Consider the following 230,686-nt stretch of genomic DNA (forward strand, 5'->3'; position numbering starts at 1 on the left):
GCGTCCAATTAGGTAACTCAGTAGCTTGGAGCGAATCCCCAATTTCCGAGTGCCTAGCCCCCCGCCTTTTATGATCACGTCCACTACTCAGAACCGACGAAAACTAAAATTGGGACGTTCGTCTCCACGATAGTGCTGAAAGTGAAAGGAAATCAAGTAAAGATAGGCATCCACGCCCCCAGACCCCTCCTCGTCCACGGAAAAGAGATCTATGTGCCTATCGGAAAATAGGCAATGGAAGACGTTGAGAGTAGATTCTCCAATGACGAAAGCTCCACCTCAATAAAACTCCATGGAAGCGTTATTGATAGCCAGCTATCTTCGAGGTTGAGGTCTTCGAACTTATAAAACCCTCTCCTCAGCTATAAAAAATAACTTATCAAGAGAAAAGTAAAAACAACACAAATTAGGGTGAACAAGCAGCATAACTACTTAGCTAAAATCATTTTTGTTGCATCGCATGGTGATAAACCAAGCGCCTTATTCTTAAATCTACGTCACGCCACAAAGCAGCATCGACTAACCTTGCAGCTACATTCAAGGGAGTAGCAGGCCCTACTTTTGAAGTTTCGATATATACCCAACCATTGTTATCAGTAGTGACCTGTCGAGTAACGACCCCAGAAAGTACATGCCCCTCTAGCGCGACATTTTGATTGGTCAAAGTATCATCGTTAAAGAAATGCTGCGTTGGCCCAACAAACAATTCAGAAACTGCACCATTCTCAATAGGCGAACCATCACCTCCGGGACCAGGAAGAATTCTTAAACCATTACTGTAGACTGACTGAGGTGTACACTCTTCCATTGCTGTATTGCATATCGCTGTACATAAGGGACCATAGCTACCTAAGCTACTACCTTGCCCCTTTTGTGCAATTACTCCCTACACTCAATAAGAACTTCCGTATACCTTAATTTATCATTTACTTTTTCTTGATCTGCACCAACCGAGAGGGGAGCTAGTTTAAATTCCAAATAGTATCTATAGCCATAACCAACTTTTATGCTCTCAACCTGTGAGACTTCAAAATGACCATAATCGATATTTCTCCCATAAAATTCTAATGAAGCAACATTAACGGGAATATCAAATAATCCCCAATCAATATCAAAGTTATTGTACGCATCCTCAGCGTACATCAATCCAACTCTTGAGTGCTCTACTCGATAATTTGAGAAGTTACTAAGTACATTTTCCACACCACTCCACAACTGCTCCAATAACACTTCGTCTTTAGATAAAGACTGCAAATTAGAACAAGGGGCTCTAGTAGCCGAATTAAACTGAATCACAAAATATAATGCAATTAGGAATAGCCCGAGAAAAAAAATAACAGTAAATTTAATAAGCTTACTAATCATTTACATCATCGCTTAATATTGTAATAGTCTCGACCAAATCTTGACCAAAGCCCCCCAGTTTGTGCCTGATATAAATTGTAGCTTCCTTTACCAGCAAGAACATCATTTACATTCCAAGCGCCTACGAGTGTATTAAGAGTAGCTTCAGAAAATCCATAACGCCCAGCAAATACACCAACACCAATATAGTTTATTTCACCCCCTTTGAAGACCCCAATATTATCAACATAAAATTCTTGATTAGCATATCCATATAGAAATGTATCCGCCTTGCTAATGAAATTTTCTGAAAATTCAGAAATATTTAGAGGGTTAACTCCATCAGCCTCAATGCTCATATACTCTGCGATAGTAATTATATCTAGCTGACTTAACTGAATAGGCGTATCGGATCCTTCCTGGACACCTTTAAAAACTTTAAACCTAAGTAACTCGTAGCGCTGTTTCCACTTCTCTTGTGCACCTGTTTTTGGCGGATTGTGTAAAGCATCATTAAGTACATATCTAAATGCTCCCGTTACGGCACCATTAGCAAATTTCCCACCACTTAATACGGAAGCGGTTCCACCAACTACAGCAGAGACAATAACACCATCCACAGTCGGGCCCATTCCCTCCGGACCTGTCCACCCCTCATTGCTAGCCAGAGCGGAAAACCCGGCCGCAGCAAAGCCATGGCCAAATTTTCCTCCCTGTAAATGTGCCATAGTACCGCCTACTATACCGTGAGCAATAATCTTTGTTGCGCCTTCGAGGCGCAGACTTCCAACCCCATAGAAAGCGGCTGAGGTTGCTCCAGATATCGCCGCAGCCCGCATAGCTACTCCAAAATCATCGCTTTGAGCATAAGCCATGTTTTTGGAGAACTGAGCATTAAACCCAATGGAGCATGGGCCACAGTAAATTGCACTCACTACTGAGCCAATAATCTGTGCAGCCGTAGCTAGAGCGGGGTTGTCTGCTAGCACCTTAAATACTGGCTTACTTATTTGCGCATCGGCATAAGAAATGGCTACTGCAGTGACGGCTTTAGAAATAAAGCTCAAAAAATACCCGCTCGGATCAGTCGCGTTTAGAGGGTTATTCCGTACATAACTATAGCGGTTGTACATCTGTGTATCCGCAGCGGCCTGAATAAATGGATCTGCCTGGACAAACCGCCCTAGGCGCGCATCATAGATGCGGCCATTCATATGAATCAGCCCTACCTCATCCAGCATTTCATGCCCAGTATAACCGCGCGTGGTACGCCCATGATCAAAACTCGTTAAGGCGGTATTTGACAATGCATTCCAGTTTCCAGTATTCCTGCGCTGCCCCCAGGCGTCGAAGGCCATTTCCTGTTTCACTGTCCCCGACTCATCAGTAATCAGATCCATTGACCCCAGGTGGTCTTTGTACAGGAACATCTTTTCTGTGGATTGCACCACATAGTCTACGTCGGTTTTAACCGTGTATAGAGCACCACCACCCAGATAACGTTTCCACTGGATCTCATTGGGGGTACTCGACTTTTGGACGCGCTCGACACCACCGATGTACCAAGTCTCAGTTACCTCGCCATTACTGCTGTTAGTATCTTTACGGTAGTAACGGCCATGACTGGGTCCGTATAGGAACTCGGTAGTATGGTTACCTTTCTTGATCCAGGAGGCTTTGTCGAATGTGGTATAGCGGATGGTACGACCACCATCAAAACCATCAGATGTCATATTGCCATTGGCATCGTAGTTATAACGAATGCCTCCGGCTGTGGTTACCGCATGAGCACCTGCATCATTTTGACCATAGATATATGAACCGACTCCAGCCTTGTAAGTAATATTGCCAATGGCATTGTACTTAATATCCTGATTACCACTACTCAGAGTACTGCAGTTGTAGTTGCTACTACCAATATGATTTTTTATCAATCGATTTAGGTTGTCATAGCAGAAGCTCTCTCGTAGGTTCTTGCTACTACTTCGATTATGGCGGCTGACAAGATTACCAAGGGTATCCCACTGATAAGTGATATTCTGAACACCAAAAGTGCCTAGCACCGTAGAAGTCTGATTAAGCAACCGGCCTGTAGAGTCCTGATAGGTGTATACCGTAGTCGCACCATTGCCAAGAAGCTGCTCCTTCAGCTGCCCTCGGGCAGTATGTGCCTTGATCTCCTGAATCAAATTGCCAGTTGCCAAGTCAACAGTCTTGTATAGCAAACCATATTTATAGTAGTTGCGGATACCGGACTGCCCAGTATTCAAGAGGCTGTCCAGGGCATCGTAACTGCGCTCTACGCGCCCATAATCATCAAAGGTCTTCGTTGTGATATAGGTAGGCTGGGGACCACCACCATCGAAGTCTACTGCTTGAGTGTTATTTCTACCAAGATAATCATATTGATATACCGCCTGATAACCAGTGACGCTATCAATGATCATCTCTATCTGACCAACGCCATTATGAGCACTATCGTAGAACCAGCTCACATCGCTAGTGATGCTGGTACCGCCCTCTTTTTCAATCCGCGTGAGTTGGCGTCCCAACTTATCGTAAGTTAATGCTACTGTATGGCCATTGGCGTTAGTCTGCTTCTCCAGTTCACCATAGCCGGTATATTCGTATTCCCAGAAACCCTTGTCCGGATCATCCATATTCAATTTACGGCCCAAGTGATCGTGATTGATAGTGACGACAATCGGATAGCTGATTCCATCACCTTCATCTATATGGCTGCCGGAGGAGTTGGTTTTACCCCAGGATTTGGCCTTGTGTAAATTGCCCTGACTATCGTATTCATAGGTAAGGCGGCCATTATTAGCGTCTAGAACTTCAACCAGTTCACCAACAATGTTCTTGATTTCAGTCTTTTTCTGAACCTTATCATTGGTGGTAATGGTTTTCAGGCCCAAATACACAATAGTGGAATCCGAATCATCTGGCGCTATAACACGAGTTGGACGGCCGAGTAGGTCATACTCAGTCTCTGTCCACATAGGGGTGTCGCCGGAGAAATAAGGTTCACTGATAAATTTGGCTCGGCCTAAATTATCGTATTCCTTATCCATATAGATTTTATGATACAGGCCCTGTGTTTCCGTGCGAATCGACCGGCCTAATACATCAAAGTACTCCCTTCCCCATTTTCCAGAGCTACTACTGGTGGTAATCCTGTATTTTGCCCCGCTAGGACATCCACTCGTGCAACGCTCATACTTGGTTTCCTTATCCACTCCCGCATTGTTCCAGGAGTAACCTTCACGCCCCAAAGCATCATAGGCGAAGTAGCTCATCAGGCCATTTACACCCTCAACAATTAAAGGAGCTCCAAAATGGTTGCGGGACACCACTTTTTCAACCAAGTGATTTAATGCGTTATAAGTTTCTGTAACGTAGCGACCAGAGGGATCGTATACAGTTCTGGCAGATCGACTTGCCTCACCGGAAGCACTCAAAGTTTTTTTCGAAACATTGCCGAAACTGTCATAATCATAGGTGGTTGTCTGCTTGAATGCAGATTTGTTCGGTTCAACAACTTCTGTTCGCAAAAGCCCTTTATGTATTCCAGATGTGTAGTAGGTAAAAGATGACTCCTGTATATGGCTAGTCATTCCTGGACGAGTATTGGTAACCCTGGTATTGCTAAGGCGCCCCATCTCTTTTTCCCAGGTACTGTTACCATAAACATTTACTACCTTTTTAACAAACTGCTCATTAGTTGCTGCATCTGTCGTAGTTACATTAATTGTGAGGGCATTCCCGTAATTATCATAACTATTAGTTGTTGTTACTGTCTGTAGCAGATCTCCAACACTTTCCCCTCCGTCCTTTAGGTCATAAGTATTCTCAACTGCACTATAAATAAAAGGTTGATAAGGCGCCGATGGTGTGCCACTCCCGTTCCACCCTTGAAGTCGCCAATTATTGGTGGCCTGACTTAAAATTTTTCCCTGTGCAGTGCGAGTTACTGTATGCAGGGGCACACCGGTGAAGGGGAAGTCCTGTCGGTATGTAGTTTCAGTAATTACTCCAGTCTGGTTGTCTGTACTACTTACCTTCTGGAAGCCCAGCGCACCTCGGCCAGCAGCCTGTAATTTCATCTGGTGGTAGTGGTAAGAAATTGAGCTTTTAGCCAGCTGTGCTACTGATCCAGAGTTAATTCCGGCTGCAGGCGCAGAGCTTTCAACCTTGGACACAAGAAAGATCGGCGCCAGGATATCAAACACTGGCTTACTTTTGCCCAATGTATGACTACCTGAAGGAAGCTCCCAGTCACCATTTAATTCGGAGTAAAGAGAAGAAGGGTTTGGAGTAGAGACAGTGTAACAAATCACTTCCCCTCCGATACTTCCACCGCCGAACCCATCTTCCGAATTGAAAATCCTAACGCACCTTTCCTCGTGGGTGGAAGACATGGATAAACGGGTATATACATCACCATCTACCATATTTTCATAGGTAACTTCGGTCAAATTGCCAAGACCATTATCAATTACATTGATTACCTTACTTGGCTTATTTTTATGTTCAGCATACTTTTCATTGGCAATCTGGGTTCGAACTTTACCCGAAGACTGGTCATACCTATGATAATCAACTTGACCATCACCATTGGTATCGGCAAACCAGATAAAATCTCTCTTGTCGGTTCCGATATATTTCCAGCTTCTTTCAGTACTAACAAAATTACCGGTATTTTGGTCAAAATACCGGACTTTGGCATAGCCAGTATCGAAGTCCGCACGTACTAAATCCGGGAAACCATCATTATTGAGATCAGCAAAAGTTGCCTTTTCACCATCAGGGAATGAGCCTAGGCTAACAAAGCCTGATCCGGTGCTGAGCTTAATTGCAAGGTTGTTAGCACTACCAGTTATATAAGCAATATCTGTTAACCCATCACCATTGATATCTATGGCAATAGGGTCGCTTTCTGGCTCACTACTAGCAGAGAGAAGGTGTGATGAGTTGAACTCTTGTTCTTCCTGATCAAATACTGCCACACGGTAACCATCAAAGTAATTACCCAAGAACGTCCATTGCTGATTAGTTCCGCAACTGTCAGGCCCCCCAACCAATTGTCGTGGTAAAAATGGTTCATGAGTAGGTGGGCCACCGCCACCAGGGGGATTTACCGTTACGCAGCCGAATCTACTGGTATAGGTGGCCACCAGCAGATCTATAGAGCCATCACCGTTAAAATCACCCAGCGTATCTGGCACTCGTTTATCCGGTGTACCAACTGTGGCTCCAGTGACATTTAAATCGTAGGTTTTTACAGTACTGCTAAACTTATAGTAGCGGTCCGAAGATTCAGACAAACCCGCAGGTACCAGAAGACGTACTTTCACGCTACCTGCCGTTGCGGTAGAAATGTAATCTGCTAACCCATCACCATTAAAATCAGCAAATATTGCATCCTTATCATTAAGGCCGGTATAAATACCATCTGAATCCAGCCTCCAGGCGCCATTGCTATACCTGCTGAGGAATACATGCCAGTAACCACCAGAAAATTGATAAGCTTGCCTGGCATTGAAGATAGCCAAGTCCTGACGGCCGTCGCCATTATAGTCCAACACCCGGATGGCAAAGTCTTTATCAATATTAATGCCTGAGAAGTACGCCAAATCAAATGTTGAACCTGAGAAGTTTTGCTTGACGAACTTGGTACCATCTGAAATTGCGTATTTCACCCTGGTATCGGTATCATCACCATCAGCATCTCCTTCAATCCATACAAGGTCTTGCTTGCCATCGCCATTAATATCAGCATATTTATAATTTACAAGGAAACGGCTGCTGGCAGGAGAGAAATCGATAGCCTCGTGCGCTGTACCATCATGAAGTAAAGGGGACTGCAGCCACTCGAAACTCATAGCAGGTAAGCAGCTTGAGCCAACACACTCCTGAAAACTGGAAAGAAGAGAAGTTCTATCAGAATAATCTATCCCAGACCCAAAAGTTCCAACGGGCTTATACCCCAAGTTATATTCGCGAATAACACTACCATTCGACCTAGAAGTGATTTTTTCCAAGCGCTTTGTGGTAATAAATTCGTATCCAGAGGTATAACTTTGCAAGTAATCCGGGCGAGTAGTGTAACTAAACTCTACTTCTCCCCCATAGCTACCCGAGCCATACGCATAGCGAATTCTTTTGATACGTTGACCACTATCAGCATTACCCTCGTACTGGAAGTCAATATGATTTCCAACACTATCCTCAAATTGATTTTGCGCCCAAACCAACACATGACTTCCGGCCAACAACTTTGAAGTACTGCTGTTACCGTAATAGCTCAATGACCCATCTTTTCGCTCAACAGTAAAGTAAGCGGGCTTCCCCAGAGAACCACCAACAGATGTAACTTTTGCAAAGGAGTCCATCTCAGTTTTGTAAACGGCTCCAACTGCGCCATATGCTGAGCCGCTCACTTTAATTAGTCGCTGTCCATCAAGACAGAATCGATCAGAATCAGTCCAATTAATTGGAGCTACACGCCCATCAATTGCTAATGTTTGGCGACAGCGGGAAATGCCAGACAAACCACCGATCGTCCATCCCTTGCCCAGTAATCCATTACCTCCATTACTTGAGTAACTGAGAGATAATTGAGGAGTAACTCCACCGGTACCTGAGGCTGCCATAATGGGTATTGAGTAAGTTACAGCACCCATCTCATTTACCCGAAACTCTCCTCCAGAGGCTCCAGCCATATTAGTGCTGTTCGTGACCAAGGGCGTACCATGACTATCAAAGGTGCCTGATGTACTGGCAAGTAGAGTCGCATCGATAACACCTTGAACTAAAATATCATCTCGACCATCGCCATTGGCGTCTTCAATTCTTAAACTTTCAGGGTCTGCACCTGAAAGAATCAGAGCGATTTCCTCCGTGTTATCCCCAATTGGAAACACCTGAGACAAAGTAGGAAAACCATTACCATTAGCTTGCAGTACCAGGGGTGTGGCAGCTAACACTAATAAATCGAATTCGCCGTCTCCGTCAAAGTCCCCGGAAAAAGACAGGTTGCCATCTATTTTTTCTAGAGTCGCTAGGATTGTTTCTGTCAGAGTGCTGCTTTGCGGCGTTCCGTACCCAAGACCACCATTGTCTCTCGTGCCATACAATACAAAATTAGGTAACTCTGGCATTGCTACAGGAGTGGCTACTTTGCCATGCAAAATAATAAAGGGGCGATGGTACTCAAAATACAGATCATTAAGACCATCATTATTGATATCGCCACTATAAATTTCGTATCCATTTTCCCAAATGCCAGACGAAGCACTAGCAAATGAGGAGAATAGCCCAGCAACAACGAGACAGAGGTAGGCAAGAGTGACACGCATCCGAAGAGGCCTCAAGATGAAGGATGTAATTTTATTTTTGCTTCGCTCAATATTTAACTGAGAGAAGGGTGGCGGGAATTTACACAACTTTACAGATTGTTACAAGCCAACATGGCAACTGGTACCACCGTTTAACAACCAGCCAGTTGATCATTGCCTGAAACTCTCAACAAGAAGTTTTCCAAAAAAAAATAATTTACAATTTTATGCATTAGACTCCACCCTCTCCCCACGAAATCAAAAAACGCCAAACTCGGCATCCTCATTCGTTCGGCACGCATACCAAGTGCGTCCACACGCTATTTATTGGCTCCTAGATTCCCAAAACAACTGACGGACTTGGCAACAACAAAAGGAAGTAATTCGTTGAAGTCTTATCAGGCAGTATGTGAGATCATAATCTTCGACACTGGCGATAAACTCATGGGCCGTCAGTCAATCACGCAGAAAATAGACCGCAAGATTTTTTTTGCCAGGCAGTGTCACTCATCAGAGTAAGCATTAAACGAAAGTATCAATAGGCTAATAAGACACTTCTTCGATAAAGGGGTGGAAATTGGCAAATTACCGAAAGATCAGATTGATGATGCGGCATTTATTATTGATGACCAGCTACGCTGAATTCTTGGAGCACGCTGGTATTTCTGGTGTATACGCATGTGTCGCTTGTGCCCTCAACCTAGTGCATGGCTCCCAAGATCATATATTACTAAATGTCCATCTCAACCGGCGGTTCTGCTGACACAGGCCATACCAGTCCATTTCTTGTTACTAGGAGCAATAAAACAAAAGACATCTCCAGTGCGAGAAATATACCAATAGGGTGATTAGGAACCCCGCGTATCATTAGGTAGAACAAATAGCTAGTAGTAAGCAAATTACCCGCGAGAGTAACGTTGAGGGCATAGCGACGCTCTTGCCAAAGTGGTTTACAAAGCAGGAGGTTCAACACCGCCGTGCCGGCGAGCATTACACCGGGCAGTATCAACAACAAACGACGGGATAAACCAATACTATCGCTGGTTACCAAAGGCCAGATGGCGGCAAAGTGACCTTGGGCTCCAAGGAGGAGAAACAGCCCTAGAACCACAGCGCCACAGGCGGCAAGGCGATAAAGTGCATTGCGTTGCAAAGCGGGGTTTGATCTAGAAGCCGACATCGCGCTCCCCTACGGTGGCCAGGCCACATTCGTAAGCAAACACGACCGCCTGTGCACGATCGCGCAACCCCAATTTGGAGAGCAAGCTGGAAACGTGGGTTTTCACGGTGGCGGGGCCAATAAACAGGGCCTCGGCAATCTCGGCATTGCTCTTGCCGGCGGCGATGGCCTCCAGTACTTCGCGCTCCCGTGTAGTGAGGCGCTCCAGGCGTTCTGCCAGATTGTGCCCTGCCCCCAATTTCTGTGCGAACTGGCTGATCAGGCGTTGAGTGATGCCCGGTGCAAGCATGGCACCGCCCTCTGCTACTGTGCGTACTGCCTGCACCAGCGCCTCCGGGGGAATATCCTTGAGCACAAAACCACTAGCACCTGCCCGCAGCGCACGAAACACATATTCATCGGGATCGAACGTGGTCAAAATAATGACACGGCAAGCTGTATCACTAGCTTCCAGGATGCGTGCCGTGGCTTCCAGCCCGTCCATCTCCGGCATGCGGATATCCATCAGGATGATATCCGGCTGATGCGCTCGTGCGGCTTCAACTGCCTCAATGCCGGTACCGGCCTCGGCGACCACCTCAATGTCGGGCTCGTTGTTCAGGATCAGGGCAAAACCGCGCCGCACCAAAGCCTGGTCATCCACCACCATCACTCGCAACATTATGTTTTCACCATTCCTGTGGGTAGCTGTGCATATACCTCAAAACCACCACCATCGGCCGCGCCCGCATATAGATGGCCGCCGAGTAGTTCCGCGCGCTCGCGCATGCCCGCGATGCCGTGCCCACCGCCAGGCTGCCCGTCAGTAGTTGTTTCCACCATGGGCCGGTCGCCAGTGGTGTTGCCATCATCGCCTACACGAATCACTAGAGTGTCATGGTCTAAGCGCAGGCTCACTTGAACCCGCGCTGCGGCTCCAACGTGCTTAATGACATTAGTGAGGGATTCCTGAACGATACGATAAGCGGTGAGCGTGACGCTGGTCGGTACATTCTCCAGCGTGCCGTGGGTTTCGTAATCGACCTCAGTTAACACCTGCCGGACCTTTTCAATCAGAGCTGGTAAATCATTGAGACCCGGTTGCGGAGTGAGGGCAGTGTCGCTGCTGGTCGGGCGCAGTACGCCAAGTAAATGGCGCATTTCTGTCATGGCCTGACGGCCAGCAGCCTCCACAGAAGCCATGGCTTCACTGGCGGCTTGCGGGTTATTGCGGCTGATGGCCCTGGCAGCACCGGCCTGCACAGTCATAAGGCTCACCTGGTGCGCCACCACATCATGCATCTCGCGGGCGATTCGGGTGCGCTCGGCCGCTACCGCACGCTCGGATTCGGCATTGCGTTCGCGCTCCAAATACTTGGCTCTCTCTTCCAGCAAGCGAAGATATTCACCACGAAAGCGCAACCGGCGACCGATATACCACAGCGCCCATACCAGCATCACCGTTACTGTGCCTGCCGCGGTTGGTTGAGCCGGAATACCCTGATCAATCGCCACAAAAACCAGCGTTGCGATGACTCCGATAAAACTGGCCCGGGTGTTGGCCTCGTAGCGGCCAAGGCTATACAGCGAAACCGCCATGGCGACAATGCCATCCGCCGGTAAACCCAGTTCCAGCAATATTGTTGCGCCGAGAATAACGGCCTGTACCTGCCAGGGGTGTGTGCGACGCCACAACAGAGCGAAGGAGCCGACGAACACACACTGGAAAGCAATAACATCCCCCAGATTTTGCATGGCCAGCACTTCGCGCGCCTCTTCGCGCGACCACATCAGTAGCGTCAGCAAAAACATGAGCAGGGCGATGAGCAGATCAGTCAGGTGCGGCCAGCGTTCGAATGGCCCGCGGAAGGGCTGCCACACCGGAAGCTTGGGTAATTCCGAGCTGGTGTTGAGCGGATTCGACGCAGGCGTATTTAGGGACGACGATTTCATTTCCGCATGCTAAACCAGGCGCAACCAGCTGTCATGGGACTTTCGGAGGATGCGGGAGCAGGCGCATCTCCGTCTTTTGGGGGAGGTCCGATTCCTGCCTGTGGCCGATGTGCGTAAGCCCGAAAGAGCCGAACATGCTCGGCAAGCACATTCAGACCTTATACGGACCATAATCGCCTGGAGAACCCCATGAACGACGCTGTACTCAGCCAAACACTACCGCGACCATTCGATACTCGGCGAGCAGTTAACCTGTCGGTAAAAACCTGGTTCTGCATCGCGGCCATCGGCCATGCGATCTTCTTTGCCTATATCCTGGCCGTCTTCTACCCACCCATTGCCGAATCGGGAGTGCACGGCTTGAAAGGACTGCACCTACCGGCAGGCTTCCGCGAGGGAGATACATTGGGCAACCTGGCTTCGGTAAGCCACGTTCTATTTGCGGCAATTGTCATCGGCGGTGGGCCCCTGCAGCTAATCCCTTCAGTGCGACGGCATGCCCCCAACTTCCATCGCTGGCTGGGGCGCAGCTATCTGCTGACAGCCGTCATCGCCAGTATTGCGGGGCTCTACATGACCTGGACGCGGCACACCATTGGTAATTTAGTGTCGCAAATCAGCATCACCATGGACGGCATACTAATTTTGGCGTTTGCCTTTCTGGCGGTGCGTACTGCGATGGCCAGACGCATTGCTGAGCACCGCCGCTGGGCCTTGCGCCTATTTATGGCTGCCAGTGCAGTGTGGTTCTTCCGTGTGGCCTTGATGGGCTGGGCAATGCTCACCGGCGGCTGGGGGATCGACTGGAAATCCTTTACCGGGCCTTTCCTATATGCGCTGGGCTTCGGCCAATACCTGCTCCCTCTGGCCATGCTGGAATGGTACTTTCACTGTCAAAAGCGCGGAACCGCACAGGGAACCCAGATTGCTTTTGTCAGTACCCTGATACCTCTGACTGTGTTTATGGCCATTGGTATTTTTGCCGCTACGATGGGAATGTGGTTGCCACGGATCTGAGGTTACGCAGCCAGATTATCGTGAAGTTCTTCCGATAGCTTGGCTGTAGAGGTCCAGGTTTTGTAGATCCGAATATAGTAGTAATTGTAGACACCCTCCAAATTAAAATATAAACCTACAAGACTATTGACTCAGGAGGAGAGTCAAACAAAATACTAACGGCCGCGATACTTACCATAGAGTAATCTGTTTTCTCATTATCTTCTGTAATTTCAGAGTCTGCTTTAAAAGTACGCCTTTATTTATTGGAGAGACAATCTCCAAAATTAAAAGCTTATACAAAACGGAAAAGATCCCGCCATTCAAAAGCATGCGTACGGCTTAAACCGTTTATAGCTTCAACAAGCTGATTTCGCATCGGTTTTCACGTAGAATAAGTTGAACTACAGTACATGTAATTTTGGTACCTTGGTAGTTTTGTAAGGAATGTAAATGCTTAATATTTATTTTCAGTCCCTTATAGATAAAGTTCGCGAAATACAGCCAGAGATGCCTAGCATTCTGAATGAAAAAGCAGACTTTTCAGAGATTCAAAGGGCTGAGAAAGTCATTGGTATGACTCTACCAGATGAGTTGCAAAACCTTTATTTGACCCATAACGGACAGAGACATGGACCTGGATTCTTCTTTACATGTCCATTTTTATCTATTGACGAAATGCTGGATGAATGGAGCAAGTGGAGTCAGATTGAGGAAAAATTTATAGATAACTGGGATGTCAATTCAATATCTGTACCCCAGGGCTATATTAAAGAGGTAATTTTCAACAGAAAATGGATCCCCTTCTCCATGGATTATGGTGGAAATAATTTTGCATTAGATATGGATCCAGGCCCAAAAGGTAAACCGGGACAAGTAATAGTATTTGGTCGTGACTATGATACAAAATATGTTTTAGCTGATAGTCTGTCAGAGTTACTTAACTATTACATTGATTGCCTTAAATGCGGGAACTACACTGTAGAGGATGATGAATATATTGACATAGATATGCCGAAGCTTTCAGTTATGAAAATTGGCCAGAATGGTAAGAATCAGAAAATTTTTAAGAATTGGAAAAGTCAATTAAGTAGTGAATGGCTTTTAGCCTTACAAAAAAATATCTCGAAAGACTTTAGCCTTGATAGTTTAGAATCACTACACAGTCTGAACTTATTAAAAACAAATGTAACCGACTTAATCCCCATTGAGAAACTTACAGGGCTAAGAGAGCTGATTACTAGTGGAACGAAGATAAAGACATTAAGCGGAATGGAATTCTGCCCTAATCTAAAAAAAGCATATTTTGCAAAGTGCTCACTGAAAGATATCTCTGCTTTAAACGCATGTACAAAGTTACAAGTTCTAAACTTCTCAAACTCTCAAATCCCTTCTACCGAATCAATTACTAAATTAAAGAGCCTTAAAAATTTGTCACTAGAGGGGACTGGGCTGAATAAACTGGAAGGTATTGATAATTTAGCAAACTTAACCGAGCTAAACATAGCTCGAAATGAAATATATGACTTTTCACACCTAGGTGATTTGAAAAAACTGACCAGTTTGAGCATATCCTATAATAAAGTTGGTAACGCATCGGACCTTAACAAGCTGAAAAAATTGAAGTCATTGGATATTTCAAACACAACAATTTCGAACATTGAATTTCTTGGTGACATAAAGTCTCTGGAAACGATACGCATATACTCTATTAAGGTAGATGAGTATTCAACCTTAAACAATCTTTCAAATCTAAAAGAAATTTACTGTTCATTCGACCAATTTAGAGAAATCATTAAAACTCTGAAGTTCAAGGTCAGATTTGTCATGGTTGGCGGGTTGACTAAAGAACAGAGAAATTATTACTCAGAGTACATGCTTCAGTAAATAATCAAACAGTATATTTAATTGATTGCTACTAACAGGAGCTGCAGTAGTCAGGGGAGTAAACTACTATCGAAGCACTATAAAAATTAAGTGCTTTCAACTGGTTCTAGCGGTTCGAAAACTCTAAGAGGCTAGTACCCCCTAATATTTTAGCAGGCAACACTAACCTCACCACGGAATGCCCACTCACAGCTTGACTATCGCTAGAAAGCAAATAAATTAACCTAGTGCGCCTTACTAATGAAAACTTATTATTGGGGCTAATATCTCAGTCACAGCTCTAAAAGAGAAGGAAAATGCAGTAAAGGTAGGCAACCTCATCCCTAAATCCCTCGCCACCTATTGAAAGAGATCTATATACGTTTCAAGAAGGAATAAATAGTAGACTATAGCACGCTCTAAGGCCAATGCCTCCCTCCTTCTGCACCCCAGGATTTCTTATTGGTTAACGAACCTGGATCAGTTGTCTCAGCGTAGATTTCACTTATACGTTTCTCACCGTAGCAATCTCGTTCCTAGTTACTATCACTCCCTGATTAATCGTAAGTATTATCGTCATTTCTCCGGTGAAAATCTTTCTATGAAGTCTTCGCTTGAATCAAGGTACCATCGACGCTGCATATTATGTGTAAAGTATCCAAAGTTTAACTTTTTGAATACGACATAGTACCAATATCGTCATATGTACGAGTGCAATCCAACAGCCTAATAGTGCTCCCGACTCAAAGTCTCTAAATTTTCAGGTTAAACCTGAGAAAGCCCAAATTTTACTATATAAATCAATATATTAGGTCGCATAAACTAACTTTATCACTTTCCTCTGGGTCCCAAGCTTATATAAGGACTGAAGGGCATTGCATTTCACATTCACCATTCACTATGAGTTAGTACTAATGAGGGACGAGAAGTATCACTCAAGCTGGTCTCGGGCAAGGGTTTCGAATAGGCTATCGAAATATGGGTAGGCGCAACATTTAACAAACTTATAAAGGTAAATTGCCGATTCGACTTGCTGTGGCGCTTGAGTAGTCTAAGATGTTTCAGGTATCGTAAATCGCTTCTGCCGTACTCTTAGAAATTCCAATAGCTGTCGTACATGAATATGAGTACGACTCAGGACAATGTACTTAGGCTTGGTAATGTGCAAATCACATTCAAGCCTTATATCTCTAACAGCTTCATTTATGCCAGTGGAACAGGTATTAGCCACATTTGTTATTTCAAGGAAATTAAGATGCTCTCACAATCTTCTCCTTTAATTAAAAAACTACTTGTAGGTGATCGTAGATGGGAATGGATACCCATCTTAGTAGCACGCGTGTCACTAGGATTGTTTTTTTCAGTATCAGGGTATAATAAACTATTTGTTCCTGAGAGGCATGCAGACCTTGTAAATTTGATGAGTGAAATAGGAGTACCCTTTCATAAATTTACGGCGATATTTTTAGCGTCTGTAGAATTTTTTGGTGGACTACTCTTAATACTTGGTCTTTTATCAACAATTGTTGCAATTGTATTGACGATTGTAATGGTTGTCGCTATCGCCACCGTTGAAATTGAACATGCCATCCCTAAAGGCATTGGGCCACTGGACTGGATGAGCTGGTTTCTCTATTTGCCCCAAGTTTTATATATTATTTTATTTATATGGTTAATGGCTGCGGGCCCTGGTAGATTTAGTTTAGATTACCTACTCGCAAAAAAGTTAGGCATTAATAATAAAGATCAAATAAAATAAGATGTTGACCTTTACAAATACACAGTGAATTTCCATCACTATTAGTGTATTTATTACCTTTATCCACAAGAAGAATCTGCAATCCTGCAAAAAAATATATCCTTAAATACCTAAAAATATATCCTTAAATACCTAAAAATATAAAATGCCAAGGCTAATGATTGAAGAGAAGGGTTTAACAAACTGGGAACAAGATAATAAAATTTATATCATCAGTATGAACGTGAAGTACTCTTAATAAATTGAAGTGACTCCTCAAGCTTTCGCAGCCTAACTCTCTTCTTTTTCTACTCTACGCCCCACCCTACCTCTCCCACCAATAATCAACCACCAATCTTATCCACTGCAGAATACCGATAGTACTGGGCGTGAAGGGCAATCAAGTAAAAATAGGCAATGAAGGAGTTGAGACCAGATCCCCATGGAAGGAGGCCCACCAATGCTTTCACTATTATCAGACATATTCATATGGCTTGAATGGCGATCGATCAGATGTCCATTGCATATCAACACGTTTAGCCAGTATTGTATCATCTATCCTCGCTCGGTAAGGGAACGATTTTTGTGTATCATTGAGTTTGGTAATCCGCTGCATAAACTCTCCATCACTGGAATAGATAGCCCAACCGAAGATGTCCTTTCCTATCCCCCAGTGAGATTTAAATCCAGGCGGCTTAAAGTTTTCAATGCTATTTTTATTAGATAGTCTTTGTATCCGATCTTCCCTTTTTGCCCAAATGTAGTCTACACAAGCGTAAAAGCCTGGCAACTGATTAGCTGATTGAATCAATCTCGAATCTTCATCTAAGAGGGGTTTCTGATGAAACACGAACGATACTTGCCCACCGAATAACACGATTCTCGTCAGAACTAGAGCGTAATATTGTTTTTCGGCTGATTCTATACAAACAAGATCTCTTGGAGATACTCTAAGCATTACTCATAATACCGTGCTGAGAAATTTAGGAAGCGCCAGCGAATAAAATTTCTGCAATAACGCCTTGTTACGTGTTTTACCACCTGACTTCATGGAATTCCATTGTACCAAAAATGCTGCAGCCCATCGTATAGTTCCATAATGTGTATATTTTAATATTATCACTTCGATACGTTTTACCAAATCCGTTGTCAAACACTTAACTCCATCCGCCTTCACAGCAAACAACCACTGAACTAATATTTATTTATCTTCTTTTTTTACCATGGAAAAAGCTATGGCTCCTGACAAATAACTTCGTACGGCATAACTGCCATTACCGTTAGCAACACATCACATTCTGGAATGCTCAAACTTAAATCTTTGTGAGCCCGAAACTTTGTCATGAGGATTCTTTGATGTTAATTGGCCTGGCAGAACTTTCTCATCAAAGTCGCCCCCTATGTTGTATATAGGCAACATTAAGATCACGATTCCTTACTCTACCCCGACCCGCATCAGCGGCGCGGGCAAAGGCCACGCCATCTGTATGCGCTTACGATACGGCACGTGAATATTCTCCAATACAAATATAGATTCCTTTCTTATTGGATTAATCACCGATGTAGGCAACCGCATCAATTTCAACCAACATGGATTCCTCAGCCAATGGTGTCTGCACTGTTGTTCTGGCAGGTGGATTATCTGAAAATGTCTCACTGAAGATATTATTCATTTTCTGAAAATCCTTTATGTCTTTGAGATAGACGTTACATTTCAAGACATCACTCCAGTCCGCGCCACCTTCTTTGAGCACAGCTCTAACGTTATTTAAGGCTTGTCTTGTTTGCGCTTCAATATCACCAACGCCAACAATATTTCCGTCACTTCCCCAAGCAACTTGACCTGCGGTGTACACCATATCACCGCCTCTTGTGCCGGGGGAATAAGGGTATGTTGGACGCGGTTGAAACTTCAATTGTTCAGGTTTCAGGATTTTTCGGGGCATCGTGAAGTCTCCTTACGTTTGCAATAATGCTGATAAATATCAGTTGCAATTAGCACGCATCATGTAACAGTTAATTCAACATCAGCATCTATATATCACGCTTCCACATCATTCAAAAGCTCATCAGCCTGACTATTCAAAAAATGCTGAGGATCGATAAGGTATTGGCTCTTCCTAAAAGGATCATAATACAACCCTGGACACACACCAAATAGCCTGGGGATTAGGAGTTGCAGAAATCGGCTAGCCAAATAGATACTGGTATTATAGAATAGAAAAAATTCAACGACTTGTAGTAACTCCTCAAAGTAAGGGAGCATAACGTCCATCTTTTATTACTCTATGCCCACTGCCCCCCACGGCCAGCTTATATATCCAGACACCACTTCAAAGTTTACCAACCGAGGATGTCCACCCATGGCCTGAGTATCAGTGCCATAATTTCTTTATTGCCCTACTGTGTAGGTCTGCTTATCTGATCGCAGCTAAACGTGGAAGTGAACTCTATCATTTACATAACAGTTCGGCATCCATGCCTCAGTAGAAAACCCTGCTACTTAAAAGACTGTAGCGACAACATTTAGACTTCATGCCCTGGCGTTAGTATTGCCTGAAGATGGCGAGTAATAACAGTCAAGTCAATTTTTCCTAATTAGCCTGCCTGGATAACATATTCAGGGTAACATATCAGGCCCATCAAGCAGCAAGCTTGAATAGCACTTTATAACTATTTTTATATAATCAGATCAATTAAAAGCGGTTATTTGTTTTTCTCAACTTTCTGTTTGGTGTGTCAATGGTTACGGCTGGCGTTAATTGATGATCTCGAGTTTTTACCCGAATATATGTCTGTCTTGGGTTCGGAAAGGTAATCGCAGAGCCGTAAGTTCTGCTTATAAAATCCAGGTTCGGAAAGTACCAATCTTCTGTCCATCCATCAACAATCATTGCCAATCTACCCAGACTCCGTATCGACATATTTGGAGTTAAAGGGTTATCAGAGACTACACAATAGGCATGATCATAACCAACAGCCCCCACCATGGTTACATGATGGTTCCCATCAGTCAGATAAGGATCAGATTTCAGTGAACTGTAGCAGATCGCCGCCTTTTCATTACAATTACCAAAACCAGTTCTGGCTGAATCTTCTAAAGCCTGCGCAATGTCATTAGCATTATGGGGTTGGTGATTCGAGCGGCATAGCGCAATCACGTCAGATGCATGTTTCTTTCCAGTTGGATCAAACATAAACGCAAATGGGTTGTTGGCACTTTGCACTGCTTTGTACTTGAAAAAACTTAACGCTTTAACCGCCGCTTTACGTCGAGCTAAGATAATAGCTTGATCCGTCATCTTGTTATCCCTCTAATTTTAAACTAGTAACGTATATCAAATTTAATACTGGTTTCGTAAGATGTAGTAGCTCATATTCAATCTGACCGTTACCGGTATTCAAAACCATTTTGAATCTCCTACAGGCCTGTAGATTGTACGATACACTAAAGACTGATAGAAACTCCTGGGAAGCAGTTTTGTGGAAGCACTCACAGTCATCGTTCGTTTACAGGCATCTCTCTTTTACTTTGGCGTGCTCTATTTCCGCTCAATCATAGATAGAGTTCATAGTCATACTGCCCCAACCTGTCACAACATTCTGTACTGCAGCCAGACAAGATACGTAGAAGCTCTAGATCAGTTATCGCTTAAATAGATAATCCATGTTATTCAAAGCGTCTGCCGGAGCAACAAGTGCTTTGGGTGTATACAGTTTACGGTGCTGTACTTTTATATAGATGGGCACCCCGACCGCCGCTTAAAACGACCTTCTTATACCGACACAGAATCAAGTAAAGATGGACATCCACTACCAAGTTCCTTCCCATACACCGAGGAGAGTTCTATGCACGTATCGAAAAGGAACGAGGAGTAGGCAATAAAAATCGCTAGAAAGAGATCCCCAAAGGAGAGAGGCCCTGCAGAACCTCCTGCCCAATATAGGCCAACTCTTATCGAACAACGAAAGCGTATCAAGGCTTGATATTATACTAATGCCTTACGAAGCGACACAGTGATACTTACATCGGCCGAAGGCCCTTTTACCGCAGGAAGGATGTTTGAGAGACCTGTCAGGAGCATTGCTGCTCCATGTAATAAAATTTTTCATCCTCATTAGATATCTCAAACCCACTTCTTTTGTATAAATTGTATGCAGGGCTAATTTTCAATACTCGTAGGCGAAGATTATTTGCACCGAATTTAAGAGTTAACCGCTTGGATTCCTAAATGGCTTCAGTACCAATTCCTTTGCTTTGGAATTCTTCACTTACTTGGAGATCTCGTAAATAACATTCATGACCATCAAATGCCAAGCGAAGTGCGCCTATGACTTCACCTTCATATAAAATGTCCCAGTTATCTAAGTCAGCAATTTGCTCCAGAATTTTTGCCTGGTCCCAATCAACAGAGTGATACTCATAATATGGGCGCATATTTCGGTATGTCATTTCGGCTGATTTCGATAGATCGCTACATCTTTGATATGAAATCACTATTATCTCCTAAAACAATGTTCATCAGTCAATGAATTATGGATGATTTGGTAGCACGAAAATACGAACGCCAGGTTATACTGCAAACTGCTAAATCATGTAGCTGGTTTCATTCTTCGATGCCTCGTCCCCTAACTCAGAATTAACTGCACCAGAGGTTCTATCAAGTTTTTGAGCAATATATTTATGCTACCTATAGATTATGCCAAAATACTGAACATTGTACGAGTTACATTTGCAATTTTGTAAATTGAGCAACTGGGAAGAATTTCACCTGTAATGGAGTCAACTGCGTTATCTAACCTTGATGTTTTATCAGTATCCATTTCCTCTCCTTTAAATGTAATCTTGGACCTCCACCAAATGAGAGTGTAACCGCGAAGATTATTGGCTGAAGTAGAGATAGGCATCAATGCCCCCAAATCAATCCCCGTCCACCTAAAAGGTATTTACGCACGCATCTCGAAAAGAAAAGCAGGCAATATAGGGTATTGAAAACAGATTCTCCATGGGAAGGCTTGCATCTTTACATTTTCATGTGCCTCTTTCGACATCTGACCTGAGCGATTAAGAGGACCCGTAAAGAAGCAAATCAAGTCGCGAACAATCCATAGAGATAGACTTCACTATTACATTAAAACATGTCCCTACACATTCTAGCAGTTGGTGAAACACCACCAGTCAAAAATTAATAATGGGAGCATATATACATGACTACAAGCGTACTAGTATGGTTCTGTGGAACAGGAACACCAGCACAACACATGGTAACGAAAAAGTCTGAATACGAACACGATCAGGACGCCAGTAACAGACTTCTTCTAGACACAATTAAATTTGACAAAATATTTGTTTTGGATGGCGTAGGTACAATAGAGACTACAGGCAATGTTATTAACTATAATAAATATAATGCCAGTGAAAACCCTAATTCTAATATCATCTCTAAAGTTGGTAACTACGTATATAACACTGTGAAAGAGGCTATTCAAAAATATCCTAGCAAACAGATGGACACCTTATTTGGTTATAGCGAAGACCACCATGTTGTAAACCTTGACATTCTCTTTGATCTTGTAGAATACCTTTCTGACAATGACGAAATCAACCTCACTATTGGCGGACATAGCCGTGGCGCCGCATTAGGTATGGTGGTTTTTCTCGCCGCGCTCAATGATATATACGAAAGGCAAAAACAAAACGATAGTGAAAACGAAAACTACAGACAAGAGAAACCTGTCTGGGAGAAAGTAAAACACCTGCGACTTATACCCACAGACCCAGTTCAAGGCAATCAAAAAGGTAGAGAAAGCACTAGTGATGCGGGTGGCTTAGACCCCAATTACTCTGTAATTGATATAATTGAGAAAGCAAGAAAAAGTGTATTTATTTCAGCTGAAACATTCGAAGTAATTATTTTCTCAGCCAGGTTCGATTTCAGAAACCCATTCAAATTCGATGGGAAATGGAAGGAATTTATTGATTGCAGAACACTACCTTCAAATATCAGTAAAACTATTTTTGTTGCTGGATTCAGACACTCTGCAATGGTATACAGGGATGAAGGTGTAGACCTCAGATCTATTTATACAAATGACTTGACCCCCTTCAGCCTTCTAAAAGAGATCATTAATGATACTGAAGGAAAGGACCGGGAGCAGATCAATCGCCGATATAGTGATCTTCATAGTCACGAGCTGGATCTTGCGAAGAGGCTCAAAAATTTTGATACTGAAAAGAAGATAATGGAAATCCTGGACTATAACACCAAGAAGGATTCATATAGCGCCGGTTTTGTTTATTCAAGTAGCTATCCACTAAAAGATCAATTAGCTCACTCATCGGAAAGTTCTCTAAATGATAAGGATTTCCTCCTATTAGACAGGTACTTTTCAAGATAATCTGGGTTATCTCAAACTTGATCTTATAGATAGTTTCAGGCCATATTGAAATCTTTCATCTAAGCTATCTTTTGAATCAATGATCAACCAAGCTAAGCCACACTACGCTCAGTCAAGAGCGCATCATATATCCCAAAAGATTTACTCTTGACTGAGCGGAATATGCGTAAAATATACAGCAGTTAGATTAAGTAACGAATAACTGTAGCAATGCAATGGATACCATGCTCAAACCCGGTGGCCACTTATGCCGTATAGCCATTCCCTTCCCATGCTCGCCCACTCATAGAAGGATAATCCGCCAATGCTATTAAATAAAGAATAGGGTTAAAAAGAACGCAGGAGCCTGGCTGGTCCATTTTAAATCGACTTAAAAGAGTAAAGTGGACTCAAACACCCTGAAACCACTCTCCAGCCTTTGAAAGACTGGCACCCAACTCTTCCAGTAATAGATACTGACACTCTAGGCACGAGATATCAACAGAACTAAAGCTCTTGGTTTACATTCCTACGCAGTAAATACTTGGTCATCATTATTTAGCTAAACATATTACGTATCATCAAAGTGAGCTTTAATTTCACCAAAATAAGACACGAAGTTGCGCTCATATTTCCATTTACCCAGTGCAGGTTTCAGAATCACCCTTTTCGAACCACATTCGAACACTTCGCTAGGTACTGAAGGAGCCTAAGTAAAATTGCCTCTAAAATTCACAGAACCAGCTTCTCCAACGTCGTTAAATGAATTAACTTTCATACTCTAAGGCAGCCTACTATTGAAGTTAGTCTAAACTAACCCAAATCAAGTCACCCCACTAGACAGTCGAGACATACTTAGTACAGTACAAGCTGCACCCGACGGAACTTGCCGCGGCATTCAAGGGATAATAAATGGATAAGCAACCCTCCGTAAAAAGTACTCGATTTTGGTTATGGATTTCGATACTTATTTTTGCTGCCTCCAACGCAGTCGTTGCGAAAATTGGGGAGCTAGGTGCCAGTCACCCCATTAATGGAAACAACCCCATCTCTTTTTGCAACCTCTTGTTCGCTGGAAATCTCTTGGCGGGTATCACCCTTTTAATAATCTACAGGAAAGATTGGCGCCTCAACATCTTAAAGCAATATCCTTTTAAAGACTGGTTTTACATGTTCGTGCTTATTTTGATGTCTGGAGTTCTTGCCCCCGCTTTCTTCTTTATTGCTCTGATGCTCACAGAAGTGACCAATGTCGTTTTAATTGCAACTCTAGATGCTCCCTTGGGACTTTTGTTAGCTTATCTGATGTTCCGAGAGAGGCCTACCGGGTTCTCAATTGTGGGGGCCCTTGTGGTAACAATTGGTGTTATTGCAATTTTTGCCCTACACCAACCGCCGATGGAAGATCCAATGAGTATGAAAATGCTGAACCTTGGAAATCCAGCCATGGACCAATTTCTTCAAGACCTCCCCAAAGCTGGAGAAATTTTAACTGCTGTTGCAACACTCTTAGGAGTCATTGCCGTTCAGGCAAGCCGGAAGCTGCTTGATCGCGTCCCTATTGGCGTCTTTTCAGTTTTCCGAATGCTTGCAGGAGTGATACTCTTTTCGATCATTGTCCTCTCTGTATTTGGCCCCCACCACTTTGACGACCTATTCTCTCCTTTCCTCTGGGTGTGGATGCTTGTATACGGTGCAATCATTATTGTCTTTGGGCAGATCACCTGGTTTAAAGGACTCCAAGGAGGGGCGAGCTCTGCTGATATCTCTATCGCGACAGCCATTACGCCCGTAGCCGGTACCCTCTTCGCCTTTCTTATCCTGCAAGAGGTTCCCAACTTTGCTCAAATCGTTGGAGGAATCATCATCATGGCCGGAATAGGGATTTCATTACTGGGTCAATATCGCGAACAGAAAGCCGTCGACATGAAGTATGAAAAGCCGTGCTCATTTAAGGGGGTCTAGCACTTTCAATAGGCAGTGCCGTGTGAAAAGACTTAATGGAGTAGGAGATCTTGTTAAGCAAAAGAAGTAGCTCCCCCCCACTCCTCCACAAGAATCACTTAGCGAGGCTCCCCCCAATGGCATTCTCACTCACGGCTTGAGAATCAGTAGGCGGCCAACGTGCAGCCTCTAAAACGCCAAACTGGTAAAAACCAAAGACTTGAGACCTATGTATCAATTGAAGTGAGCCGGGAAAGTGGAGGATTATCAAGTAAAGATAGTCACTCACACTCCCAAACCCTTCCTCTACCATCGCTAACTGATCTATATATGCATTAAAAAGGAAGGCAGGCAATGAAAGGCTTTGAAAGGCTTTGAAAGGCTTTGAAAGGCTTTGAAAGGCTTTGAAAATGGGCCCTTCGGTGAAGTAGACCCGACCGAGCGGTTAAATCTTATTAGACAGCAAGATACATCAAGCTTCGATTATCACATTAATCGCCTTACCAAGCTGACCCACAAGGAGTCAGCTTGAATAAATTGTCATATATTTTTACGTTAGATATAAGAAGCTAACAACTGCTGATTAAGCTATTGTAACACGCTTTACAAACTATAATTTCTTTTTCAATTTCCCACCCTGATCCACCTGGATCATCACTTGTGTGAGATCTACCATCTTTAAAGAATTTATTTGCTGAAGGTCGTTTAGAGTACGTTATGGAACGTTTTTTAATTTGATACAGATGAGAGGGGGTATTTGATGAAACTTGGGTGTTACAGTTTTTACATACGTACATTAACTACGGTCTAAGTTTTTAATTCTCCTAGGGGACCGATGTCTAGGAGTGCTCATTGAAAGAAACGCAATACTATTTGGGATCTTCATACCTGTCAATACAAAATCGTCGAAACTGGAAACTGGAAACTGGAAACTGGAAACTGGAAACTGTTGAGAGTAGGCCTCCCAGAAAGTAAGCTCAAGTTCGAGCCTTTTACTCTATTAATCACGCAACGACTATCTTAAAGACAAATTATCCTGGAAGAAACTGTATCTTAGTTTCACAAACTATATGCCATGCAACAGAAACAACTCCCCCCCCTAAACTGGAGGGCATTAAAACACTATCTATTGGAACAAGAAAACTACAGGACCACTTAAGTAAAGGTCACAGCCACTTGTTAAGTATAATATTACAACGATAGATAATACTCCGCATAATAGCTTTGCAAGAAGCCTAATGCTTCCTCATTTGACCAATCATGTTCACCGGTTGTTAGATTCTCGTACTCCTTTTTAAATAGTTCGGTTTTTTGGAATTCTGAAAATTTTTCCTCTCGATAGGAAATAAACTCTGCATGGGAAAAATTTAGTGTCTTAGTGATATTTCCATTATTAACAGCTAAAACTTGATACCTTTCATAACTGGAGCCATACCCCACATGAACGTAATTAATGATTTTCCCGCTTGGGACAATTAATGTTCCGCTATACCATTGAGCAAAAACCTGTACTTCTCCTGGAAAAACAGTATTCAGGATACTCTTGCGCTCGTGCTTCTCTTTGGACGAATCCCTTTTTAGCGCAATGGTCATATCAACTAATACTAATTTTTGGTCTGCGACTTCCCATTCTGCCAGGTAGCCTCTCCAGTTAGAAGACCATATTGCAGCCTGCTCCGGAAGCTCCCAGTCAATACTATTTAAGTAGGATTCCAGTGGGTTAGTATTTAAAGAATATACTTCTCCCTTAATCACAATCTTGTCGGGGCGCTGAGCAGTGGCAAAAGCTCCACAAGAGAAGAGAATAATAGCAATCGTCAAAACCAAATGCCTAATCATTAAGCCTCCATGAGTGCTTAACACTTTAATAATCTCCAACCAAAACAGCCCATAGTCTGTCTGGTGTACGCACTTCAAGCGTGAAGTTAATTAGCTTGTTATGCGTATTGCTGTCCATAGATCACCAGAATGGCAGAAACAATAATGGAAACAAGTATCGAAAAGTTTATCTTCTTGAGCCAAGCCTCATTACTTTTGTTCTTAAAACGGACAAACGCTCCAATTAGAGGGAGGACTAAAAGAAGAATCATGACCGGTATGAAATCTGTGAAAATAGCACAAGCCGTCTTTGCAATGATGCTCAACGGGGCTAGAAAAGCCAAATTTTTCAATTCAATTTCTAATCTTGCATCTAATAGTTATTTCAAAATCAGTATCTATACCACGCTTCTCTATAATTACAAAACTTGTCTGCACGATCACCCAGATAGATACTGAAATTCAATGTTTTCTCCTAAACTGGTACATATTCTCGAAGAAAGAAGAATAGCTTATCTATAGTTTAACTCTTTCCCTTCTATATTTATTTCAAGAAATTTTCACAAGTCAATGAATTATTGATTTTTTAGAGAATAGCAGAAATTGTTCTTTAATTATTATATGCATAATAATGCTTAACTACCAAAACAACCACAACTTTCAACAAAAAGGAGGCCCACCCCGAACCTCCTTCTTTACAATTGACTATAAAATAGATAGCGCTACGGCCTTACAGGCTACAAGCAAGGAGACGAGAAGATGGAATATTTAGCTGTCAAAAGGCCATAATCATCTGTTATGCATGCTTTGGAAAACAACTTGACTTTGAGTCAGGGTCAGTTGGTAACCAAGTGATGATCTTCCAGCCATTATCAGTCTCGACCAAACTATAAGTACTGCACTTGTAATCCATGACTTCCATTCCAGTACGCAATCGCTTTAGATACACTGAGACAACTGCCATGTTGGGTCCAGTGAACTATGTCTCAAATCTCTCAATTGAAGACTTGATATAGTCCTTTTCCGACAAAGCTGTACGTATGTTTAGCAGAATCTCCTCTACCTCACTTTTGCTTGTCGGAGAAAATATATGAGAACCAAATATAAAATTAGGACTTTCAACAAAGTAGCTACCCACTACCCCTTCAATATTGCTCTCAGAAAAATCATCAAGAAAATTTGCTACATGGAGCTCCGGAGTAGAATTTTCCTGAGCAATCGAACTTGAGAACGCCACCATAAATATAAAAAAGGCGAAACTCTTCATCTTCCCCCCGTAAGCCCTAAAAATTAACTCAATAGCAAGGTATATATATCATTCTTTTCCATATATCGAAAGTTTTCTCAGCAACTCCTGCTCTGGAAAAAGGATTAAAGACCGATAGACGCCTTATAAATCGGTTAGTTATCAGCCTATAGCAGTCAGCTACTTCCTGAAAGTAGTTTCTAGAAACAATTCAGGTATTCAACGGATCAGATTTCTATCTCAATAGATGTACGTATTATTCGTGAAATCAGTCCAGTAGTTTATATGTATACTCATATAGAGGGTTCAGCAATACTAAAATAGTTCCTAAACACTGAGAGCGCAGTGGTCGCCACTTTCTATTCTGTGCCCCACTCTATTCTTCCAGTAGATATCACTTATTAAGCTTCCCCAATACGGAACATCTACATGCGGGCTATGCATCAATGGGAAGAAAAAAGGTTGATCCAAAATCACCTAACCTGCAAAACCAAATAACTAGCACAATCGTAACACTTGAGTGTGCGGGAAGTGGTTAAGATGAAGATCAATAATCTAAATTCCTGCCCGTCCACAATAAAGACTCTATCTGCGCATCACAACAAAAGTAAAAGTTGAAAGTCGTTGAAAAATAGACTCTTCAAGGATGTAGACCTCACTCAGGATTCCACTTCTATGAACGCGAACCGTTATCAGGGAACGATGCATCAAACCTTGATTATCATACTAGAGCCGTGGCATGTAGTAAGCGTAGCTACTCCAAACGAGAACTCTAGCTCGAAACTAACATCACTACCCAGGGCTGCCTTGCTAATTATTCTTGCGGGATTGGCAGGCCATGTTGTTTTAGAAAAGAGAGCTTATCCCAATAGCCTCTCTGAAATACAATCTTTCCCTTCTGGATATGAAAGAACCCACAGCCTCGCAAACCTAGTGGATCCTTCCACTCCAAAATTGCCCAATCTCCATCCTGGAAGAGATGCTCTACAATACATACCATCTCTGCAGCAGAAAACTCTTCTTCGAACCTGGCTCGAATTGCTTCTTTTCCAACAAGTTTATCGTTGGCCACCTGATGATTAATTGCATCATCGGAATAGAAGCTTACTACCTGATCTACATCAGCTTTATTAAAGGCGTCTACCCATCCTTGAACAACTTCTTTTGGTCCCATAATCCGAATCCTCTCAAGCTCTAACTGTTAATTCAAATAAGAGTCTATTTATCACCCTCCCCTGTAATTATAAAAATTATTTTCATTATTTATAATTACTCATAAAGCAACTTTACTCCATATAAAAAAATATTGTTACTATTGCCCTCAATAGAAGCACACTTCAAACCACCCATGGAGCTTGATATGCCTAGTGATTTTTTTTACGGGGCGTCGTCTTTTGATAATACACATCTATTTTCAGCAAACACTGGCAGTATACTCTTTGAGACTTCCGATATTTTCTCTTATTCTACCCAAAAGGCAGGTATCAACTCACTGTAGGAAAGATTTTAACGCTCAAAGCAGCGGTGCGGAACGCATTCGCTGCCTTTGTTTATTAGGAGCTGACATAGTGATTGCTACCCATGCCAGTCCCTTTATATATAAAACCATTAAAAACTGCTAATTCAAAGGCTGCTTTTATTTTTCCCTCTGAATTGAGAGGGGACTTTATGTTGTTTTGATTGACGAAATTATACAAGCGCCAAGCGTCAAATCCATTTATTTCACCATTATGCCCAAAGTCAAAATCGATCTTTATGCCATTAACATTAACTTCCATACCAATACCATGCGGTCTGATTTTGTATCCACCACATTGATAATTTTTATCCCGAAGTTCTTGCTTGCACCTTGTGGTGAAATCCATCGCAGATACTGGGCGGGGACATTCAAAAACGGACTCCAGAATGTTTACTGCTGTTTCCTGGGCCTCGTTAAATCTATCAATAATTTCCTTTAATTCTCTATTCATGATTTATCTCATAATGCCTCAATAACCCGTAACTGTAATGTAGCGAAGCAGCACAAAAGGTGACCATTGCCTGAGGTCCGTTGCAGGCCCTTGTTAAGTACAGGCCTATGAAGTGACATAAATCTGGCCCGAACTTTTATGATGATGATTTATTGATAATATTGAATCTTTCAATTCACTCTCATTAATGCTCTTATCGAAAAATAGAGCGTACCTCAATATTTCTGGATCATCTATTTTAAAGTCATACTCAATATCAAAGTGCTCGCATAAAACATCCTCGATATAGTCCATATGATCCCAGCTACAAAGCTCAATGCACAATCCAAATTCCGGGTCGCGCCTTATCTCAAGTTTCTTAAAGAGTGACATTCTATCTACCATGGGCACTTAACAGTTAATTAAAAAGCAGCATCTGTATATCATCCTTCTTTGTAATTCCAGTACCCAGAAAACCCAAATACTTAAAAAGACTCGAAAAATCAACAAACTACACCGAACCAGTACAATTGTACAAACAGAATTATAAGCAGCTCCCTTATATTTCTGTATTCTCCCCGCTATATACCTCTTTGAGAAACCCCAAATAATCAATAAGTTATCAACTTTCTACTGGAAACAGGAGGCGCAGTTCTTGAATTCAGGTATACGAATCAAGACTCCGTTGTCAGAACCGCCTTTACTCCCAGCCAGCGAGCGTTATAGCTATCAGGCGTCAAAACTATTCTGCAGCTGGTAATAACTAATCCGCTCTATCGCTATTACCCAACTTACATACAAGGCTTGTATCCTATTCACTTGCTGGCTCTATCACCTATTCATCACCTGCTATCTTGCTTTAAGTAGTAAATCTGAAGCTTGGGGAGGGGGTGGTTATGTCTACAATGTGTCGTTTAGCCCTTTTGGCAGTAGTTTTTGTAGATCTGATGGGCCAGGGATTGCTGTTTCCGATCATCAATGAACTGGTTATGTCAACAAAATTCCAATTCTTACCTGGTGGTACACCACAGGCAACTCGTCACTTGTACTATGGCCTGGTGATAGGTAGCTTCTTTCTGGCTTGGTTTGTTGGGTCCGTATATATCGCCAAGCTGTCTGACAGTATTGGACGCAAGACTGCCATGGTGCTGTGTTTGGTGGGGGCTATGGCTGGGTACGCGATCACCATTCTTTCTTTGGTAAGCAATAGTCTTTGGCTTCTCATTCTCGGGCGAGTGATCAGCGGCTTTACTGCGGGAAACCAGCCTATCGCCCAAGCGGCAATGATTGATGCCAGCCAAAGTGAGCTGGAAGCATCCAAGAACCTGGGGTTATTAGTAGCAGGAATGAGTGCTGGGGCTGTAGCTGGACCAATTATGGCAGGTGTATTGGCAGACAGGGAGCTATTGGGGAATTTAGCGAGTATCCAACTACCGTTCTACTTTGCACTCGTACTTGTCGCTATTACTTTGTGCTTGATTCTGGTCTTCTATCACGATACCCGCAAAGCCCCTATGCAACTCAGGCTCCGCTTCATGGATCTGTTTACCCAGTTTATACACCTGAAGGATCGCCCTCAGGTAGTTCGGCTTTGTCCTGCCTACCTCTGCTTTATGCTGGTACATCTCAGCTTTTATATATTTATCACAAACTATCTAAGCAGCAGATTCCAAGCGGGCCTGCTGGTAACCAGTATGGCCATGCTGACAATGGGGATTGCAGTGGCAATTTCCAGTCTGTTTATGGTCAAACCTGTTTTGTCCCGTTGGAGTAAACCCCTGGTAGTTAAGATCTCCGCCCTCGTGATGGGAGCAAGCGCGTTAGCCTTTGTGTTCAGCAACCATATTTGGCTATGTTACCTGAGTGTCTTCTCCGCGTACCTGTGCTTTGGGCTCGCTTACCCTGCTCTCTTGAATATATTTGCAAACAGTGTCGATGAGACGGAACAGGGGTGGGTGATGGGGATAGCCACTGCAGGCTTCACATTGGTAGCCAGTTTGATTTCACTCGTCGGCGGAGGAGCAATGGAAGTTAATATCCGCCTGCCATTCTATATCACTGCTTCTGCGGCGATATTGGTGCTTATCTTGATTCAGCTGGGCTGGCGCAACCTGGCGATGACAAATCAACAGTCCCGCTCTTCCCAGACATAACCACATATACTATGGGTCCAACAGAATCCACTGAGGGACCCATGGCTTTATTACCTTCTCAGATTAACTAGCAAGTGGCCAACTCTTCGCTAAACTCAAACTCGTTAAGCGTCCTGAAGCGCTGATTGAAGTCAATCATACGTGCAATACACCAAATAAATGGCTCCACCTGACCATTTAATACACAGGTGCCCGTGCAAATACTGTTGAGCAGTGTTTGCACGTCAAATAAACGCAGGGCGGAAACTGAGCGCTTGTTCCTAACAACCATCGCACAAGAGGGAACACCTGATAATGCGTGATCACTCAGTGTTACATTGCCGTCGTAGATTAATACCCTGACCGGCTCAAACTGTTTGGAGACACTGATAGACAATGACAAGTTAGGGGTAGGACCAGAAATACCGTCCAGGTACTCCTTAATGTAACCTGAAAAAGCAGTAGCCCACTCCCCGATTTCAGCAAGCGCCTGTCCCAAGTCCAGAGGTTCATCATTCTTAGCCGGTAAATGGGCATCCACCTCCTGCTCCGCCTCAATCAAAGCTTGCAGAGTTTTATCGACGTCTTCTTTTGTATGCGCTGCCGAGCAGATAAATCTTAAGCGCCCACGCCCACTCTCCACAATCGGATAGGTTACCGCTGAAGTTTGGATACCCCGTTGATATAAGGCCTGCACGATAGCAAACAGCTTATCTTTATCGCCAAAATGCGGAGTCACAATTGGGCCATCTCCAGTCCCCAAATCGTATCCCGCCTGTTCGAACTTCTGGCGCATATACCGAGTAGTGTCCCACAGCCGATCCCGGAGCCCATCGTCAGATTTAAGACGGCGTAAGGCTGCCAGTGCAGCAGCAATATCGGCAGGGCTCACTGAGGCTTGGAAAATGTAGGCTCGCGCTGAGGACCTCAGCAGGTCCACATACTCTCTCTTCGCGGCAACAACACCTCCCAAGCTACCGAGCGCCTTACTGAGGGTTGTCATAATAAAGTCGACCTGGTCGGTGACACCCTGAGCAGCACAGATTCCCGCACCACTTTCGCCATAAAAACCAAAAGAGTGGGCCTCATCAACCAGCACCAGTGCATTGTATTTTTTGGCTGTACGCACAATTTCCGCTACTGGAGCTGCACCCTCGCCCATACTGTAAACACCTTCAAGCACAACTAGGATGGTACGGTAAGGAGATGCTTCCGATTCCAATACGGCTTCCAGATCCGCGGCACTATTGTGTTGGAATGTCCTGACCTTTGCGCCACACAGGCGGGCACCGTCAACAATAGATGCGTGGCAGAGCTGATCTATAACCACTACATCGTCCTTACCAAGCAGTCCGGCAACCACACCAACATTGGCCGTGTACCCAGTCGGGAACAAGCAGGCCCCGGGCTTTCCTACCAAGTTTGCAAACTCTGTTTCAAATTGCAGATGTAAGTCTGTTAAACCGGAGGCTGCCGCAGAAGTGCCCATTCCTGTTCCGAAACGCTGAACAGCAGAGGATGCCTGATCTATCACCTCCTGGTCTCGATTCAGGCCCAGGTATAAGTTGGTTGTCCAAATAATCGCTTCTTGTGCATCATCGTTATATACGTCAGATACGGTGCCGCGAGTTCCACTACCCGTGCGCAAAACCTTACTGTAGGGATTCCTGCGTTGGTTATTAACCATGGATATCACGGCTTGTACCAACTTGCTTTTATCAGAAGCAGACCACGATGACGCTTTTGCAGCCTGGAAGGTTGGATGACTGGATTGTAACTGGGACTGGAGGTGGGCGAGAGAGTCGGTTTCTGAGCCAGCGAATTCCTGCGAGGAGTCACTATCAAAGTTATCACTCATCAAATCGAGAATATAGATAGCTAATAATTTTGGTGTTGGATAATCCAGGATCGCTTGCGCTGGCAGGGTTCGCCCAATGCAGTGGCTCAATCGGCTGATGAGCTCCAATGTTGTCAGTGAATCCAATCCCTGCCTTTCAAATGGCAGTTCAGGCAAAACAATTTCCGGATCAGGGTGATTAATAAGGGAGGCCACTTCACCCTGGATAATTGAAATGATTGTCGCCTCACTATTAGCTGCTGAACGAATTAATTTTTTTATTAAGTCACCATTTTGGCAGACGGTAGCATCATTCGCAGCAAAATGATCTTCCTGCAGAGTAAACTGCTCTTTTTCAAGGAGAGAAAGCTTTTTTCGATCAAGCTTGTCATTTGGCATAAGCGGTAAGGCTTCCAGGCGCCTCACAAACTGCGGAACCATATAAATTGGCAAGCGCTGATCAAGGAATCCCCTTACCTGCTCCTCAGTGATTGCTTGATCACTGCCAACTATATAAGCAACCAAAATCTTCTGCCCTGCCCCACCATCAATCACTGCAGTGGCAGCAGAGTCAACACCAGGCATTGATTCAAGTATCGATTCAATTTCTTCAAGCTCAATACGAAATCCCCTGATCTTTACCTGCTGGTCGATTCGCCCGAGGTATTCGATTTCCCCATTATCTGTCCACCGGCATAGGTCTCCTGTTTTGTACAAACGTTGATCCGGAATAGCGGAATTGGGCATAACCTGTATAAATCTTTCACGGGTCAAAAGCTCGTCATTTAAGTATCCTCGAGCCAGCTTACTACCCGCTAAGTACAACTCCCCTTCTTCACCAGTAGAAACCGGCTGTAGGGAATGATCTAAAATATACGCACGGGAATTAGTTACCGATCTGCCAATGGTGATTTTTTTCGTAGCAGGTGTGATCTCTGCATATGTGGAATAGACAGTATCCTCAGTGGGGCCATAAACATTGACTATTCGTGGCTTGACCACTCCAGTATAAATCTGGTCAACCAATGATTGTTTGAGTACTTCACCACCAAAAATCAGGCATCGGATCCCCTCTGGCAACTTTTCGACAGAGAGAAGAGCTTGAACTGCGGATGGGACAGTAAAGCAAGTGCGCACCTGATTTAAAGATGGGAGCCCAGGCAGTTCAAGAATATTTTCTGCCAATATTACAGTTCCCCCCAACGACAGGGTCCCCATAATTTCTATTACTGAGGGGTCAAAGCAAACCGAGGTTGAGGCCAGTACCCCCTCTAGTTCTTCATCACTCAATAGCTCGCTCATAGACTCGCTGAGTGCAATTAGACTACGATGTTCGACAGCGACACCTTTCGGCTTGCCGGTTGAGCCCGATGTATAAATAACATAAGCGAGGTCATTCGCATTTGGTCCAGGTACATTGAGCGATGCATCCATCGGCTGTTCCGTTAGCTCATCAAGCCAAACCAACTCTTCAACACCGAGACATAGGTCTGCAGAACTATCCCCATCCACTATTGCCGCAACGGCGCAGGAGTGCTCCAGCATATACCCCACCCTGTCTCGCGGGTAAGTCGGATCGAGTGGTACATACGCACAACCAGCGCGCATCACCCCCAGTAACGCTGCAATCAGCTCCCAGGATCGGTTCATGCAGACTCCAATCAGGGAGCCAGGCGCTACTCCACGATTCTCCAGTTCCCTGGCAATCCCATTGACCCGCCGCACCAGTCGAGTGAAATTTATTTCCATATTGCCATCAATAATGGCTACTCGATCGGGGTTGTTAAGTTCTTGCCTTTCGATCAAATCACAAACTGTACCTCCTGTTGATACAGCGCCCGATCCTACCGGCTCCACGTCTTGGGGCTGGGCATTACACTTGTTTATTGAGCTGCACACTGAACATTACCTTTTATACTTATTAAAAATGCGAAAAATACCTTTCAATTTATTTCGGCGTCTTTCAAATTTGGCCAAAATTTTCTACTTTTTGAAGGCGCGCAAAGTCAGTCGACTTATTCCGGAGTATGCCGTGAAATAATTTCACGACGTTGAACTGGCTCCGTATTTCCGCTATCGAAAACTCAAAGCTAAAAAGAAAACTAAATGGATGTGGTATTCAGGGGGGGCATTAGAAGGTAAGAATCTATAAATCGAAACCAATAAGTGCCTGCCGGTCACAAAAGGCGGGATTTGAGAAAAATTACAGCCGGCAAAAATACCGGCTGTAATTCAATTTACTTCTGGATGGCTACACCTCCGCCTACCAGGCGGACGATGCTGTTTTTTAACCTGTCAAACAGCTGCGGGATATCTCTGCCCAACATTAAATAAAGGCAAGGTACCAATAATAGAGAGATCGCCGTCGCTGCAAGTATTCCATAACCCAGGGAAATCGCCATTGGAATCATAAAGCGCGCTTGTACCGAGCTTTCAAAGATCATCGGCATTAAACCGCAGAAAGTTGTTATGGTGGTCAATACAATCGGACGGAAACGTCGCGCAGCGGCTCCCTTAATAGCGCCTTCCAAATCGGCGCCATCATTACGAAGACGATTACTGTACTCAATCATTACCAGGGTATCGTTGATCACAACTCCAGCCAGTGCCACCATCCCCAGCAGACTCACCATGCTGAGTCCATAGCCCATGCCCAAATGACCGAGCAAAGCCCCAATCACACCAAAGGGTATAGCCACCATCACAATCAACGGCTGCACATAACTCTTTAAGGGAATTGCCAGTAGCAAGTACAACACCGCCATGGCCAGGGCAAAGGTCATCCCGAGACTCGCCAACCCCTCGCGCTCCTCCGCTTGGCGCCCTTCATATGAAATGCTGAGCCCGGGGAACTCCGCTTTTAGCTGGGGTACCACACTTTCATTTAACTCATTAATCACCAGAGTCGCCTGATCACTGGGCTCCACGTTGGCGGTAACCGTTGTAACCCTCCGACCTGCTCGGCGATTGATCGTGGCATAGGCACGCCCTTTATCGATTTTTACCAGGTCTGGCAGAGGCATCCAGAGTCCATTGCTGGCCCGAATCATAATGCTTTGCACATCATTCATATTGGCCCGCTCATCCTCTGGCAAGCGCACCATTACCTTCACCTGATCGCGACCGCGCTGCTGACGCAGGGCTTCGGCGCCATATAGAGCCGCTCTCAACTGACGGCCAATATCCTCCGCAGACATACCTAGACTCTTGGCCGTTTCAGTTAGCGTTAGATCAAGCTGGGTTTTACCGAGGGAAATACCCGGATCGATATCGCTGACATTGGGGAATTTCTCCAGCTCATCCCCAAGTCGTATGGCGGCTTGCTCCAGGGTATCTGTATCGGTATGACGAAGCTCCACGGTTAACGAGGAACCGGCCCCGGGGCCTCCCCTGTCAGATGCGGTTGTCGCACTGAGGGCACCGGCGATGGGCCCCACCTCCTGGCGCCAGGCACGGATAAATTCACCGGTGGAGAAGGGTCGCTCGTCTGCGGGTACGAAGTAAGCATCTACCACAATCGCGTCATCCCCCATTAAGCCTCGAATACCCAGGAAGACCTTTTCTCGATCGTATTGCTCAAGCACCTTATCGGCAGCAGAAATTATTTGTGAGCGAGCTTTTTCAAGTTGGGATTGGGCTGTTCCGGTGGGAAAGGTTACGGAATAACGGCCGGAGTCCCGCTCTACTCTAGGCATCAGGGTAAAGCCCATACGGCCACTAGCCGCATAACCACCGACCACTAACAATGCAGCTACCGCTACCGCAATAGTGGTGTAGCGATGCTTGATACACAAATCCAGGAAGGGCCTGAAACGCTGCTGTACAAAGCGGTCTAAACCGCGCGCAAGCATTTTTTGCCGCGCGGCAAAGCGACGGGCCCGGCGACTTTTATAACCACGACGTGAATGCGCCAAGTGCCCGGGCAATATAAACAGGGCTTCCACCCAGGAAATAATAAATACCGAACCCACCACAAATGGAATCACACCGAATATCTTTCCCATAAACCCGGGTAAAGCCATCAATGGTAAGAAGGCGACAATATTGGTCAGGATCGCAAAAGTAAGCGGTACCGCAACCTGCCGGGCACCAGCAATGGCAGCCTCCAGATTGGTGTAGCCCTTCTGCCGCCATTCGTGGATATTTTCACCGGCAATAATTGCATCATCCACCACGATCCCCAGGGCGATGATAAAGGCGAACATACTCACCATACTGATGGAGATATCGAGTCCCGGCAGGAATAGTAAAGCCCCCAGGAAACTGGTGGGGATGCCCAGTGTTACCCAGAAGGCCAACCGTAATTCCAAGAAGGCTCCGAGCACAACAAACACCAGTAAGAGCCCGATAAATCCATTTTTTAGCAACAGATTGAGGCGCGCCTTGAAGATTTCCGAATCATCATCTCGCACCGTCAGGGTCACACCCGGAGGCAAACCCGCTCTCACCTCATCAACCACTTCATGGGCGGCTGAACTGACACTCATTGGTGTCTGGTCACCCACTCTGTAAATCTGGATGCTGATGGCCGGTTCGCCATTAAACACCATATTGCGCGCTTCTTCCTCGAGCGCGTCGCTGATGTTGGCAATGTCCTTCAAGTAAACCGCACCACCACCAGAGCCCTGGACAATAACAATATCGCCAAACTCACGGGCCCAGTCGCGGCGCTCAGTCACCCGAACCAGTATCTCCCCGGCATCGGACTTAACACTGCCGCTGGGAATATCTACCGCTGCATTTTCTACTACGCTTGCCACTTCCTGCAGGGTGAGCCCATAGCGACGCAGGTCATCGCGACGAATCTCGATTGCCACTTGCAAATCCCGCATACCGCGGGCTTCCAACTGGGTAATACCAGAGTGCGCTTCGAGCTTATCGTAAACCTGCATCGCCAGCGCACGCAGATTATGTTCCGTAAGGTCGCCGTGCAGTACCAGGTCCAGCACGTCTCGCTTGCGCTCAGCCAGACTTACCTGGGGCTGCTCAATATCCGTTGGGAAAGTCGTAACGGAGTCGATAGCCTGCTGAATATTCTGGTAAACCAAAGTGGCATCGGCATCACCTTCCAGCTCCAGGCTCAAAGTGGCACTGCCTTCATTGGCCCTCGCGGTCATCTCTTTGATACCCACTAGGCCCTGTACTGCCTGTTCAGCAGCCACCAGTACACCGCGCTCGACCTCCTCCGGGCTTGCACCGGGATAGGAGATAGACACGCTCACGGTATCCAGGCTGAACTCCGGGAAGACTTCCTTCTTAACAATTGTCGAAAAAATCAAACCACCAATCAGGAAGACCAGCATCAGTAAATTGGCGGTGACGTGGTTGCGCGCCATCCAGGCGATGGCGCCCGTTCGGGTATCGACCTTATCTTTAGATCTATTCTGTTCAGTCATCTGTGCCCCCAGTGTTGGGGCCACCGGGGCCACGTCTCGGCGGGCGCTCCGCAGAAGCAGCCGCATCTACCGGTGGGCGCTGCTGGCGATTACTGTCTCCGGCAATTCGCACTGGCATGCCTTCGGTAACGGTTACCAACCGGGTAGTCACTAAAGCTTCTCCACCGTTGAGTCCCTGCTCCAGGACTGCAAAGTCGCCGCTCATATAGGCCACTTCTACCGGCAGGACTATAGTTCGATTATCGCGAACCACCCATACGTTATTCCCATCCTGCAAGGCAGTGAGGGGGATACGCACACGCTCATCTTCACTGTGGGAAACGATTTCGACCTTAGCCAGATCGTTGAGGAGCAGCTGCGGCTGGGACGGGTCCTTTACAGAGAGTGGATCTTCAAGTTCCACCAGGACACTGGCGAGGCGACCCTGCTCTTCCAATACCGGGATTACCCGGACAAACTCACCACGGCGATAGACGCCCTGGGGCCACTGGCTGCCGTAAATTCGTACTTCAACACTGCTGCGACCAAGCCTGTGCAATTGTGATGCGGGGACCTCGACAGCAATCTGGAAGCGATCGGCACTGGCAAGGCTGTAGAGGGTGCTTCCAGGGGACACTCGATCACCGACATCAGCAACACGCGCCACTACCAGGGCATCAAACGGAGCGCGAATCTCGGTCAGGCGAAGATCCCGTTTAGCCAGGGCCACATTCGCCTCTGCGGATTTTACTGCCGCCTCTGCCGCTGCTTTCTGGGGCTCGCGCAACACCAGTGCCCTGTCAGCTTCAGACAGGGTCGTACCCAAAAGCTCATATTCCTCTTCAGCAACCTGTTGCTCTCCTCGCTCCTGCTGTAATTCAGCACGGCGTTGGGCGAGAGTGCTTTCGGCGGTCATCAGGGCCAGCTGGTAAGGTTCCTGCTCGATACGTAACAGTATCTGCCCTTTAGGCATAACCGCACCGGGGCCCAAATCGTAATCAAGCCATTGCACCTGCCCTTGCACCTGGGGCTCCAGCTCCGCCAGCTCCCGGGCACTCACTGTTCCCAGGGCGCTCAAGGTGACGGGAAAACGGCCCTGCTCGGCAACAGCGATATCTACTGTCGGCGGGGGTGCTTTGCGTTCACCGCGACTAACCGACGGTTTTTCCCGCATCATCCAGTTGAAGGCCAGGAATGCCAATACCAGCAACACTACAGGTATCAGCAAACGCCAATTGAGTTTCTGCAACATCAGTTATTACCCTCCAGGTACAACTCCAAATCCACTGGCTCGGGGGCTGGGAGGTCCGTCTGGGGAATCCCACCGGAAAGCGCGCGGTAAAGTACTACTCGGTTTTCAATCAGTTCGCGCTCGGCAGACAAAATCTGTCTCGCCAAACTCTGTTGTTCACTCGTCGCGGTCAACACATTGAGGAAGTCGATGGTCCCTCGCGCATAAGCCTGGCTTTGGCGCAGGACCAAAAGGTCTGCGAGGCGTTCACGCTCGCGCAAATGGTTGAGTCTCTGCTCGATCAGGCTCTCTCGAATTAAAGCCTGCTCTACTTCAGACAGCGCTTCATTGACCGTACTGCGGTAGAGCGCCCAACGCTCCTGTAGAACGGCGTCCTGCTGATCCCGCGCAGATGCCAGGGCGCCACCATCAAAGATCACACCCTCAATAGACGCGGCAATGGCCAGGAGCCAGTTCTCTGTGACATCACTAATCAAACTGGTGCCATTACTGGCCACTGCGGATAAACCGAATACCGGCAGTCGATCTGCCCAGGCCTCATCTGCCAGGTGATACCCCTGAAGAAGATCCCGCTGCGCCTCAACCACATCCGGACGGCGCAATAACAGCTGGGAGGGCACCCCTGTCTCAGGCAATGCGGGTAGTGCCGGCAGCCCGGCCTGCTTGTGAATAATGCTGTCAAGTTCCGCCACAGTGATGCCCAGCAGCACCGCCAACTGCACCTTCAGCGTCTCAACATCGGCTTCTGCCTCATCCAGCTCTTGCTGTGACTGCTGGGCCAGTTGCCGTTGCTGCAAAACATCGGCTGCACCTGTGACGCCGCGACCAAAGCGCAGTTCCAGAACCTTCAGACTTTTGCGGTTGACCTCCAGCTGCTGCTGCAGTAAATCCCGCTGGCCCCACTGCTCCCGTAATTCCAACCAGGTAGCTGCCACCTCACTCGCCAGAGTCAGTGCGGCCGTCTGTAAATTTTGCTCCTGGGCCAGATAAGCCGCCTCTGCTGCACTGGCACCGGCACGGACCCGCCCCCACAAATCCACTTCGTAACTAGCGGCAATACGGGTGCTCCAACTGTTGCCTTCCGCAGAGGGATCTGTGAATTCTCCCGATGAGTAGCGCTGCTCGGTATTTTCAACACTGGCGGTGAGACTCGGCCAGAGACCTGAACGCGCCCCACGTGCAGCCGCCGCCGCCTGCTCCAAACGCCAATACGTGGCCTGCAGGTCAGGGTTATCTTTCAGGGCCAGCTGCACCAAATTGTCCAGTTGCGGATCTTCCAGGTCGCGCCACCAGCGCAAACTCGGGGCGACGGTGCCCGATGCACGAAAAGATTCTGGTAAACCTAAATTTTCATCGGGTTGAATGGTCTTGCTTGGCTGCGAACTACAGCTGACAAGCAGCGGAACACAAATTGCCAAAATGCGGTAAAAGGACAATGAATATCACCGAAATTAAACGTTTAATCGTAAAAAATAGAGATTTATTGCGCGCATTATCCGCCCTCCAAAATCACTCGCAATACGTTTTACTCTTGTTTACAAAGAGTACGAAAGTTCAGGCAAAAAATTGCAGCCGCTAAGAGTGCCCAAGGCCGGCTACTTAGGTATGATGCGGCACACTAAACTGAATAGTCACTGGGGTTTGACGCGGAGCTTATCCAAAAAGTCTCCCCTCTGTACAAAGGTTTCCGGTCCTCTTTAACCGACTCCTTGGACACCCCTGTGGAATTAATAACGGAAGTAGAAGAGACAAACCATGAGTAAACATCAGCCACTCGCCCACTGGGACGATATTTTGCTGCTGGACCAACAGCTGACCGACGAAGAGCGCATGGTGCGCGACACGGCACGCGAGTATTGCCAAAGCAAACTGATGCCCAGAGTTCTGGAAGCCAACCGTCACGAAATTTTCGATCGTGAAATCATGAACGAAATGGGTGAACTGGGCCTTCTCGGTTCCACCATCGAAGGCTACGGCTGTGCCGGTCTCAACTACGTTTCCTACGGCCTGGTAGCCCGCGAAGTCGAGCGCGTTGACTCCGGCTACCGCTCAGCCATGAGCGTTCAATCCAGTCTGGTAATGCACCCGATTTACGCTTACGGCAGCGAAGAGCAGAAGGAGAAATACCTGCCCAAGCTGGCGACCGGCGAGTGGGTTGGTTGCTTCGGTCTGACCGAACCCGATGCAGGCTCCGATCCCAGCGGCATGAAAACCCGTGCCAAGAAAGTAGATGGCGGCTACCGCATCAGCGGCTCCAAGATGTGGATCACCAACAGCCCGATCGCTGACGTTTTCGTTGTCTGGGCTAAAGATGACGACGATATTATTCGCGGCTTCGTATTGGACAAAGGCATGGAAGGTCTTTCCGCTCCGAAGATCGAAGGCAAGTTCTCACTGCGCGCCTCCATTACCGGCGAGATCGTGATGGACAATGTATTCGTTCCCGAAGAAAACAAATTCCCCGAAATCGGCGGACTGCGCGGCCCCTTCGGCTGCCTGAACCGCGCTCGTTACGGTATTTCCTGGGGCGCCATGGGCGCCGGTGAATTCTGCTGGCACGCCGCACGCCAGTACGGTCTGGACCGCACCCAGTTCAACCGTCCCCTGGCCCAAACCCAGTTGTTCCAGAAGAAACTGGCCGATATGCAGACTGAAATCACCCTGGGGCTGCAAGCTTCCCTGCGCGTAGGCCGTATCATGGACGAGAACAAGCAGTTCGACCCCACCATGATTTCCCTGGTGAAGCGCAATAACTGTGGTAAAGCTCTGGATATCGCTCGTATCGCCCGCGATATGCACGGCGGCAACGGTATCTCTGACGAATTCCACGTAATTCGCCATGTGATGAACCTCGAAGCTGTGAATACTTACGAAGGCACTCACGACGTACACGCACTGATCCTCGGCCGCGCTCAAACCGGCCTGCAGGCGTTCGTGTAACGCTCCTTTAGGGCGTTGCTCCCGACACCAGTCGGTGGGCACGCCCCGCTTCCCTGATCAGTCCCTCCCGCTAATCTCTTGCCTCAATTTCGATTGCTCTTGTTCTGATTTCACAAAGTGTGAATCTCGCGATACCCCATACCTGGCACGCAGTAATTTCGCACCTAAAAAAGCACAAAGCTTTTTCTGTGATCCTCCAGCGTCGCCGAATTAATTAGCGAAAATATAAAAGATCAGCAGTTAGAAGGTGATAAAACCATTATCAGTAAAATTTTTAAGTAAGATTTTCGTAATTTTGAAAAAATACAGGCGAAACCCATGCCGTGAGAAATCAAACCGCTATTAACAGCAAGAGAATTTCCAGCCGAAAAATCAACAACCCGATAAGTCATATTGAATATCAACTTACAGGAAAACACATTAAAAGCTGGTGAGGAGGACTGTCTGAATTAGCAGACTGTTAACTTCCAACCATACCAGAGCACTTTTCTCTGGGATTCCGATCTCTGAATTTAATCACGCAGAGGGTAATTCCCGATAACACTAGAAATGACGCCCACCACTCAACACCAGAAAGGCTTTCGCTAAGGATTATCGACGAACCAATTATCCCAATAATGGGGACGAGCAAACCAAAAGGAGCTATTCGAACAGAAGAATAACGACGCATTAGATCACCCCACAAGATATAGCCAAGTAAGGTAACAATAAATGCCTGATAAATAATCGAAAGCCAGGTCTCAATATTTGTATGAGAGATGAGCACCCATGGGGTATGGCTCTCAAAAGCCAGTGACATAACCAATAACGGTATTGGCGGCACCAGTGAAGCCCAAACCATTAAGTGCAATAAATTCACACCTGACATTCGTCGAAATACAAGGTTCGCTATCGCCCACGAAAGTCCCGCACCCATCATCAGGAAGAAGCCTTTCGCTGTTGTCGATCCACCTTTATCTGCGGAATAGAAGAAAATTGAAAATCCGATTACTGCGATCAACAGGCCGAAGCATTGCCGCCTGTTTATCCGGTCTTCAAACAGCAATGCACATAGCAGCAAAGTAAACAGTACCTGGGATTGCATTAGCAGAGAAGCAACTCCCGCCTGAACATCAGATTTTAACGCATAGTACATTAATCCCAGAGATAGAAACTCCAGGAAGAAACCAATCGCCACTACATTGGCGATTGAGGTCTTCGGGAAGGGGCAGAAAAAGACCAGGGGAACAGAAATAAGGGTGAAACGAATAGCTGCCAACAACAATGGTGGAAGGTCGACCAGGGCGACTTTGATCACAGGATAGTTCAATCCAATAATACAGACTGCAAGCAAAGCCAAAAGAATGCTTTTGAAAGACATGCCTTGGAAGCCAATAAAACCGGGAGAATAAAAAGGGTAGCAGTAATTCCACTCCAATAACGGTGCTGGCAATGACCGCAGGGCAGCCCATCCTGTAACCTTTCTTGGCCCAGACAGAAAACCCAGCCAAAGTCCGTATCTATTGCGACACCTCACACTTCTTACCAGCGGGTCGCGCCTCAATTCCCTTTGCGTCGACAGAAGTGCTATTCTCCCCTGCCCGCCAATCTCTGGATGTAACGATGATATGGATGAGCTGCTGCACTGGTTTGAATTGATCGGTATCGCGGTCTTTGCCTTCAGCGGCGTACTCGCCGCAGGCCATAAACAGATGGATTTATTTGGTGCCGTGGTACTCGCCTGCGTCACCTCTATTGGCGGCGGCACCGCCCGGGACATTATTCTCAACGTCCCTGTATTCTGGCTTGAGCACACCTATTACCTGTGGATCGCCTCAATGACCGGTGTAGTGAGCTTTTACCTGATACGCTATTTAAAGGTCCCTATGCGCCTGCTGATGGTGGCAGACGCTATCGGGCTCGCCGTTTTTGTGGTGCTCGGAACCCAGAAAGTACTAGAAGTGGGCTATTCCGCGACTATCGCGATCGTACTCGGCGTAATGACCGGTACTTTTGGCGGGGTGATTCGAGATGTGCTGTCCGGTGACATTCCACTTTTACTCCGGCGAGAGATCTATGCCACCGCTGCCCTTACCGGTACGGCCATACTCGTTGCCTTGGACAATGTAGGGTGGCTACCCCATGAGCTGGTGGTGGCTATTGCTGTATTTGTGACCTTAGCGATTCGCCTCGCGGCATTGCGTTGGAATATCTCCGCGCCAGTGGCACGCTTCGGCAAGCACTGACCCGCTCAAAGGTCTGGAACCATAAACCACTATTTAGTAGCAGTCACAGGAATAATCTAAGTGCAAAAAGCCCGATTGCGCATACTCCTCATCATTCTCTTTTCCATGGTGATTGGAGCCTGTGAGCGCTCGACAAACTCCGCCCAAACCGGTCAACCCCAGCAAAAACAATACGCTCGCCTGGTAGCAAAGCCCTGCTGGTTCAAAACCGATGAAACCTGGCCTTTCACCCAGTGTTTCATGATGGAGGTGCCGGAAAATTATGCCCACCCGGAAAAGCGCAAAATCCGCTTCCCGGTAGTGCGCTTCCGCGCCACAAACCCCGATCCCAAGAAAATCCCCCTACTCCACCTAGGCGCCGGAGGCCCCGGAGCCAGCATGGGGTTAGAGCCCGAGAACGCTAGCGATTGGTTGTGGCTTAACTATGCCGCCATGACAGTAGAAGATGGTCGGGATCTGTTTGTTATAGATCCCAGGGGCACCGGTATGGCCCAGCCGCGCCTCACTTGCAGCGAGTTTATCGAAGATGCCGATACCGCCTTCCGGCGCAACCTGTCTCCGGAAGAAGAGGCCCGTGTCTTTTCTTTCAGCATGGAGCGCTGTTACAGCCGCCTGAGCAAAGGTGCCGACCTTGCCCAGTACAACAGTTCCGTGATCGCCAGAGATGTAGAAGAGCTGAGAAAAACCCTCAAGCTCGATAAATTCGACCTCTATGGGGTGTCCTACTCCTCCCGCTACGCCCTGACAGTGGCCCGCGACTTCCCGGAGTCAGTGCGCACCCTGGTGCTTAACAGCGCGGTCTTCCCCAATATTGTCTACACGCAGCAGCTCCCTCAGGACTCCTTGGCGGCCTACGAACGCGGCCTGAAGCATTGTATCGAAGACGAGAAATGTAACAGTCGCTACCCCAATTTGCGCCGCAGGCTGGAAAACCTGATCCAGACCTTAGACGAAGAGCCGCGCACCATTCCAGTCAAGCACCGTTACTCAAAACAAAGTTATCCCTTTGTGCTTACTGGACAGCGCTTGCTGAGAGTTCTGTTCCAGGCGCTGTATAACGAAAACTTTTACAGTGAACTGCCCAAGATGATCGAGGGGCTGGAAAATGAGGGCGATGAAGGATTACAGCCGGCCCAGAATGCCATCGCACACTTTATGGAGATCGTACTGGACCCCTACTTTGGGGATGCAGCCGGCGTTAGCCACTTCTGCTATGAAGAGGCTCCCTTTGTCGATTTTGATAAAGCTAGGGCCAACGCTGCTGACACCGGCATTCTCGGCGGGGCCGTGCGATCAGATTTAAATTTGTTGCAGCTACAGTGCCGTATCTGGGCAATCCCCTCTGCTCCACTCACTGAGTCAGAAGCCATCTCCACCCCAGCTCCAGTGATAGTGTTACACGGCGGACTGGATCCGGTGCTGGCTGCAGATGATGTCGATATCGCACGCAAAGAGCTACCGAATCACCAATGGCTGCTATTTCCCAACCTGGCTCACGATATTATTTCCGCAAGCAACTGCGCGGAGCGGGCTGTAGCGCGCTTTCTCGACAACCCTGCCGAAGATCAAACCGAAACCACCATGACTTGCCGCAAAGCGGAGCTGGCAGATCAGATTTCCACCGAAGAAGAGTCTGAGCCCAAGCAAGAAGCCGAACAACAGGCTGTCGAGCCCCAGGCAGCGGAAGTCCCTGCCCCGGAAAGCGGCCAATAACCAAAGACAACAGCCGAAGTTACAGCGCAAAAGCGGTATCAAGGATTGAGGAGAGGCCAATGGAGAGCAACAACAACCCTGCCCTGATTGAAGTTGCGGATTTGGTGGAGCTCAAAAAGACCGGCGAACCCGTAATATTGGACTGCCGCTACAGCCTGGCGGATCACGATAGTGGTGAGCGGGACTATCGAGCTGGCCATATTCCCGGAGCCCATTACGCCTGCCTGCACCGTGACCTCTCTGCCCCTATGCAACGCTACGGCGGCCGCCACCCAATGCCGAGTGCTGCACAGTTCCAGGACTACGCTCGCAATCTGGGAGTTGATAGTGACACACAGGTAATCGTCTACGACGACAACCGCCTGGGTTTCGCCGCCCGTGCCTGGTTCCTGTTTTTCTTCTTTGGCCACAAGAAAATCAGCATTCTGAATGGCGGCCTAAAAGCCTGGCTTGATGCAGGGGAGGCATTGGACACAAGTGATCCTATTCTATCCAGGCAAGGAAACTTCAGCGCACAACCAAAAGAAAATCTTCTAGTTCATTACGAGAGCATCAAGCAAAACCTGGATAAAGCACCTTGGCAGCTAGTAGACGCCCGGGACAGTCAGCGCTTTGAAGGAATTGAAGAACCTATCGATCCGATTGCCGGACATATACCCACCGCCATCAACCAGCCCTGGCAAAATATTACTAACAAAAACAATGGCAAAGTGAAATCCATTGCCGAACTTAAATCACAGTTTGGCAACTTAGCAGATGGTAAACCACTTCTAAATTACTGCGGCTCCGGAGTTACTGCCTGCGTTAATTTCTATGCTCAATATTTAGCTGGTCGCCACGACTCACTACTCTATCCCGGGAGCTGGAGTGACTGGTGCGCACATCAGTAACACTTAATCTTTACTATCGAGAGTCACTCTGCGAAATTGGAACACTTGACAAAGATATTGTATCAGACAAGTGCCCTTAGATTCATAGCGACATTTATATATAAAGAGCTATTAAAGCGGTCAAATAGGCATCGACCAATACCAACTTACTCCACACTATTTTTAACAGTGGCTGCTTCAAGAAAGTCTATCATTCTGTACTTTATCAATTATAAACATAAGTCCGCCATCCATTTGAAAGACCGAGGGAACCAAACCCACTCGACAAAATTTTCCGCCGGTAATACTCACGAAAGAAATTAAGAAAATCCTGTTTTGTATTAAAGCTGTACTCCCCATGATTAGGGTCAAAAAATATGCATCGCTGAGCCGTCCCGGCGGGCCCAATATAGAGAGAAATTGCATGGGCTGCGCGAAAGCAACCGAAGGTTGTACCTGACACAACAATTATTGCGTAATTATCATTTAATTGCTCTAATGATGCCACCAAGAAATCAGTCATTGACAAAAGCTGAACCCCAGGAGCAGCTATTTGCATGTTGGAATCCTCGCCAAGTCCAGGCACTGCATGCACCCCATGCCCCCTCAGCCACCCTTCCAGGTTGTTCATATATGAATTATTTTTATCGTGTGCCCAGCCCCACTGAGATTTGGCAACTTTTCTCAACTCACCAATATTTAAAGAGCGAAGCCGAGTAAATGTAAATGGACTTGTTCCAACCTTCCATCTTTCATACAAACCCAATTTACTTGATAGAGATGCCCCCTCAGAAGCCCTGCAATGTATCCAGTGCGCAGTCAAGGCCCCACAAATACCGAACTTACTGAATCCAGCGTAGTGCACCCAAACTCTTAGTGAGCCCTGGGAAAAGCCCCAAACTTTTTGCCCGCGATGACGTCCAGCAATTGTACTAACGCGCATTTTTACAACCCTCCTAACAGACAATTACAACCAAAAATATATTTCTTGAATTAAGCCAAACGAAAACCCACAATTAAAAAGTCAATCAACATTTAAGCCTTGGACTTTATATACAATAACTTTCTAACCTTTTTGAAAATCAAGTATCAAGAATGATATATGCACACCTACAGCCTCTCTCGAAACAACTAAAAAATGACTAGGGATTTCAGAAACCCCTCCTCACGTTTGGCGCCAAATTGATACTGACAGCCGGATTAGCCATATTTCGACTTAACCTAAACTAAAGTAAATCAGACCTTAGATCTTTAGGATTTGGTCATATAATTTTAGATTTCAGAGAATAAGACAACTTTTTTATTCTTAAGATAACCGTCTCCAACTCAAAGCTATATTTCAGCCAATTTAATGGTAACCCTGAGCGTAAATCACTCTCATCAAAGCAAGCCATCAAGGCGTTGCTGCACTTTTAGAAAGATAAAGAAATTGGGAACTCTAGCAACGCAGCTGATTGCAGCATTAGTGTACTTGAGCAACTACACTTTTAACCATCGCCGGGTCCAAAAGTACAACGCACATAAGCTGAAGATCATGATCGATTCGCCTGAGGAAATGATTGCCATCGACAAGAAGGGAGGGACAATTCACTTTGTCGATCCAGACACCTTTGTGATACGAAGTACTCTGAGCGACTTTCCACCTGTACCCCATGAATTAACAATCTCTCCAGACCGCAAAGAGGCATATGTTCCAATCTATGGCCCTGGGATCTATGGGAGTAATCCAAACCCTGGCCACTTGATCGCGGTCATCGACTTAGTGGCACGGCAACATCGCGGATACATCGACATCAATCCTTACCGAGGCCCCCATACAATGAAGTTTGGTCCAGATGGTCTGCTCTACTCGTGCGCGGAAGCGAGCGGCGTAGTCGTGATAATCGATATACGCTCCCGCGAAGTCATCGGCGCGATTGATGCCCGTAGCGTAGGCTGCCATCGACTCGTGATCACTCCAGACGGAACAAGGCTATTCACCGAAAACGAAGATGCTGACCCCTGGGCATCGGTCATCGACTTAAAGAAACGTGAGTTTTCACTCCGGCTACCAACACCCAATGGTGCAGCTGGAATTGACCTCTCCCCCGGTGGGGAGCTATTGGTCATCAGCGATGGCAAAGTACCTGATTTAGTAGTTTTTGATGCCATCGAATGCACTCAGATAACCCGTATTAGTTTGAGTGGCCATCAGTGCCCTGCGCAGATTGTGCGGTTTAGTCCCGACGGCAAGTGGCTGATTGTCACAAATATGGATGGAAATGTTGCGACGATCATCGAGAACCCTCCCTATGGGCGACAGCACCTAGTTCCAACAGGAAAGAGTCCGATGGACATGGCCTTCCACCCAAATGGCCAGACAGTTGTTATTGGAAATCAGGGGGACGGTACACTGTCCGTCATTGACTTACCATCAAAACAAGAGAGCGAGCGGCCGAAAGTGGGGGTAGGTGTGGAAGCTCTCGGTTTTTTCTAGCATGAAAAGTAGGCAATGAACGTTCTGCTATTTGAAATTAGGCTCCCTAGAGCACATTCATCAGTACACGGGGTCAACCTTTTAAGCTCTCGCTCCCGTCAATAAACGGGCACCACCGCGAAGCCAAGCGTTTTCAAATGGAAAATCACTCTTCGCGGCCTAGTGATTGCGGTCGATAAAGATTGCCCCTCAAAATTATTGTTTGTTTCTTGGTTTACCCTGCACCGCTTTAAAACGAGGGTTTGATTTACAAATGACATAAACACGCCCTCTGCGCTTAACCACCTGGCAATCCGGGTGCCGGGATTTAGCACTTTTTATAGAGCTGACCACTTGCATTCTTATTTACCCTTGCGATTGAAGCGCTTATTAAATTTGGCGATTCGACCATCGCTTTTTGAAACGTGCTGTTTCCCGGTGTAGAAAGGATGTGTAGCACTAGAAACATCTAAAGACATATAGGGGTATGTTTTACCCTCATATTCAGCAGTTTTCGTGGTCTTCGCAGTGGAACCAACGACAAAATAAGTATCTGCTGCTATATCGTGAAACAGTACATCGCGATATTCAGGGTGAATGCCCGGCTTCATATGATTCTCTCCAGTTAACACTAAAGTTATGATACATCACATCATTATATATGGCAATGATTATCATTAAGCTTGCGTTCAGATGAGGATTCAGTGCTTCTGCAAAACTCTTTTATTAAAATAATGTTCTAATAAATGATGCTTATTTACACATGGCTAGCGCCATTTACGGATTTGTAAGTCCGTTATTGTAAATGACTCAGTCATATCAGCTGAGATTGTTACCTGAAGTTTACCCCGGCTGCGATAGGTTCTAGTCTCCATCTCCAGTCACGGCAGTATGCCTATAAGGATGCAAGCAGTTACAGCCCCAGCCACCCCAGAGAAAGGGGGCACACCATGCCTTTATCGGCGACGCTATGTATTAACATGGATAGAGAAATGATTTCACATACTACATTGGGAACAAACGATTTAGGTAGGGCCGAGAAGTTCTTTGATGAATTGCTGCCTCTGCTAAATGGTAAGAAGTTGATGAACACCGATCGTGCTATTTTTTATTCTTTTGAAGGGAGCAGCTCAAAACTGGCAATATCAAAACCATTTGACCAGCAGCCTGCCTCACAAGGCAATGGCACCATGGTCGCCTTCTCAGCTTCAAGCATTAACAGAGTAAAAGAACTCCATACAAAAGCAATTTCACTAGGTGCCAAAAATGAAGGGGAGCCCGGTGAAAGATATGATGGTCTTTATTATGGTGCCTATTTTAGAGATCCGGATGGCAATAAATTTTCAATTTTTTGTTTGTTGCGTACCCCCAGTACATAGCAATTACTGTTGTTCAAGCTGCAAAGCTGAAGCGGTATATACTATTTTTTGGCCACACCTAAACAATGCATCATATAGTCTCACTTGATGCAGATTAAACTTACATCCCTGTCATATTCGCTTTCGCGATGCTCCTCATGAGGTAAAGAAATCACTTACACAGTGATCGCAAAGATAAGAATAATACCTTCACAGTTTGAGCAATGCGGCCTACCCTCTTAGGGCGCTTTATCGTCTTAATATTGACGCCATCGAAGACGAAAATATTCATGGCTATTACCAAACCTTACATGTGTACGCATCTACCGACCAATCTCTAGTGAATCGAATAAACCAACCAGACATATAGGCATGCCTGTAATATTCCTCAAAAAAGTCAAAAAAATCATTTCGACTCTGGAATCGATACTCACCATAATTTGGATCAAAAAATAGAGCACCAATATCAGAGTTCACCCGATCATCCGCAATCCAGGCGCTCACCGCGTGCCCTGCTCTACGCCCCGAGAAAGTGATATAGGCATACGCATCTTTGAGTTTTCGCAATGCATTGACCAACTTTATATTAATTGGTGGTGCTGGGGGCCTCGCGGGAGCTGCTTGTCCTGGTGGCAGCACTACAAAGTTATTCAGGGCCTCATCAATCTCGCTGGTACTCCAACGATACTCTTGGTGTAAACCTTGACCTATAAGCCAATTTTCAATATTGGGCCCCTGCCTACCTCCGCCGTAAGTCCAGGTATGGAAGTCCCGTCCAATCCTGATTAACTCACCAATATTCAGAGATCGATAGGTACGCAAGCTAAAAGGGCCAACATTCTGGGTAGTTGGTGTTAATCCGAGTCTGTCTGGCAACCCCATTTCATCGACAGCATTACTTTTAATCCAATGGGCTGCGAGGGCAGCACAAATACCAAATTTACTAAACCTGAAATAGTGAATATAGGTACGTGGAGAGGATTGCGAAAAGCCCCAAGTCTTCACGCCATTATTATTCCGCGCGATCCGATTAACCCCCATACCATCTCCCTCCTGAAAAAGGTAATTCACTTTAAAACAAAGGAAAGTGCTCACATTTTTGACTTCCCATAACTTAATATTAAGTCACCACCAGAGTGCTGACTTTAGATATTGGTCAAATATTTTTAGGCTTTAGACCTATTTAAAGTTCGGGTGAAATTAGGAGAAAACGGGGGCTAAATGCTATAGGTAAGATGGCCAAAGAGCTGACCATCTTAATAAGTGTCAAAAAATCATCACTTGAAATGATATACGCCATCTAAATTCATAAAAGATCAATATAAAAACTATATCGTTTCCAGATCCTATCAATTTTCCACGAATCAAATTTGTGCCGCGCCCGGTAGTGCATATTGCTCACCAGGTGAAAGAAGAAGTAAAAACCCTCCTTGTCCTCGAACCAAAACTCCCCAAAGTTTGGATCAAAGAAACAGGCACCCTGCTTTTGCCCGTCAAGTGACTGGACACCAACCCAAGCAGCTACCGCATGAGAGCCCTGACTCCGGTCTCGACTAGACCACATTTCAATCAACGCATAGGCACCATTAATCTGTTCAAGCCGCTGTCGCAAGGAATCCCTGTTTGATCTTCCGGTAGCTGAAGAAAGCACTCTCAACCGATTTAAAAGCAACCAGGCACTATGAGAACCTCGCCAGTTGGCACTTTGCTCCCAGGCTTGCTGTTGTGCCGCTATTCGTTGGCACTTCCCCATATTGAAAGGGATAAATCTTCGCTGATTCCAAACGCCACCTAGTTCATTGACCAGGGAATCATCATGAGCGTGTTATTTGATCCAGTGAGAAGCCAACGATAGACAAATACCGTTACCCATTACATTCCTGATATTGAAAATGGGAAATGATTAGGAAAAGTCCCAAGTACATACCCCATCCAACTGGCGCGCCATAGAGTAAACACTGTACATAAACGGTCCCATGAATAAATTATTGTGACTCTGTACTTAAGGAGCCTCTGGATAACTACGCGGATAGAGTGAAATCTGTAACGGGCAACCTTATTAACCGCAACCACTTCTGCTCCAGGCGGAAGTGAGGCGCAAGGGGTTCTTTTCTCCGACGCAGGAGTTGGAACTTTACGCGCCAGTTCCACAGTCGGCTTTATGGTTTGGACGCAAATTTTTAGATTTTGGTCATTATTTGAAAAGAACCAAAGACAGGGATGTAAACCCGGAGGAGAGAGGGCAAATAAAAGAGAAAAAAGTGACGGGGAAATAACCGTTTCAAGCATCACAAAAACAGGCGGCACTCACTGCGCCGCCTGCCTATGCCAGCTTACCAGCTTAGTCGTACATTGGGTTGCGAAGAATCGGGCAAACCACGTCTTCATTCTTAGCCATATACTGCTGGTGGTACTCCTCGGCGTAGTAGAACGGTTGGGCCATGCTGATTTCGGTAGTGATTGATCCACGATCTTTGGCATCCAGCGCTTCCTGCACAGCCGCCCTGCTCGCTTCCGCCTCCTGTTTCTGGCCTTCGTTCAGGCAGAAAACACAGGAACGGTACTGGGAGCCGATATCGTTACCCTGGCGCATACCCTGGGTTGGGTCATGGTGATCCCAAAAGATCCGCAGGAGTTCTGCGTAGCTCACCTTTTTGGGATCAAAGATTACTTTCACCACCTCCGCGTGCCCGGTACGGCCGGTGCAGACTTCATCGTAGTTCGGGTTTTCAGTGGCGCCATCGGTGTAGCCAACGGCAGTGGCAAACACACCATCAGTATCCCAGAACACATGCTCTGCGCCCCAGAAGCATCCCATACCAAAAATGGCGACTTCCAGGTGCTCAGGGAATGGCTCTTTAATGGTGTTGCCATTTACAAAGTGGGTGCCACTGATATCCATCGGCTGGGGCCGGCCGGGCAGCACCTGGTCCGCATCGGGTATCTGAAATTTGTCGTATTGCATACTGTTTTCTCAAGTGCAGGTATTTTCTTTTGTCAGGATAGCTCGAAGGCGCTTATCCTCCCAGATCTAGGGAGCCTCTGAATAATTCCGTGGTGCCTCTGGCTTTCAGAGCGGTTCACAATCAAGGCGCGGCTTTGTAGGAATGTCCAGACCTTTCAAAAAGTCGCAACGCAGAGTGTGAATCGCTCTGAAAGCCCCGCAGGGCGGGTCTTGAAGGCCACAGCTGCTACTTTGCAGCTCTTGGCCATTCGCTGGCGAGCTTGTGCATAAGCTCTGCAGCCTTCAAGACCCGCAGAGACCTTACGGAATTATTCAGAGGCTCCCTTACTATATTAATCCGCGAATCAAGTAGTTAAGAGGACTCTATGATACGCAGAACAAACATTGGCAGATCAACACTATAAGGAGTCGTCATTGGCGCGCTTAATCTTACTGATTTTAATCGCCATCGGTGCCTGGTATCTCTGGCAAAAAATCAAATCTAGCTCACCGCAGGAGCGGCGCAAGCAGATTTTTATGGCCTGTATCGCCGGCGTCGCCGCAATAGTGGTCGTGCTGGCTATCACCGGGCGCCTGCACTGGGTAGGAGCAGCGCTCGTGCTCATTCTTCCAGTGCTGGGGCGTTTGCTCAGTCAGCTCTCCCGTTATTTACCCTGGCTGATGCCATTGTTTGAAAAGTATTCAAACAGGCGCCCAAACCCAGGGGCCACTCAACATCCTCCGCCACACAACACCGAGGGCCCGCCACTCTCGGAACACGAAGCGCGCCGCATCCTTGGCGTTGATGCCGATGCTGGCAGAGATGAAATCATTAGTGCACACCGCAAATTAATCCAAAAACTCCACCCAGATCGCGGCGGCAACGATTACCTGGCATCGCGTATCAACGCCGCTAAGGAGTTACTGCTGAGCATTCTTGGTTAAACCTTATAAAGCAAGTGGATATACCTGGCCAATTGCCGATAGGGGTCCACCTGGGAGTATTCAAGCTCTTTTTCCACAATGGCCGACGCGGGCAACTTTTCCCGGATTGATGGCGTCATAAAGTCGTGGAAGCAACGGATGCCGCTGTGACAAACCACGGAAAAGTCCGCTTCGGTCAACCAGTCTTCCACCCATTCCGGCAGAAGTGGATTCTGTGGTGTGAGGCTGCCAGGGTGGCCACCCCAGTTATCCCCTTCAATATTACGGTCCAACTGGCGAAAGCTGCCCCGCTGTAATAGACGGAACTCAAGGGCACGCCGATTGTAGAAAGTGAGCGAAAGATGCCCACCAGGCTTTAACAGGCTGCGCAGCTGCTGCAACGCCTGTTGCGGCTGCTCCAACCATTCCAGCACAGCGTGGCAAATTACCAGGTCGGCGTCCTTTAACGCTTCTACTTGCGGCAGTTCTTGCAGGGGTTTATGCAGCAAGGTCATTTGCTTTTGCAAATGGCGCTGGCGAATTTCCGCATCCGCGAGTTCAAGCATCTGCGCAGAAATATCTGCGAGAAAAACCTCGTGCCCAGCCTCAGCCAGATCCATGGCAAAGTGGCCCTGGCCGCCCCCAGCGTCAACGATTTTTAGAATGCGCTGCTCGCTCCCCAACAGCGGCGCCAGATCCCGGTTGAGCACTGCCAAGCGGATATCCCCTTTAAGGCCGCCATAGATACGGTTGCGAAAACGGTGAGCGAGATCGTCAAAGTTTCGATCTTTACGCAGGCTGTCACCCATCGGAGCCCTCACCTTGCAAAGCCTCATTGCAACGGCGGCGGTTCTCGGCGAATTTGCGCTGTAGCGCCTCTTCCATATCAACCCCCAGTACAGCGGCCAGTTTGCTCAAGTACATCTGAATATCCGCCAGTTCAGCGGCAACTTGCTCGGCCTTGTCGCCTGCCATTAGATCCTGGATATCTTTATCACTGCACCATTGCAAGTGTCGCCCTAACTCTGCAACTTCCACAGATAGCGCCATGGCCAGGTTTTTTGGGGTATGCAGTGACTGCCAGCCGCGCATTTCAGCGACTTCATCAAAAGCCGCCAGGATTTCACGGTCTTTCATCGAATTTTTTCCTCTGCTGGCGCTCCAGCCCGCCCTCCCGGGCCGCCAAAATTGAATTCAGTGCGCGGGACAAAAACTCACGCCTGTATAAAACACAGACAACAAACAGATAGCCGGCAACAAACAGGATTGGGTGGATAAACCAGCCCAGCACTGACATTGAGAAATAATAAGAGCGCAGACCGTAGTTGTAACTGTGGCCCGCATGGTCAATCACCTTGGCTGTACTGATGGCAAACCGGCGTCGCTCTTCCTCAGATAGATCACCGGTTTCCGGCGGCGGTGCTGCACCAATGAGTACATTGGCGAAGGAGTACTGGCGCAGTGACCAGGTAAAATTGAAAAAGGCGAAGATAAAAATCAGGATCAACAACATCACCTTGAGCTCAAACTGCTCAACGGTGGTGGGCTCCGCAAAAGGCAAACTGGTGAGCACTTCGATGGCGGCCTTGTTCGCCGTCAATGCCGTGACTAAACCCGCCAGGATAAGAATACTGGTGGAGGCAAAAAAACCAATGACCCGCTCCAGGTTACTGAGAATAGCGGTATCCGCCATGCGCATATCCCTATCGAGCATACGCATCATCCATTCAACGCGGTACCACTGAAGCGATGAAGTAAGGCACCAGGTTTCTTTGGCTTTTTTTCGCGCAAAAACGGTGTAACCCACCCATGTGATAAAAAAGCCAATGACACTGGCAATATCCAACCAGGACAACCTCTAATATCTCCGTGTTCGTCTACATTTATGCCGTAGCTTCGGCAAGCGAAGTCTTCGCCCTACTGGCATCCTTGTCAACACTGTCTTTCCGATGTGTGCAAGCGGTAGAATAGCGCCCTTTCGCCGGCAGCAGTGGCCGGCCAGAAAATTCATATAACTCCAGGGAGCTGTCTTTTGAGCAACTCACATCCTGCATTTGAACTGGTTACCAGCGCAGATATTGATTCTCTCGGCGTGCGCGTCGAGGAATACCGACACATTACGACCGGTGCCCAGCACCTGCACATCGCCGCAGACAACTCGGAAAATGTTTTCCTTGTCGCCCTGCGCACCGTGCCCGAAGATTCCACCGGTGTCGCCCATATTCTTGAACACACCGCCCTGTGCGGCAGTGACAAGTACCCGGTGCGCGATCCCTTCTTTATGATGATCCGGCGCTCACTCAATACCTTTATGAACGCCTTCACCAGTTCAGATTGGACCGCCTACCCGTTTGCCAGCCAGAATCGAAAGGATTTTGACAACCTTCTCGACGTCTACCTGGATGCGGTATTTTTTGCGCGCCTGGACCCGCTGGACTTTGCCCAGGAAGGCCATCGCCTGGAATTTGCCGAGGCGGATAATGCGAGCAGCGAGCTCGTCTACAAAGGTGTCGTGTTCAATGAAATGAAAGGCGCCATGAGCTCCGTCACCTCGCAGCTGTGGCACACCCTGAGCAAATACCTGTTCCCCACCACCACCTATCACTACAACTCCGGTGGCGAACCTACTGATATTCCAAAGCTGAGTTACGAGCAGCTGGTTGCCTTCTACCGCAGCCACTACCATCCCAGCAACGCCACCTTTATGACCTTCGGTGATATTCCGGCGGCGGAACACCAGGCCGCGTTTGAAGAAAAAGCGCTGCACAAGTTCGAGAAACTCGACAAGACCATCTCGGTTGGGCGCGAAGACCGCTACCAGGCGCCGCTGAAAGTCGAAGAGCACTACCCGTTAAATGGCGAGCCCCTGAAGGCCAAGACCCATATCGTATTGAGCTGGCTGCTGGGTGATGTCACCGATCTTGAAGAGGCTCTGACCGCACACCTGCTCGCCGGTGTACTGCTGGATAACAGCGCCTCACCGCTGATGAAGCTGCTGGAAACCACCGACCTGGGCACTTCCCCTTCTCCGCTGGTTGGCCTGGACGATTCCCAACGCGAACTGGTGTTTGTCTGCGGTATTGAAGGCAGCGAACGCGAAAGTGCCGACGAGCTTGAGCAACAAGTTCTCGACGTGCTGAGGGACGTGGCGGAAAACGGCATCCCCTACGAACAGGTAGAAGCCAGCTTGCACCAGCTGGAATTACAACAGCGAGAAATTGGTGGCGACGGCTACCCCTTCGGCTTGCAATTGATTCTCACCGCATTGACCGGCGCCACTCACCGTGGCGATGCCATCGGCCTGCTGAATATCGATGCCACCCTGGAGCGACTGCGCGAGCAGATCAAAGATCCGAAGTTTATCGCCAATAAAGCCCGTGAACTTCTGCTGGAAAACCAGCACCGCGTACGTATGGTACTGAGCCCCGATGAGCAGCTGGCTGCGCGCCGCGAGCAGGCGGAGAAAGACCAGCTGGCGGAAATCAAAGCCGCTCTCAGCGACAAAGAAAAAGCACAGATTGTCGAAACCGCCAAAGCCCTGGCCGATCGACAAAACCGCGAGGACGACGCTTCTATCCTGCCCAAGGTCGGCGTGGAAGATATTCCCGCAGAGCTTCCAGATGTCGAAGGCGAAGCAATAGAGTTGGGCCCACAGAAGTTGACCCGCTATAGCGCGGGCACCAACGGCCTGGTTTACCAACAAATGGTCTGCGCGCTACCGGAATTCACCGAAACCGAAAAACAGCTGCTGCCCTACTACTGCCAGGTACTGAGTGAAGTCGGTCTGGGTGAAAAAGACTACCTGGAAGTCCAGCAGTGGCAGACCAGCGTGGTGGGCGCCCTGCACGGTTTCACCAGCAGCCGCACTGCCATCGACAACCTGGATCACCTGTCCGGCCACTTTATCCTGTCCGGTAAAGCGCTGGCACGCAATCAGGGCGGCCTGACCGAACTGATGCAAGCCACTATGGAGCAGGTGCGTTTTGACGAGCACGCCCGCATCAAGGAACTGCTACTGCAAACCCTCGCCCGCCGCGAACAGGGTGTTGTCGGCAATGGCCACGCCCTCGCCATGGCTGCCGCCAGTGCCGGTTACAACCGCGCCGCCTGGGAGAGCCATGCCAGCGGTGGTCTGCTGGGTTTGCGCAACCTGCGGGCCCTGGTTGCCAGGCTGGAAAAAGAGGAAGGCCTGCAAGACCTTTCCACCCACTTCCAGGCTATCCACCAGAAAATCCTCGCAGCACCGCGCCAGTTCCTGCTGGTGGGTGAAGAAGAGAAAATTGGCGATTTCAGCCAGACACTGATGCCACTGACCTCGACTTCCAGCATCGCCGCAGCCAACCCCGCTGCACCTTTCGAACGCAAACAAGTCGAGGAACTCTGGGTTGCCAACAGCCAGGTGAACTTCTGTGCCAAGGCCTACGCCACTGTGCCTATGTCCCACCCGGACGCGGCACCGCTGTCGGTTTTGAGCGGCTTCCTGCGCAACGGCTTCCTGCATCGCACTATCCGCGAACAGGGCGGCGCCTACGGCGGCGGTGCCGGCCACGACAGCAATATCGGCGTATTCCGCTTCTACTCCTACCGCGATCCGCGTATGGGTGAAACCCTGGAGGACTTCGACGCATCCCTGAAGTGGTTAGCCGAAGAGAAGCACAAGGAAGAACAGGTTGAGGAAGCGATTCTCGGTGTCGTCGGCGGTCTGGATAAACCCGGCTCCCCCGCAGGTGAAGCCAAGAAGAACTTCCACTCGGGCCTTTACGGCCGCACCCACGAGGCGCGCCAGCAATTCCGCAAACAGGTTACGGAAGTTACCCTGGAAGACCTGCAACGCGTCGGTGCCACCTATCTAGACCCGAGCAAGGCCAGTACCGCCATTGTTACCGGTCCCCAAGGTAGCGAAGCGGCAGCCAAACTCAACCTGAAGGAAGAGAAGCTCTAACTGGAGCTCGACGATTCCCCGGCAATTTTTCCGGGGAAGCTCTGCGGCGCCGGCCAAAAACCGGCGCCGATCTATCGCCGTTATCCTCTAGCGAAGTTCCGATGAGTAAACACGACAATATTTATGCAAACCCACTGGGCCAGGTAGCCGGCTTCGAGTTCGATCGCCAGGTGGTGCAGGTTTTTCCCGATATGATCAAGCGCTCCGTGCCCGGCTACACCACGATCGTAGCCATGATCGGCACCCTGGCAGAGCGCTACGCCCAAGCTGGAAGCCGCTGCTATGACCTGGGCAGCTCCCTGTGCGCGGCAACCCTGGCCATGCGCCATCGCATTCCCGCTGCCGACTGTGAAATCGTCGCCGTGGACAATTCGCAAGCCATGGTTGATCAGGCGCGCACAGTGCTCGAAGCCGATAGCGGTGAGGTTCCCGTTCAACTTATCTGCGACAACCTGCAAAACGTTGCTATCGAAAATGCCTCGGTCGTAGTGCTCAACTTCACCCTGCAATTTATTCCGGTGGAAGAGCGCGAGGAAATCCTGCAGAAAATCCACGATGGTTTGCGCCCCGGCGGCATTCTGATTATTTCCGAGAAAGTGGATTTCGCCGATAAAGCCCACAACGAGTTAATGATCGAACTGCATCACTCCTTTAAAGCCGCCAACGGTTACAGCGCGCTGGAAATCGCACAGAAGCGCTCTGCCCTGGAGAACGTATTAATTCCGGAAACCCTGGATACCCACCGCACACGACTGAAAAATGTCGGCTTTACCAGTGTCGATGTCTGGTTTCAGTGTTTTAATTTTGCCTCTTTAATCGCCATCAAAGGCGCGCCGGAAAAGTAAGTACCCCGTGATCGACTACACCCAACTCTATCAAGGCCTGCAACACGTTCCCGCCCTGCGCACCTGGCTGGCCCAGCTGCCAACACAGGTGGCTGAAAACCTGAGCCCTCATCGCTGGGGTGACCTGCCCGATTGGCGTGCAGCGGTGGAAGCCCTACCGGAAATCACGCCCTCCGCTATCGAACTCAACAGCAAGGTCAGCGCAGGCACTGCCGCCGATGCCAGCTCAGAACAACTCGAAGCCCTGGAGCGGGAGCTGCGCAAATTACACCCCTGGCGCAAAGGCCCCTGGGAGTTATTTGGACTAAATATTAATACTGAGTGGCGCTCCGATTGGAAATGGGATCGGGTACTTCCGCACCTGGCACCACTGAAAAATCGACTGGTGCTCGATGTGGGCTGTGGCAATGGGTACCACTGCTGGCGTTCCTACGGCGCCGGCGCGCGCCGCGTAATCGGTATTGATCCCTCGGCCAAATTTGTCGCGCAATTTTACGCGCTGAAAAAATACCTGGGCCAGGAAGCACCGGTGGATTTGTTGCCCCTGGGTATTGAAGCCCTCCCGACAAACTTGCGCGCTTTCGACACCACTTTTTCCATGGGGGTGCTCTATCACCGCCGTTCACCCATGGATCACCTGCGCGAATTGCGCGAGACCCTCCGCCCCGGCGGCCAGCTTGTACTGGAAACATTGGTTATCGACGGCAAACTGGGCGATTGCCTGGTACCCGAAGACCGCTATGCAAAGATGCGCAATGTGTGGTTTTTCCCCAGCTGTGCCACCCTGGAGAGCTGGTTGCGCAAGTGCGGTTTCCGCAATCCCAGGACCGTAGATTTGAACACCACCAGCCTGGAGGAACAGCGGCGTACCGACTGGATGCACTTCGAATCCCTTGCAGATTTTCTCGACCCGGAATCGCCAGACAAAACCACAGAAGGTCACCCCGCGCCCAAGAGAGCGGTTTTGGTCGCGGAAGCGCCGTAGCTTGTCTATACGCTTAAGGTCTGGGAACTCATAAATTCCGCAAAATTTGCTGCTAATAGAATTTTGTACGGAATGGAGAGCACCATCTTGATTGTTGCGACTCATAAGGCAAAGTGCGCCCCTAAATAGTGCAACTATATCCTTTAGGGAGGGCTGCCGCAGGATGCAGCCCGGCGCAGAGAATATTTATGAGTATTAGCGTTTTTGAGCTTTTCAAAATTGGGGTTGGCCCTTCCAGCTCCCACACGGTGGGCCCTATGGTTGCTGCCCGCCAATTCGTGCAGGATTTGCAAGACCGGGACCAACTACTCCGCACAGACCGCGTGCAAGTCCATTTATACGGCTCACTGGCCCTGACCGGGGTTGGTCACGGCACCGATATGGCGGTACTGATGGGGCTATTGGGTCAATCTCCAGACACCATTAATGTCGACTCTATCGACGAGAAAATGGCACAAATCCAGAGCGAACGCCGCCTGTCACTAAATGGTGACCAGGATATCGAGTTTATTCGCGAGCGCGACCTGGTTTTCCATATGGAGGAATTTCTTCCACAGCACTCCAACGGAATGACCTGCCAGGCATACTCTGGCGAAGAGCTGCTGTTCGAGCGCAGCTACTTCTCCATCGGCGGCGGCTTTGTGCTCTCCGAAGAGGATTTCGCTCACAAAGAGGAGATCGCTACCCTTCTGCCCTATGACTTCAGCAGTGCAGAACAGCTGATGAAGATCTGTGATCATCACGGTTGGACTATTGCCGAGCTGGCCATGGAAAACGAAAAAGCCTTCCGCAGCGAGCAGGAAGTCAAAGACCGTTTGTGGAATATCTGGAAAGTAATGGATGCCTCCATTGAGCGAGGCTGCCATCAGAATGGCATCTTGCCCGGCGGCCTCAATGTTCGCCGCCGCGCTGCTGAACTCTACCGGGAGTTGAGCAAACAGAGCCCGGAAGAGCGCAACCACGGCCTCGCCATTCTCGACTGGGTTAGCCTTTTTGCCCTCGCCGTCAATGAGGAAAATGCCGCGCGCGGGCGCATTGTCACCGCGCCCACCAACGGTGCCGCCGGTGTGATTCCCGCCGTTATCGCCTACTACGTGGAATTTGTCCACGACAGCAATATTCACGGTGAATTGAAAGACCAGGTAGTGAAATTCCTGCTCACCGCCGGTGCTATCGGCATGCTGTTTAAAAAGAATGCCTCTATTTCTGCCGCTGAAGTGGGCTGCCAGGGAGAAATTGGCGTCGCCTGCTCCATGGCTTCCGCCGGCTTGGCCGCCGTAGAGGGCGGCACCAACCAGCAGATTGAAAACGCTGCTGAAATTGGTATGGAGCACAACCTTGGCCTTACCTGTGACCCAATCGGTGGATTGGTGCAGGTTCCCTGTATCGAGCGCAACACCATGGGTGCGGTAAAAGCTATTAACGGCGCTCGCCTGGCCCTGCGCGGTGATGGCGCCCATATCGTACCGCTGGACAGCGTTATTGAGACGATGCGTCAAACCGGTATCGATATGCAGAGCAAATACAAAGAGACCTCTCTCGGCGGGCTCGCGGTAAATGCTGTGAACTGCTGATATTTTTCGGCAGGAGCACAAATCTGCTCCTGCCGCTTACCTAGCCCTGAAGATACCAGATTCTTTTTGTGGCATTTTTCCAACGAACCCTCACCGAACTTTAAACATCACTGGTTAAATATCAACGAGCGATGGGCTCCGACACCCGCCATGGTACCGGATGCTATCGCGAAGGTTCCGCTTTGCATCGGATTGGATAAATCCCCTGCAGCAAAGACCCCCCTTTCAGAAGTCTCCTTAAAGGGATCCACTTTTACAATCCATCCAGTAAACGACTCCTCCAATTCCAGCCCCAATTGGCTGATAAAAGGGGAAGACATCTCAGCTTTAGGACTCACATAGAGCCCCTCCAGTGGCACCCTGCGGCCATCCGCTAAAACAACTTCACTTAAGCTATCCCCCTCTCCTTCCAGCTGGGTAATTGGAGCTTTCTCCAGCATCACTCCTCGAGCCAACAAGTGATCTAGCACCTCACCCTCAGGATTAAACTGCCCCTGGGTAAACAAGGTGGTAGCGCCCCAATCGGGAATCATCGCCGCCTGATGGAAAGACAGCTCACTGGTAGCCAGCACACCTAAAGGGCGATCACTCAGCTCATAACCGTGGCAATAGGGACAGTGAATCACACTCCTACCCCAGCGCTTCTTTACCCCTGGAATATCGGGCAGTTGATCCGAAATACCAGTTGCCAGAATCAGCCTCTTCGCCTTAAAAGTGCTATCACCCTGTCCAGTAACAGCAAAACCCTCTTCCTGAATCTCCACACTGTCCGCGGCACCTTCAACCAATTGAAAGCTCGAATATGCCTTCAGCTGGGTTAAGGCCGTGGCGCGGATCTCCCCTGGAGTCTTACCATCCAGGCAAAATACACCATGAGAGGCCTTCGCAAAGCGATTTCGGGGTTTATTGGCATCCAACACGACGACCTTTCGCCGCCCACGAACAAGCTGCATAGCCGCAGATAAACCGGCAAAACTACCACCGATGATCAATACATCCGTATCCACAGTCACTCCTCCGATATCATGTAACTTTTATTGTTACACAAAAAACAAACCTGTACAACACACGTAACAGAAAAAGTTTCGTGATAAACTAAAAGATTAGAAATCTAGGTGAACTATGCGTAAAGACAGCCGACTATCCCGGGCACTTCATGTCCTTATCCATTTGAACATGACCGACAAGCCGGTTACCTCAGACAAGATGGCAACTATGCTACTCACTAATCCAGTGGTAGCACGCAGAACCATGGCGCTATTGCGGGATCAGGGGTACGTGCACTCCAGTAAAGGGCACAATGGGGGCTGGTCTCTCGCGACAACTCTGGATCAAATTACGCTCCTGGATATCCATAAAGCCTTGGGAGACAGTTCAGTATTTACCATTGGCCTCACAGACGAACACAGTAACTGCATCATTGAACGGGCAGTAAATGCCGCCCTAAAAGATGCAATGGACGAGGCAGAAAGTATTTTGCTCGCTCGATTTGGTGAGATCACCCTGGATCAACTGGGGAGAGATTTCGAACCTCCAGAAACCTCGGACTAGTTCCCGAGGCCCTGAGCTGTCAGGGAAACTCAACCTTCTATTTTAAGTTTCCCAATTACCCAGCTCTATCATGGAACAGCCAAGCATGCACTAAGCCTTGGATAGGTACTCAGGGTGTATCCGGGACATCAGCAACATATCCATATAGCGGCCTGCTTTAAATGTACTGAGCCGCTTGGTGCCCTCCACTTGAAAACCTGATGCCTTATAAAGAGCTATCGCAGAGTCATTATCAACATGGACTTCCAGCTCCAACCGGATCAGGTTTAGCCAATTATCAGCTTGATTCAGCACTTCCCCCATCAACATCCGGCCTAATCCCCGACCGTGATACTCGGGATGAATCGCAATCGCCAACAAAGCGCTATGCCTATCCCTGACTTTGTTTGTTAAGAACAGAATGACATACCCGACGACTTTAGTATCTAACTCTGCAATTAGGGTATAGTTATTCGGATCGGAAAAAATTGGCTACTGTATCAGAACTTAAGAAAGGTAATTGCGAAGTGTTTTCGTTCACTGATGTAAAACTGTGAATCTCGAATAGACTCCTGTTATTGGATTCTTCCAGATGTCTTATTGTTATGTTCAATGTACTTCCTTAAAGTCAATCCAGGTAAAAAAATTTCCAGTCTATCTATTTCTACAATGATCTGGCAACTCTCTTGCATACCAGCAATAATTACTATTCTCACATATCTACTCGATTTCTCGGTCAAATCTCCATATTAATCCTGCACACTCTTCCTTTGGAGGAATTTCCAGGGAAACTCAGCGTAAAGAGCAGGAAGCCTGCCAGCCCCCTAAATATTAAGTTTTACGATATATAACTCTTAGGATATCCATACTCAAAAGAAAACTATATTTTAAAGATCGTCAAAAAAATCAACTGAACTATCTTGGAGTGACGACCCAATCCTCTTTTCTTTCATTTTAGCCTTATGACTTGCTTGATACTCTTTATGCAGCTTTGTCTTTACGTCTTCTTATCGCCTCTTTCTCATCGGTAGATAGCCTTTGCTCCTCGGGGATTGGATGTCCACAATACATACATTTATCAAAAAAACGATTATTTATTTTTTGACTACATGAATGGCAATTAAACATAATTAAACTCATCTTAAATTCCAAAAGGGCTAATAGAAAATTGGAGGCTCACCCCATCGTGAGAGACATCACAAGCCCTCAACATCCACAAAGCGTCAAATCATTAAGCAAAAAATCACATAAAAAGATAGAGTGAAACCCGAAAAAAAACCTTCTTCCAGCTTTCACGATCAAGACAACTCAAATAGATTCACGGACTAGCAGAAAGTTCGCACTTAATTGTCTCCATATAGGTACCTCCAGGTACTCAAGCGCCAGAAGCCCTCTTAACAACCTTAACTCTACCCCGAAGAGGCACTCACCAACCAGATAGACTAACCTAGGAACTAGTACAACCTGGGAGAGCCCACTTGTGACCGAGTACAACAATCTATTTAACCGTCACTTCGCAAGTTCCGAAAGACTAAGAAAGAGGGCAAAGCAGAAAATCCCCAAGTTCTCCTATGAATACCTAATAGAAGGTTGCATGGACGATATTGGATTGCACCGCAATCGTCTAGCCTTCAATTCTATAAAGTTTACTCCCGAGTACATCCGCCCAAACTTAACGCCGGATTTAAGTTGTAGCCTGTTCGGAAGCCCGTACAGCGCGCCATTCGGTATGGCACCCATAGGCCTTCAAGGGCTGATGTGGCCGAATGCTCCGGTGATTCTTGCCAAGGCGGCCTATAAACACAATATTCCCTTCATTCTCAGTACAGTATCCTCAGAATCACTAGAACGAATTTCCGAAGTCTCAAATGGAACAGCCTGGTACCAGCTATATAATCCAACAGAGTCTGCAATTCTATCTGATTTACTATCCCGGCTTAATTCGGCTCAGTACAAGCACCTTGTTATAACAATTGATGTACCTACCTTTGGATTGCGCCCCAGAGATTTCCACAATGGGTTGGCAATGCCACCAAAGCTGACCGTCAAAAATATCTGGCAGGCGATACTAAGACCACACTGGAGCCTGTCCACAATAAAATACGGCTTACCTCGGTTTAAAAACCTTGAATCATACACTGGCACCAAAAATAAAAAGCTCGAATTAACCGAATTTATGAATACCACAACTATGGGCCCATTAGATTTTGATAGTTTAATGAGCATACGAAACAAATGGCCCCACAAGCTTATCATTAAAGGAATAACAAATGAGTTAGACCTACAAAAAGCCATCAAACTGGGCGCAGATGGAGTAATCCTATCCAACCATGGTGCACGGCAACTCGATTTGGGAGAAGCTACCCTGCCCTTATTAACGAGATTCTCCAGCTACCAGGAAAAGATCCCTATAACTATCGATAGCGGAATAAGGTCCGGGGCAGATATTGCTGGCGCTTACGGATTAGGGGCAAAATTCAGCTTTCTTGGGCGATTTTTTATGTTTAGTGTTTGCGCGCTAGGCGAAGAAGGGGCTGATCACGCTATCTATCTGCTTAAAGCTCAATTAACACAAGTGATGCAACAGATCGGGGCAAAAACTATAAAGGATCTACATGGGAAAGTGACTTTGTCCAATTAGTTTTTTATTGGTGAAAGAGAGCAAGCCTCAATATTTTCTCATTCCACCTTGTTCCAATAGGGGGTTCTTTGACGCATTTCCTCCTGAATTTCCTGTGGGAGCAGCTGAAATGGCGGTACTCCATCTTGGATCTGCCAACCTCCCCCCAAAGATAAATATACCTGTACGAGATTAGTAGCTACGGCACCTAGTGCTACCGCTAAAATGTCTTGTTGCTGCACATCAGAAATCAAGGTGGTTATCACTGTATCGTATTCAACTTGTCCATTGGTGTACTGGGATAGTGAAATATCGACAGATTTTCTAGAAGCTTCTGCAGCTACTTGATAATGAGACAATTGCTGCTGTGATTTTATATAGGCAACTATGGCATTCTCCACGTCAGCTTGGGCCTGAAGAACGATCTGTTGGTAGTCGGAAACAAGTTGTTGAAAGATAGCATCTTGCAGCCGAACATTACTGCGAAGCCTTCCATAATTAAAAAGGTTCCATTCAAATTCAACAAATATATCCCAAGCGGCACTGCTGCCATTAAGTTGCCCTCCCCTGATATCAATAGATCCTATTTCTCCTCCAATAATAAAATTCGGATAAAGCTCTGCCCGGGCCACACCAATTTGTTCTCCTTGAGCAGCCAGCCTACGCTCCGCAGCCCGAATATCAGGGCGCTGACGTAATAGATCCTGCGGCATACCAACTGTGACCACACTTGGAACATGCGGTATTGTTGCTGGGAAAGATATAATATGCCTCAAGGTGTATGGGGTTACTCCTAAGAGAATTGCTAGTGCGTTTTCCAGTTGCTGTAATGTAATTTCCAAGCCTGGGACACTTGCCTCAGTATTACTTAACAACGCCTGGGCCTGCTCAGCATCTAAAGCACTGACCTCCCCAGCGCGAAACTTTACTTCCGCAATTCGTAAACCCTCTCTTTGCACACGTATATTTTCCCGAGCCACCTCCAATCGGCGCTTCGTCGTGCGAATATTGATATAAGTCTGCGCAACTTGAGCGATGATAGATACCAGAGCACCATCATAGTCCGCGATACTTGCTTCGAAATCCGCAGCGGCTGAATAGACCAGGCGTCTAAGCTGCCCCCAGGTGTCCAGCTCCCAGGTTAGATTAAAATTCGGGTAAAACTCGCTCTGTACATTCCCTGTGATACCCGACCGAACATACTTTGATCGATCAATAAGTATATCAAGTTGTTGTGTTTGCGGAAATTGATTGCCAATAGCAATCGCAAGCACCTGCTGAGCCTGAAGCGCCCTAAGTGCAGCAGATCTTAGTTCAAGGTTATTTTCTATTGCCAGGGAAACTAACTCATCCAGTGTCACATCTGAAAATGCCCACTGCCACCATAACGGATTAACAGCTTCGAGCGTATCTAAATTACTACTGTGTTGGTCAATCCACTGGTTTTCAATCTCAACTGGAGGTGGCTGATAATCTGGCCCAAGCATGCACCCACTACTAAAATATAGAAATATTGCCACCAAATAGCTTAGCAGCCGCAATAAATTAGAATTTCCTAGCTTACTGGGATTGCACCGGTTCATCTTGCTCGGTGCCCGCAGAATTGCTCATTACTAGCACTGAGCTGGTAAATCCAACACGAAGCTTTACGGCCTCAGGAACTTCTGTCAGATGAATCCTAACGGGAATTCGCTGTGCGAGGCGAATCCAGTCAAATGTGGGATTTACCATTGGTAATAAGTCATTACCTGCAGTTCCATCCTTGCGGGCAATACCCCAGCCAATACTCTCAACATACCCTTCCAACTCAAGATGAGGGTAAGCCATTAACTTCATAAAGGCTTTATCTCCCGGAGCAATTCGACGAACGAAAGTCTCGCGGAAAAAGCCATCAATGCGAAAGGTACTTATATCAACTACAGAAAGTGCAGGCTGATTGGCAACCGCCTGATCACCGTAACGAAAATCTATATTGGTCACATAACCAGAAACCGGAGCAACGACCGTTGTGTACTCCAGATTTAGCCGTGCCTGCTCCACGAGAGCATAAGCTGCACGAACGCCCGGATTGTCTGCTCCGAGTGCGCCCAATTGAGCTCTAACCTGCTCCAGCTCCGCTTGCGACTGCTCCAAAGCAGCCATAGATTCCACCAAACTGGCTTCTGCACCCGCTCGATACTCAATTGTGGATTCATATTCAGCCTGAGCAGCTTGTAATGCCCTTACTGATGTCGCCCTCTGCGGTAATAGTTCTCTCTGCCGATCGTACTCGGCCTTGGTTCTTGCGACTTCCGCATCAAGAGCGCCGATATTGCTTTTAGCGAGATCAATATTTGCTATGGACTCCCTAATTCTAGCTTCATAAGCGAGAACATTCTTGTTTTGAGCCCGGTAAGTATCGAGAGCTTCCTCGTACTCTGCCTTGGCCTCTTCTAAGGCTGCCTCATATATTCGAGGATCAATCTGAAACAAAAGCTCTCCAGCCTTAATAAACTGATTATTCTTAATCGGCAATTCAACTACCTGACCAGTTACCCTGGGAGTAACCTGTATAATATCCGCCTGCACCTTACCATCTCTGGTCCAAGGGTTATTTAGATACCTCCAGAACTGAAGGATGAGTAGCAGTAAAGCTAAAAACACTATCACTCCAGTCAAAATATATTTTCTATATTTAGCCACTACTATATTCCTAAAAACACCCTTCCTATAATAATTGCATAAATCATACTGAGAGAAATAATGACAACCGGCGGGTTTGCAAAGTATCGAGACAAGCGATATCGATCCAACAACCTGGCCGTGAGTAATGCCGCAATAACACCAAACAGAGCTATCACCAATATTGGAGACAGGTAGAAACTGCCTATTGATATATCATGCGGTACCCTTTGCATTTAAAATCCTAAAAACATTAAAGACACCTTTCCTCACAGAAGGCCTTCCAATCCACAGACTCTGAAAGACGACGAAACTCTGTCAGATAATTATTAATACAGTGCGTAACACCCAAGAAATACAGGAAATTTGTTACACCCTCCTTAGATTTTTCACTACACTCCCTCAACTCCATTAACTCACCAACATCGATGTTCGCTCTTTCAAAAATCCTCCTATAACCTCTCCGCAGAGATTCAATATCAACCGCTTGATTACTACCAGATAAATAAATAAGTATTTTGCTGGCAAGCCTCCTCCATATAAACGCTTCTCGGAGCAATTTTTTAGGCGCCACAAAATTCATTTTTTTCTTATCTATCCTGTATAAAATTTTAACCTGATTAGATATCAACATAACCAAACCAATAATGCTTTGCATCTGGTTTCTAGTCATTCCTCGCATATTTTTATCAGAAATACCTTCCACCCAATAAAAAACATTCTTTCTAGCGATCATAATGATATTTAGGTGGTACAATATGTATAATCTAAAAAATATTGACTTTCTCTTTTTCTCCGGGATATCACCCTCCACTACCAGCCACGCTGCACTATTGAGAATTCTATCAATATTCCTCTTTAAATTTATTTCCGGGTGGGAAGTAAAAGGAATATTCCTGGAAACCGCCAAGATACAGAAAATAATTGCCAACACAAATAGATAGTTTGTATAAACTACAAAACTATACTCTTGGATATTGTTAAAATTGAAAATAATCTGCGGAAAAATCAGAACTAACGTTCGGATCATTGATTGGGGTCCAAAGACTCTGTTCGAAGAAAAGCTTACTACAAAAGTCCATAAAAATATCACAACTGCCAGAGAATAAAAGCCATGCAACTTTGGCATAAGAAAGAAATATATAGGTGCCGACAAGATGCAAACTAGAATTGTGAAAGTACAGGTTTCAAACAATTGAATCTTTGGGGTCATTGCTGCAAGAATACCTATTACTGTTATCAGCAACATAACCAGCAACCCACCAATCATATCAGGAATAAACAGATAAGCCAGGTAAGCAATCCACATTCCCATCAGCACACGGACAATATTAATCAGCCTGTCCGGGTCGGGAATTAACGCACCAAGCCATCCTATACCATCACTATTTACACGTTTAGAATAGGAATCACCCAGGATTTGTATATCATTTACCGAATCAATTAAAGATCGAGTTTCTACCTCCAAATCATTTAAGGATTTTCTAGTAACCGATAAAGCAGCGGTTTCAAAGGTTGACAATCTCTTTACCTCTTCAATATTTCCTCGAACCACTCGCTCATTGGCGCTATCCGCCGACCTATCACCTGAGAGTGCAATCTCCACTTGCGCGAGACGCCCCTCTATATCTGACATATATTCATCCACACCAATAAGGAATTTCGATATACCCAGGTCACCTGAGAGCGCCAGGCTTTCTTCTAACTTTAGGAGGGATTGCGTGACGGCTGTCGCACAGTGACCAAAGTGATTCCACTGCTTTCGACACTCCCACACCTCGTAACTATCAGAGCTCGCATCACTAATAGCTGTCTGTAAGCGCGTATCCAGATCTAAAAGAGCGACACGATTTTTACGCCTGATCTTTACTTTCTCGCCGCTTTTAACTCGAGTAAAACAACCATCCACAAATCGTCGATGTTCTCTCAATAATTCCAAGGATGCTCGCTTTAATTCACCTCGACTACAATTAGGCCAGATTAAAACAGCTATCAGCCCATAGACGATTATTCCGAGCAAGGACTCCTGAATCCTTAAGACACCTGCCTTATAGGAGATAGAAAAATCACCGCCAGTCACATCCCACAACAATAAGATGACATAACCACTTGTCACCCAAAAATATTGGTAGTTAGATCGCTGTAAAAAATAAACACAGATAGATACCCAAATAGATAGCGCTATCATAAACAACCAGCGATCCTGGGGAAATAATGCGACGATTATCCAACCGGCCAGCAAAGCAAATAGTGTCCCTAAAATCCACAAAATAGCACGATTTAACGACTGCCCAAGATTTGCCTGGCTGCAAACAATAACAGCAAATCCCCCCCAAAAAGGTTTTTCCCAATTTAGACCCAAGGCGATGGCATAAACGATTACTAAAGCTGTTGCTAGCTTAAACGACTCTTTAGCATTACGAGATAACTGCAAAGCCTTCTCCGACCATTCCTACTCACTGTTGCATCGCCTATTTGATCTATGACGCAGCAATATAGTTATTCCTAAAGCTATAATGGATAGCCAAAAGGGAGTATGGCATATAAAAGAGTTGAGAAATCAGCGATTAAATTGCAGGTGGTGTGAGAGCTACTGTCTTATAAACCAACAATAACTATAAAAGCTCAATCTTACGACTAGAGGTTATTTATTGGCAGTCAGAACTGCTTTTCTAGAAAAGCTCCATAAGCAACCAAGAGAGACTTTGGTGCACTTTTCTATTAAAAGAGCTTCAGAAAAAACCTCTTATGGAATTTACCATCCTCAAAGCACCTATTACTCATAGATCTTTAAAACAATATAGAAGTTATGTGCCAACCGTCTTTGCAGACCAGACATTAACATCGGCACTCCATTCTGAAGCTTCATTATCATCTAAAAGATCATCAAGACCGCTCCCTGAAACTGAATTTCCAGTTATGATATTAATCTGGTTTGGCAAATCATAAGGGCCGCCAATAGAAATGCCTGTTTCACTACTGTTAGATTCGGTATTACTGGCGACAACACAATATGACGTACCAACAGACATTCCATCAATTACTACCGCCCCAATCTTTGTACCAAGAACATTGTCTTCCAGATAATTGCTTCCGATATAAGAGAAAAAACCAACGCCAGTGATCCCGTAAATATCAATGCCCGAAACACTTCAAGCTAAAGCCAAATTACTCTCTCCCGAGTACGATACCCTAAGCATTCATGTTAGAGGTATTGGAACGATGTTCTGGTGTATAACCTTGCCATCACGAACGGCATAAATACCGTTTTCGCTGAATTCCTCTATCATTACACCAATCACCGTATGAAAGCCACTCTCTACAAGTGACAATCCACTCTGGCAGTTTCTGATAACGCCATTATTAAGACGGGCATAGTCCCCTGCCGCAAGGATTCCGACACCGTCAGTGCTACGCTCAATCGAACCATCTCCTCCCATGGTAAGTTCTCCGCCAGGACCCTCAATAATTAAGACAGGGTCTTCACTACAAGAAAGCCCTTCACTAAGCAACTCCGAATCTATAATAGTATCGCCACCATGCACCTGTGCTGAACAAATCGAGGAAAACCCAGATAGCGATATTACCAGTCCAGATATAAGGAAATTTTCTGAGAATTAACTACGGGATGAGCATCAGTAGAAAAATGGAATCTCATCACTGTTTTGCTCTGCTAAAACTGAAACGCTATGGGAATATTTTCTCAACCTAAATAATTAGCCAGATGTTATATCTATATATCAGCAATAGAAAAAATATTGAAGCTCATTTATTTTGTATAAGTAATTTTCGGAAACTGAACAATTCCTTCGCCCTTCGACTGATAACTACCGACTACTTCGAGATTTTTAAGTACAACCCCTTTCGGCATATTAACGCCATTGATAAACCTACCCGAATAATCCCAAAATCCCATATGACAAGGATCAAATAGACCTTGCAGTGGCACTTCATTTTTGAACGGACTATATTCTTTTGACTCGTAAAGAAAACACCCTTTATATGTACTTTGCCGATAATAAGCAAAAAATTCAGGTACAGCTCCTTCTTTATAGTAAGGGCCATTTGTCAACTTATTGTTAGCAATAAGATCTTTGGCATATTCCTCAGTAGGTCGATAAACTGCTAAGGGTCTACCCTCATGTTCAAAGACACGTACTTTACCTTTTGGAATCGAGAGAATATTAACTTTTAGGGGCTTTTCAATAGCTGAAGATGGCTTTAAGCTTTCTAAAAACGGATACAAAGAGAATAGTAAACCCGCACAAACCAAACCCGAAACACACCGCGCAAGAATTTTCCTTTTGCTCATTACAACCCTTTAGAATGTACCATTTAATAGTTACCGAGCCTTAACCACCCGGCCTCTTAAGAAGCATTGAATGCGTCCAACCTTACCAACCAGGAATTCATGATAATAGTTAAAAGCAGAGACGAAGCAACAAGTTTACCGAAAATAAAGTGGATTAGACTGAAACAATTGAGTTCAAACCTGATAATAAATGGTTCAGATAATCCAAAAAATAAAAAAGGCCCCTAATGGGGCCTTTTTTCTGAAGTACAACCAAGTCAACAATTAAACTTTTAGAGCCTTAAATTCACGTCTGCGGCGATGTAAAACCGGTTCGGTATAACCATTCGGCTGGGCACAACCTTCAAATACCAGCTCACAAGCAGCCTGGAAGGCAACGCTCTTATCAAAGTTCGGTGCCATATCGTTATAGTTGGAGTCGCCGGCATTCTGGCGGTCTACCACAGCAGCCATACGCTCCATGGTTTCACGCACTTGCTTTTCGCTAACGATACCGTGCTTGAGCCAGTTGGCGATATGCTGGGAGGAAATTCTCAGGGTTGCACGGTCTTCCATCAGGCCGACATCATTGATATCCGGCACCTTGGAGCAACCCACGCCCTGCTCTACCCAGCGTACTACATAGCCGAGAATACCTTGAGCATTGTTGTCCAACTCGAGCTGGATATCTTTTGCACTCCAGTTGGTTTCAGTCGCTACCGGAACCGTTAAAATATCTTCCAGCTTAGCGTGATGGCGATGTTGAATCTCTTCCTGGCGGCGATTCACATCCACTTTGTGGTAGTGCAAGGCATGCAAGGTAGCAGCCGTAGGCGACGGTACCCACGCCGTGTTGGCACCAGCCATTGGGTGGGCCAACTTAGCGTGCATCATGGCTGACATCTGGTCTGGAATTGGCCACATGCCTTTACCAATTTGTGCTCTGCCCTTCAAACCACTGTTCAGACCAACATCCACATTCCACTCTTCGTAGGCGCTAATCCAAGTGGATTGCTTCATATCACCCTTGCGAATCATGGGGCCTGCAAGCATGGAAGTATGGATCTCGTCACCGGTGCGATCCAGGAAGCCAGTATTAATAAAGACAACACGCTCTTTCGCTTCGGCAATACAGGCTTTGAGGTTCACAGTGGTGCGACGCTCTTCATCCATAATGCCCATTTTTACCGTGTAACGGGGCAGGTCGAGTGCATCTTCGATTCGGTTAAACAGAGTATTGGCGAAAGCCACTTCCTCCGGGCCGTGCATCTTAGGTTTTACGATATAGATACTGCCTTCACGGGAATTCTTGATCGGGCTCTCACCACGGAGATCGTGCAAAGCGATCAGGCTGGTGATCATACCATCGAGAATTCCTTCGGGGATTTCCTGGCCATCGCCAAACAGCACTGCATCATTGGTCATCAGGTGGCCAACATTGCGCACGAACATCAGGCTGCGCCCCGGCAGGGTCAGCTGATTGCCATTTGGGGTAGTGTATTCACGATCCGCATTGAGCTTGCGCTCAAAGGTCTTACCGCCTTTATTGATAGTCTCTTTCAGATCTCCCTTCATCAAGCCGAGCCAGTTGCGATAAACCACCACTTTATCTTCAGCGTCAACAGCCGCTACCGAATCCTCGCAATCCATAATGGTGGTCAGTGCGGACTCCACAAGCACATCTTTAATACCTGCATCATCGGTTTTACCGATGGGGCTCTCGCGATCGACCTGGATCTCAAAATGCAGACCATGCTGTTTCAACAGGATACTGGAGGGCTCTTCGCTGTCACCGAGGTAGCCAGCGAACTGCTTGGCATCTTTTAAGGTAGCGATGTCGCCGTTGGCCTGAACCACTTCCAGCAGTGAGCCATTGATGCGGTACTGCACCGCCTCCGCGTGACTGCCGCAGGTGAGCGGGGCCGACTGATCGAGGAAGTTGCGCGCATATTCAATCACTTTAGCGCCACGAACCGGGTTGTACTCGGTTCCTTTTTCGGCCCCACCCTCTTCACTGATAACATCGGTACCGTAGAGGGCATCGTACAGGCTGCCCCAGCGCGCGTTAGCTGCATTGAGTGCATAGCGGGCATTCATCACCGGTACTACTAACTGGGGGCCGGCAAGGACTGCAATCTCTTCGTCGACATTTTCAGTGGATGCACTGAACTCTGCCGGCTCTTCAGCGAGGTAGCCGATATCCTGCAGGAAGGTCTTGTAACCTTCCAGATTACGGAACCCTTCGGGATTATCGGTATGCCAGCGGTCAATTGTTTCCTGTAATTCATCACGCTTTTCCAGCAGGGCGCGATTTACTGGCACCAGATCGTGGATTATTGATTCCAACTTGGCCCAGAAAGCTTCGGCATTAACTCCAGTTCCTGGAAGCACCTCCTCGCAAACCAGGTTGTAAAGTTCTGGTGCGATTTGCAGATCGCCGATTTGGACTCGTTCCGTCATACCCAGGGCCTCTCATCTGATTGTTGGTATAGCGGCATTCTAAACAGCCAATTCCACATACCGCTAATTTATAGACACAATTCCCACTATTCATAGATCGAATTTTTATGACAAAGCGGTAGATGTGCGATTGCCCGGATAGAACCGCGCAGACACACCGCCCTGCTGCAACACTGTTACAAAGCGCGGCCAATATCGAGAATTAAACGGCGCAGCCAGCGATGTGGGGCACTCTGTTGCAACAGTGGGCTCCAAGCCATTTTTAACTCCAGATTGGGAATGTCCAGGGGTGGATCACGCCTGACCACACGGGGATTATCACTGGCCAGCTGAGCCAGGCGAGTGGGTACCGTTACAATAAGATCGCTCTGTTCAGCCAGCAGCATAGCTACCTGATAGTGACGGGTGAAAACGGAGATATCCCGCTTCTCGCCCAAGCGACCTATGGCCTCATCCACCCAACCCAAACGCTGTACATCTTCCGGGTTAACCCCGACACCCACCCCCATACCGGTCTTGCTCACCCAGATATGCTGGGCCTCCAGGTAGCTCTGCAGGTTGTAGTCCCGGAGTATCGGGTTATCGGCGCGCATCACACAGGAGAAGCTATCGCGCCACACGGTGGCCTGGTGGAAGCTCTGCGGCATACTGTCAAAGCGATTGATTACCATGTCCACTTTGCCCTGCTCCACATCCACAAAGCTCACATCACTGGGTGTCATGATGTCCAGGCTGATACCCGGAGCGTCGTCCCTCAGCTGCTTGAGCAGCGGCGGTATCAGGGTGGACTCGGCGTAGTCACTGGCCATGATGCGGAAGGTGCGGCGGGTATTGGCAGGGTCAAAATCCCGATTCGGCTGGATGACACGATCGATAGAAGAAAGTGCCTCACGCACCATAGGCTGCAACTCCAGTGCCCGTTCCGTGGGCATCATGCCCTCGCGGGTGCGCACCAGCAGCGGATCGTCAAACAGCTCCCGCAGGCGCTTCAGACCATTGCTCATTGCCGGCTGGGACAGCCCCAGGTAATTCGCCGCACGGGTCACATTGCGTTCGCGCAGCAGCACATCGAGGTAAACCAGCAGGTTCAGGTCAGCTCTTTCCAGTTGCATACATCATTCGCCAAATCGATAGTGAAAATAAAATCAATAAATTAGGCAAATTATGCCACTACTCCTAAGATACTCAACACCTAATCGCAGTCACCGTTTAAGGATTTACAGTCATGTCCACTTACACCCAAGACATCGACGCGGTAGCAAAGCTCCGTGAAAGCCATGGCAGCTCCTGGGACGCCATCGATCCCGAATCCGTTGCCCGTATGCGTGCCCAGAATAAATTCAAGCACGGCCTGGATATTGCCAGGTACACCGCCAATATCATGCGCGCCGACATGGAGAATTACGACAAGGACTCGTCCAAGTACACCCAATCCCTGGGTTGCTGGCACGGTTTCATCGGTCAGCAGAAGATGATTTCTATTAAGAAGCACTTCGAAGGCAACACCGACCGTCGCTACCTGTACCTGTCCGGCTGGATGGTCGCCGCTCTGCGCAGCGAATTCGGTCCCCTTCCCGACCAGTCCATGCACGAAAAAACTTCTGTAGCCGCCCTGATCGAAGAGCTCTACACCTTCCTGCGCCAGGCTGACGCCCGCGAACTGAACGACCTGTTCCGTGAAGTCGACGCCGCTCGCGAAGCTGGCGACAAAGCCGCCGAAAAAGCCGCCCAGGACAAGATCGACAACCACAAGACCCATATTGTACCGATCATCGCCGATATCGACGCAGGTTTCGGTAACGCCGAAGCAACTTACCTGCTGGCCAAGAAAATGATTGAAGCGGGTGCTTGCTGCATCCAGATCGAGAACCAGGTTTCCGACGAGAAACAGTGTGGCCACCAGGACGGTAAAGTGACCGTTCCCCACGAAGACTTCCTCGCCAAAATCCGCGCAGTTCGCTACGCGTTCCTGGAACTGGGTGTAGACAACGGCGTTATCGTTGCCCGCACCGACTCCCTGGGCGCCGGCCTGACCAAGCAGATCGCTGTAACCAATGAGCCGGGTGACCTGGGTGACCAGTACAACTCGTTCCTGGATTGCGAAGAAATCGACGCATCCGAGCTGGCCAACGGCGACGTTATCATCAACCGCGAAGGCAAGCTGCTGCGCCCCAAGCGCCTGGCTTCCAACCTGTTCCAGTTCCGCAAGGGCACTGGTGAAGCGCGCTGCATCCTGGACAGCATCACTTCTTTGCAGAACGGTGCCGACCTGATCTGGATCGAGACCGAGAAGCCCCACGTTCGCCAGATTGGCGGCATGATGGACGAAATCCGCAAAGTGGTTCCCAATGCGAAGCTGGTTTACAACAACAGCCCATCTTTCAACTGGACCCTGAACTTCCGCCAGCAGGTGTTCGATGCATGGTCTGAAGAAGGCAAAGATGTATCCGCTTACAACCGCGACAACCTGATGAGCGCTGAGTACGACAACACTGAACTGTCTGCAGCAGCTGACGAGAAGATCCGCACCTTCCAGGCCGACGCGGCTCGCGAAGCTGGTATCTTCCACCACCTGATCACCCTGCCGACCTACCACACTGCGGCCCTGTCTACCGACAACCTGGCCAAAGAGTACTTCGGTGAGCAAGGCATGCTGGGCTACGTGAAAGGTGTACAGCGCAAAGAGATCCGTCAAGGTATCGCCTGCGTTAAGCACCAGAACATGGCTGGCTCCGACATCGGCGACGACCACAAAGAGTACTTCGCTGGCGACGCAGCCCTGAAGGCTGGCGGTAAAGACAACACCATGAACCAGTTCGGTTAAGCAACCGATAGGGTTCCAGTAAATTTGAGGCGGCGCTTGCCGCCTCTTTTTTTTTGAATCCGATGGGTTCTACTCAAAGCACAGCAATTTTGCCTGCGATACAGCTATTTTGCCTGCGTTTTGGTCTCTGCAATTTTTATTACTTGGGCCGCTACTGCGGCCCTTTTTTATTCAAAAAACGCCCTACCTCAGCTTCTCCCCCTCGCTAACCCAGCTCCTCAGCTAGCCTTAAAGCACCTTCGGTTGAAATACGCGCGCTATGAGCGATGAAGCCTTGGTTTTGATAATCAATTGCGGCAGCTCCTCGGTTAAGTTTTCCGTACTGGCCCCGAATTCGGGCGCTGAGTATCTCGCGGGTATCGCTGAGGCACTGGGCACCCCCAAGGCCAAACTGAAGTGGCACTACCAGGGAGTGGAAGATTCACACCGGCTTGCGCTGGATACTGACCACGCAGCCGTAATTAACGAGCTGGTGACACAGTTTGACAGTGCGTGGTCCGATTTACAGGATCGACTGACAGCTATCGGCCACCGGGTCGTCCATGGCGGCGAGCACTTCTCAAGCTCTGTGTTGATCAACCAGAAAGTGATTGCCTGCATCGAGGAGTGCAATAGCCTGGCCCCCCTCCATAATCCCGCAGCTCTCAAAGGGATCTACGCATCGCTAGACGCCTTCCCCCAACTACCCCAGGTCGCCGTCTTTGATACTGCCTTTCACCAGCAAATGCCTATTTATGCCTACCTCTATGGACTCCCTTATTCGCTGTACGAAGAGCAAAAGATCCGTCGCTACGGTATGCACGGCAGCAGCTATCAGTACGTCAGCGAACGCTGTGCTGAGCTATTGGGAAAGCAAACTACGGAGCTGAATATAATTGCCGCTCACCTCGGTGGCGGCTCCTCAATCTGCGCCATCAATTGCGGGCGCAGCGTGGATACCAGTATGGGGCTTACGCCCCTGGAAGGGCTCGTTATGGGAAGCCGCAGTGGCGACCTGGACCCGGGAATACTTCTCCACTTGCAACAGGCACTGGGATATACCCAGGCCTCTCTTGAGCAACTACTCAACAGAGAGAGCGGAATGCTGGGCATATCCTCCCTGAGCAGCGATTGCCGCACACTTGAGCAAGCTGCGAAGAAGGATCATAAAGGCGCCAAACTCGCACTGGAAATATTCTGCTACCGCCTGGCGAAATATATCGCCTCTTACACCATTCCCCTCACTAGCGTTGATGCATTGGTATTCACCGGCGGCATCGGAGAAAACTCCAGCTGGGTGCGAAACCGCACCACCGAATGGCTCAAACCCCTCGGCTACCAGATGGACCCGGAGCGCAATCAAAAAACCAGGTCTCAGGCTGAGGGACTTATCTCCGCGCAGGGGTCTCCCAAAATCCTGGTAATACCCACCAAGGAAGAGTGGGTGATCGCCCGGGACACATCGCGCTTGGTACAGTCGTAAATATGCTGCATCACAGCAACGCGAGAACCCTTATGCTGGTCCCCCTTGAAGCTGGAGCAGGCATCACCTCTGTCAGCCTGGGCCTGATAAGGGCCCTGGATCGAAAAAGTATCGAGTTACAATTTTTCAAACCTGTCGCTGAGCCCCCACCACCGGACGGCACCATCGAGCGCACCACTGAAATTTTACGACGTACATCCAACCTGACCATACCCAGCTCACTGAGCGCCGAACATGCAGACTCCATGGTGTCTACTGGAAAAATGGCGGATCTCCTGGAGGAAATCCTTGCACGTTTCAGGCGTATCTCAACGAAGGCTGAGGTCATTGTTATCGAGGGTGTGCTTCCCAGCAGTGACAACCCAGTGTCCAACCAGCTGAATTATCAAATTGCCAAAACCCTGGATGCGGAAGTTGTACTCGTCGCTTGCCCATCTACCGGTGCCAGTGATTGTGTTCGACAACTCCGGGAGAGGTTGGAATTTGCTGTGCGTATTTATGGCGGCCAGGATGCAAAGCGCGTAGTGGGGTGTATCATCAACAAAGTGGGTATGCCGGCGGAAATTATGGACACGCCCGGAGCCCATTTAATTGGATTGCGCTCCCAGCTGGAGCCTCGAAAAGAAAACCCTCCCAGCCTCACTCCCGAAATTCTCTCAAAACAGATTCCATTGCGTATCGTCGGTTTTATCCCATGGAATGCAGAGCTACTCTCACCTCGGGCTCTCGACCTGGCGAGGCATTTTAATGCGAAGATACTCAATAAGGGCGAGCTGGAATCCCGCAGACTGCACACAGTAACTTTCTGCTCCCGGTCTCTCCCCAATATGTTGCGGAGTTTTAAGCCCGGAGCCATGCTGGTGACCTCTGCCGATAGACCTGATGTTGTAGTGGGAGCCTGCCTGGCAGTTATGAACGGGGTAAAAATTGGATGTTTGCTGTTGACCGGTGGCTATCACCTGGACAAAGCCATTCTGAAACTGTGCACCCCGGCAATGGAAAAAGGCCTGCCCATTTTACTGGTGGCTTCCAACACTTGGCACACGGTGATGTCATTACAGACTTTCAATTTGCGTACCCCGTCAGATGATAGGAACCGGGTGGATCGGGTGCAGGAATTTTTTGCCAGCCGGCTGGATGAAGAGTGGGTGGCGTCACTGAGTCAGCAAAGCGATATCCCCAAGCGCCTCTCCCCTCCGGCATTTCGCTATCACCTGACCGAATTGGCCCGTCGCCGCACCATGCGAATTGTATTGCCAGAGGGGACGGAACCCCGCACCATCCGCGCCGCACAATCCTGCCTGGAAAGAGAGATTGCACACCCGGTATTGCTGGGTGAAAAAAAAGATATCCTCAGAGCTGCGGAGCAGCAGGGACTGAAACTCAGCAAGCAATTGGAAATTGTCGACCCCAAGACAGTGAGAGAACACTATATTGAGCCCATGGTTGCGCTGCGTAAAAAAAAGGGACTGACACAGGTGGTGGCACTGGAACAGCTACAGGATAACGTTGTCCTCGGCACCATGATGCTGGCATTGGGGGAAGTGGACGGGTTAGTCTCCGGTGCCACCCATACAACTGCCAATACAATTCGCCCTGCCCTGCAATTGATCAAAGCCGCCCCCGGAGAGGAGCTGGTATCCTCTATATTTTTTATGCTGCTCCCCGAGCAGGTATTGGTCTATGGGGATTGCGCAATCAACCCCGACCCCAATGCAGAGCAACTCGCCGCCATAGCCATTCAGTCTGCGGATTCCGCAGCGGCATTTGGTATAGAGCCCAGGGTTGCAATGATCAGTTATTCCACTGGCACATCCGGCAGCGGCAGTGATGTCGATAAAGTTCGCGAGGCCACCGAGCTGGCAAAACAAAAAAGGCCGCAGCTGATTATTGATGGCCCCTTGCAATATGACGCCGCCCTGATCCGCAATGTCGCCGCACAAAAGGCCCCAAACAGTCCGGTCGCCGGCAGGGCAACGGTTTTTATTTTTCCCGACCTGAATACGGGCAACACTACCTATAAGGCCGTCCAACGCAGCGCAGATCTGGTCAGTATCGGACCAATGCTACAGGGGTTGCGCAAGCCTGTGAACGATTTATCCCGAGGCGCATTGGTGGATGATATTGTGTATACCATCGCCCTCACCGCTATCCAGGCTCAGGACAAACTTCACTAGTTTTATTTACTCCCGGCGCAGGGGCCTGCGCAGATCGATATATTTCTGTATTGCTGCCGCAACGATATAGGCTTCAAGCCTGTGCTCATAAGTCTCTGTATGATCGTACCCCATTCGCTGTAAGCAGCGCTGGATATATTCGGCTCCTGAGGACCTATCATGCCAGGCCCGGCGGCCCTTAAAGATAGTGGCGAGCATTCTCCACCAACTTTTATCTGCGGCACGCAAATACTGCAGGGCCACTGCCAGCAGGGCTTCCTCATCGGTAAAATCAGTGCCCAAAGGATAGTGCGGTAACTCCGCCAGGCATTTTTCATCATTGAACACGCTGGCAAGGTATTCCGGTGTATTTTTATTAAAGCTCTCGGGAATCGAAAAACTTTTTTCTATTTTTCCAGCATGCTTGGCCTGCTCCAGTAATACGGCCTGAAAACGGTTATCACAGATACTGAGCATTGCCACCATCACATCCCGATCTGTTTTACCGCGCAGATCGACTGCGCCGTATTCTGTCACTACAACATCGCGCAAATGTCGGGGAATCGTCGTGTGAGGATATTCCCACACAATATTACTCTCACAGATTCCATCTCGTATTCTCACACTGGGCAACGCGATAATTGATCGGGCCCCAGGTAGATCCCAAGCCTGGGCAACAAAGTTGTATTGCCCACCCACTCCGCTGACCACGTGATTATCAGCCAACGCATCGGAAACAACAGCACCTCCCAATGTCACCATCATGGCTGAATTGACAAAGCGTGCGTGCTGCCGCTGTGCCAGCTTGAGCTCTCTCTGGGACTGAAGATCGTTGGTAAAACTAATATCAAGCATATCCAGCCCGGCTTGCTCCTCGGGGCCAAGCTCGCGCAGTTCCCGGTACATTAACTCAGGACCCAAATAGAAACCGCCATGTAACCAAATACCGCCGGCGATTTTTTTATTCAGGCAGTTGCCAATTAGACGGCGGCGCCCATGTTCACTGTGAAGATCACACTCCTCCTCTTCACCATCCGGCGTCAACAACTTATGGCCCCGCCAACTATAACTGGGGTCCACAATGCCAAACTGCTGTAAAAAGTCTGTATCGGCCACGGTTAAGGGGCAACTGATACGACCTGCATTCTTCAACGCCAGCAGGGTTTCCTCCTGGACGGTTTCAGTGATCTTATCACTGTCCAGCAAGCGTTGAATTGTCGCATCACCGTAAGCTTTACGAGTCAGAACACCTGCCCGGCGCAGATGCAGGAATCCGTGTGGCACCATCTCACTGGCACCATACAAACCCCGTTTAAATATATCGGTACAAAGTGGCAATTCTGCACGGTAAGCGAGAGAACTTTCGTCAACCAGGTCTTCTACAAGCCTCTTAAATAATTCGTTCTCCTTATGTCGCAGACGCAAAATATGACAAACCGCATCTCCCAAAGCACCGATGCCTACCTGTAAGGTCCCTCCATCCTCCACCAGGCTGGCAATATGAAACGCAATACTGTATTCGGTAAAAGTTACCGGCATGGCTGGAGCTGCAAACAGCGGTGATTCAAAAGCCTCGCCAGTCAGGAGAAAGTCAAAAGTATTAGCCGGCAGCTCGCTACTGCCATTGATATAGGGAAGCTGGCTATTCACTTCTCCCAATAAATACAGCGGGTAGTCCTTGCGCTCAGCAGCCAGTTTAAGAACAGGAAGGGTCAAGTCAGGATTGCAGCTTAAACTGTATTTATCTCCCCGCTCCGAAGGTGCCACCATTTGCGCAATTACATTCACCCCACGGTTGATTAACTCACCGGGCACCTGGGTATAATTTGCACTCACATAATGTTGCTGCGCATAATTGTTCCCGAGCAGCGAGCCGGGCTCCATAAAGAATTCAATAACCTGTATGTTATCTGGCAGGAGCCCCTTTCGCCTTGCGGATACATAGGCGAGGTCCTGGTACTGGCTGTAAAGGGAATCCAGTAACGGCTGAATAAAGCGCCGGGAAATATCACTGTCTCCACGGGGGCGCTCCAACGTCAAAGCTGTGAATATCGTCAGTGAAATTGAATGGTCTTCCACTGCACGGGCATATAGCGTATTGGCGAAATGATTGGCCTTCCCAAGCCCCAGCGGCAATCCCAGCACAACTTTCTTGTCAACAACCTGCAATAGCCTGTCGATGCAATCCTCGACACTGGTAAAGCATTCGGGAGGGGCTTTGTGCGCTGATTCCATTGAAGGTTAATTCCCTCAAATCCTAGTGGGCCGTATTCTTTTTTCCGCCCAGATTATCGAAGTGATCTACCTGAATTGCTTTCTCCACTGCATCCGCTGCATCGTAGAGAATCTCGGCCTCCTCATCGCTGATCAGGTTTCTCTTCAAGCCCTCTTCCACGTTATCCCTGCTGAGAGCGCGAATGCCCCCTTTCTTTAGTTTTTCACGGGCGCGCTCAGAGGCACACACCCGGTCAAACGCCTGCTCAACAATATCAACACCGTCTCCAGAAGTTCCAAGAAAAACACCGGCAGTCAATCGATCCCGGGTTGCCGATGGTGTTAATAGCAACTCGGCACACGCTTTTGCCTGTCGGTCGGATGCTGTATGGACACTATGCCCCCAAGGCATAGTCAGGAAGTGCATCAGCTGGCCAATAAATGGACGGGGGAAGTTTTGAAATACCTCCAGCAGACTGACTTCAATTTTGTGCAACCCATCGCGCATGGCAAATTCCAACAGTGGGAGGTCATCCTTGGGATTGCCATCATCGTAGAAACGTTTGAGAGTACAGCTGAGTAGATACAATTGGCTTAATACATCGCCCAGGCGGGAAGAAATTAACTCTTTGCGCTTAAGCTCCCCACCCAAAGTCATCAGGGAAAACTCGGTAACTAATGACAGCACCGCCGAGTATCGATTCAATTGCCGATAGTACTTGGCTGCATGTCCAACGTTGCGCGGGCTACTGGCAAATAAGCCTACCGTCCAGCCATGGAAAATACCTCGGCAGAGCGCTTTGAACTGGAACCACATATGCTTGGGAAGTAATTTATCCAGTTGATCCAGTCCCTCTTCATGATCCGGATTTTCCGCTGCCAACATCTCCTGCAGAATATAGGGATGACAGCGAATTGCGCCCTGGCCGAAAATCATCAGGCTGCGGGTGAGAAGGTTAGCCCCCTCTACAGTAATTGCCACCGGTACTGCCCGGTAGACATTACCAAGGTAATTTAATGGGCCATCCATAATGGCTTTACCCGCATGGATATCCATCGCATCAATAATTGCCTGTCGTAGTCCGCATGTCGCATTGGCCTTCATAATCGCGGTAATAACTGCTGGCTTTCGCCCCTCATCCAGTGCACGGGTGGTAGTTTTGTGAGCACTGTCCAGCACAAATGCGATAGCCGCAATTTCTGCCAGGCGGCGCTGTACTCCCTCGAAACGACCGACAGGTACGTTAAATTGTTCACGGATGCGGGCGTAAGCTCCGGTCATCCGGGCCGCCATTTTTGCTCCGCCGGTAGATAGTGAGGGCAGTGAAATACCTCTGCCTGCCGCAAGGGCGCTCATCAGCATCTCCCAGCCCTTACCTACATTCTCCTCGCCGCCAATAATCCAGTCGATAGGAATAAAAACATCCTTTCCCCAGTTGGGCCCATTCTGGAAAGCCTGCATGGCCGGAAGATGTCTCTGACCAATGGAAACTCCCGGTGTATCTGTAGGCACCAGAGCGACAGTGATGCCCAGTTCTTCTACATCGCCGAGAATATGATCCGGATCATAGAGCTTAAATGCCAGACCGAGCACCGTGGCAATCGGCCCCAGGGTGATATAGCGTTTGTGCCAGTTCACGCGCATACCGAGAACTTTTTCTCCCCGGTACTCGCCGTAACAAACTACCCCGCGATCTATCATTGAAGCTGCGTCAGAGCCAGCCTCCGGGCTGGTCAGTGCAAAACAGGGAATATCACTGCCATCCGCCAAGCGCGGCAAATAGTAGTCCTTCTGCTCCTGAGTGCCGTGGGCCAGCAAAAGCTCTCCCGGGCCCAGTGAATTAGGCACCATCACAGTCACACCAACACAAGTACTGCGGGTGGTAATTTTGGTCACAATCTCCGCATGTGCTGTGGGAGAGAAGCCAAGGCCGCCATATTTTTTGGGAATAATGATTCCAAAGAAGCGTTTTTTTCTGAGAAAGTCCCAAACATGCTCAGGTATATCGTGATCTACATAACTGATTTGCCAATCGTTGATCATCCGGCACAATTCTTCGACCGGTCCCTCCAAAAAAGCCTGCTCTTCTTCATTTAGTGCAGGCGGCCCCATACCTAATAAATTGTCCCAGTCTGGTTTGCCGGAAAGCAATTCGGCATCCCACCAAACCTCTCCAGCCTCCATTGCCTCCCTTTCTGTTTCAGAAATTGGCGGAAGTACCCGCTTAATAATTTTTAACAGAGGCGCGGTAAAGAATTTTTTGCGCAGTTCGCTCATTTTCACCTTCCATAGCGGCAGCCACTACCACAAATACTGCCAATTCCCGCAGGATCGATAGAGTTATCAATGCACAATAATAGGAGACGTTTGCTAGCGGGAAGGTATTCACTGAGGAAATCCATGCCCCTACCCTGATAGACATTTTATTTTTCGACAAAAACGGCGTTGATTTATTCAGCCACCATTGAAAATAAATTGAGATTGGCTTTTTCTCATCTCGTCTACACAGACCTGTCACGTGAGACCTCAACCTTCCTTTCAAATAAACATCCATCATTTACCGGGACTTAGCTTTATAACTTTTTGAAAGGAGAATAAAAATAAACAAGGACTTTGTTATGAAAAAACTAACAGCAATATCCATCACCAGTATCGGCTTGTTGATTCCCAATTTAATTTATGCTGACCTCATTGGCGAGGGGCCTCGTTTAGACCCTGCTGATAGGGTCAGCCAGAATGAAATAACCCAGGGCCAACTAGATCTCAATGAAATACGCGAAGCGGGCCTCATTATATTCAGCACACCATTCAATCGATACGATGGCTACGGGGACGGTCCACACGACTTCACTGAGCCAGACAATAATTCACCCACCGGAGGAAACAGACCAACACTTCAGGGCAACGGTACCTTTTTACGAGTCAATGGGCTTGATGCACAGAACTGCCTTGAGTGCCACACCATTGTCAGCAATAGAACCGTTCCCGCCACACTGGGTATTGGTGGGGGAGGCGGATTCGGTACCAGCGTGTTATTCCGCCCTACCAATATTGATGTTATCGATCAAAATTTTGATGGCGTCGCTGAGTTTGATGGGCGCCTGATAAATCCTGTATTTCTGTTTGGCGCAGGGGGAATTGAACTGGTCGGCCGGGAAATGACTCATGAATTACAAACGCTCAAACAATACGCTCTCGACAACCCCGGCACAATCGTCGACCTGGAAACAAAATCAGTCAATTTTGGCAGTATTATTGCGGACAATAATGGCAACTTGGATACAACTAACGTCGAAGGTATAGAACACGATCTGGTTGTCAGGCCATTTGGCCGGAAGGGTGAAAACGCCTCGGTCAGGGAGTTTGATGTTTCCGCCCTGGCATTTCATATGGGAATGCAAGCTTCGGAGGAGTTTGGCGGGGAAACCGCGGATGCCGACAAGGATGGCGTTGTCAATGAGATTTCCGTTGGCGATTTATCCGCCCTCAGTATTTTTATTACAACCCTGGAGCGTCCATTCGACATTAATGATAAGGAACACCGCGATGGACGCCGGTTATTTTCAGATATTGGCTGCGCCGACTGTCACCGCCCTAGCATGGTCACAGAGCGGAAAACCTTACCTTATAAACTCACTGGCTCTCCAGAAACACCTTTTGAAGAAACCTTCTACGAAGTGGATCTCAGCAAACATCCCACCTATTTCCGCCTGACCCGTAGTGGCGGAATAGAGGTCGAAATGTTTTCGGATCTCAAACGCCACGATATGGGTGAAGGGCTGGCTGAAAGCGCTTTCTTTCAAACCGAGCAGCAAAACCGCGAGTTTATTACGGCACGGCTTTGGGGCGTTGCCGATACCGCACCCTATTTACACGATGGAAGAGCACACACCCTGGCAGAGGCTATATTTATGCACGATAGCCCGGGAAGTGAAGCGAGTAATGCTGCGCAGAACTTCAAGTACTTAAGTGAAGATCAGCAGAATAAAATCTTGGCATTCCTAATGTCATTAAGGATGCCGGAAAATCCAGTTGATGACCTGATTATTCCCAATTAAGCTCAAACCTGGTAACTGGCAGTACAAAAGCACTGCCAGTTACCAATATCGAATACGCAATGGATCAAAACCTAGGGAGCCTCTGAATAATTCCGTGATGTCTCTGGCTTGCAGAGCGGTTCACAATCAAGGCGCGACTTCGCAGGAATGTCTAGACCTTTCAAGAAGTTGCAACGCGGAGTGTGAATCGCTCTGAAAGCCCCGTAGGGCGGGCCTTGAAGGCCACAGCTGCTGCGTTGCAGCTCTTGCAAAGGGCTACGGCCATTCACGGCGAGCTGCGCCTAACATCTGCAGCCTTCAAGGCCCGCAGAGATATTACGGAATTATTCAGAGGCTCCCTAGTCCAGCTGCTTATCTGCAACGAGAATTCCATTATTATCTGCATAAAGATATTCACCCGGATGAAAATCCACCCCACCAAAACTCACAGCGAGGTCCCTTTCACCAATTCCTTTCTTTTCTGTTTTCATAGGATGACTACCCAGCGCCTGCACCCCCAGGTCCAACTGTGCAATTTCATCTACATCGCGAATACAACCGTACATCAGGATACCTTCCCAACCATTGGCCACCGCCTTTTCAGCCAGCATATCACCGAGACAGGCCCGTCGCATCGAACCGCCAGCATCCACCACAAGAACCTTACCCTGCCCCGGCTCAGCAACCAATTCTCGAACGAGGGAGTTATCTTCGAAGCACTTGATGGTGACAACCTGTCCCCCAAAGCGCTCGCGGCCACCATAATTGATAAACATCGGATCAACTACACGTACGTTATCGGGGTAAGCATCACATAAATCGGGAGTTGACTTAAGCATCAATTTTCTCGCAGAGACCAATGAAAGAGAATGATAATAGCGAGAAAAAAGCAAAAGGGGTAAGGGACAAATAAATACCGGGTATCACCGCTGTGGATAATACCCGGCCAAGCCTTCGCTGCCACGAATCCTGAACTAGTGTGTTACACGAACCGGAGTACCTATACGCACATGCTGATAAAACTTTCTTGCCATATGCGGGGGCATACGCACACAGCCGTGTGATGCAGGGTAGCCAGGTACATGGCCTGAGGCATGCAGACCGATGCCGCCATTAAAGCGAATGTAGTTATTCATTTTTGCGCCGCGATAAACAGTACCCGCTGGACGACGATGCTTACGAGTATTCACATTCGCTCTCACTACTCTGCCGGTGCGTCTGTCAACAAAGCTGCCGTAAATGGAGGAACGGTGATAAGGGTGCTTGGAAAGTACACGGAAATGTCCTGGACGTGTACCGTAACCTCTCTTACCAGAGGAGATACGTGAAACACCAACCAACTTCCCGCCTTTATACAAATAAGCACGCTGTTCACTTAAATCAATACGGATAGATGGGCTACCTCCCCTGGCTGCAGCGCGATCATCAAACCAATTGGAAGCCCGTGGCTTTGCTTCCGCGGGGGACGCTGCCATTAGAGCCAGAAGGCACATCATTAAAAAGATATGAAGTATCGGAATTTGTAACTGTCTACTCGTTTGCATAGCTCACCTCACCGAGTCTGGGTACCCCGCCCGAAAACTGACAGAAAAACAGCCCATCAATTACTTTCGGGTGCGCGCCACCAAAGCAAATAGCCACGGCGAACATCGTTACGGAGCACATTGCGCAATCTGTTTTTCGATTTACACGCAACCTTAAGACTCTTCCGATTCTATTGAGGTGAGGAGTAAGATTTAGAATGAATTCTTCTTTGTGCGCGGGCTGATAGAGGCTTGTATTTTTTGGTTAACGTCCTGACCAAAAATTTCAAACAAAATTAGCAGAACAAAATCAGAGGTTTCTACATTTTACGGCAACAGCAGACTCAATTTTTATTAAATAGGGCACGGCCTGAGTAGAAAAAAATAACGGGGCAACACAGGAGGTTGAATTGGGAAAGCGGCCCCTTAAGGGGCCACTTTAAAAGGAAAATTAACCTTCCTCGTTGGCCAGGAATAGCCAAGTATCCACTGCGGTGTCCGGGTTCAGGGAAACACTGTCAATCCCTTCATCCATCAGCCAGCGGGCGAAGTCTTTATGGTCAGATGGGCCCTGGCCACAAATACCCACATATTTACCCGCCTTCTTACAAGCCTGGATCGCCCTGGACAGCAGCGCCTTGACCGCCGGGTTACGTTCATCGAACAAGTCGGCAACCAGGCCGGAATCACGGTCCAGACCAAGTGTCAGCTGGGTCAGGTCATTGGAGCCGATGGAGAAGCCATCGAAGTGCTGCAGGAACTCTTCTGCCAGCAGAGCATTGGACGGCAGTTCGCACATCATAATGATCTTGAGGCCACCTTCACCGCGACGCAAACCATTTTCAGCCAGTAAGCCGACGACTTCCTCAGCTTCTTCCGGGGTACGTACGAAGGGCACCATGATTTCCACATTAGTCAGCCCCATCTCATCACGGACTTTCTTCAGTGCGCGACATTCCAGGGCGAAACACTGGCGGAAATCTTCAGAGCGGTAGCGAGCAGCGCCACGGAAGCCGAGCATCGGGTTTTCCTCGCTGGGCTCGTACAACTGCCCACCCACAAGGTGTGCGTACTCATTGGACTTAAAGTCAGACAGGCGCACGATAACGCGATTCGGTGCAAAAGCTGCAGCCAAGGTCGCAATACCTTCGACCAGTTTCTCGACAATAAAGTCTTCCGGGGAAGCGTAACCGCCGATGCGCTCGCGAATATTCTGCTGCAGATCTTCCGGCAGGCTATCCAGTTCGAGCAGCGCTTTCGGGTGAATACCGATCATGCGATTGAGAATAAACTCGAGACGCGCAAGGCCAACGCCCTGATTCGGCAGGTGGCTGAAAGCGAATGCCCGATCCGGGTTGCCCACGTTCAACATAATTTTGAAAGGCAGCTCCGGCATTTCCGCAACTTCAGTTTCCTCGCGCTGGAATTCCAGCTTACCGGCCATTACAAAACCAGTATCACCTTCTGCACAGGAAACAGTAACCGGAGTACCGGTTTGTAATAATTCGGTGGCGTTGCCACAACCCACCACTGCGGGAATACCCAGTTCACGGGCGATAATCGCCGCGTGGCAAGTACGGCCACCGCGATTGGTGACAATAGCGCTCGCTTTTTTCAGGACCGGCTCCCAATCAGGGTCGGTCATGTCGGTAACCAGGACTTCACCGTCCTGCATCAGCGCCATATCTTCTACGGATTCGAGCTTGCGCACAGGGCCTGCGCCAATGCGCTGGCCGATTGCACGGCCTTCACACAATACGTCACTGCGCTCCTGCAAGCTGTAGCGCTCGATGCTGGTTCCCTGATCGCGGGAGCGTACAGTTTCCGGGCGTGCCTGTACGATAAACAACTTACCGCTATCGCCGTCTTTGGCCCATTCGATATCCATCGGGCGACCGTAGTGCTCTTCAATCTTGCGGGCCTGGATTGCCAGGTCTGTCAGCTCTGCATCGTCGAGGGCAAAGCGCTGGCAGTCTTCATCTGCCACCGGAATAGTTTTTACGGAACGACCACATTCACCGCTCTCGTCGTAAACCATCTTGATCGCTTTACTGCCGCGATTGCGGCGCAGAATCGCCGGCCGGCCCGCATCCAGGGCTGGCTTGTAGAGGTAGAATTCGTCCGGGTTAACCGCACCTTGAACAACGGTTTCACCCAGACCAAAGGCGGCGGTGATAAAAATCACATCGCGGAAGCCGCTCTCGGTGTCCAGGGTAAACATCACACCCGCTGCACCAGTCTCACTGCGCACCATGTGCTGGATACCGGCAGACAGGGCAACGCCCACATCCGCATAACCGGTGTGCACGCGGTAGGCGATAGCACGGTCGTTGTAGAGGGAAGCAAAAACTTCTTTTACTGCCTTCAATACAGCGTCGATACCGCGGATATTCAGGAAGGTCTCCTGCTGACCGGCGAAGGACGCATCCGGCAAGTCTTCGGCGGTTGCAGAGGAGCGAACCGCAACAGCAGTTTCCGCACCACCCAGGGCCTCATAGCCCTCGCGAATCTCTTTTTCCAGCTGCTCGGGGAACGGAGTCTGTAAAATCCAGTTGCGGATTTCATCTCCCGCCTGGGCCAGCTCAGTGACATTACCAACATCCAATCCTTGCAAACGCTCGGCAATACGCTGCTCCAGCTGTTCGTGAGCCAGAAAAGCCCTAAAGGCTTCTGCGGTGGTAGCGAAGCCACCGGGTACGCTCACGCCGGCACCGGCGAGAGAGGAGATCATCTCGCCCAGCGATGCATTCTTGCCGCCGACTTTGTCGACATCGGCCATGCCCAGTTTTGCGAAGTCGATCGTGAAGTTCGTCAAGTGAAGGCCCTCTAAAATTCAGGTTGAGTGGCGGCAGATTATAAGGATGAGTTTTGTAAAAAATAGCCCGTAAAAACTGGCCAAAATGTTGTAAATTTTCTACAAAATTTGCAAAACGCCAGAATAAAAGACCTTTTACCCAATCCTCTCTTACAATAGGCCCCTCACGCCGACAAACTGAGAACAAACATGGCAAAAGACAAGCGCACGGCTTTTTTTATCTCCGACGGAACCGGTCTCACCGTCGAAGCGATTGGCCACAGCCTACTCGCACAGTTCCGCGATCAACAAGTTGAGCAGGTCACGCTTCCCTATATCGACTCCACCGAAAAAGTTAAACAGGCCCTGCAACGCATAGAAAAAGCAGCCGATGAGTCCGGTTTGCAGCCGATCATTATTACCAGCATTGTTTCTGACAAGATCCGGGAACAGCTGCACCAAAGCTCTGCGCTGATGCTCGATATCTTCGAGAACTACCTCACACCACTGGCCAATCTGTTTAACCGAGATCCAGCACAGATGGTCAACGTCTCTCACGGCATTGACGACAACCGCCGCTACACCGATCGTATAGATGCAGTGCACTTCGCCATGGACAATGACGATGGCCGCAGAGTCAGCGAATTCCAGCAAGCCGATGTGATCCTGTTGGGCGTTTCCCGCTCCGGCAAAACGCCTACCTGCTTGTACCTGGCACTCCAGTTTGGCCTGCGCGCAGCGAACTACCCGATTACTGAAGAAGACATGGACTCCACTACCCTGCCCAAGATTTTGCGGCCGTTTCGGCATAAGCTGTTTGGCCTTACGATTGAGCCGGAGCGTTTGATGCAGATTAGACAGGAAAGACGCGCCAACAGCCGCTACGCTTCTAAAGATCAGTGTGAATTCGAGGTGCGCCAAGTTGAGCAAATGTTGAGGCGAGCCCAAGTGCCTTTCCTCAACGCAACCCAGCTCTCGGTGGAGGAACTCGCCACCCGCCTGATGTCTCAGGCCGGTATTGAGCGCAGGATTGACTAAAGAGCCACACACTCTTTTATTGGCGTCGCAAAGTGTGTAGTGTGCGCCGTCTTCCGGACTGCTGTAGCTTGATATGCAAATTGTCTCCCTACCTTATTCGTTGAATACGCCCGCCGCTTTTGCGGCGATAGCGGATTTACCTACCCCCGTATGGCTCGACAGCGGTCGACCTCTTGCGGAGGGTGGACGCTATGACATCATCAGCGCCGACCCGATAAATACCCTTGAACTGAGTGCCGACATCCCCGAGCCATTTGCCCGACTGGATGATCTGCTGTGCGAACTCTGCCCCCAGGACAGGGATTCACAGCTGCCTTTTTGCGGTGGAGTTATTGGTTATGCTGGATATGAACTCGGTGTAGAGGGCAATCACCTACCTGCGGATATGCGACCCACGGACTTGCCCGCTGGATTTTTCGGACTTTATACCTGGGCTTTTATTGCCGACCACCAGCTGGGAAACAGCTACCTGGTTTTCCACCCGGCCTGCCCGCAGCAGCAAACGCGCGAGTTGGTAAGGCGGTTTGAGGCTATCGACTGGGAGACAACTCCTACCCCAGGTCATTTCCGCCTTCTCACCCCGTTTGAGCACGAGCTGAGTGCAGACGATTATCGGGCTCGGATTGAGCAGATACTGGAATATATCGCCGCCGGCGATATCTACCAGGCAAACTTTACCCAGCGTTTCAGAGCTCCCTACAATGGCGATCTGCTGGCAGCTTATCTGGCTTTGCGCACTCAGGTAGCAGGCCCCTTCTCCGCCTATATGGCACTGCCCCAGGGCGCCCTGCTGAGCATGTCACCAGAGCGTTTTATTCAAGCTGATGGCGCCAGTTTGCGCACAGAACCCATCAAAGGTACAGCGGCGAGGCAGGCTGACAAGATGGCGGACCAGCGCGCTGCCTTCTCTTTACAGAGAAGCCCTAAAGACCGCGCTGAAAACCTGATGATCGTAGATTTGCTGCGCAATGATTTCAGCAAGCTGTGTCGCAGCGGCACCGTGCGCGTTCCCAACCTGTTCCAACTGGCGAGCTTCGCCAATGTCCACCACTTGGTCAGTGTGGTAACGGGGGAGCTGTCCGAGGAGTCTGTCTACAGCGAATTGCTGGAGGCCTGTTTTCCCGGCGGATCTATCACAGGAGCCCCAAAACGGCGCTCGATGGAAGTGATTCGGGAGCTGGAGTCCAGCCCCCGGGGCATTTATTGTGGCAGCATTGGCTACATTAGCAGCTGTGGCCGCGCCGACACCAATATTGCCATCCGAACTTTCAGTGCAAACAATGGGCACCTGACCTGTGCCGCAGGCGGTGGGATCGTTGCGGACTCCGACCCCGCTTCGGAACACCAGGAATGCCTGGCCAAGGTGCGCCTGCTACTGGAAACCACAGAACAATTTCTGCAGTAAATAGCAATCCACCAATAACTGCTTAAAAATCAATCAACTTTGGCGTATTTTGTAGCATCACTACAAATTTAAGTTATAAAGGTATCGGCGATTGATATTTCAAAGTTATTAGGCGTTCTGATAAATTCAGTCCATCTTGCCTTTAATGGCATTGCACTGGATCAAGGAAATTATCGTGAAAATCACACTGGTCAAGAAAATTCTCGCCGACGGCTCGCCCTGTGCCAAGTGCCGTGACGTAGAAGAAAAGCTGGAAGAAAATGGCCAAATGCAATTTATCGACCAGACACTTGTCGCCGATGTGCGTGACCCGCAAAGCCCGGGATTACAACTGGCCCAACAGCACAAAGTAGAGCGAGCCCCATTCTTTGTTGTAGAACGCGAAAACGAGGAAGCGGAAATTTATACTGTCTACTTCAAGTTCGCCAAAGAAGTTCTGCGCCCCCTGACCGAGATGGAGGCTTCATAGCCTCCATTACCCGCTCACTTTCAACACTCCTTTAGTAAACCGGCAGCTCCATATCGGCGAACAGCGCATCCACCTCGGAACGGGATGTGGCTTGTGCCGCCTGGTCAATCAGCTCACGGCTGAGATGGGGAGCAAATTGCTGGATAAACTCATACATAAAGCCGCGCAGGAAAATACCTTTACGGAAGCCAATTTTAGTGACACTCGACTCAAACAGATCACTGGCATCGAGAGCCACCAGATCTTCATCTTCGCCATCAACCGCCATATCGGCCACAATGCCAATCCCAAGCCCTAGACGCACATAGGTTTTGATCACGTCGGCATCAGCAGCGGTAAAAACCACCTTGGGTGATAAACCCTTCTCCAGGAAAGCTTCATCCAACTTGGAACGGCCGGTAAAGCCGAATACATAAGTGACAATCGGATATTTCGCCACATCTTCAAGTGACAGCTTACTCACTTGGCATAGTGGATGATCTTTCGGCACCAGAATACAGCGGTTCCAGCGATACACCGGCATCATCACCAGGTCGCTGAAAAGCTCCAGAGCTTCGGTGGCGATAGCAAAATCTGCAGTGCCATCTGCGGCCATTTCAGATATTTGCATAGGAGTTCCCTGATGCATATGCAGGGAAACTTCCGGATATCGCCCAATAAACAGCTTGATTATTGGAGGCAAGGCATAACGCGCCTGAGTGTGGGTGGTAGCTACAGAGAGACTGCCTTTTTTATCATTGCTGAATTCTTGCGCAACTTGTTTGATATTCTCCACTTTGCGCATAATTTCGCCGGCAGTTTTTAGGATTGCCTCCCCCGCCGGTGTCACCCTGGTGAGATGCTTGCCACTGCGAGCAAAGATTTCTACGCCAAGCTCATCTTCCAAGAGTCGGATTTGCTTGCTGATTCCCGGTTGAGAGGTGTAGAGGCTCTGCGCTGTAGCAGAAACATTGAGGTCGTGATGTGCCACTTCCCAGATATATCGCAACTGCTGCAGCTTCATAGATCCTCCCTTTCTTTAAATGCGCTCCCGGCAAAGAGCGTGTCATAGCATTTTTTGATCGATAGTTATAAAAACCATCTTGAGTTATACGAGAAAAGAATAGCAGTGAATCAAAGCCAGGGCCAATGGACGGTTGAATATCCGTGGTAGAGACGAAAGTGTCAATCAACTTTGGGTGATCCCACTCTTTCTGACGGCTTTATTTTCTAGTGGGTAGCGACGGTGCACCAAAATAGGGCTATAAACTCACAAAAACATGAAACACCCCAAGCGGCAGATACGTAATATTCCCAATATTGAGAGGACTAGGCCTCGATATTGGCTATTCCATGAGGAACATGTCCCGTCGCTACATGTTCGGCGGCAGAGGCGCAGTGGCTGGGCTGATCATCGAAGAAAACATCAGCACCAAAGGCTCGCAAAAACTCGCCTTTTGGCAATCCCCCCAAAAAAACCGACTCATCCACCCGGATATCCCAGGCTCGCAAGGTTCTGATAACACGCTCGTGGGCCGGCGCGGAACGAGCGGTGACCAGAGCCGTTCGAATGGGGCAGGTATCCATTTCAAATTCTGCCTGCAATCGCTGCAGTGCTTCGAGAAACCCTTTGAAAGGCCCACCGCCCAGGGGTTTCTGTGCCGACATGCGTTCGGCTTCAGTAAAGGCCGCCAACCCCTCTCTTTTGTAGATTTGCTCAGCCTCATCTGAGAAGATCACGGCATCACCATCGAATGCAAACCGCAAAACATCATTCTGGTTCTCGCGACTCGCCCCCGCTACCAGGGTTGCGGCAGCGACCCCCTGCTCCAAAGCCAAACGAACATCGGCACCATCTGCGGAAAGAAACAGATTGCAACCAAAAGGGCCGATATAACGATACGGGCTTTCACCATTACAAAAAGCGGCTCTTGTTATATCCAGACCGTAATGCTCTATGGAGTTGAATACTCGCAACCCAGTATCTGCGCTATTTCTTGAAAGTAGAATCACCTCGACTCTAGGCTCTCCCTCAAGAAGCTCATTGATCTTCAGGAATTTTTCTACCAAGAGGAAAGCATCCCCCTTGTTCAGTATGTCATTTTCCCGCTCAACCTGATAATGAGAGAAGGCATGCAAGCCCTGCTCCTCAAAGACTCTATGGCTATCACTAAGATCAAATAGAGCCCGGGAGGAAATAGCGATTACTAACTTGTCGGGGCGTGTAGCCATTAAGTCACCTCCACATCATTGAATCTCTCGGAACCAATAACTCTCCACCTGTAAGTGACAGATGTAGATTGCTATAAAGAAAACCTCTGTCTACCGCACCCTTTGGCAGCAAGACCAGCGCTTAAGGTAAACCACAAGGCTAAAATCTACAAATGCGACGATATCGCTAAGCGGGAAACCACCAAGTCAATTTTATATCAATATTTTTCTCGGTAAACCCTACCATCCGGGTTGAGACAATTTAAACTTTGAGGTGAAAAAGTAAAAGAAACCCAAGACATCTTAGAAACTTAAACAAAAGCACCTCCGACTTATTTCCAAATTTTTTTGAATTTAGAAGTAAGCAAGCAAACCTACACCATGAAAACAAAAACCCACTAAGCAATAGGAATTAAAAATATTAATTAAATTTAATTCTTTAGTTTTACCTTTAAAAATAAAAACCTACCCCAAATAAAAATAAAGCACCCGTTATGTGCAATTTAAATCAAACCGGCGAATCTTGCACCAAGCCTAAGCATTCCATGCAAAATAAAAACCCAACCAAAAATTAAAAAAAATACCCACCCAAATTCAGCAATAAGTGACAAAACCACCCATCAGACCTCTCTTTATTAACCGAACATAAAAACAAAAAATTTGTGACACACACGTCAAAATAAAAACATAAATTTTTAAATGGCAAATTCCACGACAACTGCATATTGTCAGAAATAATAGTTACGGATATTGTTATTCCGCCTTGTAATGGCAACAAAACACCTCAGAAATTCCAGCAACACCGTATCCATACGGGTTCCAAAAGGTAGTGCAGGATAATTTCGACGGTGAAAACCAACAGGCCGATAAATCCAGTAACCGCCACAAATTGAGCTTCGCCAGAAGCTCCTGATTTACTTTGGCCAGATAAATAATAATCATAAAGAGAAACCTAAAATGAAATATTCATTAGGAGTAGCAAGCACGCTCGCATTGGCCATTAGCGCCCAGGCTGCGGAACGTATCCCCGTCACACCAGACCTGCTTTCCAATCAGTCACTGGCTTCAATTGCCGGCTCTGACATGAAGTTGAAAATGGTACGCGAACGCACACTTCCCAATGGAAGAACTGTTGCGAGATATCAGCAAACTCACAAAGGCATTCCTGTTTGGGGAAAAACAGTCACCAGTGCCAAACACGGTTTATCTCAAAAAATAAAAGGGCATGTGCTATCGGGGCTTGAACTTGAAGTCCCCACCGCGAGAGCCACTATTGATGCCGATAACGCAATAGAACGAGCCATGACTCATCAGTTGAATTTGCGTTCACAAAAAGGTTCTACCAATCGGGCACTGTCTATGCCCGCGTTAAAACTCAATGCGCAAAACAAAAATAAAGAACTTTATGTTTACGTTGACGAAAATGACCAGGCACGTTTGGCTTATCTGGTAAACTGGGTGGAATATGGAGAAGAGCCAACCAGGCCCTTCTATTTTATTGACGCGCTCACCGGAGAGGTAATTAAGCAATGGGACGGTTTGGCATTCCAGGATGCTACAGGTCCTGGCGGCAATGAAAAAACCGGACGCTATGAATACGGGACTGACTATCCTGCCTTGGAGGTGGATAACAGCTGTTCCATGAGCACCGATAATGTCGAAACTGTGGATTTGAACCACGGTACCAGTGGCGGTAGTATTTTCTCCTTCACCTGCCCCGAGAACGATTACAAAGAGATCAACGGTGCATACTCCCCCCTTAATGATGCCCACTTCTTTGGCAATGTAGTTTTCAATATGTACAGTGACTGGTATGGAACATCGCCACTCACACAGAAATTGAGAATGCGCGTTCACTATAGTAACAACTACGAGAATGCATTCTGGGATGGCAGCCAGATGACATTCGGTGATGGCTATACAACTTTCCACCCACTGGTCAGCCTGGATGTATCCTCCCATGAAGTAAGCCACGGCTTTACTGAGCAAAACTCAAACCTGACCTATGCCAATCAATCTGGCGGCATCAACGAGGCCTTTTCCGATATGGCCGGTGAAGCTGCCGAGTACTATATGAAAGGCACTAATGATTGGATGGTGGGAGCCGATATTTATAAGGCCAGTGGTGCGCTCCGCTATATGGACGACCCCACCCAGGACGGTCGATCTATTGGCCATGCAGATGACTACTACAATGGCATGGATGTGCACTACAGTTCAGGCGTATTTAACCGGGCCTTTTATCTGATCGCCACCTCAAGTGGCTGGAACACCCAGAGCGCCTTCGATATTTTTGTATTGGCCAACCAAACCTATTGGAATGCAAGTACAGACTTTGTTGAGGGTGCCTGTGGTGCCGTGTCTGCAGCTGAAGATCTCGGCTATGATACCGCAACAGTTATAGCCGCATTCGATACTGTGGGCGTAGCTACCAGCAGCTGTAGTGATGACGGGGGTTCAGAAACTGAAGGCTGGGAAGAGACCAATCTATCCGGACGCCGCAATAGCTGGCAACACTTCACCCTGGATGTACCTTCCGGTGCTTCGTCTTTGACCGTAGATATGTCTGGGGGTAATGGTGATGGCGACCTGTATGTCCGCTATGGCGCTACACCAACTACCAGTAACTGGGACTGCCGACCCTATGTAACAGGTAATGATGAAAGCTGCAGCTTCAGCAATCCAGCTGCTGGCACCTGGTATATCAGTATTCAAGGTTATACCTCGTACAGACAAGTAACACTCTCCGCCCAAAGCCAGTAACCTTTATGGCCAGTGCCGACACGCTTGCGTGTCGGCACCTTCTTTGAGTTCTTTCTCAATTAATATCCAATCCGGTCCAGCAAACTATGATAAAGCATCCCCAACACCAAACCCGGCCACCTCAGTAAAGTCCCGCCGGGAAAATCAATTTTGGGAAGCGCTGAAAACACTTTATAGCCTTCACTCTCACTATAAATTGCATCGGCCAGAAGCTTGCCGGCAAAAGTTGCAGTTGGCACTCCGTGCCCGGAATACCCCTGACTATAATACAAACCCGGGTTTAACTGCCCCATACAGGGCATTCGATTCATAGTTATGGCCAACGTTCCCCCCCAACCGAAGTCAATGCCAACATTTTTCAGCTGAGGGTAAACTTTCAACATATACCTACGCACGAAGTTACGAATATCTTTCGGAAAACGCTTGGTATAATTTTCTCCCCCGCCAAAAATTAACCGGTTGTCACCAGATAGTTTCCAATAATTGATAATAAATAAGGTATCTTGCACCGCAAAATCATTGGCGATAAGTTCGCTTGCAAGGTCTTCCGACAAGGGTTCTGTTGCCAATATAAAGTTATTAATAGGCATTATGCGCCCCGTCAAGCGAGGCTCCAGATTTTCTAAATAGCCGTTACAGGCTATAACCAGCTTTTCTGCTTTTACTTGCCCCCTCGCAGTTTTAACCCTGAAGGGAGGAACTCTCGAATAGCCCTGCACGCTACTACGCTCAAAAAACCTGACTCCAGCCGAGGCACCAGCTTGAGAAAGACCCAAAGCAAAATTGAGGGGGTGCAGATGCAATGAGCCCAAATCCATCTGCGCGCCAAGATATCGCTTGCTACCCACAAGCTTCTGAGCTTCCTCTTTATCTATATATTCTACTTGCCTGTATCCATATTTCTCTCTGAGTTTTTTTGCTTCATCTTTCAGGTATTTATCGTGACTGACCTTCGCCGCAAGGTGCATAATTCCGCGCTTTAAGTCACATTGAATCTGATGTCTGACAATAAGACTCTCCACCAACTGAACAGCCTCGATACTCAAATCCCAGAACTGCTTGGCGGTTTCGAATCCGAGCATAGCTTCCAGATCACCTTGACCTCTCCTTTGCCCAACACCGACATGCCCACCGTTCCGACCTGACGCTCCCCAACCAATCCGCTCAGCTTCCAGAAGTACGACACGATATCCACGTTCAGCCAAGTGCAACGCACTGGAGAGCCCGGTATAGCCACCACCCACGATACAGACATCCGCTTCTACCTCCCCCTCCAGATGTGGATATTCCTGGGGATCGTTAGCTGTCGCGGCATAATAGGAATCCGTGTGCCCATGCAACGCTTTCATAGCCACCCTATTGCAATTTTATTTACCCTCATTTTTTCCCGATATCACTCACCGCCACTTAAATACACAGCTCGGTTACAACCGGCAGTATATAGTTCCTTTAGCAAGGAGCAATCAGTTACAGCACACGATTTAGAGGCGCTGATCTCGACAGTGAACTCAGGAAGAAACAGCAACCAACGGCTAACCAATGGATAAAATTACGACCTGGCTGGCAAACCACAACATTGCAGAAGTCGAGTGCCTTGTTCCCGACATGTCAGGTAACGCCAGGGGAAAATTCACTCCTACCGACAAATTCTTAACTCAAGATAGTCGCCTGCCTGAAAGTATTCTGGTGCAAACCGTTACCGGAGACTATGTCGACGAACACAATGAGCTCGTTGATCCCGCAGACACCGATATGCTTCTAATACCAGATCCGAACTCGGTGCGTTTGAACCCTTGGGCCAACGATCCAACAGCACAAATCATCCATGACTGTCATTCTCGCGATGGATCTCCACACCCTATCAGCACCCGAAATATCTTAAAGTTTGTCCTCGAAAAATATGCGGACAGAGGATGGAAACCTACTGTCGCTCCGGAAGTTGAATTTTACCTTGTAAAAAGAAACCTGGACCCGGACGAAAAACTGTCGGCACCTGTAGGAAGGTCAGGACGCACAGAAAAAACCCGACAGTCCTACAGTATTGACGCAGCCAATGAATACGAACCCATTATTGAGGATATGTATGATTTCTGCGAAGCCCAAGGGCTTGATGTCGATACACTGATTCACGAATCAGGCACAGCGCAGATGGAAATTAACTTTCTGCACGGTGACCCTTTGCAGCTGGCGGACCAGGTTTTTACTTTTAAACGCACGGTGCGCGAAACAGCTTTGCGACACGGTATTTATGCAACGTTTATGGCAAAGCCCATGGAGGATGAGCCGGGAAGCGCCCTACATCTCCACCAGAGCGTAGAGGACAGAAAAACCGGAAAAAACATTTTTGTCGATAACAACGGAAAAGAGAGCAATAATTTCCTGTATTTTATTGGCGGCATGCAGAAATACACCCCAGGATTTATTAGTTTTTTTGCTCCAAACGTAAATTCTTATCGCCGTTTTACACCTGAAATGGCTGCACCCACCAGCCTCCATTGGGGTTACGACAACCGAACAACAGGCCTGCGAGTTCCCGATAGTTCAGCGCAAAGTAAACGCCTTGAAAATCGTTTTCCTGGCGCCGATTGCAATCCCTACCTTGCTATAGCTGCGTCCCTTGCCTGTGGATATTTGGGAATGACCAATAAAGTCGCACCGAGCGCACCTTACCAGGGCGACTGCTCCAAAGAGGCAATTACCCTTCCCCGAACTCAGGAACACGCTCTAACACTTTTATCAGATTGCGATGAAGCGACAGAAATGTTTGGCATAAAATTCATAAAAGCCTGGAGCGCAATCAAGCGAAATGAATACGAGGAATTCAACCGGGTAATCAGCTCATGGGAGAGGGAATTTCTATTATTAAATGTATAAATAACCGTTCCACTAAAAGCTAACAGAAATAATAAACTGTTACCGCCAAATTTATTTTTTCGGAAAAAACAACTCACTTTCCCTAACGAACCGGCAGGACATCACTTCCTAATTTGTGACAATACAAGCAAAAATATCGAAAATAATTAAAATATATTAGTTTGCTATCACCTTTTTGTTGCCTACATGCGTACGCAGGGTAATCTCAGGTTGCTCAATAAATTTGGGCAACCGGTTTGAGAAAGCGAACGCCACTGCCGCAACCGCGGTCCCTTCCCTGGCGACGGTTATCTTCTGCTGTCTTACCACACAAAAATCCGACCTGTACCAGCCAGCCAGATTTAATACGGTCCCCACAAGGGAAAACCCGGCTGTATTCAGGCGGATTCATATATAAAAAAGCTATAAAAGGGAAAGCTAGCAATGAAGCATTTTGTAGGATTAAGCTGCACTTTAGCCATGGCTATTAGTGCACATGCCGTTGAGCGTGTACCCGCAACAGCGGATATGCTCTCACCGCAAACTTTAGCTGCCAGCGGCGGGTCGGATATGGCGCTCGAGAAAGTTCGTGAGCGCACTCTCGTCAATGGCAAAACCGTAGCCCGCTATCAACAGACTCACAAAGGCATTCCTGTCTACGGCCAAACAGTAACCAGCTCCGGGCAGGGTCTGATTACTGAGGTTCGCGGCAATGTCATCACTGGGCTGGAACTGGAAGTACCCAATATCAAAGCATTTATCAATGAAGAAAATGCTATTGAGCGGGCAATGGATCACCAGATCAACTGGCGCGCGCAGCAGGGCGTTATCCAGGGAGCTTTGTCAGTTCAAGCTTTGAAGCTGGAAGCACATAACCCCAAAAAGAAACTCTACGTCTATATCGATGAGCAAGACAATGCTCGCTTGGCCTACCTGGTCAACTGGGTTGAGTACGGCGATGAACCCACACGCCCCTTCTACTTTATCGATGCGATGACCGGTGAAGTCCTCAAGCATTGGGACGGCTTGAACTTTGCACAAAATGCGACAGGCCCAGGGGGCAACGCAAAGACCGGGCGCTACGAGTATGGTACTGATTACCCCTACATGATTGTTGATGACAGCTGTGCCATGGATACGGACAATGTAGAAACCGTTGATATGAACCACAGCACGAGTGGCGGCAGCGTTCACTCGTTTACCTGCCCAGACAATGACTATAAGTCAATCAACGGCGCTTATTCACCACTCAATGATGCACACTTCTTTGGCGGTGTCGTCTTTGATCTCTATAGCGACTGGTATAACACATCCCCTCTCACACAAAAACTGAGAATGCGGGTGCACTACAGCAACAACTACGAGAATGCCTTCTGGGATGGCAGCCAGATGACATTTGGTGATGGCCAGAGCTACTTCTATCCACTGGTTAGCCTCGATGTTTCCGCTCACGAAGTCAGCCACGGCTTTACCGAGCAAAACTCTGACTTGAATTACTACAATCAATCCGGCGGTATCAATGAAGCCTTCTCTGATATTGCCGGTGAAGCTGCCGAGTACTATATGCGCGGCAGCAATGACTGGTTGGTAGGGGCCGAAATCTTTAAGTCCAGCGGAGCACTCCGCTACTTTGAAGATCCAACTGACGATGGCAGCTCCATCGGACATGCCGATGATTACTACAACGGCATGGACGTGCACTACAGCTCCGGCGTCTTCAATCGGGCTTTCTACCTACTGGCTAACACCAGTGGCTGGAATACCCGCACAGCATTCGACCCCTTTGTTCTTGCCAACCAGATGTATTGGAGTGCCAATACTGATTTTGAAGATGGTGCCTGTGGTGTTTTCTCTGCGGCATCAGATTTAGGTTACGACACTGATGACGTTGTTGCCGCATTCTCCACGGTAGGCGTTTCCACCAGCAGCTGTGGTGGTGGTGGCGGTGGTGGTGGTGGTAACGAAGGCGGAGAATTAGAAAACGGAGTCACCGAGACCGACATTGAAGGTAGCAGCGGTGATGAAGTTCACTTCACCCTGGATGTACCCGCAGATGCCACAGGCCTGTCTTTTGCAATGTCAGGCGGAAGCGGTGATGCCGACCTCTATGTTCGCTTTGGCAATGCTCCAACCACCAGTACATATGATTGCCGTCCGTACACTTCAGGCAACAATGAAACTTGTGATATCGCTGACGCTGATCTACAGGGCGGAACCTATTACGTCATGGTGCGCGGCTACTCCTCCTTCTCCGATGTCACCCTGGTAGGCAGTTACACCGGTGGTGGTGGTGGCGGTGGTGGTAGCGACAGCTGGGAAGAAACCAACCTTTCCGGTTCCCGCAACAGCTGGCTGCACTTCACCATTGAGGTTGCCAGTGGAGCCTCTACTCTTAGCGCCGTAATGGAAGGTGGCAGCGGGGATGCAGATCTCTACGTCCGCCACAGCCAAGAGCCTACCCGTACAGCGTACGACTGCCGTCCCTATCAGTGGGGCAATGACGAAAGCTGCACCATCAGTAATCCGGATGCTGGAACCTGGTATATCAGTATCCGCGCTTACTCTGCCTACTCTGGCGTTACCCTGAGTGCAAGCACTGAGTAATTGAGCTGATTTCCACCCAGCAGGTATCTGCTGGGTGGGCAAGCTCTAGACCGATCAAAGGATCGGCGGTGCACAAACAAAAAAGGCGGCCATATTGGCCGCCTTTTTTAATCAAACCCAGACAAATTATTTATGGCTTGGGTCTTTCCAGTAATCCTTCACGGTATCCTTCATCTCCTTGGCCAACACACTAATACCAAACAAGTTGGGCAAGGTCATAATCACAATGGCTACCGCAGAGAGGTTCCAAATAACAGTGGTGTCCTCAATAGCAGCCCAGAAGAAAGCAATTACGTATACGATTCGGTAAGGCATCACTGCCTTAGGTCCGAACAGATAGATCATTGAACGGTCGCCGTAGTAAGACCAGGCAATAGCTGTTGAGAAAGCAAACAACAGAATACCCAGAGTAACGATTAAACCACCGTATTCACCAAAGTAACCGCGCTGGAAAGCAAGATTGGTCAGGGCCACAGAGTGCACCAGGGATTTACCCCAGATATCCACATCCTCATTGGCAAACTTACCATTTTTCACATCCAGGACACCGCTGAAGCTGTCCTCACCTACCCGGAAATCCAGGTCTTCAGCAATAGAGCGCGCGTGGATCAGGGTAAAGTCCTGGCTGTTCAAGGGGTGACCATCGGTTACAACCACAGAACCGTTGTAGGCTTTAACATCGCTGGGCTGGTTACTCAAATACTTGAATAACTGCTCTACATCCTGGGTATTCTTCTCATCGTAGCTGCCAGCTACAACGTAAGTATCTGCACCTTCAAACAGGTTCTCATGTTTTTCGGTCCAAACACCGGAAGAAAGGATCACAAGTCCAGTCAAGGTACAAATAATGATGGTATCGATAAAGGGTTCCAACAGGGAAACCATGCCTTCAGAAACCGGCTCATCGGCACGGGCGGCGGCGTGAGCAATAGGTGCAGAACCCTGACCCGCTTCGTTTGAGAAGAGACCACGGTTCACACCTCGGTTAAAGGCATAGGCGAAGCTGGCACCCAGGAACCCACCTACAGCCGCACTACCGGTGAAGGCATCGCGGAAAACAGCACCAAAAGACGGCAGGATATTTTCGTAGTTGTAGATAATAACGGCCAGGGCACCAACCACGTAGATTACTGCCATAGTGGGAACGATGGTGGAGGTCACTTTGGCAATTCGGGTAATGCCGCCAATAATTACCATACCAAGCAGAATCGCCAGGATCCCGCCGGTCAACGCTTTCTCAACGCCAAAGGAATCGTGCATTGCCTGAGCAATATTGTTTACCTGAGGTAAGCTGCCGGTACCAAATGAACAGATAACGGTGGCAATAGCAAAGAGTACTGCAAGCCATTTCATATTCAGGCGGCGCTCCATGTAAAACATGGGGCCACCTGCGTAGTAACCATCCGCCGCTTTAATACGGTATTTATGGGACAGGGTTACTTCCACAAACTTTGTGGTCATACCCAGGAAAGCAGTCATCCACATCCAGAATAACGCAGCCGGACCACCGAGGAAGATGGCTAAACCAACGCCGCCGATATTACCGGTTCCGACGGTACCTGAAAGTGCTGTGGCCAGTGCCTGGAAGTGGGAGGTATCACCCGGGTCACCGGGCTTGTCGTACTTACCGCGTACAATCTTGATCGCATGTCCAAAATAGCGGAACTGCGGAAAACCAAGATAAATGGTGAAAAAGAAACCGACTCCAAGCAACACCCAAGGAAACCAAGGTGCTGAGCCGAGCATGCCGTCGATTAACAACAGCAGATTGTTAAAGGAATCCAAACTAACCCCCCACTACTCTGACTTAATTCTGTTTGTTTTATATACAGATATAACTGTAATTTGTTGCGCAGGTTAGCAGCTTACGCGGCACTAGAACAGCAATGTCGTATTATTCGGCCGCTAGAGGGAAGTGGTCCCGGTAGGGAAAGAGGCCAAACTGACCACCGGTATGGATAAAAATCAGGTTGTCTGATCCCCTGTATTTTCCTTTCTTTAACTCTTGTAACAGGCCATGAAAAGCTTTGCCGGTGTAGACTGGATCGAGAAGAACCCCCTCCATATGAGCCAGCTCTCTAATAGTTTGATAAACCCCCGGCTCCGCCACCCCATAGGCAGGCCCCCTGTAGTCGGCATTGACCAAAACTTCGAGGGACTTCAAATCGATAGGGATTCCCGACCTGGCCGCCCACTGTAAAATGTCTTCACGCACCTTTGCTTGAAAATAACTCGCGCTGTCGCAAACGGCGAAGCCCGTTACTTTAGCGTTTGCCTGCAGTAAGTGGCACCCCAAGGTCAAACCCGCTTGGGTTCCACCGCTGCCAGTTGCGCACAATATATGGTCGGGAACAAACCCCCTATCAGAGCAATCGGCTAATAATTCCTGGGAGGCGGCGATATAACCCCAGATCCCCAGACCGTCACTGGCCCCGGTAGGGATACAAAAAGACTTCTGTCCCCGAGACAGGTTCTCCGTTGCCCAGTTAGCAAACAGGGTCGGTAAATCTCGGGAATACTCTTTTGGAGAATAAAAAGCAGTCTCAGCGCCCGCAAGTTGACCCAGTAAAAGATTGCCATCCGGTATTGAGGGGCTTTCACCTCTCAGAATCAGCTGAACCCTGAATCCCAAACGGGCCCCTACCAATGCAGTGGTACGACAGTGGTTGGATTGTATTCCACCGCAGGTAATTAAAACCTGAGCACCTTTTGAACGGGCCTCAGCGGCAACAAACTCAAGCTTGCGCAGTTTGTTGCCAGACATACCAGACTCGGTAAGGTCGTCCCTCTTCATCCAAATTCTGGGCCCTCCATAAGGAAGGGAGTAGAGATCGCTGATACGATCCAGTGACTGCAGTGGTGTTGGCAGGTTTGCCAGACATAGCCTCTCAGGCAAATCTATTGGCAGGCTATTAAGCACAACGTGTAAGACCCGTATTGATTAATTGCTAATTCCATCAGACTACCCTGCAGAAGAACACTGATCACCCAAAACTTTTTATGACAATAGAATTCAGATTGCCAACCGCGATAGTAGAGGGTCAGTTTTTAATATTTAGCATACATGACTTGCCGGCCTAAATATCACTTTATGCCCAGCCTAATTTTTTGTAGGAAACTTTATTTTGAAAAACTTAAGGGGCCTTTCAATAATTCCGCAGTAATTATACGGTCTCTCAAAGCCATCCCGATGTACCTAATCAAGCTTCCCTTAACCAGCTGCAATAAAAAAGCCCGGCAATTGCCAGGCTTTTTTAGTGACGACATCCAAAGATAAATCCTGAATAAAATCAGATCTTTTTAATCGTACCCTTCGGTAATACTGCATGCACAGCGACTTTTTGGAACTTCAGAGACATGTTGTCTGCAACTTCCAGTACGATGTAATCCTCGTCGACCTTGTCAACGCGACCCAGCATACCGCTGCTCATCACGACTTCATCGCCCTTTTTCAGAGCGCCAACCAACTCCTGGTGCTCCTTCTGACGCTTACGCTGAGGGCGAATAATAAAAAACCACATGAATGCAAACAAACCCGCAAACATCAGCAGGGTTATCATTGGATTACCCTGTGGTGCCGGCGCCGCTTCCTGTGCCATAGCGGAGGGGATAAAAAAGCTCATGCAAAACCTCGGAGAGTCAGCCTATTAAATTGCCGCCAACTCTAACGGGTTTACCCCGCCGAGGCAACGGATTGGGCCGATCCCATAAAGACCGGCCAAACCAATCCACACTCAGAATCTCTGGCGGACCTGCCGGCGGTAGCCAGTGGGTGACATCCCGGTCCAGCGTTTAAAAGCGCTGGTAAAGCTGGTTCTATCAGAGAAATCGAGAATTCGAGAGATTCCATCGACACTCAGCGCAGTATCTTTGAGGAAGTGCACAGCGTGACGAAAACGAACATGGTCACGCAAAGATGCGAAGCTGAGGTTATGTTCCTGCAACCGGCGTTGCAGAGTCCGGGTGGACATACTTAGGTCGGACGCTACCGGGCGAATAGCGAGAGAGGCCTTACCGATACGCTGCTCCAGCACATCTATCACCCGTGCGGCAATGCCAAAACTGGTTGCTTCGGGGGGGGCCAGCAGTTGGTCGAGAATATTCGGATCTCCGGATATTCTGGCCTGCTGAAGTGATTTGTCTTCAGAGAGCGAAGTCTGGTCGGGCTGAGTATGGTTCATCGAGCTGCTCCTTTTGAGTTCCGTGAGCCGCAGTTATTTTTCTATGTCCGCATCCAGCGAATCCCGGTTGCCCCTGCCCACACCAACACAACATCAACTTCGGCGGACGACTACGTGATGCGGGATGCACCAAAAAACAGACATCGAATCCTTCACAGAGATGTACAATTTTTAAACTAACCGCTCCGGCAATTCCCGCAGAGAGACTCTCTCTAGCCGGCGCACCTTTCCTTTACAACTGCCAGTATAGACCAAGAATTAAGAAAGCAAGGGACGACAGTGCTTTTTTTCATCTTATTGTGTACCAAGGGCCAAAAATACTTGCTTTCGGTACTCACGTGTCGCCTCTGAGTCCGAATAATGGGGGCTACAGCGGACCAAGCACCTGTCCAGCCCCGCCCCACTGAGTCTGGCAATTAATCCAGGTTCTCGCCAATCCAATTCAATACATCAGTGTCATGAGTTTTGGTTTTTACCTTATCGATAATATGACGAAGACGCCCACTCTTATCGATGATAAAAGTCGTTCGCAAAAGCCCCATATACTCCTTGCCCATAAATTTTTTCAGGCCCCAGCAGCCATATTTATCGGCAATCTTGTGATCTTCATCGGACAGCAAATCAAAATTCAGTTCATGCTTATCGATAAAGCGCTGTAACTTGGCTTCCGGATCCGGGCTCACACCCAACACAACGGTATTGGCTTTTTTAAATTCAGCTGCACTATCGCGAATACCACATGCCTGAGTGGTACATCCGGGAGTCAGTGCCTTCGGGTAAAAGTAGAGGACCACATTACTTTTGTCTCGAAAATCCTTAAGTGACACCTTCTCGCCACTTTGATTGGTCAGCGTGAAAGCTGGAGCCAAATTACCGATCTTCGGAAAAGCCATCTGATATCCCCTATGGAATTAATAAAAGTTAAGCGGGGATTATAGCGAAAAGAAACAAACGAGACGCCAGTTCTATACAGAAATCAGAACTGCTGCAGGCGAAACTCCTTCTCTTTCCTGGCACAAATGCCAAAACGACCTAGTTTTTGTACCAGCTCGGCCTTCTCGGCCTCAGTGAGAAACTCCCCAACCTCAAGACAGCCTTCGGGTCCACTAAAATTAACGGAAGCCATTTCAGTAGCGCTGCTCCCCATTCGCACAAGCACTGCCAGCTTATCGCGGTCAAACTCGCGGTGGTAAACAGTTTCCTGCCTGAATCCTTTACAGCAATCCAGGATTACCATTTTTTCATTGATACGTATCACTTCCCGACGGGTCCCCTCCAAGTACACATAAGTAAACAGAATGCCCAGCAGGATCATCTCAAGCCCGGCAAAGGGCAGAATCATCCAGGCTCCGGCCAGTGCAAAAGCGAGACTGATCCCAAGAGACACTCCAACCAGCGAGAAGAACACCCACAGATTGCCGGAGAGAGAAAGGGATTGGTTGGGCTGCAGCAGGATACAGGCGCAACGGGCGGTGTTGCGGCCAACTTCAGTGACCATAACAGGGACATTCCGGCAGACATGTAAAATTAGTGTAGTGCCGATGGCGGCAGCTCACACAAAGATGCTGACCGGCAGGTTATTCGAAGCCGGGCTGGGAGTTACAAAATTGAGGCACAAAAAAGCCCACACCAAGATGTGGGCTTTTGGGAACAGCCCGGGGATAAAGCCCCGGACCTTTTATTCCCTATTACGGCAGCAGGTGTGCTACTGCATCACGCTCTTCCGCCAACTCCTGCTCGGTAGCAGTCATTTTCTCGCGAGAGAAGTCGTTGATGTCAACGCCTTGAACAATTTCCCAGTCGCCGTCTTTGCAAGTGCAAGGGAAAGAGTAAATCAGGCCTTCCTGAATACCGTAAGAACCATCGCTGAATACAGCCATGCTGGTCCAGTCACCTTCAGCGGTGCCCAGAGCCCAATCGCGCATATGGTCGATGGCAGCGTTGGCAGCGGAAGCCGCAGAGGAAGCACCGCGCGCCTTGATGATAGCTGCACCACGCTGTTGAACAGTCGGGATGAAGTCGTTTTCGTACCATTCCTGCTCCACTTTATCCATGGCTGCAGCACCGGAAACCTTCACTTGGTGCAGGTCTGGGTACTGAGTGGAAGAGTGGTTGCCCCAAATGGTCATATGGGTGATGTCGTTAACACTGGAATCAGTTTTGTTTGCCAACTGAGACAAAGCGCGGTTGTGATCCAGACGGGTCATCGCAGTGAAGTTACGCGGGTCCAGGTCTGGCGCATTGCGCTGAGCGATCAGGGCATTGGTGTTAGCCGGGTTGCCAACAACCAGTACTTTTACGTTACGAGAAGCAACGTCGTTCAGGGCTTTACCCTGTGCAGAGAAGATAGCAGCGTTAGCTTCCAGCAGGTCCTTACGCTCCATACCCGGTCCACGGGGACGCGCGCCTACCAGCAAAGCGTAATCTGCATCTTTGAACGCAACAGTAGCATCATCGGACTGAACGATACCCGCGAGCAGCGGGAAAGCGCAGTCTTCAAGCTCCATAGCAACGCCTTTCAGCGCTTCCAATGCCGGAGTGATTTCCAGCAATTGCAGAATAACCGGCTGATCTTTGCCCAGCATTTCGCCAGAGGCGATGCGGAACAGCAACGAATAGCTAATCTGACCGGCAGCGCCGGTAACAGCAACACGTACAGGTGCTTTCACGATAGTTCTCCCTCGTTTGTAAGCGGCCGCATTATAGGGCCTCGCGAGTAAATTTCATCTTACACAAGCGAAATAGCGGCTCAATTTGTATGACAAAACCCCCTCAGGCTGTAATGGACACTCTTTGCGAGTGGTTATGTCAATGCCATTTCCCGGTAACGCTCTTGCAAAGCCATATAAACCTGATCACTGTAATCAGCAGTAGACGAATCCAAAAGTCCTGCAATTTCCGCAAGATGTTCATTGTCTTCGCGGCCCGCCCAGGTTTTCACATAACTGCCATCTTTGTAGCCGTTATCCTGGCGGAATCGGTTAAGTACATTTTTACCGACGTATCGCTGGTACAACTCAGCAAAAGACATTCCTGCATCAGCCAATAGTTGAGCAAAACCAGCAACATCAAACTGTTTGGTGGCCAGGGTGCTCAAGGTGAAAGACTCGAGATTTTCACGGAAATCGCCTGCTGAACGCTCAGAACCATCAAATTCCTTCAGCATAATTTCAGCTACTTTCTGCGGGGAGCCTTTTTGCAATTCAAGACTCAATCCGAAATGCCAAATATCCACCAGCTCAAGTTTTACCTGGTCCATTTCCGGAAGCTGCTTTTTCCACCACTTCCAGCCGTAGTGATCTAACAGCTCTGCACTTTCCACCCAAATTGCGCGGTACCAGGCAAAATTTTGCTCACGCCAGTTCTCATTAACTACCGTATTAATCTCGTCTTGCAGAGTCAGCATGACTTGCAGCTGCTGCTTCATCATAGGGGAACATCCAATAGACCCGGATCAAACTGCCCGGGGGAATAATCTGAAAAAGTTTTCTGAGGTGATTTCGGCCAGCTCTTCGTAGGGAATACCGCGTAAATCAGCGATAAATTCCGCCACTTCACGCACATAGGCCGGAATATTGGGCTTACCCCGATAGGGCACTGGGGCCAAATAAGGGGAGTCGGTCTCAACGAGTAACCGATCCAAAGGCAGCCTGCGGGCGACATCCCGCAGCTCCTCGGCATTTTTAAAGGTCACGATACCGGACAAAGAAATATAATAATTGAGATCCAGGGCAGCCTTGGCCATATCCCAGCTCTCGGTAAAACAGTGCAGAACACCTGCGGTATTGGTATTACCGTGCTCTTTAATGAGAGCGATAGTATCTTCCCGCGCATCTCTCGTATGCACAATAACCGGAAGCTCTGCCTGCCCTGCCGCTTTCAGGTGTGCAATAAAGCTCTGCTGCTGGATTTCCTGAGTGTCAGTACTGTAATAGTAATCCAGGCCTGTCTCCCCCAATGCAACAACATTGGGCTGGTTAGCCATTCCTACCAGTCGCTCAACATCCGCCATGCCGGAGTCGACATCCAGCGGGTGCACACCAACGGAACAGACTACGTCCTCGTAGCGGGATGCGATTTCAACAACCGCATCGGCGTTTTCCAGACTGATACCGACACAGAGGAACCTGCCAACACCGCGACTGCGGGCCAGATCCAATACAGCATCCAGATCGCCATCAAATTTATCGAGCTTAAGTCTGTCCAGGTGACAGTGAGAATCAACAAGCATTAGAGGGTTACAACGTATGGGTTGGGCGGCTGGATTCTAAAGTTCCCGCCAAATGGGTTTCAATCTTGTTTTGGGCGATATTGTCCTTATCGCCAAATTGAACCCCGATACCGGGAGTGCGGTTGCCCTGGGCACCATTGGGGGTAATCCAGATCACTTTACCGGCAACTGGAATTTTTTCTGGCTCATCCATCAAGCTCAGAAGCAGAAACACCTCATCGCCAAGGCTGTACGACTTATCGGTACTGATAAACAGGCCACCATTCTTAACGAAGGGCATATAGGCCGCGTAGAGCACAGATTTATCCTGGATTTTCAGTGACAGGATGCCGTTGCGGGCACCGCCTCCCATGGCTTTCATGGACAACCTCAATGTTTATATTTCTAAATGATGCGCTAACTTATCTAAGCCCGCAGCCTGTGTCCAGGCAGCGCCAATGGCCCCACCCCATTTGTGCAGGACACCTAAGCAAAAAGCTTTGCCCAGCGGATGAATAATTCTTCAAGCAGCAAGCGACGGTTTGGGTTGGCTGTGCCCAGCAATCCCTTGCGTGCCTGGAGTAAATGATCGTAGAAGGCAAAAACCGGCTGCAGGCTTTGCTCTCCCAACCCCGGCAACCTCTGCAACAGACTCATTAACTGGGCATCTCCACTGAGATCGCAACTGCGTATCTGCACCATCTGGGTCAGCCAGTGCTGCCAGAAAAGCAGCAGTTGGACCAACTCAACCCCCTCGGCTGGTGCTTCCCAACGGCCCGCCGTAGAGACGGCGCTCGCCGTGCCCTGAGCTACAGCATCGAGATCTTTTAAAAACTGCTCGCGTACTTCCCTCGGCTTGGGCTCAGCCAGTTCAGCAGCCAATAATGGTGCCCCACCGGCCAGGGTTAAGACTCTCTGTGCCAGCGGCTCTTCCAGCCCATTGCTGTATAACCACTGTAGCGCGATCTCTTCAGTTGGAGGTGGAAAAGCAATGGATTGACAACGACTTCTAATCGTTGGCAGAAGACCCATGGGGGCATCGGTGATCAGCACAAAGATAACGGAAGCTGCAGGCTCTTCAAGGTTTTTCAACAAAGCATTGGCTGCATTGATATTCATCGCCTCCGCAGGCGACAAACAAACCAGGCGCGCCCCGCCCCGCCCACTGGTACGGGAAACGAAGTTGCCCAGTTGGCGGATTTGCTCCACTTTCAAAGGTCCACCGGGCTTTTCAGGTTCAACTTGTAGGAAATCAGGATGCGAGCCAGCCATCCACAACCGACAATCCTTACACTCTCCACAAGCCTGACCTGCCCTCGGTTGTTCACATAGGGCCAACGCAGTAAAAGCAGCCGCGAATTGTCGCTTCCCCAACCCCTCCGGGCCGGTCAGCAGTAAAGCGTGCGGGCAGCGGCCCGCCTGCAACTGCAAAACCAATCTCTGCCATTGCTCGAAGTGCCAGGGTAAAGGTACCGGTATCGATTTATACTCAAAAGTTTCAGGCACAGACATCAGCCACAAGTCTTATCATTTGAAAATAGATTCTGGGGGCAAGATAGCTTAAAGCAACAGCTCCAATTGCCTGGCTAGGTCCACCTGCACCTTCTCCAGAGATTGGCTGGCATCAACAATTGCATAACGGGCAGGTGCCGCTTCAGCTCGCTCGCGATATGCCGCGCGCACCCGCTGGAAGAACGCCAAATGCTCACTCTCAAAACGATCTGCTTCCCCGGTGCGTGCGGCTCGCTGCAGCCCCACTTCCGGGTCGAGATCCAAAAGGAGTACTTTATCTGGGCGCAAATCCCCTTGAACTGTCTGCTCCAACTGCTCGATTAACTGTCGATCCAGTTTGCGACCGCCACCTTGATAGGCATAGGTAGCATCGGTGAAGCGATCACAGATTACCCAATCCCCACGTTTTAACGCGGGTAGTATAACCTGAGACAGATGTTGTGCGCGGGCGGCAAACACCATCAATAATTCTGCCGTGGGGTCAACCGATTCATCCCGTTTTGCCAGTAACAGCTCGCGCAGCTGTTCAGCCAACGGGGTGCCACCCGGCTCCCGGGTTTGGATAAACTTTATATTGTGCTTTTTGAGCCACTCGGTAATGAAGAGTAAGTTGGTGGATTTCCCCACTCCCTCTACACCCTCGAGGGTAATGAACTTGCCGTGCGACACTAATCCTTTCCTTTTGCCGGACTCGAGCGGTAATCCGCTCGTCTTTTCAGCTGATACTCCCGCACCGCACGGTTGTGCTCTGTCAGAGTCGCTGAAAAATGATGGGACCCATCTCCTTTACCGACAAAATACAAACTTTTACCGGGCTTCGGATTTAAAGCGGCCCGAATTGCCGCTCGCCCAGGCAGGGCAATCGGCGTGGGAGGAAGGCCATTGATAACATAGGTGTTATAAGGTGTTGGCTGGCGCAGATGGGTTCGGGTCAAATTTCCATCAAATTCCTCACCCAGACCATAAATAACAGTGGGGTCTGTCTGCAAGCGCATGCCTTTGTTGAGCCTGCGCACAAAAACACCCGCTATTTCACTGCGCTCGGAAGGCTGCCCAGTCTCTTTTTCGATAATCGAAGCCATGATTAAAGCTTCATAGGGAGACTTATAGGGAAGATCATCCCCTTTTGACCGCCACTCCTCATCCAAAACTTTCTGCATCCGGTCATAGGCCTGGCGCAGCAACTCAATATCTGTGGTGCCGGAACGGTAAACGTAGGTGTCTGGGAAAATCCATCCCTCAGCCTCATCTTCCTTTAAGCCCAGGGCCCGGGCAGCGGCACTGACATCACTACCCGCCTCGGACTGAACAATACTTTCGCCGGAGCGGATTTGTTGCAGGGCCTGGCGGAAAGTCCAGCCTTCCAACAGGGTAACCCGGTAGCGAGTGACCTCGCCGCGATTCAGGCGCGCAATCAGATCCCGGGCATTACTGCCAAAGGGAACCAGGTACTCGCCGGAATGAATTTCTGTTGTGCCTTCCCAATAGGCGTAGGCGAGAAGTATCTGCGGCCACTGGATAACGCCCTCTCCCTGGAGGCTTCGCAGCGTCCGGGACAGGCTTCCGCCCTTCTCCACCTGAAGCTTAAGCCCCTCTTGAGCAATTGGCAGAGGAGATTCCAGGGCTTCCTTTGCCACGTACAGAGATGCAACTGCAACCAGGCTGGCCAATACCAGCCCGCTAAAAAACAGCTTCAATACCCTCCAAGCGAAACTCGCTTGCTTTTTCTTCACCACAATTTATCCAATATCAGCTTCTGCAGCCTGCGGGTCTCTGAGCCCACAGACCAATTCTTGTAACCGATTACCTCTACCACTGGTAATACACCCCGAACACTGTTGCAGAGGGCCAGTTCATCGGCCTCACAGAGTTCCGTAAGATCCATATCCCGCTCTTTCCAGTGGATTTGACCCAAAAGCCATTGCCGCATCACACCGTGGACACCGCAACGGTGGAGGGCTGGGGTCACCCACTCCCTACCGTATCTGGCCAGGATATTACAGCGCAGACTTTCGATTACCCTTCCCGCAGAGTCCAGCATCAATCCATCGAGAAATTGCCCCACTGGCAGCTCCGCTTTCGCCGTATTATATCGATTGCGGAGTAAAGTTTTGCTGCCCTGGTTCGAATTACCGCCTATGGGCAGGCTCGTAGAACAGGGAAACAGCCTGACTCCCAGCTGCCACTCAGAACCCATATCCAGTGGCCGAAGTGTCAGATCCCAGAATTTTCGCCCGCTCACAATACCCATGCGCAGGCGGGCAATCGCCTCAGGCCAGCGGCAACCAGCTGCCAATTTTAGTGTCGATTGCTCGATATCGCCCAGGCAAGCCTTATCCAGCATACCGGAACGCTCCAGGCGAGCTCGGTGTAAAGACCAAAGCGGCAGACTTTTGTTGTGACAGCGCATTGTTTCGAGGATTCCATCCGCGTAATCAGCGTCATCTGGCAACTGATCAACGGCCAGCCCCCGAGCGTACATTTGAGGCAACGGGCCCATGGAATCCTCGGCGTAGATACGCCCACCATAGGGTGGGCACAGGGGTCAGACCCGTTTGAAAATCAGCGATCCGTTGGTTCCACCGAATCCAAAGGAGTTGGAAAGGACTGCATTAATCGCCATTGGCTGGGCCTCTTGGGGCACCAGGTTGATACCGGCACAGGCCTCATCCGGGGAGAAGAGATTGATGGTGGGGGGCGCAACCTGGTCGCGCAGCGCCATTACCGAGAACACAGCCTCAATCGCTCCAGCAGCTCCCAGCAGGTGGCCAGTCATCGACTTGGTGGAGCTCACGGCAAGAGAGTCTGTCGTTCCCTCAAACACTTTTTTAACCGCCAGAATCTCAGCCTTATCCCCCAGTACCGTCGAGGTACCGTGAGCATTGATATATTGGATATCACTGGGGTTCATGCCGGAATCTTTCAGAGCATTCTCCATTGAGAGAGCAGCACCAGCACCATCTTCCGGCGGGGAAGTCATATGGTAAGCATCACCACTCATGCCAAAGCCGGCAACTTCTGCATAAATCTTGGCTCCGCGAGCTTTTGCACTTTCGTACTCTTCCAAAACGAGTACTGCAGAACCCTCGCCCAATACAAAGCCATCGCGGTCCTTATCCCAGGGACGACTGGCAGATTGCGGATCATCATTGCGGGTAGACAGTGCCCTGGCTGCACAGAAGCCACCAAGCCCTACCGGGGTGGTAACCATTTCCGCACCGCCACACACCATCACATCGGCATCACCATACTGAATTGCACGGACACCCAGGCCAATCGCGTGAGTTCCCGTGGTGCAGGCTGTTGTGACTGCAAGGTTGGGGCCCTTGAAGCCATATTTAATGGACAGGTTGCCCGCAACCATATTAATAATCGCTCCAGGCACAAAGAAAGGTGATACACGGCGAGGACCCTTCTCTGCGATCAACAGAGCATTATCTTCAATTGCCAGGATGCCACCCATACCGGAGCCGATACAAGTGCCCACACGGGGGCCCATTTCTTCAGTCACTTCCAGGCCGCTGTCTTGCATTGCCTGCATACCGGCAACCAGCCCGTACTGCAAAAAAGTGTCCATCTTGCGCGCTTCTTTTGCGGGCATATATGGTGTGGGATCAAAACCTTTTACAGTAGCGGCGAAGCGGGTTGAAAAAGCCGAGACATCAAATGTATCAATCGGAGCAGCGCCATTAGCTCCCTGTAGTACCCCAGACCAAGTATCCTCTAGGATGTTACCTAACGGGCTAACGGCTCCCATTCCGGTTACAACAACTCTTCTGTGCGACACTGCGCTCCCCCCCTGAAATTTTCTGCTACCGTCCATCACCAATGTAGTTAAAAGAACAACATCCGGTTAGCAGTCACAATTCCTTAGTACCAATAAAAAGAAAGCCGCGCTATGAAACATAGGACGGCTTTCAGAATCGCTCAGCTACGTACAGCATACGGGCTGTCCGTGCCTAAACTACCCAGCAGGAATTAACCAAGGTTGTCCTTGATGTAATCCATTGCCAGCTGAACAGTAGTGATTTTTTCAGCTTCTTCATCGGGAATTTCAGTCTCGAATTCCTCTTCCAAAGCCATTACCAGCTCAACTGTGTCGAGTGAGTCAGCGCCCAGATCTTCAACAAAAGAGGCTTCAGGTTTAACATCTTCTTCCTTAACGCCCAGTTGTTCAGCAACGATCTTTTTTACGCGCTCTTCAATGCTGCTCATGATTCAATTTAACTCCTAGTGGGTAAAAATCTGTTTTAGTCGCTATTGTTTTTTCACCGTATCCAATGTTGTTGGTGATAACGACCGGCTCACACAGCTTTTGGATAATTCAGAGGCCATTGTACCCCAAGTTTTTCGGGATGTAATGTGCGGCCCCTCAACACCATCAGCCAAAACATAAATATCTCTAAAATCAATAAGTTAAAGAGACATTTTGGAACACAAACTACGCCATGTACATACCGCCGTTGACATGAATCGTCTCACCGGTGACATAGCCTCCCGCATCGCTCGCCAGGAAGGAAACCACCGAAGCAATTTCCTCAGGCTTTCCGAGTCTAGCGAGAGGAATCTTACCCAGAAGCAACTCACGTTGCGCTTCAGGCAAGACTTTTGTCATATCAGTATCAATAAAGCCGGGAGCTACAGTATTTACTGTGATTCCACGGGAGCCGACCTCTGAAGCCAGGGAGCGGGCAAACCCTGCCACACCTGCTTTGGTCGCCGCATAGTTGCTCTGACCGGCATTACCCATACTGCCAACGACGGAGCTGATATTGATAATCCGCCCCCATCGCGCCTTGGTCATATCGCGCAGGCAAGCCTTACTCATGCGATAGACCGCTGTCAAATTCGTATTGACGACTGAATCCCACTCGTCGTCCTTCATGCGCATCAACAAGTTGTCCTTGGTGATGCCAGCATTATTAACCAAGATTGCAGGAGCACCAAACTCATTTTTCACCGCAGCATGAAGCTCGGAAATACTTTCAGCACTGGTTACATCCAAAACTTTGCCAGCGCCTGCAATGCCGGCCTCAGCGAAGCGGGCACTAATTTTTTCAGCGCCGGATTCACTGGTGGCAGTACCAACAACTGTGGCACCCATTCCACCGAGCATATCTGCAATTGCCGCACCAATACCGCGGCTTGCACCAGTCACCAAGGCAACTTTACCCTCAAGGGAAATGTGTAGGGTCATTCTCACTTATCCTTATTCAACTACTGGACTACTTTTTGAGCGGCTTATACCGCTGTAGCTCGCAGAGCTTCATTAAAGTTACTGGGACTATCGATTGCGTGACAGGAAACACTCCGATCAACACGCTTAATCAGGCCAGATAAAACTTTGCCCGGGCCACACTCAACCATTTGCTCAACACCAGTGCCAATGATTTTTTGCGCACAGGCAGTCCAGCGAACCGGGCGATATATCTGCTCGATCATCAGGGCCTTAATTTTTTCTGGTGCAGACTCAATCTCTGCGTGGACATTGTGCACTATAGGTATTTCTGGCGCGTTAAATTCTGTCGCCTCAATTTGGGGGGTCAATTTTTCCGCTGCCGGACGCATCAGCTCGGTGTGGAATGGCGCACTCACAGGAAGAGGCATAGCCTTCTTTGCGCCAGCTGCTTTACAGGCCTCAATAGCGCGCTGTACTGCCGCACTACTGCCGGCGATAACAATCTGGCCGGGAGAGTTGTAGTTAACTGCAGCAACTACTTCACCTTCAGCAGAAGCAGCACAAGCCTCTTCAACATCTTTATCATCGAGGCCGATAATCGCCGCCATAGCGCCCTCCCCTACGGGGACTGCCTCCTGCATCAAGCGGCCGCGCTCGCGAACCAGATGAACGGCATCTTTAAATGCCAGAACACCAGAACATACCAATGCAGACCACTCGCCCAGGCTGTGACCAGCCATAAATGCCGGCTGGGCACCACCACGGGAGCGCCATAGACGATAAAGGGCAACACTGGAGGTCAGTAAGAGAGGCTGGGTGCGCTGGGTGAGATTAATTGCTTCCTGCTCGCCATTTTGGCACAGGTCCCAGAGGTCGTAGCCGAGCACGTCAGAAGCTTCGGCAAAGGTCGCTTGAATCTCAGACGCCTCTTGGGCAATCTCAGAGAGCATACCTATTTTCTGGGAGCCCTGCCCCGGAAAGACAAATGCGAGTGCGGCATTGGTCATAAGATATCCTTAACCTAAATGTGGCTGATTTCAGTAAGGGAGAACGGCTTCTTAGCCTTCATCCATGGAGCGTCTCTCGCCGGATTGTGCCATAGCAGCATCGACCCTGGCGGCCAGGTCAGCATCGGCACACTCCTTCGCCGTAACCATCGCCCGATAAAAAGCTTCACTACTGGCACCGCCGTGACTCTTGATCACGTTGCCCTTCACCCCTACAAAGCTGGCGCCATTATAGCGGGCGGGCTCCACCTGTGTACGCCATTTTCGCAACAGCTTTATGGCCAATTGGCCAAAAAAACGCTTAAAACACCCTCTTTTCTCGATTGTGAACGCTTTTTGACCCATTAGTCGAATAACACCCTCGGCAGATTTCATCGCGACATTACCCATTAAGCCATCGCAAACAACCACATCTACCGAACCTGTAAAAATATCATGCCCCTCAACAAAGCCAACGTAATTTACTCCAGGGTCCGCTTCGAGCAGCTCTGCCGCTCGGCGTATTTCAGCACTACCTTTGTGCGCTTCCGCCCCAATGTTGAGCAGCGCTACCTTGATATCCTTCACCCCCTTTCGGGCAGTGTGGATGCGCTGGGCTTCAATTCCCATACGGGCAAATTGGAGCAAATCCTCAGCACTGCAGTCCACGTTGGCGCCGAGGTCCAAAAGATAGCAAGAACCCGTACCGGAGGGCACAGACTTACCCAGCGCCGGCTTTCTGACACCTTGGATATTGCCAAGAATACTGCGACTCAACGCCAGTAAGGCGCCGGTATTTCCGGAGGTCACTGCAGCCTGCACATTTCCCGCCGCAACACTCTTCAACGCCATTGCCATAGTTGAGTCTCGCTTGTGGCGAACAGCCTGCAGCGGATTACACTCTTGAGTGATGACTTGCTCGCAATGGACAATTTCGAGACGACGGGTAACGCGGCGGCGATGGCGCTGCAGCTCTTGATGAACCAGAGTTTGAAGCTCTGCGCGCGGGCCAAATAGCTTTAGCTGCGCTTCAGGGAAGTTTTGAAGAAATCTAATACAGGCCGGAACGACAGAGCGGGGACCTAAGTCCCCGCCCATTGCATCCACGGCCAATCGCAATTGGCTGGACAAAGCTTACTCTTCTTCAGAGCCGCCGCTAACTTCGATCACTTTGCGACCACGGTAGAAACCGTCTTTGGTCACATGGTGACGACGGTGCTTTTCACCGGTAGTCGGATCGACGGAAAGGGTAGCACCTGCGCCCAGCGCATCGTGGGAACGGCGCATACCGCGACGGGAACGAGTCTTCTTGTTTTGTTGAACAGCCATTGCTAGCTCCTAAAATAAACAAATTTCGCTGGAACCGGGGCGCCTACCGGCGAGCCCAAACTCATCGGAAAATCTAGGATTTACCCGACGAACCCTTCAACTGCTCCAGCACTTTAAAGGGGTTTGCCTGTTGCTCATCCGCTTCGGCGACCTCGCCACCAAAATGAAAGCTCTCCTTGGAGACACATTCTTCCTGGTGATAAGCCACCATTGGCAAATTGAGCAAAATTTCATCTTCAAGGATCTGGTGCAAGTCCAGCTCATCGCCGTCCTGGATCACCGGGTCCAGATCTTTGGGCAGGGCCTTACCCTGCTCCTCAGTCCACACGATACCCCAGCTAAACTGTGCCTCGATCTGCTCATGGACCGGTGACAAACAGCGCTGACACAAGAGGTCAACCGCAAGTTGAACCTTGCCGCTCACCGTTTGGTGGCCTTGCAAGTCTCGCTCAAACTGCAATTCAGCAGAAATCTCTCCGTGGACAGACTCAACTGCGCTACCAACCCGAGGCAAGGACTCCAACGGCAAAACACCATCGAGCAACTGCTCTCGCTGCACCAATTTCCGAGCATCAATGCTCTTTGGCAATACTGATTTAGAGGGGGCTATCGACATAAGCGCGCAATTCTATGGACTCACCTTAGCCTTGTCAAAACAAATCAGGCATTGCAGTATCGCCCGGTCACAAACCACTATTCGACCCAGCGGAAAATCCACCAGAATGCCCCACCCCCTGATACTAGCCTCCAGCTCTCCTTACCGCAGAGCCCTACTACAACAGCTTGGCATCCCCTTTCAGCAGGATTCGCCCCATATAGATGAAGCACCAGAGACAGGAGAAGCGCCAGCCGCACTCGCCCTGCGCCTCGCCGCAGAGAAAGCGCGCGCCCTGGCAGACCGCCACCCGAAATCACTGATTATCGGCTCAGATCAAGTCGCCTCTTGTGACGGTCAAATACTCGGCAAGCCAGGCAACAGGGAGCGCGCCATCGCCCAGCTGCAAGCCTGCAACGGCAAAAAAGTGATATTCCACACCGGCTTGAGCCTGCTGAATAGCGCAAATGGAGAGCAGCTGAGCGATACCGAAACCTTCACTGTCCACTTTCGCCACTTGAGCACAGCGCAAATTGAACGATATGTAGAGCTGGAACAACCCTACGATTGCGCCGGCTCTTTTAAGGTGGAAGGGCTCGGTATCGCCCTGTTTGAGAGGCTTGAAGGAGCAGATATTAACACCCTGGTTGGGCTGCCACTAATCCGCCTTACCGATATGCTGAATCAATTTGGCGTAGACCCACTGGGCCCGCACAAGCCACTTAAAGGAGTGGCGGCCAGCGGAGCAGCTCGGAGAAACGATCGATAACAACCTTGGGACCACAACCCTGCAACCGGGTTGAGCAATGAGCACCATAACTCACCCCGATAGAGGGCATACCGATCGCCGCCGCCATTTCCAAGTCGTATACGGTATCCCCTACCATTACCGCCTGCTCCGGATCGGTTCCAGTCTCATGCAGCAGCTCATTCAGCATCAGCGGGTCAGGCTTAGAAGCGGTCTCATCCGCACAACGACTTGCGACAAACAAGTGACCGAGGCCATGCTCCTCAAACTCCCGATTGAGCCCCTGCCGACTCTTCCCGGTCGCTACCGCCAACTGATGGCCACCGCACAGCAGCTGGTCCAGGGTATCCAGAACTCCCTCAAATAAAGGCAGGGGTTCAACTCGGGCTGCCATCCACTCATCAAAGTAAAGCTCGCGTAACGTGAGCCTTTCTTCACTGGCAGCCTCTGGAAACAGAGAGGATATCGCTTCCGGCAGACCAAGCCCGATGATGTTGCTAACCGCTTCCGGGGCAAGCACCGGCAAGCCGGCTCTACCTGCCGCCCGCAACATACAATCAACGATACGCGCCTCAGAATTACAAACCGTCCCATCCCAATCGAGGATTACCAACATAACAAACGAACGCCCTACTCTTCCCTTAATCTATTCAGCACTGCGCTCAGCTCCGCAGGAAGTGGAGCCTCCACCTCAACCTTGGAGCCATCTGGCAAAGAGCAGCGCACTGAAGCCGAGTGTAAAAAGAGACGCTTCAGGCCGCGATCACGAAATTCTCGATTGACTTCGTCCGAGGTGTACTTGCTGTCGCCCGCCAGAGGACAACCAACAAACTGTGCATGAACTCGAATTTGGTGTGTTCGCCCGGTAACTGGCTCTGCGGAAAGCAGAGTCGCCGCCTTAAATCTCTCAATCAACTTAAAGCGAGTCTCCGAAGGCTTACCCTCAGGGTGCACCGACACCATTCTCTCGCCGCTTTTCAAAGTGTTCTTGCGCAAAGGCGCCTCAACAGCGCGGCGGCCTCGGGGCCACTTGCCCACCACCAACGCCTGATACGACTTACCGATCTTTCCCGACCGCAACTCTGACTGAACATGCTGCAATACCGCGCGCTTGCGGGCCACCATGATGGCTCCACTAGTATCCCGGTCCAGGCGGTGCACCAACTCAATAAACGGGCTTTGCGGAAACATCTGGCGCAAAACTTCAATCAGACCCAATCTGACACCGCTGCCACCATGGACCGCAAGACCCGACGGTTTATTGATCACCATTAACCCATGCTTGTCGTAAAGTATGGACTCTTGGATCAATTGGCGCAGAGATTCACCAGCCAGAGGGGCCTCAGCCTGCTCGGCAACACGAATTGGCGGCACTCGCACCACATCGCCCGCCTTTAACTTGTATTCAGCCTTTATTCGTCCTTTATTTACTCTTACCTCACCCTTGCGCAGGATTCGGTATATACGTGAGCGCGGCACACCCTTGAGGCGCGCCTGGAGGAAATTGTCGATCCTCTGTCCCGCCAGCTCTTCAGGCACAGTCAAAAACTGTACGCCGCCAGATGGATTAGAGGTCTTTGATGGGGGCTCAGCCGGAGCCTTTTTAGGGGGGGGTATACTTCGCATGACGCGCATCATAGCGTTGCCAGGGATACAATTGAAGCACCTCCCTGCCCATGCTATATTCGGTCGGCCTGAATTCGGCATGTTTTCGGTCACTGGCGACTTCCCACATGAAGAGACAGCCGTGGCTTTGGAGAAAACATCCCCATTCAGCAGGTGCGCGGGGATGCCGCGTCATTGATAAAACTTAGCCCTTGAGATGTCCCCCAACTACTAGAACCTGAGGGGAGCTCACTGGCAACAACAGCCCGCGGTTACGCGGGTAATTATCGCGAAGGTAAGACGGGCCGTGACCCGCAGCGCTTGAAAGGACGACTCAAACTTGCGTCCGGTTTTGCAGAATACGACAAGCCAGCAACCGAACTGGTAACCAGGGCAGCACAGCTTCCGCAAGCCTGGTGAAAAATTAAGAAGAGTGGGTATCAGCCAAAAGCTGAACTGCAGAACAACTGACGCAAACCTTGCCGCCCAGTATGAAACAAACCAAGGGGCGGCGCCCAACCCTGCTGCAGAAGCCTGCAGCACAGGTACAGGGCAGTACTAACAAAAGGTATTAAAGGTACCAACGGATAGCACGATAGCAGCGCGTATCCGGAGTTTTTGCAGAGCGAACATCAGGTGGACATCAGTCTCGACAAGCCGCATAGATCCATGGCGCGGTAGAGCTGACGCACCTTATTTCCCTGCCCTGCCTGGTGGTCCTCTCCACCGGGCAGCCAACAAGCAAGCCTGTGAGTGGCGGTGTCACACCTTTGCGCAACGCAAGGAAAACGACACGCATGAAAAGAATGCTAATTAACGCAACCCAACCCGAAGAGTTGCGTGTTGCCCTGGTCGACGGCCAGTGGCTCTATGATTTGGATATTGAGAACAGGACCCGCCAACAGAAAAAAGCGAACATATACAAAGGTAAAATTACCCGAGTAGAGCCCTCCCTTGAGGCTGCATTCGTCGACTATGGCGAAGAACGCCACGGATTCCTCCCCCTGAAAGAGATCTCTCGCGAGTACTTCCTCAAGCAGCCCAAAGACATCGAAGGTCGCATCAAGATTAAAGATGTTGTCAAAGAGGGCATGGAAGTTATTGTCCAGGTGGACAAGGAAGAGCGCGGCAACAAAGGCGCCGCCCTGACTACTTTTGTCAGCCTCGCCGGCCGCTATCTGGTGCTGATGCCAAACAATCCCCGTGCAGGTGGCATCTCCCGCCGCATTGAAGGTGATGAGCGCTCAGAACTCCGCGACGCTCTCTCCAGCGTAGAAGTCCCCTCCGGCATGGGCATCATAGTGCGCACCGCCGGCGTTGGCCGCAGCGGTGACGAACTGCAGTGGGACCTGAACTACCTGTTACAGCTTTGGAATGCCATCAAAGAGGAAGCGGACACCTCCAAAGCACCACACTTCCTGTTCCAGGAAAGTAACGTCATTATTCGCGCTATTCGCGACTACATGCGCGACGATATTGGCGAAGTTATTGTCGATGACAAAGGCGCCTACGAACTGGCCGCAGAATTTGCCCGCCAGGTAATGCCCCACTACGCCAACAAGGTGAAGTACTACGAAGACGCCATCCCGCTATTCAATCGCTATCAGATCGAAAGCCAAATCGAGACAGCGTTTGAGCGCGAAGTAAAACTGCCTTCCGGCGGCTCCATCGTTATTGATGTGACCGAGGCCTTAGTATCTATTGATATCAACTCCTCCCGCGCAACCAAGGGCGGCGATATCGAGGAGACTGCGCGCAATATCAACCTGGAAGCGGCCGACGAGATCGCTCGCCAGCTGCGCCTGCGAGATATGGGCGGGCTGGTTGTTATCGACTTTATCGATATGCAGAACAAGTCCAACCAGCGCGAAGTCGAAAAGCGTATGGAGAAGGCTCTCAGCATGGACCGCGCCCGCGTTCAGGTTGGCCGCATCTCCCGCTTCGGCTTGCTGGAAATGTCCCGCCAGCGCCTGCGCCCATCCCTGGGTGAAACCACCTTCCGCGTCTGCCCCCGCTGTAGTGGCCAGGGCACTATTCGCGGCACCAAATCTCTCGCCCTCTCCATTCTTCGCCTGGTAGAAGAGGAGGCGAAAAAAGAACGCAGCGCCGAGATCCGCGCAATCACCCCTGTGAATGTCGCAACCTACCTGTTGAATGAGAAGCGCAAAACGATCTCCCAAATCGAATCCCGCAACTCCACTCGAGTGGTAGTTGTGCCCAGCGCCGAGATGGAAACTCCGCACTTCGAAGTTCAGCGACTGCGTGACGACGACACTGCCACCCTGGAAACCTCCTATAAGATTTCTGGCACTGCCGAAGAGACCCTAGCCAAGAAAGAGGAAAAGCCACAGCGTTCAGCACCAGCACAAGCGGCCGTCCAGCAGATCAGCCACACGGCTCCAGCGCCCACCCCGGAGAAAAAAGAAGAGCCTGGACTCTTCAGCCGACTGATCAGCGCTATTGCCTCTTTCTTCACCGCGGAAGAGGAAGAGCCGAAGAAGCATCAAAAGTCCAAGGGGCGTGGCAAGGATTACCAGCAGCGCAACCGCAATCGCAACCAGCGCGGAAACCGCAGCAACCGCAGCGGCCGCCAAACTCGCCGTAAGGATGATCGCCGCGAAGATAATAAGCGCGACGACCAGCGCGAAGATAAGCGCAGCGCCAAGCTGGATGAACACGACAGCGCCTCCGAGCGCCAGGGTGAAGGCCAGCGTCGCCGTCGCCGTCGCCGCAACGACAACCGCCGTAAGGACGACAATCGCACCCAAGCCGTTGAAACCGCCCCAGGTACCGCTGACACTGGCGAGCTGGCGAGCGATGCCTCCGAACAACAGCGCCCAGCCCGCCGCCCAAGCAACGTGCGCGGTCGCCCGCAAGCGCGTCGTCGCGGCGGCCGCCGCAGTGAAAATACCGCAGCAACTGCGGTGGCTCACAGCCAGGAAGAGCTGAACCGCGAAGTTCACGAAGCTATCGACGAAGCCGAAAGCGAAGCGCGCAAAACCAAGGAAGTCGCCAAGGAAACTCGTACAGAGACACCTAAATCCAAGGCGAAAGAATCTCAAAAAGCCCAGAGAACTCCCAAGCAGGCAGCTCAACCCGCCATTACCATGCCGGTTCGAACTGCCAGTGAAGGGAAACCTGAAGCACAAGAGACTGCCAAGGCTGCAGCACAGCCGCAAAGCGTTCAGCAGGAAACCAAGCCTGTCACTGCCAAGCAACCAGCGACTCAGCCCGCAGAGCCCAAAACAACCCAGGCAGAAGAAGCAGCCGCACCCGTCTCCGAGCCGGTCGAGGTTGTAAAGCAAGCGCCTGTACAGGAAGACACAGAAGCTGAAGAGGCGGCAACCTCAAAAGCTGAAATTACTCCTGCCGAGCCAGAAATAGAAGCCGCAGAGGAAATCGTTCTTGAGGAAGCCCAGGCTGCAGCAGAAGCTTTGCAAGAGCAGGCTGACACCAGCGAACCGGAGGTCCAGGAAGAAATTGTTGCCGCTGAGCTGGCAGCTTCCGAAAAGGAACCGACTGCGACCAACCAGGGGCGCGCAGGCAACGACCCGCGCATCAATCCCAAACCGCTGGGTGAGTTCTCAATTGTTACTGAGCGCCGTGAAGTAGGCCCCCAACAGCCTCTGGATACTGCACAACCGGCTGCAATTGAACATAACCCCCGCGCCCTGACCCGCCCGGCCAATGACCCGCGCATCAGTCGCAAGGCCGTTGGAATTGGCGCCGCTACAGATATTGATCGCAACTCCGCAGAAGCGAGCTAAGCGATTCCTGCCACGCCGCCCCGGCCAGCAACCGGGGCGGCGCAATCAACCTGACGTCAAGCCTGGCGCTGGTCAATAAATCACCTAACTTATTGAACTATATAAAAAAAATCAAAATGACGCTTGTACATCCTCAGAAGCTATGTATAATGCGCAGCACAATTTGGTGGGGTGGCTGAGTGGTCGAAAGCGGCGGTCTTGAAAACCGTTGACTGTAACAGGTCCCAGGGTTCGAATCCCTGCCCCACCGCCATATAAAAAAAGCCCGGTATTATGCCGGGCTTTTTTGTTTCTGGACTTTGCACTGCTCCACCTGCCCTTGGTGGCAACCCGCCGGAGGTGAAAAGCATGGACGATAGCGCATGCTTTAATCCATGTCGTTTTACCAATTCTGAAAAATGCTAACCTGAACAGGTCCCACAAATTTATAAGCTGAAGTCCGCTGGCTTGGATTTCGGCGGATACGTTAATTTTGATGAGATCGTGGCTCGACTCGAAGAAAGTGACCTGGACAAAGTGAAGAAAGCAAAAAAGATCACCGAATCCCAGCGAAACAATCTGCGTCAGACAAAAATGAGCCACTCCTTCGAGCCTGTAATGAGTCATCCAGGCAGGATCAAGTACATTGTCCAAGCCAAAGACGATGGCTTCGACGTAATACTTCTCTTCATCGACACCAATGATCCACAGAAGCACCTAGCGCGCGTGGCTGACCGCGTAGAGAAGGGTGGGCACGCTGTTACCCATCGAAAAGATCCTATCCCGCTACAAGCGAACTAGGGACATGCTGTTCGAGGCAGCGATGACTGCCGATCACGCTCTAATTTTCGGTAATACTTCTGAGTAAAACGGGATCAAGCCTGTTACTGAAGCAAAAATAGAGATTTCGCAAGCCAAAAAGGCGGCATACCCTGGATAACAAACTACTTCAAGCACAACTACTGCAACCAGGATAATAGCTCCTGGTAACCAGTCACGCACCAAAGTCGGAAGAGGCAGTAGCCCCCTTGATTCTGGCTACACACTTACGTGCTCAGTCCTAACTTAGCCCCCCACAACCCCTTACTTCCGCTCCGCACGACAACGCGGTGCGCAAAGCTTATCGGAAGATTACTAATATCCAGATAGCTTTCCTTTCGGCTTTCATCCAATGCAAGGGAGTTCAAACCCCGAATATAATTTTTCAGCGTTTCGCCGCGCCTTAAACTCCAAACCAGAAAGATATAGCCCCTAGAACTAATCTCAAGCGCTTCTCTCCAACCTTGAAGCATCCAGAGGTACAACTTTTACCCCTCAAAAAATCTGTGGCTGCTTAGGCTAAGGCGCTTAGACAGTCGAAAACTAAACACCCCATTTCTCGTCCGCATCGGAGTCTTCAGAGCTAGCTGCACCTGAATACCTATTTAAATGCCGCTCGGAATAATAAAACCCCATGAAACCACCAAACTTACAAAGAGAAAAGTCCCTCTCTTCACACACTTAGGACAATAATTGAACTCCTATTAGCCTAGATGTACTGAGACCAGTCCCACCCTGTTATCACCCCTCAAATAATAACCTCAGGCAACTCATCCCAGTGAGTCGTATAAGCTGGAGACTTATGCTCCTGCCGCACCTTCCATTTCTTCTGAATACCCTCAGCCCCCAGAAAAAGGGTTCCCCGGCCAAAGCGCTGGTTGATTTGATCAATGGCTTGCATTGTCTCGCCCGCTCGAAGCGGCTGCCCAGAGGAAAACATATCACCCTGTCCCAGCAAACGAGGAATCAACTCTACCAGCCCCACTCCAGCTTTTAAAAACCGGTGGCCCTGCCGATACAAGCCCGATACTGCTCGCTTGGCCAATTGCACTATCATCCTTGTATCATCAGTGGGGTACGGAGTTTGTATCACCAGGCTTCGACTGTAGTAATTGGGCTCGTGAGGTGATGTATGCAGAAAGACATGTATAGATTTCACCAATGACTCCTGCGCCCGCAGTTTTTCTGCCGCCCTACTCGCGTATAAAGTCACCGCCTGTAGAATTGGTTGGAGTTCGGTTAACTTTTCGCCAAATGAACGCGTGCAATAAATTTGCTTTTTCGCTTGGGGCTGCTCCTCGAAAGTTAAACAGCTGACCCCGTTCAGCTCCTCAATTGTCCGCTCAATATTTACATTGATATGGCGCCGCAGAATTTTAGGGTTGGCTTGGGCCAAGTCATAGGCAGTCTTAATATCCATAGAGCCCAATCGATTGGAGAAACGCCGACCAACACCCCATACATCACCTACCTGCGTACGCCTTTGTAGCCACTGCCATTTTTTAGGAGAGTCCAAAACACAGACTCCCCGGCAATTATGAATATTCTTAGCTGCCCGATTTGCCAACTTTGCTAACGTCTTGCTTGGCGCTATACCAACACCGACGGGCATGCGAATATCTCGCCACAGGATTTTACGAATTTCCTGCCCGTAATCCGACCAGTTAACCTGTAGGCCATTTAGGTCCAGGAACATTTCATCAATACTGTAAACTTCAACTTCGGGACTGAACTGCCTGAGTGTCATCATTACTCGGTGGGAGATATCGCCATATAGGGCATAGTTACTGGAGAAAATAGTAACGCCGTACCTTCTCAGTAAGTGCTCAATCTTGAAAAAGGGCTGCAAGTCGGGAATACCAAGGGACTTGGCTTCTTTAGAGCGGGCTACCACGCAACCATCGTTATTGGACAGAACTACTACCGGGCGCCCGCGCAGGTCGGGGCGGAATATCTGTTCACAGCTGGCATAGCAACTGTTGCAATCAACTAGAGCCAACATCAGCAGGGGCGGTGGTACCGAATAGAGGCCTTCACTACGCCCTCAACAATCAGTTCCTGCCTCTCACAAATAGGGATTGGCTTATATTTGTCATTCGCTGACAGCAATCTGCCTTGGTGGCGATCCAACACCTTACAGGTTAGCTGCCCATCCAGGGCAACCACCACCACATCACCATGAACAGGCGCAAGAGACCGGTCTACTACTAATAAGTCACGATCAAAAATCCCCAGATTCTGCATTGAATCGCCATTGGCCCTGGCCAGGAATGTAGCAGCCGGGCTGGTAATTAGATGCTGATCCAGACTTAATGAGGCTTCTTTATGATCATCTGCTGGAGACGGGAAGCCACAAGAGACGCCGTGACTAAACAAAGGGGGCAGTTTCATATCGGACATCAATATGCTGTATACAAATACAGTATATTATCTACCCCCCAATGTTAACAACTAGCATGTGTGACTTGAAAGGCACCCCCATTTCCAGACTTGTAGGCTACCGCAGCGGTCGAAAGCCGTCATAAACATCCCACCCAATCCAGTGGAATACCTGTATGATTCTATGCCCTGCTTTTTAGTTTTTCAGGCGCTAAATGACAATTGAAGCCCCCTATATTCAATACTCAAACCGCCTTCAATTACTGCATCTAAAAAAGATACACCCGTGCAAACTTTATATTACCCAGATGAAATATATTAGGTAATAAATTAAAAGGATTAATATTATTATGTCTTAACTTTAATAAAGATAAAAACTTAGTTTTTAGCAACAAATCTAAACTGAACAATGAAAAAGTGAGCATCAATGCAATATCAAGATTTATCGCAAACCAGCTCTCGTACCCTGAAGGGAAACCTGGTATCGATGTCGGTAATAAAATAAATATGCTCAACAAGATTATTACCAATCAAACCACTGAGAAATTATGCCCACAAAAAGATGAGTCAATCTTCGAAATCGGACCAGGGAATGGATCTCTGTCACTGCCGATATTAAATAGCCTAGGTGATGACAGGCATTATCTGGGCATAAAAATATCAGAAATTGTGGCAGATGAAATTTAAAAAATCTTGACAAATAAGCACTGTACTGAGGAAGTAATTTATGGTGATTGTGTAGAAGTTCAGATTAATAGTGGAAGTGTTGACAGTGTTATAACATCCTCTACTTTATTGAGAACTTATCAATTCCCTTCAATCATATTAGTAATTGGTTCAAACCTGGAGGCCAGATAGCAATCAGGGTTCATCCTGATAAGTCACTCAAAAAATATCCTTTACCCAACTTAAATTTCATATACGCACTGCAAACGAAATAAAATCACTCTTGAAAAGTGCAAGTTTTAATACTGTTGAGTCCTACTCTTTCGATAAAGAAATGGCCCCTTTGGAGATACCATCGTACCAGCTGATCCAGTGATCATCATGGGGAAAAACCCTGATTCAGGGTTAACAGGCATACGCGAATATAATGCCGAAACTTTTTAACTATAACTGAATAGACAATATACTTAAAAATTAGATCTGTTGATTATAAAATATTGGATAGCCCCCCCTCAATTAGCTCCGCTTTCTTCTTCAAAAAGGTCTGTAGAAGTTGTCTTTTGGCGTCACTAAGGCAATACAACCTTTCCAATATAAGAAGACTTACGCAGTAAGCATCAACCCCATGATTGCAACCTTGATCTTGTAGTTCCAGCCAGTGTGTTAATTGTGCGATACTCCCGCCCCAAAAGAAGTGTAAAGAAAACAGGGAAGGCCCATGACTAGATTCACAGTTATTCTGGCGGCAATTTTATTGGCTGGCTGTAGCTCAGTCACTCATCTATCAGAAAAGACACCAGGAGAAGTCAGACAGGCGGTATCTATCCAGGCTAGTGAGCAAAATTCTGGTACCCAGTTCTCAGGGCCAAAAATGCAAGCAACCACTGATGGCTCTGACTTAAACCTTTACTACTACAATCTCCGCGCCTTCGAACCAGTTGCCGATGCGCCCACCAGTTACCACCTGCAGGTCAACATCACCTACCGCAGGGCGTGGCGTCACTACGAGTCCGCCGAGTTAAGTGGTGGACAGCCTGTAGAAACTGCCCCTATTGATAAAAATGTCCTTCAGTGTGTGAGTGGCAATGAATGTATGCTTGAAGAGATTCTGGATATCTCTCTCACCGAGGAACAAATACTGGCCTCAGTACGCAATCGGGATAAACTCAAACTTAAACTGAGAGCAAGGTCTGGGCACAGCTCCACCATTGAGGTTCCAGCCACCTATCTACTGGGATTCTACGCCGCAGTTATTAACTACGAGGGGTAAAGCTCCCCTCTCTCGTTAATCAGTAGTCGCTAGATGATTCTGACTAAGCGCTCTTTTGCTGGGATTCCTGGGCTTCAGCCTGGCAATATGCCTGCGCCGTAATGGCCAGGCCTTCACCTAAGGCCACAGGGGGAGCCCAGTCGAGCAACTCTTTGGTTTTGGTGATATCCACCTGCAATGAGCCGCACAAACGCTCGGCAATTGCCCCCTTCCCTATCAACTTTAGTGCGGTGGTGAGTACGAATTGGGGAACAGGCAGTAGTCGAGTATCACATCCCAAGGCATGGGATAGGCCGCGCAACAGGTCTGTTACCGATACATCCATATCATCAGATACAAGAAACACCTGATTAGCCGCATCCGGATGAGAAATACATACACAAATCAAGTCAATCAGGTTGCCAACAGCCACCAGGCTTCGGCGATTATGAATTGCCCCAAGTGGCAGGGGAATTCCCTTTGTGAGCCAGCGTATCATCGATTGGAAGTTCGCTTTTACTCCCGGGCCATAGACCAAAGGTGGGCGGATAATAACCACTTCCATTCCGGTAAACTCAGCCAGTTCAAGCAGCGCGTCTTCAGCCTCCTTCTTTGAAAGCCCATAGGGATCGGTGGGGTCACACTGCTCATCCGCATTAAATGGAGCACGGTTACTGGTAGACTCACCATTAACTTTGATGGAACTGAGATAAATAAAGCGTCTGACACCGGCTGAAGCCGCCTGCTGCGCCAGCTTAATAGTGCCCTCAACATTTACCCGGCGAAATTCGGCTAGAGGATTAGCGGAGGCCTCCTCCATCACATGGACACGCGCAGCAGTGTGAATAACAGTATCTATATCTACTAATGCTCGGGCCCAATCGGTATTACTCGATAGATCAGCGATCTGAAAGCCACCTTCGATTTTGCGGCGATACACCGGCAGAACCTGATAACCTTCTTTACGAAGCTTAGGTAAGAGTGCCATTCCAACGAAACCACTGGCACCAGTTAGTAAAATACGTCCTTTCAAAAGAGGGCCTATTTCTAGCTGCAGGATTCACCCTAGTTTACACGGGGCATTGCTGCGACACACCTTTCTCCCTGTGAAAATCTCAACAATTACCAGACGGATATAACGAGTTATCGAATCGGTACTAATTGCTTTGCTCTCGCTCCGTATCGCAGTAGCGTTCTTTGTCAGCTCTGGCATTTTTAAGCCAGGCCCTGACATTTTCCAAAGCCCTCCCGTGGGGTGCCAGGGTCTCAGGTCTACCCCAACGAGCCTCCCAGGCTTCCCTGGCTTGCAAGCAAGCTATTGCTTGCCGATATTTCCAGCTAGCCTCCTCACAGGGGGGCAGTCCTTGAGGCGACTTCCTATCACAGACCTGATGGTACTTCTTGTGCTCAAGCTTTTCTTGAAAATTCTTAGAGGTAGCACCCTCAAAATGGCGAATTGGGGGAGCTTGGGATTTTCTATCCAAGTAGCTTTGCCTATCTACAGCGCTATCCAAATAGAAGACTTGAAAAGATACAACTCCTTGAAGCCTCCCATAACCATATTTATCGCCATCGACAAAGGTCGCATGTAAAGTGAGAGAATAGCTCGCAATAGACTGGGACGGCACAACCAATAAGGCCGTCATTAGAGTTAGTAATACCCAAATTAGCCACTCTACCGAGAATCGTTTAGGCATCGAAATATGGAGCCTCCGCAGAGTATCTGATTGGAACGACACAATAGAGCACTGCACAGTCAAATTAACAACACATAGAAGTTTAATAAAACACCTTGGGGCTCACAAATATACCTAAAGCCTTGACAATTCAGTACCGGATTACTGTATCCAGAAAGTTAACGCTAAAGGTAAAATAAAAATGCTCATAAATGTTGAGAGAAATATAATACCGGATACCCTGGCCGAGTCCTGAGGACGATAAATAGATATCCAGAGATAAGTGCTGACAGCGCAAGGCATTAAAGATTGTAAGATAAGTACGCCGCGCATTGAGCCTGAAAAATTAAAAAGGTTTGTCAAGATAAGTGCGACCCCCCCTCCAAGAATCACATGCCCAAAAGCAAATATTAAACCAATTCTTGTGTCACTCAGCTTAATCTGGGCCAGACTGTGCCCCAGTGTCGGTAATATTAGAGGAATTGCCATACCGCCCAATATATTAAGGGGAAACATGACAGGCTTTGGCAAACTTATATTGAAAATTAATGCGACTATAGAAAAAATAACACTGTAAATTGCCGGACTAAAAAGAATTTTCTCGGCTGACCAGCAGCCGGATGTTACCCCTGGGGCAACAACGAAGAAAAACACCATCCCCACCACAACAAATGCGACCCCGTATAAAACTCCGGCATGACCAAATGCCAATGCACATATAGCCAGACCAGTATTGCCGGTATTATTCATACTTAAACAGGAGAAGTAAGTGCGTATATTCAATCGAAAGAGCGATAAAAAAAGGAGAGCTAGCGCTGACATTAAAGAATACATTAGAAAGGCAGCCAGTAACACCCACAGGAATTTATCCAGTACTACCTTCTGACCCAGCATATAGTCCAAATTAAAGCTGGATAGCCAATATAGGCCATCAATTTGGATACCATTTTAGAATTCAACTCTTGCTTGCTCGCTGCGAACAGGTATTCAACAAGAACACAGATAAATACGGGACCAATAACTTCAAATACGTTCTCAAACAGGGTCTTCATCGAACGTTAAAATCCCATTCATAGCAGAACTAAATTTTTGTGATTCATCAGCTGCCATTAGTATTAAATAGCAGCCACATATGTAAAAAAGATTCCACAAGAGTAACTAGATCACACTGGCAAGTTACAACCTCGTTGAAGTAGCTGAGATCCTTCCTTGAGGTTAAATATGCACTTAAAGATTTAACTGCAGTTCTTTGAGATTGAGTGTCGGGGTTATCCAAATTTCAGCATCAAAGGCAGCAAAGAACTTTTCATTGTAGGTCATTAGTTGGTCTTGACAATTTTCCTCAAAAACAAAAAGTGCTGCACGCCTGCCCTGCTCCAGAAAAAAGTAAGATGCCTCCGGGTTTGCAGAAGCAATAAAGTCATTCATTGCAACGGACATACTGTCATCAGCGATGGACTTATTGCCGGCCTTTGCTGGTATCAAGACTTTCATTAGTAGACGCATTGGATCCTCTGGTGGTTTTCGGAGTTATAGGATCAAAACATAGACTTTTAGCCATCCTACTGCGCTGCATTGAATGACAATTCTGAAAGACCATCATGTTCAATTTATAACCTTAACTCAATGGAGAAAAGGTCTATGATCGCTTAATTAAACGACAACTAAATATCTTTAGGTCATCACAAAATCACTAGGATCATTATCATTCTTGGGTTTGCGCTCAACCCATTTGATCCATTTTAAATCCTCGACCATAGTCGTATAAATCACCGGCACTAAGAATAAGGTTCCAAAAGTAGCCATAATCAATCCACCAATCTGCGCAAAACACAGGGGCCGCCACAGAGGTCCTCCGTGAATTGCCAATGGGATCAAAGCAAAGGTTGTCGCAGCAATAGTGATCAGGATGGGGCGTAATCTCAGTATGCCTGCATCAAGCAATGCCAGGCGTAATGAGTCGCCGGCTTCATGGCGCACTTCTATAAAGTCAAATAGCACAATAATATGACTGACTATAACACCTATCAGGCTCACGATTCCCAAAAAGGCCATAAAACCAAATGGTTGACCAGTAATAAATAGTGCGACAAGCGCACCCACCATACCTAGAGGAACAGTTGCGAAAACAACCAATGGTTTTACCAGACTACTAAACTGAAACACCAGAGCGAGAAAAATCGCACCGGAAGATACAGCCATAATCATAATAAGCTGAGAAAATCCATGCTGAGTGCTTGCTGCATCACCTGATATTTGCAATTGATACCCAGAAGGAAGCGTATCGGAAAACTTTTTCAATTCATTTTTTACACCCGCCATTATGTCAGATGAAATAAATCCCGAGTAAGGAAATGCATACACTGTAACGGTACGGAATTTTTCCAACCGATAAATACGTTCGGTAGAGAAATCAATCGAGGTGTTCGCCACTTGCCTAAGCGGTATATGAATATCACTATCAGCTGCAAAAATATAGAGGTTATTAACATCCTGTAACTGTCCTCTCTCGGCCAAACGAAGCTGGGCAACAATAGGGATCTCTTTATCCCCCTGCCGCAGGGTATCTACCGTTGTGCCACTAAAGCCAGATGATGACGCAAGAGCAATATCAGAATTAGTCACACCCGACATACTGGCCCTGTCTTCTTGCACATTCATATTTAATACAAGACTTTTCTCTCCCCAGTCGCTACGAACTACTCGTGCATAAGGCGACCGTTCTACAATATCTCTAACTCTCTCAGTATACTCACGCAATTGAGCAATATCTTCCTCCTCTTTTTCAGAACCCACTGCTACGCGTCCAGAAATCCTAATGGCAAATGGGTATTCAACGGTACTTGTTTGAAGTTCTCGCACATCTATTCCTGCGCCTGGAATACGCTCAGAAAGTTCCCTCTGAATAATAGGAACAAGAATTGGGGTCAAATATTTATCACTAAGTCGAACTATAATTTGACCATAATTTGGCTGTTTTTGTTGCGGATTAGCTGTATACCAAAAGCGCGGTGCGCCTCCTCCCAAAGTACTACTAATAGCCTCCAGAATTGGCTTTTTACTATTTTTGTAATGTGTATTCTGATATTTCTCAATGGTCTCTATGATCACTTCTTCAGCAATTTTGGCAACATTATCCGTTGCATTGATACTGGCATCATTTTTCAACCAAACATCTGCATAAAACAGGTACTGTACATCCGCGGGGAAAAATGCATTTTTCAGCTGACTTTTTATCACAACTCCCAGTACAAGTAATCCTAAGGCAATTAACAGTACAACCTTTTTATTACTGATTGCCCAATCAGCAGCGCGATAATAGCGGCCAGTAAGTCCCTCTTTTCGCCTTACATCTAAACTTTTTTCCTCTCGCTCAGGAGGTCGCAACAGTGCATTTCCAAGAAACGGAATAAATGTCATTGAAACTATACGCGATGCCACTAGTGCACAAACCATGACGACAGGAAGGCTATGTAGAAAGTCGCCTTGATTGCCTGTCAACAATAAGAATGGTAGATACGCAACAATATTAGTTAGTGTTGCGAAAAAAATTGCCTTGGCCAGTAAAGTCGGCCCTAACCAGGCCGACACTATAGATGGCCTTCCCGAAGCCATTTGCCTCTTAATTGCATCACTGGCAACAACTGGGTCATCGACCAACAAGCCCAAAGCGATAATCAATGCAGCAATGGAAACCTGCTGAATCTCTATACCCATCAGCTGCATAAAGCCAAAAGTCATAGTTAAAGTAACAGGAATAGAAATCATTAAAAGTACTGCAGATCTCCAATCGGAGAAACCGATAAAAGCAATAATTACTACGAGAATAATTGCTTCTATCAATGCCTCTAAAAACAGGCTTACACTTTCTCGCACTTGACGAGGTTGATCCGATATCCGCTCTATTATTAAATCTTCTGGTAAATCAACTCTAACTTGATCAAGAACCTTACTCACATCCCGACCAAGCTTGCCAATTTGCTTACCATCCAGCATTTGTACAGATAGGTTGACACTGCGATTTCTCTGCCACCGCCCATATTCATCCTTACTTACATAATAATTCAACAAGGGGGGCGGCGTTTGATACCCCAAAATAACATCAACGATACCACGCAAATAGACCGGCGTGCCCTCTTTACTAAGCGCCACCGGCATCTCAGCAATTTCTTCATAATTCTCAAATTCGCCACTAGGCATAATTGCAACGCCCATATCATCAGCAATAATTGTACCTCCGGGGATCGTTGTATTTCGGGCATTTAAAATGGGGGCTATCATGTCCGGTCGCAATCCATAGGATGCCAATCTCTCTTGGGAATAGATCAGCTTTACTTCCTGGGTAAGTACGCCAGTCCGCAAAACCCGTTTTACTTCAGAAATAGCTCTGATGTTCGTAGCAATAAGGTCAGAGAAGTCATCTAATTGCCGGTAACTATATTTCGAGCCAGCGACCTTCATTAAATGGTCTCGAGTGTTGGCAAGATCACGAACGACAAAGGGCTTCCAGGCATCAGGAAAAAAGCGTTGTGCGCTCAATTTATCAGACAAATACCGGTTTGTTGCTTTGAGTATTTCACTGTTACTTCTCTCTGATGAAAAATCCAAGCCCAGATAGCCAGAACCATTTAACACTTCAAAATCAGTTCCATATCCCTCTGATTCCAACCAGTTTGCGAAAATCCACAGGCCTGTTGAGGAATAGGTGCTTACCAACGAAAGAGGTAAAGCTACAACAATACTAACTCGATCTTTACCATTGGCCATCTGCTCACGGATTTCAGAAATACCTCCCCGGATATCCTGGGCACGCAAAGTGATTTCAGTTGGGCCAGCGCGGGGGCTGGCAATAGCTAGTAATACAGCCGCCGTATCTCCAAACTCAGAGTTCAAGGATACTTTACTTGCCCCTGTAGGAAGCTGTTTTTGTACATCAATTAACTTGAGATTTATGTCATTGAATGCTTTGGTAACATCTGTTTTCGGCGCAAGTTGTGCTTGCACCAAAGATACACCGTTTAATGTCATAGATTTTATTGAAAAGGTTCTTGGGTCAGGCTCATGCAGATACTCACTCTGGGCAATAGCTTCCTCAACTTGACGCGTCACCAACTCTTCAACACTCATTGCATCCTGCCCCGGCCATTGAGTCGTGGCCACAGCTATACGAACAGGGATATTGGGATCTTTACTTTTGGGCATAAACAGGTAGGAAACTACCCCCCAGACTAAAATCGTCACGAGGAGTGCACTTGAAATACTTGGGTTATCTACAAAAAAACGGGCGGTATTGAACCGGTGGTGGCTTTCGGCCTCCGCGATTTCCGCACGTTTTTTTTCCTGTTGATCTGCCATTCCTTTGCCCTCATGGCACAACGATTACAGCTTCCCCATCCCTGAGAAGAGCGGCACCGGTAGTGACAACCTCTTCCCCTTTAGTTAGACCCTGAATAATTACAATGTTATTCCCCACTACTCGACCTGGTAAAACATTCCTTAATTTTGCCCTCAAGGTCTTTCCATCTCGCACCAGAACAAATACGGCGAATCCTTTTTTATTGTCCGGCTGGGCAACGAGGCACGAAAGGGGGATTACTACGCGGTTCGGCGGTATCTTTATTTTATCCACGGCCAGAGACATGATCATGCCTACCCGAAGCTGAGCTTTAGGATTATCAACAGTGACGCTAATTGCAAATACCCGGGTACGAGGGTCAGCCATGGGTGAAACTTCTGTAACCATTCCCTTGTAAATTATGTCAGGCAATGATTCCGTACGTAGCGATACCACGCTACCCAGGGGAACATAACTAAGCGCTAAGTCAGGTACAGAAAATACAACTTTTACTCGTGAAATATCCGCGACAACATAACCAACCGCTTGGGAATGAACCAATGTACCAATTTCTATCTTGCGCTGTAGAATGATTCCTGTAAGGGGTGAGTGAAGTACTGTATCCCTTAACTCCTCTTCTGCACGATCCAAGTGCGCTTTGGTTCCAACCACTGCGGCTTGGGCGATTTCATACTCTTCCCGAGCAGCGTCATAATCCGGCGCAGTAATACTGGCTGTAGCAAATAATGCAGTTGCCCGCTTATAATCGAGGTCTGCTTTTCGTCGTTCTGCCTCTGCCTTACTAACATTAGCCGCGGCCTCTACGACACGATCGCGGTATTGTTCATCATCAATTTTTGCTAGAACTTCACCCCTTTTGACATAGTCCCCTCCATGCAATAATCGTGTTCGCCCCAAAGCCTTGCGTTCAGGTATAAATCGAACATAGCCTTCCGTGCGAAATGCCACATCAACCTGGGTATAAGGATTTACTACGGCAGAATAAGGATATCCCACGGCTGCACTTTCAGTGTGTGCGACAAATACTTCTACAGGGGTGGGCTTTTTTTCAGGTGGCTTGCGGTGGCAACCTACTAGAATAATTATCAGAATGAGACAAAGGCTGATACAGCGCATCTATCACACCTCCCCCACTGACCTTTCGTACTCAGCCAGTGCTCCCCATACAGAAAGTACAGCGCGGTTGTAATCGCTATTTGCATGAAAAAGCTGTTTTTCTGCCTCCAATACATCTGTCAAAAGGGCAGATTGCTCTCGATAACGATTTGTCATTACACGCACTTTTTCCCGATAAGCTGTCTGTAGTTGCCTGGCAACACCCACAGACTCTTGGGTAGTACGCAAACGACGTAAGCTTTGGCGCACCTCTATTTCTATCCGGTTTCGGACCTCCTCTGATTTTTTCTCAGATTCGATAATTTTATTGGCGCGGCTGGATAGCTCATCTCGTTTCCGCCCCCAGTCAAAAAATTCCCAACGCATTTCAAGAGCAATAAAAGCTTCAGCATCAGGGATCAATCTAACGTCGTAGAGTTTTAGGTATTCAATACTCAAATCTACATCGGGAATATACTCAGATTTTTTGATATCGTAGCTGTATTCAGCCTTTTCGATCGATAACTCCGATTCAGCAAGATCCGGGCGCTGCTCAAAAGCAAGACCCAACGACGTTTCTACATCAAACGTTAAATGGTAGGGATTTGGAAGACTCTGAATATTAAATGGCGTTTCGACATCCCGATCCATCAAGGCATTAAGACGCTCCTTCGCCGTAGCCATCTCATCGGTAAGTCGCTGACGTTCCAGCTTGCGCTGAGCCAGGCGAGCGCGTACATCCAGGAGTTCATATTCAAGGGCAACTTGCTGGGCTACATAGTTTCCCACAAGCTCACTGAGAGAAGTGAGAAAAATAATGGCCTCATCCACGGCCTGTAAGTCTCCGAGGATTCTACCTATTTCAAAATACTGGACTTTGGTGAGATAGCCTACATCCTGCTGCACCAGGCGAACTTTTTCTTCCGCCATTTCGGTGACAACATAGCCCTCACAAATCTCAAGCTCTATGGTGTATAGCTGTGTGATGGGTTGGGTCGCACTGACCAAAAAGGACTTGGTTACGCCACTCTCAGAGGTTATCTCTATCTCCTCTGGCGGTATGGGCCCTATAGGAGAATTCTGCACCCACACGCCACGATCAAAGGTATACCTCTGTCGAGTCAGGTTGTCGATAATGCCCGCTCTCATTTCCAGCCGGGGATAGCGCTTTGTTTTTAATGCCTCTACATCATCCCAAACCTCGTTGACCTCAAGTGCAGCCGCCTGAACACGCAAATTGGCCGTCACCGCTAAGTCGACAGCGTCTTCCAGGGTCAAAACAGGCTCGCTGGCATAGCTCCAAGCTCCGCCGCCAGCCAACAATATTGCGAGCGCGCACTCGAACAACGGTCACCTCTATTTCCAGCAACAATTTAAATCTGCTCACTGCGCAAATAAATTTAGGATCGAGTAAGTATATCTGTTGACAGACTATGGCTGAGCTACTGAGCCCAGTCTGGCGGTTTCCTTCTTATCCCCTTCATCGATATTTGATTTTTAAATAACTTCGCTCGCTTTTATTCCATCTACACGCGACTGAAAATTCATTTCTCAAAAGACCGGCCCTCTTGGCGCACTTCACCTATGCCATGAAGTCTCGGCAAGAAAACTGTCGAGACGCCATAAAGAAGCAACACCTGTCGCTTCCTTTAGCTAGGCTAATAAATGGCGGCAATCAAAACCGTGTTTCTTTGGTTCCGTGGATAACCCTATGGCGGTGAAGTTTCTTCCTCTACTGATTCTTGCGGTATGCGCCATCGCCGTAGCCGGGGTTTTGAGTTTACTGGTCTATTTCGATCTGGATGACCAGATAATTGGATTGATGCAGTGGCTAAATGAGCGAGGCTGGCAAACAAGCTTGCTATTTATCTTAATCGTGGCCGCGGCAATCGTCTTTTTGCTCCCTGGCGTCATTTTTACTATGGGGGCAGGATTTGTATTTGGTGTAATAAAAGGAACCCTTCTGGTTATTGCAGGCACTGTACTCGGAGCAACTCTGGCATTTCTTATCGCACGATACCTTCTCGGCGAAAGGGCCTCCCGATGGGTTATGTCGCATATCAAACCCGCGACTGTCGGCGAGGTGATTCGTCGCGAAGGTTGGCAAATGATTATGCTGACCCGCCTGGTCCCTCTATTCCCCTTTAAGTTATCGAATTACTTCTTTGGACTGACCCCAGTGCGGCTGCGGGACTTTGTGATCGGCAATGCCCTGGGGATTATTCCTCTCACTTTACACAATGTTTACATCGGCTCTATCGCCGCAGACCTGACCTCGCTGGGTAAGGTTGAAGAACGCACCCCCATGCAATGGGGGTTTTACATCGCCGGTTTCGCCCTGGCCGTTATCGCACTGATCGGGCTTACACGCATGGCTCGCCGTGCACTGAAAAGAATTATTAAGGAAGAGGATCTCTGATGCCTTGGATGAAATGGCTGCCTTGGCGCTTCTTCGTACGCCGCTTTGCCACTGCTCACGGTTTCCTTGATCCACTCACATTGATGGCGCACCTACAGCGCTTTGCCGAGCCATCAGAAGTGAGTGAACCCATCGAACTGCTTCGAGCAGGTGCGGTATTTCACGCTCGAGCGCTGATCAACAGCAAGGTGATCCAGCACAACCTGGACTGGGTGTGGCCCTACTGGATTCAACGCCAGTTTGATCCACATGACAAGTCGTTTATCCCCCGAGCCTTTTCGATTAGCCACTGCAATCTGAGCCACCGCAATTGGACCGCTGTGGGTATACCGGACTGTGAGGAATTGCCGATAGTAGACCCGCGAGGACTGCTTACACCCCACTACGATGGCTGGTCTATCGATGCCTGGGTAATCAGTGATAGCGGTGAAGAGCTGATGCCCTCCACCATTGGCTTCTGCACCCAGCACCAGGAACTGGGGAATGATATTGCCATAGTTACCGAATCTCACCGCAGGGGGCTCAAGTTGCGCAACAGGGCGTCGGCCAGCCTGCTCCAGGGCCACCCCCGCTGTGTTCTCGAGCTCAACGCCCATTGTACCGGCGGCGGTTGGTTGATGGTGGTATTGCGCCCCTGCAATCCCGAAGGTGTCAGCTTCGTGCACAAGGTTCGCCTGAGCGATAGTGGGCGCAGCTGGCTAATTGAAGACAGGGCTGCAGTGGAGTTTAGCCAGCCTGTAGACAAGCACTTGGCATCCAATTACAAGCGCGGCGATATCTACCTGCACCGATGGGACAAAGAGAGTAGCCGCGAAGGGCTGTGCGAAATTGGTATGGCCTCTGCAGCCGCCATGTTTCGCATTGAGGACCGCAAACCCCGCAAGGTGGAAGTAGCTATTCCACTGGTCACCGAAGAGAGCAGGCAGCGATCCCCCCTGTGCTGGGAACATGTACTGGAAGGTCACTGCGCCCTGACTGTCCCCGACGAAAAGTTTCAGTTTCTGTACGACTCGGCAATACGCACCCTTATCCTCCACTCCCCCAAAGATGTCTACCCGGGGCCCTACACCTACAAGCGGTTTTGGTTTAGGGATGCGGCGTTTATGATTCAGTCGTTATTGTTTGCCGGACTGATCAACCGTGCTGAGAGAGCGCTGGAGCAATTTCCCCACCGCCAAAAAAGGGATGGTTTTTTCCACTCTCAGGACGGTGAGTGGGATTCCAATGGTGAAGCCCTATGGATTTTTAATCTCTATTGTGAATTGACCGGCAGACCACTAAAGCAGTCCTGGTGTGAACCGATCGTAAAGGGCGCCAAGTGGATAATTGGCAAGCGCCTGCCGAAAGATGGCAGCCCCTGCGGGGGACTCCTGCCCGCAGGATTCAGTGCAGAACACCTGGGACCCAATGACTGCTATTACTGGGATGACTTCTGGGGCGTCGCCGGGCTACAGTGTGCCGCCAGTATTTGTACACGAGAGGGGATGGACGACAATGCCCACCGCTTCAATACCGCTGCAAGCGACTTCCAGCGCACCATTGACCAAAGCCTGCTGGGCGCTCAAGAACGTCTTGGCCGCCCCGCTATGCCCGCCTCGCCAAACCGGCGCCTGGATGCCGGTGCCATAGGATCAATCGCCGCAGGTTATCCCCTACAGCTTTATTCGCCCGAAGACCCCAGATTAGTAGATCTGGCGGAATACCTGATGGAAAAGTGCTTTGTCAGTGGCGGCTTTTTCCAGGACATGATCCACTCAGGCATTAACGCCTACCTCACCCTGCACATTGCCCAGGTACTGCTTCGCGCTGGAGACCCTCGCTGCATTGACCTTATGCGCAGTGTGGCAGAACTTGCCTCGCCAACGGGGCAGTGGCCCGAGGCCATCCACCCCCATTCCCTCGGCGGGTGCATGGGAGACGGTCAACACGCCTGGGCGGCGGCCGAATGGGTGGCGATGCAGCGCAATTGCTTCCTTAGGGAGGAACAGGACGCCCTGGTACTGATCTCGGGGCTACCTCCGGAGTGGCTCAAAAGTACAGACTCCAAGCAACTCATCCGCTTCGGGCCCGCACCAACGCGGTTCGGATTAGTCACTCTGGAGATTCAACCGGGGCCAACGCCCAAAATATCCTGGGCTGCCGATTGGCATGGAAAACCCCCTCCAATCGCCATACAGGCCATCGGCTTCCGGTCTGTGCTGGTCACAGACGACGCTCAGAGCGTGGAGCTGAGCCCTCAGTGAATATTGTCATGCTCACCAATACCTACCTGCCCCATGTGGGCGGCGTTGCGCACTCTGTCGCGGCCTTTAGTGAGGAGTACCGAAAGCGCGGACATAAAGTCTTGGTAGTGGCACCGGAATTCCCTCAAAAATCTGATGATGAAGAGCATATTCTGCGAATTCACTCGATCCAGAATTTTAACGGCACCGACTTCTCCATGGCTTTGCCGTTTTCAGGCGTTTTAAATGACGCATTGGATAAATTTCGCCCGGATATCATCCATGCTCATCACCCTTTTCTGTTGGGACTAAGTGCTTTGCGAATTTCACGGGAGCGTGAACTGCCCCTGGTTTTTACCCATCACACACTGTACGAGCACTATACCCACAATCTGATGGGCGACTCACCAGTCCTTAAACGCTTCGTAATGGAGGTCGCCACCCGCTACGCCAACAAAGCAAATCTGGTCCTTGCCCCAAGCATGAGCATTGTGAGATTACTTCGGGAACGAGGAGTACAAACTCCAATCGCAGAGGTGCCTACCGGAGTAGATCCGGAACAATACGCCCATGGCAACGGAGCTAAACTCAGAAAACAATTAAAAATACCTGCATCGGCATTTCTGCTGGGCCATTTAGGGCGCTTTGGAAAGGAAAAAAACCTGATTTTCCTGTGCCAGGCCGTCGCCACATTTTTACAGGAATATCCATCTGCACATTTTCTTCTCGCTGGCAGCGGGCCGCTGGAAGATCAGCTTCGACAGTTCTTTATCGACAAAAAATTAAGCCAGCGGGTACATATGCCAGGGAAAGTAATCGGAGACGCGCGCCGGGACGTTTACAGCGCCATGGATGTCTTCCTGTTTAGCTCCACGACAGAAACCCAGGGACTAGTGTTGTCTGAAGCAATGGCCTCCGGAGTGCCAGTGGTCGCCCTGGAAGCCAATGGAACAAGAGATATGTTGAGGCAGGGCATCAATGGCTGTCTTGTTACAAGAGAAACACTCAATGACTTTGTTGCTGCCATACGCTGGTTCCACAACCTTCCCAGCGATCGCCGCCAGCAACTGATCAAGGAAGCCAGATCAACAGCCCAGGATTTTTCCATGCAAAGTTGCGCCCAGCGTGCGCTGGATCTCTATCAACCGCTCGTGCATTACAACTGGCCGCTTGATAATTCCATTTATGCGAGATGTGTACGCACGGGAAAACTAATCACTATCCAGTGGGAGATTTTTGAAGGCTTCACCGAGGCTGCCGGCGCAGCTCTAAATCAACCACCAAAGCGTTAGTCCAGAAACCATGTTAAGCCGTATCGGGCTATCAATCAGACGCTGGCGCCGCCGCCTTAGCCGCAGCGAGTGGATCACCCGCCTGCTCGGTCTATCCACCAGTCCCCACAGCCCCCATGCTCCCGGGCTGGTTTTAATTCAAATAGATGGTCTCGCTCACCCGGAACTTTTAAAAGCGCTCGCCCGGGGACGTATGCCATTCCTTAAACGATTAATAAGAAAGGAGCACTATCGCCTGGAACATATGTATCCGGGAGTACCCTCGACAACCCCAGCCGTGCAGGCGGAGCTTTTTTACGGGGTTCGCCAGGCCGTACCCGCCTTTGGCTTCCTGGTCCATGAAACACAAAAGCTGGGACGAATGTATGACCCGGAAGTAGCTGCCCTGGTAGAAAAAAGAATTAAGTCACAACACCGCGACCCTCTCTTACGAGGAGGCAGCTGTTATCTCAGTTTATTTAAGGCCGGTACAAAGACCGGCGAAGCGCATTTCTGTCCCGCAGATCAGGGATGGGGTCCCGCCCTACGCGAAGCCAGCCCCATGGCAATCGCCATTCTGATTGTTACCAATATCTGGAGCCTTGTTCGCACCACAGCATTAATTTTGATTGAACTGGTTCTATCCCTGGTTGATTGTGTACGCGGGATTATCGCAGGACAAAACCTACTTAAGGAGCTGATGTTTATCCCCACACGGGTCGCCATCACCATTCTCACTAGAGAGCTATGCACCATGGGGGTGAAAGTTGATATCACCCGCGGCCTGCCGATTATTTATATCAACCTGCTCGGTTACGATGAACAATCTCACCGACGCGGGCCAAAATCAGCATTCGCCCACTGGGTATTGAAAGGTATAGATAGTGCGATAGCCAAAATCTGGAAGGCTGCACACAGCTCCGAACGGAGACACTACGATGTGTGGATTTTTTCAGACCACGGCCAGGAACAAACCGTGGCCTATGAGGAAGTGAATGGGCGCAACCTTGGCGACGCCCTTTCGGAAGCCCTATCCAGCTTGCCTTCAGCACCGCAAATCAAGTCCACCAGCATCCCCAAAAAAGTGCGCTTCGAAAGGGCGCGCCTGTTCGGCAGTGAGTGGATGGATAAGCGCAGTATCGAGCAGGAATCCGAAAAAGAGGGCGATAAGGCTCCAACTGCCATAGCTGCACTGGGGCCCATCGCCATGCTGTACAACATCGACCTGAATGGCTCCAGTCGCGCCGATGCCGCAAAAAAGATGGTGGAGCAGGCCAAGGTACCGCTGGTGCTCTATCTGGAAGACCCAGGCTCCCCAGCATCTTCCCCAGTACACGGCTGGTGGAAAGATGGACCGATCAAACTTCCTGAGGACGGCCGGATGTTAATGGGGGATGAGCACCCCTACCCAATTGAGGCCGCCGAAGATATGGCCAACCTTTGCCGGCATCCAGATTCCGGCGACTTTATGATTTACGGCTGGTGTGCCGGTATGCGGCAACCCATGACTTTCGCCATGGAGAACGGCAGCCATGGAGGCTCTGGTCCCAATGAGACCCATGCCTTTGCCCTGATGCCAGAGGATATCCAACCCCCAGATCCCAGCCGGGGATACTGGCGCCCGCAAGATCTACGCTCCACAGCCAGGGCCTACCTCCGTGGCGCCCGCCCCATGAGGGTGGATGCCCACAGAATGCCGAAAACCGTTCTGCGCATCATGACCTACAACGTGCACAGCTGCCGAGGTCTCGATGGCAAGCTGTCGCCACAGCGGATTGCTCGGGTCATCGCTCGCTATCGTCCAGATGTAGTGGCTTTGCAAGAACTGGATGTGATGCGCAAACGCACTGGCGGCCTCGACCAGGCAGAAAGGCTTGCCCGCCTGCTGGCAATGGACCTCCACTTCCAACCCACAATAAACATGAAAGAAGAGCGCTACGGTGACGCCATACTCACCCACCTTCCTGCCCGCCTTATCAAGAAGGGGATTTTACCTGGCCCGCCGGGTGGCAAGGGAGGGCTTTTCAACCCAGCTGCCGACGAACCGCGCGGCGCGATTTGGGTCGAAATCGAAACCAATGGCGAGCCCATCCAGATCATTAACACCCATCTGGGGCTCTCCCGTGCAGAGCGGCTGCGTCAGGTGGATGCCCTGCTCGGGCCCGAGTGGCTCAGCAACCCCCGCTGCACAGGGGAAAGAGTGCTGTTGGGGGACTTTAACGCATTGCCCAATTCTGCTGAGTGTAAGCGCATGGGGGGCTATTTGCGCGATGCCCAGGAACAGGCGCCCCGCCACACACCCAAAGGTACCTTTCTCAAGGTGCGGATTGATCATATATTCCTGAGTGCAGGACTCAATGTTAAAAAGGTACGGGTACCCAGGACATCATTGACCCGTCAAGCCTCAGACCACCTGCCATTGATCGTGGATATCGACCTGACCACTAAGGGTGGCAAATAATCGATCACGCCCCATCGAGTCTCCCATACATCACAGCTGAGAAGCTGCCAATAGCACTTGAAAAATGCCCTACAACCCCCACAATAATCGGAGAATATTTGATTAAATCCTTTAAAAATATAGGGTTTTTATGAATTCATACAGACTGGCAGACGGACACTAAAAGGGTTTTCCCGACTTGAAGGTCCCCACTGCGAGCTATATGATTCTTCTATCACTTAATAGCAGGAGTCGCTAAATGCAACCGCAAGCTTATACTCAAACCCGCGCACTGGATCGCTCGGAATCGGCGAAGGTGTTGCGCAATACCTATGCCTTACTGGCAATGACTGTTCTCTTCAGTGCCGTTACCGCCGGCATTTCCATGGCTGTTGGCATGGGTCGCGGCATGAGCCTGGTCTGTTCCCTCGGAGCCCTGGCCCTGATCTGGTTCGTATTGCCACGCACCGCAAACTCCGGCGCAGGTGTTGGCGTAGTCTTCGCATTCACCGGACTACTGGGCGCCTCCATTGGCCCGTTGCTTAACCACTATCTGGGCTTGGCTGGTGGCGGCCAAATTGTAATGCAGGCCTTGGGTACTACCGCCCTGATTTTCTTCGCGCTGTCTGCCTACGTGCTGACTACCCGCAAGGACTTCAGCTTTATGGGCGGCTTTTTGTTTGTTGGTCTGATAGCTGTACTGGTATGTTTCCTCGGCGTGATCGTCGCTGGCTTCTTCGGCATCCACATGCCGCTGTTTAGCGTTGCCCTGAGCGGCGTTGTTGCCCTGCTGATGTCTGGCTTCATCCTCTACGATACCAGCCGTATCATCAACGGTGGCGAGACCAACTACCTGATGGCGACTGCCTCCCTGTACCTGAACATCTTCAACCTGTTCACCAGCCTGCTGCACATCCTTGGATTCGCATCCTCTGACGACTAAGCAACAGCTTTGTTGAGCAAGTCACAATGCCCCGCACTGCGGGGCATTTTACTATTTGGCCCCCTATGAAGTTTTCCCTAGCCATCTACTCAGCCCCCCACAGCACCCAGTCTTCATCCAGTGCACTCCGGTTTGCCAAAGCCCTCCTAGAGCAAGGCCACGAAATTTATCGAGTGTTTTTCTACTGCGACGGCGTACAAAACAGCAATGCTATTGCCGCCCCTCCCCAGGACGAAACTGACCTGACTTCAGAGTGGCAGGCACTGGGCCACCAGCACCAATTGGACTTGGTAGTTTGTATTGCCGCTGCGCAACGGCGCGGTGTGCTGAATCAGCGAGAGGCCGAGCGCCTGGAAAGACCCGCCGCCAACTTGGCAGAGGGTTTTGAGCTGGCGGGCCTCGGCCAACTAACCGACGCTGTCGCCAACTCCGACCGCCTGATTACCTTTGGAGGTTGAGCATGAGTACTAAATCATTGGCCCTATGCCGCACCGCCCCCTACGGCAATGCCCTGGCGCGGGAAGGTATCGAAGCCGTACTGGCAGCGGCGGCGATGGAACAGGACATGGACCTGCTATTTCTCGGCGATGGGGTATTCCAATTGCTGGACCAGCAATCACCTGCGGATATCGGCCAGAAAAGCCTGCGACGCAATTTGCAGGCTCTGCCGATTTTTGGCATTGAGCAGTTTTTTGTTTGTGAGAAAAGCCTCGCTGAACGCAATATCACCCTGGAGCAGATCCAGGTTGCCGGCGCAGAGACTAAAGCCGTAAAAGATACCGGTTCACTGATCGCCGCCTACCCCACCGTATTGAGCTTCTGATATGACTTTGCATATTGTCAGCAAATCCCCCTATACCAGCAGTGCCCTTAAGGAATGCCTCGGTGCTTTTGCCCAGGATGACTCGCTCCTGCTTATTGAGGATGGTGTCTATGCGCTGAGGCACGAGGCTCTGGAAACAGTGCCAAGCACCCAAATTTTCTGCCTTGAAGAGGACGTTGCTGCCCGGGGCCAGCAGAAACTTGCAGCAAACATGGATAGAGTGGAAATGATCGATGATGCTCGCTGGGTACAGCTCTGTACCCAGCATCAACCCATAGTCAGTTGGTTTCGGTAACAAAAAATGAGCAACCTAGTAGTCAATGGCCAGGAAATACCCTTGGACAAAGAGGGTTATCTGCGCAACCTCAGCGACTGGAGCCGAGACGCCGCCCTTCAATTAGCCAATGCTGAGGACATCGAATTAACCGAGGAACACTGGCAAGTAATTGAGCTGTTGCAAGAATTCTACCGCGAGTTTGAACTCTCCCCCGCTATGCGCCCGCTGGTAAAATATATTGGCCAGCATCTCGGCGCAGAAAAGGGCCGCAGTATCTATTTGATGCAACTCTTCCCCCCAAGTCCAGCAAAAGTGGCCAGTAAAATTGCCGGATTGCCTAAGCCAACCAACTGCTTGTAACCCTCCTATGCTTGGCCAGGGTAAGCGGTACATGAACCACATTATTCAGCTTGCTTTGGCAGACTGGCATGATACCCCCTCCATCAACTTCGGAGGAAAGCCCCATGAATCAGCAGCAGTGGCAAACCCATGTCAGGGCCTACGAGAAAAGCTCTCAGTCCAAGCGCGCCTATACTCGTAAGAACAACCTAAACTACAGCCAGTTCCTCTACTGGTACCGCAAACTAACTGAACAAACTTCGGTGTCTGATACCCCTGACTTTGTTCCCGTGGATATCAAGCCTTCTACAGCCACTACGGGAAACCTGGGTATATTGGGGTTCCCCAATGGCATAAAGCTGGTGATCAATAGCCCGGTGTTGTTGGTGCAAATTCCTGGCCTTATGGACCCGTAAATACGATGTGGCTACCGTTTAACAGCAAAGCCTGGTTTTACCGTCAGCCCATCGATTTCAGGAAACAGATTGATGGTATCGTGCTGTTGGTGGCTGATACGTTACACAAAGATCCGACATCCGGTCAGCTCTTTGTCTTTCGTAATAAAAAGGCCGATAAAATTCGTATGCTCTACTGGGAAGATCATGGATTTTGGCTCCTGTATAAGCGAAATGAACAGTCGAGTTTTATCTTTCCTGGCATTTCAAATGACGCAATAGAGTTATCGATTTCACAGCTACAGTGGTTGCTTTCCGGGTTGGACTTTACTCAGCAGGAAGAACCAGAAAAACTCTATTTTTCCAGCTTCTATTGATACGTATAGAGCCATGGAAATAGTTTCCCATGGTATAATCAACGCATAAATTAACATCGGAAAATCCAATGGCTACCGATGATACGCTACAGTGCCAGGTTGAACAGCTTACATGTGAACTCAAACTTTCACTCCAACGGTGCGAGCAGTTTGAAAAGGCTTACGATCAGCTATTGTTTCAATTCAAACAACTGCAGCGCTCTCTCTTTGGTCGACGCTCTGAGCGATATGAAGACCCTGATGGTCCCCAGGGGTTGCTATTCGAAAGTACAGAAGTTCGAGATGAAAGCTCCTTAGAGGGAAATGATGCTGATAGCGACAAAGATCAGGATGATGTGGTTAGTATTGCGGCACGCAAACGTCATAAGAAAACAAAGAAGCCCTTTGCCGAGCACCTGCCAAGAAAAGAGGTGGTAATCCCTGTCTCAGAATCGGATAAAACCTGTGCATGTGGCTGCCAAAAGAAACTCGTTGATTACGAACGCCATGAGCGCTTGAACTACACCCCTCCGGTATATGAGGTGATTCTCGAGTTGCGGGAGAAGGTTGCCTGTCCCAAAGGCTGTGCAGGCCAAATTCTTATTGCTCCCAAGCCAAAGCATATCCTACCCAAGGTAAGTTTACCGAATCCGTTCTAGCCCACCTCATAGTCAGCAAGCTTGATGATCGACAACCCTTTTATCACCTGGAAAATCAGTTTGAGACCCGTGCCGGCTTTAGCTTTCCCCGTCAAACCATGGCTCGTACTGTTATCGATTGCGCCACTCCCCTACAACCACTGATCAATTTGCTAAAAGATGACGTCATTGGTTACGATATTGGGGCTTTGGATGCCACATCACTCCAAGTTCTTAATGAACCTGGCCGGCCACCAACCCGAAAATCTTATGCCTACTGTTTCCGAGGTGGTCCTCCAGGAAAGGAAGCGATCTTCTATGAATATAATGCCGTTGATCACAAAGATTTTGTGAATGACTGGTTTGCCGGTTTTACAGGCACACTACATTGCGATGCTGATCCATTTTTTGAGTTGTTATTTGAACAGACAGCTGTAAACCCAAATCACTGCAATGCACATGCCCGGAGAAAATTTGAACCCATAGCGAGGGCGGCGCAAGGGGATGGGCTGGCAAAACAGGCAATGCAGTTTTATAAGAAGCTCTACCGGGTTGAGAGGAAAGCCAAAGAGAATCAGCTGACCACAAAGCAGCGACACGATTTGCGATAAGAGGAGTCCAGGCCGATTATGACTGCCTTTCAGTGTTGGCTGGATGGGTACCACCCGCAAGTGCTACCCAAATCCCCGCTGGGCAAAGCAATGAATTACAGCCTGAAGTATTGGAATGGGCTATGTGCATTTCTCAACGATGGCCGCTTAGAAATCGACAACAATTTGACTGAACAGGAAATCAAACCCTTTGTCATGGCTAGAAAGAACTTCCTGTTTGCATCTTCAGTCAATGGCGCTAGAGCACTGTGCCTACACTTCAGTTTGATCCGCACGGCTAAACATCACGGCCTTGATCCCTACAGGTATTATGTGGATGTGCTTAAGCAGATTCCTCACTGCCAGTCCGTTGAGGATTATGAGGCACTGCTACCCTGGAATATCCAGCTTGAGAGAGTTGGGATGGCCGCAGCCGCATAATATAGTGGTGCTGCTGGCAAGAAGGCGGACGTCTGTTGATTTGTCTGTTGATGACATAAGCCTTTAAGCCTTCCATGACTTGGCATTCAGCGGTGCTATCCCGGCACTTTAAATACAGCCCTCACCTACGATCTGGTAAGATCGCTTACGAGAGATCGCAATGCTTGTCATGTCCGCAGTGAGGAAAAGAAAAGCCGTTTGGCCACCGCTACTGGCAGAGAGCCTCGAAACACTGCTCTTCGGTACCATATTCTTTGAGGAAATGGGTCAAACTAATACCTTTCTGGAGCTGTACCTTATTAAGAGTCATGATCTATTCAATTGTGAATCAACAATTTGACTGTGTTTTATATGCTCAAATGTGACTTATTAACCTGACGTCCCTATAGTTCTGTATAATGCCCAAATGGATATTATTGACGAAAGAAAATTGCCCGCTTCCGCACAGGAAGAGAAACGCCGAACTGCCGTAAAGTTTTGGAAGAAATCAGAGTTTATAGCAGAAATTTCACGGACACAGGATGTTTCCAGTCGAGCAGTACAAAATTGGATCAAATCTTATAAAACGGGGGCTTTAAAGCATTGGCCGATAAAAAGCGCGGCTATCCTGAAGGTATGAACGGTAGGCTAACTGTAGAGTAAGAAAGAAAGCTTCAAAAACAAATTGCAGATAAACAGCCAGATCAGCTCAAGCTTTGTTATGTTCTGTGGATACGTAAGGCTGTCATGGAGCTAATCGAACATAATGTGGCATAAAAATGCCAATTCACACTGTCGGTGATTATCTGAAGCGCTGGGGTTTACGCCTCAGAAACCCGCCAGGTGGAACTATGAGCAAAACCCAAAAGCGGCTAAAAAATGCATGGAAGAGGATTACCCGAGCATTAAACAACGAGCGAAACAGGAAGGCGCAGAGATTTACTGGGGTGATGAAACAGGCATTGGCAGCGATTGCCAGCATGAGCGTGGCTATGCGCCAAAAGGAAAAACGCCCATTGTGAAGCTGAATGCAAAGCGTACTTCACTCAATATGATATCCGTGATTACAAGTCAAGGAACAGTGCGCTTTCAAACTTACGAAGGTGCCGATAGGCAGGTTGACTTTCACAAGCGATTGATCAAAGCAGCAGGGTGTAAAGTTTATCTTATCCTGAACAATCTTAGGGTACATCATACACGAGTCGTTAAAGCTTGGCTGGCAAAGCACGAGGATGAGATAGAAATCTATTATTTACCATCATATTCACCTGAACTGAATCCAGATGAGTATTTGAATTGCAACCTTAAAGGGCGCGCTCACAGTGGTATGCCAGCTCGATCCAAGAAGAAGCTTAAAAGCAAAGTGCTTTCTCGCATGAAAATGTTACAAAAGAAGCCCGCGCGGGTTCCAGTCTACTTCCGACATGAAGCAATTAAATATGCAGCATAGCCGAACTATTTTTCCGCCGGGTTAATAGCTAGGGTGGCAATTAGGTAAGTTAATAAGTTAGCAGCAAAGTACCAGGAAGATCAATTGTTACAATACCTCACAGTGCCAAATACTATTATGGAAAAGGTATAAGACGATTTTAGAGTTCCTTCTCAATAGGGTCTAATTACAACTAAGGAAGTACTTCCAATTGATAATGGGAGAGATTGCTAGACCTCATACACTAAAATTAGTGATTTCAACCCATTAAGTTTAGAGAAGGAAATACAAATGAAACTCCAAGATTCTACTGGTTTATCTAATCTTTTAAAAGTAACGAACCAATCGGGTCATGATATAGTCGTAATAACCCCAGTCACCTCAGACCCAACCTCAGCTGGTGACGCTAAAGTTTATAATCAAGATTTAAAAATCCTAACGCTAAAGGAAGGTGGGACAGTTATAAAAAAAGGCGAATCAGGTACCGTCGATCTTGATCAATCCTACACAGACTCTAAAACAAACCAATCGTTACTGTATAATTACCTTATTAGCGATTTCAACTGGTATTACCCCATCGCTAATTTGACTATTATGCAAGATTTGACGAATTCGTCGTATCCTAATCAAACTATTACAAGCGATCAAGCTAAATCTATGTCACAGGCCGCTTCATTCATACAGACAATTCAAGCCTACCCTGATTCTCAACTAACAGAAGATTATCAAACCGCCCTTTCCGGTATCCAAATCTCTGCGCAAACTGCAGCTGACGGAACAAACGGATCAGCTCAAAATGTTTCGAACTCAATAACAGCGAGCGTTAATAATTTTTTTAAAAGTACTGACATCTACAAAGATGTTACTCTTGCTGCTGTAACTGCCATGCAAAGCTATTATGACAAATTTCCCTTCGCCTGGGCGCAATATAGTAAAACTGCGGTGACATACTATTTGTACGGCAATGACGAAAATAAAACAACCTTCCAAGGAACTTTGGTTTTAACTCCACCTAGCACTATTGATCTCACCAAAGCGAATGGCGGCTACACCATTAAGTTTAATCCAGCCAAAGAACCAAGTGACACCACCACCGTAGACGTAGATACATCAAAGGCAGTTTCAATTACCTATTCTGATGGATTATTTATAAGTGGCACCGGTTCCGATGTACACCAAATAGTCACCCAAGGGGTATTCATGCTTAAACGCACTCTAACCAATGTATCAAGTGACACGTCGATCATACCTGTCATGACCGGTACAGTGCATGACATACAAGTTATTGGCTTTGACAACCCCCAACTGAGCAACGCCAAATCTGGCTCATCAGACGCGGAGTTTTGGAAGACATTATTTCTATCTAATATCTCCCCTAAAGTATTAAAATCCATTGAAGAGGTCAGTGGCTCATTAACGATGCTAGGGTTTACGGCCTCCCTCGCTTATAGAGTCTATCTATGGTCACTTGGAAAAGGAGAACTTAATATCCCTCTCAGTGAGGCCGAGTTCAACGCGGAGTATAAAAAATTTCAACAAGAATCCTATGATTCAGCTTCTAGTAAGATTAATGAGTTATTTGAGGGGAAAGTAGAAGTGCCAAAATCATTCCAAGAAGCTTTAGAAACAGTTCAGGGAGAATTCACTAAACTAAGCAATAATATTGATGCAGCCGAGCTTGAAGGGGCGTTTGATGCCTCACGCGAGATATTAAAAACGCTCGGCAACAATGAAATTAATATGTCACAGCAGCAAAAAGAAAGCTTACAGAGTATTGCCGAAACTCTAAAAGAATCTAGTCTCCAGTTAAACGAAGCTGTTGACAAACAAACTGAGCTTAACCAAGGAATCAAAGATGCGAAAGCTGATCTGGCAGAAATCGGCACTAACACTGGCGAACTTACGAAGGACGTTAGTGGACACCTTTCAGAACAAGAAAGTATACAAATTTCAGATAACACACAATTAATTGAAGATATCATCAAAAATATTGATGAAATATCAGAGATCAATGAGGTGGAAAGTGAATCGTCTAAGCTCGAACTTGATGAACCTATCGAACCATTGTAAATAGCACCGGTATGAGTTCGAAACGTTCTTCATTGAGCTCATTACGCTTCTTCAGGAACCAACACATACCCATAATTAACTGTAGTAGTTCAGACTTGATCTGACAGTTACCGATTTTTCAGAAAGTGTACTATCAGATCAAGTCAGTTTACAAGTTTTTCCTTCCAGGTGGCCTTTCCATCTTCAAGTGTTGCCATTGGTGTGTGGCCACAACACTTCTTACCTCCTGCATTCAACTCTGAAGTGCATCAGTTAATCACCTGGAAAAGAACGGTCAGCTGAAGGTAATATCTGCCGCTTCTTCTCCGCCAAGAGATTAAGTGATGACAGAAGGCTACAGACAGCTGACCGAAGAGCAACGATGCCAGATTTGGGCACTAAAGAAAAGTGATTGGAGCCAGAGAACAAACTGTTAGATCAAGTCTGAACCACTACATATAAAGTACCCATTTCCAGCTAAACCAAAAAAGCAAGGTATGTGTTTTAACCACTCAAGCTTGCAGCCTAATGGTGCAATTACTGTGGTCTTGTTACCCTTCCGCAATTGAGTTATTACTTTACACCTGCCTACTGTGATAAGTACTCCAATATCAATGCTTAATTAGTGCTCCCAAGCACTTTCCACTAAAACTCTACCAGGCTTTATTTCTTCCGATACTTTCTGAATCGTAAGAAGAAAATTTACTCATCAGATTTTTTTTTACATTTCCTTTATTTATAGTGCACAGTATGTATCACCTCTGTCTTGGTTTAAAAATAAAGAGTGCGACATAGGCTTCCAGAATCAAAAAAATAGCTGATACAATTACATGCCTACTACCTATGCAAAAACACGAGCACTATTCACCCCCAAAGCCCCTACACTAGACTCGAGTAATAACACGAACAATCCCCTCTACACCAATTTTGCAAGGAGTCACCCAATGTCAAAGCTGCGCTTCGGAGTAGTCGGCAGTGGCGCGATTGCCGACTTTACCTGTAAGGCAATCAGTAGAGCTCATAGTGCCTGTCTCTCATCCGTTGCCAGCAGACGATTTTCGCAAGCCAAGGAGTTTGCCCATAAGCAACAAATTCCCAATATCTACAAGGACTGGGAATCCCTGCTAGAAGCGCAAGATTCGGATGCCATTTATGTGGCGAGCCCTACCACCAGCCGTGAGGAAATCTGTCTCGCGGCACTGGCCAACCATAAGCATCTTCTCTGCGAGAAACCTTTTCTCAATGCTGCTTCGATCGACAAAATTGCCGCCCGGGCACAGTCCGAGGGATTGGCATTTATGGATGCCACACATTTCACCCACCATCCCCGCACGGCCAAAATTATTCAGCAACAAAAACAGCATCTGGGCCCAGTTAACAGAATTCACAGCGCCTTTTTTGTCTCGATGATGGACCGCAACAATATTCGTTTCGATTCACACAAAGAACCCACTGGCGCAATCGGAGATATCGGCTGGTACAACATGCGTGCAATCTTCGAATATATGCGCCCCACAGGAGCAATAAAGACAATTTCAGGAGCGATAAAGCGGGACTCACAAACAGGGACCATTATTAGCGGTGCGGGCCTAATTGAATTTGCCAGCGGACAGACTTCAACTTTTGAGTTCGGATATGACTCAGGCGTTTGGCAAATGGACCTGGACATTCTGGGAGAAAGCGGCCTGATCCAGCTAGACGACTTTGTACTCGACTGGAGAGACAGCGCTGCCTTTTACAATCCTGAATATACACCAGAATTTGTGGTTCGCCGGGGCCAGGCATCGCCAGACAAGTTCGAGCACCAACAAGTACCAATAGAGCAATCGCAAGCGGTGCAGATGATCGAAGACTTCTGCCGCTTAACGAGCCCAGATAATCAAGTTGAGCGTATCCAGGCAATCGAGAGGGCCCGAGCAACCCAGTCATTGATCGATCAATACTGCCAGGCAGTTGGCGTAGCCGTCTAGCTATCGCCACCAACGCACGGTATTGAATCAGATATGCAGGATAACGTGCCGAGCCCCGTGGTGATGGCGGTGCTCCCAAAGGTAGATCCCCTGCCAGGTACCCAGCATCAGGCGCCCCTTTTGCACTGGAATGGACAAGCTGGTCGCGGTAAGGCTGCATTTGATATGAGCCGGCATATCATCTGGCCCTTCAAGGGTATGGGTATAAAGCGAGTCATTTTCCGGCACCAGTCGATTGAGCCAGTTCTCAAGGTCACGGCGCGCACTGGGGTCAGCATTTTCCTGAATCAGTAAACTTGCAGAGGTGTGCTGTATGAAAAGTGTACAAAGGCCCTCATCGGGAGCCTGTTCACTGACCCAATCAACTACACTGCCGGTAAACTCGTGAAGCCCCTGCCCATGAACCGGAATTTTTATCTCACCTATTGCCATACGGTTTCCTATATAATTCGCGCCCGCTTTTTGTACTGACACCGCATTGTAATATGGCACTGTACCGCGTTAATACTGACGACTACCCACAACAGCTTCAAAACAAGGCCGAGCGCCTGCAAGAGGCTTACAGCAAGTTCACTGACCTGGAGCCGGAACTCTTCCCCTCCCCGCCCATTCACTACCGTCTGCGCGCCGAATTCAAGGTGTGGCATGAGGGAGGTGTAGCCAATTACGCCATGTACCGCCAGGGTGAGTACAAGAAGCCCTTTATCATCGATGAGTTTACCGTCGGCTCTGAGCTGATGAACCAGTTGATGCCGAAGGTGCTGGCTGCTGTCAATAATAGCGAAGTCCTGCGCAAACGCCTGTTCTCCGCCGAGTTTCTTACCACGCTGAATGGTGATGCGCTGATTACGCTGATCTACCACAAGAAACTGGATGAGACCTGGGAGCAGGAAGCCAAAGCACTCCAGGCACAGCTGGGATTTCCGATTTTGGGGCGCTCGCGCAAGCAAAAAGTGGTTTTGGAGCGCGACTTCGTTACCGAAAAACTGGATATCGATGGGAAAACTTACCAGTACAAACAGGTAGAAGGCAGCTTTACCCAACCCAATGGAGAGATCTGTCGATCCATGATCCAGTGGGCGAGAAGTGCCTGCGGAGACAGTGATAGCGATCTGCTGGAGCTCTACTGTGGCAATGGCAATTTCACCATCCCGCTCAGCGAGAAATTCCGCAAGGTCCTGGCCACTGAAATCTCCAAGGTATCGGTAAATTCCGCCCAGGAGAATATCGCCAACAACCAGATCACCAATCTGGATATCGTGCGTCTATCCAGTGAAGAATTTACCCAGGCCATTGATAAGGTACGCCCCTTTCGCCGCCTTAAGGATATAGATCTGGATAGCTACGATTTCTCCACCGTCCTGGTTGATCCTCCCCGAGCCGGCTTGGATGAAGACACCTGTGCGATGGTCGCCCGCTTCCCGAGAATTCTGTATATCTCCTGCAATCCGGAAACCCAATTGGAAAACCTGGAGTCGCTGACCAAAACCCATCGCATTGAGCGCTTCGCGCTCTTCGATCAGTTCCCCTATACAGAGCACACTGAAACAGGTTTATTGCTGGTGAAGAAGTAATCGCTTCCGTTATTCCCCTACCCCACCCCGGCATGCTGATAATTCGGCACGCCGGGTGCTTCTAAATAAGCTGCTCCCCATTAAGCGAATCTGCGATCCAAATTCAAGGCACCACAGCCCCCACAGTGTTTTATAAACGACTCTTCTATGCCCAGGGGCTCCTGGCAGTAAAAGCAGTGCCCAGATCTTACCGTTATATGAACAGCCAATTTTTTGCTGTAGAGCATAGGCAATTTAAGTTCACCACTCAGCGCTTTTATCAAACTTACGGTAATACGCCTTTCAGAAAAATTCCGCGTAATTTTTTGAATGTTCGGCAGGGCCTTATCAGCAAACTCCCAAACTTCACCACAGTGGTCACAGGAAATTATCATTTTTCAATTTACTCCGCCTTTCCAAAGATACAATTATTTTAGCCCCAAAGGCTGAAGTATTTTTTTCATCTGTTTAAAGGAAAGGCGACACAGCAAAGAAGGAAATAATCTTTCCAGCCACCACAGCAACTTAAGTTTTGCTGGCGACGGAACTAAAGCCGCCATCGAGGCAGTATTGATAATATGGCCAAAGCCCTGGCGCTTCATGACCTGAAAACCACATTGGAGCCCATGAAAAACGCCAAACAAATTGATATCAATCGCCGCTTTCCAATCTTCAAGATTATGATCGGAAAAATATCCACCCACCCCTATACCAGCATTGTTAAAAAGGAAATCTAACGGAGATATTTCACTAATGACCTGAAAAAATTGATCAAAGTTACGAACATCCAAGTGAACAAACGATGCTCTCCCACCGGACTCCTGTATTTGGCTGACAACCTGCGTAGCGAGGTCCTGCTGGATATCCGAGATAATGACTTGAGCCCCAAGTGCTGCCAGTCGACAGGCCAAGGCCGCACCGATTCCAGAAGCACCACCGGTAATCAGTGCCGTCTTGCCACTGAAGTAAGATACCTGATCCATAAGCGCTTTCCCTTCCTTGCTTTTACCACTTTATACCCCAGTTTCTGCTATCATCGCGCCCGCAAAACCTAAGGGGTGGCCTTGCCTGAGATGTCCGGGGATCAAATTGGTCTGTCGCGACAAACCCTTGAACCTGATCCGGTTAATACCGGCGTAGGAATAGGTAGACAAAGCAAAACCTCCCCACGTCGCACTCCGGGTCTCTTTCACTGCCGTTATTCGAGAGAGAACCATGAAAAAACAGTTTCCCACCCACCCTATTGCCTGGTCTGTCAGCCTTGCCAGCAGCCTGTTCGCCGGTATCGCCACCGCTGATACCGCAGAAACCGGGCTTGAGGAAGTGGTGGTTACGGCACAACTACGGGAAACCAACCTTTTGGAGCTTCCTTCCAGTGTTACCGTACTGGATGAAAGCGCGATCGATGCGCGGGGCGCGGCCAATCTGGACCAGCTTTTAAACATGGCGCCCAATGTGAATTTTTCCTCTGGCGCCTCCAGGGGACGATTTGTACAGATTCGCGGCATTGGTGAGCGCAGCCAGTTTATCGACCCAGTAAACCCTTCAGTTGGCCTGATCATCGACGGTATCGACTTTACTGGCCTGGGGCTCGCAGCCAGCACCCTGGATATCGACCAAGTGGAAATCCTGCGGGGCCCACAGGGCACGGTGTACGGCGCTAATGCCCTGGCCGGCCTGATCAACATGACCAGTGCAGCGCCCACCAGTGAGTCGACCACCAAGGTGTCCGCCGAGCTAAGTGAGTACAATGGACAGAGTCTGTCCGCGGCTACCAGTGGTTCTTTGAGCGATGCTCTTGGCTATCGATTGGCTGCCAGCAAACGCAAATCCGACGGCTATACCGAGAATGTGTATCTCAACCGCGATGACACCAGCAATATTGATGAGTCTGTGCTGCGCGGTAAGCTGGCCTACTCCCCGTCCGACGATTTAAAGCTGGGCGTTACCCTCTTCTATATCGACGTTGATAATGGCTACGATGCTTTCTCTCTCTATAACACTCGCGAAACCCAATCTGACCAGCCCGGCTGGGATCGCCAGGAAACCTTTGCCGGCGCATTGACTGCTCAATGGTCTGGTAACGAGAACTTTACCCTAGAAGGCACCCTCAGCCTCGCCGATTCAGATACAGAATATGGCTACGATGAGGATTGGAGCTATGTCGGCTTTCATCCCTGGGAATACAGCTCCACAGATAATTACCAGCGCGATAAAGACAATATCAGCATTGACCTTCGCGCACTCTCTACCGAAGAGTCCAAGTTATTCTGGGATCGCAGTCACTGGGTTGTGGGCCTTTATGGCCGCACGGAGCGCGAGGACCTGAATCGCAACCAGAGCTTCCGCAGCACTTTTGATACTGAAAACTCTGCCATCTACGGCCAGCTCTCTACGGAAATCACCCCTGCGATCAACTTGATCACCGGTCTGAGACTGGAAAGACGCGAGGCCGATTACTCTGATTCCTATAGCATCGATGCAGATAATGGAGAAAATCTGTGGGGCGGCAATATCTCCCTGCAATACCATTACACCAACAACACCCTGCTCTACGCTACGGTTTCCCGGGGCTACAAAGCCGGAGGGGTAAACGGCAGAATCATCTCAGAATCAACAATCAACACTGAGATCAACAGTGACATGTTCGAGTTCGATACCGAACATATGCTCAACTATGAATTAGGTGTTAAAGGCAGCTGGCTGGAGAATCGTTTGCAAGCTCAGGTTGCGGCTTTCTACCAGGATCGAGATGACGTTCAGGCCAAGGTTTCTATTTTTGACTCTGAAGAAAAATCATTTAGTGACTACCTTGCCAATGCTGCTGGCGGAAATACAGTGGGTCTCGAAGTAGAATTGAACTACCAAGCTACCGATACCCTACGCTTTTTCGCCTCAGCCGGCTGGTTGAATGCCGAATTCGAAGGCTACGAGAGCAGCTCCCATGTCGATGCCCGCGATGACAGCGCCGAGGTCAGTTTGGCCGCTGTCGATCTGGATGGCCGCGATATCGCTCACGCCCCCAACTACCAGTTCTTTACCGGTACAGAAATCGATCTGCTTCCAAACCTGATCTTGCGATTGGAGCTTGAGGGCAAAGACGAATTCTACTTCTCAAATAGCCACGACGAAAAATCCACAGCCTACGAGCTGGTTAATGCTCGCCTGACCTACCAGGGAGATAACTGGGATGTTTCCCTGTGGGGAAGAAACCTGACTGACGAAGGTTACTATGTGCGTGGGTTCTACTTCAGCAACCAGGGTGGCAATAATCCTGCTAATGGCTACGCACCCGAGCCCTACTATCAGTATGGTGAGCCCCGGATTGCCGGGGTAACAGGCACCTACACCTTCTAATCACTCAGTGACTTTGGGGCAGCGCTTCGCTGCTCCAAAACACTCTATCAAGAGGGGAATTATGCAGCTCTCTGTCGAAATCAGTATGTATCCGTTAAAGGACGAGTACATCTCGGCTATTCAAGCGTTTATCGCACAGTTAAACAGCCACCCAGAACTCAAGGTAATCACCAATACAATGAGTACTCAGGTGTTTGGCGATTACGATCTATTGATGGATGTGCTCAAGTTGGAAATGCGCAAATCCTACGAACAGTTTGGCCGCGCCATTTTTGTATGTAAGTTTATTGACGGCGACCTGGCCCCGGGAGAAGCGCATGTTTGACCAGGATATCAGCACCGCAATCAGCGCTTCGATTGCGGCCATGTCCCTCTGGGAAGTAGCCGCTGTAATACTGGCTATGGCCTATTTGCTTCTAGCCATGAGGGAGAAAATCAGCTGCTGGTATGCCGCCTTTGTCAGTACGGCGATCTACCTGTTTCTGTTTTGGGATGTCAGCCTGTTAATGGAGTCTGCGCTACAGGTTTTCTATCTGCTGATGGCAGTTTATGGCTGGTGGCAATGGCGAAATCACCGCAACCAGCAGGACGATTTAAAAATCCATCGCTGGAGCGGAAAAACCCACTCAATAGTTATTGGCGCTACCCTGACACTGACTTTACTAATCGGCTACCTGCTGGATCGCAACACCAGTGCCGCCCTCCCCTACCTGGATTCATTCACGACTCTGGGGGCAATCGTCACCACCTATATGGTCACCCGGAAGGTACTGGAGAACTGGCTTTACTGGATTGTCGTAGACGGAGCTTCAATCTACCTCTACCTGGACAGAGAACTCTACCTTACTGCCGTATTGTTTATGCTGTACCTGGTGCTGGTTGTGATTGGCTATTTCCAGTGGTTAGCCATTTTCCGAAAAGAGAAACAACAACCCGATAGCGCTCCTCAAACAATGGCAGCGGCATAGTGACCAACTGATATGAGCCAGGACTTGAGCAACATCATCCCCAACGATTGGCATCATTGGAGCAAGGCCCGGCCCACGGTGGTCAGGGCCCTGGCTGGGGGGCTGACCAATAACGCCTTTCTGGTTGAGTCCGCCGATCAGCTGATGGTGCTGCGGATAAACTCCAGCATCAGCGATCAGCTCAATCTCGACAGGGCTGCTGAACAGCAGGCGCTGCAAGCTGCCACATATTCCGACAGCTGTGCCCCTTTGGTTTACTGTGACCCGCATTACCGATATTTGGTGACCCGCTATATTGAAGGCACTCCCTGGGATAAAAATGTCGCCCACAGTTTGGAAAAACTTGCCGATCTGCTGCGCCGTATACACGGTTCCCCTGCAATTGATGCCCAATTAAACATCGGCGAGAAAATCTCAAGTTACAGGCAGTTTATCGACAAGCGAGCCAGTTATTTCCACTTGCTCGACACGCTGCAAGAGAAACTTCCGCAATTAATTGATGCTGCTTATCGGATGGGCGACAAAATTTGCCTGTGTCACAACGATCTAACCGGCGGCAACCTGATCTGGGCTCCCTCTGACAAGCTATACGCTATCGACTGGGAGTACGCGGCAATGGGGGATAAATTCTATGACCTCGCTGTTTTGGTAGAGGAACACAACTTGAATCAGCGAGAGCAAAATAGTTTACTGGAGTGCTATCTTAATCGCACTGTGTCACCTGAAGACAATCAGCGCTTGGAGTTATGGCAGCTGATCTACGGTTACCTTTGTATTCTCTGGCGCGGGGTACAATGGAGTAACCAAACCCAAAGGTCCCCGGAGCAAGGGAGATATATCGGGAAAAAAGCCCAACAGTTATTGAAAGGCCTATCGGCTCACAGCCTCAGCTGAGTAATCCCTGCTAGAATAGGCCCAATCCCCAAGAAGCGACTTTCAGTCACTGCGGCGCAATCCAAGTTGCTGTCGAAGTAATTCAACTAGGGCTCGACTCGGCTAAAATACCCCACTTTTTCACACCCCAAAAATAACCACAGAGGTACTCCTGTGATCAGATCATTTTTTGCAATACTATTTACCTTGATCGCAATCAACGCACAAGCGGCAGAGAAACCCGAGGGTTTTAAAACGATAGACGGGCTGTTTGCTGCGCTTTCAAACCTGGACCACCAGGCTATGCGAGACGGCGTCAGCGACGATTTTATACTCCTTGAGCACGGTGAAGTCTGGGATATTGAAGACCTTATCGCCGTAATGAAGCCCAAGCCCTCAAAGCTGGAAAGAATCAACTACTTCAGCATTATCAATTTTGAAGAGCGTGAGAACCTGCTGACCATCAACTACTGGACCAAGTCCATTTTTAAATCCGAGGATGGCAATAAAGAAGCGGTGTGGTTGGAAAGCGCCATTGTTAAGAAAATCGATGGCAAGTGGCTAGTAGCCCAATTGCACTCAACCCGTTTGCCCGCAGAGAAATTCCCCAAAGACGTCCAGTTTGAGCAGCAAGTCCTATAATAAAGTGCCTTACAGGCCCTGCCCGCACAGGGCCTGTGTCCATTTGATAGCTCTCAAGCCCCTCCCAACTGGAACAACTACCGGATTTCAAAGCTTCCAAGTGCTAGTATGTGACTCTAAATTGCATATTAGTCTCCAGTTCTAAAGGGCCACTCAATGAAGCTTAAAGTTTACCTCTCCGGCGAAATCCACTCCGATTGGCGTGCGCAAATTATCGAAGGTTGCCAAAAAGAAGGGCTGGATATCTCCTTCTCTTCCGCAGTCACCAACCACGACGCCAGCGATGCCGCCGGTGATAGCCTGGGTGAGGAGCAGAACGCTTTCTGGCGGGATCACAAATCTGCCAAAGTTAACGCAATTCGAATCAAGCACCTGATTGAAGACTGTGATTTGGCGGTGATTCGATTTGGCGAGAAATACAAACAATGGAACGCCGCATTTGATGCCGGCTTTTGCGCAGCCTTAGGCAAGTCCTATATCACACTTCACGATGAATCCTTGGTGCACGCACTCAAGGAAGTGGACGGTGCCGCCCAGGCCTGGGCACAGACCCCCGCACAGGTTGTCGATATCCTGAAGTACTTAACCACTCAGGCCTAAGGAGCCTCTGGATAGCAAGCCAGCAGGCATCTACTGACAAAACTGCACAATCAGTAGGTGCGGCTAGCTAAAAGCCGTAATTAAGGACACCGGCATAGTTCGGCCGAGAGGCTGCCTCTGCTAACGGGTTGTGCACTACCTCGCCGCTACGATTGATCGCATAGATTTCCGCACCGCAGTGCTTGCAGAATGCCTTCTCCAGTAAAGCCCCCTCTTTAAAGTGATATTTGCGCAGTGAATTTTCAGGATCGCTGATATGGATAGCGACTTCAGTATCAGCGTGCCCCCTTTGGCCCGCTGGTACAAACAGGGCATCTATAAGCTTGTTGAAATGAATCGCTCCACAATGACAAGTTAACGGATTCATAGCCTTATCTCCCTGGTCGATTAGTATGGGGAAGCAGTTTACTATTTACTTTAATTTAACAAAGGGGATATATTGAAAAGATCTTTTAGCTTTAAGGAAACAGTCTGTGCGCAGAGAGTACGACAAATATCACTTGATCAACGTTTTTTGCAGTGTTGTTGATCACGGTTCCTTAAGCAAAGCTGCCAAGCACCTGGGCCTGTCTACGCCCACCGTGAGCAAGACTCTTGCCCAACTTGAACAGGCCCTTGGCCAGGTGTTACTCAATCGCACCACCCGGGCAATCGCTGTCACAGACGCCGGAAGAATTGCTTACCAGAAAGGGCAAAAAATAATCAGCTCATTCACCGAGCTGGAAGACCAGGTTGCAGAGGCGGCAACGCTCACCCGAGGAAAATTAAAAATCACTTTTCCGGAAACCCTCGGCTTAAAAGTATTCAGTCATATCTGCAATGATTTTCAGAAAGCATTCCCCGATTTCAGCTTGGAGCTTATCTTCAGCCCCTATCACCTGGATTTAATCGAGGACGATATCGACATTGCTTTTCGCGTCTGGGAAACCCTGCCCGATTGCCAGTTTTACGCCCAGCCCCTATTTAGTATCCGCCCTATTTTTATTGCCGCGCCGACCTATCTGGAAGAACACGGCTGCCCCAAATCCATTGCCGAGCTCAGCCAACACAACATCATGCTAACCCGCCTTGACGGCCTGGAAGATGGCTGGTCAATTGATGGGAAGTTCTATCAATTCAATGGAAATTTAATCTCCAATAAAACCTTCCATACCCGAGCAGCCACATTAAACGGGAATGGCATTGCCAAGCTTCCCTCCTATTTTTGCCAACGGGATATCAAAAAGGGGCGACTGGTAGAGGTACTCCCTGACTTGGAGCGAAAAGATAAAACTGTAGGTGCTATCTATAAAGTAAAGCGAAAAGATTCAAAGAAAATTGACGTGTTTTTGAACTTTGCACAAGAGCGCTTGCAGGAGTATGACTTTAGCCTGTTTGATGAGTGAGAATGTGCCACTAAAGAACTCTGCAGTGATTAGAGGAGATCCTCTGTGAAACACTCAGCTGTTTAGCACCACATTAGGTGGTACCATAGAACAATAATAAGCGACTTACTACTGGGGCCTACGAGAGTGACAACACTACTCTCGAAACACACTGTAGATACATCCCCTCTCCTTTATTGGTAAAGCCGCACAACAGTCATACATTGGAGATTGAAGTGACAATCACTAAAGAGGTCGAACAAGGCCAAGCTGTCTATTCCAAACCCGTACTTTGGCTTTATGATATGTGGGTTCTGGGCATATCAAACCGCTTTATTTGGAAGTGCCCAACTCCTGGAATACTAGAGCACTTCAATCGAAATATATCTTCCAACCACTTGGATGTAGGTGTCGGAACGGGCTACTTTATGGATAAGTGCCATTTCCCCTCCAACAAAGTCCGCCTTGCCCTGATGGACCTGAACCAAAACAGCCTGGATATCTCAGCGCAAAGAGTGGCCCGGTATAATCCAACACAGTTCCGTTGCAATGTCCTGGATAAAATTACTTTAGAGACTGAAGTTTTTGATTCAATTTCCTTAAATTACCTATTTCACTGCCTTCCCGGCAAGCTGTCAGAAAAACTGGTTGCGCTGGATAATGTCGCAACCCTGCTATCGGATTCAGGCACCGTATTTGGTTCCACCATCCTGTCCGAAGGAGTACCGAAAAGTGGAGCTGCCAAGAAATTAATGGCTATCTACAATAAGAAAGGGATATTTTCTAATACTCAGGATTGTGAAGAGGACCTCAATACATTCCTTGCTAGTCGATTTAAGGAGTACAAAATAGAAATTCGCGGGTGTGTAGCACTATTCAGTGCGCGGCACAAAATCACTGGCTAGAGTACCTACAAGGCACTTATAAGGATGAAGTTCTCGTTTAAGCTGGAGCTGAGAAATCCGCTGATATTCGTTACCTTGTCAGCTTTAGCCGCAACTCCCAATTATTGCCTGGGCCTGCATTTCAGTGTGTTTGAAGACAAATTTGAGTGCCCTGATATTCACAACTCCTTAGACTGTGCACGGTCAATCGAAAGTGAATTGAGTGATCAGGTCAACCATATCCAGCGGACGCAACCAGGGCACCTGACTATACTTCTAGATAGCGGAAAATCACTGACGTACACAGACAACCTTCCCGCTAATAGTCTCGCAGAACATATAGCCTACTCTGCAATTGAGCAAATAACTGATAACCTGCTACTGATTCATCAACAGCTCTGGGAAGCACATTCCTATATTTTGCTCGACCTGAGAAACGGCCATGAATATTCTCTTGCCGGCTACCCTTTGCTGTCTCCACAAGGCGGCTACCTTTTTGTTGCCGAACAAGACCTGGACGCCGGTTTTAATGAAAATGCCTTACAAGTTTACAGGTTATCTGAAAATTCTTTGGACTTACTATACGAGCTAAAACCTGAAAACTGCGGACCAGAGCAAGCTTACTGGGCAACAGAAAATACAGTCTCTTTCACACAAAAGCAGCTTAACCCCAACTATTTTTCAAGTGAAAATCAGCCATTTTATATTGAAACTAAAGCTGTACTTTCTATTGCCCCTGATAGCCAGCGTGTAAACATTCGATATTTTGATTAAAATGCCCCTCTTTAATTGACCCGAAGTATCTTGGAGCTATTTTGACAGCTAATTCAGATCTCTCGATATTATTTGTCTGCCTCGGTAATATTTGTCGCTCCCCCTTAGCGGAAGCCGTTTTCCGCACCAAGGCGCATCAGGCGGGTATTCCTGTTTCCGTCGACTCCGCGGGCATCATCAGCTACCACGCAGGTAAGCGACCAGATCCCCGAACTTTGGCTATTGGTGAAGAAAATGGCTATTCATTTGAAAATAGCTATGCTCGCCAGGTAGCCACTACCGACTTTACAAAATATGATCATATCTTTGCGATGGACAAAGATAACCTGGAAGCACTGCAATCCTTGCAGCCTGACTCATCAGACGCCCAACTAGGGTTATTTTTATCAGTGTTGCAAGATAGTGATTTAGCTGAAGTGCCCGATCCTTACTATGGTGGTATTGAAGGGTTTCAACATATTCTCCAGCTTATAGAACAAGCAGCTGATGCATTTATCGAGCAGCTTAAAAGCAGAGAATAAGCAAAACCCCCACGAATTCTACCGGGCTTGTGGGGGGAAACTTTCCTCCAAGGCAGACCTATCCCACATTCCCTTATCGGCTGCGGCTTCATAAGTACTCTGCAAAAAATCAAACAGCGCCTCATCAGGGGAACGTGAAGCTCTCACTGCATCATAGGGCAGTAAGAACTCACCCAAATCTTTAGAATAGTAAGCTGAGGCAGGCGCCACCCTTGCTTCGGGAAACCCCTGGGGCTCTGGGTATGAATATGAATAGAAGCAAGCGCCATCTACACCACCGCCACCAGGCCAAAAACCGGCACTGCTAACCTCATGGGAGTAGGCTTCCCTGGCCACCCAATCGGGAAAGTGTGGAACGCCTCCAGGGTGCGGAGGCGCCTCCCTGCCAGAAAAACGTGTAAGTGCTAAATCAAAACTTCCCCAAAAAAAATGAATTGGACTGCACTTGCCAATAAAACGACTGCGAAATTCAGTGAAAACCCGATGAATTTGCACCAATGCCTGCCACAGCTGTTTAGTATATTCAGGATCATACTCGTAGTTATCCTGATCCCTCTCAAAGGGTATCGCGTCCGCCACTTCGGATGGCATAGTGTTAATCTCAACCGGTATACCTAGCTGCTTGAGCGCAGCCATCACTTCCCAGTAGAAATCAGATACTGTGCGCGACTCCAAGGGTAATACCCATTCTCCCCCATCAGTGGTGATGAGCTTTAGCACGTGATGATAGAAATCGAAGCCAATTGAAAACGACCGCCCTCCGTATGGGATAAGGGATGTCTCCAGCCCTCTGGCGGTAATATATAAAGGAACATGCCAGGAGTGATTGATCCAAGGGGTTTGTACCAGGCGAATCTTGCCAATAACTTGCATCCACATATGCAGGGTGGCAATCGTATTTACCGACTCAGCGTAGGGTAATTCTGGCCAGTCTTTACTCTCGGAACGATTCTTTAAGTTACTCACTAAATGTGCTCCAGATTGTCAACCATTGGCCCTGTAAACTGCAGATAACGACAGACTCTCGATGAAAAATAGCCCTAGAATCTCTTATATACCACCTTAGACTGTGGGCAATTTAGCTACCCAACCAACAAGTATTACCAAAATAAAATACAGCACTATAACCACTATAGTTCCCATGAGATTTACTCGAGTTAGCTTCCCAGATGTATCTGACAACCAAACTTTAAAAACTTTAGTCATGGCGGGTATAGCCACCCACGAAAGTGAAGAAACAATCAGCATACTCACAACAAAATTGGTTGATGCAAACGGCCAATCCTTCACCAAGGGCAACAGCCATATTTCAATCGCCATAACTATGGGGTACAACATCAGTAGAACCAGCATTGCCATCTTCCACTGCGCGGGCCCAGTATTGTTGGCTCGTCCACGAGCATGAGTAAACCAATCTTCAAATCCGTGCCCTATCCGCTTTACATTTACATCCCTAAAAAAACCCTCCCCTAATTTCACCAACTTCTGATGTTCATCAGAGTCAAGCCAATCATCAAGATGCTTATTGGAATCAAACCGAAACACCACTACCCAATCATCCTGAACGCCTTTGATAGGTTTGGTAAGACCTGCCCCCAAAAAACCTGGAAATGCTTTAATTGCTTCATTTATCTTTTCCTGCCACTCCATATATTCGCGAAAGCACTCTGGCTTAACACTCTTGGAAATCACAATTGTCACCGGCACTGTCAACTGATCTGCTTCAGCTATAACTTGTGACACCACTTCAACAGAAAACTGCTTCTCCAAAAAAATAATCAGGTCTTTAAATAATCCATTACTGATAAACTCCTCCAGTTGAGCAATCGTCTCAAACTGAAAAATTTGAACCCACTCATTTTGAATTTTAGAGACGGGCTCCAACAAACTGACCTCACGTAATCCATCGCACTCTAGCGCAATGTCTACCAACTTTTGGTGGCATGAGCGGTACTCTTCCCCTAAGCGCTTTGGCACTTCCTGGGACAAGACAAGGCATGCGCCGGTACTTTCCTCCATTAGCTGGCAGCAATCTCCATGAAGTTAGACAGAAAAACTAAAGTCCACATAAGTTGAAAATTTTATATAAACAACAAACTCGTCGTTGTCGATTTCCACGAACTAACGCTTTTCAGAAAGCAATGGGCAGCAGATGAATTTAGATGAAAATCAGAGTTGACATCAAGGGTAGCATTTGGGGAATAAAGCTCTGAAAAAATGACGGAGCTGTCTTCGAAAGTGCCGCCTAATCAGGTGGCACTTTTGGTGGGATACTATTTAATACTTAGAATTCAACTGGCAAGGCTTTCACTAACAACCAGTACTTTGCCGTCACGTCCACCTGCCGCAGCTATTCTTACCGCTTCTTTGATTTCAGACAGCGGGTATGTGCCATGAACTGGTGCAGATAACTTACCTTCCGCTACAAGCTTTGTGATAGTGCCAAAAACTTCCTGTTGCCGCTCTGGGGATGCCGAGCCAAACCACTTGGCCAACCAGAACCCGCGCACGGTGATGTCTTTAAAGATGATCATCCCCGGTGCGATAACGCAGGGTTCCCCGCTAAGTGCGCCATAATTCACTAAGGTTGCGCCATTTGACAGAGCTTCGCCCATGCGAGCAGTTGCCATTCCACCAACAGCATCAATGCCTAGCTTGATCTCAGCACCACCAGTAGCCTCAGCCACTCGCTTACCCAGGTGCTCACCATCCACGAGAACCACATCAGCACCTGCGGCCTCCATCGGCTCAATCAAAGACTCACGGCGGACAACATTGATCACTTTCAGGCCCCGCAACTTGGCCAGGGTTGTCAGATAAGACCCCACACCGGAGTTTGCGGCATTCTGAATAACCCAATCCCCCTCCTTGAGATCTACAAATTCGCTCAACAGCAAGTAAGCTGTTGGCGGATTAATCGTTATCATGGAAAGCTGTAGAGGGTCCACATTATTCGGGAGCGGAATCAGCCCCTGGGCATTGGCCACCATATGTGTGGCCCAGGTGCCGCTTCCTACCGGCAGGAGAACGACCTGGCCAATGGCTGGCGCGGTAACATTAGGTCCATGTTTGACGACCTTAGCAACACCTTCATTGCCTCCAACCGCAGGAAGAGGAGGCAACATCCCATAATCGCCCGTCAGAGTCAGAACATCTGAAGGGTTAATTGGAGCTGCCAGCATCTCCAGCAACACCTGCCCCTCTTGAAGTTCAGGGGTATCAAAGGACACCGCCTCAATAACATCCTGCGGCACTGGTCCGCGCTCTTGATATTCCGCCTTTAACATATCGCCGTATCCTTTTTCCGATTGATTATGAACAACGACCTTCACTCTGTACAAAATGTACCATAAGCACTAGAGTTTGACGCTTATTAACAGTGGGACTATTTAGACTCCTCCTGATAAATCAAACCCATTTACAAATCGCCATTTGGATCTACTTATGTGTGGTTCAAGCTAGCAATTTCAAGTCAGCCGCTTGAAGATAAATCCAGTGAAGCAAATTGCAGCAGCGATAACAATTAGCAGATAAGAAGTTAAATTAAGCAGGCCGGGGTAAACAACGGCATTCTTGTGTTCTACCCGATCAATTACCACCTTAAGCACCGGGTCCGTAACAGCAAGTGCAGGGTCAGGCTCTATCACAGAAGCTAGAATGGTATAATTCTTACCCTTTATTGTTTCGAATACATACAGTGTTTTTCCCATGGTTGACCCCCAAAATCCTGAGGCCTTGTCACCGCTCTTACCCACTGCAACCTCGATCCCCTCCTCTAAAATTGCCCAATCGATAGCCAGCGTTTCAGAATGATCTTTATATTTTTCCTTATCAAGAAAATGAATACCCAACCGACAATTTTTCTCGCGAAAATCAAGCACCCTTTCTGTCTGAAACTCCAGCTCGTAGGGCACACTTAATTGCGATCGGAAGTTAAATTCACTTCTCCCCTTTTTTGTTATATCAACAGGATACTCAACCGCTACCCATTTATATTATTTATAGGAAACAGTTGCATATACCAGAATCAAAGCCGCAACAACAACTAACACCAGCGCTAATTTAACGGTTAATCCCACATCTCCCCCCCAAATACCTTCCTTAATACGTCACAGCTACATCCCTTGAGACCCAAGCAGAACCAAAAAGCAGACAAGCACATAAGCTGCCAAATTGCGCACTCCCAACACCGCTCAACAAGCAATTATTTAAATTTATTAAAATAATCATCATGGAAAATAAAATATATAGCAAAACGTACCAGTTGGGAGTAGAGTTCGTAGGAACATCCCTAAAATAATTATTTAGATAGTTACAAGATGTATTTCATAAAAATTACAAGAAAAATATTAATTTTCCATGAACCCATCCTGCCTCGCTTACAAAATATACAACCTGACCAAAGAGAACTTCTCAGTTCAAAAATTCTAAGCAAGTACAGAACACTATTAGCAAAATCATATCGATTAATATCTTTAGCTTTATCCCTCTTAGATATTAATTTCCATTTAAATAATTTCGAAAAGTCACAATTTTTCTCAGCCACGATAATTCGTATTGCGAGCAGGACAGGAAAATAACAATGGGACTCTGCATTGACTCCAGTAATATCACATTTATCACACAGGTAAGGGCTGCCCTGAATACTCTTGTCGGCGGTGTCGGCACCGCGCTTACCTATACACAGGAGCGATACCGAACCGGGGGGCGCCATGTGCTGAGAATTACAGAGGGAGTTGGTATTTTGACTGCAGCTGCTTTGAGGGCTAACAGCACCACTCTGCTACGCCGACTAATTGCCAGCCGCCACGATACAAGAATTACTGAGCACCACGCTCTCGGATTTCGTCCCGACCAGTGGCTGATGGATCAAGTATGGAGTGGCTTTAAGAGCTACCTCCCACTAGTAAGCCCGGACAGAGGCTTTATGGCCAAAGTGATGAGCAGTGGCTCCAGCGGCGTTGTAATGTGGAACAATACAGCCCTGCAAACCGCCAACCTGGCCAACAACGGCACCGTAGCAATGGGGAATTGCCCGAGCTATATCACCCTAGCCCATGAATTGGTTCATGCTGACCGCTGTAATCGCGGGCGATACCTGTCGGGCAGCGCAAACTCCACTTTCCTGGCGGATGAACGCCAAGCACCCATGGGCAGAGTCCTCCGCCAGCAAAATGCCCCCTTAACCATGGCCCGTATTGCCAATGGCGGTCTAAATATTGTTTATAACAATATAACTATCCCGAACCGCAACAACCTGATCTCAACCAGAACTAGCGGCTGGATTTGGGTAGGTGGCTCCATGGAATTGCGTGAGGAGATCGCCACTGTCGGGCTCAGTGACGATGACGGTAATGTACCTACTGACCCGCTAGCCATTAACGAAAACATGATTCGGGCTGAACATGGCGTAACGCAACGGATGAAGTATGGCCAGATCAGAAACCTGAACTAATCTCGCGCATATGGGCCCCGCCAGCACCAAAACCTGAGGCCGCTCCACCAAAGCAAACTGACAGATATGATCTGTACCTACTGCTAGCGGTATTAACTTATGAGATATCGCTAGCAGTAGGTTTCTTGCCTTCCCCGCTTTGCATATTGCATCCGACCGCAGCATGTCGTTATGCTTTGGCGGCTAGAATCACACCTTCCCTTTGTCTGGAAGGCACACAGAAAACCTTGGTCAACATACAGCCAGATCATAACCATGATTGATTATGCCCTTATAAAACACGTCCACATGACCGCCGCAGCGCTCAGTATCCTGCTGTTTACCATCAGAGTGGGATTGGAGTTCAGCCACAACACGGGCTGGCGAAATGGCCCCCTGCGCTGGGTGCCACACCTCAACGACACCTTGCTGTTAGCTGCGGCTGCCGGACTGGTGGTTCTCGGCAGCTGGAACCCGGGCACATCGCCCTGGCTAGCTGCGAAAGTAGCCCTGGTATTTGGCTACATTATTGCTGGCGTCTTTGCTTTGCGCCCCAACTTCTCCAAGCCAATTAGAATCACTGCCTGTGTACTTGCCTTCCTTCAAGTAGTCGCTATTTTCTATCTGGCGATGCACAAGCCCAGCTTGTAACTGGATGGCATTGAGCACTCTTGGTATCAACCTCAAATTGGTATCAACCCCAAACATCGTGCTCAATGCCCTTTATTTTAAATTTACTTCCATTGAACACCGGCTCGCGCACCCCGGAAGACAACTGACTCTCGTAATCTGCCATTACCTTAAAGGCCACACCAGACAAAAGTAAGATAGCTATAAGGTTTGCCGATGCCATAAAACCCATCGAGACATCGGCCATACGCCAAAGAAAGACAAAGTTTTCTGCACTTCCCGTATCTGCCACCCAAGCCCCAAAAAGTACGAACATCAAAAACAATAGCCGATAACATAAGATGGATGTTCGGGTATGGTAGAGGTAATAAATATTGGTTTCGCCGTAATAGTAGTTACCGATAATTGATGTAAAGGCAAAAAACATCAATGCAGTAGCAATAAAATTGCTTCCCCAGGTACCCACCTCGCTCGCCAGTGCGTCTTGAACTAACTCAACCCCTTCCAAATTACCGACCATAAAGACGTCTGCCACCAAGATAATTGCTGCCGTGGAAGTGCAGATAATAATGGTATCGAGAAATACCGATGCCATTTGCACGTATCCCTGCACCATTGGGTGTTTTACATCTGCAGCAGCAGCGACATTGGGCGAGGAGCCAAGTCCAGCTTCATTGGAAAACAGGCCCCGCTTGATTCCATTGGCCACCGCCGCACCAAAGGCCCCCGCCCCAGCTTCCTGAAATCCAAAGGCATTTGCCAGAATTTCCAACAGCACCCCAGGTAATTCAGCAATATTGGCGACCAAAACATAGAAAGCTACCAACAAATAACCAATTGCCATAAAAGGGACAACAATACCCGCAAAGCGCGCAATTGAACGAATACCGCCAAAAACAATAATCCCGGCAAAGAGTGCAATAAAAAAACCCACCCATAAAGGGCTTACACCCCAAGCTACATACAATGCGGCAGCCATCGTATTTGACTGCACAGCATTAAAGGTAAATCCGTAACAAATCATGAGAAAAACTGAAAAAGTCAGGGACAGCCATTTCCACTGTGGTCCCAACCCCTTTTCAATGTAATAGGCAGGCCCGCCGCGAAACGCCCCGGGAACATCGCCGCGCTCTTTGTAAGTTTGCGCGAGAGTATTCTCCACCAAACTGGTGGCCATCCCCAGCAAGGCCACCAGCCACATCCAAAACACCGCTCCGGGCCCGCCAGCGGTTATAGCCACAGCCACACCAGCAATATTTCCGGTGCCGATTCTCGCAGCTGCGCTGGTGGCAAATGCTTGAAAGGCAGTTACCGAGTTTTCATTTTCCTTATGGATGCCACGAATCATGACTTTGACCATATGACCAAAGTGACGAAATTGTATAAAGCGAGTGCGAATAGAAAAGTAGAGCCCCGCCGGCAGCAAACCCAGAATCAAGATTCCAAGCCACCAGATGCCACCGAGTCCGCCCCAGGCGAGCAGGTTTGCCCACTCGATTAGGGTAGTGAAATGATCCAGAAAATCCTGCATTACCTAACCCATTGACCGCTTATAGTTATAAATGCCGCCAGCCCGCTGGTAGTAAGATTAGCAGATATTTCAAGAATTAATTTTGAGCAAAAAATGAATCTGTAAAGATACATGACAGAGTTGGCGTAGAAATTATGCCAATATCAAAATCTTCCTATTAACCTTGAAATGTCTCAGAGAACGGTATGTTTCAACACTTTAAACACAGCTAACCGCTAATTAAGCTTAACAAGCTTTAAGAAATAAGATTTAGCAACCATAGCCGCTCCAAAAGACTTTTAATAAATCATCAGAAACTGAAGAAGAACTAAATAGTAAAAAATTCATCCAATTTAACGAGAGCTACGTTCAACCAGAGGAAGCAGATCACAAGGTCTACTTGAAGATTTTAATGCATTAAGTAAGGTTACAAATTGGTGAACGTTATTAGTTATATAGACGCTTTCTCACTCTCTCCTTAGAAGCCCAAACCATGATTGAGCTTAATTCCCCAAGTGCCAGAGCTGCCCTTTAATCATATTAAAAACCATCTGTTTATGTCAAAATTGAATCGCCTCAAAAGACATGACGCCGAGGGGGCATACAAAACCAGTAAAATAAAATGAAAAGAAGGGAAACTGTCAAACCCATAAACTCTATTAATGCGCTGAAGATCTACCATTAAAACGGCACTCCAACATCCTCAGCGCGAAACCACTATAAAGTTGACTTAGAACACCAAATAAATGTTTCGAATAAGAGTGGAAGTCCCCTCACAGATCACATTTGAATTTCCTTCAATCTTCACTTTCTTCCCGGCCATTACAGAAGAAAGCAGCATTGAGTATTGGGCCGCACCAGCTTCAGACGTCAAATAACCAGTCCACTGTCCACCACCACAAGTATCGTCAGACATATCTCCATCTAGTCTGACAATAAATCTATTACCTGAGGATGAGTCTGACTCAGGCGTTTTATGGACCTGTAGAAAATTAATCTCACCCTGCTCTTCAGGAAAGTCCGCAAAAACACTAGCAGAGAAAAAAATCAAAAATAACGAAAAAAATCTCACATTAACACTCCAATAAAAAATTATTGTGCTTCTATCTACAAACGGGACAAAGTTCATTGTCCCATTTAAAAAATTAGCAACACCTATCGCAATCTAAAATTACAACAATCAGTTTGTCAATTGTAAAACCTGACCGTTTATACGGTGCGCTTAGCTTGATTCAATTTGCCCTACAGCTGTCGCACCGCCTCTAACCTAGATATATATCAGTCTTACTTTTATTAATTATCTAATCAATAGAGAAAGCAATCTAATATTACCGCCAGCTGAACAGTTTTCATCATCGATTACCAGGTTTACTTCTTTTCCTGCTGAATGAGCGGTGAGAGCAATAGAAAGGATATGATCTAAATTCGGTGCATTTTCATCTGCCTGCACCATTGAGTTAGCATCACTACAATCAAGTGGATCAGGCATCTCATCCTTTAACATTAAGTTTACCCTTTTACTTCCCCATCCAAGAGAAATTTGTTCGATGCTTGTCCATCCGGAGTATTCTGCTGCATAGCTATTAGCACTCAGCAAACCTGCCACTATAATTGCTGCTAACTGACGTTTCATTATAAATCCTTATTTCTATTTTGGAACGATAACTGTTTCATTTGTACCAGTTATAGTAACTTTACCTCATTTTTTTACAAATGAGGTAAAATCCAACTTATCTATTTTATACACAGTGAATTTGTTCAGCAACTTATACGAAAGCAAATAATTAGTACCGTATTGTAATTTTATCGATTCGAAGCCCCCAGACACCTGACTAAACCTTAAGGTTAATGCCCACTACCAGCGACTCTTGAAAGATTAAGAATTGGCCCTGTGTTTTTTAGAGAGTAATCCATTTGATCGCAGTGAAATAGAAACGTCCAAATTCCATTGCACCTTTTTGGCGGACAGCTCTGTAGAAGATCGATTGATCTACTTGCTGTTGAGGCTGACGCTATCACGTGCCAGGCCAATCCCGAAGGTGATCGTGCAGCACTCTTTTAAGCCCCAGGATTTGGTGGATGCATAAGCCCTTGCCAGCTGTATGACCGACCCATGTTACCTTTTAACCAATAGGTGTCCTGAATTTTTCGCTTACTAAATCCTACTAATTTCCACCCAATGTCCTAACGCTATCCGTTCTGTTTTTATCCAAACCCACCGTTTCGAGCCTCAAGTAGAACTCCCCACGATTTCATAGCGCTTAACTCTAAACCAGAAAGAAATAGCCATTAGAATAGGCATCAGAAATAAAAACCAGAGAAGGCGAACCCGTCAGATCCGCCACTCGCAAAGTCAAACTATTACCTTTAAGAAGCTTTTAACCTTATTCGATTCGCTTTACAGTAATCGTTTAAAGTAGTAGATACTTTAAACTGTATAGATACCGGAAGTCCCATACTGAAAGCGGTCAAAAGAGTACTATAAGCTGCTGAACTGTTAACCGCATTGTGCTCAATATAAAAGCCATCGGGGCAGCTTGCATTGGGCTCTGTACTTGGCACAATCGATATCGCCCACGCATTACTACCAGAAGGCCAAACATCTAAATTCTCAATCGTATCCGTATGAGTTACCCAGTCTTCAGCTAGCGCAGACGTACTCATTAAGATTACTGCTAACATTGCAACTATACTTCTTCTCATCAATATATCCTAAAAATCACTATAATAAAAAGGTGAGGCTTGTGTATCCTAGCACAATCTTGCACCTCTCCTACTCGGTACTCAACAATAAATTAAACAGAATCAGCGTTTCAATTAGAGTGACAAACCTCATAAGCTTTCTGTTTTAAAAAAGCAAATACATCTTATTCATAATTCTATATAACTCACACAACAATTACCTTCTGGGCAGCCCGCTGCCCAAATCAAATATTTTCATACCGTGAAATTCACACTATTAACTTCAAATAAAAACAAAAGATAGAAAAATAATTTACCTATCAAATAGCACTCAGATACCCTTGCCTAATTACTTACCCCATAAAAGAGAACTTCAAATAGAGCTGATGCACCAACAATTAAAGACATCAATACTTACACCAAATTCTGAGACGAATTCACTCGGGGCCAAAAGAAAAACAGCGAACGTATTTCCGGACATCCATCAAAGAAGTATACTTGGTTTGCGATATTCCACTACATTACGAGTAAAGATCTGCAGGCCTCAATATCGAATAAACAATCTACTTATATAGCACCAGTTAGTGCTATCATCAAAATTAATTGTAACCTCTTTCCCTCCTGACGCTCCTGTCAAAGCCACACTAAACATTAATTTTAGCCCTTGCTCTGTAACACCATTTTCCCCCAGAACCACCCAATGGTGCTTTGGGTCATTACCATTAACACAGGCACTAGAGTCGTCATCAAAAGTTACAACAAACCGACCATCCCCGTGAGGGTATACTTTTGTGATCGTTGAAGTAAACCAAACCTCCTCCGCAACTGCAGGAAATGAAAAAACAACTAAAAAAACAAAAGCTCTTAACCTTAACATACAACCACCCTAAACCCAGAAAATAAAAGCCAGAATTCCAATAAAGGCTGCGCGATTGCAAGGATTACCGCACATTCTATACCTTGACCATATATCTACCGGAAGCCTATGCGTTTACTAAATACAAAGAGAAAACAATAACAACGCCTTGTAAGTTCTACTATATAGTTAAAGACTGCTCGCAAAACGCTAGCACCTTGCAAGCACAGCCCTTAATATTTAACAAACAATCTATTTATATAACAGGTGCTACTGCTACCATCAAAATTAATTCGAACTTCCTTCCCTGCTGCAGCTCCCGCTAAAGCCGCACTAAACATCAGATTTAACCCTTCCTCAGTCACACCATTCTCCCCAACTTTTACCCGATGGTACTTGGGGTCAATACCGCTTGGACAGCCGGGAGAGTCGTCGGCAAAAGTTATAACGAAATGACCATCCCCATGGGGATATACCCTTGTGACCGTTGAAGTAAACCAAACTTCCTCCGCAACAGCAGAAAAAGAAAGTAGAAATAAGCAAATAAAAGCTTTAAGCCTTAACACACTATCACCCTAAACTTATTAAATAAAACTAAAACAATTTACTTAAAGATTTCAATAAAGGCCGCACGATTGCAAACTGAAGAGTCCTCATAGCTATATATAGAAACTTTTTTACCAGTGGTCAGCGCAGTAAGGGCAGAGCGGCGTAAGCCCGACCATGAATCTCTTCATTATTCCCTGCATTACCTGCCACTGATAACGGAAAGGTTATGGACTCACCGCTACACAAGCCATTACCATTAGCAGTCTTCACCGTAAACGACATACCGTTTGCTGCGGTATTTGCGACTGCCGTAATCTCAACACTTTGGGCTATATATCCACCGGAAGCCCATCCATTTACCGAACACAGGGCACAAAATAATAGCAACGCCTTCTTCATCACAGTGCACCCTTTTCTGAAGTTTTAACTTAAGTGAAAAGCTCCGCCTATATTACCACTAACCGCACCCATTCACATCAGTTTAAAAAGATAAGCCCCTTACAACACTATCAATTTAACAGTAGATAGACTCACTACCTATCTACACGAAGATGCCAACTCATAAGGCCAACGACCTAAAAAGTTAGTATCCATACCATTGCACCCAGGCAATATAAAAAAGGATTACCCTTTCTACAATATACTGCTATTTTCCGCTTATCTCCTCAGCACTATCCTTTCTGACCATGTCCCAAATTGACTATTTCTAGCCCAACTGAAACTCCCTATAACATCATAATGCTTAGCACTAAACCAAAATAAAACAATTGCTAAAATCGACCCCAGCAGTTTGCTGGGGCTCTCTGGGCAGAGGTTCCGCTTCCAGTCTTTTTTTGGTTCATCATGACGTATGGATGTCTAGGATTGCCCCTTCAAACAACTATTTATCCATCAGAAAGCCTGGTCTCTTAGCCTTCTTTCAATCGAAGATGATAAACTCCCTGAGACCAAACCTCTCCCCACGACTGTGTACAAGAAGAAAACTGATCCTCCCGAAACCATAGGGTTACCTCCCTTCCTGTCGCATGAGCAGTGGTTAGAAGAGTTAAGGCTGCCTTACAGGACTCCACAGCAAACTCACCCACGTCTTCTGTAACTCTACAAATTCCCACACTATGAAAATTAGTATCTCCAGTACTATCTTTTATGCTAGCGTGAATATTTCCATTTGCAGCAACTTCTACTGTAGAAACATCACCAGTACATGTCTGGCTATCAGAATAAGCGTTAACAGAGGCAAGAAGACACCCAAGCAATAAAATTTTTCCGTTATTCAAATAATTCACCCTTGAATAATATCCGTCTTGTAGTTTTATGGTCACCATTAAATAGTAAGTATAAGTCGCAAACTCTATTTATAAAAGAGTAAAACTCTCCGAAAAACCTCTCAAAACTTCAGATCGCCCCTCTTAGATATTAAACACACCAAGAATCGCTTAAATAATTAATACAGACAGGCGCCCCAATAAAATAGTAAGGAGCTCACTAAACTATTTTTTATTCACCTTTCAACCTGCGGGCATCCAGAAACAACCTCCACATCTCACCCAATTAAAACCAAGTTATAGCCTTTCCAAAAATGAGCTTAATCTTGGCGGATTGACACCAGGGCCCACCAACCAAAAACCGATGCTTGAGCAATAGAAACAACCTTAGCTATAAGCGCCATGGAGTTGAAACAAGGATCAAATGCTTTCTCGAACCTACATGCACAACCGAACGGACAGAATAGGTGAGATAACAAATAATATATAATTTACACCAGCTAGCGAGTGCAATCAAAATATTGTATCATACACCCCTACACTAACACCTTTATATTTTTTAAAATTTTATAATTTACTACAGGAAAATCAAAATGAGAATTTTGGTAGTGGTTTTGCTGAGCTTTTATTCTGCATTCAGCAATGCCGAGCTTACTTATTCAGGAAAGATTTCCCAAATTCATACGGGTCCGCAATATCAAGGGCGAATCTTTATTGAAACTGAAGACACCCCAACCGGGGAGGTAACCTGCTCAACAAATGCCAGCTTTTCATTTGCTTTCGAGGGAACTACCGAAGAAGGGAAGATGTATTTAAGTATTCTTTTATCAGCACTGGCAGCCAAAAGAGATGTAGTAATAAAGAGCAGTGATGACTGTAGTATTTATTCAAATGTTGCTGATTTAAGAAATCTGTCTATACATTAATTTAAGCAGCAAAGACAGGTTAACATATGGATGTATTGGGGGATAACTCCATCATCACTCCAATCTAAACTATTAAAGTCATCTTAAAGGTTGAGCGGGCTCAGTTCAGGCAGTACGATAACCTCGGTAAACTCTGAGTACGGGGTATAACCGACTAGTTACGCTTCCTTATGTGGGACTTGTGGACTAATGCAGCCGGTATATAGACCCTAGAAAGCACGGTGCTATTGCCGGTAGCACTCTTCCTACCCACGAGTGATTGGGTATCAATTCTAAGCACAGGCTTTACTTCAGTCAAAACTTGGAAGGCCATTTATAGATTTAGTGGATTCAATAGAGGCGGTGCAGTAGGCGCGATCCGGGCCATAGAAAAGGACGGCGCATCCACCACTCTCGGTGTTGGTAATCGGGCACGGCTTATCGAAAGCGGGGCAAGTGAACGCTCTCCCGGTGCCGTTGGAAGTCAGGTTGCCATTACTGTAGGCGCACTCACCTCAGTTGCTTTGGTAACAGCATTGGACTCAGCGCTTTCATAGACTGTTATAAAGGCTGTGGAATATCTCACCATCGGCGGCATGGCCAGCGGTAGTCCGGTGGTAAGCGGCATTCCGGGAAGACTTTTTCTTCATCGATCACCGTATAGATAGCCATCAGATGATAAGTCTCCAGCTGGTATTCAAACAGGCAGATACAGTCTTCGTTGCAGCCTCCGGTGGTTAAAAGCCCAGAGTGGCCGTTTTGATCGCACAGCCTGGCAAAGGTATCGCCATTGTTGACTGTGCCAGGAACTCGGCCGAGCTTATCGTAGAAGGTGCCAGCCACCTGGATCTTGGCATTAGAGCTGACAGTGCGCTCACCGAAGGTATTGTATTCAAAGCTACTGCGACCGCTGTTGAGGAATTAATAATTTTCAATTCTGCTTGTTAAATCAGGACAACCTTAATTTAAGCGCGAATTATTGATAGGAAGTTAATACTTTTATAGATAAAGCCCATAAAAATATAGGCACGAAAATAATCTTATTGGATTTTATTCAGTTTGTTTTAGTGTCAAAGCTGCGTAGAATTGGCAGATATTTATCGATATATTGGCCGTAATTGAGTATGCCTGAATAGGCTCGCAACCAAAAGATCAAGAAACCCAAGAGCTTTCCAACCCCATCTCTCAAAGGAGAACGGTAGCGTGACGTAAGAGTAAGTAAAAGGCGCTGACCCAAGGTGGTGACACACCAGGGGCCAGCTAACCAAATTGATAACCCTAGTATCAAAGTGGCTCAGTGGATAATACGCTAGAAACCCGCTCGTCTTCAATAAAGTGGAGCAGATTCAGAGGCTTGAATAGATCCTTCAAGCCCTGGCAGCGTTGCATCTGTCTTTTATTATTCTACGCTTACCGTTCTCGTGCACCGCCCTTCACTTCTGCCACGTATTACTTACCAAGCATCCCCCATGCGGAAGATCCGCACACGATTTTTAGTCTCTGCAGGAAATGACCATGTTGATTTTAAAGCGCCGGACCGGCGAGAACTTAAGAATTGGAACCAATATCTCAGTTACAGTATTGGAGGTCAAAGGCAGTCAAGTGAAGATAGGGATCAATGCCCCCAAATCCCTGCCTGTTTACCGCGAAGAAATTTATGTGCGTATCAGGAGGAATAACAAGTGAGAAACTGAATATGCCGAAAGGGCTGCCCTTTCGGCACGATCACTATTTAGAGCTAGTGGACTGGAGTGGTCGACATCTAGGTCCCAGAAAGCGCGGCCCCATTTCTGAGAAGGCTCCTTCCATACTCGAACGCCTGGGTATACCACCAAAATACTGGTTGTATCTCAGCCGTAGTTTTGAATACTGCTTTAATGGCTTGGTTGGATCAGCAGAGACTGTACGACAAGCTTGTATCAAACTCGGGAAACGCTGGGTACACGGCACCAGCAATTGCCAACGCTACCTTTCTGGTGCACCCTGCTAATTCCGACTCCCTGCCACTGCCTTCATTCCTTTCAGATTTTACCTAAAACCCTACTTTTCAAATCCGAAGCATAATGCTTGGCCCTTTCATTATGCCTTAGTACCAATTCAAGAAAAACCAGTCATCAACAGGAGGGAGTACCTGCACCTCGGTTAGCCCCCTACCCTTATCTATGGGTGTCCAAAAAAACATACTAGAAATTAATTTTTACTGTCACTTAAAGAAATAGCCCCACAGCTATAGGGCTATTAAATTGTAACAACAAATTAGTTAGAGAGCGCAAACTTCTCCAAGTAGTCAAAGAGGTTGCTATATGGTGACTCCTGCCATGTCTCTACTTCGTGATCATAGAAATATATTTTTGGCTCACAAATACCATCAACGACCTTAAACCCATAAAAATCGCCGGAACCATTTTCCGAAATCAACACATGACCACTACGAATTGCATCATACTTATAATTAATATCGACCAAATGCCAGTCGCTACTATCGTCTAGAGAAAACACGTTAGAAAATGCAAAATATCCTCCACCGTACTTAAAGATGAAATTCTTATAGTCGGCAGGAAGCTTGGCACCAAGCTTCTCTTCAGCTACAGCTACGGCTGCTTCATTGGGACTTTCATCTGATTCCATTCCAAACCAAACAGGATGGTCATTTTTTGTTTTCTCTACTAACTCTTTAAAAGCTTCGAAATCCATAATGTAACCCGTTAATCATATATCCAGTTAGGTAATAAATCGTCAGCGCCTTGCTCTCTCGCGCGATACCACCAATGTAGCTTTCTATCAGCGTCTCTCATTTTAGGAGTTACCCCTTGGTTGAACTTATTGGGGTGCAAAGACTTGTTGCCACGATGTAATTTAGGAGGTATCTCGTGAATAGCTGACCCCGGCATTTGATCTGCGTGATGCAGGTCAGGCTTACCTAACCCTCTAGGTGGATGGCCCAGCAAAGCAGCCTTCATATCATTAACAGACCAATCACCTTCAATCCTAACTGGAGGATCATTCGGGCCGTATCCTGTTTTCTTTGCAACACCACCTCCAGAGATGCCATCTTTAAAGTACTTTATTCCAGCCCTTACACCTCTCGTACCGACCCTTCGTATAGATAAGAAATCAGTTGCCCCATTAGTTGCCCGACTTAAACCTTCTGCAGCCAACTCCTTTCCAATAAACACAAGAATAACAGGTATGGCTGGCAAAATAGCATAAGATTCATTCTTAGAATAATACGCTATTGTCGCCTCATCCTGATAATTCCGAAATAGGTAATCTTGGTAGGCGTCATGCTCTTCCTGAGTAATCTGCATATGCATGAAACTGAGGGAAGATACTTGCCCCTCGAAGCCTCCACCATTCTGATAAGTAGCTTCAGAGGAATATTCATAGGATTGCGAAGCATCTGAACTTTCGCCAGAAAATGTGGACGAAGAAGCCCCCTCCGGTGCCTGAGCCCCACCTGCGCCTTGTGGAGCCCAGAAACCTTCATGGTCCGGATTCTGACCAATACTAAAACTATAATTGCCATTCGAATCAGCACCAACCTGGCAACGAGAGCTACAGATATCATACCAGAGCTCTTTAGCATCCTTCTTAAAATCCCCCCAGCTGTAATAGCCGGTAGGGTCAGTCAGGGTCAGCGGGTTGCCTTTTACATAGCTATAGCGGTTATAGCCTTGAGTATCCTCAACTCCATCAATCATGGGGTCCGCTTGCAGGAAGCGGCCCAGGTTGGGGTCGTAGATGCGGCCATTCATATGAATAATGCCGAGGGCGTCCACCATCTCGTGGCCGGTAAAGCCGTGAGTGGTGATCTCGTTCAGGCTATCCATCAGCTGGTAGTTGCTACCGATCAGGTCACTGATCTCCAGGGAATCCCAATCGCTATCGCGGCGCTTACCCCAGGGGTCGAAGGCCATACTCTGGCTTTCGAGCACACTGCCATTTTCATCCAGCACCACATCGGTGGAGCCAATATGGTCTGTGAGCAGGTAGCGTTCCGTTAGCGATTGCTGCTCATAAGCCCCGTTGGTTTCGTAGGTAAATACGGCACCGCCAGGTAGATAGCGCTTCCAGTGGTAGCTTCCTTCAGATTGATAATGTATCCGCTCTACGCCACCCAGATAGAGGGTGGTAACCACCTCACCATCGGAGCGGGTGTCGACACGCTGATAGCGGGCGCGATCCGGGCCATAGGTAAAGGCGGTGCTGTCACCACTCTGGGTATTGGTAATCAGGGACGGCTTATCGAAAGTGGTGTAGCTGAACGCCCTGCCGGTGCTGTCGGAAGTCAGGTTGCCATTGCTATCGTTGTAGGCGTAATCCACCCCGGCCGCTTTGGTAACTGCGTGGGGCTTGGCACTTTCATACAAATAGGCAGCACCATCTTTGCTGAGGATATTGCCGATACTGTCGTATTGATACTGGGTGCCAGTAGCGTCGGAGTTACAGCTACTGGTGCTGGTGGTATTGGCATTAACCTGTAGCAGGCGGTTGAGGTTGTCGTAACAGAAGGATTCCTTCTTGCCAGTGCGCTGGTTATTGCGGCTTACCAGATTGCCTACGGCATCCCAGCCGTAAGCCATTTGCTGAACGGTAGTCGCAGATGCGGAATTATCGGCCTTTTGCGACAGCAAGCGTCCTGTGGCGCTATCGTAGCCATTATTAATGCGCACTTTACCGCTATTGATATCAAAGTCAGTTACCTGGCCTCGGCTATTGGAGCTGAGTACCCGGTAGACTTCACGGCCGGTATTCAGGTCGGTGACATATTCCAAAGCGCCGGTATTGGTGTAGTGCTCCTGGATACCACTGGTGATACCGTTTGCACCGTTGGACACTTCTCCATCCAAAACATCGTACTGGTATTGGGGCCGGCCGAAGCTATCGTACCCCACACTTGAGGCGAAAAACTCTTCATTCCCCACAGTGCCGAGGCCTGTTGCCACAGCGGTCTGCTGCCCCAGGGAGTTATATGAATAGATCGCACAATAGTGAGATGTGCCGGTATAGCACTGCTCATCATTGGCACTTGCTGACATGACGACAGCAGTCACTTTGCCGAGCGCATTGGCAACCGAAACACCAGCAGCATCTTTATCGTCGTAGTACCAGCGGGTATGCCCCTCTTCACTGCCGGCGGCTGTGTAGTCGGTGCGACGCTGTGGGCGGCCGTAGTGATCGTACTCAGTGACCGTGCGCTGCTGTTTGCCATCTTCCTGCTCAACCAGATCACCAAACGCATTGTAGGTGTAAGTCCAATCGCCCTTATCCGGGTCGGACATGGCCACTTTGCGGCCACGGGCATCGTATTTGGCGCTAATGGTAATACCCAGGTTTTCACCGGAGCGGCCGTGACTGATAGCCTCTGTCACATTACCTACCGGGTCATACTGATATTCCACCGTGCCTTGGTAGTGATCCAGGATATAAACCGCTTCACCCAAGGCGTTGGTCTTTTTCGTGCGATTCTGGCTACCTGGGCTGGTGCTGGTAGCCACCACCAGATTATTTTCCAGCATCAGCTCGGAATTACTCACCGTATTGCTATCCGGCAACTCTACGGAGGTGATTCTGGAGTTCAGGTCGTAGTAATTGGTTGTCCAGTATTCGGCAACGGTGCCCTTGGTATAAGGTTCACTTTGTCGCTCAACCCGGCCCAGTTCGTCGTATTCCGTATCGGTAACAATAATCTGGCTTTGGGTAAGGCCGGTTGACTCCTGACGCAACTGGCGGCCGAGCATATCAAAATAGGTCGTGGAATAAGCCCCTGTTTCACTGGTGGTCACCACATAGGTGGCAGCATCGCTGTGACTACACTTTGAACCACTACAGATTCCATATTCGGTAGTTACCGAGGGAGCACCGTCCGTCGCCCTATAAGTTTCACGGCCAAAGGCATCATATTCATAAGTCGTGGTTACATAGCTAGAAGCCGAGGCATCCAGGTAAGTTCGGGTCTTGGTGGGCAGCCCCATATCATCGCGACTCACCACTTCAGAGAGTAAGCGATTATCAGAATCTCTTACCTTATCGACGTAGCGCTTATCCGCATCATATTCTGAGTAGCTTGTACGACTCGGCTCTGAGGCTTGCTCAGTTGCTTTTTTAGTTTTACTTAACCGATTTGCATAATCGTCGTAGGTGTAGGTCGTCGACAGCTTAATTTCAGCGGCGTCCTCACCACTGTATTCGGGCTCAATATGCTCTGCTTTTAGTAAGCCATACTGACTTCCGCCCTCCGGGTAGTACTCAAAAGATACTTCCCGAGTCTCAACATCACTGCCGCGAGTAGTGGTAATTTTAGTGCTGGTAACCCGCCCTTTTTCTCGGTACCAGGTCTCCCCATCGAACCCATTTTCTTGAACAACTTTTTGTACTACACCACCAGAAGCATTTTTGGTGCTTACCGTAGACTCTTCGAGATTGCCATAATCATCATAAGTGTTTTCAGTAACCACGGTTTTGTACTTGCTACCTGCGGCAGCGCCATCACTCTTGAGCAAGTAGAAAACTTCTGAGGATTCTTCGATATACGGCCAATAGGGTGCTGTAGAGCCTCCACGCTTGGCAAAAGTATTGGCTTGACTATAGAGCAGCTTACCTTGAGGCGTGTATTTCTTAACACTCAAAGGCATCCCGATATAGGGAAATTCTTGGGCGAAAGTTGTTGTGGTATACCCTGTGCGGCTATCTGTCGTGGTTATTTTCTCAAAACCCAAACTACCGCGACCACCGCCCTGGAAGCGCAAGCCTTCATACTTATAGGTTACTTGCTCAGTATTATTGGCGCTGGAAGCAGTGGGCATGGAAAACTCAAGCTGGGAGACTATGTAGCTGGTTCCACCAATATCAAATACGGGAGACCCGTAATCCAGCAGTGCAGCTCCCTGCCCTTTTACATAAACACTCGTATCCGTTAACGGCTTATATGTGAAAGTGGATTCTTCGCCCAAGCCACCATTTACCGCTTTAATAACATTGTTAGCCGTATATGAAGCATTTGGCGCATAAAAATTTACGTAGTGATTACTTTCACCATCGTAAATTCGTGCATATTCCTGGAATCCATCTCCATTTATATCAGCATAAGTTGCGTGAATACTATCACCAGAGCCAGCCGATATACTTGTTTCAATGACGTCATCAAAGCCGTTGCCATTCCACAACTTAACTTTTAACTGGTCTCCAGGCCAAACGATATCTAGAAACCCATCGTGATTAAAATCAACCAGCTGAACCTTTTTCCCTGTCACTTCCGACAAGGCAATGTAGTTATCTAAATCACCGTCATCTGACAAGGTATAAGACCAATCATCATTTTCATCCTTCAGGATCATATCCGTCAGACCATCATGATTAAGGTCTGCCGGAAGCCAAATATAATTATGGGTATTAGCCTCCTCCTGGGTGAAGCCTGAAAATATACTCGTAGAAAGAGTAATTTTTCTCCAGTCTCTATAGGTTTTATTGCATTTACGAGTAAAGGGCACTAAAAACTCTGTGCGACCATCCCCATCGGAATCAATAACCTCCATAGAGTGTAAATCACCAATCTCTATAGAAGATTCACAAGCTTCGCTTGTTGAATCATCCGGTACAGCAATAGACTTACTAGGGCTGGCTGGATAGGAAACCACCCCGTTTTGCCCTCTTTCAGCGTAATAGAAGCTGATACCCTTTTTATCGGTATCTCTGATAATAAGATCACCTAAGCCGTCACCGGTAATATCAGATAAAACACTTTGAGTACCCGCTCCGGAAGGAATGATCACTGTTGCCGTCGAAGAGAATTTAGTGCCGTCAAACAGCCTCACAGCCCAACTATTATCACTCTGTCGATGAATAAAATCTAATTGACCATCACCATCGTAATCCAACAGATTCCAGTCATAACGTAGGTAGTAATAGGCTCTTATTGAATGGTTGGTGTCCTGAACATCCCACTTCTCGCCATCTGATAAAGCAACCTGCAGGTATCGCTCTTCATCACTGTTCTTATAGAACCAAATATAGTCATCCATTCCATCGCCATTTAAGTCAGCGACACGCCCAGGCTGGAACCTATTGGCATTGGAATGGAACTTCATGGTTGTGTATTCAGTGGAACTAAATCCAGGGGCGTCTACCACCTGCCAGTCAAAAGTAGTTGCCTCTGAACAACTATTTCCAACACATTGCTGGATACTATACAGGCGACTTAGGGGAGGATTTTCAGTACTGGGCGACTCATATAAGTAGCCAAGGTTATACTCCCTAAAGCTGGCGCCATTATTAGTAATAGAGACTGACTTAAGGCGACGCTTCAATGGGTAATCACCCACCATGAGGTTCTCGGGAACAAAGTCCAAGCGACTCTCGTATTCAAACTGAATAACTGCATTTGCTTCAGAGCCTGTGCCAAAAGCATACTCTATGCGGTCAATCCTGAAGCCATTACTATCTTCTATGTAATAGTATTCTATGGCGTTATTGCCGGAACTATCGTAAAGCTTATCGAGGACAAATGAGTCGCCCCCACTGTTAACCGTGTAGTAAGCGGTCTCACCACCTTTGGTCGTTACCTCAAATCCTGTAATACTGCCGCTGCCAGTAGCCTTAAAGGTGCGGAAGCTATTTAGTTCAGACGCATAAGTAGAATTAACAGATCCGTAGCTACCACTAGTAACAACCAAACGCTGTCCATCCACACAGAAGCGGTCTTTTTCACCAAGCAGCACCTCTGAATCATCATGCACTAATGTCCGATGACAATAACGGATAACAGAGAGGCCTGAGATTCCCCAACCTAACCCCATTAAGCCATTTCTACCTTGGCTAGAATAGCCAAGGGACAGCTCAGGAGTATGCCCACCTGAGCCTTGAGGAAGTTCTAGCTGTAAATTATAGGTTGCAGCTCCAGAAGGGGAGACGGCTGCAGTACCTGAGAGACTACCAGCAATATTTGCATTTTCCAGCTCAGGCTCAATAAGTTCAGTTTCTGTGGTAGGCATGCCAGAAACTGATAAGTAGGCGGTATCTGCTACTAGACTACTTCCAGAATCAATAATAAGGTCATCTGATCCATTACCATCTACATCATCAATATAAATACTATTACTACGATCATTAACTAACTCTGCTAGAGTTTCATCCCTTAGGTCATCAGCTCCAGAGGGGTAGTTAAACTGATTAATACCATAAACGATAAATGGCAGTTCCCCGTCAAATTCACCTCGAAAAAGAAAATCAACCTGCCCATCATTATCAAAATCACCTACAAGGTAATCCGTCCCTAAAGTAAGCTGAACTGCATCAGCCAATAGGTTTTCTGAAATATTGTCATATGCCAGATAGTGAGTATCAGGCCCGAATGCAGGCGTAAGCTCCCTACCATAAATAGTAAACATTGGATTCGGTTGCAATGTAATAGGAGTGGCAATATCTCCGTGTAAAATGAGAAGCCTTTCGCTACTGTAAAAGTGATAATCTAGAAAACCATCATTGTTGTAGTCACCGACAAAAATAGCATACCCATAATTGTCCAGGGAAAAATCCAAGGCTGATACAGGCAAAGAAACATCAATTGCTTCAGACTCCTGCCCACTACTGCAGACATAATTCCCAGTTCCATTGGTACTAAATTTGCAAGTCTTCACTCGAAATTCAATCGATCCTGTGTGCTGCAGATCAATACTAAGAGAATTCGGCTGATCAGCATCTATTTCATCTAAGTCCTGCCATGCACCAGCATTCACCCGAAAATCTAAATCGTAGTAGTCTGAACCAGAAACTGTACTCCAGGTGAGATCTATTGTATCTCCGAGCGTACCCACTGTATCACTGACAGAAACACTGGAGGGGGATGACAAGGGTTTGAGTACTTCAACGCTGCCACTATCAGTTACATTCCACCCTAGATCTGTTTCATCTATCAGGTGAACTGTAATGACATAATTATAAATCCCTTCTCCATAGCCACTTACCTCAAGGTCATCTTCCCTTGTAAGCGTCACTTTTCGGATTTGCCCTTCACCCTGCTTTGACTCAACAATTTCTGCACTATCTATGAATGACCAATCAACCCTAACGGTATAGTTACCACTTGAGGACTGCGATGGAAAAGAAATATAATTCTTTGCAGTTGCAACTGCACTAGCTGCCATTAGGCATATAATTACTGTAAAGCGGGCTAGCCAACTAGAGCGCGCCCCACCAAATTCCGCCCCTGAAACACAACTCTGCACAAATACCCCCAACCCCAGCAATACTTAGCACTTGACGACAAATTAAGCGTTGAATGACAGCCTCTTATTTATGTTGAGACCATATTGACAAAAACACCTTAAGGAAAAGCATTTTATCTTGACACTTGCAAACCGCACGCGACCTTACCAGACCAAAGAAAAGAATTCCACCAGGAAGATGAAAGGAACGACCGAGCTGCAGCCATATAATTGATTTAATAAAAGAAAACACCAATCAACAGCCTAAAGGCAGGGCCACTGACCAAAAGAGGGGTCCTTTGAGGCGAGAAAAAAATATAAAGAGCGATTTGACAAACAATCCAACAAAAACATTAAACAGAGGCTGATTATATCAAGAGACACCAGATCACAAACTTGCATATACCTAACAAAAATTTTTTTCAGGTATCCACTCCGAGAAGTGGCCATAAAAAATTACTTCTGCATAATCCGCTCACTGATTTATGATACCCCAAATGCACACGTATTCAATGGTAATCTGACCTTTCAAACTACCCTGGAGCAACTATGAAACTAAAAAAATTACAATCGGCTTTCTGATTTCATTTATATCCACAGCTACAATCGCCGACTCTGGATTTATTATGAAAGAGGCAATAGTCACCAAAGTTTCATCCGGTGGTTCAAGCACCTTCGGATTTAACATTTCAGGCGGAACAGGCACTTGCTCTGACTCGCGCATCCAATTTGATTTGAGCGCTGTTAACAATGACATTGATGCAATGAACCGAGCTTATTCGGCATTAACTGCCGCATTAGTATCGAATAGTAAAGTAGATATCTGGGCAGTAGATTCTGCCGACTGCAATACCGCCGCCTCCATTGATATTCTTAGCTCTTAAGCCTAAGGTGGGGCCTGCCTTTAAGACTCGCCCCAACCAATAGCACTCCCTCACTTATAGGGTGTTTTTGAGATAGATTTATCATGGATAAGAATAGAAATATTCTGGCGTCGCGACTACAGATATCCATATATATCAAATCATCTGCATTACAGCTGTTCACATCCAAGTATTTAAGTTTGACTGTTTCTGCGCAACTGTGGCAGCCATTATTGATGAAACCCAAATATTTCGGACCTCACCGCTAATCTCATCATATTCTTAATTTATGTTACATATCCGCTGCGATTCATCGAAACTTTCCCAGTCCCTATCCACGTAAAGATAATCCGCCCTGGCAACATCCCAATCTTCGATTTTGCCCACACAATAAACGCTGCCCTATGCAGAGCTTGCAGCAGAAAATGCTATCGTTGAAAGCAAGCCATAAACCATAAATACATTTCTAAGGTCATAAGAAACCCCTTACACTTAAGCATGAAAAAATATTTAAATTTATGCAGAAACTCGATACATCAATAGCCAAAAAATGAACTTTACTCAGTAGCAAAATTCTCAAACTGCGATATAAAGAATAAAGCTCGGGAAAGTTCAAGTCATACTTGTGAAGAAACCAAAGAATCGCCCAGCTTAAATCCCGGGCGTCTCTATAAAAACGATACTATTCTTAACAAAAAATCTCCCGCGCCCGGCTCGGTGATACCACCTTTCTCCCAGCCTCTTCAGCTACAGCCGCAAGAGCCTCAATCAATTGACCATTCCCTGAAGTCCGCTCTCCTCCCGGCAAGTAAAAGGTGTCTTCAACTCCAGTGCGCAAATGACCGCCCAATTCTGCGGTCTTGCGATGCACCGGCCAGATTTCCTCACGGCCGATCACTGTGCTCTGCCATAAGCTGCCGGGCTTCATATATTTTGGGATAATCTCCAACAGATCGGGATCGGCAGGCATACCTGAAGCCACCCCCATCACCAGGTTGTAGTTGGGCTTATCCACCATCCCTACATCCGCATACATGCCTACAGAGCGAACGATACCGATATCAAAGCACTCAAATTCCGGGCGGGTACCGGTCTCCCGGCAGACCGCCAGCAGCTCCTCCACCTTATCGACCGGGTTATCAAATACCATGGGTGGCCAAGCCCAGGTGCCGTTGGATCGCGCCTTTAAATAGTTCAGGCTTCCCGCATTACAGGCGGCAATTTCCGGCTTACCGGCACGCACACAACTCAAAGGACCTTGCTGATCCCGTCCGATAGTGCCAGTTGAAAAATTTAGAATAACGCCAGGGCATTTATCGCGAATTGCATCGGCAATTTCCAAGGCTATTTGCGGGTCCCAGGTGGGTAAATGGCCTTTGCTTTCCTCTTGCGCGCGGAAATGAACATGCATAACGGAAGCCCCCGCATCGTAGGCTTCACGGGCGGATTCCGCCATTTCCTTGGGGGTTACCGGGACCGGGTGCTGCTGGGGGTTGGTAAGCACTCCGGTTAGGGCGCAAGTAATCACCACTTCATCAGACATCGCTGGCTCTCCTGAATTATCTTTGTTAAGGCCGCTGTTTACAGGGCTATCCAGCGTGTGCGCGTCGCTCCTACAGCACCAACCGATCCTAAAAGGACCAGGGCGAGTGGAAGAGCTGATACTGGATAGTGCATCGACAAAATACAGCACCAAGCGCTTGCTTGGTTATACGAGACTATCATAGGGCCCCCACCAAGGCACCTTGTTTCCCCGGATTCATCTCGGCAGAATGCGAAAAAACCCAATAAGGAAGTAAGTACCTCATGAGCGAGACTATCACTCCAACCATCGCCCCTTACGGCAGCTGGAAATCTGCAATCAACGCAGAACTTCTCGTGGAGGGCAGCGTTCGCCTGGCAGAAGCCAATTTAGTAGATGGCCGCTATTACTGGCTGGAGTCCCGCCCGTCTGAAAAAGGCAGGAATGTACTGGTGCAGTATTGTCTAAAAAATGGACGCAGAGATCTCACCCCCGCCCCTATCGCCGTGCGCACCAAGGCCCATGAATATGGCGGCGGCAGTTATCTTGTTTACGGTGACACCGTCTATTTCGTACTGGCAGAAGATCAGCGCATCTATCGCATGAAGCTCGACAGTGCGATCCCCGAAGTAATTACTGCAGAAAATAGCTCCCGCTACGCCGATCTGATTATCGACCCCCTGAGAAATCGATTAATTTGTGTCGAGGAAGATACCAGTGGCCACCAGCAGGGCGAGGAACCCCGTGCGCGCATTATCGCGGTAGACCTAAACAACCCACTGGCAAATCCGCCGACAATCCTTCAAGAAGGGGCAGACTTTTATTCGAACCCAACTCTGAACCCGGCCGGTGATCGACTCGCATTTCTGCGCTGGCACCACCCTAACCTCCCCTGGGACGCGACAGAACTCTCTATCGCCCATCTCGATCAGGCGGGAGATATCGGTGAAGTCACCCAAGTAGCCGGCGGTGAGAATGAATCCGTCTTTCAGCCCCAGTGGTCTCCTGAGGGCGAACTCTGCTATGTCTCTGATCGCAATAACTGGTGGAACCTATATAGGCTGGGACAAAGCGAACCCCTGTGGAAAAAAGAAGCAGAATTCGCCACACCACAGTGGGTATTTGGCATGTCCACTTACGGTTTCATTAGCCCCACGGAAATCCTCTGTACTTACACTCAGAATGGCACTTGGCACCTTGGTAAGATCGACATAAAAAGCGGAGAGCATCAAACTCTTCCCCAGCCTTATTGTGATATTGAAAGCCTGCACTGTGAAAATGGCAGCGGGGTGATGATTGCCGCAGGGGCAGAGAGCTTTCCCGCTGTTATTAGCTTTAACCAAAAGACGGGTAAAACGAAACAGATTGCCAGTAGCAATAGCAGCTCGCTGCCAACCGATTTGTTCTCCATCGCTCAAGCCGTCACTTTCCAAGTGGATAATCGTGCGGTACACGGATTTTATTACCCACCCCACAACCCCAACTTCCAAGCACCTAGTGGCGATAAGCCACCGCTGATTGTATTTAGTCATGGGGGCCCCACCGGCGCTACATCAGCAGGCCTCAGCCTGAAAGTTCAATACTGGACAAGCCGGGGATTCGCCATTCTGGACGTTAACTACTCCGGCAGTACCGGCTATGGCCGCAAGTATCGGGACCGCCTCGCCGATAAGTGGGGCATCTACGACGTGGAAGATGTCTGCGCTGGCGCAGAATACCTGGTAGAAGATGGGCTCGCCGACCCCAATCGCCTGCTGATCAAAGGCGGTAGTGCCGGCGGTTACACAGTCCTGGCGGCGTTGACCTACCACGATACCTTTAAAGCGGGTGCCAGCCATTATGGAATTGGGGAGTTGAGCAGCCTCGCCAAAGACACCCACAAGTTTGAGTCCCGCTACCTGGATAAACTGGTAGGACCCTGGCCTTCCGCAGAAAAAATCTACCTTCAGCGCTCCCCCATTAACGATGTCGAAAAGTTGAATTGCCCCGTGATTTTCTTCCAGGGCATGGAGGACAAGGTAGTACCACCCAACCAAGCCGAAACCATGGTTGATGCCCTGAGGGAGCGAGGTATTCCGGTGTCTTATATTACATTTGCCAATGAAGGGCATGGCTTCCGCAGCGGCGACAGCATCAAGTTAGCCCTGGAGGGAGAGCTTGAATTCTACAGCCGCATATTTAATTTCCCGCTCGCGGAACCCGGCCCGGGAATTACCATCGAAAACCTATAATTAAATAATATTGTATTAAAAGAGTTTAAAAAAATACTATGGGAAGATGGAGACCGCCGCGTCCACGCGGCTCCCGCTACATCACCGCAGAGGGCGCGCAGCGTATGCGCGCCGAAGTTAAGCACCTCTGGGAGGAGGAGCGCCCCCGGGTAACCCAGGCGGTTAGCGACGCCGCCAAGCTGGGAGATCGCTCGGAAAACGCAGATTATATCTACGGTAAAAAAAGACTGCGGGAAATCGACAGCCGCGTACGCTTTCTCACCAAGCGCCTGGAAGAGATTACTGTTGTAGATCGAATACCGGACGATAAGAAAAAGGTTTTTTTTGGAGCCTGGGTAACGCTTGAAGATGATGAGGGCGAGAGCGTTTGCTACCGCATTGTGGGACCCGATGAATTCGATGTAAAAGCAGGCTTGATATCCATGGACTCCCCCGTTGCCCGTGCCTTATTAGGGCGCAGGCTCGATGATGAAGTGGATATCCGTCAGGGGGAAAAGTGGCAGACTTTTTATATTACTGACATTCGTTACGAGGAGTAGTTTCGGCCTCCAGAGCCTATGAAGAGGTCGTACTTATAGAACTAAATACGACCTCTAAACAACCAAGCTGAGATAGTCATTGTCATAACTTCACCAATCCATGCCGGTACTTATACAACGCTTTCTCCTCCTCATAGTTTAATCGGCGCCTTGACACAGCCAGACAACACAAGATGTTTAATAGTGGAAGTAAAAATGTGTAAATGGAAATCCCTCCTAAGCTCACCCAGATAGAGACGATCACCCCACTCAATAACCCAGGAATCCCACGGTAGGATGCTGTAACAGGCCGCCCCATAAACTTAACGAGGATACCTGCAATAAATCCTGGGATCACATAAACATACAAAGGGATAATTCCGCGGGCAAATGAGAGCAAAACGAGCGTACCCAAAGTACCTAACAACACCGCAAATATCGAGAGGGGCATACTCTGCTCTTTCAGTAACCTCTCAATCAAAGAGTGGTACTTACTGGTCTTTAATTCACTTTTAGGGGCTTTATAAATATCATTCATAGGGCTTGTATACTTTCAGGGTCTGCCGAAGTCCGACTATAGTATCTCAGGTCTCCGTTTTCCAAAAAACTAGATGAACAATCTAGAATCGCTTACAAATACACGAATTGAAATGTACCCATAGAAATGATGTGAGCCCAGGTAAATTCGATGGCCATTTTGTAACAACCTTAGAAAGCGAACCTGCACCCCCTTATCAAAAGCCAAAAAAAGCTTACCTTTTTGGGTAAGCCTTCAGTAAAACTAAAAAAATACTTCTTATAGAGTATTATAATACTGAATCACACCAACAGTGCTTCCACCAGCAAAAGCAGATTTAACCTGCTCTAAGCTCATTCCAATTTTCAAATCTACATTGTTCACCTTGAGCTCAACAAACAGGCTTCCCGCTTGGGAATAAGCATATTCCACTCGACCACCGCCTCACTGAGGCCAATAATAACTGCTATATAGTTTTGCCCCCTCTTCATCAGAGATCGCAGTTTGAATATCGCTTATCGTATCGGAAACATCACTTTCAATTCTTTGCCGCTCTTGCAACACGGCCTGTAAATTATCTTCAACTTGCTGGGTTTCTTCTGCTAGCTGCCCAAAGCTCTGAGACAGTATTTGTAGAGTGGATACATCAGTAGTGATCAGGTCCATCTCTGCCTGTTGATCCTGAATACTCTTTTGATCGGCAACAATTTTTGCAGCAGCCACCGGCCCCATCACAAACCAGGTCAACAAGCCCTCTGGAGAAGCCACGATAGAAGCAACCGTGCCCAGAGAGATAGCAGTGGCATCGGCAATATCCAGCGCAACGATGCTGGCAGCCAGGGATTTTATATCTGCCTGTAAATTCTTGATATCCTGCTTTAGATCAGCAATTTTCTGCTCGTCAGCCTGGGAATCCATTACAGAGTTGTCGAGATAGGTTGCTTCTTATAATGAATCGCAAGCAAAAATACATTTATATTCACATTGCTGCTATCAAATCAAACCCTCTAGTTCAGTAAGCACCGATCAGAATCACTCAGCCTGGCAACTATCTCCGTCAAATGCTGCAATCAAATCCAAAGCACCCCCAACCTCTTTATATATGATGAGCTTCCGACTATAAGAACCCAGCAGCCATGAGCCGCAGGCCACCCAGTAAGTGACTTCTCTTGAGGTAACATAGAAGACGCTTTGCGCATCAGATACACGCCAAAACAATCGTCCTTTGGAAAACCCCCTACTCTCGAGTCTCAAAACGCCAATATCATTCTGTTTAGCCCATTGAAGAATTTGCGCTTTGAAAAACTCGGATCTAATCGGCATTAACAAATAGGGAACCACACCCAACAGGGCCAATAAGGCCACTATTACATTATTCCCCAGAGAGGGGCTAAACACATAGGCCAGCTTCCCCAAAGTTACCGATATTATTAATACAATAAATGGACGCATATTCACTGCCGCCGATTTCAGTTCCCTTTAGAAAGAATGGTAGATAAATATGCAGAGACAAGATTTAGCTACAAGGCGATCGAGTGATCCCGAGTTGGTTACCCGCGCTATAGCATATTGAGACTAACAGGTAGAGATTGGTCGCATTGAGGCCAAACTCGTTAGAGCTTGACCCACACAATGACTGCCTAACGATAGAGCAAATACACAATAAAGTACTGGGGCAATTTAGTTGCTCTCGATTAAACCCAGCATTTCTTTTGCAACCAACGCAGAAGAAGGTAAAAACATTGTAGAAACTATACGCTGATCAGATATTACATCATGCTTATCAGCAACATTACCCTTATTAATAATAATGGCTCCATTCTCTCGAAGGCGCTCCTCTACCAAGAACGGTAATAAAGTACCCTGCTTAGCCCAAGACTTCTCTTTTTCTGTGGAGTCCGGGAAACCGGCAACCTTCTTACCCTTTACCATATAATGGCCATCTTTCAGTTTCACATCGGCAAACGCACCTGCCCCATGGCCACAGCTGCCCCTTTCTGGTAAATCTCACCCATAATATTTAGCAACTCACGATTGGATGCCACATCAAATAAGGTTCCATAGCCTCCACCGATATAAACAGCTGCATAATTCTCTATAACTACTTGCTCAGGCTTTAATGAACTATTTGCCCGCTCTAAAAAACCTTCATGTTTGATGGTGTAACTACTAATACCCAGTGGATCCATCATAAACGGGACCACCCCACCTTTTGGCGAAACAAAGTCCACGTCATACCCATGGGAAACAAAAATATGGTAAGGCGGAGCGTACTCCCACAAATTATTTCTCGCATCATGCTTCTCCGGATCACCCATATCCTGAAGATTAGAAGCAACGATTAGTATCCGCTTATTCTCAGCTGCTTGTGAAGGTGTAATAAAGCCCATCACAAGAATTATCATAGAGCAGATAAGGCTACAGATTTTTGCCGTTTTTCTCACGTTCAACTTCCCCATTCGAATAACTTTGATACGAAATAGATAGATTACATGAGTAACGTACAACCTTGACATAAGATCGATAGTTTGCAGGAGAAAAGCGATATAGCGAGGTCAAACTGCCCCAAAAGTAACAACGCCAACATTTCTATAGCGCCAAGCCTACTAACACAAAGACAACACCCTATTACCGAGCAGCCTTAATAGTTAGGGCAGTAACAACACCCCAAATCCAATTGAAAAACAACACCAGGACTGGTGTTAAGACTCCCAACTCAAATCCGGCAACACCCTTCCCCGCCATCACAGGGAAAACTACAAATAATTGAAATGCAGAGGGAAACAAACTAAGAAGGGCTCCTTTTAAAAGTAACTTTGATGACCAGAACGGAATAATAAATAGCAGTCCCCACAAGCCACCCCAAACAATGCGAGGATAAAGCCACTCAGGAGATAGAGGAGGGGCAATTGATACGCCAAATAAGGCATTAATCCCCAACTGGCCAAATAGCCACACCGCAATACTGTTTGCCAAAGCACCGAGACTTCCGGCTGCGAAGAATATCAGTAGGTTTTTCATCTCCCTCTCCTGGAGTTGTAGGACCACTGCAATATTTACTGGCGAATCAAACCACAATATAGAAGAACCATCGTCACTCAACGGAAAATAACCTTGCCCACGAATCACAGCCCCACCCGGGATGACAGAGTAACTTTTCTACTTTACCTACCCAATAATACAGAGCATAAACCAGATTTATCTTGAGTACGTCTGCGTACCAATTAGACACAGCAGAAACGCCAGAAAAATTAGATAAAGCACTAGCCCCCTACTTCTCAAGAATGACTACTTAAAAAATATTTTCAATTTGAGAACCAGCAATATCCGATGATCGTTTTTGCAACTAATCCCGAAAGAAAATAACTAGCTTCTCAAGCGCCAAATTTATGTAATAGGTAAGTGGTACGCTTGTATTTATTTTATAAATCAATTAAAACCAAATAGGAACTAGTACTTATGAAAGTGCCATCAGCAGGAGTGCTGTACCCGATTTTATTAGGATTAGCGATCCAGTCAGCGACGTCTCAAGCCCAATCCTTTGATGAGAGCGCCTATATCGACAGGCAGCTGCAATATATTGAGGAAGGAGTCACCTCTACCAACGATACTGCCGTCGTACTTCAGGCATACACCGGTGATGATCTCAACTGGGATGCGCTAAATAAGAACCTGGATGTACTCCGCAACGGCGGCAAGAAAAATTCTGACTTCACTCTCACCCGCCTAATCCGCATCTTATTCTTCCGCCCCGAAATAAAAGACGAACTCTTTGCCGCACTCGACGGCTATCACTTCTGGTTTAAAGAAGGCGGGACGGGTGACCATGTCTTTGCTTCAGAAAACCATATGATCATGTACACCTCTGCCCAATATCTACTCCAGGAGAAATACGGGGCATTTGAGGACGACAGAACTTATAAGCGCCTAAAGCGTTATCTGGAAGTGAAGAACCAATATGGTTTCTATGAGTTCTACTCCCCTGTTTACTACCCCTATACCCTCTCGGCACTGCTAAACCTCGTAGACTTTGCAGAGGATGAGGAAATCCGTGAACTTGCAATCGGTGCTGCTCATCGCTTGCTGCAAGATATTTTATTGGTGACCAACGACCAGGGGATCAACTTCGCCGCAGCCGGGCGCAGTAATGACGGCTACCGCCGCAATGGGTCCGGAGGGAATATCAACCGGATTATCTACCTCCTGACAGGTCTGGGCAAAGAGTCAGTACGCACCCCCAGTCCCGCCGGAGTAATGCTCGCCACATCAGGTTTGGAAATCACCGATGAGGTTTTCGAATATTTCGGTAAAGATCTCAACATAAATTATTCAGTCGGCCATTCGCTGGGGGATGCCAGAAACGAGATCTATGCAGACTTCCCCCGGGAAGAACGCGTACCCTTCTATTGGAGCCAGGGAGCCTACTTCCACCCCGATGTCGCAGCGGATACCGCCTGGTTCGCCAGCAAATACCAACTCGAAGGTTATGAGGGGCTCAAAGCATTTGACCAGTTCCTGGGACTATCAGAAGCAGCCGCCCCTGCGGCCGCCAAGGCGGGGGCTGTATTCAGCCGCAGCTCTGTCCTCTCCTCGGCCAACTTCTCCATGTACAAAGATGGCGGAGTCATGATGCACTCCATCCAGAATTATTGGGGAGGCCGCCAGGGCTACCAGCAAACCCCCTGGATAGCCACCACCGGTTCCCAATCTATCTGGGCAAAAGTCGGTGACGGCAATAGCACCATGCAAAATGACCACCTGCCGAAAATAAAGCAGGTAAACAATGTCGCCGTGATCCAATACAACCCCTACCCGGAGATAGAACTGTTTCACTCCGGTGGCTCCGATGTCGCACTACAGTGGCCCGAAGAGTTCGAAGAGGAGTCCCGCAGCGGTAACTGGAAGTTTGGTAGGGAAGATGATGGATACGTAGCCGTCCGCTACCCCTGTGGCAATGGTGACTCCAACACTGTGACCTGTGATTGGAACGAGCAGACCTGGGTCGTCATTATGGGAAGTGAAGAGCGCTACGGGAGCTTTGATGCTTTTAGACAGAAAGTACTCAATGAGGTGAGTTACGATGCCGACTGGGAATGGCACGGCTCCTTCTGGAAAGGCACCTTGAAGTATGTGTACGATTCAGATGTAAAGTTTGATGGAACCGATATCAGCTTAACTTGGTAGCACCTAATTAAGCTCACGGGAAGGGGATACCCCCTTCCCAGCCTCCCTGCACCTCCAACCAAATTACCCTCCACAGACTATCAACCCAACCTCCTTCCATCTGAGCTTAGTTGACAAAGTCAACCAACCTCAATAAAGTTGACACTATCAACCAGTTAGCATGGCGCCATGAAAGATACCGCAATCAATGAATCCCTCCACCAGCTTATTCACGCCTACAAACGGCGTTTGCGAGCTGGCATACAGGAGCAGCAAATTGGCTTGCCGGTGAGCCATATACGGGTACTCAAAGGTGTCTTCAAATTTCCATTGAGTACTGCCCGGTCAATTGCCCAGCGGATGAATTTGGACAAAGCCCAAGTAACACGAGTGCTAAACGACCTGGTGCACTCGGGGTTAATCGAAAAGACCGACAACCCCGATGATCGGCGCAGCCAGTTTTTGACACTAACTACAGACGGAATAAGCACACTGGAAAAAGTAAGCGGACTAGAAGCTGAAGTGGCCAGGCAAATGACTCGCAACTTGAGTACTGAAGAGCTAGAAAACTTCGCCCGCATTGCCAGCGTTATGGTCGCCAATATGAAAGAGCACTCCACCCCTGACGAAAGGAGCTAAACCCTATGGCCGAGAAAATTACCAGAGAATTGGTCGTTATTCGCAGGACACAAGTTACTGAAAATATGCTGCGCATCACCCTCGGTGGCGATGATCTAAAAACTCTCGCACCCAATCAGGAAAGCGCCTATATCAAATTTCTGTTTCCACAAGCTGGAAGCGAGCGCCCGCTATTGCGAAGCTATACCATCAGGCACCAGCGTGAATCTGAAATTGATATCGACTTCGCCCTGCATGAACACGAAGGGCCCGCTCTAAGCTGGGCACTTAAAACACAGCCCGGCGATACGATCTTAACCCGCGGCCCCGGCCCCAAAAAAATGACCAATCCCGAGGCAGACTGGTTTTTACTATTGGGGGACATGACTGCACTGCCAGCCATCAGCGTAAACCTTGCGGAGCTACCCAAGGATGCAAAGGGGTACGCACTAATTGAGGTCTCCAGTGAAGCTGATATTCAGGAGCTGGAACACCCAGAGAATCTGCAAATCCAATGGATTATCAATCCGGTTCCATCTGGCGAGAAACTACTGGAAAAATTACAGGCACTAACCTGGCTTAATGGACAGGCCTCCGTATGGGCCGCCTGTGAATTCGACAGCATGCGCACCCTACGGCAATTCTTTAAGCAGGAAAGAGTAATCCCCAAAACCCATATTTATATCTCCAGTTACTGGAAAATTGGGCAGTCAGACGAAGGCCACAAACTCGCCAAGCGCATGGATAATGAAAAGATGGAAGGACAGGGATAATTTACAGGTAGGCTTTCCCTATTCAACAGAAGTAGGCTTACCTAACCGATACCAGTAATTAGACAAAAAGCCCCGGGCATCGGGTTTAGAAATCTGCCTGATAATTTCCGGGGCACCCGACCTACAGCGCCATTCATACATAGAGGCACGGCCAGCCACTACCGCAGGAATGGTCCCGGAACTTTGATTATCTTTGCAATATGAAAGCATGGCACTACTCGGCTCCCGACTAGTGTCAGCTTTCTCATCACAGGGGAGATTAGCCCCAACAAAGCAGGCATAGACACTTCCATCCATACATCGCCAATAAGTCCCCCTCGCGATCCAATCTTCAGGTATTTCTGCATCGAGATTGGCAGACTTTCGTAACCCCTCAACAATTGGTTGCGGCATAGCCGGGCCAGTAAAAGTCTTAACTGGATTGTCATCATTCACTACCCCCGCGCAATATTCAAAGGGATTACTGGATAGCTTGCCGCCTCCAGCGCTACTTACTTCAGAGTAGGCCGCAACGATCAATATCCATAACAGCAAAAATATACTCACGACTAAAGCAGCCACTCCTAACATCATCCCGGTCCGCATCATAAAGGGTTTACCTGCCCCCTAATTTTCACTCGCACCACCTAAGGGCCATATCCAAGGGTGTTAACAACTTTAGTATGGCGCCCTCCAGCACTTTACAAACTATCTTTTACTTTCCTCAGCAACCGAGCTTCTCAGGCGGCAGAAATCACAAACAGCAACTATAATCATCTGAAGCGATTAAGCAGTGAGCAGAAGCCATCGAGCTAGAAAGCTGGTTTAAAAAATTCCAATAAAAACCCTGTTTTCATAAGGAGTAATCTGTTGATCAATCACTCCCCCTCAATTACAGACAAAGTGTCCACTCCAGAACTCCCACAGTGGATCAGTTGCCGCGAACGCCTGCCCCATAAAGGGGATGCCACCAGCCGCGGTTATGTACGGGTAATATGGAAATCAACGAGATCTATTAATGGAGACACCAATACCACCTGGGAAGTGGGTATGGATCATTATGAAAATGCCAGCACTTACTTAGGTTGGATGCCAATAGTCAAGAATAAAAAGTAAAGTGTGCAAACTAACAATAAACCCAATTAAATATATCCGTACCGCAGTTGATGATAATATTTCAAAGTGATTTTTTTAGCTGCTAGCTTTCAAATGACAGTAACTTTTGACCAATTTCGGTGACAAACTGAGTGACTGTTAGGATCAGAGAGAATTTTGACGGGAAACCAGTACCTGAATATTGCCCGAATGTAAACTCTGCTAAAGCGTTACTATAGAAAAAAAAGTATTTATGCTTTCTACACTCCGTCCAGGCGCTGGAATTGGGGTTGCTTATCGAAACCGATATCGTCCTCATTCATAGAAGTTTTCGTCTTACAAGAACTACAACACTTAGCAATGGAAGACAATGCCAAATATACGGCCCTGGTCGCCAGCGTACTTGAAGATCTTTCGCTAGTGGATGCCATCAACAAAAGGGCCTCTTCAAATACTCAGAATTCACCTAGTGTTCTACCACGCATTTCGACCAGACTATGTTTGGGAAGCTATCGAGCTAATTAATCGCTACTCGAATGCCATGCTAGAAACTCCCCCATGATCTTGGCTCCTGCGCCTCTGTTCTATGATATATTTCGAGCCCTTATTGGCTCAGGCAGCCAGTATTGTGATTTGATCCAACTATTGATATTCGACCTGAGAAAGTCTAGAGCTGATAGAAATACTCACTCTTTTAATGACCACAAAAAATGGGCACCCTATCTAACAATACTGCCGACTGAATTTGACTAGAAAGGACCACAGCATCACAAATGCACCCTTTTACCAACGTTTTTATCTTGAGACTTTTTTCTCACCAAGAAAAGTGAAAGCTGCGACTTGGCACTTCTATCAATTTACCTTTGCTAACTTTTTTGGCGTGCTAGCTACACAATTGGCACCTGGTTCCGATCCAAACATTACACTCGCCCCCTCGACGTAGAAATCAGCTTTCAACAGCCTCTTTTTGACTACAATCAAACTGCGCCAATCGATATCCAATTAAGGCAATCTGGCGAGAAGTCCGCCAGATTCATCTTGCATTTCGCTGTTCAATCTTATCGTCAATGAAATGCATAGTCGGTTGATCATCGCCCGATCCTTGCGATGTGACCCCAGACACTATGCCTGGCCAGCTTGACACCCTGCTGGATATTTACCTTTTCGATTGCGCTTACTCAGTTCGACATTCCCATTGATGCAATAAATAGTGTTCAGTCATGACCCAAATTGTAGAAAATGCCAATTCCAAGCAGCCCCCCCCACTCTCCATGGATGAGCTGCTAAAAAGTGATCTAGTTGAGCGTGAAAACTCCTATTCGGGCTCGAAGTATTTTGGAATGAAAGGAGAAATTAATCAGCTCCTGATTACGGAAACAGCCAAAGACCTCGGGATGCAGGTCAATTACTACTCCAAAGAATTATACAAAGTGACATACCAAGGCAGATATGTACTCTTTTGTGCAAAATCTGCATTGGTGTCTGAGGTCTATCGTGTTTGCGCACAACACAAGCACCTGGCTAAAGCCTTGCTCGCTAGGCATGGTGTCCCCGTAGCCGAGGGTCGAGTTTTCGAAGATATCGAATCTGCAACAGACTATTTTTCAACGCTTGACTACCCCGTTGCAGTAAAGCCAGCGACCGGTAGCCATGGCCGGGGTATTACCACCGGGATTGCAGCAGTCGATGTATTCCGAGATGCCTGGGAAACTGCCAGCGCCAAGTCAAATAAAATCATTGTCGAACGCCATATTAGCGGCTGCGACTTAAGGGTGAATGTCATCGGGGGCCGCGCTGTGTCTGCTTGCCTCAGAATTGCACCCAACGTCATAGGAGACGGTAGACAGAACATTGACGAACTAATTTCCGCGAAAAACAAAAAACGCAGAGACAATCCAAAGCATCGGCTGGAATCGGAGTACATTCGCAGAACAGAATTACTCGACATAAATGGTATCTCACGCGAAACTGTGCCTGCCGAAGGGGAGCGTATCTGGTTGTCAGGGGTGGCAAACATTTCTGCCGGAGGAGAGGGTGTTCAGTTATTGGATCGACTCGACAACAGGATCATTCAGATCGCAGAGCGTGCGGCCAATGTACTCTCTGGAGTTCACTATGTTGGAGTAGATCTTATAGTTCCTGATTATTCCACAGGAAAAAACTGCACCGCCTATGTGCTCGAAGTCAACACAAACTCTGCAACTTCAGTATCAGTATTTCCGGATTTTGGCAGACCTATCGACCTTCCAAAGTTACTGCTGGAATATCTATTTAGCACCTCAGGACCTGCTCGCAAGATCTCGTACGCGGAGAAAGACCATTATTGTTCTGAGCTCCCCCCAGTAAAGCTCGCTGAGCCATGGAGTTACCCATTCTACACACCAAAATCCAGGAGTCGACAAAACACTTTAATCAATCTGGCAGCGTACAAATACGATCTGAAATCCTACAACATCAGTACCGGTATTACTGGTATCCTATGCGGCGATAAGCATGTCCTGTTTCATCAATCGACACCCGATGTTGTGCCTCAAATCGCACGCCGCGCCTGCCTAAACAGTGTATTACGAAACGAAAGACTCAACAAAGCAGGAATCAATACAAGCTTGACCTCACCTGATAGTAATCCGGGTAAAGTGCCTTCTCAGCTTCGAAAATATCGTGCGCTTGTTATTGATGGACAGGTTGTTGCTGCGCTGGAAAGAGGCGTAGCCCCGAGCCCTGATTCTGAGAACAATAATATTGAGATACACCAACAGCTTTTCGGAGAGCTGTTTCGTGATATCAGTGATTTATTGCATTCAGACTTCGCGGCTATTGCGACTCAATCCGTAGAAGCACTATTTAATCCATTGATTGCGGGAGTCGATATCGTAACAGAAGACATCAGCCAGCCATTAACCACTCAGTACTGGATGGTAAGCCATGTCACCTGCAGTCCCTCGCTGGATTGGCATTACTTTCCCACTTATGGTGTTGGGCGTGATGTCGCCTCAGCATTACTGCTGCGACTCTTTCCCAAGCTGGAAGAGACAGCACCGAAATTGCAACATTGGAAAATCAAGGTCAAAGGCAAAGTACAAGGAATTGGTTATCGAAAGTGGGTTCAACGTACAGCATTCAGGAAAGGCATTGTCGGAAAGGTATTAAATAAGCCTGACAAAAGCGTTGAAATATGGGCGCAAGGCTCTCATACGGCCCTTGCTTCATTACTTGACCGATGTGCATATGGCCCACAAGACAAGCCTCGCTTCGATGTCGACCTGGAACCTCTCCCGGTTAGGGAATATCAAGGCTTCGGCGTTGATCAGTCAAGTTCCGCCCCGGATCCTGGAAGCTCTCTGAATGAGTGAGGCTTTAGCAACTATTAATCGCTTCTCAAAATAATGAGCCCGCTCTGTTACTGACCCCATTGCTACCGGCCCCCTCAACAGGGCCGGAAGATGTTTACAGCGATTTTACCGTTTAGTGAATTCAGTCGTGCCCAAGTGGGAAGACACGAAAAACAAACTGGATGCTATGGCGAATTTGATCCTGGGTGATACTCTGGCTTTTTCACCAACCTGCACATAAGTTATCTAAAGTAGATCGCTGTCACACTACGGAAAGCCGACATGCAAAAATCGCCATGGGTTGAAAACGCCATCGCAAAAGCGGATGCACACTGGCAGGCATCCAAGCCCACCATTGAAGGAAAAGTATTCAGTGATGTACAGGACAGCCAGGGTCTTCAGTATGTCGATATCGTGATGGAAGGTGGCGGCATGCTGGGTATCGCCCTGGTGGGATATACCTATATTCTCGAAAAGGCGGGAATTCGGTTTCGCAAAATTGCGGGAACCTCAGCAGGCGCCATCAATGCGCTCTTCTTAGCAGCGGCCGGTACGCCGAGCACCGGCAAGAGCGAAAAACTCCTGAGTATCCTGGCCAATGCGGACTTTGCCAGTTTTGAAGATGGCGAGCGCTATGCCCGAAAAACGGTACAGCGCCTACTCAAGGGAAAAGGATTAATAAGCAGTTTGGCGCTGCACCCCTTCGATTCTATTCGCACCTTGCGGCACCTGCTCAGACATAAGGGGCTAAACCCGGGAGATACCTTTACCCAGTGGCTACAAACAGAATTGAAACAACTGGGCATCACCAACACCGCACAGCTCAATCAGAGAATTAACCAGTTCCCACAGCTTCTGTACCGTGGCACACCGGACCACCTGATAGGCAGCGGCGAAGTTGCCCTGGTAGCAGCCGATATCACAACCGAGACCCGCGCGGTGTTTCCAGCTAAGGCACCGCTCTACTTCGACAATCCGAACGCAGTAAACCCTGCGGAGTTTGTGCGTGCCTCCATGTCAGTACCCGGCTTCTTTAAGCCCTACACCGTAAAGGGCATCCCCCAGTTAAATGAATGCAATACTGTCGCCGAGAATTGGCGCAGCATTAAAGGCATTGGCGATCCCAAGCGATTTTTTCGCGCTGGCTTTCCCAAAGATATTGAATTCGTCGACGGCGGCCTTGTCTCCAACTTCCCCTTCGATATCTTCCATAAACCTATAGGTACTCCCAAATTGCCCACCTTTGGTATCAAGTTGGAAGTGGATCTGTACCAGCCAAAATCAGATAAGATAGGAAGGTTTGCAATGGGGCTGATCAGCACTTGTCGCAATATGCTCGACAACCATGTGCGCGCGAGCTTGAATGCTGAATATCATGCGCTGGTAAAAGAAATCCCCATCAACCCCACCGATACCGGAGAAAACCCGCACTGGCTGGATTTCTCCATGCCGAACCACCACTGCGAACACCTGTTCTTATCCGGCGTCAATGCAGCTATTGAGTTTTTGAATCAGGGATTCCATTGGGAGGATTACCTGGTGTTGCGCCAACCGGACTCTTTCTATACAGGGGAAAAGCTGGCTTAAATACAGGCCCGAAGCGATAGCCGCACCGGGCCCAGTACTCTCATTTAGAAAGAGCGACGACGGTAAGAGCGGTAATCCGCACGCCAGAAGTTGCGCTCAAGAGAGCGCTCTAAATGCTCACGGCTTACCTTGGGAGCAACGCCATCCAATTGCGCTTGGGCAGCCACCGCCCTGGCAATATGCATACTCACTTCACGAATATCATTCAGGTGTGGCAATAAAGCCCCCTCTCCTTCCTTCACCACCGGCGCCTGCTCTGCCAGGGCGTTGGATGCTGCCATCAACATACTGTCAGTTACTTTGGATGCACCAGAAGCAATCACGCCGAGACCAATGCCCGGGAATATATAGACATTGTTACATTGCGCTACGGCATAGTGATGGCCATCGATCTCTACCGCTGCAAAGGGGCTGCCGGTAGCCACCAAGGCCTCACCCTTGGTCCAGCTGAATATCTCAGTTGGGGTCGCTTCAGCCCGGGAAGTGGGGTTTGACAGTGGCATTACCAAAGGACGACGGTGCCCCTTGTGCAATGCTTCGATTACTGGCTGGGTAAACAAACCGCCCTGCCCCGAAACACCAATCAGGATGCTGGGCTCAACATTGCCGATCAATGTTTCAAGATTCCAGCTGGACACCCCATCGTACTTGCTCGGGTCCTGAGCCAGGGCCGCCTGGAAGTCATGCAGACCTTTCATATCAGAAGTCACAAGCCCATAGCGATCGAACATAAAGATCTGTTCACGAGCCTCTGCATCGGAAAGGCCAGCCTGCACTTTTGCACTGACGATTTGCTCAGCAATACCACACCCCGCTGAGCCGGCACCCACTATCGTCACCTTCTGCGCGGTAAGGGTTTCCTGCCAGGTCTTACAGGCGGCCAGGATAGTACCCAGTGCTACAGAAGCCGTGCCCTGAATATCATCATTAAAACAGCACAGACGATCGCGATAGCGCTCTAACAACGGCGTGGCATTGGTTTGGGCAAAGTCCTCAAACTGAACCAATACCTTAGGCCAGCGACGTTTTACCGCTTCAATAAATTGCTCCAGGAATTCATCGTACTCTTCCTGGGAAATTCGCTCATGGCGCCACCCCATATACATGGGATCATTCAGCAAAGTGCGGTTATTGGTGCCTACATCCAGGGTCACAGGCAAGGTATAAGCCGGGCTGATGCCTCCACAAGCGGTATAAAGGGAGAGCTTGCCAATGGGGATACCCATGCCGCCGATACCCTGGTCACCCAACCCGAGAATCCGCTCGCCATCGGTCACCACAATTACCTTGACGTTCTCTTTAGTGGCGCTACGCAGAATATCGTCGATATATTCCCGGTCAGGATAGGAGACAAATAATCCCCGGTGGTTGCGATAAATACTGGAGAACTCTTCGCAGGCTGCACCTACAGTGGGGGTGTAGATAATCGGCAGCATCTCTTCAGTATGGTGCTCGATCAGGTAAAAGAACAACGTCTCGTTGTCGTCCTGGATTCCCCTTAGGTAAATATGTTTTTCCAGACCAGTCTTACATTGCTGGTATTGGAGGTAAGCGCGCTTGGCCTGCTCCTCAATCGTCTCAACGGTATTCGGCAGAAGACCGACCAGATTAAATTCGAGACGCTCTTCCAAGCTAAACGCACTGCCTTTATTGAGCAGCGGTATTTCCAAAAGGGAGGGACCTGCATGGGGGATGTAAAGTGGACGTTTTTCGTTGTTACTCATATGCCTGTTTTGCCTATCGCTCGAAGCGATGATTATTGCGTAGCCATATTTAGATATGACTGAATTAGCCAACCTTGTTCTTGAAGCTGCATAAATGTGCTAACTCAACTAGGGCCGGAAGACTATCTATTGTGCAGATAGATAACAAGTGCCCCTGCGTGGCCCAATTCACGATTAAAACAGGGCGCTCAACTATGCTAGCTGTAATTTAGCTCTCCCTCGCAATGAATTCTTTTAAGTTGAAAAGCTACCTGCCGCATTCAGGAAAATGGAGTTGCCATTGATGCATATGAGTAAAGCTGGACTAACCTCACTCCTCTTTATTCCTGCACTCAGCCTTTGCAGCTGCGATAAAAATCACGACACCGACAAAAATACAAACTCAAAAGTCGCAGAGATAGAGACTGCAAGTGAGGGTAAACGGAAGCCACTAACCGCTATGGCACTTGAGATAAAAGCGGAGATGGACGCCCAACGGGACAGCGATAAGCGCATCGCTCGCAATGTCTATTTTGGCGATACACATGTCCATACTGGCTGGTCGGTGGATGCGGGACTGGATGGCGCAATTCTCACTCCCGATGACGCCTATCGATTTGCCCTGGGAGAAACTGTTACCTCCAACAGCGGACTGAAAGCCAAGCTCAGCCGCCCTTATGACTGGTTCATGATCACCGATCATTCAGACGGTATGGGAGTTATCAGCGAGATCGTCGATGGCAACCCGGAAATGATGTCCAACGCCACCCTGAAAAAATGGCACGAGGCATTAATTTCAGGCAGCGAAGAGGCGACCAATGAAGCCAAAAGTGAAGTCATCGTGCTTCAATCAGAAGGCAAACTGCCCGAACAGGTTATGGATCCCAAATGGATGAAATCTGCCTGGGAAAAAACTGTTGAAACCGCAGAGAAATATTACAAGCCCGGAGAATTTTCTACCTTTATCGCCTTTGAGTGGACGGTAAACGCCAACGGTGGCGACAACCTGCACCGCAATATTATTTTCCGTGATAGTGCAGATCGCACAAAGTCCCTGCTCCCCCTGACCACCTTTGATACCGAAAACCCAGTAAAACTCTGGGAATGGATGAAAGACTACGAAGACAAAACCGGCGGCCGGGTACTCGCTATCCCCATAACGGTAATATGTCCAATGGCCGTATGTTTATCGAGCGGCAGCTTGATGACTCCGGACTCACTCCGGAGTGGGCACAAATGCGCGCCCGCTATGAACCTCTTTATGAGCTGGTGCAGGTGAAGGGGCAAAGCGAGTCACACCCGGCCCTCTCACCAGAGGATGAATTCGCTAATTGGGACCTCTGGGATAGAGGTAACCTGATCCTAAAGCCCAAGCCCCCCGGTGCCCTGCAGTACGAATACTGGAGGGAGGCGCTCAAGTCCGGACTGCGTCTGGAAGAGCAGCTGGGAACCAACCCGTTCGTGCTGGGTGCCAACGCCGCCACCGATACCCATACAGGCCTGTCCACTCCCATCCAGGAAAACATCTTTGGCAAGTTCAAAACTCTGGAGCCGAGCAACAAGGAGCGCTGGGCTTTCCCCCTGCGAAAAGGTGTTGGCGGAGAGTACTTCGGCTGGGAACAAACAGCATCGGGCATTACGGGCGTCTGGGCCAACGAGAACACCCGAGAGTCAATATGGGATGCGATGTACCGCAAGGGGACTTTCACCACCACTGGGCCAAGAATATCCGTTCGCTTTTTTGGTGGTTACGACTTTAGCGACCGGGATATTCGTGGTGACCTGGTGGCCAATGGCTAGTGCCAATGGGGGAAAACTACCTCAAGCCAATAAAGGGCAAACCCCAACTTTCCTTATCGCTGCACTGAAAGATCCAGGGGGCGCCAACCTGGACCACATTCAAATTATCAAAGGCTGGTTGGATAGCAGCGGGCTCACCCAAGAAAAGATCTTTAATGTGAAGTGGTCTGGAAATCGTAAGATGGATCCCGAGGGGAAACTACTGCCGGTAGGAAACACGGTTAATCTGGAGACTGCCGAATACACCAACACCATAGGCTCCCCTCAACTCATCCGGGTATTTAAAGACCCCAGCTTTAACTCCAAGGAGAGGGCGGTCTACTACCTGCGCGCCCTGGAGATACCCACTCCGCGTTGGACTCTATATGACAAGGTGCGTTTCGGCATTGAAATGGATGAAGAAGTCCCCCTGATCCAACAGGGGCGGGCTTTCAGCTCACCCATCTGGTATTCGCCCTGAAGCCAAAGAACTCACTGGTGCAGCTGTAGCTTTTACTTGATGCCGATGGCAATTTGGACCTCATTACCGTCGACATACTGCTCAAAGTCCGTTGTGAAAGCGCGCTTATGGGGGCAATCTTCCGCAGTAAAGTATCCCCAGACCTCGCTCCACAGATCAATTACGACCTGGGGCATATCTCCCTTCGCTGAAAATATTAAGTATTTGCCAGGTTGTATTTGTATCTCTTTGAACTCTTCAGACATATCCATCGACAGCATATCTGAACAAGCATAAACATCAAATAAGCCTGTGTGATCCGATTCATAGTTGGAGTAAACACCAAATACCTTTGGATTGCCCCTCAATTTCGGGGCAGCCTCTGCACCAAACTTATTCCATATTGGCGCTATTTTCGCCTTTTGGGGATCGGCCTCATCAGCATTCTTAGTACGGGTATAAAAACCCACCAGATCCAAACTTTCTAATTCTCTAACTTCCATTGCCTCAGGCCATTTATGTAATTATTGATAGAAGGCCAAATACTATAACAGCCCAAAGGAAACTGGCCAGACGTTCGGGGGCACAACGAGTCACAAGCACCGATGTCAAGCACACCGCCTGGATTTTTGCCTTACTTCTGAGGGCGGGTGTCCATACATCGACTTATAGAGCTGGGTAAAATAAGATTGACTTGAAAAGCCACTATCCAAGGCGATATCAACCAATCGCTTATTCGTGGTTCTCAATTGAACATCGGCATACTGTAGTCTCCGCTCATTAATCCAGGATTTTGGTGACTCCGCTTTAAATACCTGGCGAAACATATTCTTAAAGGATGTAAGACTCATTCCTATTTGCTTAGCATAATTCGCCACAGACCAGTGCTGAGTCACGTTTGATTCCATAAACCGGCGAAAACGCTCATTGGCAGGGTTAACCTGTTGGAGCAGTTCGTCGGCCAAGCGGCATCCACAAGTACCTTTTAGCTTTATAAGCAGCAACTCTTCAAGCTTTAAATAATTTAAAGTCTCATCGTGCAAATTGCTAAACACATTGAGTGTATCCAGGGTAAGTCGTGTCAGGTTGCACTCAGGAAAAATAAAAGGGTCCCCCTTAGGGACCATTGTCACATCAGGTAATACTGCATGCCCGTTCTTTGCTTTTATCAACACTCGGGTATGCCTCTCATAAAATTGAGTCAGCATTGCGGAACTTATGCTGGCACAGATCAACAAGAGCCCCTCTCCCTCGGACGGGTTAGTAGCGACATAACGATCAAGCGCACCCGATAGCCAAACCTGCCCAGGTTCCATACGGAATTGACGGACACCACAAGTGATATCAGTAGCGCCATCAATCGCCATTAAAAGGTTAAATCCAAACGAGAAACCAAGTGAAACATTATCACCTGGTGAAACAAGTATCTTTTGAAACTTAAACAAATCACCTGAGTACTTACACTCAAATGAAGCTTTCTGTCTTAGGGGACTGTTCAATTCCTTTTGTGGGGCAATCATCGAATTCACCGCTCAAATTTACATCAATAATCCTTTTGGCTTCCACTTGACGTGCCAGAAGCCAAGAGCCAAGAGCCAAGAGCCAAGACTTTGGAATCTCTGCTTCCCCTAATTTCCTGGAGTCCGGCAGTACACAGCCAGTTACTAGGTGTCTCTTTAGACACAACGAACAAGGGGAGAGGCGAAACCGCTTCCTGCTATCGGTATTTAAATCCACAACCGTTTAATTGACCGTTAGAAACATCATTTGAAAAGCAGATACGGCGGGACTTTTATGGAAATTTTATGGAGCTAGATTACAATTTTCTTTGTAAAGGGTGACGTTAATTTACCAGTGTCTTTGGGTGTAATAGTATCTGTGAATAGCCCGCTTGCAGTGCACTCTACAAACCCATGCCACCGAGGGGTCTTGTTGAGGCGCTAAGAGATTTTCAGCCTCCAGGGTGAATAGGAAGGTGGGAGCACCCTTTACACTTACTTACACTGCAAAAGGGAATCCGTTGACATCCGAGTATTGCAATACTTAAGCGGCCACATCTTTCTTTACAACTGTCACCAGATGAAAATCCTTTGATGTAAAGCTTGAAAACTATCAATAGCGGCCAGATCATGGAAGGCTCGAAACATTTGTGACGCCAGTTAGAGTAAAGCTTCTCCTCTACTATTCCGGATAAAACGGAAAAATACCAAACAAATCACCTGATTAAACGTCTCCGTTTAGTTAGATCTTTCAATAAGTATTGCCAGATCACAAAGATACGTCTGATAAGGGGCTTAGCAGTTCACGGCCATTGAGCTTGCAAAACATTTACTTTGTACTAGGTATGATTTTCTTATAAAATATGAGAAGATACTCGGCAAGATATCCTTTGGCTCCATGATGACAGGGCTTGCACTATTTAAGTGCTTTGGAACCAGGTGGAATATTTACTGATAAAATGAGAGTAAATTCATATAAAACCTATGCTAGTAGATAAGTTCAAATCGACACTAAACTTCCATACTCCATTTATAAGCTAGTATTTATTAAGATCTTTTCTGTTATCTTTTTAATTTGTCATCGCAGGCAATCAGTAGAACACTTTAAATCAATAAACTCTTAAGTCATTGAGATTTATGTCAACTAGTTACTCTAAAGAATTAAATCGGCTTGCCGAACTTATGTGGGAGCAAGAAGCAGAGTTGGAGCTTAAGCCCCAGGAAGAGAAAGAAACAACCCCTCAGAAAGCCTCAACAGACAGTGCACCCAATGATGTTTTTTGGGGCAAGTGGAAAGGGCGGTATATCGTAGTAATGCGCTATATATCCGGTAGAACGACCTCCAACGTTAAGCTGCCTAATATATATTCAGATGAGGCCGCTGCCCGCTCCGCAGCTCTCGATATCATACGAAAATTCCCAGAAGCGTCTATTCGCTATCTTTCCGCTAAAGAGCTGGCTGTTTATCTCTAGCCAGCTTGCTAAGCACTCTATTAGCGGTTTTCTATCCGGGTGGATGCGCTCAGCGCCACCCTAATAGAGAATCCCTATAAGCTTAATAGTTACTGTTAATGCTTTGAGATAAATTGACGAACTTCCTCTACAAATACTTTCGAGGCGGGCTCCCGTCCCAGAAGTAAATGACCGTCGCTATTAAGGCCAACAAATCGAGCACCAGGTATTGCCGAAGCAATCTCACAGCCCGTTTGGACTGGAATACGCTGATCCCCCAGTGAATGGATTACCAAAGTGGGTACAGTAACTTCTTTGAGCCTTTCCCGCACATCAATACTGCCAAAAACTGAGAGAAAGCGAACAGCATTTTCAGGCGAGGTAGTAAGCCGCTGAAATTCGTTAAACCACGCTAACTCACCGGCATTAGCACTGGGCATAAATGTCGATGAGAAAATCTGCCGATAGGCGGGATTATCCTGCCCCCACCCAGTCGCTGTCAGAGTCATTACCGCTTCACGCTCTTTTACGGTGGCTTCGCTTGCACCAATTCGCCAACCGGCATGATACCCACCAAATAAAATCAGCTGTCTAACACGGTCAGGATGTCTTACCGCGTACTCAATAGATACCGCCGCTCCCTGTGATATCCCCAGCAGGGTAAAATTATCAACTTCACAAGCATCGACCACTGTCTCGAGATCTGTAACAAATGATTCAAATGAAATGTTCTCGACTTCCCAGTCTGAAAGGCCATTCCCACGCTCATCGTAACGGATAAACTGGTGATCTAAAGAAAGCTCCTGAAATAATGGACTCCAAATCGGGGAGTCCCAATCATGTTCCAAATGGCTCAACCAGTTTGCAGCCTTGACAATCGGAAGCCCCTCTCCAATCTTGGCATATGCAATACGAACTCCATCTTCAGCAGTACAAAATTCAATCTTTTGCTGAGTTAATAAGGCGCGGCCTATAGCCAGCTCATCCACACTCTCTTGTGAGTACGAACTCTCCCCTACCCTAAATGGCACCCACTTAATGCCAGCCTTACGGAATCGACTGATAAGTCTGCATCGCTCAACCTCTATTTCCTTGCTCAAACCCAAAGAGTCCATTATCCGTAACAGCTGATTGGCTGCTTGCGGATTATAGGGCTCCAACTGCTCCCACTTGCGGGCCCAAGTGAGCTGATCAGGTATCGGTATTCCAGGGTGAGATACCAGGCGAGATAAGACCCTACCCTGTAAGCGGCACACTTCCTGGCGCTCAGACCTTAACCACTGCTGGAAAACCTCCTGCTCTGGAAGATCAATTCCATCAAGGAAAGGTTCTTGCAGCTGTCGATATAGGTTCTCAAGCTCTGAAGCCAGCACCCCTTGAGCATCTACTTTTGAGGCAATCTGCTTAACATCTATATCAACATCACCAACATTCAGGCTGACCCGCTCCCTATCAGCAACCAAACGATCCTTTTCGACCTCGTTAATAACAGATCGAATTTTACACAGTGACCACCGTAGAGATGCCCTGGGATCATCCGGCAGCTCCCAAAATATTTCACATAAACGGTCCCGTCTATGGGGCCTTGCAGCCAGAACAAGAAAGGCCAGCAGCGCACGGGTCTTTTTGGAGGGCGGAAGGTTGACAGGCTTGCCATCACGGGATACGAGCAGATCCCCTAACATTTGGATTGAAATACCCATTGACGAATCATTTACTCCTGAGTTTGAGGTTCCAACAAGCCGTAGAGGAAGGTGTTTGCAATTTTCTCAAGGATAACAATAAGCTGCAAACACCATCCATTACAGATGTGAAACGCTCCGCCAATGATTGGCTCACCACTCTACGGTCAACATTAGTAAATAAAATTCCATCCGAGAATTGACCTTACCAGCATAGATATTAGAGCCTTCAGAGAGAAACCAAAACTACACATTTGGTCACTAGTAAGCCTCGAAAAGTACCTGGAATAGTTTTAATGGAACTTACCCTGAGTAAAATAACGAAGCATGCATTGATCCCAGCTTCAACATGCGACTGAGAGAACAGTTTAAAGCAGAAAAGACCGGGGCCTACAAAGTATTTCATATCCTGCACTAAAGCTTCCTGCAGGATCGAACTTACCTGCGAGTCTGTCTCTTAGTTAAGAAGCAAATTAGAAACAGAAATGGGATACTCTAAGAAATCAAAAAGAAACTCAGAGATCAACTTTACGTCAGAGCTTTCAAGAATTAGCTATCGTTAAAATATAAAATAAGACCAATCCTAATATTAAAGTGAACAGTAGGGGAAGCACTAGGCCTTGCACCGACAGCTCCCCCTAAAGTTGATTATTTACTCAAATAACATAATAAAAAGCAAAAAAATTATCGATCACTGTGCACAAATATATCGAACCCGAGAGCCCGTGAAGTCCTGTATCTGCTATTATTACTGTGGTAGTGTTCATACCACTTTCTAAACTGCGCATATTTAAGAAACTTGAACTCGCCTTTGTTGGGATCGAAAAAATAGCTTGCCTTATCTGCAGTTGGTTCAATACGAAATGCCATCGCATGCCCCCACCCGCTACCTGCAGACCTTAATATACAACTAAGGGTATTCGACTGCTGCTTGAAACAATCCATGGATTCAAGAACACCAAAAGATGTCGTAAACTGGTCTTCCAACGAGGGACTTTGCTTTTTCAGGACAATACCACTACCCGCTTGACCAACATTTCGAAAACCTTGAGACTCTAAATATTGCTTAGTCTCCTCAATCATCTCGTAAGACGTGCTAGGTCTGCCCTCAGTTCCATTTGCAAATTTAAATCGATACATAGATGCAAAACGCTGGGCGACTACTGCAATTTTGGTTTTATCTATATCTCCATTAGTAGTAAGAGCAGCTTTAAGCCCTGATTGAAGCGCCTTGCTAACCCAACTAACCGATAAAGCTTCGCAAATCCCGCCTTTTGTATGCGGGTGTTTTTTAGTGATTTTTGAATAATCTCCCTGACTAAACTTCCAGATCAACTGGCCTCCCATATTGGAAGCACTAGCATCTCTCTTTGGTAAACTTGGCATATTCTTATTCTCTCATCACAAACGTAAATTCGGCATTCATATGTTATCTGGTACCCATGTAAATAGCACACGCCATCTTATTACTTTTAGGTGCAATCAAAATTTACAGTCCAGATATTTCCCTAGGCGTTAAAACCAAAAGGCCAAAAATTCCACCCCTAAAATCTCACCACCAACTAGCAGACTCACCTATCTAGCAAAAAGTAAAAAATACCGTTCACCACAAACACTGATGTTCGGCCTTATTTTCAAGTGTAATTTTATTTTGAAGGTAAACATAAAGTGAACATTCCTTATAAAGCAGTTAATAATATTAGATTGTAAACATACTATATCCTTGCAGACCGCAAGTCCACGATAAGTGATTGATGTCACAATCAGGCAAATCAACCGTATAAAAAATATTGTTATTCAAATTCAAAAATAGCTACATGAAAATCCGATTCTGAATTAAGAGTGAACCACGCTCATAATTGCTGTAGCGTAGTCAGTTAACTGCCATCGACCATTACATTTTTGTCGAGTGTAATGAGAGAATTAATTAAGTGACTAACAGCCGCCCTTGGGTTCAGAAGAAAAAGATTGGAAGAGACTTGCAATGCAAAAACAGAGGCAGGCCACTATTAAAATGACACCACAAGCCTATCAAGATAAAGATAAAAATAAAGAACCATACTCAATAAAAAGGTAGGGCTCACCAATATTAAGCCGCTGGGCAACACCAAAAGTGATACGAAGTAAGCTCAGGTATCCTGACGAATTATTAAACCACCAAAAGCTACCAATAAGCCACCACTGAAACGCTGGACCCAGTGCTGTGCCTTACCACCAACTGAAGCTTTCCTCCACTTTGATAGCACAGCAGTCATTCCCAGGAACCACAAGAAGATAATTGAGGCATGAATAGAAACCAGAAGGAATGCCTGATAGTAACTGGAGCTATCTATAGAGATAAACTGGGGGAAGGCGGCGAGGTAAAACATTGATACTTTTGGGTTCAGGATCTGGGTTAAAAAACCCTCACCGAAATTAAGATGAGAGCCCCCCCTTTCACTTTAGGAAATCGACACTTCCCTGTGGCTAATCCCGTGCACCTTAACTGAATGCACCTTAACTGAAAATGTAGCGACAATCGTTTTTAACCCCAAGTAAACCAGGTAGGCTGCTCCAAGGTATTTAATCAGAGCATAAATCTCTGCAGACTGCAGAATAATCGCGAATAACCCGAGAATGGAAATTGCACCATGAACGAAAGTTGCCGAAACCAACCCAAGAATATTCTCAACCCCCCGCCCTCAACCCTTTACTAGTCACAGTTTTCAGGATGAGAACACTATTAGGCCCCGGAGAAACAACTAATAAAAGAGAAATAGTGGCAAATGAGACAATTTCACTCATAACAATAAACGCCCTAAAAAAGCCAGAGGGAAAGGTACATCACAGGGGTAAATCTAAGGAGTTAGCCGAGCCAATGACTGGCCCGACCCAGGTCAGTACAGGTATGTTGCCGTACCGGTAGCAATCAACTCATCCTTGTCGTTACTCAACTCCATTCTTGTTACAACCAGTTTGTTACCGGTACGCAGGATTGAGCCATGGCAGAGAAAGTGCTCGCCCCTGCCTGGCTTTAAGTAGTCAACACGCATATCGACAGTACCCAGCTTTAACAAGCGATCCACTTTTTCTTTCCAGTGCACGTCCCCCAAATGCTGGTAGGCAGCCACCATTGCGGTCAAACCACCTACTGTATCCAGGGCGGTGGCGATTACGCCACCGTGCAGAATATTCTTCCATACATTGCCTATCAACTGAGGACTTAGCTCAAAGCCTGCGGAAAGCGTGAGCGCCTCCAGGTCCAGGTCGCGCATCTCAAGTCCAATTTGCTGGTTAAAAGGGATCTGCTCAAAGAATCCTTTTACCAATTCCTGAAACTCACTGGGTGAGGGTTCTGTCATAGGCGGGCAACCCGGTTTAGGCCATCCAGTGCAGCGCTGCGATATGCCTCTGCCATGGTGGGGTAGTTAAAGGTGGTATTAACGAAATAATCGATTGAATTATTCGGTGCTGGTTGCTTCATAATGGCCTGACCAATATGCACGATCTCTGCAGCCTCGGCACCAAAGCAGTGGATACCCAGGATTTCGTGAGTCTCGATATGGAACAATATCTTGAGCATACCCACGCGCTCACCGGAAATCTGCGCCCGCGCAGTGTGCTTGAACAGTGCACGGCCCACTTCGTAGGGTACTTTGGCTGCGGTGAGCTCTGATTCAGTTTTACCCACAGAAGAGATCTCCGGAAGGGTATAAATTCCGGTAGGCGCATCTTCAATTACTCGATGACCACGGCCGGCAATCGCTGCCGCAACCGCACGCCCCTGGTCATAAGAGGCACTGGCAAGACTGGGCCAGCCAATCACATCACCTACCGCAAAAATATTTTCAATTTCGGTACAGTAGTGATCGTCAACGCTCAATTGTCCGCGATGGTTCGCTTCCAGGCCGACATTCTCCAGGCCGAGGGAGCTGGTGTTGCCAGTACGGCCATTACACCAGAGCAGTGCATCCGCATGAATACGTTTGCCGGACTGCATCTCCATAATTACGCCCTGCTCATTGGGCAGTACCCGCGCATACTCCTCCTGGTGGCGAACAGTCACGCCCATATCGCGCAGGTGATAGCTCAGCGCATCAGAAATCTCATCATCGAGAAATTCCAGCAGGCTGTTACGAGTATTAATCAAATCCACCTTAACGCCGAGGCCAGCAAAAATAGACGCGTATTCACAGCCGATAACACCAGCACCATAGATCATAATGGAGTGAGGGGTGTGCTGCATGTCCAGGATCATATCGCTGTCGTAGACCCGTTCGTGATCAAAGTCTACATCGGCGGGGCGATAAGGGCGTGAGCCAGTAGCAATAATAAATTTCTTCGCTGTAATAGTTTCCGCCGCACCATCGGGCATGAGCACCTCGACAGTATGTTCATCGCGGAACTTGGCTTCGCCGACGATCAGCTCAACCCGGTTGCGGGCATAAAAAGAAGTG

The 230,686-nt window shown here is 48.0% G+C and carries 195 protein-coding genes, 1 tRNA gene, 4 pseudogenes and 1 riboswitch (1 of these 201 cut by a window edge); of the genes and pseudogenes, 83 read left to right on the top strand and 117 right to left on the bottom strand.

Annotation, left to right across the window (positions count from 1 at the left end):
- Positions 1–108 precede the first annotated feature (108 nt).
- Positions 109–231 carry a carbon storage regulator gene (locus BTJ40_RS12850; RefSeq protein ID WP_108733472.1) on the top strand — a complete coding sequence of 41 codons (123 nt, stop codon included), beginning with the start codon at positions 109–111 and terminating at the stop codon, positions 229–231.
- Positions 232–442: 211 nt separating this feature from the next.
- Here the strand turns inward: BTJ40_RS12850 and BTJ40_RS12855 are convergent, their stop codons facing one another.
- The 6 genes from BTJ40_RS12855 to BTJ40_RS12880 form a co-directional block, all read right to left on the bottom strand.
- Positions 443–808, bottom strand: a complete 366-nt coding sequence (locus BTJ40_RS12855) for a hypothetical protein (protein ID WP_108733473.1) — start codon at positions 806–808, stop codon at positions 443–445.
- A 71-nt stretch (positions 809–879) separates the two neighbouring features.
- The gene (locus BTJ40_RS12860; protein ID WP_108733474.1) at positions 880–1,365 is read right to left on the bottom strand and encodes a hypothetical protein; all 486 of its coding nucleotides are present in this window, start codon (positions 1,363–1,365) and stop codon (positions 880–882) included.
- Between the two features lie 5 nt (positions 1,366–1,370).
- Positions 1,371–8,705 carry an FG-GAP-like repeat-containing protein gene (locus tag BTJ40_RS12865; RefSeq protein WP_108733475.1) on the bottom strand — a complete coding sequence of 2,445 codons (7,335 nt, stop codon included), beginning with the start codon at positions 8,703–8,705 and terminating at the stop codon, positions 1,371–1,373.
- Positions 8,706–9,414: 709 nt separating this feature from the next.
- Positions 9,415–9,864 carry a hypothetical protein gene (locus BTJ40_RS12870; protein ID WP_108733476.1) on the bottom strand — a complete coding sequence of 150 codons (450 nt, stop codon included), beginning with the start codon at positions 9,862–9,864 and terminating at the stop codon, positions 9,415–9,417.
- Positions 9,851–10,525: a response regulator transcription factor gene (locus tag BTJ40_RS12875; RefSeq protein ID WP_238151995.1), complete on the bottom strand. Its 675-nt coding sequence runs from the start codon at positions 10,523–10,525 to the stop codon at positions 9,851–9,853. Before BTJ40_RS12875 ends, BTJ40_RS12870 begins: the two co-directional genes overlap by 14 nt.
- Complete coding sequence (locus BTJ40_RS12880) at positions 10,525–11,634, bottom strand: sensor histidine kinase (RefSeq protein WP_238151996.1); 1,110 nt, start codon at positions 11,632–11,634, stop codon at positions 10,525–10,527. Before BTJ40_RS12880 ends, BTJ40_RS12875 begins: the two co-directional genes overlap by 1 nt.
- A 351-nt stretch (positions 11,635–11,985) precedes the next feature.
- Here BTJ40_RS12880 and BTJ40_RS12885 point away from each other — a divergent pair, with 351 nt between their 5' ends.
- The 3 genes from BTJ40_RS12885 (at position 11,986) to BTJ40_RS12900 (ending at position 16,417) form a co-directional block, all read left to right on the top strand.
- Positions 11,986–12,813, top strand: coding sequence for a DUF2306 domain-containing protein (locus BTJ40_RS12885; protein ID WP_108733479.1), 828 nt, complete (start codon positions 11,986–11,988; stop codon positions 12,811–12,813).
- 432 nt (positions 12,814–13,245) lie between these two features.
- Positions 13,246–14,679: an SMI1/KNR4 family protein gene (locus BTJ40_RS12890; protein ID WP_108733480.1), complete on the top strand. Its 1,434-nt coding sequence runs from the start codon at positions 13,246–13,248 to the stop codon at positions 14,677–14,679.
- 1,141 nt (positions 14,680–15,820) lie between these two features.
- Positions 15,821–16,417, top strand: a complete 597-nt coding sequence (locus tag BTJ40_RS12900) for a DoxX family protein (protein ID WP_157954057.1) — start codon at positions 15,821–15,823, stop codon at positions 16,415–16,417.
- A 454-nt stretch (positions 16,418–16,871) separates the two neighbouring features.
- On the opposite strand, the gene BTJ40_RS12905 is transcribed toward BTJ40_RS12900, so the two are convergent.
- The 4 genes from BTJ40_RS12905 to BTJ40_RS22595 all read right to left on the bottom strand — a co-directional run bounded on the left by BTJ40_RS12905 (position 16,872) and on the right by BTJ40_RS22595 (position 20,894).
- A complete protein-coding gene (locus BTJ40_RS12905; RefSeq protein WP_157954058.1) occupies positions 16,872–17,207 on the bottom strand; it encodes a hypothetical protein in 336 nt (111 codons plus the stop codon).
- Between the two features lie 739 nt (positions 17,208–17,946).
- A complete protein-coding gene (locus tag BTJ40_RS12910) occupies positions 17,947–18,342 on the bottom strand; it encodes a RidA family protein (RefSeq protein ID WP_108733483.1) in 396 nt (131 codons plus the stop codon).
- 750 nt (positions 18,343–19,092) lie between these two features.
- A complete protein-coding gene (locus tag BTJ40_RS12920; protein WP_108733485.1) occupies positions 19,093–19,698 on the bottom strand; it encodes a hypothetical protein in 606 nt (201 codons plus the stop codon).
- A 926-nt stretch (positions 19,699–20,624) separates the two neighbouring features.
- Entirely contained in the window at positions 20,625–20,894 is a 270-nt protein-coding gene (locus BTJ40_RS22595) for a GNAT family N-acetyltransferase (RefSeq protein ID WP_202862805.1), read from the bottom strand.
- A gap of 710 nt (positions 20,895–21,604) precedes the next feature.
- Here BTJ40_RS22595 and BTJ40_RS12935 point away from each other — a divergent pair.
- Together BTJ40_RS12935 and BTJ40_RS12940 are read left to right on the top strand one after the other, a co-directional pair.
- Positions 21,605–22,795, top strand: coding sequence for a hypothetical protein (locus BTJ40_RS12935; RefSeq protein ID WP_157954059.1), 1,191 nt, complete (start codon positions 21,605–21,607; stop codon positions 22,793–22,795).
- Positions 22,796–23,686: 891 nt separating this feature from the next.
- Positions 23,687–24,739, top strand: a complete 1,053-nt coding sequence (locus tag BTJ40_RS12940; protein WP_108733488.1) for a DMT family transporter — start codon at positions 23,687–23,689, stop codon at positions 24,737–24,739.
- Positions 24,740–25,909: 1,170 nt separating this feature from the next.
- Here the strand turns inward: BTJ40_RS12940 and BTJ40_RS12950 are convergent.
- The 4 genes from BTJ40_RS12950 to BTJ40_RS12970 form a co-directional block, all read right to left on the bottom strand.
- Positions 25,910–26,557 carry a hypothetical protein gene (locus BTJ40_RS12950; RefSeq protein WP_108733490.1) on the bottom strand — a complete coding sequence of 216 codons (648 nt, stop codon included), beginning with the start codon at positions 26,555–26,557 and terminating at the stop codon, positions 25,910–25,912.
- 958 nt (positions 26,558–27,515) lie between these two features.
- Positions 27,516–27,803 carry a hypothetical protein gene (locus BTJ40_RS12960; RefSeq protein ID WP_108733492.1) on the bottom strand — a complete coding sequence of 96 codons (288 nt, stop codon included), beginning with the start codon at positions 27,801–27,803 and terminating at the stop codon, positions 27,516–27,518.
- A 793-nt stretch (positions 27,804–28,596) separates the two neighbouring features.
- Positions 28,597–28,956: a nuclear transport factor 2 family protein gene (locus BTJ40_RS12965; protein ID WP_108733493.1), complete on the bottom strand. Its 360-nt coding sequence runs from the start codon at positions 28,954–28,956 to the stop codon at positions 28,597–28,599.
- Positions 28,957–29,335: 379 nt separating this feature from the next.
- Positions 29,336–29,752 (bottom strand): hypothetical protein, encoded by a 417-nt coding sequence (locus tag BTJ40_RS12970; RefSeq protein ID WP_108733494.1) that lies wholly within the window; start codon positions 29,750–29,752, stop codon positions 29,336–29,338.
- Between the two features lie 875 nt (positions 29,753–30,627).
- On the opposite strand from BTJ40_RS12970, the gene BTJ40_RS12980 reads away from it, so the two are divergent.
- Positions 30,628–31,884, top strand: coding sequence for an MFS transporter (locus BTJ40_RS12980; RefSeq protein WP_238151997.1), 1,257 nt, complete (start codon positions 30,628–30,630; stop codon positions 31,882–31,884).
- 67 nt (positions 31,885–31,951) lie between these two features.
- Here the strand turns inward: BTJ40_RS12980 and BTJ40_RS12985 are convergent, their stop codons facing one another.
- The 4 genes from BTJ40_RS12985 to BTJ40_RS13000 form a co-directional block, all read right to left on the bottom strand.
- Entirely contained in the window at positions 31,952–35,506 is a 3,555-nt protein-coding gene (locus BTJ40_RS12985; protein WP_238151998.1) for an amino acid adenylation domain-containing protein, read from the bottom strand.
- Between the two features lie 431 nt (positions 35,507–35,937).
- Positions 35,938–39,096, bottom strand: a complete 3,159-nt coding sequence (locus BTJ40_RS12990; protein ID WP_108733497.1) for an efflux RND transporter permease subunit — start codon at positions 39,094–39,096, stop codon at positions 35,938–35,940.
- Complete coding sequence (locus BTJ40_RS12995; RefSeq protein WP_108733498.1) at positions 39,089–40,327, bottom strand: efflux RND transporter periplasmic adaptor subunit; 1,239 nt, start codon at positions 40,325–40,327, stop codon at positions 39,089–39,091. Before BTJ40_RS12995 ends, BTJ40_RS12990 begins: the two co-directional genes overlap by 8 nt.
- Positions 40,327–41,763: an efflux transporter outer membrane subunit gene (locus BTJ40_RS13000; RefSeq protein ID WP_108733499.1), complete on the bottom strand. Its 1,437-nt coding sequence runs from the start codon at positions 41,761–41,763 to the stop codon at positions 40,327–40,329. The genes BTJ40_RS12995 and BTJ40_RS13000 overlap by 1 nt, the downstream gene beginning before the upstream one ends.
- Before the next feature lie 319 nt (positions 41,764–42,082).
- On the opposite strand from BTJ40_RS13000, the gene BTJ40_RS13005 reads away from it, so the two are divergent.
- Positions 42,083–43,267: an acyl-CoA dehydrogenase gene (locus BTJ40_RS13005; protein ID WP_108733500.1), complete on the top strand. Its 1,185-nt coding sequence runs from the start codon at positions 42,083–42,085 to the stop codon at positions 43,265–43,267.
- 460 nt (positions 43,268–43,727) lie between these two features.
- Here BTJ40_RS13005 and BTJ40_RS13010 read toward each other — a convergent pair whose 3' ends face one another.
- Complete coding sequence (locus BTJ40_RS13010; protein ID WP_157954060.1) at positions 43,728–44,627, bottom strand: EamA family transporter; 900 nt, start codon at positions 44,625–44,627, stop codon at positions 43,728–43,730.
- A gap of 247 nt (positions 44,628–44,874) precedes the next feature.
- Between BTJ40_RS13010 and BTJ40_RS13015 the strand changes: the two genes are divergently transcribed.
- Genes BTJ40_RS13015 through BTJ40_RS13025 form a run of 3 tightly spaced genes read left to right on the top strand, consistent with a single transcriptional unit; the run spans position 44,875 to position 48,095 of the window.
- A complete protein-coding gene (locus tag BTJ40_RS13015; RefSeq protein ID WP_108733502.1) occupies positions 44,875–45,492 on the top strand; it encodes a trimeric intracellular cation channel family protein in 618 nt (205 codons plus the stop codon).
- 60 nt (positions 45,493–45,552) lie between these two features.
- Complete coding sequence (locus BTJ40_RS13020) at positions 45,553–47,205, top strand: alpha/beta hydrolase (protein WP_238151999.1); 1,653 nt, start codon at positions 45,553–45,555, stop codon at positions 47,203–47,205.
- Positions 47,206–47,264: 59 nt separating this feature from the next.
- Positions 47,265–48,095 carry a sulfurtransferase gene (locus tag BTJ40_RS13025; protein ID WP_108733503.1) on the top strand — a complete coding sequence of 277 codons (831 nt, stop codon included), beginning with the start codon at positions 47,265–47,267 and terminating at the stop codon, positions 48,093–48,095.
- A gap of 205 nt (positions 48,096–48,300) precedes the next feature.
- Here BTJ40_RS13025 and BTJ40_RS13030 read toward each other — a convergent pair whose 3' ends face one another.
- A complete protein-coding gene (locus BTJ40_RS13030; RefSeq protein WP_108733504.1) occupies positions 48,301–49,017 on the bottom strand; it encodes a YopT-type cysteine protease domain-containing protein in 717 nt (238 codons plus the stop codon).
- A gap of 669 nt (positions 49,018–49,686) precedes the next feature.
- Here BTJ40_RS13030 and BTJ40_RS13035 point away from each other — a divergent pair.
- Positions 49,687–50,550, top strand: coding sequence for a YncE family protein (locus BTJ40_RS13035; RefSeq protein ID WP_157954061.1), 864 nt, complete (start codon positions 49,687–49,689; stop codon positions 50,548–50,550).
- A 195-nt stretch (positions 50,551–50,745) separates the two neighbouring features.
- Here the strand turns inward: BTJ40_RS13035 and ykgO are convergent, their stop codons facing one another.
- Together ykgO and BTJ40_RS13045 are read right to left on the bottom strand one after the other, a co-directional pair.
- Positions 50,746–50,889, bottom strand: coding sequence for a type B 50S ribosomal protein L36 (gene ykgO / locus BTJ40_RS13040; RefSeq protein ID WP_108733506.1), 144 nt, complete (start codon positions 50,887–50,889; stop codon positions 50,746–50,748).
- 2 nt (positions 50,890–50,891) lie between these two features.
- A complete protein-coding gene (locus BTJ40_RS13045; protein WP_108733507.1) occupies positions 50,892–51,140 on the bottom strand; it encodes a type B 50S ribosomal protein L31 in 249 nt (82 codons plus the stop codon).
- 339 nt (positions 51,141–51,479) lie between these two features.
- Between BTJ40_RS13045 and BTJ40_RS13050 the strand changes: the two genes are divergently transcribed.
- The gene (locus BTJ40_RS13050) at positions 51,480–51,908 is read left to right on the top strand and encodes a VOC family protein (RefSeq protein WP_238152000.1); all 429 of its coding nucleotides are present in this window, start codon (positions 51,480–51,482) and stop codon (positions 51,906–51,908) included.
- A 276-nt stretch (positions 51,909–52,184) separates the two neighbouring features.
- Here BTJ40_RS13050 and BTJ40_RS13055 read toward each other — a convergent pair whose 3' ends face one another.
- The 3 genes from BTJ40_RS13055 to msrA form a co-directional block, all read right to left on the bottom strand.
- Entirely contained in the window at positions 52,185–52,928 is a 744-nt protein-coding gene (locus BTJ40_RS13055) for a YopT-type cysteine protease domain-containing protein (protein WP_108733509.1), read from the bottom strand.
- 265 nt (positions 52,929–53,193) lie between these two features.
- The gene (locus BTJ40_RS13060) at positions 53,194–53,640 is read right to left on the bottom strand and encodes a YopT-type cysteine protease domain-containing protein (RefSeq protein WP_108733510.1); all 447 of its coding nucleotides are present in this window, start codon (positions 53,638–53,640) and stop codon (positions 53,194–53,196) included.
- Between the two features lie 588 nt (positions 53,641–54,228).
- Positions 54,229–54,852 (bottom strand): peptide-methionine (S)-S-oxide reductase MsrA, encoded by a 624-nt coding sequence (msrA, locus tag BTJ40_RS13070; protein WP_108733512.1) that lies wholly within the window; start codon positions 54,850–54,852, stop codon positions 54,229–54,231.
- Between the two features lie 414 nt (positions 54,853–55,266).
- Between msrA and BTJ40_RS13075 the strand changes: the two genes are divergently transcribed.
- Positions 55,267–55,776, top strand: coding sequence for a DnaJ domain-containing protein (locus BTJ40_RS13075; RefSeq protein WP_108733513.1), 510 nt, complete (start codon positions 55,267–55,269; stop codon positions 55,774–55,776).
- Here the strand turns inward: BTJ40_RS13075 and BTJ40_RS13080 are convergent.
- From BTJ40_RS13080 to BTJ40_RS13090, 3 genes are read right to left on the bottom strand one after another with little or no spacing between them, the layout of a single operon-like run.
- Positions 55,773–56,564 (bottom strand): methyltransferase, encoded by a 792-nt coding sequence (locus BTJ40_RS13080; protein WP_108733514.1) that lies wholly within the window; start codon positions 56,562–56,564, stop codon positions 55,773–55,775. The genes BTJ40_RS13075 and BTJ40_RS13080 overlap by 4 nt on opposite strands.
- Positions 56,557–56,892, bottom strand: coding sequence for a nucleotide pyrophosphohydrolase (locus BTJ40_RS13085; protein ID WP_108733515.1), 336 nt, complete (start codon positions 56,890–56,892; stop codon positions 56,557–56,559). The genes BTJ40_RS13080 and BTJ40_RS13085 overlap by 8 nt, the downstream gene beginning before the upstream one ends.
- Positions 56,879–57,610: a DUF599 domain-containing protein gene (locus tag BTJ40_RS13090; protein WP_108733516.1), complete on the bottom strand. Its 732-nt coding sequence runs from the start codon at positions 57,608–57,610 to the stop codon at positions 56,879–56,881. The genes BTJ40_RS13085 and BTJ40_RS13090 overlap by 14 nt, the downstream gene beginning before the upstream one ends.
- Positions 57,611–57,787: 177 nt before the next feature.
- On the opposite strand from BTJ40_RS13090, the gene BTJ40_RS13095 reads away from it, so the two are divergent.
- The 4 genes from BTJ40_RS13095 to BTJ40_RS13110 all read left to right on the top strand — a co-directional run bounded on the left by BTJ40_RS13095 (position 57,788) and on the right by BTJ40_RS13110 (position 64,101).
- Complete coding sequence (locus BTJ40_RS13095; protein ID WP_108733517.1) at positions 57,788–60,697, top strand: insulinase family protein; 2,910 nt, start codon at positions 57,788–57,790, stop codon at positions 60,695–60,697.
- Between the two features lie 101 nt (positions 60,698–60,798).
- Positions 60,799–61,542 carry a carboxy-S-adenosyl-L-methionine synthase CmoA gene (cmoA, locus tag BTJ40_RS13100; RefSeq protein ID WP_108733518.1) on the top strand — a complete coding sequence of 248 codons (744 nt, stop codon included), beginning with the start codon at positions 60,799–60,801 and terminating at the stop codon, positions 61,540–61,542.
- A 7-nt stretch (positions 61,543–61,549) separates the two neighbouring features.
- Positions 61,550–62,527 carry a tRNA 5-methoxyuridine(34)/uridine 5-oxyacetic acid(34) synthase CmoB gene (gene cmoB, locus BTJ40_RS13105; protein ID WP_108733519.1) on the top strand — a complete coding sequence of 326 codons (978 nt, stop codon included), beginning with the start codon at positions 61,550–61,552 and terminating at the stop codon, positions 62,525–62,527.
- Positions 62,528–62,715: 188 nt separating this feature from the next.
- Positions 62,716–64,101 carry an L-serine ammonia-lyase gene (locus tag BTJ40_RS13110; protein WP_108733520.1) on the top strand — a complete coding sequence of 462 codons (1,386 nt, stop codon included), beginning with the start codon at positions 62,716–62,718 and terminating at the stop codon, positions 64,099–64,101.
- Positions 64,102–64,208: 107 nt separating this feature from the next.
- Here the strand turns inward: BTJ40_RS13110 and BTJ40_RS13115 are convergent, their stop codons facing one another.
- Positions 64,209–65,108: an NAD(P)/FAD-dependent oxidoreductase gene (locus BTJ40_RS13115; RefSeq protein WP_108733521.1), complete on the bottom strand. Its 900-nt coding sequence runs from the start codon at positions 65,106–65,108 to the stop codon at positions 64,209–64,211.
- 115 nt (positions 65,109–65,223) lie between these two features.
- Here BTJ40_RS13115 and BTJ40_RS13120 point away from each other — a divergent pair, with 115 nt between their 5' ends.
- On the top strand, positions 65,224–65,652 hold the full coding sequence (locus BTJ40_RS13120) for an Rrf2 family transcriptional regulator (protein ID WP_108733522.1): 429 nt from the start codon (positions 65,224–65,226) through the stop codon (positions 65,650–65,652).
- Between the two features lie 90 nt (positions 65,653–65,742).
- Here BTJ40_RS13120 and BTJ40_RS13125 read toward each other — a convergent pair whose 3' ends face one another.
- A complete protein-coding gene (locus BTJ40_RS13125) occupies positions 65,743–66,120 on the bottom strand; it encodes a GNAT family N-acetyltransferase (RefSeq protein ID WP_202862909.1) in 378 nt (125 codons plus the stop codon).
- A gap of 991 nt (positions 66,121–67,111) precedes the next feature.
- Between BTJ40_RS13125 and BTJ40_RS13130 the strand changes: the two genes are divergently transcribed.
- On the top strand, positions 67,112–68,272 hold the full coding sequence (locus tag BTJ40_RS13130; RefSeq protein WP_108733523.1) for an alpha-hydroxy acid oxidase: 1,161 nt from the start codon (positions 67,112–67,114) through the stop codon (positions 68,270–68,272).
- 38 nt (positions 68,273–68,310) lie between these two features.
- Here BTJ40_RS13130 and BTJ40_RS13135 read toward each other — a convergent pair whose 3' ends face one another.
- The 9 genes from BTJ40_RS13135 to BTJ40_RS13175 form a co-directional block, all read right to left on the bottom strand.
- Complete coding sequence (locus BTJ40_RS13135) at positions 68,311–69,834, bottom strand: efflux transporter outer membrane subunit (protein WP_108733524.1); 1,524 nt, start codon at positions 69,832–69,834, stop codon at positions 68,311–68,313.
- A complete protein-coding gene (locus BTJ40_RS13140) occupies positions 69,812–70,819 on the bottom strand; it encodes an HlyD family secretion protein (RefSeq protein ID WP_157954063.1) in 1,008 nt (335 codons plus the stop codon). The genes BTJ40_RS13135 and BTJ40_RS13140 overlap by 23 nt, the downstream gene beginning before the upstream one ends.
- A 116-nt stretch (positions 70,820–70,935) precedes the next feature.
- Complete coding sequence (locus tag BTJ40_RS23185) at positions 70,936–71,148, bottom strand: DUF1656 domain-containing protein (protein WP_108733526.1); 213 nt, start codon at positions 71,146–71,148, stop codon at positions 70,936–70,938.
- Between the two features lie 17 nt (positions 71,149–71,165).
- The gene (locus BTJ40_RS13150) at positions 71,166–73,346 is read right to left on the bottom strand and encodes an FUSC family protein (protein WP_108733527.1); all 2,181 of its coding nucleotides are present in this window, start codon (positions 73,344–73,346) and stop codon (positions 71,166–71,168) included.
- A gap of 373 nt (positions 73,347–73,719) precedes the next feature.
- Complete coding sequence (locus BTJ40_RS13155) at positions 73,720–73,944, bottom strand: hypothetical protein (protein WP_108733528.1); 225 nt, start codon at positions 73,942–73,944, stop codon at positions 73,720–73,722.
- Between the two features lie 168 nt (positions 73,945–74,112).
- Positions 74,113–74,352, bottom strand: a complete 240-nt coding sequence (locus tag BTJ40_RS13160) for a hypothetical protein (protein WP_108733529.1) — start codon at positions 74,350–74,352, stop codon at positions 74,113–74,115.
- 329 nt (positions 74,353–74,681) lie between these two features.
- On the bottom strand, positions 74,682–75,224 hold the full coding sequence (locus tag BTJ40_RS13165; protein WP_108733530.1) for a hypothetical protein: 543 nt from the start codon (positions 75,222–75,224) through the stop codon (positions 74,682–74,684).
- A gap of 264 nt (positions 75,225–75,488) precedes the next feature.
- The gene (locus BTJ40_RS13170) at positions 75,489–77,663 is read right to left on the bottom strand and encodes a malate synthase G (RefSeq protein ID WP_108733531.1); all 2,175 of its coding nucleotides are present in this window, start codon (positions 77,661–77,663) and stop codon (positions 75,489–75,491) included.
- Between the two features lie 176 nt (positions 77,664–77,839).
- Positions 77,840–78,775, bottom strand: coding sequence for a LysR family transcriptional regulator (locus BTJ40_RS13175; protein ID WP_108733532.1), 936 nt, complete (start codon positions 78,773–78,775; stop codon positions 77,840–77,842).
- Positions 78,776–78,888: 113 nt separating this feature from the next.
- Here BTJ40_RS13175 and BTJ40_RS13180 point away from each other — a divergent pair, with 113 nt between their 5' ends.
- The 3 genes from BTJ40_RS13180 to pta all read left to right on the top strand — a co-directional run bounded on the left by BTJ40_RS13180 (position 78,889) and on the right by pta (position 84,126).
- A complete protein-coding gene (locus BTJ40_RS13180; protein WP_108733533.1) occupies positions 78,889–80,487 on the top strand; it encodes an isocitrate lyase in 1,599 nt (532 codons plus the stop codon).
- A gap of 259 nt (positions 80,488–80,746) precedes the next feature.
- The gene (locus BTJ40_RS13185) at positions 80,747–81,949 is read left to right on the top strand and encodes an acetate/propionate family kinase (protein ID WP_108733534.1); all 1,203 of its coding nucleotides are present in this window, start codon (positions 80,747–80,749) and stop codon (positions 81,947–81,949) included.
- A 32-nt stretch (positions 81,950–81,981) separates the two neighbouring features.
- Positions 81,982–84,126: a phosphate acetyltransferase gene (gene pta / locus BTJ40_RS13190; RefSeq protein WP_238152001.1), complete on the top strand. Its 2,145-nt coding sequence runs from the start codon at positions 81,982–81,984 to the stop codon at positions 84,124–84,126.
- A 6-nt stretch (positions 84,127–84,132) separates the two neighbouring features.
- On the opposite strand, the gene BTJ40_RS13195 is transcribed toward pta, so the two are convergent.
- The 3 genes from BTJ40_RS13195 to BTJ40_RS22500 are packed head-to-tail and all read right to left on the bottom strand — an operon-like array spanning position 84,133 to position 88,877.
- Positions 84,133–86,340, bottom strand: a complete 2,208-nt coding sequence (locus BTJ40_RS13195; protein WP_108733536.1) for an acetyl-CoA hydrolase/transferase C-terminal domain-containing protein — start codon at positions 86,338–86,340, stop codon at positions 84,133–84,135.
- A 22-nt stretch (positions 86,341–86,362) separates the two neighbouring features.
- Positions 86,363–88,597 carry an acyl-CoA dehydrogenase gene (locus BTJ40_RS13200; protein ID WP_108733537.1) on the bottom strand — a complete coding sequence of 745 codons (2,235 nt, stop codon included), beginning with the start codon at positions 88,595–88,597 and terminating at the stop codon, positions 86,363–86,365.
- Positions 88,545–88,877 (bottom strand): hypothetical protein, encoded by a 333-nt coding sequence (locus tag BTJ40_RS22500; RefSeq protein ID WP_192879333.1) that lies wholly within the window; start codon positions 88,875–88,877, stop codon positions 88,545–88,547. Before BTJ40_RS22500 ends, BTJ40_RS13200 begins: the two co-directional genes overlap by 53 nt.
- 61 nt (positions 88,878–88,938) lie before the next feature.
- Here BTJ40_RS22500 and BTJ40_RS13205 point away from each other — a divergent pair, with 61 nt between their 5' ends.
- Positions 88,939–90,378, top strand: a complete 1,440-nt coding sequence (locus BTJ40_RS13205; protein WP_108733538.1) for a di-heme oxidoredictase family protein — start codon at positions 88,939–88,941, stop codon at positions 90,376–90,378.
- A gap of 338 nt (positions 90,379–90,716) precedes the next feature.
- On the opposite strand, the gene rraA is transcribed toward BTJ40_RS13205, so the two are convergent.
- The 3 genes from rraA to ppsA form a co-directional block, all read right to left on the bottom strand.
- A complete protein-coding gene (gene rraA, locus BTJ40_RS13210; protein WP_108733539.1) occupies positions 90,717–91,196 on the bottom strand; it encodes a ribonuclease E activity regulator RraA in 480 nt (159 codons plus the stop codon).
- A 135-nt stretch (positions 91,197–91,331) separates the two neighbouring features.
- On the bottom strand, positions 91,332–91,901 hold the full coding sequence (locus BTJ40_RS13215) for a L,D-transpeptidase (protein WP_238152002.1): 570 nt from the start codon (positions 91,899–91,901) through the stop codon (positions 91,332–91,334).
- 430 nt (positions 91,902–92,331) lie between these two features.
- Positions 92,332–94,695 carry a phosphoenolpyruvate synthase gene (gene ppsA / locus BTJ40_RS13220; RefSeq protein ID WP_108733541.1) on the bottom strand — a complete coding sequence of 788 codons (2,364 nt, stop codon included), beginning with the start codon at positions 94,693–94,695 and terminating at the stop codon, positions 92,332–92,334.
- 189 nt (positions 94,696–94,884) lie between these two features.
- On the opposite strand from ppsA, the gene BTJ40_RS13225 reads away from it, so the two are divergent.
- From BTJ40_RS13225 to BTJ40_RS13235, 3 genes are all read left to right on the top strand, one after another.
- Positions 94,885–95,712: a pyruvate, water dikinase regulatory protein gene (locus BTJ40_RS13225; protein WP_108733542.1), complete on the top strand. Its 828-nt coding sequence runs from the start codon at positions 94,885–94,887 to the stop codon at positions 95,710–95,712.
- A 73-nt stretch (positions 95,713–95,785) separates the two neighbouring features.
- Positions 95,786–97,117, top strand: coding sequence for an aminodeoxychorismate synthase component I (gene pabB / locus BTJ40_RS13230; protein ID WP_108733543.1), 1,332 nt, complete (start codon positions 95,786–95,788; stop codon positions 97,115–97,117).
- 175 nt (positions 97,118–97,292) lie between these two features.
- Positions 97,293–97,586 carry a hypothetical protein gene (locus BTJ40_RS13235; protein ID WP_108735264.1) on the top strand — a complete coding sequence of 98 codons (294 nt, stop codon included), beginning with the start codon at positions 97,293–97,295 and terminating at the stop codon, positions 97,584–97,586.
- Positions 97,587–97,617: 31 nt separating this feature from the next.
- Here BTJ40_RS13235 and cysB read toward each other — a convergent pair whose 3' ends face one another.
- Together cysB and BTJ40_RS13245 are read right to left on the bottom strand one after the other, a co-directional pair.
- Entirely contained in the window at positions 97,618–98,589 is a 972-nt protein-coding gene (gene cysB, locus BTJ40_RS13240) for an HTH-type transcriptional regulator CysB (RefSeq protein ID WP_108733544.1), read from the bottom strand.
- Positions 98,590–98,894: 305 nt separating this feature from the next.
- The gene (locus tag BTJ40_RS13245) at positions 98,895–99,797 is read right to left on the bottom strand and encodes a 5'-nucleotidase (RefSeq protein ID WP_108733545.1); all 903 of its coding nucleotides are present in this window, start codon (positions 99,795–99,797) and stop codon (positions 98,895–98,897) included.
- A gap of 936 nt (positions 99,798–100,733) precedes the next feature.
- Here BTJ40_RS13245 and BTJ40_RS13250 point away from each other — a divergent pair.
- Complete coding sequence (locus BTJ40_RS13250) at positions 100,734–102,539, top strand: M4 family metallopeptidase (RefSeq protein ID WP_108733546.1); 1,806 nt, start codon at positions 100,734–100,736, stop codon at positions 102,537–102,539.
- Positions 102,540–102,598: 59 nt separating this feature from the next.
- Here the strand turns inward: BTJ40_RS13250 and BTJ40_RS13255 are convergent, their stop codons facing one another.
- Entirely contained in the window at positions 102,599–103,888 is a 1,290-nt protein-coding gene (locus BTJ40_RS13255) for an FAD-binding oxidoreductase (RefSeq protein WP_108733547.1), read from the bottom strand.
- A gap of 190 nt (positions 103,889–104,078) precedes the next feature.
- On the opposite strand from BTJ40_RS13255, the gene BTJ40_RS13260 reads away from it, so the two are divergent.
- A complete protein-coding gene (locus tag BTJ40_RS13260) occupies positions 104,079–105,413 on the top strand; it encodes a glutamine synthetase family protein (RefSeq protein WP_108733548.1) in 1,335 nt (444 codons plus the stop codon).
- 423 nt (positions 105,414–105,836) lie between these two features.
- On the top strand, positions 105,837–107,996 hold the full coding sequence (locus BTJ40_RS13270; protein ID WP_108733550.1) for a M4 family metallopeptidase: 2,160 nt from the start codon (positions 105,837–105,839) through the stop codon (positions 107,994–107,996).
- A 126-nt stretch (positions 107,997–108,122) separates the two neighbouring features.
- Here BTJ40_RS13270 and BTJ40_RS13275 read toward each other — a convergent pair whose 3' ends face one another.
- The 21 genes from BTJ40_RS13275 to BTJ40_RS13375 all read right to left on the bottom strand — a co-directional run bounded on the left by BTJ40_RS13275 (position 108,123) and on the right by BTJ40_RS13375 (position 126,009).
- Positions 108,123–109,781 carry a sodium:alanine symporter family protein gene (locus BTJ40_RS13275; protein WP_108733551.1) on the bottom strand — a complete coding sequence of 553 codons (1,659 nt, stop codon included), beginning with the start codon at positions 109,779–109,781 and terminating at the stop codon, positions 108,123–108,125.
- A gap of 109 nt (positions 109,782–109,890) precedes the next feature.
- Positions 109,891–110,916 (bottom strand): D-cysteine desulfhydrase family protein, encoded by a 1,026-nt coding sequence (locus BTJ40_RS13280; RefSeq protein WP_108733552.1) that lies wholly within the window; start codon positions 110,914–110,916, stop codon positions 109,891–109,893.
- 370 nt (positions 110,917–111,286) lie between these two features.
- Complete coding sequence (gene yajC / locus BTJ40_RS13285; protein WP_108733553.1) at positions 111,287–111,619, bottom strand: preprotein translocase subunit YajC; 333 nt, start codon at positions 111,617–111,619, stop codon at positions 111,287–111,289.
- Between the two features lie 111 nt (positions 111,620–111,730).
- Entirely contained in the window at positions 111,731–112,177 is a 447-nt protein-coding gene (locus tag BTJ40_RS13290; protein ID WP_020415217.1) for a helix-turn-helix domain-containing protein, read from the bottom strand.
- Positions 112,178–112,593: 416 nt separating this feature from the next.
- Positions 112,594–113,070: a thioredoxin-dependent thiol peroxidase gene (gene bcp / locus BTJ40_RS13295; protein ID WP_108733554.1), complete on the bottom strand. Its 477-nt coding sequence runs from the start codon at positions 113,068–113,070 to the stop codon at positions 112,594–112,596.
- An 83-nt stretch (positions 113,071–113,153) separates the two neighbouring features.
- A complete protein-coding gene (locus BTJ40_RS13300; protein WP_108733555.1) occupies positions 113,154–113,675 on the bottom strand; it encodes a DUF2244 domain-containing protein in 522 nt (173 codons plus the stop codon).
- A gap of 190 nt (positions 113,676–113,865) precedes the next feature.
- Positions 113,866–114,846, bottom strand: a complete 981-nt coding sequence (locus BTJ40_RS13305; protein ID WP_108733556.1) for a malate dehydrogenase — start codon at positions 114,844–114,846, stop codon at positions 113,866–113,868.
- Positions 114,847–114,980: 134 nt separating this feature from the next.
- Entirely contained in the window at positions 114,981–115,604 is a 624-nt protein-coding gene (locus tag BTJ40_RS13310) for a dUTP diphosphatase (RefSeq protein ID WP_108735265.1), read from the bottom strand.
- A gap of 27 nt (positions 115,605–115,631) precedes the next feature.
- Positions 115,632–116,408, bottom strand: a complete 777-nt coding sequence (locus BTJ40_RS13315; protein ID WP_108733557.1) for a TatD family hydrolase — start codon at positions 116,406–116,408, stop codon at positions 115,632–115,634.
- A 7-nt stretch (positions 116,409–116,415) separates the two neighbouring features.
- Positions 116,416–116,769, bottom strand: coding sequence for a PilZ domain-containing protein (locus BTJ40_RS13320; protein WP_108733558.1), 354 nt, complete (start codon positions 116,767–116,769; stop codon positions 116,416–116,418).
- 104 nt (positions 116,770–116,873) lie between these two features.
- A complete protein-coding gene (locus tag BTJ40_RS13325) occupies positions 116,874–117,899 on the bottom strand; it encodes a DNA polymerase III subunit delta' (RefSeq protein WP_238152003.1) in 1,026 nt (341 codons plus the stop codon).
- A 48-nt stretch (positions 117,900–117,947) separates the two neighbouring features.
- A complete protein-coding gene (tmk, locus tag BTJ40_RS13330) occupies positions 117,948–118,568 on the bottom strand; it encodes a dTMP kinase (protein ID WP_108733559.1) in 621 nt (206 codons plus the stop codon).
- Positions 118,568–119,632, bottom strand: a complete 1,065-nt coding sequence (gene mltG, locus BTJ40_RS13335; protein WP_108735267.1) for an endolytic transglycosylase MltG — start codon at positions 119,630–119,632, stop codon at positions 118,568–118,570. The genes tmk and mltG overlap by 1 nt, the downstream gene beginning before the upstream one ends.
- Entirely contained in the window at positions 119,629–120,399 is a 771-nt protein-coding gene (locus BTJ40_RS13340; protein ID WP_108733560.1) for an aminotransferase class IV, read from the bottom strand. The genes mltG and BTJ40_RS13340 overlap by 4 nt, the downstream gene beginning before the upstream one ends.
- A 45-nt stretch (positions 120,400–120,444) precedes the next feature.
- Positions 120,445–121,686: a beta-ketoacyl-ACP synthase II gene (gene fabF, locus BTJ40_RS13345; RefSeq protein WP_202862806.1), complete on the bottom strand. Its 1,242-nt coding sequence runs from the start codon at positions 121,684–121,686 to the stop codon at positions 120,445–120,447.
- A 191-nt stretch (positions 121,687–121,877) separates the two neighbouring features.
- Positions 121,878–122,114: an acyl carrier protein gene (gene acpP / locus BTJ40_RS13350; protein ID WP_020415205.1), complete on the bottom strand. Its 237-nt coding sequence runs from the start codon at positions 122,112–122,114 to the stop codon at positions 121,878–121,880.
- A 226-nt stretch (positions 122,115–122,340) separates the two neighbouring features.
- Complete coding sequence (fabG, locus tag BTJ40_RS13355) at positions 122,341–123,096, bottom strand: 3-oxoacyl-ACP reductase FabG (RefSeq protein ID WP_202862807.1); 756 nt, start codon at positions 123,094–123,096, stop codon at positions 122,341–122,343.
- Between the two features lie 44 nt (positions 123,097–123,140).
- Complete coding sequence (fabD, locus tag BTJ40_RS13360; RefSeq protein ID WP_108733562.1) at positions 123,141–124,085, bottom strand: ACP S-malonyltransferase; 945 nt, start codon at positions 124,083–124,085, stop codon at positions 123,141–123,143.
- Positions 124,086–124,136: 51 nt separating this feature from the next.
- Complete coding sequence (plsX, locus tag BTJ40_RS13365) at positions 124,137–125,195, bottom strand: phosphate acyltransferase PlsX (RefSeq protein ID WP_108733563.1); 1,059 nt, start codon at positions 125,193–125,195, stop codon at positions 124,137–124,139.
- A gap of 3 nt (positions 125,196–125,198) precedes the next feature.
- Positions 125,199–125,393, bottom strand: coding sequence for a 50S ribosomal protein L32 (rpmF, locus tag BTJ40_RS13370; protein WP_108733564.1), 195 nt, complete (start codon positions 125,391–125,393; stop codon positions 125,199–125,201).
- 73 nt (positions 125,394–125,466) lie between these two features.
- Positions 125,467–126,009: a YceD family protein gene (locus tag BTJ40_RS13375; RefSeq protein WP_108733565.1), complete on the bottom strand. Its 543-nt coding sequence runs from the start codon at positions 126,007–126,009 to the stop codon at positions 125,467–125,469.
- 106 nt (positions 126,010–126,115) lie between these two features.
- On the opposite strand from BTJ40_RS13375, the gene BTJ40_RS13380 reads away from it, so the two are divergent.
- Positions 126,116–126,757: a nucleoside triphosphate pyrophosphatase gene (locus BTJ40_RS13380; protein WP_108733566.1), complete on the top strand. Its 642-nt coding sequence runs from the start codon at positions 126,116–126,118 to the stop codon at positions 126,755–126,757.
- Here the strand turns inward: BTJ40_RS13380 and BTJ40_RS13385 are convergent.
- The gene (locus BTJ40_RS13385) at positions 126,711–127,352 is read right to left on the bottom strand and encodes an HAD-IA family hydrolase (protein WP_108733567.1); all 642 of its coding nucleotides are present in this window, start codon (positions 127,350–127,352) and stop codon (positions 126,711–126,713) included. The genes BTJ40_RS13380 and BTJ40_RS13385 overlap by 47 nt on opposite strands.
- A gap of 14 nt (positions 127,353–127,366) precedes the next feature.
- A complete protein-coding gene (rluC, locus tag BTJ40_RS13390; protein WP_238152004.1) occupies positions 127,367–128,362 on the bottom strand; it encodes a 23S rRNA pseudouridine(955/2504/2580) synthase RluC in 996 nt (331 codons plus the stop codon).
- Between the two features lie 776 nt (positions 128,363–129,138).
- Between rluC and rne the strand changes: the two genes are divergently transcribed.
- The 3 genes from rne to BTJ40_RS13405 all read left to right on the top strand — a co-directional run bounded on the left by rne (position 129,139) and on the right by BTJ40_RS13405 (position 132,888).
- Positions 129,139–132,108: a ribonuclease E gene (gene rne, locus BTJ40_RS13395; RefSeq protein ID WP_108733569.1), complete on the top strand. Its 2,970-nt coding sequence runs from the start codon at positions 129,139–129,141 to the stop codon at positions 132,106–132,108.
- 165 nt (positions 132,109–132,273) lie between these two features.
- Positions 132,274–132,361, top strand: a tRNA-Ser gene (locus tag BTJ40_RS13400).
- 194 nt (positions 132,362–132,555) lie between these two features.
- On the top strand, positions 132,556–132,888 hold the full coding sequence (locus BTJ40_RS13405) for a hypothetical protein (protein ID WP_108733570.1): 333 nt from the start codon (positions 132,556–132,558) through the stop codon (positions 132,886–132,888).
- Positions 132,889–133,654: 766 nt separating this feature from the next.
- Here the strand turns inward: BTJ40_RS13405 and BTJ40_RS13415 are convergent.
- Together BTJ40_RS13415 and BTJ40_RS13420 are read right to left on the bottom strand one after the other, a co-directional pair.
- Positions 133,655–134,908: a Y-family DNA polymerase gene (locus BTJ40_RS13415; RefSeq protein WP_108733572.1), complete on the bottom strand. Its 1,254-nt coding sequence runs from the start codon at positions 134,906–134,908 to the stop codon at positions 133,655–133,657.
- On the bottom strand, positions 134,908–135,297 hold the full coding sequence (locus BTJ40_RS13420) for a LexA family transcriptional regulator (RefSeq protein ID WP_108735269.1): 390 nt from the start codon (positions 135,295–135,297) through the stop codon (positions 134,908–134,910). The genes BTJ40_RS13415 and BTJ40_RS13420 overlap by 1 nt, the downstream gene beginning before the upstream one ends.
- 405 nt (positions 135,298–135,702) lie before the next feature.
- Between BTJ40_RS13420 and BTJ40_RS13425 the strand changes: the two genes are divergently transcribed.
- Complete coding sequence (locus BTJ40_RS13425) at positions 135,703–135,972, top strand: hypothetical protein (protein WP_157954064.1); 270 nt, start codon at positions 135,703–135,705, stop codon at positions 135,970–135,972.
- A 697-nt stretch (positions 135,973–136,669) separates the two neighbouring features.
- Complete coding sequence (locus tag BTJ40_RS13430; protein WP_108733574.1) at positions 136,670–137,221, top strand: hypothetical protein; 552 nt, start codon at positions 136,670–136,672, stop codon at positions 137,219–137,221.
- Between the two features lie 43 nt (positions 137,222–137,264).
- Here BTJ40_RS13430 and BTJ40_RS13435 read toward each other — a convergent pair whose 3' ends face one another.
- From BTJ40_RS13435 to BTJ40_RS13465, 7 genes are all read right to left on the bottom strand, one after another.
- Complete coding sequence (locus tag BTJ40_RS13435) at positions 137,265–138,233, bottom strand: SDR family oxidoreductase (RefSeq protein ID WP_108733575.1); 969 nt, start codon at positions 138,231–138,233, stop codon at positions 137,265–137,267.
- Positions 138,234–138,357: 124 nt separating this feature from the next.
- Entirely contained in the window at positions 138,358–138,897 is a 540-nt protein-coding gene (locus BTJ40_RS13440) for a hypothetical protein (RefSeq protein WP_108733576.1), read from the bottom strand.
- 141 nt (positions 138,898–139,038) lie between these two features.
- The gene (locus BTJ40_RS13445) at positions 139,039–139,770 is read right to left on the bottom strand and encodes an AEC family transporter (protein WP_108733577.1); all 732 of its coding nucleotides are present in this window, start codon (positions 139,768–139,770) and stop codon (positions 139,039–139,041) included.
- Between the two features lie 333 nt (positions 139,771–140,103).
- Complete coding sequence (locus BTJ40_RS13450) at positions 140,104–140,382, bottom strand: hypothetical protein (protein WP_157954066.1); 279 nt, start codon at positions 140,380–140,382, stop codon at positions 140,104–140,106.
- 168 nt (positions 140,383–140,550) lie between these two features.
- Positions 140,551–144,231, bottom strand: coding sequence for an efflux RND transporter permease subunit (locus BTJ40_RS13455; RefSeq protein ID WP_108733579.1), 3,681 nt, complete (start codon positions 144,229–144,231; stop codon positions 140,551–140,553).
- Between the two features lie 10 nt (positions 144,232–144,241).
- A complete protein-coding gene (locus tag BTJ40_RS13460) occupies positions 144,242–145,348 on the bottom strand; it encodes an efflux RND transporter periplasmic adaptor subunit (protein WP_108733580.1) in 1,107 nt (368 codons plus the stop codon).
- Positions 145,349–145,351: 3 nt separating this feature from the next.
- Entirely contained in the window at positions 145,352–146,674 is a 1,323-nt protein-coding gene (locus BTJ40_RS13465) for a TolC family protein (protein ID WP_108733581.1), read from the bottom strand.
- A gap of 364 nt (positions 146,675–147,038) precedes the next feature.
- On the opposite strand from BTJ40_RS13465, the gene BTJ40_RS13470 reads away from it, so the two are divergent.
- The 14 genes and pseudogenes from BTJ40_RS13470 to BTJ40_RS22815 all read left to right on the top strand — a co-directional run bounded on the left by BTJ40_RS13470 (position 147,039) and on the right by BTJ40_RS22815 (position 158,481).
- On the top strand, positions 147,039–147,746 hold the full coding sequence (locus BTJ40_RS13470) for a TVP38/TMEM64 family protein (protein WP_108733582.1): 708 nt from the start codon (positions 147,039–147,041) through the stop codon (positions 147,744–147,746).
- Positions 147,746–149,989 (top strand): hypothetical protein, encoded by a 2,244-nt coding sequence (locus BTJ40_RS13475; RefSeq protein ID WP_108733583.1) that lies wholly within the window; start codon positions 147,746–147,748, stop codon positions 149,987–149,989. The genes BTJ40_RS13470 and BTJ40_RS13475 overlap by 1 nt, the downstream gene beginning before the upstream one ends.
- On the top strand, positions 149,986–151,260 hold the full coding sequence (locus BTJ40_RS13480) for a glycosyltransferase (protein WP_108733584.1): 1,275 nt from the start codon (positions 149,986–149,988) through the stop codon (positions 151,258–151,260). The genes BTJ40_RS13475 and BTJ40_RS13480 overlap by 4 nt, the downstream gene beginning before the upstream one ends.
- Positions 151,261–151,270: 10 nt before the next feature.
- Positions 151,271–153,700, top strand: a complete 2,430-nt coding sequence (locus BTJ40_RS13485) for an endonuclease/exonuclease/phosphatase family protein (protein ID WP_108733585.1) — start codon at positions 151,271–151,273, stop codon at positions 153,698–153,700.
- A 238-nt stretch (positions 153,701–153,938) separates the two neighbouring features.
- A complete protein-coding gene (locus tag BTJ40_RS13490) occupies positions 153,939–154,622 on the top strand; it encodes a Bax inhibitor-1/YccA family protein (protein WP_108733586.1) in 684 nt (227 codons plus the stop codon).
- A 65-nt stretch (positions 154,623–154,687) separates the two neighbouring features.
- Positions 154,688–155,080, top strand: a complete 393-nt coding sequence (gene tusD / locus BTJ40_RS13495) for a sulfurtransferase complex subunit TusD (protein WP_192879334.1) — start codon at positions 154,688–154,690, stop codon at positions 155,078–155,080.
- A 2-nt stretch (positions 155,081–155,082) separates the two neighbouring features.
- Positions 155,083–155,445 (top strand): sulfurtransferase complex subunit TusC, encoded by a 363-nt coding sequence (tusC, locus tag BTJ40_RS13500; protein WP_108733588.1) that lies wholly within the window; start codon positions 155,083–155,085, stop codon positions 155,443–155,445.
- A gap of 1 nt (position 155,446) precedes the next feature.
- Positions 155,447–155,740 (top strand): sulfurtransferase complex subunit TusB, encoded by a 294-nt coding sequence (gene tusB, locus BTJ40_RS13505; RefSeq protein WP_108733589.1) that lies wholly within the window; start codon positions 155,447–155,449, stop codon positions 155,738–155,740.
- Between the two features lie 6 nt (positions 155,741–155,746).
- Positions 155,747–156,082, top strand: a complete 336-nt coding sequence (locus BTJ40_RS13510) for a TusE/DsrC/DsvC family sulfur relay protein (RefSeq protein ID WP_108733590.1) — start codon at positions 155,747–155,749, stop codon at positions 156,080–156,082.
- A gap of 104 nt (positions 156,083–156,186) precedes the next feature.
- On the top strand, positions 156,187–156,477 hold the full coding sequence (locus BTJ40_RS13515; RefSeq protein WP_108733591.1) for a hypothetical protein: 291 nt from the start codon (positions 156,187–156,189) through the stop codon (positions 156,475–156,477).
- A gap of 5 nt (positions 156,478–156,482) precedes the next feature.
- Positions 156,483–156,833, top strand: a complete 351-nt coding sequence (gene tnpB, locus BTJ40_RS13520) for an IS66 family insertion sequence element accessory protein TnpB (RefSeq protein ID WP_108733592.1) — start codon at positions 156,483–156,485, stop codon at positions 156,831–156,833.
- 68 nt (positions 156,834–156,901) lie between these two features.
- Entirely contained in the window at positions 156,902–157,471 is a 570-nt protein-coding gene (locus BTJ40_RS22805) for a hypothetical protein (protein ID WP_238152005.1), read from the top strand.
- Between the two features lie 8 nt (positions 157,472–157,479).
- Positions 157,480–158,244, top strand: a pseudogene (locus BTJ40_RS22810) (IS66 family transposase); the annotation flags it as partial.
- A 12-nt stretch (positions 158,245–158,256) separates the two neighbouring features.
- Complete coding sequence (locus tag BTJ40_RS22815; RefSeq protein ID WP_238152217.1) at positions 158,257–158,481, top strand: transposase domain-containing protein; 225 nt, start codon at positions 158,257–158,259, stop codon at positions 158,479–158,481.
- A gap of 163 nt (positions 158,482–158,644) precedes the next feature.
- Here the strand turns inward: BTJ40_RS22815 and BTJ40_RS22505 are convergent.
- Positions 158,645–158,791: pseudogene (locus tag BTJ40_RS22505) on the bottom strand (transposase); the annotation flags it as partial.
- A 96-nt stretch (positions 158,792–158,887) separates the two neighbouring features.
- Between BTJ40_RS22505 and BTJ40_RS22600 the strand changes: the two are divergent.
- The 4 genes from BTJ40_RS22600 (at position 158,888) to BTJ40_RS13545 (ending at position 163,908) form a co-directional block, all read left to right on the top strand.
- A complete protein-coding gene (locus tag BTJ40_RS22600) occupies positions 158,888–159,100 on the top strand; it encodes a hypothetical protein (protein ID WP_202862809.1) in 213 nt (70 codons plus the stop codon).
- 174 nt (positions 159,101–159,274) lie between these two features.
- On the top strand, positions 159,275–159,910 hold the full coding sequence (locus tag BTJ40_RS22605; RefSeq protein WP_202862910.1) for an IS630 family transposase: 636 nt from the start codon (positions 159,275–159,277) through the stop codon (positions 159,908–159,910).
- A 270-nt stretch (positions 159,911–160,180) separates the two neighbouring features.
- Complete coding sequence (locus tag BTJ40_RS13540) at positions 160,181–161,959, top strand: hypothetical protein (RefSeq protein WP_108733593.1); 1,779 nt, start codon at positions 160,181–160,183, stop codon at positions 161,957–161,959.
- Between the two features lie 923 nt (positions 161,960–162,882).
- Entirely contained in the window at positions 162,883–163,908 is a 1,026-nt protein-coding gene (locus BTJ40_RS13545; protein ID WP_108733594.1) for a Gfo/Idh/MocA family protein, read from the top strand.
- Positions 163,909–163,935: 27 nt separating this feature from the next.
- Here BTJ40_RS13545 and BTJ40_RS13550 read toward each other — a convergent pair whose 3' ends face one another.
- On the bottom strand, positions 163,936–164,340 hold the full coding sequence (locus BTJ40_RS13550; protein WP_108733595.1) for a secondary thiamine-phosphate synthase enzyme YjbQ: 405 nt from the start codon (positions 164,338–164,340) through the stop codon (positions 163,936–163,938).
- Positions 164,341–164,393: 53 nt separating this feature from the next.
- On the opposite strand from BTJ40_RS13550, the gene trmA reads away from it, so the two are divergent.
- Entirely contained in the window at positions 164,394–165,482 is a 1,089-nt protein-coding gene (gene trmA / locus BTJ40_RS13555) for a tRNA (uridine(54)-C5)-methyltransferase TrmA (RefSeq protein WP_108733596.1), read from the top strand.
- Positions 165,483–165,889: 407 nt separating this feature from the next.
- Here trmA and BTJ40_RS13565 read toward each other — a convergent pair whose 3' ends face one another.
- On the bottom strand, positions 165,890–166,444 hold the full coding sequence (locus tag BTJ40_RS13565) for an SDR family NAD(P)-dependent oxidoreductase (protein WP_108733598.1): 555 nt from the start codon (positions 166,442–166,444) through the stop codon (positions 165,890–165,892).
- A gap of 61 nt (positions 166,445–166,505) precedes the next feature.
- Positions 166,506–166,621, top strand: a riboswitch (TPP riboswitch).
- A 55-nt stretch (positions 166,622–166,676) separates the two neighbouring features.
- Here BTJ40_RS13565 and BTJ40_RS13570 point away from each other — a divergent pair.
- From BTJ40_RS13570 to BTJ40_RS13595, 6 genes are all read left to right on the top strand, one after another.
- Positions 166,677–168,818, top strand: coding sequence for a TonB-dependent receptor (locus tag BTJ40_RS13570; protein WP_108733599.1), 2,142 nt, complete (start codon positions 166,677–166,679; stop codon positions 168,816–168,818).
- Between the two features lie 61 nt (positions 168,819–168,879).
- Positions 168,880–169,143: a hypothetical protein gene (locus BTJ40_RS13575; protein WP_108733600.1), complete on the top strand. Its 264-nt coding sequence runs from the start codon at positions 168,880–168,882 to the stop codon at positions 169,141–169,143.
- A complete protein-coding gene (pnuC, locus tag BTJ40_RS13580) occupies positions 169,136–169,786 on the top strand; it encodes a nicotinamide riboside transporter PnuC (RefSeq protein ID WP_108733601.1) in 651 nt (216 codons plus the stop codon). The genes BTJ40_RS13575 and pnuC overlap by 8 nt, the downstream gene beginning before the upstream one ends.
- Positions 169,787–169,798: 12 nt before the next feature.
- Entirely contained in the window at positions 169,799–170,680 is an 882-nt protein-coding gene (locus BTJ40_RS13585) for a phosphotransferase (RefSeq protein WP_108733602.1), read from the top strand.
- A 153-nt stretch (positions 170,681–170,833) separates the two neighbouring features.
- Positions 170,834–171,301, top strand: coding sequence for a nuclear transport factor 2 family protein (locus BTJ40_RS13590; protein ID WP_108733603.1), 468 nt, complete (start codon positions 170,834–170,836; stop codon positions 171,299–171,301).
- 156 nt (positions 171,302–171,457) lie between these two features.
- Complete coding sequence (locus BTJ40_RS13595; protein WP_108733604.1) at positions 171,458–171,901, top strand: YtoQ family protein; 444 nt, start codon at positions 171,458–171,460, stop codon at positions 171,899–171,901.
- 67 nt (positions 171,902–171,968) lie between these two features.
- Here the strand turns inward: BTJ40_RS13595 and BTJ40_RS13600 are convergent, their stop codons facing one another.
- On the bottom strand, positions 171,969–172,268 hold the full coding sequence (locus BTJ40_RS13600; protein ID WP_108733605.1) for a hypothetical protein: 300 nt from the start codon (positions 172,266–172,268) through the stop codon (positions 171,969–171,971).
- A 106-nt stretch (positions 172,269–172,374) separates the two neighbouring features.
- On the opposite strand from BTJ40_RS13600, the gene BTJ40_RS13605 reads away from it, so the two are divergent.
- From BTJ40_RS13605 to BTJ40_RS13620, 4 genes are all read left to right on the top strand, one after another.
- Complete coding sequence (locus BTJ40_RS13605) at positions 172,375–173,286, top strand: LysR family transcriptional regulator (protein WP_108733606.1); 912 nt, start codon at positions 172,375–172,377, stop codon at positions 173,284–173,286.
- A gap of 215 nt (positions 173,287–173,501) precedes the next feature.
- A complete protein-coding gene (locus BTJ40_RS13610) occupies positions 173,502–174,170 on the top strand; it encodes a class I SAM-dependent methyltransferase (RefSeq protein WP_108733607.1) in 669 nt (222 codons plus the stop codon).
- A gap of 126 nt (positions 174,171–174,296) precedes the next feature.
- The gene (locus tag BTJ40_RS22335; protein ID WP_157954067.1) at positions 174,297–174,923 is read left to right on the top strand and encodes a hypothetical protein; all 627 of its coding nucleotides are present in this window, start codon (positions 174,297–174,299) and stop codon (positions 174,921–174,923) included.
- A gap of 41 nt (positions 174,924–174,964) precedes the next feature.
- The gene (locus BTJ40_RS13620; RefSeq protein ID WP_108733608.1) at positions 174,965–175,444 is read left to right on the top strand and encodes a low molecular weight protein-tyrosine-phosphatase; all 480 of its coding nucleotides are present in this window, start codon (positions 174,965–174,967) and stop codon (positions 175,442–175,444) included.
- 18 nt (positions 175,445–175,462) lie between these two features.
- On the opposite strand, the gene BTJ40_RS13625 is transcribed toward BTJ40_RS13620, so the two are convergent.
- The 4 genes from BTJ40_RS13625 to BTJ40_RS13640 all read right to left on the bottom strand — a co-directional run bounded on the left by BTJ40_RS13625 (position 175,463) and on the right by BTJ40_RS13640 (position 179,358).
- On the bottom strand, positions 175,463–176,410 hold the full coding sequence (locus tag BTJ40_RS13625) for a DUF5996 family protein (protein ID WP_108733609.1): 948 nt from the start codon (positions 176,408–176,410) through the stop codon (positions 175,463–175,465).
- Between the two features lie 96 nt (positions 176,411–176,506).
- Positions 176,507–177,463: an antibiotic biosynthesis monooxygenase gene (locus tag BTJ40_RS13630; protein ID WP_108733610.1), complete on the bottom strand. Its 957-nt coding sequence runs from the start codon at positions 177,461–177,463 to the stop codon at positions 176,507–176,509.
- A 272-nt stretch (positions 177,464–177,735) separates the two neighbouring features.
- Positions 177,736–178,731, bottom strand: a complete 996-nt coding sequence (locus BTJ40_RS13635) for a zinc-dependent alcohol dehydrogenase family protein (RefSeq protein ID WP_108733611.1) — start codon at positions 178,729–178,731, stop codon at positions 177,736–177,738.
- Between the two features lie 180 nt (positions 178,732–178,911).
- Complete coding sequence (locus tag BTJ40_RS13640) at positions 178,912–179,358, bottom strand: hypothetical protein (protein ID WP_108733612.1); 447 nt, start codon at positions 179,356–179,358, stop codon at positions 178,912–178,914.
- Between the two features lie 668 nt (positions 179,359–180,026).
- On the opposite strand from BTJ40_RS13640, the gene BTJ40_RS13645 reads away from it, so the two are divergent.
- Together BTJ40_RS13645 and BTJ40_RS13650 are read left to right on the top strand one after the other, a co-directional pair.
- The gene (locus BTJ40_RS13645; protein ID WP_108733613.1) at positions 180,027–180,899 is read left to right on the top strand and encodes a M91 family zinc metallopeptidase; all 873 of its coding nucleotides are present in this window, start codon (positions 180,027–180,029) and stop codon (positions 180,897–180,899) included.
- Between the two features lie 255 nt (positions 180,900–181,154).
- Positions 181,155–181,529, top strand: coding sequence for a SirB2 family protein (locus BTJ40_RS13650; RefSeq protein ID WP_108733614.1), 375 nt, complete (start codon positions 181,155–181,157; stop codon positions 181,527–181,529).
- 43 nt (positions 181,530–181,572) lie between these two features.
- On the opposite strand, the gene BTJ40_RS13660 is transcribed toward BTJ40_RS13650, so the two are convergent.
- From BTJ40_RS13660 to BTJ40_RS13690, 9 genes are all read right to left on the bottom strand, one after another.
- Positions 181,573–183,039, bottom strand: a complete 1,467-nt coding sequence (locus tag BTJ40_RS13660) for a sodium:alanine symporter family protein (protein WP_108733616.1) — start codon at positions 183,037–183,039, stop codon at positions 181,573–181,575.
- Positions 183,040–183,748: 709 nt separating this feature from the next.
- Complete coding sequence (locus BTJ40_RS13665; protein WP_108733617.1) at positions 183,749–184,090, bottom strand: hypothetical protein; 342 nt, start codon at positions 184,088–184,090, stop codon at positions 183,749–183,751.
- A gap of 225 nt (positions 184,091–184,315) precedes the next feature.
- On the bottom strand, positions 184,316–184,651 hold the full coding sequence (locus BTJ40_RS13670; RefSeq protein WP_108733618.1) for a hypothetical protein: 336 nt from the start codon (positions 184,649–184,651) through the stop codon (positions 184,316–184,318).
- A gap of 734 nt (positions 184,652–185,385) precedes the next feature.
- Positions 185,386–185,721, bottom strand: a complete 336-nt coding sequence (locus BTJ40_RS22340; protein WP_157954068.1) for a hypothetical protein — start codon at positions 185,719–185,721, stop codon at positions 185,386–185,388.
- A gap of 523 nt (positions 185,722–186,244) precedes the next feature.
- Complete coding sequence (locus BTJ40_RS13675; protein WP_108733619.1) at positions 186,245–186,577, bottom strand: response regulator receiver protein; 333 nt, start codon at positions 186,575–186,577, stop codon at positions 186,245–186,247.
- Between the two features lie 212 nt (positions 186,578–186,789).
- Entirely contained in the window at positions 186,790–187,122 is a 333-nt protein-coding gene (locus tag BTJ40_RS13680; protein ID WP_238152006.1) for a response regulator receiver protein, read from the bottom strand.
- A 38-nt stretch (positions 187,123–187,160) separates the two neighbouring features.
- Positions 187,161–187,247: a hypothetical protein gene (locus BTJ40_RS23190; protein WP_369974287.1), complete on the bottom strand. Its 87-nt coding sequence runs from the start codon at positions 187,245–187,247 to the stop codon at positions 187,161–187,163.
- Entirely contained in the window at positions 187,244–187,504 is a 261-nt protein-coding gene (locus BTJ40_RS13685) for a DUF5992 family protein (RefSeq protein ID WP_108733620.1), read from the bottom strand. The genes BTJ40_RS23190 and BTJ40_RS13685 overlap by 4 nt, the downstream gene beginning before the upstream one ends.
- Positions 187,505–188,013: 509 nt before the next feature.
- Positions 188,014–188,382 carry a hypothetical protein gene (locus tag BTJ40_RS13690; protein ID WP_157954069.1) on the bottom strand — a complete coding sequence of 123 codons (369 nt, stop codon included), beginning with the start codon at positions 188,380–188,382 and terminating at the stop codon, positions 188,014–188,016.
- 581 nt (positions 188,383–188,963) lie between these two features.
- Between BTJ40_RS13690 and BTJ40_RS13695 the strand changes: the two genes are divergently transcribed.
- Together BTJ40_RS13695 and BTJ40_RS13700 are read left to right on the top strand one after the other, a co-directional pair.
- Entirely contained in the window at positions 188,964–189,296 is a 333-nt protein-coding gene (locus tag BTJ40_RS13695; RefSeq protein WP_108733622.1) for a hypothetical protein, read from the top strand.
- A gap of 221 nt (positions 189,297–189,517) precedes the next feature.
- Entirely contained in the window at positions 189,518–189,832 is a 315-nt protein-coding gene (locus BTJ40_RS13700) for a hypothetical protein (protein WP_108733623.1), read from the top strand.
- Between the two features lie 25 nt (positions 189,833–189,857).
- Here the strand turns inward: BTJ40_RS13700 and BTJ40_RS22345 are convergent, their stop codons facing one another.
- Positions 189,858–190,118 (bottom strand): hypothetical protein, encoded by a 261-nt coding sequence (locus BTJ40_RS22345; RefSeq protein ID WP_157954070.1) that lies wholly within the window; start codon positions 190,116–190,118, stop codon positions 189,858–189,860.
- A gap of 672 nt (positions 190,119–190,790) precedes the next feature.
- Here BTJ40_RS22345 and csrA point away from each other — a divergent pair.
- Positions 190,791–190,961, top strand: coding sequence for a carbon storage regulator CsrA (csrA, locus tag BTJ40_RS13710; protein ID WP_108733625.1), 171 nt, complete (start codon positions 190,791–190,793; stop codon positions 190,959–190,961).
- A 10-nt stretch (positions 190,962–190,971) separates the two neighbouring features.
- On the top strand, positions 190,972–191,265 hold the full coding sequence (locus BTJ40_RS22350) for a hypothetical protein (RefSeq protein ID WP_157954071.1): 294 nt from the start codon (positions 190,972–190,974) through the stop codon (positions 191,263–191,265).
- A 266-nt stretch (positions 191,266–191,531) separates the two neighbouring features.
- Here BTJ40_RS22350 and BTJ40_RS13715 read toward each other — a convergent pair whose 3' ends face one another.
- Together BTJ40_RS13715 and BTJ40_RS13720 are read right to left on the bottom strand one after the other, a co-directional pair.
- Entirely contained in the window at positions 191,532–191,969 is a 438-nt protein-coding gene (locus BTJ40_RS13715; protein ID WP_108733626.1) for an SMI1/KNR4 family protein, read from the bottom strand.
- Between the two features lie 11 nt (positions 191,970–191,980).
- Complete coding sequence (locus BTJ40_RS13720; RefSeq protein WP_157954072.1) at positions 191,981–199,417, bottom strand: FG-GAP-like repeat-containing protein; 7,437 nt, start codon at positions 199,415–199,417, stop codon at positions 191,981–191,983.
- 650 nt (positions 199,418–200,067) lie between these two features.
- Here BTJ40_RS13720 and BTJ40_RS13725 point away from each other — a divergent pair.
- Positions 200,068–200,361 carry a DUF5992 family protein gene (locus BTJ40_RS13725; RefSeq protein WP_369974288.1) on the top strand — a complete coding sequence of 98 codons (294 nt, stop codon included), beginning with the start codon at positions 200,068–200,070 and terminating at the stop codon, positions 200,359–200,361.
- 667 nt (positions 200,362–201,028) lie between these two features.
- On the opposite strand, the gene BTJ40_RS13730 is transcribed toward BTJ40_RS13725, so the two are convergent.
- Positions 201,029–201,883, bottom strand: a complete 855-nt coding sequence (locus tag BTJ40_RS13730; protein WP_108733629.1) for a 3-keto-5-aminohexanoate cleavage protein — start codon at positions 201,881–201,883, stop codon at positions 201,029–201,031.
- 263 nt (positions 201,884–202,146) lie between these two features.
- Between BTJ40_RS13730 and BTJ40_RS13735 the strand changes: the two genes are divergently transcribed.
- Together BTJ40_RS13735 and greB are read left to right on the top strand one after the other, a co-directional pair.
- A complete protein-coding gene (locus BTJ40_RS13735; RefSeq protein WP_192879335.1) occupies positions 202,147–204,093 on the top strand; it encodes a S9 family peptidase in 1,947 nt (648 codons plus the stop codon).
- A 38-nt stretch (positions 204,094–204,131) separates the two neighbouring features.
- Positions 204,132–204,632: a transcription elongation factor GreB gene (gene greB / locus BTJ40_RS13740; protein ID WP_108733630.1), complete on the top strand. Its 501-nt coding sequence runs from the start codon at positions 204,132–204,134 to the stop codon at positions 204,630–204,632.
- Positions 204,633–204,714: 82 nt separating this feature from the next.
- Here greB and BTJ40_RS13745 read toward each other — a convergent pair whose 3' ends face one another.
- The 7 genes from BTJ40_RS13745 to BTJ40_RS13765 all read right to left on the bottom strand — a co-directional run bounded on the left by BTJ40_RS13745 (position 204,715) and on the right by BTJ40_RS13765 (position 208,149).
- A complete protein-coding gene (locus BTJ40_RS13745; protein ID WP_108733631.1) occupies positions 204,715–205,149 on the bottom strand; it encodes a hypothetical protein in 435 nt (144 codons plus the stop codon).
- Positions 205,150–205,407: 258 nt separating this feature from the next.
- Positions 205,408–205,560 carry a hypothetical protein gene (locus tag BTJ40_RS22355; protein ID WP_157954073.1) on the bottom strand — a complete coding sequence of 51 codons (153 nt, stop codon included), beginning with the start codon at positions 205,558–205,560 and terminating at the stop codon, positions 205,408–205,410.
- A 12-nt stretch (positions 205,561–205,572) separates the two neighbouring features.
- Positions 205,573–206,046, bottom strand: a complete 474-nt coding sequence (locus tag BTJ40_RS13750) for a hypothetical protein (RefSeq protein ID WP_108733632.1) — start codon at positions 206,044–206,046, stop codon at positions 205,573–205,575.
- A 114-nt stretch (positions 206,047–206,160) separates the two neighbouring features.
- Complete coding sequence (locus tag BTJ40_RS13755; protein WP_108733633.1) at positions 206,161–206,580, bottom strand: hypothetical protein; 420 nt, start codon at positions 206,578–206,580, stop codon at positions 206,161–206,163.
- Between the two features lie 228 nt (positions 206,581–206,808).
- Entirely contained in the window at positions 206,809–207,084 is a 276-nt protein-coding gene (locus tag BTJ40_RS22610; protein ID WP_202862810.1) for a hypothetical protein, read from the bottom strand.
- Complete coding sequence (locus tag BTJ40_RS22615; protein WP_202862811.1) at positions 207,081–207,572, bottom strand: hypothetical protein; 492 nt, start codon at positions 207,570–207,572, stop codon at positions 207,081–207,083. The genes BTJ40_RS22610 and BTJ40_RS22615 overlap by 4 nt, the downstream gene beginning before the upstream one ends.
- Before the next feature lie 184 nt (positions 207,573–207,756).
- Positions 207,757–208,149, bottom strand: a complete 393-nt coding sequence (locus BTJ40_RS13765; RefSeq protein ID WP_108733634.1) for a hypothetical protein — start codon at positions 208,147–208,149, stop codon at positions 207,757–207,759.
- A 438-nt stretch (positions 208,150–208,587) separates the two neighbouring features.
- On the opposite strand from BTJ40_RS13765, the gene BTJ40_RS13770 reads away from it, so the two are divergent.
- The 3 genes from BTJ40_RS13770 (at position 208,588) to BTJ40_RS13780 (ending at position 211,682) form a co-directional block, all read left to right on the top strand.
- Entirely contained in the window at positions 208,588–210,312 is a 1,725-nt protein-coding gene (locus BTJ40_RS13770) for a hypothetical protein (RefSeq protein ID WP_108733635.1), read from the top strand.
- Positions 210,313–210,480: 168 nt separating this feature from the next.
- A complete protein-coding gene (locus BTJ40_RS13775; protein WP_108733636.1) occupies positions 210,481–210,930 on the top strand; it encodes a MarR family winged helix-turn-helix transcriptional regulator in 450 nt (149 codons plus the stop codon).
- Between the two features lie 5 nt (positions 210,931–210,935).
- A complete protein-coding gene (locus BTJ40_RS13780; RefSeq protein ID WP_108733637.1) occupies positions 210,936–211,682 on the top strand; it encodes a siderophore-interacting protein in 747 nt (248 codons plus the stop codon).
- Between the two features lie 18 nt (positions 211,683–211,700).
- On the opposite strand, the gene BTJ40_RS13785 is transcribed toward BTJ40_RS13780, so the two are convergent.
- A complete protein-coding gene (locus BTJ40_RS13785) occupies positions 211,701–212,270 on the bottom strand; it encodes a hypothetical protein (RefSeq protein ID WP_108733638.1) in 570 nt (189 codons plus the stop codon).
- A gap of 261 nt (positions 212,271–212,531) precedes the next feature.
- Here BTJ40_RS13785 and BTJ40_RS13790 point away from each other — a divergent pair, with 261 nt between their 5' ends.
- The 3 genes from BTJ40_RS13790 to BTJ40_RS13805 all read left to right on the top strand — a co-directional run bounded on the left by BTJ40_RS13790 (position 212,532) and on the right by BTJ40_RS13805 (position 217,675).
- Positions 212,532–212,777 (top strand): hypothetical protein, encoded by a 246-nt coding sequence (locus tag BTJ40_RS13790; RefSeq protein WP_108733639.1) that lies wholly within the window; start codon positions 212,532–212,534, stop codon positions 212,775–212,777.
- A gap of 1,199 nt (positions 212,778–213,976) precedes the next feature.
- Positions 213,977–216,109 (top strand): acylphosphatase, encoded by a 2,133-nt coding sequence (locus tag BTJ40_RS13800; protein ID WP_108733641.1) that lies wholly within the window; start codon positions 213,977–213,979, stop codon positions 216,107–216,109.
- Positions 216,110–216,370: 261 nt separating this feature from the next.
- Positions 216,371–217,675 (top strand): patatin-like phospholipase family protein, encoded by a 1,305-nt coding sequence (locus tag BTJ40_RS13805; RefSeq protein WP_108733642.1) that lies wholly within the window; start codon positions 216,371–216,373, stop codon positions 217,673–217,675.
- Positions 217,676–217,719: 44 nt separating this feature from the next.
- Here BTJ40_RS13805 and BTJ40_RS13810 read toward each other — a convergent pair whose 3' ends face one another.
- Positions 217,720–219,399, bottom strand: a complete 1,680-nt coding sequence (locus BTJ40_RS13810) for an NAD-dependent malic enzyme (protein WP_108733643.1) — start codon at positions 219,397–219,399, stop codon at positions 217,720–217,722.
- A gap of 463 nt (positions 219,400–219,862) precedes the next feature.
- Between BTJ40_RS13810 and BTJ40_RS13815 the strand changes: the two are divergent.
- Together BTJ40_RS13815 and BTJ40_RS22935 are read left to right on the top strand one after the other, a co-directional pair.
- Positions 219,863–221,178, top strand: a pseudogene (locus BTJ40_RS13815) (DUF3604 domain-containing protein).
- A complete protein-coding gene (locus tag BTJ40_RS22935) occupies positions 221,156–221,638 on the top strand; it encodes a DUF3604 domain-containing protein (protein ID WP_255422604.1) in 483 nt (160 codons plus the stop codon). The pseudogene BTJ40_RS13815 and the gene BTJ40_RS22935 overlap by 23 nt, the downstream one beginning before the upstream one ends.
- A gap of 32 nt (positions 221,639–221,670) precedes the next feature.
- Here the strand turns inward: BTJ40_RS22935 and BTJ40_RS13820 are convergent, their stop codons facing one another.
- Positions 221,671–222,120, bottom strand: coding sequence for a GyrI-like domain-containing protein (locus BTJ40_RS13820; protein WP_108733644.1), 450 nt, complete (start codon positions 222,118–222,120; stop codon positions 221,671–221,673).
- 105 nt (positions 222,121–222,225) lie between these two features.
- On the bottom strand, positions 222,226–223,137 hold the full coding sequence (locus BTJ40_RS13825; RefSeq protein ID WP_108733645.1) for a helix-turn-helix transcriptional regulator: 912 nt from the start codon (positions 223,135–223,137) through the stop codon (positions 222,226–222,228).
- Positions 223,138–224,253: 1,116 nt separating this feature from the next.
- Here BTJ40_RS13825 and BTJ40_RS13830 point away from each other — a divergent pair.
- Complete coding sequence (locus BTJ40_RS13830) at positions 224,254–224,589, top strand: hypothetical protein (protein WP_108733646.1); 336 nt, start codon at positions 224,254–224,256, stop codon at positions 224,587–224,589.
- A gap of 95 nt (positions 224,590–224,684) precedes the next feature.
- Here BTJ40_RS13830 and BTJ40_RS13835 read toward each other — a convergent pair whose 3' ends face one another.
- The 5 genes and pseudogenes from BTJ40_RS13835 to sthA all read right to left on the bottom strand — a co-directional run.
- The gene (locus tag BTJ40_RS13835) at positions 224,685–226,271 is read right to left on the bottom strand and encodes an alpha/beta fold hydrolase (RefSeq protein ID WP_238152007.1); all 1,587 of its coding nucleotides are present in this window, start codon (positions 226,269–226,271) and stop codon (positions 224,685–224,687) included.
- Between the two features lie 663 nt (positions 226,272–226,934).
- The gene (locus BTJ40_RS13840) at positions 226,935–227,636 is read right to left on the bottom strand and encodes a YopT-type cysteine protease domain-containing protein (protein ID WP_108733647.1); all 702 of its coding nucleotides are present in this window, start codon (positions 227,634–227,636) and stop codon (positions 226,935–226,937) included.
- A gap of 743 nt (positions 227,637–228,379) precedes the next feature.
- Positions 228,380–228,904: pseudogene (locus tag BTJ40_RS22820) on the bottom strand (LysE family translocator).
- Positions 228,905–229,126: 222 nt separating this feature from the next.
- Positions 229,127–229,591, bottom strand: a complete 465-nt coding sequence (locus BTJ40_RS13850; RefSeq protein ID WP_108733648.1) for a thioesterase family protein — start codon at positions 229,589–229,591, stop codon at positions 229,127–229,129.
- Positions 229,588–230,686, bottom strand: partial view of a Si-specific NAD(P)(+) transhydrogenase gene (gene sthA / locus BTJ40_RS13855; protein WP_108733649.1) — the 3' portion only. It continues 299 nt past the right edge of the window; the window shows 1,099 of its 1,398 coding nt (coding positions 300–1,398); the start codon falls outside the window, past its right edge; the stop codon is at positions 229,588–229,590. Before sthA ends, BTJ40_RS13850 begins: the two co-directional genes overlap by 4 nt.

Source organism: Microbulbifer sp. A4B17 (genome assembly GCF_003076275.1).
Classification (GTDB): Bacteria; Pseudomonadota; Gammaproteobacteria; order Pseudomonadales; family Cellvibrionaceae; genus Microbulbifer.

Bases quoted from the DNA above. Each gene is read 5' to 3' on its own strand.
- BTJ40_RS13820 (WP_108733644.1), bottom strand. From the start codon at position 222,120: ATGGAAGTTAGAGAATTAGAAAGTTTGGATCTGGTGGGTTTTTATACC.
- BTJ40_RS13595 (WP_108733604.1), top strand. From the start codon at position 171,458: ATGAAGCTTAAAGTTTACCTCTCCGGCGAAATCCACTCCGATTGGCGT.
- pabB (WP_108733543.1), top strand. From the start codon at position 95,786: ATGCAAATTGTCTCCCTACCTTATTCGTTGAATACGCCCGCCGCTTTT.
- rraA (WP_108733539.1), bottom strand. From the start codon at position 91,196: ATGCTTAAGTCAACTCCCGATTTATGTGATGCTTACCCCGATAACGTA.
- BTJ40_RS12980 (WP_238151997.1), top strand. From the start codon at position 30,628: ATGTCTACAATGTGTCGTTTAGCCCTTTTGGCAGTAGTTTTTGTAGAT.
- BTJ40_RS13170 (WP_108733531.1), bottom strand. From the start codon at position 77,663: ATGACGGAACGAGTCCAAATCGGCGATCTGCAAATCGCACCAGAACTT.
- BTJ40_RS13445 (WP_108733577.1), bottom strand. From the start codon at position 139,770: ATGCTGGGTCAGAAGGTAGTACTGGATAAATTCCTGTGGGTGTTACTG.
- BTJ40_RS13810 (WP_108733643.1), bottom strand. From the start codon at position 219,399: ATGAGTAACAACGAAAAACGTCCACTTTACATCCCCCATGCAGGTCCC.
- BTJ40_RS13830 (WP_108733646.1), top strand. From the start codon at position 224,254: ATGTCAACTAGTTACTCTAAAGAATTAAATCGGCTTGCCGAACTTATG.
- BTJ40_RS12910 (WP_108733483.1), bottom strand. From the start codon at position 18,342: ATGCCCCGAAAAATCCTGAAACCTGAACAATTGAAGTTTCAACCGCGT.
- BTJ40_RS13565 (WP_108733598.1), bottom strand. From the start codon at position 166,444: ATGGATCAGGTATCTTACTTCAGTGGCAAGACGGCACTGATTACCGGT.
- BTJ40_RS13260 (WP_108733548.1), top strand. From the start codon at position 104,079: ATGGATAAAATTACGACCTGGCTGGCAAACCACAACATTGCAGAAGTC.
- rne (WP_108733569.1), top strand. From the start codon at position 129,139: ATGAAAAGAATGCTAATTAACGCAACCCAACCCGAAGAGTTGCGTGTT.
- tusC (WP_108733588.1), top strand. From the start codon at position 155,083: ATGAGTACTAAATCATTGGCCCTATGCCGCACCGCCCCCTACGGCAAT.
- BTJ40_RS13110 (WP_108733520.1), top strand. From the start codon at position 62,716: ATGAGTATTAGCGTTTTTGAGCTTTTCAAAATTGGGGTTGGCCCTTCC.
- BTJ40_RS22350 (WP_157954071.1), top strand. From the start codon at position 190,972: ATGCCGAAAGGGCTGCCCTTTCGGCACGATCACTATTTAGAGCTAGTG.
- BTJ40_RS13575 (WP_108733600.1), top strand. From the start codon at position 168,880: ATGCAGCTCTCTGTCGAAATCAGTATGTATCCGTTAAAGGACGAGTAC.
- BTJ40_RS13385 (WP_108733567.1), bottom strand. From the start codon at position 127,352: ATGTTGGTAATCCTCGATTGGGATGGGACGGTTTGTAATTCTGAGGCG.
- BTJ40_RS13720 (WP_157954072.1), bottom strand. From the start codon at position 199,417: ATGGCAGCTAGTGCAGTTGCAACTGCAAAGAATTATATTTCTTTTCCA.
- BTJ40_RS13695 (WP_108733622.1), top strand. From the start codon at position 188,964: ATGAGAATTTTGGTAGTGGTTTTGCTGAGCTTTTATTCTGCATTCAGC.
- BTJ40_RS12950 (WP_108733490.1), bottom strand. From the start codon at position 26,557: ATGATTAGGCATTTGGTTTTGACGATTGCTATTATTCTCTTCTCTTGT.
- BTJ40_RS13825 (WP_108733645.1), bottom strand. From the start codon at position 223,137: ATGATTGCCCCACAAAAGGAATTGAACAGTCCCCTAAGACAGAAAGCT.
- BTJ40_RS22500 (WP_192879333.1), bottom strand. From the start codon at position 88,877: ATGATGGATGTTTATTTGAAAGGAAGGTTGAGGTCTCACGTGACAGGT.
- BTJ40_RS13780 (WP_108733637.1), top strand. From the start codon at position 210,936: ATGGCCGAGAAAATTACCAGAGAATTGGTCGTTATTCGCAGGACACAA.
- BTJ40_RS13805 (WP_108733642.1), top strand. From the start codon at position 216,371: ATGCAAAAATCGCCATGGGTTGAAAACGCCATCGCAAAAGCGGATGCA.
- BTJ40_RS13165 (WP_108733530.1), bottom strand. From the start codon at position 75,224: ATGAGCAAAAGGAAAATTCTTGCGCGGTGTGTTTCGGGTTTGGTTTGT.
- BTJ40_RS13160 (WP_108733529.1), bottom strand. From the start codon at position 74,352: ATGGGAGGAGATGGTTCGATTGAGCGTAGCACTGACGGTGTCGGAATC.
- BTJ40_RS13045 (WP_108733507.1), bottom strand. From the start codon at position 51,140: ATGAAGCCGGGCATTCACCCTGAATATCGCGATGTACTGTTTCACGAT.
- BTJ40_RS23185 (WP_108733526.1), bottom strand. From the start codon at position 71,148: ATGCAAAGGGTACCGCATGATATATCAATAGGCAGTTTCTACCTGTCT.
- pta (WP_238152001.1), top strand. From the start codon at position 81,982: ATGCTGGTCCCCCTTGAAGCTGGAGCAGGCATCACCTCTGTCAGCCTG.
- BTJ40_RS13645 (WP_108733613.1), top strand. From the start codon at position 180,027: ATGGGACTCTGCATTGACTCCAGTAATATCACATTTATCACACAGGTA.
- BTJ40_RS13840 (WP_108733647.1), bottom strand. From the start codon at position 227,636: ATGCCAAGTTTACCAAAGAGAGATGCTAGTGCTTCCAATATGGGAGGC.
- yajC (WP_108733553.1), bottom strand. From the start codon at position 111,619: ATGAGCTTTTTTATCCCCTCCGCTATGGCACAGGAAGCGGCGCCGGCA.
- BTJ40_RS13010 (WP_157954060.1), bottom strand. From the start codon at position 44,627: ATGTCTTTCAAAAGCATTCTTTTGGCTTTGCTTGCAGTCTGTATTATT.
- BTJ40_RS13005 (WP_108733500.1), top strand. From the start codon at position 42,083: ATGAGTAAACATCAGCCACTCGCCCACTGGGACGATATTTTGCTGCTG.
- csrA (WP_108733625.1), top strand. From the start codon at position 190,791: ATGTTGATTTTAAAGCGCCGGACCGGCGAGAACTTAAGAATTGGAACC.
- BTJ40_RS13660 (WP_108733616.1), bottom strand. From the start codon at position 183,039: ATGCAGGATTTTCTGGATCATTTCACTACCCTAATCGAGTGGGCAAAC.
- msrA (WP_108733512.1), bottom strand. From the start codon at position 54,852: ATGCAATACGACAAATTTCAGATACCCGATGCGGACCAGGTGCTGCCC.
- cysB (WP_108733544.1), bottom strand. From the start codon at position 98,589: ATGAAGCTGCAGCAGTTGCGATATATCTGGGAAGTGGCACATCACGAC.
- BTJ40_RS13540 (WP_108733593.1), top strand. From the start codon at position 160,181: ATGAAACTCCAAGATTCTACTGGTTTATCTAATCTTTTAAAAGTAACG.
- BTJ40_RS12855 (WP_108733473.1), bottom strand. From the start codon at position 808: ATGGAAGAGTGTACACCTCAGTCAGTCTACAGTAATGGTTTAAGAATT.
- BTJ40_RS13675 (WP_108733619.1), bottom strand. From the start codon at position 186,577: ATGTTAAGGTTAAGAGCTTTTGTTTTTTTAGTTGTTTTTTCATTTCCT.
- BTJ40_RS13730 (WP_108733629.1), bottom strand. From the start codon at position 201,883: ATGTCTGATGAAGTGGTGATTACTTGCGCCCTAACCGGAGTGCTTACC.
- BTJ40_RS13300 (WP_108733555.1), bottom strand. From the start codon at position 113,675: ATGGTCACTGAAGTTGGCCGCAACACCGCCCGTTGCGCCTGTATCCTG.
- BTJ40_RS13775 (WP_108733636.1), top strand. From the start codon at position 210,481: ATGAAAGATACCGCAATCAATGAATCCCTCCACCAGCTTATTCACGCC.
- BTJ40_RS13380 (WP_108733566.1), top strand. From the start codon at position 126,116: ATGCCCCACCCCCTGATACTAGCCTCCAGCTCTCCTTACCGCAGAGCC.
- BTJ40_RS13715 (WP_108733626.1), bottom strand. From the start codon at position 191,969: ATGGATTTCGAAGCTTTTAAAGAGTTAGTAGAGAAAACAAAAAATGAC.
- BTJ40_RS13375 (WP_108733565.1), bottom strand. From the start codon at position 126,009: ATGTCGATAGCCCCCTCTAAATCAGTATTGCCAAAGAGCATTGATGCT.
- BTJ40_RS12875 (WP_238151995.1), bottom strand. From the start codon at position 10,525: ATGTTGCGAGTGATGGTGGTGGATGACCAGGCTTTGGTGCGGCGCGGT.
- BTJ40_RS13670 (WP_108733618.1), bottom strand. From the start codon at position 184,651: ATGAAACGTCAGTTAGCAGCAATTATAGTGGCAGGTTTGCTGAGTGCT.
- BTJ40_RS13750 (WP_108733632.1), bottom strand. From the start codon at position 206,046: ATGGATTCCCAGGCTGACGAGCAGAAAATTGCTGATCTAAAGCAGGAT.
- BTJ40_RS13060 (WP_108733510.1), bottom strand. From the start codon at position 53,640: ATGGGGAAGTGCCAACGAATAGCGGCACAACAGCAAGCCTGGGAGCAA.
- BTJ40_RS13205 (WP_108733538.1), top strand. From the start codon at position 88,939: ATGAAAAAACTAACAGCAATATCCATCACCAGTATCGGCTTGTTGATT.
- BTJ40_RS13585 (WP_108733602.1), top strand. From the start codon at position 169,799: ATGAGCCAGGACTTGAGCAACATCATCCCCAACGATTGGCATCATTGG.
- BTJ40_RS13225 (WP_108733542.1), top strand. From the start codon at position 94,885: ATGGCAAAAGACAAGCGCACGGCTTTTTTTATCTCCGACGGAACCGGT.
- BTJ40_RS12960 (WP_108733492.1), bottom strand. From the start codon at position 27,803: ATGAAGAGTTTCGCCTTTTTTATATTTATGGTGGCGTTCTCAAGTTCG.
- BTJ40_RS13800 (WP_108733641.1), top strand. From the start codon at position 213,977: ATGACCCAAATTGTAGAAAATGCCAATTCCAAGCAGCCCCCCCCACTC.
- BTJ40_RS12970 (WP_108733494.1), bottom strand. From the start codon at position 29,752: ATGAATAGAGAATTAAAGGAAATTATTGATAGATTTAACGAGGCCCAG.
- BTJ40_RS13735 (WP_192879335.1), top strand. From the start codon at position 202,147: ATGAGCGAGACTATCACTCCAACCATCGCCCCTTACGGCAGCTGGAAA.
- bcp (WP_108733554.1), bottom strand. From the start codon at position 113,070: ATGGCTTTTCCGAAGATCGGTAATTTGGCTCCAGCTTTCACGCTGACC.
- BTJ40_RS13430 (WP_108733574.1), top strand. From the start codon at position 136,670: ATGACTAGATTCACAGTTATTCTGGCGGCAATTTTATTGGCTGGCTGT.
- BTJ40_RS13835 (WP_238152007.1), bottom strand. From the start codon at position 226,271: ATGGGTATTTCAATCCAAATGTTAGGGGATCTGCTCGTATCCCGTGAT.
- cmoA (WP_108733518.1), top strand. From the start codon at position 60,799: ATGAGTAAACACGACAATATTTATGCAAACCCACTGGGCCAGGTAGCC.
- BTJ40_RS13195 (WP_108733536.1), bottom strand. From the start codon at position 86,340: ATGGAATCAGCGCACAAAGCCCCTCCCGAATGCTTTACCAGTGTCGAG.
- BTJ40_RS13155 (WP_108733528.1), bottom strand. From the start codon at position 73,944: ATGTCTGTTGGTACGTCATATTGTGTTGTCGCCAGTAATACCGAATCT.
- acpP (WP_020415205.1), bottom strand. From the start codon at position 122,114: ATGAGCAGCATTGAAGAGCGCGTAAAAAAGATCGTTGCTGAACAACTG.
- BTJ40_RS12865 (WP_108733475.1), bottom strand. From the start codon at position 8,705: ATGCGTGTCACTCTTGCCTACCTCTGTCTCGTTGTTGCTGGGCTATTC.
- BTJ40_RS13325 (WP_238152003.1), bottom strand. From the start codon at position 117,899: ATGTCTGTGCCTGAAACTTTTGAGTATAAATCGATACCGGTACCTTTA.
- BTJ40_RS13485 (WP_108733585.1), top strand. From the start codon at position 151,271: ATGTTAAGCCGTATCGGGCTATCAATCAGACGCTGGCGCCGCCGCCTT.
- greB (WP_108733630.1), top strand. From the start codon at position 204,132: ATGGGAAGATGGAGACCGCCGCGTCCACGCGGCTCCCGCTACATCACC.
- BTJ40_RS22340 (WP_157954068.1), bottom strand. From the start codon at position 185,721: ATGAGAAGAAGTATAGTTGCAATGTTAGCAGTAATCTTAATGAGTACG.
- rpmF (WP_108733564.1), bottom strand. From the start codon at position 125,393: ATGGCTGTTCAACAAAACAAGAAGACTCGTTCCCGTCGCGGTATGCGC.
- BTJ40_RS12920 (WP_108733485.1), bottom strand. From the start codon at position 19,698: ATGACGGATCAAGCTATTATCTTAGCTCGACGTAAAGCGGCGGTTAAA.
- BTJ40_RS13630 (WP_108733610.1), bottom strand. From the start codon at position 177,463: ATGGAGGAAAGTACCGGCGCATGCCTTGTCTTGTCCCAGGAAGTGCCA.
- BTJ40_RS13025 (WP_108733503.1), top strand. From the start codon at position 47,265: ATGGAGAGCAACAACAACCCTGCCCTGATTGAAGTTGCGGATTTGGTG.
- BTJ40_RS12885 (WP_108733479.1), top strand. From the start codon at position 11,986: ATGAACGACGCTGTACTCAGCCAAACACTACCGCGACCATTCGATACT.
- BTJ40_RS13765 (WP_108733634.1), bottom strand. From the start codon at position 208,149: ATGAAAAACCTACTGATATTCTTCGCAGCCGGAAGTCTCGGTGCTTTG.
- BTJ40_RS13135 (WP_108733524.1), bottom strand. From the start codon at position 69,834: ATGAACCGGTGCAATCCCAGTAAGCTAGGAAATTCTAATTTATTGCGG.
- BTJ40_RS13050 (WP_238152000.1), top strand. From the start codon at position 51,480: ATGCCTTTATCGGCGACGCTATGTATTAACATGGATAGAGAAATGATT.
- BTJ40_RS13545 (WP_108733594.1), top strand. From the start codon at position 162,883: ATGTCAAAGCTGCGCTTCGGAGTAGTCGGCAGTGGCGCGATTGCCGAC.
- BTJ40_RS13215 (WP_238152002.1), bottom strand. From the start codon at position 91,901: ATGCAAACGAGTAGACAGTTACAAATTCCGATACTTCATATCTTTTTA.
- BTJ40_RS13080 (WP_108733514.1), bottom strand. From the start codon at position 56,564: ATGGGTGACAGCCTGCGTAAAGATCGAAACTTTGACGATCTCGCTCAC.
- BTJ40_RS13420 (WP_108735269.1), bottom strand. From the start codon at position 135,297: ATGAAACTGCCCCCTTTGTTTAGTCACGGCGTCTCTTGTGGCTTCCCG.
- BTJ40_RS13510 (WP_108733590.1), top strand. From the start codon at position 155,747: ATGAGCAACCTAGTAGTCAATGGCCAGGAAATACCCTTGGACAAAGAG.
- BTJ40_RS13055 (WP_108733509.1), bottom strand. From the start codon at position 52,928: ATGGGGGTTAATCGGATCGCGCGGAATAATAATGGCGTGAAGACTTGG.
- BTJ40_RS13290 (WP_020415217.1), bottom strand. From the start codon at position 112,177: ATGAACCATACTCAGCCCGACCAGACTTCGCTCTCTGAAGACAAATCA.
- BTJ40_RS22815 (WP_238152217.1), top strand. From the start codon at position 158,257: ATGGCTAGAAAGAACTTCCTGTTTGCATCTTCAGTCAATGGCGCTAGA.
- BTJ40_RS13475 (WP_108733583.1), top strand. From the start codon at position 147,746: ATGCCTTGGATGAAATGGCTGCCTTGGCGCTTCTTCGTACGCCGCTTT.
- tusB (WP_108733589.1), top strand. From the start codon at position 155,447: ATGACTTTGCATATTGTCAGCAAATCCCCCTATACCAGCAGTGCCCTT.
- BTJ40_RS13015 (WP_108733502.1), top strand. From the start codon at position 44,875: ATGGATGAGCTGCTGCACTGGTTTGAATTGATCGGTATCGCGGTCTTT.
- BTJ40_RS13755 (WP_108733633.1), bottom strand. From the start codon at position 206,580: ATGCGTCCATTTATTGTATTAATAATATCGGTAACTTTGGGGAAGCTG.
- BTJ40_RS13490 (WP_108733586.1), top strand. From the start codon at position 153,939: ATGCAACCGCAAGCTTATACTCAAACCCGCGCACTGGATCGCTCGGAA.
- BTJ40_RS13850 (WP_108733648.1), bottom strand. From the start codon at position 229,591: ATGACAGAACCCTCACCCAGTGAGTTTCAGGAATTGGTAAAAGGATTC.
- BTJ40_RS13415 (WP_108733572.1), bottom strand. From the start codon at position 134,908: ATGTTGGCTCTAGTTGATTGCAACAGTTGCTATGCCAGCTGTGAACAG.
- BTJ40_RS13200 (WP_108733537.1), bottom strand. From the start codon at position 88,597: ATGAGCGAACTGCGCAAAAAATTCTTTACCGCGCCTCTGTTAAAAATT.
- BTJ40_RS12995 (WP_108733498.1), bottom strand. From the start codon at position 40,327: ATGTTGCAGAAACTCAATTGGCGTTTGCTGATACCTGTAGTGTTGCTG.
- BTJ40_RS13515 (WP_108733591.1), top strand. From the start codon at position 156,187: ATGAATCAGCAGCAGTGGCAAACCCATGTCAGGGCCTACGAGAAAAGC.
- BTJ40_RS12870 (WP_108733476.1), bottom strand. From the start codon at position 9,864: ATGTCGGCTTCTAGATCAAACCCCGCTTTGCAACGCAATGCACTTTAT.
- BTJ40_RS12940 (WP_108733488.1), top strand. From the start codon at position 23,687: ATGGATAAGCAACCCTCCGTAAAAAGTACTCGATTTTGGTTATGGATT.
- fabD (WP_108733562.1), bottom strand. From the start codon at position 124,085: ATGACCAATGCCGCACTCGCATTTGTCTTTCCGGGGCAGGGCTCCCAG.
- BTJ40_RS13315 (WP_108733557.1), bottom strand. From the start codon at position 116,408: ATGCTTGTTGATTCTCACTGTCACCTGGACAGACTTAAGCTCGATAAA.
- BTJ40_RS13650 (WP_108733614.1), top strand. From the start codon at position 181,155: ATGATTGATTATGCCCTTATAAAACACGTCCACATGACCGCCGCAGCG.
- BTJ40_RS12935 (WP_157954059.1), top strand. From the start codon at position 21,605: ATGACTACAAGCGTACTAGTATGGTTCTGTGGAACAGGAACACCAGCA.
- rluC (WP_238152004.1), bottom strand. From the start codon at position 128,362: ATGCGAAGTATACCCCCCCCTAAAAAGGCTCCGGCTGAGCCCCCATCA.
- BTJ40_RS13320 (WP_108733558.1), bottom strand. From the start codon at position 116,769: ATGAAAGCCATGGGAGGCGGTGCCCGCAACGGCATCCTGTCACTGAAA.
- BTJ40_RS13310 (WP_108735265.1), bottom strand. From the start codon at position 115,604: ATGAAGCAGCAGCTGCAAGTCATGCTGACTCTGCAAGACGAGATTAAT.
- ykgO (WP_108733506.1), bottom strand. From the start codon at position 50,889: ATGCAAGTGGTCAGCTCTATAAAAAGTGCTAAATCCCGGCACCCGGAT.
- fabG (WP_202862807.1), bottom strand. From the start codon at position 123,096: ATGACCCTACACATTTCCCTTGAGGGTAAAGTTGCCTTGGTGACTGGT.
- BTJ40_RS13185 (WP_108733534.1), top strand. From the start codon at position 80,747: ATGAGCGATGAAGCCTTGGTTTTGATAATCAATTGCGGCAGCTCCTCG.
- BTJ40_RS13270 (WP_108733550.1), top strand. From the start codon at position 105,837: ATGAAGCATTTTGTAGGATTAAGCTGCACTTTAGCCATGGCTATTAGT.
- trmA (WP_108733596.1), top strand. From the start codon at position 164,394: ATGGCACTGTACCGCGTTAATACTGACGACTACCCACAACAGCTTCAA.
- BTJ40_RS13770 (WP_108733635.1), top strand. From the start codon at position 208,588: ATGAAAGTGCCATCAGCAGGAGTGCTGTACCCGATTTTATTAGGATTA.
- BTJ40_RS13030 (WP_108733504.1), bottom strand. From the start codon at position 49,017: ATGCGCGTTAGTACAATTGCTGGACGTCATCGCGGGCAAAAAGTTTGG.
- BTJ40_RS12860 (WP_108733474.1), bottom strand. From the start codon at position 1,365: ATGATTAGTAAGCTTATTAAATTTACTGTTATTTTTTTTCTCGGGCTA.
- BTJ40_RS22600 (WP_202862809.1), top strand. From the start codon at position 158,888: ATGGATATTATTGACGAAAGAAAATTGCCCGCTTCCGCACAGGAAGAG.
- BTJ40_RS13085 (WP_108733515.1), bottom strand. From the start codon at position 56,892: ATGAAAGACCGTGAAATCCTGGCGGCTTTTGATGAAGTCGCTGAAATG.
- BTJ40_RS13460 (WP_108733580.1), bottom strand. From the start codon at position 145,348: ATGCGCTGTATCAGCCTTTGTCTCATTCTGATAATTATTCTAGTAGGT.
- BTJ40_RS12890 (WP_108733480.1), top strand. From the start codon at position 13,246: ATGCTTAATATTTATTTTCAGTCCCTTATAGATAAAGTTCGCGAAATA.
- pnuC (WP_108733601.1), top strand. From the start codon at position 169,136: ATGTTTGACCAGGATATCAGCACCGCAATCAGCGCTTCGATTGCGGCC.
- BTJ40_RS13455 (WP_108733579.1), bottom strand. From the start codon at position 144,231: ATGGCAGATCAACAGGAAAAAAAACGTGCGGAAATCGCGGAGGCCGAA.
- BTJ40_RS13635 (WP_108733611.1), bottom strand. From the start codon at position 178,731: ATGTTAAAGGCGGAATATCAAGAGCGCGGACCAGTGCCGCAGGATGTT.
- BTJ40_RS13245 (WP_108733545.1), bottom strand. From the start codon at position 99,797: ATGGCTACACGCCCCGACAAGTTAGTAATCGCTATTTCCTCCCGGGCT.
- BTJ40_RS13785 (WP_108733638.1), bottom strand. From the start codon at position 212,270: ATGATGCGGACCGGGATGATGTTAGGAGTGGCTGCTTTAGTCGTGAGT.
- BTJ40_RS13180 (WP_108733533.1), top strand. From the start codon at position 78,889: ATGTCCACTTACACCCAAGACATCGACGCGGTAGCAAAGCTCCGTGAA.
- BTJ40_RS12990 (WP_108733497.1), bottom strand. From the start codon at position 39,096: ATGACTGAACAGAATAGATCTAAAGATAAGGTCGATACCCGAACGGGC.
- BTJ40_RS13745 (WP_108733631.1), bottom strand. From the start codon at position 205,149: ATGAATGATATTTATAAAGCCCCTAAAAGTGAATTAAAGACCAGTAAG.
- BTJ40_RS13550 (WP_108733595.1), bottom strand. From the start codon at position 164,340: ATGGCAATAGGTGAGATAAAAATTCCGGTTCATGGGCAGGGGCTTCAC.
- BTJ40_RS13600 (WP_108733605.1), bottom strand. From the start codon at position 172,268: ATGAATCCGTTAACTTGTCATTGTGGAGCGATTCATTTCAACAAGCTT.
- BTJ40_RS13340 (WP_108733560.1), bottom strand. From the start codon at position 120,399: ATGGGCCCGTTGCCTCAAATGTACGCTCGGGGGCTGGCCGTTGATCAG.
- BTJ40_RS13685 (WP_108733620.1), bottom strand. From the start codon at position 187,504: ATGAAGAAGGCGTTGCTATTATTTTGTGCCCTGTGTTCGGTAAATGGA.
- BTJ40_RS13570 (WP_108733599.1), top strand. From the start codon at position 166,677: ATGAAAAAACAGTTTCCCACCCACCCTATTGCCTGGTCTGTCAGCCTT.
- BTJ40_RS22805 (WP_238152005.1), top strand. From the start codon at position 156,902: ATGGCTACCGATGATACGCTACAGTGCCAGGTTGAACAGCTTACATGT.
- BTJ40_RS13470 (WP_108733582.1), top strand. From the start codon at position 147,039: ATGGCGGTGAAGTTTCTTCCTCTACTGATTCTTGCGGTATGCGCCATC.
- BTJ40_RS12965 (WP_108733493.1), bottom strand. From the start codon at position 28,956: ATGGGACCAAAAGAAGTTGTTCAAGGATGGGTAGACGCCTTTAATAAA.
- BTJ40_RS13255 (WP_108733547.1), bottom strand. From the start codon at position 103,888: ATGAAAGCGTTGCATGGGCACACGGATTCCTATTATGCCGCGACAGCT.
- tnpB (WP_108733592.1), top strand. From the start codon at position 156,483: ATGTGGCTACCGTTTAACAGCAAAGCCTGGTTTTACCGTCAGCCCATC.
- BTJ40_RS13440 (WP_108733576.1), bottom strand. From the start codon at position 138,897: ATGCCTAAACGATTCTCGGTAGAGTGGCTAATTTGGGTATTACTAACT.
- BTJ40_RS13250 (WP_108733546.1), top strand. From the start codon at position 100,734: ATGAAATATTCATTAGGAGTAGCAAGCACGCTCGCATTGGCCATTAGC.
- BTJ40_RS12880 (WP_238151996.1), bottom strand. From the start codon at position 11,634: ATGTGGTCGCGCGAAGAGGCGCGCGAAGTGCTGGCCATGCAAAATCTG.
- BTJ40_RS13450 (WP_157954066.1), bottom strand. From the start codon at position 140,382: ATGCGTCTACTAATGAAAGTCTTGATACCAGCAAAGGCCGGCAATAAG.
- tusD (WP_192879334.1), top strand. From the start codon at position 154,688: ATGAAGTTTTCCCTAGCCATCTACTCAGCCCCCCACAGCACCCAGTCT.
- BTJ40_RS13175 (WP_108733532.1), bottom strand. From the start codon at position 78,775: ATGCAACTGGAAAGAGCTGACCTGAACCTGCTGGTTTACCTCGATGTG.
- BTJ40_RS13120 (WP_108733522.1), top strand. From the start codon at position 65,224: ATGCGTAAAGACAGCCGACTATCCCGGGCACTTCATGTCCTTATCCAT.